Source organism: Stenotrophomonas sp. STEN240, from assembly GCF_056756175.1.
The window spans coordinates 1-192,344 of the sequence record NZ_JBRRBO010000002.1; the positions used below are offsets into that span (position 1 = coordinate 1).

164 protein-coding genes, 1 tRNA gene and 1 pseudogene are annotated in these 192,344 nt (G+C 62.0%); 88 read left to right on the forward strand and 78 right to left on the reverse strand.

Annotated features, from left to right (window positions below; genetic code table 11):
• The first annotated feature begins 274 nt into the window (after window positions 1-274).
• The 33 genes from ACVOKO_RS01130 (at window position 275) to fliP (ending at window position 37,320) form a co-directional block, all read left to right on the forward strand.
• Window positions 275-1,462, forward strand: coding sequence for a flagellin (locus tag ACVOKO_RS01130; RefSeq protein WP_346496467.1), 1,188 nt, complete (start codon window positions 275-277; stop codon window positions 1,460-1,462).
• Window positions 1,463-1,692: 230 nt separating this feature from the next.
• Entirely contained in the window at window positions 1,693-3,048 is a 1,356-nt protein-coding gene (fliD, locus tag ACVOKO_RS01135) for a flagellar filament capping protein FliD (protein ID WP_346496469.1), read from the forward strand.
• A gap of 101 nt (window positions 3,049-3,149) precedes the next feature.
• Entirely contained in the window at window positions 3,150-3,572 is a 423-nt protein-coding gene (fliS, locus tag ACVOKO_RS01140; protein ID WP_346496471.1) for a flagellar export chaperone FliS, read from the forward strand.
• Window positions 3,572-3,883 (forward strand): hypothetical protein, encoded by a 312-nt coding sequence (locus tag ACVOKO_RS01145; protein ID WP_346496473.1) that lies wholly within the window; start codon window positions 3,572-3,574, stop codon window positions 3,881-3,883. The genes fliS and ACVOKO_RS01145 overlap by 1 nt, the downstream gene beginning before the upstream one ends.
• Window positions 3,880-4,452, forward strand: coding sequence for a PilZ domain-containing protein (locus ACVOKO_RS01150; RefSeq protein WP_346496475.1), 573 nt, complete (start codon window positions 3,880-3,882; stop codon window positions 4,450-4,452). The genes ACVOKO_RS01145 and ACVOKO_RS01150 overlap by 4 nt, the downstream gene beginning before the upstream one ends.
• Window positions 4,453-4,530: 78 nt before the next feature.
• Window positions 4,531-5,163: a response regulator gene (locus tag ACVOKO_RS01155; RefSeq protein ID WP_346496752.1), complete on the forward strand. Its 633-nt coding sequence runs from the start codon at window positions 4,531-4,533 to the stop codon at window positions 5,161-5,163.
• A 261-nt stretch (window positions 5,164-5,424) separates the two neighbouring features.
• Window positions 5,425-6,834, forward strand: a complete 1,410-nt coding sequence (gene rpoN, locus ACVOKO_RS01160) for an RNA polymerase factor sigma-54 (protein ID WP_346496477.1) — start codon at window positions 5,425-5,427, stop codon at window positions 6,832-6,834.
• A gap of 14 nt (window positions 6,835-6,848) precedes the next feature.
• On the forward strand, window positions 6,849-7,229 hold the full coding sequence (locus ACVOKO_RS01165) for a response regulator (protein ID WP_346496479.1): 381 nt from the start codon (window positions 6,849-6,851) through the stop codon (window positions 7,227-7,229).
• Entirely contained in the window at window positions 7,222-8,709 is a 1,488-nt protein-coding gene (locus tag ACVOKO_RS01170; RefSeq protein WP_346496481.1) for a sigma-54 dependent transcriptional regulator, read from the forward strand. The genes ACVOKO_RS01165 and ACVOKO_RS01170 overlap by 8 nt, the downstream gene beginning before the upstream one ends.
• A 165-nt stretch (window positions 8,710-8,874) precedes the next feature.
• Window positions 8,875-9,645, forward strand: coding sequence for a glucose-1-phosphate cytidylyltransferase (gene rfbF, locus ACVOKO_RS01175; protein ID WP_346496482.1), 771 nt, complete (start codon window positions 8,875-8,877; stop codon window positions 9,643-9,645).
• The gene (rfbG, locus tag ACVOKO_RS01180) at window positions 9,642-10,700 is read left to right on the forward strand and encodes a CDP-glucose 4,6-dehydratase (RefSeq protein WP_346496483.1); all 1,059 of its coding nucleotides are present in this window, start codon (window positions 9,642-9,644) and stop codon (window positions 10,698-10,700) included. The genes rfbF and rfbG overlap by 4 nt, the downstream gene beginning before the upstream one ends.
• Window positions 10,697-12,049 carry a lipopolysaccharide biosynthesis protein RfbH gene (rfbH, locus tag ACVOKO_RS01185; RefSeq protein WP_346496485.1) on the forward strand — a complete coding sequence of 451 codons (1,353 nt, stop codon included), beginning with the start codon at window positions 10,697-10,699 and terminating at the stop codon, window positions 12,047-12,049. Before rfbG ends, rfbH begins: the two co-directional genes overlap by 4 nt.
• Window positions 12,046-14,313 (forward strand): N-acetylneuraminate synthase family protein, encoded by a 2,268-nt coding sequence (locus ACVOKO_RS01190; RefSeq protein WP_346496487.1) that lies wholly within the window; start codon window positions 12,046-12,048, stop codon window positions 14,311-14,313. The genes rfbH and ACVOKO_RS01190 overlap by 4 nt, the downstream gene beginning before the upstream one ends.
• Window positions 14,314-14,391: 78 nt before the next feature.
• Window positions 14,392-16,176 (forward strand): thiamine pyrophosphate-binding protein, encoded by a 1,785-nt coding sequence (locus ACVOKO_RS01195; RefSeq protein ID WP_346496489.1) that lies wholly within the window; start codon window positions 14,392-14,394, stop codon window positions 16,174-16,176.
• Window positions 16,173-16,865, forward strand: a complete 693-nt coding sequence (locus ACVOKO_RS01200) for a class I SAM-dependent methyltransferase (RefSeq protein ID WP_346496491.1) — start codon at window positions 16,173-16,175, stop codon at window positions 16,863-16,865. Before ACVOKO_RS01195 ends, ACVOKO_RS01200 begins: the two co-directional genes overlap by 4 nt.
• Window positions 16,862-17,785, forward strand: coding sequence for a nucleoside-diphosphate sugar epimerase/dehydratase (locus tag ACVOKO_RS01205; RefSeq protein WP_346496493.1), 924 nt, complete (start codon window positions 16,862-16,864; stop codon window positions 17,783-17,785). The genes ACVOKO_RS01200 and ACVOKO_RS01205 overlap by 4 nt, the downstream gene beginning before the upstream one ends.
• Before the next feature lie 28 nt (window positions 17,786-17,813).
• Entirely contained in the window at window positions 17,814-19,109 is a 1,296-nt protein-coding gene (locus ACVOKO_RS01210) for an FkbM family methyltransferase (protein WP_346496495.1), read from the forward strand.
• A gap of 59 nt (window positions 19,110-19,168) precedes the next feature.
• Entirely contained in the window at window positions 19,169-20,563 is a 1,395-nt protein-coding gene (locus tag ACVOKO_RS01215) for a glycosyltransferase family 2 protein (protein ID WP_346496497.1), read from the forward strand.
• 46 nt (window positions 20,564-20,609) lie between these two features.
• Window positions 20,610-21,665 (forward strand): NAD-dependent epimerase/dehydratase family protein, encoded by a 1,056-nt coding sequence (locus tag ACVOKO_RS01220; protein ID WP_346496499.1) that lies wholly within the window; start codon window positions 20,610-20,612, stop codon window positions 21,663-21,665.
• Between the two features lie 29 nt (window positions 21,666-21,694).
• Complete coding sequence (locus tag ACVOKO_RS01225; protein ID WP_346496501.1) at window positions 21,695-26,554, forward strand: glycosyltransferase; 4,860 nt, start codon at window positions 21,695-21,697, stop codon at window positions 26,552-26,554.
• Between the two features lie 229 nt (window positions 26,555-26,783).
• Window positions 26,784-27,140: a flagellar hook-basal body complex protein FliE gene (gene fliE, locus ACVOKO_RS01230; RefSeq protein WP_346496503.1), complete on the forward strand. Its 357-nt coding sequence runs from the start codon at window positions 26,784-26,786 to the stop codon at window positions 27,138-27,140.
• A gap of 12 nt (window positions 27,141-27,152) precedes the next feature.
• Window positions 27,153-28,796 (forward strand): flagellar basal-body MS-ring/collar protein FliF, encoded by a 1,644-nt coding sequence (fliF, locus tag ACVOKO_RS01235; protein WP_346496506.1) that lies wholly within the window; start codon window positions 27,153-27,155, stop codon window positions 28,794-28,796.
• A gap of 10 nt (window positions 28,797-28,806) precedes the next feature.
• Window positions 28,807-29,793 carry a flagellar motor switch protein FliG gene (gene fliG / locus ACVOKO_RS01240; protein WP_057628133.1) on the forward strand — a complete coding sequence of 329 codons (987 nt, stop codon included), beginning with the start codon at window positions 28,807-28,809 and terminating at the stop codon, window positions 29,791-29,793.
• The gene (locus tag ACVOKO_RS01245; protein ID WP_346496508.1) at window positions 29,790-30,431 is read left to right on the forward strand and encodes a FliH/SctL family protein; all 642 of its coding nucleotides are present in this window, start codon (window positions 29,790-29,792) and stop codon (window positions 30,429-30,431) included. The genes fliG and ACVOKO_RS01245 overlap by 4 nt, the downstream gene beginning before the upstream one ends.
• Window positions 30,428-31,819, forward strand: a complete 1,392-nt coding sequence (locus ACVOKO_RS01250; protein WP_346496510.1) for a FliI/YscN family ATPase — start codon at window positions 30,428-30,430, stop codon at window positions 31,817-31,819. The genes ACVOKO_RS01245 and ACVOKO_RS01250 overlap by 4 nt, the downstream gene beginning before the upstream one ends.
• A complete protein-coding gene (gene fliJ, locus ACVOKO_RS01255; RefSeq protein WP_346496512.1) occupies window positions 31,816-32,268 on the forward strand; it encodes a flagellar export protein FliJ in 453 nt (150 codons plus the stop codon). Before ACVOKO_RS01250 ends, fliJ begins: the two co-directional genes overlap by 4 nt.
• On the forward strand, window positions 32,265-33,341 hold the full coding sequence (locus ACVOKO_RS01260) for a flagellar hook-length control protein FliK (protein ID WP_346496514.1): 1,077 nt from the start codon (window positions 32,265-32,267) through the stop codon (window positions 33,339-33,341). Before fliJ ends, ACVOKO_RS01260 begins: the two co-directional genes overlap by 4 nt.
• 212 nt (window positions 33,342-33,553) lie before the next feature.
• The gene (locus ACVOKO_RS01265; protein ID WP_430980686.1) at window positions 33,554-34,024 is read left to right on the forward strand and encodes an REP-associated tyrosine transposase; all 471 of its coding nucleotides are present in this window, start codon (window positions 33,554-33,556) and stop codon (window positions 34,022-34,024) included.
• A gap of 207 nt (window positions 34,025-34,231) precedes the next feature.
• Window positions 34,232-34,747: a flagellar basal body-associated FliL family protein gene (locus ACVOKO_RS01270; RefSeq protein ID WP_346496518.1), complete on the forward strand. Its 516-nt coding sequence runs from the start codon at window positions 34,232-34,234 to the stop codon at window positions 34,745-34,747.
• A gap of 9 nt (window positions 34,748-34,756) precedes the next feature.
• A complete protein-coding gene (fliM, locus tag ACVOKO_RS01275; protein ID WP_346496520.1) occupies window positions 34,757-35,773 on the forward strand; it encodes a flagellar motor switch protein FliM in 1,017 nt (338 codons plus the stop codon).
• The gene (gene fliN / locus ACVOKO_RS01280; protein ID WP_346496522.1) at window positions 35,766-36,119 is read left to right on the forward strand and encodes a flagellar motor switch protein FliN; all 354 of its coding nucleotides are present in this window, start codon (window positions 35,766-35,768) and stop codon (window positions 36,117-36,119) included. The genes fliM and fliN overlap by 8 nt, the downstream gene beginning before the upstream one ends.
• Window positions 36,116-36,523, forward strand: coding sequence for a flagellar biosynthetic protein FliO (gene fliO / locus ACVOKO_RS01285; RefSeq protein ID WP_057628148.1), 408 nt, complete (start codon window positions 36,116-36,118; stop codon window positions 36,521-36,523). Before fliN ends, fliO begins: the two co-directional genes overlap by 4 nt.
• Before the next feature lie 74 nt (window positions 36,524-36,597).
• Window positions 36,598-37,320 carry a flagellar type III secretion system pore protein FliP gene (gene fliP / locus ACVOKO_RS01290; RefSeq protein WP_428999531.1) on the forward strand — a complete coding sequence of 241 codons (723 nt, stop codon included), beginning with the start codon at window positions 36,598-36,600 and terminating at the stop codon, window positions 37,318-37,320.
• A gap of 39 nt (window positions 37,321-37,359) precedes the next feature.
• On the opposite strand, the gene ACVOKO_RS01295 is transcribed toward fliP, so the two are convergent.
• From ACVOKO_RS01295 to lexA, 4 genes are read right to left on the reverse strand one after another with little or no spacing between them, the layout of a single operon-like run.
• Window positions 37,360-40,449 carry an error-prone DNA polymerase gene (locus ACVOKO_RS01295; protein ID WP_346496525.1) on the reverse strand — a complete coding sequence of 1,030 codons (3,090 nt, stop codon included), beginning with the start codon at window positions 40,447-40,449 and terminating at the stop codon, window positions 37,360-37,362.
• Window positions 40,446-41,867 carry a Y-family DNA polymerase gene (locus ACVOKO_RS01300; protein ID WP_346496527.1) on the reverse strand — a complete coding sequence of 474 codons (1,422 nt, stop codon included), beginning with the start codon at window positions 41,865-41,867 and terminating at the stop codon, window positions 40,446-40,448. The genes ACVOKO_RS01295 and ACVOKO_RS01300 overlap by 4 nt, the downstream gene beginning before the upstream one ends.
• Before the next feature lie 3 nt (window positions 41,868-41,870).
• Entirely contained in the window at window positions 41,871-42,491 is a 621-nt protein-coding gene (gene imuA, locus ACVOKO_RS01305; protein ID WP_346496529.1) for a translesion DNA synthesis-associated protein ImuA, read from the reverse strand.
• A complete protein-coding gene (gene lexA / locus ACVOKO_RS01310) occupies window positions 42,491-43,096 on the reverse strand; it encodes a transcriptional repressor LexA (RefSeq protein ID WP_346496531.1) in 606 nt (201 codons plus the stop codon). Before lexA ends, imuA begins: the two co-directional genes overlap by 1 nt.
• A gap of 159 nt (window positions 43,097-43,255) precedes the next feature.
• Between lexA and ACVOKO_RS01315 the strand changes: the two genes are divergently transcribed.
• Window positions 43,256-44,200, forward strand: coding sequence for a GGDEF domain-containing protein (locus ACVOKO_RS01315; RefSeq protein ID WP_346496533.1), 945 nt, complete (start codon window positions 43,256-43,258; stop codon window positions 44,198-44,200).
• Window positions 44,201-44,220: 20 nt separating this feature from the next.
• Entirely contained in the window at window positions 44,221-44,595 is a 375-nt protein-coding gene (locus ACVOKO_RS01320; protein WP_346496535.1) for a hypothetical protein, read from the forward strand.
• Between the two features lie 67 nt (window positions 44,596-44,662).
• Here ACVOKO_RS01320 and ACVOKO_RS01325 read toward each other — a convergent pair whose 3' ends face one another.
• From ACVOKO_RS01325 to ACVOKO_RS01365, 9 genes are all read right to left on the reverse strand, one after another.
• Window positions 44,663-45,361: a YiaD family glycine zipper/OmpA-like lipoprotein gene (locus tag ACVOKO_RS01325; protein ID WP_346496537.1), complete on the reverse strand. Its 699-nt coding sequence runs from the start codon at window positions 45,359-45,361 to the stop codon at window positions 44,663-44,665.
• 139 nt (window positions 45,362-45,500) lie between these two features.
• Window positions 45,501-46,910: a cryptochrome/photolyase family protein gene (locus tag ACVOKO_RS01330; RefSeq protein WP_346496539.1), complete on the reverse strand. Its 1,410-nt coding sequence runs from the start codon at window positions 46,908-46,910 to the stop codon at window positions 45,501-45,503.
• Window positions 46,911-46,924: 14 nt separating this feature from the next.
• Window positions 46,925-48,355, reverse strand: coding sequence for a replicative DNA helicase (locus ACVOKO_RS01335; protein ID WP_346496540.1), 1,431 nt, complete (start codon window positions 48,353-48,355; stop codon window positions 46,925-46,927).
• A gap of 214 nt (window positions 48,356-48,569) precedes the next feature.
• Complete coding sequence (locus ACVOKO_RS01340) at window positions 48,570-49,127, reverse strand: NADPH-dependent FMN reductase (RefSeq protein WP_346496542.1); 558 nt, start codon at window positions 49,125-49,127, stop codon at window positions 48,570-48,572.
• Between the two features lie 105 nt (window positions 49,128-49,232).
• Entirely contained in the window at window positions 49,233-50,087 is an 855-nt protein-coding gene (locus ACVOKO_RS01345) for an EcsC family protein (protein WP_346496544.1), read from the reverse strand.
• A 5-nt stretch (window positions 50,088-50,092) separates the two neighbouring features.
• Window positions 50,093-50,668, reverse strand: a complete 576-nt coding sequence (gene orn / locus ACVOKO_RS01350) for an oligoribonuclease (protein WP_346496546.1) — start codon at window positions 50,666-50,668, stop codon at window positions 50,093-50,095.
• Between the two features lie 88 nt (window positions 50,669-50,756).
• Complete coding sequence (gene tadA / locus ACVOKO_RS01355; protein ID WP_346496755.1) at window positions 50,757-51,242, reverse strand: tRNA adenosine(34) deaminase TadA; 486 nt, start codon at window positions 51,240-51,242, stop codon at window positions 50,757-50,759.
• 237 nt (window positions 51,243-51,479) lie between these two features.
• A complete protein-coding gene (locus ACVOKO_RS01360) occupies window positions 51,480-52,142 on the reverse strand; it encodes a hypothetical protein (RefSeq protein ID WP_346496548.1) in 663 nt (220 codons plus the stop codon).
• 141 nt (window positions 52,143-52,283) lie between these two features.
• A complete protein-coding gene (locus ACVOKO_RS01365) occupies window positions 52,284-53,822 on the reverse strand; it encodes a sensor domain-containing diguanylate cyclase (protein WP_346496550.1) in 1,539 nt (512 codons plus the stop codon).
• Window positions 53,823-54,045: 223 nt separating this feature from the next.
• On the opposite strand from ACVOKO_RS01365, the gene ACVOKO_RS01370 reads away from it, so the two are divergent.
• Window positions 54,046-54,630, forward strand: coding sequence for a phage integrase central domain-containing protein (locus ACVOKO_RS01370; protein WP_430980687.1), 585 nt, complete (start codon window positions 54,046-54,048; stop codon window positions 54,628-54,630).
• Between the two features lie 72 nt (window positions 54,631-54,702).
• A complete protein-coding gene (locus tag ACVOKO_RS01375) occupies window positions 54,703-55,023 on the forward strand; it encodes a hypothetical protein (RefSeq protein ID WP_346496555.1) in 321 nt (106 codons plus the stop codon).
• A 493-nt stretch (window positions 55,024-55,516) separates the two neighbouring features.
• Here ACVOKO_RS01375 and ACVOKO_RS01380 read toward each other — a convergent pair whose 3' ends face one another.
• The 3 genes from ACVOKO_RS01380 to ACVOKO_RS01390 form a co-directional block, all read right to left on the reverse strand.
• Window positions 55,517-56,158: a hypothetical protein gene (locus tag ACVOKO_RS01380; protein WP_346496557.1), complete on the reverse strand. Its 642-nt coding sequence runs from the start codon at window positions 56,156-56,158 to the stop codon at window positions 55,517-55,519.
• A 142-nt stretch (window positions 56,159-56,300) separates the two neighbouring features.
• Window positions 56,301-56,486, reverse strand: coding sequence for a hypothetical protein (locus tag ACVOKO_RS01385; protein ID WP_346496761.1), 186 nt, complete (start codon window positions 56,484-56,486; stop codon window positions 56,301-56,303).
• 406 nt (window positions 56,487-56,892) lie between these two features.
• The gene (locus tag ACVOKO_RS01390; RefSeq protein WP_346496559.1) at window positions 56,893-57,633 is read right to left on the reverse strand and encodes an antA/AntB antirepressor family protein; all 741 of its coding nucleotides are present in this window, start codon (window positions 57,631-57,633) and stop codon (window positions 56,893-56,895) included.
• Window positions 57,634-58,183: 550 nt separating this feature from the next.
• Here ACVOKO_RS01390 and ACVOKO_RS01395 point away from each other — a divergent pair.
• The 5 genes from ACVOKO_RS01395 to ACVOKO_RS01415 all read left to right on the forward strand — a co-directional run bounded on the left by ACVOKO_RS01395 (window position 58,184) and on the right by ACVOKO_RS01415 (window position 61,946).
• Window positions 58,184-58,567 carry a hypothetical protein gene (locus ACVOKO_RS01395; RefSeq protein WP_346496561.1) on the forward strand — a complete coding sequence of 128 codons (384 nt, stop codon included), beginning with the start codon at window positions 58,184-58,186 and terminating at the stop codon, window positions 58,565-58,567.
• Window positions 58,568-58,699: 132 nt separating this feature from the next.
• Window positions 58,700-58,978 carry a hypothetical protein gene (locus ACVOKO_RS01400; protein WP_346496563.1) on the forward strand — a complete coding sequence of 93 codons (279 nt, stop codon included), beginning with the start codon at window positions 58,700-58,702 and terminating at the stop codon, window positions 58,976-58,978.
• Window positions 58,979-59,882: 904 nt separating this feature from the next.
• Window positions 59,883-60,146, forward strand: coding sequence for an energy transducer TonB (locus ACVOKO_RS01405; protein WP_430980689.1), 264 nt, complete (start codon window positions 59,883-59,885; stop codon window positions 60,144-60,146).
• 482 nt (window positions 60,147-60,628) lie between these two features.
• The gene (locus ACVOKO_RS01410) at window positions 60,629-61,201 is read left to right on the forward strand and encodes a hypothetical protein (protein ID WP_346496565.1); all 573 of its coding nucleotides are present in this window, start codon (window positions 60,629-60,631) and stop codon (window positions 61,199-61,201) included.
• Window positions 61,191-61,946 carry a hypothetical protein gene (locus ACVOKO_RS01415; protein ID WP_346496567.1) on the forward strand — a complete coding sequence of 252 codons (756 nt, stop codon included), beginning with the start codon at window positions 61,191-61,193 and terminating at the stop codon, window positions 61,944-61,946. Before ACVOKO_RS01410 ends, ACVOKO_RS01415 begins: the two co-directional genes overlap by 11 nt.
• A 650-nt stretch (window positions 61,947-62,596) precedes the next feature.
• Here ACVOKO_RS01415 and ACVOKO_RS01420 read toward each other — a convergent pair.
• Complete coding sequence (locus ACVOKO_RS01420; protein ID WP_346496569.1) at window positions 62,597-63,916, reverse strand: AAA family ATPase; 1,320 nt, start codon at window positions 63,914-63,916, stop codon at window positions 62,597-62,599.
• A gap of 774 nt (window positions 63,917-64,690) precedes the next feature.
• Between ACVOKO_RS01420 and ACVOKO_RS01425 the strand changes: the two genes are divergently transcribed.
• Window positions 64,691-65,071, forward strand: a complete 381-nt coding sequence (locus ACVOKO_RS01425; RefSeq protein WP_346496571.1) for a hypothetical protein — start codon at window positions 64,691-64,693, stop codon at window positions 65,069-65,071.
• 470 nt (window positions 65,072-65,541) lie between these two features.
• Here ACVOKO_RS01425 and ACVOKO_RS01430 read toward each other — a convergent pair whose 3' ends face one another.
• Window positions 65,542-66,309: a hypothetical protein gene (locus ACVOKO_RS01430; RefSeq protein ID WP_346496573.1), complete on the reverse strand. Its 768-nt coding sequence runs from the start codon at window positions 66,307-66,309 to the stop codon at window positions 65,542-65,544.
• A 239-nt stretch (window positions 66,310-66,548) separates the two neighbouring features.
• On the opposite strand from ACVOKO_RS01430, the gene ACVOKO_RS01435 reads away from it, so the two are divergent.
• From ACVOKO_RS01435 to ACVOKO_RS01450, 4 genes are read left to right on the forward strand one after another with little or no spacing between them, the layout of a single operon-like run.
• Window positions 66,549-67,514 (forward strand): DNA cytosine methyltransferase, encoded by a 966-nt coding sequence (locus tag ACVOKO_RS01435; RefSeq protein ID WP_346496575.1) that lies wholly within the window; start codon window positions 66,549-66,551, stop codon window positions 67,512-67,514.
• Window positions 67,511-67,711 carry a hypothetical protein gene (locus tag ACVOKO_RS01440; protein ID WP_346496577.1) on the forward strand — a complete coding sequence of 67 codons (201 nt, stop codon included), beginning with the start codon at window positions 67,511-67,513 and terminating at the stop codon, window positions 67,709-67,711. The genes ACVOKO_RS01435 and ACVOKO_RS01440 overlap by 4 nt, the downstream gene beginning before the upstream one ends.
• Window positions 67,708-67,890, forward strand: a complete 183-nt coding sequence (locus ACVOKO_RS01445) for a hypothetical protein (RefSeq protein ID WP_346496579.1) — start codon at window positions 67,708-67,710, stop codon at window positions 67,888-67,890. The genes ACVOKO_RS01440 and ACVOKO_RS01445 overlap by 4 nt, the downstream gene beginning before the upstream one ends.
• On the forward strand, window positions 67,883-68,119 hold the full coding sequence (locus tag ACVOKO_RS01450) for a helix-turn-helix transcriptional regulator (RefSeq protein ID WP_346496581.1): 237 nt from the start codon (window positions 67,883-67,885) through the stop codon (window positions 68,117-68,119). The genes ACVOKO_RS01445 and ACVOKO_RS01450 overlap by 8 nt, the downstream gene beginning before the upstream one ends.
• 36 nt (window positions 68,120-68,155) lie before the next feature.
• Here ACVOKO_RS01450 and ACVOKO_RS01455 read toward each other — a convergent pair.
• The 3 genes from ACVOKO_RS01455 to serS form a co-directional block, all read right to left on the reverse strand.
• Window positions 68,156-68,245, reverse strand: a tRNA-Ser gene (locus tag ACVOKO_RS01455).
• Window positions 68,246-68,312: 67 nt separating this feature from the next.
• A complete protein-coding gene (locus ACVOKO_RS01460) occupies window positions 68,313-69,305 on the reverse strand; it encodes a LysR family transcriptional regulator (protein ID WP_057628580.1) in 993 nt (330 codons plus the stop codon).
• 581 nt (window positions 69,306-69,886) lie between these two features.
• The gene (gene serS, locus ACVOKO_RS01465) at window positions 69,887-71,164 is read right to left on the reverse strand and encodes a serine--tRNA ligase (RefSeq protein WP_346496583.1); all 1,278 of its coding nucleotides are present in this window, start codon (window positions 71,162-71,164) and stop codon (window positions 69,887-69,889) included.
• Window positions 71,165-71,277: 113 nt separating this feature from the next.
• On the opposite strand from serS, the gene ACVOKO_RS01470 reads away from it, so the two are divergent.
• Both ACVOKO_RS01470 and ACVOKO_RS01475 read left to right on the forward strand, forming a co-directional pair.
• Window positions 71,278-71,928, forward strand: a complete 651-nt coding sequence (locus ACVOKO_RS01470) for an energy transducer TonB (RefSeq protein WP_346496585.1) — start codon at window positions 71,278-71,280, stop codon at window positions 71,926-71,928.
• A 102-nt stretch (window positions 71,929-72,030) separates the two neighbouring features.
• The gene (locus tag ACVOKO_RS01475) at window positions 72,031-72,537 is read left to right on the forward strand and encodes an energy transducer TonB (RefSeq protein ID WP_346496587.1); all 507 of its coding nucleotides are present in this window, start codon (window positions 72,031-72,033) and stop codon (window positions 72,535-72,537) included.
• On the opposite strand, the gene aroA is transcribed toward ACVOKO_RS01475, so the two are convergent.
• The 4 genes from aroA to ACVOKO_RS01495 form a co-directional block, all read right to left on the reverse strand.
• Window positions 72,521-73,834, reverse strand: coding sequence for a 3-phosphoshikimate 1-carboxyvinyltransferase (gene aroA / locus ACVOKO_RS01480; protein WP_346496589.1), 1,314 nt, complete (start codon window positions 73,832-73,834; stop codon window positions 72,521-72,523). The two genes, ACVOKO_RS01475 and aroA, sit on opposite strands and share 17 nt — an antisense overlap.
• 175 nt (window positions 73,835-74,009) lie before the next feature.
• Complete coding sequence (gene pheA / locus ACVOKO_RS01485; RefSeq protein ID WP_346496591.1) at window positions 74,010-75,236, reverse strand: prephenate dehydratase; 1,227 nt, start codon at window positions 75,234-75,236, stop codon at window positions 74,010-74,012.
• A 50-nt stretch (window positions 75,237-75,286) separates the two neighbouring features.
• Window positions 75,287-76,372: a 3-phosphoserine/phosphohydroxythreonine transaminase gene (serC, locus tag ACVOKO_RS01490; protein WP_346496593.1), complete on the reverse strand. Its 1,086-nt coding sequence runs from the start codon at window positions 76,370-76,372 to the stop codon at window positions 75,287-75,289.
• Window positions 76,373-76,513: 141 nt separating this feature from the next.
• Entirely contained in the window at window positions 76,514-77,326 is an 813-nt protein-coding gene (locus ACVOKO_RS01495; RefSeq protein WP_346496595.1) for an FHA domain-containing protein, read from the reverse strand.
• A gap of 118 nt (window positions 77,327-77,444) precedes the next feature.
• Here ACVOKO_RS01495 and ACVOKO_RS01500 point away from each other — a divergent pair, with 118 nt between their 5' ends.
• The 4 genes from ACVOKO_RS01500 to ACVOKO_RS01515 all read left to right on the forward strand — a co-directional run bounded on the left by ACVOKO_RS01500 (window position 77,445) and on the right by ACVOKO_RS01515 (window position 80,402).
• Window positions 77,445-77,720, forward strand: coding sequence for a polyhydroxyalkanoic acid system family protein (locus ACVOKO_RS01500; protein ID WP_346496597.1), 276 nt, complete (start codon window positions 77,445-77,447; stop codon window positions 77,718-77,720).
• 79 nt (window positions 77,721-77,799) lie between these two features.
• Window positions 77,800-78,264 carry a phasin family protein gene (locus ACVOKO_RS01505; RefSeq protein ID WP_346496599.1) on the forward strand — a complete coding sequence of 155 codons (465 nt, stop codon included), beginning with the start codon at window positions 77,800-77,802 and terminating at the stop codon, window positions 78,262-78,264.
• 224 nt (window positions 78,265-78,488) lie between these two features.
• Complete coding sequence (locus ACVOKO_RS01510) at window positions 78,489-79,307, forward strand: YggS family pyridoxal phosphate-dependent enzyme (RefSeq protein WP_346496601.1); 819 nt, start codon at window positions 78,489-78,491, stop codon at window positions 79,305-79,307.
• Between the two features lie 96 nt (window positions 79,308-79,403).
• Window positions 79,404-80,402 (forward strand): restriction endonuclease, encoded by a 999-nt coding sequence (locus tag ACVOKO_RS01515; protein ID WP_346496603.1) that lies wholly within the window; start codon window positions 79,404-79,406, stop codon window positions 80,400-80,402.
• Between the two features lie 75 nt (window positions 80,403-80,477).
• Here ACVOKO_RS01515 and hutC read toward each other — a convergent pair whose 3' ends face one another.
• Together hutC and ACVOKO_RS01525 are read right to left on the reverse strand one after the other, a co-directional pair.
• Complete coding sequence (gene hutC, locus ACVOKO_RS01520; RefSeq protein ID WP_346496605.1) at window positions 80,478-81,206, reverse strand: histidine utilization repressor; 729 nt, start codon at window positions 81,204-81,206, stop codon at window positions 80,478-80,480.
• Between the two features lie 40 nt (window positions 81,207-81,246).
• Complete coding sequence (locus ACVOKO_RS01525) at window positions 81,247-82,611, reverse strand: formimidoylglutamate deiminase (protein WP_346496757.1); 1,365 nt, start codon at window positions 82,609-82,611, stop codon at window positions 81,247-81,249.
• Window positions 82,612-82,677: 66 nt separating this feature from the next.
• Here ACVOKO_RS01525 and hutI point away from each other — a divergent pair, with 66 nt between their 5' ends.
• The 4 genes from hutI (at window position 82,678) to hutU (ending at window position 88,488) form a co-directional block, all read left to right on the forward strand.
• Window positions 82,678-83,883, forward strand: coding sequence for an imidazolonepropionase (gene hutI, locus ACVOKO_RS01530; protein ID WP_346496607.1), 1,206 nt, complete (start codon window positions 82,678-82,680; stop codon window positions 83,881-83,883).
• 22 nt (window positions 83,884-83,905) lie between these two features.
• On the forward strand, window positions 83,906-85,453 hold the full coding sequence (hutH, locus tag ACVOKO_RS01535; protein WP_346496609.1) for a histidine ammonia-lyase: 1,548 nt from the start codon (window positions 83,906-83,908) through the stop codon (window positions 85,451-85,453).
• A 519-nt stretch (window positions 85,454-85,972) separates the two neighbouring features.
• Entirely contained in the window at window positions 85,973-86,824 is an 852-nt protein-coding gene (gene hutG, locus ACVOKO_RS01540) for an N-formylglutamate deformylase (protein WP_346496611.1), read from the forward strand.
• A complete protein-coding gene (hutU, locus tag ACVOKO_RS01545) occupies window positions 86,821-88,488 on the forward strand; it encodes a urocanate hydratase (RefSeq protein WP_346496613.1) in 1,668 nt (555 codons plus the stop codon). Before hutG ends, hutU begins: the two co-directional genes overlap by 4 nt.
• 93 nt (window positions 88,489-88,581) lie before the next feature.
• On the opposite strand, the gene ACVOKO_RS01550 is transcribed toward hutU, so the two are convergent.
• Window positions 88,582-89,001, reverse strand: a complete 420-nt coding sequence (locus tag ACVOKO_RS01550) for a DoxX family protein (RefSeq protein ID WP_346496615.1) — start codon at window positions 88,999-89,001, stop codon at window positions 88,582-88,584.
• A gap of 26 nt (window positions 89,002-89,027) precedes the next feature.
• On the opposite strand from ACVOKO_RS01550, the gene ACVOKO_RS01555 reads away from it, so the two are divergent.
• Both ACVOKO_RS01555 and tssA read left to right on the forward strand, forming a co-directional pair.
• The gene (locus tag ACVOKO_RS01555; protein ID WP_346496617.1) at window positions 89,028-89,369 is read left to right on the forward strand and encodes a hypothetical protein; all 342 of its coding nucleotides are present in this window, start codon (window positions 89,028-89,030) and stop codon (window positions 89,367-89,369) included.
• 674 nt (window positions 89,370-90,043) lie between these two features.
• Window positions 90,044-91,108, forward strand: coding sequence for a type VI secretion system protein TssA (gene tssA / locus ACVOKO_RS01560; protein WP_346496618.1), 1,065 nt, complete (start codon window positions 90,044-90,046; stop codon window positions 91,106-91,108).
• A gap of 36 nt (window positions 91,109-91,144) precedes the next feature.
• Here tssA and ACVOKO_RS01565 read toward each other — a convergent pair whose 3' ends face one another.
• From ACVOKO_RS01565 to ACVOKO_RS01590, 6 genes are all read right to left on the reverse strand, one after another.
• Complete coding sequence (locus ACVOKO_RS01565) at window positions 91,145-91,939, reverse strand: OmpA family protein (RefSeq protein ID WP_346496620.1); 795 nt, start codon at window positions 91,937-91,939, stop codon at window positions 91,145-91,147.
• Window positions 91,939-92,922: a type VI secretion system-associated protein TagF gene (gene tagF / locus ACVOKO_RS01570; RefSeq protein WP_346496622.1), complete on the reverse strand. Its 984-nt coding sequence runs from the start codon at window positions 92,920-92,922 to the stop codon at window positions 91,939-91,941. Before tagF ends, ACVOKO_RS01565 begins: the two co-directional genes overlap by 1 nt.
• Window positions 92,919-96,638: a type VI secretion system membrane subunit TssM gene (gene tssM, locus ACVOKO_RS01575; protein WP_346496624.1), complete on the reverse strand. Its 3,720-nt coding sequence runs from the start codon at window positions 96,636-96,638 to the stop codon at window positions 92,919-92,921. Before tssM ends, tagF begins: the two co-directional genes overlap by 4 nt.
• 15 nt (window positions 96,639-96,653) lie before the next feature.
• Window positions 96,654-98,042 carry a hypothetical protein gene (locus tag ACVOKO_RS01580; RefSeq protein ID WP_346496626.1) on the reverse strand — a complete coding sequence of 463 codons (1,389 nt, stop codon included), beginning with the start codon at window positions 98,040-98,042 and terminating at the stop codon, window positions 96,654-96,656.
• A 79-nt stretch (window positions 98,043-98,121) separates the two neighbouring features.
• On the reverse strand, window positions 98,122-98,382 hold the full coding sequence (locus ACVOKO_RS01585) for a PAAR domain-containing protein (protein ID WP_346496628.1): 261 nt from the start codon (window positions 98,380-98,382) through the stop codon (window positions 98,122-98,124).
• 101 nt (window positions 98,383-98,483) lie between these two features.
• Window positions 98,484-99,077 (reverse strand): M15 family metallopeptidase, encoded by a 594-nt coding sequence (locus tag ACVOKO_RS01590; RefSeq protein WP_346496630.1) that lies wholly within the window; start codon window positions 99,075-99,077, stop codon window positions 98,484-98,486.
• Between the two features lie 660 nt (window positions 99,078-99,737).
• Here ACVOKO_RS01590 and ACVOKO_RS01595 point away from each other — a divergent pair.
• Window positions 99,738-100,310 carry a hypothetical protein gene (locus ACVOKO_RS01595; RefSeq protein ID WP_346496632.1) on the forward strand — a complete coding sequence of 191 codons (573 nt, stop codon included), beginning with the start codon at window positions 99,738-99,740 and terminating at the stop codon, window positions 100,308-100,310.
• A gap of 198 nt (window positions 100,311-100,508) precedes the next feature.
• Window positions 100,509-101,315, forward strand: a pseudogene (locus ACVOKO_RS01600) (formylglycine-generating enzyme family protein).
• Here ACVOKO_RS01600 and ACVOKO_RS01605 read toward each other — a convergent pair.
• From ACVOKO_RS01605 to ACVOKO_RS01680, 16 genes are all read right to left on the reverse strand, one after another.
• Window positions 101,290-101,577 (reverse strand): integrase core domain-containing protein, encoded by a 288-nt coding sequence (locus ACVOKO_RS01605; protein ID WP_430980690.1) that lies wholly within the window; start codon window positions 101,575-101,577, stop codon window positions 101,290-101,292. The pseudogene ACVOKO_RS01600 and the gene ACVOKO_RS01605 overlap by 26 nt on opposite strands.
• A 186-nt stretch (window positions 101,578-101,763) precedes the next feature.
• Window positions 101,764-102,603 carry a DUF6708 domain-containing protein gene (locus ACVOKO_RS01610; RefSeq protein ID WP_346496634.1) on the reverse strand — a complete coding sequence of 280 codons (840 nt, stop codon included), beginning with the start codon at window positions 102,601-102,603 and terminating at the stop codon, window positions 101,764-101,766.
• A gap of 298 nt (window positions 102,604-102,901) precedes the next feature.
• Entirely contained in the window at window positions 102,902-103,996 is a 1,095-nt protein-coding gene (locus ACVOKO_RS01615; protein WP_346496636.1) for a hypothetical protein, read from the reverse strand.
• Window positions 103,997-104,140: 144 nt separating this feature from the next.
• Window positions 104,141-105,109: a DUF6708 domain-containing protein gene (locus ACVOKO_RS01620; RefSeq protein WP_346496638.1), complete on the reverse strand. Its 969-nt coding sequence runs from the start codon at window positions 105,107-105,109 to the stop codon at window positions 104,141-104,143.
• Between the two features lie 48 nt (window positions 105,110-105,157).
• Window positions 105,158-108,658, reverse strand: a complete 3,501-nt coding sequence (locus tag ACVOKO_RS01625) for a T6SS effector BTH_I2691 family protein (RefSeq protein ID WP_346496640.1) — start codon at window positions 108,656-108,658, stop codon at window positions 105,158-105,160.
• Window positions 108,651-109,622: a DUF4123 domain-containing protein gene (locus ACVOKO_RS01630; protein WP_346496642.1), complete on the reverse strand. Its 972-nt coding sequence runs from the start codon at window positions 109,620-109,622 to the stop codon at window positions 108,651-108,653. The genes ACVOKO_RS01625 and ACVOKO_RS01630 overlap by 8 nt, the downstream gene beginning before the upstream one ends.
• Window positions 109,619-112,345 carry a type VI secretion system Vgr family protein gene (locus tag ACVOKO_RS01635; protein ID WP_346496644.1) on the reverse strand — a complete coding sequence of 909 codons (2,727 nt, stop codon included), beginning with the start codon at window positions 112,343-112,345 and terminating at the stop codon, window positions 109,619-109,621. Before ACVOKO_RS01635 ends, ACVOKO_RS01630 begins: the two co-directional genes overlap by 4 nt.
• A gap of 125 nt (window positions 112,346-112,470) precedes the next feature.
• Entirely contained in the window at window positions 112,471-112,821 is a 351-nt protein-coding gene (locus ACVOKO_RS01640) for a hypothetical protein (protein ID WP_062167671.1), read from the reverse strand.
• 21 nt (window positions 112,822-112,842) lie between these two features.
• Complete coding sequence (gene tssH / locus ACVOKO_RS01645) at window positions 112,843-115,593, reverse strand: type VI secretion system ATPase TssH (protein ID WP_346496646.1); 2,751 nt, start codon at window positions 115,591-115,593, stop codon at window positions 112,843-112,845.
• Between the two features lie 66 nt (window positions 115,594-115,659).
• Complete coding sequence (gene tssG, locus ACVOKO_RS01650) at window positions 115,660-116,745, reverse strand: type VI secretion system baseplate subunit TssG (RefSeq protein ID WP_346496648.1); 1,086 nt, start codon at window positions 116,743-116,745, stop codon at window positions 115,660-115,662.
• Window positions 116,709-118,544 carry a type VI secretion system baseplate subunit TssF gene (gene tssF / locus ACVOKO_RS01655; protein ID WP_346496650.1) on the reverse strand — a complete coding sequence of 612 codons (1,836 nt, stop codon included), beginning with the start codon at window positions 118,542-118,544 and terminating at the stop codon, window positions 116,709-116,711. Before tssF ends, tssG begins: the two co-directional genes overlap by 37 nt.
• Complete coding sequence (tssE, locus tag ACVOKO_RS01660; RefSeq protein WP_057628615.1) at window positions 118,544-119,035, reverse strand: type VI secretion system baseplate subunit TssE; 492 nt, start codon at window positions 119,033-119,035, stop codon at window positions 118,544-118,546. The genes tssF and tssE overlap by 1 nt, the downstream gene beginning before the upstream one ends.
• A 120-nt stretch (window positions 119,036-119,155) precedes the next feature.
• Complete coding sequence (locus tag ACVOKO_RS01665; protein ID WP_057628616.1) at window positions 119,156-119,653, reverse strand: Hcp family type VI secretion system effector; 498 nt, start codon at window positions 119,651-119,653, stop codon at window positions 119,156-119,158.
• Window positions 119,654-119,799: 146 nt separating this feature from the next.
• Entirely contained in the window at window positions 119,800-121,290 is a 1,491-nt protein-coding gene (gene tssC, locus ACVOKO_RS01670; protein ID WP_346496653.1) for a type VI secretion system contractile sheath large subunit, read from the reverse strand.
• Between the two features lie 3 nt (window positions 121,291-121,293).
• Complete coding sequence (gene tssB, locus ACVOKO_RS01675; protein ID WP_057628618.1) at window positions 121,294-121,794, reverse strand: type VI secretion system contractile sheath small subunit; 501 nt, start codon at window positions 121,792-121,794, stop codon at window positions 121,294-121,296.
• 32 nt (window positions 121,795-121,826) lie between these two features.
• The gene (locus ACVOKO_RS01680; protein ID WP_346496655.1) at window positions 121,827-122,546 is read right to left on the reverse strand and encodes a tetratricopeptide repeat protein; all 720 of its coding nucleotides are present in this window, start codon (window positions 122,544-122,546) and stop codon (window positions 121,827-121,829) included.
• Between the two features lie 146 nt (window positions 122,547-122,692).
• Between ACVOKO_RS01680 and tssJ the strand changes: the two genes are divergently transcribed.
• The 8 genes from tssJ (at window position 122,693) to ACVOKO_RS01720 (ending at window position 132,424) form a co-directional block, all read left to right on the forward strand.
• Window positions 122,693-123,304: a type VI secretion system lipoprotein TssJ gene (tssJ, locus tag ACVOKO_RS01685; RefSeq protein WP_346496759.1), complete on the forward strand. Its 612-nt coding sequence runs from the start codon at window positions 122,693-122,695 to the stop codon at window positions 123,302-123,304.
• 212 nt (window positions 123,305-123,516) lie between these two features.
• The gene (gene tssK / locus ACVOKO_RS01690) at window positions 123,517-124,851 is read left to right on the forward strand and encodes a type VI secretion system baseplate subunit TssK (protein ID WP_346496657.1); all 1,335 of its coding nucleotides are present in this window, start codon (window positions 123,517-123,519) and stop codon (window positions 124,849-124,851) included.
• Window positions 124,851-125,642, forward strand: a complete 792-nt coding sequence (gene icmH / locus ACVOKO_RS01695) for a type IVB secretion system protein IcmH/DotU (RefSeq protein WP_062167678.1) — start codon at window positions 124,851-124,853, stop codon at window positions 125,640-125,642. The genes tssK and icmH overlap by 1 nt, the downstream gene beginning before the upstream one ends.
• A gap of 10 nt (window positions 125,643-125,652) precedes the next feature.
• Entirely contained in the window at window positions 125,653-128,514 is a 2,862-nt protein-coding gene (locus ACVOKO_RS01700; RefSeq protein ID WP_346496659.1) for a type VI secretion system Vgr family protein, read from the forward strand.
• Window positions 128,511-129,023, forward strand: a complete 513-nt coding sequence (locus ACVOKO_RS01705) for a hypothetical protein (RefSeq protein ID WP_346496661.1) — start codon at window positions 128,511-128,513, stop codon at window positions 129,021-129,023. Before ACVOKO_RS01700 ends, ACVOKO_RS01705 begins: the two co-directional genes overlap by 4 nt.
• Window positions 129,024-129,034: 11 nt before the next feature.
• On the forward strand, window positions 129,035-130,915 hold the full coding sequence (locus ACVOKO_RS01710) for a LysM peptidoglycan-binding domain-containing protein (RefSeq protein WP_346496663.1): 1,881 nt from the start codon (window positions 129,035-129,037) through the stop codon (window positions 130,913-130,915).
• Window positions 130,839-131,627 (forward strand): M949_RS01915 family surface polysaccharide biosynthesis protein, encoded by a 789-nt coding sequence (locus ACVOKO_RS01715; RefSeq protein ID WP_346496665.1) that lies wholly within the window; start codon window positions 130,839-130,841, stop codon window positions 131,625-131,627. Before ACVOKO_RS01710 ends, ACVOKO_RS01715 begins: the two co-directional genes overlap by 77 nt.
• Window positions 131,628-131,905: 278 nt before the next feature.
• Window positions 131,906-132,424 carry a DUF7738 domain-containing protein gene (locus ACVOKO_RS01720; RefSeq protein ID WP_346496667.1) on the forward strand — a complete coding sequence of 173 codons (519 nt, stop codon included), beginning with the start codon at window positions 131,906-131,908 and terminating at the stop codon, window positions 132,422-132,424.
• A gap of 187 nt (window positions 132,425-132,611) precedes the next feature.
• Here ACVOKO_RS01720 and ACVOKO_RS01725 read toward each other — a convergent pair whose 3' ends face one another.
• From ACVOKO_RS01725 to ACVOKO_RS01740, 4 genes are all read right to left on the reverse strand, one after another.
• The gene (locus ACVOKO_RS01725) at window positions 132,612-133,220 is read right to left on the reverse strand and encodes an imm11 family protein (protein WP_346496669.1); all 609 of its coding nucleotides are present in this window, start codon (window positions 133,218-133,220) and stop codon (window positions 132,612-132,614) included.
• A 273-nt stretch (window positions 133,221-133,493) separates the two neighbouring features.
• Window positions 133,494-134,039: a DUF4303 domain-containing protein gene (locus tag ACVOKO_RS01730; RefSeq protein WP_346496671.1), complete on the reverse strand. Its 546-nt coding sequence runs from the start codon at window positions 134,037-134,039 to the stop codon at window positions 133,494-133,496.
• 634 nt (window positions 134,040-134,673) lie between these two features.
• On the reverse strand, window positions 134,674-135,072 hold the full coding sequence (locus tag ACVOKO_RS01735) for an Imm12 family immunity protein (RefSeq protein WP_346496673.1): 399 nt from the start codon (window positions 135,070-135,072) through the stop codon (window positions 134,674-134,676).
• The gene (locus ACVOKO_RS01740; protein WP_430980691.1) at window positions 135,035-135,238 is read right to left on the reverse strand and encodes an IS3 family transposase; all 204 of its coding nucleotides are present in this window, start codon (window positions 135,236-135,238) and stop codon (window positions 135,035-135,037) included. The genes ACVOKO_RS01735 and ACVOKO_RS01740 overlap by 38 nt, the downstream gene beginning before the upstream one ends.
• Between ACVOKO_RS01740 and ACVOKO_RS01745 the strand changes: the two genes are divergently transcribed.
• Window positions 135,164-135,430 carry a hypothetical protein gene (locus ACVOKO_RS01745; protein WP_346496675.1) on the forward strand — a complete coding sequence of 89 codons (267 nt, stop codon included), beginning with the start codon at window positions 135,164-135,166 and terminating at the stop codon, window positions 135,428-135,430. The genes ACVOKO_RS01740 and ACVOKO_RS01745 overlap by 75 nt on opposite strands.
• Window positions 135,431-135,934: 504 nt before the next feature.
• Here ACVOKO_RS01745 and ACVOKO_RS01750 read toward each other — a convergent pair.
• From ACVOKO_RS01750 to ACVOKO_RS01820, 15 genes are all read right to left on the reverse strand, one after another.
• Window positions 135,935-136,480: a hypothetical protein gene (locus ACVOKO_RS01750; RefSeq protein ID WP_346496677.1), complete on the reverse strand. Its 546-nt coding sequence runs from the start codon at window positions 136,478-136,480 to the stop codon at window positions 135,935-135,937.
• The gene (locus ACVOKO_RS01755) at window positions 136,468-140,907 is read right to left on the reverse strand and encodes an RHS repeat-associated core domain-containing protein (protein ID WP_346496679.1); all 4,440 of its coding nucleotides are present in this window, start codon (window positions 140,905-140,907) and stop codon (window positions 136,468-136,470) included. The genes ACVOKO_RS01750 and ACVOKO_RS01755 overlap by 13 nt, the downstream gene beginning before the upstream one ends.
• Window positions 140,908-141,053: 146 nt before the next feature.
• The gene (locus ACVOKO_RS01760; protein WP_346496681.1) at window positions 141,054-142,673 is read right to left on the reverse strand and encodes a hypothetical protein; all 1,620 of its coding nucleotides are present in this window, start codon (window positions 142,671-142,673) and stop codon (window positions 141,054-141,056) included.
• An 18-nt stretch (window positions 142,674-142,691) separates the two neighbouring features.
• Window positions 142,692-144,938 carry a type VI secretion system Vgr family protein gene (locus tag ACVOKO_RS01765; RefSeq protein ID WP_346496683.1) on the reverse strand — a complete coding sequence of 749 codons (2,247 nt, stop codon included), beginning with the start codon at window positions 144,936-144,938 and terminating at the stop codon, window positions 142,692-142,694.
• A gap of 575 nt (window positions 144,939-145,513) precedes the next feature.
• On the reverse strand, window positions 145,514-147,241 hold the full coding sequence (recJ, locus tag ACVOKO_RS01770) for a single-stranded-DNA-specific exonuclease RecJ (RefSeq protein WP_346496685.1): 1,728 nt from the start codon (window positions 147,239-147,241) through the stop codon (window positions 145,514-145,516).
• Window positions 147,234-148,157: a phosphoglycerate mutase gene (locus ACVOKO_RS01775; protein WP_346496687.1), complete on the reverse strand. Its 924-nt coding sequence runs from the start codon at window positions 148,155-148,157 to the stop codon at window positions 147,234-147,236. Before ACVOKO_RS01775 ends, recJ begins: the two co-directional genes overlap by 8 nt.
• Before the next feature lie 2 nt (window positions 148,158-148,159).
• The gene (greA, locus tag ACVOKO_RS01780; protein WP_346496689.1) at window positions 148,160-148,636 is read right to left on the reverse strand and encodes a transcription elongation factor GreA; all 477 of its coding nucleotides are present in this window, start codon (window positions 148,634-148,636) and stop codon (window positions 148,160-148,162) included.
• Window positions 148,633-151,875 (reverse strand): carbamoyl-phosphate synthase large subunit, encoded by a 3,243-nt coding sequence (gene carB, locus ACVOKO_RS01785; RefSeq protein ID WP_346496691.1) that lies wholly within the window; start codon window positions 151,873-151,875, stop codon window positions 148,633-148,635. The genes greA and carB overlap by 4 nt, the downstream gene beginning before the upstream one ends.
• A gap of 8 nt (window positions 151,876-151,883) precedes the next feature.
• Window positions 151,884-152,273: a DUF6973 domain-containing protein gene (locus ACVOKO_RS01790; RefSeq protein ID WP_430980688.1), complete on the reverse strand. Its 390-nt coding sequence runs from the start codon at window positions 152,271-152,273 to the stop codon at window positions 151,884-151,886.
• 50 nt (window positions 152,274-152,323) lie between these two features.
• Window positions 152,324-153,454 (reverse strand): glutamine-hydrolyzing carbamoyl-phosphate synthase small subunit, encoded by a 1,131-nt coding sequence (carA, locus tag ACVOKO_RS01795; protein WP_346496695.1) that lies wholly within the window; start codon window positions 153,452-153,454, stop codon window positions 152,324-152,326.
• A 236-nt stretch (window positions 153,455-153,690) separates the two neighbouring features.
• Window positions 153,691-154,422, reverse strand: a complete 732-nt coding sequence (dapB, locus tag ACVOKO_RS01800; protein ID WP_346496697.1) for a 4-hydroxy-tetrahydrodipicolinate reductase — start codon at window positions 154,420-154,422, stop codon at window positions 153,691-153,693.
• 49 nt (window positions 154,423-154,471) lie between these two features.
• Complete coding sequence (locus ACVOKO_RS01805) at window positions 154,472-154,981, reverse strand: hypothetical protein (RefSeq protein ID WP_346496699.1); 510 nt, start codon at window positions 154,979-154,981, stop codon at window positions 154,472-154,474.
• A gap of 184 nt (window positions 154,982-155,165) precedes the next feature.
• Window positions 155,166-155,420, reverse strand: coding sequence for a DUF6587 family protein (locus ACVOKO_RS01810; protein ID WP_346496701.1), 255 nt, complete (start codon window positions 155,418-155,420; stop codon window positions 155,166-155,168).
• Window position 155,421: 1 nt separating this feature from the next.
• Window positions 155,422-157,278: a ferrous iron transporter B gene (feoB, locus tag ACVOKO_RS01815; protein ID WP_346496703.1), complete on the reverse strand. Its 1,857-nt coding sequence runs from the start codon at window positions 157,276-157,278 to the stop codon at window positions 155,422-155,424.
• Window positions 157,275-157,523 (reverse strand): FeoA family protein, encoded by a 249-nt coding sequence (locus ACVOKO_RS01820; protein WP_346496705.1) that lies wholly within the window; start codon window positions 157,521-157,523, stop codon window positions 157,275-157,277. The genes feoB and ACVOKO_RS01820 overlap by 4 nt, the downstream gene beginning before the upstream one ends.
• 125 nt (window positions 157,524-157,648) lie before the next feature.
• On the opposite strand from ACVOKO_RS01820, the gene ACVOKO_RS01825 reads away from it, so the two are divergent.
• The 5 genes from ACVOKO_RS01825 (at window position 157,649) to yeiP (ending at window position 163,554) form a co-directional block, all read left to right on the forward strand.
• The gene (locus ACVOKO_RS01825) at window positions 157,649-158,437 is read left to right on the forward strand and encodes an enoyl-CoA hydratase-related protein (protein WP_346496707.1); all 789 of its coding nucleotides are present in this window, start codon (window positions 157,649-157,651) and stop codon (window positions 158,435-158,437) included.
• 31 nt (window positions 158,438-158,468) lie between these two features.
• Window positions 158,469-159,362 (forward strand): hydroxymethylglutaryl-CoA lyase, encoded by an 894-nt coding sequence (locus tag ACVOKO_RS01830; RefSeq protein WP_346496709.1) that lies wholly within the window; start codon window positions 158,469-158,471, stop codon window positions 159,360-159,362.
• Window positions 159,359-161,911: a sensor domain-containing protein gene (locus ACVOKO_RS01835; protein WP_346496710.1), complete on the forward strand. Its 2,553-nt coding sequence runs from the start codon at window positions 159,359-159,361 to the stop codon at window positions 161,909-161,911. Before ACVOKO_RS01830 ends, ACVOKO_RS01835 begins: the two co-directional genes overlap by 4 nt.
• Window positions 161,912-162,157: 246 nt before the next feature.
• Complete coding sequence (locus ACVOKO_RS01840; RefSeq protein ID WP_346496711.1) at window positions 162,158-162,928, forward strand: SDR family NAD(P)-dependent oxidoreductase; 771 nt, start codon at window positions 162,158-162,160, stop codon at window positions 162,926-162,928.
• A 59-nt stretch (window positions 162,929-162,987) separates the two neighbouring features.
• Window positions 162,988-163,554: an elongation factor P-like protein YeiP gene (gene yeiP, locus ACVOKO_RS01845; protein ID WP_346496712.1), complete on the forward strand. Its 567-nt coding sequence runs from the start codon at window positions 162,988-162,990 to the stop codon at window positions 163,552-163,554.
• A gap of 169 nt (window positions 163,555-163,723) precedes the next feature.
• Here the strand turns inward: yeiP and ACVOKO_RS01850 are convergent, their stop codons facing one another.
• The 5 genes from ACVOKO_RS01850 to ACVOKO_RS01870 form a co-directional block, all read right to left on the reverse strand.
• Window positions 163,724-164,848: a two-component system sensor histidine kinase NtrB gene (locus ACVOKO_RS01850; RefSeq protein ID WP_346496713.1), complete on the reverse strand. Its 1,125-nt coding sequence runs from the start codon at window positions 164,846-164,848 to the stop codon at window positions 163,724-163,726.
• Complete coding sequence (locus ACVOKO_RS01855) at window positions 164,845-166,728, reverse strand: DUF7844 domain-containing protein (RefSeq protein ID WP_346496714.1); 1,884 nt, start codon at window positions 166,726-166,728, stop codon at window positions 164,845-164,847. The genes ACVOKO_RS01850 and ACVOKO_RS01855 overlap by 4 nt, the downstream gene beginning before the upstream one ends.
• A complete protein-coding gene (locus ACVOKO_RS01860; protein WP_346496716.1) occupies window positions 166,725-167,024 on the reverse strand; it encodes a DUF2388 domain-containing protein in 300 nt (99 codons plus the stop codon). The genes ACVOKO_RS01855 and ACVOKO_RS01860 overlap by 4 nt, the downstream gene beginning before the upstream one ends.
• Window positions 167,025-167,115: 91 nt before the next feature.
• Window positions 167,116-170,247, reverse strand: coding sequence for a multidrug efflux RND transporter permease subunit (locus ACVOKO_RS01865; protein WP_346496718.1), 3,132 nt, complete (start codon window positions 170,245-170,247; stop codon window positions 167,116-167,118).
• A gap of 9 nt (window positions 170,248-170,256) precedes the next feature.
• Window positions 170,257-171,297: an efflux RND transporter periplasmic adaptor subunit gene (locus tag ACVOKO_RS01870; RefSeq protein ID WP_481558680.1), complete on the reverse strand. Its 1,041-nt coding sequence runs from the start codon at window positions 171,295-171,297 to the stop codon at window positions 170,257-170,259.
• Window positions 171,298-171,530: 233 nt separating this feature from the next.
• Between ACVOKO_RS01870 and ACVOKO_RS01875 the strand changes: the two genes are divergently transcribed.
• On the forward strand, window positions 171,531-172,277 hold the full coding sequence (locus tag ACVOKO_RS01875; protein ID WP_346496722.1) for a response regulator: 747 nt from the start codon (window positions 171,531-171,533) through the stop codon (window positions 172,275-172,277).
• On the forward strand, window positions 172,277-173,344 hold the full coding sequence (locus ACVOKO_RS01880) for an ATP-binding protein (RefSeq protein ID WP_346496724.1): 1,068 nt from the start codon (window positions 172,277-172,279) through the stop codon (window positions 173,342-173,344). The genes ACVOKO_RS01875 and ACVOKO_RS01880 overlap by 1 nt, the downstream gene beginning before the upstream one ends.
• A gap of 36 nt (window positions 173,345-173,380) precedes the next feature.
• Here ACVOKO_RS01880 and ACVOKO_RS01885 read toward each other — a convergent pair whose 3' ends face one another.
• A complete protein-coding gene (locus tag ACVOKO_RS01885) occupies window positions 173,381-174,769 on the reverse strand; it encodes an FAD-binding oxidoreductase (RefSeq protein ID WP_346496726.1) in 1,389 nt (462 codons plus the stop codon).
• A gap of 203 nt (window positions 174,770-174,972) precedes the next feature.
• On the opposite strand from ACVOKO_RS01885, the gene serA reads away from it, so the two are divergent.
• Window positions 174,973-176,214, forward strand: coding sequence for a phosphoglycerate dehydrogenase (serA, locus tag ACVOKO_RS01890; RefSeq protein ID WP_346496728.1), 1,242 nt, complete (start codon window positions 174,973-174,975; stop codon window positions 176,212-176,214).
• A 425-nt stretch (window positions 176,215-176,639) separates the two neighbouring features.
• Here serA and ACVOKO_RS01895 read toward each other — a convergent pair whose 3' ends face one another.
• Complete coding sequence (locus ACVOKO_RS01895) at window positions 176,640-177,185, reverse strand: NUDIX hydrolase (protein WP_346496730.1); 546 nt, start codon at window positions 177,183-177,185, stop codon at window positions 176,640-176,642.
• A 188-nt stretch (window positions 177,186-177,373) separates the two neighbouring features.
• On the opposite strand from ACVOKO_RS01895, the gene ACVOKO_RS01900 reads away from it, so the two are divergent.
• The 6 genes from ACVOKO_RS01900 (at window position 177,374) to ACVOKO_RS01925 (ending at window position 183,449) form a co-directional block, all read left to right on the forward strand.
• Complete coding sequence (locus tag ACVOKO_RS01900) at window positions 177,374-178,849, forward strand: amino acid permease (RefSeq protein ID WP_346496732.1); 1,476 nt, start codon at window positions 177,374-177,376, stop codon at window positions 178,847-178,849.
• Window positions 178,850-178,927: 78 nt separating this feature from the next.
• On the forward strand, window positions 178,928-180,373 hold the full coding sequence (locus tag ACVOKO_RS01905; protein ID WP_057628653.1) for an amino acid permease: 1,446 nt from the start codon (window positions 178,928-178,930) through the stop codon (window positions 180,371-180,373).
• 276 nt (window positions 180,374-180,649) lie between these two features.
• Entirely contained in the window at window positions 180,650-181,297 is a 648-nt protein-coding gene (locus ACVOKO_RS01910) for a methylthioribulose 1-phosphate dehydratase (RefSeq protein WP_346496734.1), read from the forward strand.
• A gap of 24 nt (window positions 181,298-181,321) precedes the next feature.
• On the forward strand, window positions 181,322-181,876 hold the full coding sequence (locus tag ACVOKO_RS01915) for a 1,2-dihydroxy-3-keto-5-methylthiopentene dioxygenase (protein ID WP_346496736.1): 555 nt from the start codon (window positions 181,322-181,324) through the stop codon (window positions 181,874-181,876).
• Window positions 181,877-182,033: 157 nt separating this feature from the next.
• Complete coding sequence (gene mtnC, locus ACVOKO_RS01920; protein ID WP_346496738.1) at window positions 182,034-182,732, forward strand: acireductone synthase; 699 nt, start codon at window positions 182,034-182,036, stop codon at window positions 182,730-182,732.
• Between the two features lie 207 nt (window positions 182,733-182,939).
• Window positions 182,940-183,449, forward strand: a complete 510-nt coding sequence (locus ACVOKO_RS01925) for an MgtC/SapB family protein (protein ID WP_346496740.1) — start codon at window positions 182,940-182,942, stop codon at window positions 183,447-183,449.
• Between the two features lie 252 nt (window positions 183,450-183,701).
• Here ACVOKO_RS01925 and ACVOKO_RS01930 read toward each other — a convergent pair whose 3' ends face one another.
• Window positions 183,702-184,868, reverse strand: coding sequence for a metallophosphoesterase (locus tag ACVOKO_RS01930; RefSeq protein WP_346496742.1), 1,167 nt, complete (start codon window positions 184,866-184,868; stop codon window positions 183,702-183,704).
• 410 nt (window positions 184,869-185,278) lie between these two features.
• Window positions 185,279-187,096 (reverse strand): DUF885 domain-containing protein, encoded by a 1,818-nt coding sequence (locus tag ACVOKO_RS01935; RefSeq protein ID WP_346496744.1) that lies wholly within the window; start codon window positions 187,094-187,096, stop codon window positions 185,279-185,281.
• Window positions 187,097-187,314: 218 nt separating this feature from the next.
• Between ACVOKO_RS01935 and ACVOKO_RS01940 the strand changes: the two genes are divergently transcribed.
• The 4 genes from ACVOKO_RS01940 (at window position 187,315) to ACVOKO_RS01955 (ending at window position 192,285) form a co-directional block, all read left to right on the forward strand.
• Entirely contained in the window at window positions 187,315-188,586 is a 1,272-nt protein-coding gene (locus tag ACVOKO_RS01940; RefSeq protein ID WP_346496746.1) for an amino acid permease, read from the forward strand.
• Window positions 188,587-188,927: 341 nt separating this feature from the next.
• Window positions 188,928-189,197, forward strand: coding sequence for a flagellar biosynthetic protein FliQ (locus ACVOKO_RS01945; protein WP_346496748.1), 270 nt, complete (start codon window positions 188,928-188,930; stop codon window positions 189,195-189,197).
• A gap of 4 nt (window positions 189,198-189,201) precedes the next feature.
• Window positions 189,202-189,993: a flagellar biosynthetic protein FliR gene (gene fliR / locus ACVOKO_RS01950; protein ID WP_057628667.1), complete on the forward strand. Its 792-nt coding sequence runs from the start codon at window positions 189,202-189,204 to the stop codon at window positions 189,991-189,993.
• A gap of 171 nt (window positions 189,994-190,164) precedes the next feature.
• Window positions 190,165-192,285 (forward strand): putative bifunctional diguanylate cyclase/phosphodiesterase, encoded by a 2,121-nt coding sequence (locus ACVOKO_RS01955; RefSeq protein ID WP_346496750.1) that lies wholly within the window; start codon window positions 190,165-190,167, stop codon window positions 192,283-192,285.
• Window positions 192,286-192,344: the final 59 nt, after the last annotated feature.

The following is a 192,344-nucleotide window of genomic DNA, read 5'->3' on the forward strand; positions in this document are numbered from 1 at the left end:
CGCCGCTATGTTGAGTTGGGTTTTGCTTTTTTTGGGGGGGGGTTAACACCCCCCTGCTTCGGGGCGGCCCCCGCTCCCACATGCTTGTCCAAGGCCCGCTCGCCGTTGGACAGCGATTTTTGTCAATCCGAACCTACAGCAGCCCTAAAGCGCGGGAGGGTGCTGCCGTTATTGATATCAGCAGCGGTACTGCGGCCCCAACGGCACCTCCCACTGCACTCAGTACCGGTCAGGTTGAGCTGCCGGATCAAACGACAAAAAGGAATCCGAAACCATGGCACAAGTAATCAACACCAACATCATGTCGCTCAATGCTCAGCGCAACCTGAACACGAGCGGCAGCAGCCTGGCCACCTCGATCCAGCGCCTGTCGTCGGGCCTGCGCATCAACAGCGCCAAGGACGACGCCGCCGGTCTGGCCATCTCCGAGCGCTTCACCACCCAGATCCGCGGCCTGGACGTTGCTACCCGCAACGCCAACGACGGCATCTCGCTGGCCCAGACCGCGGAAGGCGCGATGGTCGAAATCGGCAACAACCTGCAGCGTATCCGCGAGCTGGCTGTGCAGTCCTCGAACGCCACCAACTCCTCGACCGACCGCGAAGCGCTGAACTCGGAAGTCAACCAGCTGCTGAAGGAAATCGACCGCGTCTCCAACCAGACCAGCTTCAACGGCACCAAGTTGCTGGACGGCAGCTTCTCCGGCGCGCTGTTCCAGGTTGGCGCTGACTCGGGCCAGACCATCGGCATCAACAGCATTGTCGACTCCAACATCGACGCGCTGGGCCGTGCAGGCTTCGCCGCGACCTCGACCTCGACCGCAGCACTGGCCTCGGGCGCTGCCACCGCAGCCGGCTCCATCGGCGGCATGAGCGTCAACGGCATCGCCATCGAAACCGTCAAGGTTGCTGTCGGCGACACGGGTGCAGACGTCAGCAAGAAGGTTGCTGCCGCGATCAATGAGAAGATGGACCAGTCGGGCGTGTATGCATCGCTGGACAGCACCGGCAAGCTGAGCATGACCTCGGTCAAGGCCGGCAAGGACTTCACCTTCACCGATGCAACGCAGACCGCTGCCACCGGCCTGGCCTATTCGGGCACCGGCATCGCCGCAGGCACCGTCGCCGCCAATGCTGGCGCCGGCACCAAGTTCCTGAAGGACCTGGACATCTCCAGCGTCGCCGGTTCGCAGCAGGCCCTGGAAATCGTTGACAAGGCACTGACCTCCGTCAACAGCTCGCGTGCCGACATGGGTGCGATCCAGAACCGCTTCAGCTCCACCATCTCCAACCTGTCGACCACCTCGGAAAACCTGTCCGCCTCGCGTAGCCGCATCCGTGACGCTGACTACGCCAAGGAAACCGCCGAGCTGACCCGCAACCAGATCCTGCAGCAGGCCGGTACCGCCATGCTCTCGCAGGCCAACAGCTCCACCCAGAACGTGATGAGCCTGCTGCGCTAATCACACTGCGGCGCCGGTGGATCGGCGCTACCAGTGACGTTTCCGGAACCCCCGCCAGCTGGCGGGGGTTTCGCGTTTGCAGCGGGCGCGGCCCAGGCGACGCCGATCAAGGCACGCCGCTTGCATGGTGTGCACGGCAACCGTCGCCGTCTGCCTAAAGTTGCTGGGCAGGCGTGCCGATACAAGGGATAGCTGCACAGGCGTCCTTCCGCCTAGAACAAGGAAACACAATGGCCACCTCCTCTCTCGCTGCTGTCGGCTCCGGCCTCGACATCCCGACCATCGTTGCCAAGCTGGTCGCTGCCGAGCGCAAGCCGGCTGACAACCGGATCAATTCGCAGGGCACCGCGGCCACGGCCAAGCTGTCTGCGCTGGGCAACATCAAGAGCTCGTTGAGTGGCCTGCAATCCTCGTTGGAGGCGATGGTCAAGAGCGCGGACATCCGTTCCTACAAGGCCACGGTGCCAGAGGGTTCGGGTTTCAGCACCAGCATCATCACCGATGCCAGCTCCGGCAAAACCCTGGCAACCGCAGGCACTTACAACGTCGAAGTGCTGAGCCTGGCGACCACCCAGAAGCTCAGTTCCGGCGCGTTCGCCGCCGATGCGTCAGTAGGCGACGGAACCTTGACGGTAGCCTGGGGCGACAAGACGCTGGATGTCGATATCGCCGAAGGCTCGACGCTGACCGAAATCGCCGCAGCCATCAACAAGGCGGCCAACGGCAAAGGCGTCAACGCCACCATCATCACCGCCAGCGACGGCCAGCATCTGGTAATGAATGCCGTCAACGCCGGCACCGAAGGTGCACTGAAGGTAACCACCAGCGGCGGCAACGGCGGCCTGTCCGCACTGACCTGGGACGGCGCTGCAGGTGGCATGGCACAGACTACGGCGGCCACCAACGCCAAGGTCCGGGTTGACGGCTTCGAACGCGAGTCCAGCAGCAATTCGATCACCGACATCATTCCCGGTATCACCCTCAACCTTAGCAAGGCCGAGGTAGGTACCACCCGCACGCTGACCGTGGCCCAGGACAACTCGCCGCTGAAGATCAACCTGCAGGCATTCATCAGTGCCTACAACGCGACCAACAGCATGCTGAAAAGTGCCACCAGCTATGACGCCAAGAATGACAGGGCGTCCACGCTGACCGGCGACTCGATGATCCGCGGCCTGCAGCAGCAGATGCGCAGCCAGCTCAGTGCCAACGTCGTCGATCTGAAGGCGCTTGGTGTTGCGATCAACAAGGACGGCTCGCTCAGCTTCAGCGCTACCACCTTCGACAAGACCGTCGCCGAAAATCCCGGCGCAGCCGAAGCCCTGCTGGGCAGCAAAGGAAACCTGTCCAGTGGCATGACCAGCATGCTCAAGAGCAACCTGGACAGCACCGGCACCCTGACCCAGCGCACCGATTCGCTCAACAAGCAGATCAAGAAGCTCGAGAAGGACCTGGATGCGCTGGATGCGCGCATGGAAAAGGTTTCCGAGCGCTACACCAAACAGTTCACGGCGATGGACAAGCTGGTCGCGGGGATGCAGAGCACCAGCAACTACCTCAGCCAGCAGTTGGCCTCCAAATCCTGACAACCGCGCCCTGCGGGCGCAGCGACACTCATCCACCAACCACCACCTGCCGCTGCGACGAGCCACTCGCGTAAGGGCTGAATCAAAGGAGTCCCATCCACATGTACGGTGCCAACCGCCACTATGCCGAGCAGTACCGCAAGGTCGGCGTTTCCAGCCGTGCCATCGATGCGGACCCCCATCGTCTGGTTGCGCTGCTGCTTGAAGGCGCCGGCGAGCGCATCCGGCGTGCCGAAGCCTGTCTGGCTAGCGGCGACCAGGCCTTGAAGGGCAAGGCCATCGGCGAGGCCTGCGCCATCATTGGCCACCTCAACGGTTCGCTGGACCATGAGGCCGGTGGTGATGTGGCCGGTAATCTGTCGGCGCTATACGAATATGTACTGCACCGCCTGACCGAGGGTAACCTCAACAACGACGTCAATGCCCTGCAGGAGTCCTTGTCGCTGATGACCGAGATCGAATCCGCCTGGAACGCCATCCCCGCCGAGCAACGCGGCATGCCAAACGCCGCCGGGGCACGGTGATGTCCACTGCCGCCAGCCAGGCCCTGGATGCCCTGCACGCAGATCTGGATGCCTTGAAGAACGCCATCGACGCCGAAGATCACGATCGCGCCGAACAGATTGTTGCCGCGCATGATCAGCGCCTGCGCGGCTATATCCAGGACAACGGCGCAGCGGGTGCGGCAGACGCTCTGCAGCACCTGCTGGAACAACAGCACAGCCTGACCGGGCGGATGCGCGAACTGCGCGACGAGGCGGCCGCACACCTGCGCGCCGAACGTCAGTCCACCCGCGTGGCCAGTGCCTATCTACAGGCTGGAAGCCTGGCATGAACAGCACCGGCATCGACCACCCCGCAGAAGCCGAGCTGTTCGACGACACGCTCAGTTGCGAGTTGTCGCTGCCGGTGGAATTCCAGGCCGGCGCTACGCTGCAGCGCCCGGGCAGTACCGAGATGCTCCTGCGCAGCATCGCGCTGGTCGAAGACGCACGCAATGCGGATGACGGCAGCGACGAGCGCAACGACAACAGCCTGCAACTGCAGCGACTGGAAGCACGGCTGGATCTCACCCTGGTCCTTCTTGGGCGCCTGCTGCAACGCGACGCACCTGCTGCAACGGCTGCAGCGCTGCGCTGGTCACGGCATGGTCTGCGCCTGCAGCGTGAGCAGCTTGCCGGTTACGCGGCAGGAACCAAGGGTGTGGTCCGTTTGCAGCCGGCCGAGTGGCTGCCTGACCTGATCGAGCTGCCCGTCGTGGTGCTGGCCGAAGCAACCACCGCCGCTGGCCCGCAGTTGTGGCTCCGCCTGGACGCCCAGAACGAGGCCTTGCTGGCTGCCGTTGAGCGCCACCTGTTCCGCCTGCACCGCAAGCAGATCGCCGATAGTCGCCGTAACCGGTGAGCAGATTGCATGGTGCTGCGCTGGCGCCTGCGCCCCCGCTCCGCTAAGGTGCAGCCTTCTGATATGACCCGGTCTCCCGTGCGCGTTCTTATTGTCGACGACCACACCTTGGTTCGTGCTGGGCTTACCCGGCTGCTGCAGACATTTGACGGAATCCAAGTGGTGGCCGAAGCCAGCAATGCCGAACAGGCATTGGAAATGGCGCTTTTTCATGTGCCAGACCTGATTTTGCTTGATCTCTCCCTGCCCGGCCGTTCCGGCCTGGAGGCACTGACGGACATCCGCCAGCGCTTGCCGCATGCGCGTGCGGTGATGATGTCCATGCACGATGACGCCGCCCATGTGCGAGATGCACTTGATCGTGGTGCGGTTGGCTTTCTGGTCAAGGATGCGGCTCCGGCGGAACTGGAACTGGCCCTGCGCGCCGCGCATGCCGGGCAGGTTTTCCTGAGCCCGCAGATCTCGGCAAAGATGCTGGCGCCGTTGATGAACAAGGAGCGCGCTACCGGCATCGGCGCTCTGTCGCCGCGACAGAAGCAGATCCTGCGGCGTCTGGGCACCGGCCAGACCACCAAGGAAATCGCCGCGGACCTGGGCATCAGCATCAAGACCGTGGAAACCCATCGGGCGCGGATGATGGAATCCCTGGGCTGCCGCCGCGCCAATGACCTGCTTCTGATGGCCGTACGCCACGAAAACGAGCTCGGTTGATGTCAGTAGTCCGGACAAAGTGAATCTGCGTCACGGAAACCGAAACCCGTCACCTGACTTGACGGATGCAGTGAAATCAACAAGTTGCATCACAGCACCGGCATTGGCGCGCCAATTTACCGACGCAATGTAGGGGTTACACCTACATGAGGTAGGGGGGATTACGACAGCTATCAGGTCGACACCTATTACCGTCCCGACATGAAGCACGCAAGATGCGTTCCACAACGCGGCCATCAACCGGGCGCAACGGGAACCTGCATGAAAGCTTCACTGTCTACCCAGCTGGGACAACAACTCCACCTCACCCCTGCCCTGCTGCAGTCGATTCGCCTGCTGCAGCTCAATGGCATGCAGTTGGAGCTGGAAGTACGTCAGGCGCTGGAGAACAACCCGTTGCTGGAACTGCAGGAGCTGGCTGAAGAAGCGCCAGCGGCCGTTGCCGCTGATGACGCTCAGGCCGACACCGCTGCATTCGACGAACTTCCCGAAAGCAACCTGTGGGATGTCCCCGGCGCCAGTTGGAATGCCGCCGACGAGGACCGCATGGCCCGCGTGGCCGCCGGCGAGTCCACCGATCCGCAGCTGCGCGTCCTCAACGCACTGGCGCTGGAACTGGACGAGGCCGATCTGGCCGTCGCCGCTTTCTGGTTGGAACACTGCGACGAGGCAGGTTACCTGCAGGCTCCGCTGGCGCAGCTGACCCAGCTGGCCAGTGCCCGCCTTGATCGGACGGGCGCAGATATCGAAGCCATCCGCCAGCGCCTGTTGCAGGGCGAGCCTGCCGGCATGGCTGCCGTGAACCTGCATGAGTGCCTGCTGGCACAGCTCACTGCCCTGCCCGGCCGGGTGCCCGCACGCCACCTGGCCTGCCGCCTGCTCGATGCCGACATGCAACTGCTGGCAAACCATGACTATGCGGCGCTGGCGCTGGCCCTGGACGCGGAAGTCGCCGATATACACGAAGCCTTCCGCCTGATTCTGTCGCTGCAGCCACGGCCGGGCGAAACCCTGCTGCCGCAGCAGGAAGCCAGCGTCATCCCCGACGTGGTGGCCTGGCACGCCGACGGCCAGTGGCGGGTAGCGCTGAACCCGGCAACCACCCCGCGCCTGGCGATCAACAGCAGTTATGAGCGGGTTGTCGCCGACAGCAGTGGTGAGTCGGCCCAGCCGCTGCGCGAAATGCTGCAGGAAGCACGCTGGCTGACCCGTGGCCTGTCGATGCGCTACGACACCCTGCTGCGCACCGCGCGGGTCATCGTCGAGCGCCAGGCCGCGTTTCTGGTCAATGGCGATGAATGCATGGCGCCATTGACCCTGAAGGAAGTCGCCGACCTGATCGGCATGCACGAATCCACGGTCTCGCGGATCACCTCGGGCAAGTACCTGCAGACCCCGCGCGGCACCTTTGAATTGAAGCACTTCTTCGCCGTTCGCCTGGAAGGCGCCAGTGTCTCCGGCCAGGCCGTCAAGGCAATGGTCAAGCGCCTGATCGACGCCGAACCGCCCGCCCGCCCGCTCGCCGACGAGGCCATTGCCGGCCTGCTGTCACGTCAGGGAGTGAACATTGCACGCCGGACCGTCGCAAAATACCGCGAACAGCTTGATATCGCCCCGGCACGCGAACGTCGCCGCCAGAGCAGCAAGCCCCAGCTGGCCCGTGTGGGCTGAGACCAAGGATTCCCATGAACAAGCTCACCGTAGTGCTGGTCGACGACCATGAAGGTTTCATCAACGCCGCCATGCGCCATTTCCGCAAGATCGACTGGCTGGAAGTGGTCGGCAGTGCCGCCAACGGCCTGGAAGCGATCGAGCGTTCCGAAGCCCTGCGTCCGCAGGTGGTGCTGATGGATCTGGCCATGCCGGAAATGGGCGGCCTGCAGGCGACGCGCCTGATCAAGACCCAGGACCAGCCCCCCTACATCGTCATCGCCAGCCATTTTGATGACGCCGAGCATCGCGAACACGCGTTGCGCGCCGGTGCTGACAACTTTGTCAGCAAGCTGTCTTACATCCAGGAAGTCATGCCCATCCTGGAAAGTCTCAAGGTGCAGGAAAATGAGTGAGTCACGCATTCTGGTGATCGACGCCGACGGTGTGCGCGCCGAGCGCACGCTGGCGCTGTTGGAGTTCATGGACTTCAACCCGCGCTGGGTCAGCGACGCACAGGACATCGACGTCAGCCGCCACCGCAGCAACGACTGGATGGCGGTGGTGGTCGGCGCACTTGAAGATGCCGACCGCGCTGCCGGTTTCTTCACCTGGCTGGCAAGTACGTCTTTGCCGCCGCCGATCCTGCTGGCCGAAGGCGACCCGCTGGCGTTCTCACGCCACTATGGCCTGCACGAAGCCAATGTATGGCCGCTGGAACAGCCGATGCGCCATGCGCAGATGGAAGCCCTGCTGCGGCGCGCCAGCCTGAAGCGGCTCGATGCCGAGCACCAGGCAGGCAATACCGATGACAGCGGCCCGACCGGGCACAGCCCGGCAGTACGCGAGCTGCGCCAACTGATCGACCAGGTCTCCAATTTCGACACCACCGTGCTGGTGCTGGGCGAATCCGGCACGGGCAAGGAAGTGGTCTCGCGCGCCATCCATCAGCGTTCGCCGCGCCGCGACGGCCCGTTCATTGCCATCAACTGCGGCGCGATCCCGGCCGACCTGCTGGAAAGCGAACTGTTTGGCCATGAGAAAGGCGCCTTCACCGGTGCGCTGAGCGCCCGCAAGGGCCGTTTCGAAATGGCCGAAGGTGGCACCCTGCTGCTCGATGAAATCGGCGACATGAGCCTGCCGATGCAGGTCAAGCTGCTGCGCGTGCTGCAGGAACGCAGCTTCGAGCGCGTTGGCGGCAACCAGACCATCCGCTGCAATGTGCGGGTCATCGCCGCCACCCATCGCAACCTGGAATCGAGCATCACCGACGGCAAGTTCCGCGAGGACCTGTTCTATCGTCTCAACGTGTTCCCGATCGACGTGCCGGCGTTGCGCGAGCGCGCCAGTGATCTTCCCGAGCTGGTCGAAACCATCGCTGCCCAGCTTTCGCGTACCGGCCGTGGCGAAGTCCGTTTCGCGCCCGAAGCACTGCAGGCACTGGCCGGCTATGCCTGGCCCGGCAATGTGCGCGAACTGACCAATCTGGTCGAGCGCCTGGCCGTACTGCATCCGGGCGGCACCGTGCGCCTGCAGGACCTGCCCAGCCGTTACCGCGGCGACAAGGCCATCCTGGCGGCTGCCCGTGCCGAGGACGAACGTCCGATGCTGTTTGGAAAGCAGCCCGCCGCGATGGAAACCTCCGCAAACCCGGTTGCAGGCCTGATCAACCAGATCGCCGCGCCGGATAGCACCAGTCAGCTGCCCAATGAAGGCATGGATCTGCGCGATCACATGGCCAACATCGAGCTGACCCTGATCAACGAAGCACTGGAGCGCACCCAGGGCGTGGTCGCCCATGCCGCCCAGCTGCTTGGCCTGCGCCGCACCACGCTGGTTGAAAAGCTACGCAAGTACGGCATCGAGCGCGATTCGGTCGAGACCGCCAGCCAGTAACAACCTGTGGCCGGCGATGCTTTCGCCGGCAAATGATCACGCCGGGGCAGTTACCCCACGCTTGCGTGCACGCACTGAAGTTGCCGCCCCGCTGCGGCACGAAACTTGCAGCTTCAGTCACATCGTTCGCTGCCCCGACTGCACATGAAGCCCGCCGTTACTGGAATGAAAGCCGTCATCCTGGCCGGAGGCCTGGGAACCCGCATCAGCGAGGAGTCCCACCTGCGCCCCAAGCCGATGATCGAAATCGGCGGCAAGCCGATCATCTGGCACATCATGAAGCTCTACACGCATTTCGGTATCACCGACTTCGTCGTGTGCCTGGGCTACAAGGGCTATGTGATCAAGGAGTATTTCGCAAACTACTTCCTGCACATGTCCGACGTCACCTTCGACATGGCCGAAAACCGCATGCAGATCCACAACCGCAACGCCGAGCCGTGGCGGGTGACGCTGGTGGATACCGGTGACAGCACTTCCACCGGTGGCCGCCTGAAACGTGCGCGCGATTATCTGGGCAGCGACACGTTCTGCCTGACCTACGGCGACGGCGTGGCCGACATCGACATTTCCAGTCTGGTCGACTTCCACCGCCAGCACGGCCGCCTGGCCACGGTAACGGCGGTGCAGCCGCCGGGCCGGTTTGGCGCGCTGGATATCACCGGCACGCAGGTATGTGGCTTCAAGGAGAAACCATTGGGCGATGGCGCCTGGATCAACGGTGGCTTCTTCGTGCTGGAGCCGGGCGTGTTCGATTACATCGAAGGCGATGCGACTACCTGGGAGCAGGAGCCGATGCGTCAACTGGCCGACGAAGGTCAGCTGATGTCCTTCCTCCATCACGGCTTCTGGCAGCCGATGGACACCCTGCGTGACAAGACCCTGCTCGAGGAACGTTGGTCGCTGGGCAAGGCGGAGTGGAAACTGTGGCAGTGACTTCGGATTTCTGGCGCGGGCGTCGGGTCTTCATCACCGGCCACACCGGCTTCAAGGGCACTTGGCTGGCGCTGTGGCTGCGCCAGCTGGGCGCTGATGTTCATGGCTACGCCCTGCCCGCACCTGCGGGTGATTCGATGTGGCAGGCGACCGGGCTGGCTGCGCTGATCGACACTGAACTGGCCGACATCCGCGACGCCGAGCGTTTGACTGCCGCAATGGCGCGGCAGCAACCCGAGCTGGTGCTGCATCTGGCCGCGCAACCCTTGGTACGGGAGTCGTACCGGACGCCCGCAGACACCTGGTCGACCAATGTCACCGGCACCCTCAACCTGCTGCAGGCGGTGCGCCAATGTGACAGCGTTCGCGCCGTGCTCGTGGTCACCACCGACAAGTGCTATGACAACCGCGAATGGGTCTGGCCTTACCGCGAACAGGACGCGCTGGGCGGTCACGATCCCTATAGCAGCAGCAAGGCAGCCGTTGAGCTGTTGTGCGCCTCCTGGCGTGCCTCGTTCCTGCAGACGCAGGGCTTGGCCCTGGCCACCGCACGCGCCGGCAATGTGATCGGCGGCGGCGACTGGTCACCGGAGCGGCTGCTGCCCGACATCCTGCGCCAATGGCAACAGGATCAGCCCGTCACCCTGCGCTACCCCGGCGCCACCCGCCCCTGGCAACACGTGCTCGAATCCCTGCACGGGTACCTGCTGCTGGCAAAGGCGCTGTTGAACGGCCAACAAGGCGCGGATTCCGCCTGGAATTTCGGCCCGGATGCTGCCGATGTCGCCAGTGTCGGTGCCGTCGTCGCGCAGTTGGCGCAGCTGTGGCCGGGCAAGCCGCAGTGGCAGATCGACGCCACGCCGCAACCGCACGAAGCCGGCTTGCTGTCCCTGGATTCGGCCAAGGCACGGCACTTGCTTGCATGGAAACCACGATGGTCGCTGCCACAGGCACTGGCACAAACCGTGCGCTGGCACCAGGCATGGCTGGCCGGCGAAGACATGCAGCGTCACACCCTCACCCAGATCGAAGATTTCCAGAACAGCACGCGATGAACCACGACGAACTCCAGCTGCGCCATCAGATAGCCGAACTGGTCGGGCAATACGCCGACCGTCATCTCGCCACGCCTGCCTTTGTCCCCGGCAGCAGCACGGTGGCGCCGTCCGGCAAGGTCATCGGCGCCACCGAGTTGAAATCGATGATGGAGGCGGTGCTGGATGGCTGGCTGACCACCGGACGTTTCAACGATGCCTTCGAGAAGAAGCTGTCGCGTTACCTCGGCATCCGCAACGTACTCACCACCAACTCGGGTTCTTCCGCCAACCTGCTGGCGTTCTCGGCGTTGACCTCGCCCCGCCTTGGCGAACGCGCCATCGGCAAGGGCGATGAGGTGATCGGCGTCGCCGCCGGTTTCCCGACCACCGTCAATCCAATTCTGCAATGCGGTGCGGTGCCGGTATTCGTCGATGTCGAGCTGGGCACCTACAACGTAAACGCCGCGCTGATCGAAGCGGCGATCACCCCGCGTACCCGCGCCATCATGCTCGCGCACACGCTGGGCAACCCGTTCAACCTGGCCGTCGTGCGCGAGCTGTGCGACCGTTACGGGCTGTGGCTGATCGAGGATTGCTGCGATGCGTTGGGTTCAACCTATAACGGCAAGCTGGTGGGCAGCTTCGGCGATATCGGCACGCTGAGCTTCTATCCGGCCCATCACATCACCATGGGCGAAGGCGGTGCGGTATTCACCGGTTCGCCGCGCCTGAAGCGCATCATCGAATCCTTCCGCGACTGGGGCCGCGACTGCTATTGCGGGCCCGGCACCGACAATACCTGTGGCCAGCGCTTCGACTGGCAACTGGGCGGTCTGCCTGAAGGCTACGACCACAAGTACACCTATTCGCACCTGGGCTACAACCTGAAGATCACCGACATGCAGGCCGCCTGTGCACTGGCACAGATGGACCGCCTGGAAGGCTTCATTGCTGCCCGCAAGCGCAACTTTGCCTGGCTGCACCAGCGCCTTTCCGGCAGCACCGAACAGTTGATTCTTCCGCATGCAACGCCCGGCAGCGACCCCTCTTGGTTCGGCTTCCCGATCACCCTGCGTGATGGCAGCGGCGTGCTGCGCGAAGACCTGTTGCGCCACCTGGACAGCCACAAGATCGGCACCCGCCTGCTGTTTGCCGGCAACCTGACCCGCCAGCCCTATATGCAGGGCCAGAACTACCGGGTCAGCGGTGAGCTGCCGGTAACCGACAAGGTCATGAAAGACACCTTCTGGATCGGCCTGTGGCCGGGCCTGAGTGAAGACCAACTGGAATACGCAGCCGCTTGCATCGAAGACGGACTGCGGACCGCGCGCACGCGCCCACGAGCTGCCGTCGGAGCCGACGCATGAACCAACTTGCGCAGAAACTGAGCCTCTTACCCGACAGCAGCATCCTCGATGCGATCAAGCTGCACGAGGCTGACGCATTGAAGACCGTGTTCGTCATCGACGGGCAACAACGCGTGCTTGGCGTCGTTACCGATGGCGATATCCGCCGCTACCTGCTCAACGGCGGGCAGACCAGCCAAGCCGTCACCGCCTGCATGAACCAGGCCTTCCATTCCGTCAGTGATGATGCCGACCGCGATGCGCTGGCCGATGCCTTCAACCTCGGCTATGGCGCGATACCGGTGCTGGATCGCCTTGGACGGCTGCTCAGTGTCCATACCCGACGCTCGAGCACCATTGAGCTGAATGGCTTCGCGCTCGGCGGCGAGCGGGTGTTCGTCATCGCCGAGATCGGCAACAACCACAACGGCTCCGTAGAACTGGCCAAGCGCCTGATCGATGCATCCATCGCTGCCGGCGTCGATGCGGTCAAGTTCCAGCTGCGCGACCGGCAAGCACTGTACCGTCGTCAGGCGGATGGATCGCGCGCGGAAGACCTGGGTGTCGAGTATCTGCAGGATCTGCTGGACAAGGTCGAACTGAGCCTGGACGAGCACCGGCAGCTGCGCGCTTACTGCCGCCAGAAGAACATCACCTACCTCTGTACCCCGTGGGACGAGCCCAGCGTGGATGCGCTGGCCAGCTTCGACGTGGCGGCGGTGAAGATCGCATCAGCCGATCTCTGCAACCCGTATCTGATTGCCAAAGCTGCAAGCCTGGGCAAGCCGCTGATTCTCTCCACCGGCATGTCACACGAACACGAGATCATCCGCACCATCAAGCAACTGCGCGAGCTCAGGGCGCCTTTCGCCTTGCTCCATTGCAACAGCGCCTACCCGGCCCCGGAATCCGACATCCAGCTTGGCTACATGGGGCGTCTGAAGCAGTTGCACGGACTGGTCGGTTACTCCGGTCACGAGCGCGGTACCGCGATTACCTTGGGGGCCGTCGCACTCGGGGCAAAACTGGTCGAACGCCACATCACCCTGGATCGCGCCATGGAGGGTCCGGATCACCTGGCCAGCCTGGAGCCGAACGAGTTCGGCCAACTGGTCGAAGGCATCCGCCAATTGGAAGCCGCATTGCCCTGGCAACGACCGGGACGGCGCCTTTCCCAGGGCGAACTACTCAACAGGGAAAATCTCGGCAAAAGCGTGATCACTACTCGGCCCGTGCGTGCCGGTACAGTGTTTGCAGCCGACATGCTGCGTGTCGCCAGTCCCGGCCAGGGCTTGGCCCCGTATCGGTTGCACGAGCTGATCGGCAAGACCGCAATGCGCGACATCGCCGAAGCGGGCTTCCTGTACGAAAGCGACCTGGATGCGCCGCGCAGTGAAGAGCGCCTGGCGTTCTCACTTCCCATCGCCTGGGGTGTGCCGGTGCGTTACCACGATTTCCTCGACTACCGGCGCCGCATCGAACCCGATCTTTTTGAATTCCATCTTTCCTATCGCGACCTGGGCCTGAAACCGCAGCGGTTCCTCGATGAAGTCGCATGCCGCCGCTTGGTGGTCCACGCACCGGAGCTGTTCGAGAACAGCGAACTGCTGGATCTGGTTGCCGACGACCCTGGCTGTCGCCGCCGCTCTATCGACAATCTGCAGCGGGTGGTGGACGCTACGTTGCAGATTGCCGAGTTCTTTCCGCATGCAAAGGAACGCTTGATCATCGGCAATGTCGGCGGTTTCTCGGCCGATGCGCCGCGCCCACGACATACACGCGCCGCCCTGTACGAACGCTTCCATGACTCCTGCGCGCGCATAGACTTTGCTGGTACCGAGCTGATCCCGCAGAACATGCCACCGTTCCCCTGGCACTTCGGCGGCCAGCGTCACCAGAACATCTTCATGATGCCCGACGAGCTGGCTGCACAAGCGCACGAACATGGTCTGCGCCTGTGCCTGGATCTCTCGCACCTGCAGATGACCTGCTTCCACTTCAATCTGGATTTCCAGCAGGCACTGGAGCAACTGTTGCCCTACTCCGCCCACCTGCATGTCGCCGATGCCAAGGGAGCCAATGGTGAAGGCGTCCTGATGGGTACCGGCGACATCGATTGGCCACGCGCCTGGCAAACAATCACTCGTCATCCACATGCCAGCTTCATTCCCGAGGTGTGGCAGGGCCACAAGGACCATGGGGCCGGCTTCTGGGCGGCGCTGAAGTTCCTTTCCCACCTCCCTGCAACGCGACCGGCACGCCAATTGCTTGCATCGTGTGCGTGAGCTGCAGCAAACGCTGCAAGCCTTTCTCGCGTACCGGCATCACTGCCCGCCGCACTTCAACTCGATACGGAACCATCAATGCGCGTCGCTGATTACATCATGAGCCGCTTGGCCGACCTGGGCGTCGGGCAGGTTTACTTCCTCCCGGGCGGCGGGGCGATGCATCTTAATGATGCGCTCGGCCGCCATCCGGCATTGGAACCGGTGCTGTGCCTGCACGAGCAGGCCGCTGGCGTCGCCGCCGAGGCGGCAAGCAAACTTCGTGGCGGCCCGTCCGCCTGCATGACCACCTGTGGGCCGGGGGCGACCAATGCAGTCACCGCCGTGCTCGGTGCATGGCTGGACTCATCGCCGGTGTTCTTCATCTCCGGCCAGGTCAAGAGTGCCGACCTGAAGGGCGACAGCGGCCTGCGCATGCTCGGCGTGCAGGAGGCAGACATCGTCTCCATCGTCGCCCCGATCACCAAGCACGCCGTGACCCTGACCGATCCGTTGGCGGCGGCCGAGGTGTTCGACCAACTCGAGCAAGCGGCGCTGAGCGGTCGCCGAGGGCCGGTATGGCTGGACATACCATTGGACATACAGGCCGCGCAGATTGATCCGGCCCAACTCCGTCGCGCACTGCCATTGCCAATCACGGCATCGGCGGATCTGCAGGAGCCAGTGGCAAAGACCATCGAACTCCTGCGCAATGCCCAGCGTCCTGCCTTCATCGCCGGCAGCGGTATCCGCATGGCGGGCGCTGTGGAGGAGTTCCGCAATCTGTTTGAACAAGCGGGAATCCCCGTGCTGCCAACCTGGTTGGCCATGGATGTCATCGAAGACGATCATCCGCTGTATGGCGGTCGGCCAGGTTCGATTGCACCGCGCTGGGCGAACTTCACGTTGCAGAACTGCGATCTGCTGATCGTGCTGGGCTCGCGTCTGGACATGGCGCTCACCGCCTATAACCACGCAAACTTTGCGCCCAATGCCAGAAAGGTCGTGGTGGATATCGACGCAGCCGAGATCGCCAAGCTGAAAATGCCGATTGACGTTGCCGTCGTCAGCGATGCAAAACCATTCATACATGCCCTGAACGTTGCAGTACAAACCGCCACCCTGCCCGACTACCAGCAATGGCATCGTCGCATCGCCGAATGGCGCAGCCGCTACCCCTTGCTGGGTGCCGAGCACGCAGACGACAGCAACGGCGTCAGCATGTACTACTTCACGGACCGGCTCTCCCAACAACTGGCCGAGGGTGATGTGATCGCACCGGGCAGCTCCGGGTTTGCCGCCGAACTGTTCCTGCTCAACCTGCGTCTGAAGAAGGGCCAGCGCTGCTTCCACAATCGTGGCACCGGCTCGATGGGCTTCGGCATACCCGCAGCAATCGGCGCCTGCATGGCATCCGGACGTACCCGGACCATCTGCGTGGAGGGCGACGGCGGCCTGCAGATGAACGTCCAGGAGCTCGCTACGCTGGCCGCGCTGGCGTTGCCGGTCAAGTGCTTCGTGGTCAACAACCAAGGCTATGCCTCCATCCGCACCTCACAACAGATGCACTTCCAGTTGTTGGTTGGCGCGGACAGCAGCAGTGGCATGCGCTTGCCGGAACTGGAGCAACTGGCCAAGGCATATGGCGTGGCCTATGCCCGCATCAGTTCGCATGACGGACTGGAACAACAGTTGCAAGCCGTACTCGACAGCGCGGGGCCGGTGCTGTGCGAAGTAATGGTCTACCCGGAAGAACCCCGTGTCCCGCGCGTGATGACTCGCATCAACGCGGATGGAAAACCCGAATCGGGAACCCTACAGGACCTCTACCCCTTCCTTCCTGCCGACGAGTTGGCTGCCCAGATGAAGGCGTCCGTGCCATGATTACCTACTGCGACAGCGCCACGGCAACTAGCGACGCAGCGCTCATGAATGATCCCCTGCCCTTCGATGCCAAGGCGGATCATTGGGCCAATTTCTACCGTAGTGGCAACGCAACGGCGCCCGTCTATCCCTCTCAGTTCGCAGCATTCGCAATCAATGAGCTGTCTGATATCGACGGAATCGTCGAGTTTGGCTGCGGCAATGGAAGGGACAGCCATTTCTTCGCCAGCAACGGGGTCCCGGTACTCGCCCTTGACGCTGCCGAAACTGCCATCGCCTTGTGCATTGCACGCAACCAACATAGGCATGCGCGCTACGTGGCCAATCGTGCATCCAAGGCGCGGGCCGAAGTGGAGGGCTTCGTTGCTGGCAAGAACAGGATCGCTGTCTATGCGCGATTTTTCCTGCACGCCATCGACGCCAAGGAACAGCACGCCTTCCTGGCAATGACCAGGCAGGCGATTCCGGCCGGTAGTGTGCTGCTGCTGGAATATCGAACCACGGATGATGCCGCCGGTGACAAGGTGTTTGGTCATGACCACTATCGCCGCTACCTGGACCATCTGGGTGTGCTTTCCGCGGTGACCGCAGCAGGCTTTGATGTCCGCTACCAGATAGAAGGACGTGGCTTGGCCAAGTATGGCAACGAAGATGCAATGGTCGGGCGCTGCGTGGCGGTGAAGGCATGAGCGTCGTCCCGCAAGCATTGGCCGGAAAGCGCCTGGTCCTGTTTGGTGCCGGACGCGTCGGGCAAGGTTTCGCCGAAAACTTCGCCACACTGAATGTAGTGGCCTTTGCCGACAATGACAGCAGCCGGCACGGCAGCCAGATCAGAGGCTTGCCCGTTCTGGCGCCGGAGCAGATCAGCACGTTCGACTACGACCTGGTGGTGATCACCACTGGTTGGTGGAAGAGCATCTCCACGCAGTTGCAGGTACTGGGCATTCCCGCAGACAAGGTCACATTGCCACCGAAAAGCATGCTCGCCGTCAACCATGGCAAGCACCCTTTTTCCGACGCAACCACCAAGCACTTCGCGGTCAGGCTGATCCATGCCATGGACGACGCGATGACAAGGTATGGCTTTCGCATGTGCCTGGACTTCGGCACTTTGCTGGGTGCCGTGCGTGAGAACGACTTCATCGCCTGGGATGACGACATCGACTTCACGCTGGTCGACCAGGACCTGCACATCCTCGTAGACAACCTGTCTGCGATCAAAGCCTCGCTTCCGTTGCTTCCTGGAACCTGCGTGGACGTTGCAGTTTTCACGCAGGATTGCAGTCCCGCAGCGGTTGTACTGACCTTCCAGAACGAAACCGACGCGGAAGTCATCATTCCTTTCGAGATCGGAATACTTCGCCGCGTCTTCGAAGATGGCAGCGCGATAACCACCGGTCTTGGCACCGAGTTCATCGCCCCAGCGCACCACTTCCGCGACTACGATCAAATGCGGTTCCTCGACCGCAGCCTATATGTGCCCCATCAGACCGAAGCCTATCTCGACTTCGTCTATGGCGACTGGCGAACGCCGAAGAAAGACACCACCCTGGCCGAGTACCCCATGCGCGAACCCGGCTATCAACGACCTGGCAAGGTCTCGATCTGACCCACCCCTCCCAGCTGGAAACACCCCCGTGCACGTCCCCGCTCAGTACGCCCACCTGCAGGAAGATCACCCCCACATCCACACGATCGCGGGTGGCTTGGCGCTGCAGGTTGTCTGGTCGCGACGCCAGCACCTGGCCTGCCGTGACCAGGTGGTGATTGACCACCCTTCGCGGTTGTCGATCCTGGACCGGTTGGATGCCTATCCGAACGTACAGGCGATGCTGTCTGCAGACGCGTTGCCGCGCCTGCAGCAACGCGGTCAACAGCTGCGCGCGGAACTGAACCGGGGAATCTATATCTTCGGCGCTTACAAGATCGGGATGCGGCTGGCGAGGATCGCGCGCGAGCACGGCGTTGCAGTGATCGGCTTTCTGGACAATGACCATGGCAAAGAGGGTCAGCAACTGGAAGGCTTGCCGGTGCATCACCCGCGATCCATTCCCCTGCAAGCGGCTACGGTTGTCATCGCCAGCGGCCAGCACAGCAATGCGATCCTCTCCCAGCTGGCGCAGCAGTACCCTGCATCGCAGCTGCTGAACATGCACGAGTTCCTCTATGCATTGGATGCCGATCACGTCACCGGCGCCTTTGCCAACACGGCCGAAGCCCCAGCCCGCGACCCACTGCCGCACCTGTCCGCATTCCTGCGACTGGACGATGAACACTCGCGCCAGGTATTCGACGCTCTGATCGGAATGCGTCTGCAGCTGGCCACCGGCCCCGCAGCCGCCATCAGGTCACCGCAGCAGCAGGAGTACTTCGAACCTGCCTTTGTAAGCCGCGAAAAGGCAGAGCGCTTCGTCGACGGCGGGGCAGCCGCAGGCGACACACTCTGCCGGCTGGAGGCAGTGCATGGGCCGGTTCAGCAAGCATGGCTGTTTGAACCGGAGCTTGCGCCGTACTACGAGGCACTGAAGAACTTTTCATCGCGCGCAGAAGTTGCGGTATTCAATATGGGGCTGGATGCGACTCCCACGCGTGCCGTCTATCAGCGCAGCCTGTCCTATGACATCGCCGACGAGCTCAGCTATACCTTGCCGCGCGACATCGCATCATTCATCCAGGGCACGCCGCTGGACGCGCTGGCATCCGGGCAAATCGGCCTCATCAAGCTCGACATCGAGGGCATGGAAGCCAGGGCCATCCGTGGCGCCAAGAACATCATTGCGCGCGACGCACCCACCTTGGCGATCTGCGCTTACCACCACGCAGACGACTATTGGCAGTTGATGGATGAAGTGTTGTCGATCCGCCCGGACTACAAGGTCGGCATGCGCCTGTACGCCGACGTTCTCGAAGACATCACCCTCTATTTCCATTGATCCGCTCCCTGGTGCGGCCAGCAAGCCGTCCCCGGAACGACGCAATTCTGCGAGCCACCATGACGATTCCGCTTACGGTCGCGCTGACCACCTACAATCGCTGCCACTATCTTCGGCAGGCGCTTCCCGCGATTCTCGGCCAGACGTACGGGGATTTCGAACTGCTCGTTCTGGACAATGGAAGCACCGACGAGACCCCTTACTACGTACTGGAGTGCAAGGACAGCCGCTTGCGCTACATCCGCAACCCACCGGGGCACACCTCATCCTTCAACAGCATCTCGGCTCAGTGGATCGCGCGCAGCGAGCGCCTCCTCATCACCCATGACGACGACATCATGGAACCAAAGATGCTGGAACGGCAGATGGCGCTCATTTCCCAACGTCCGGATCTGACCGCCATCTGGACCAACAAGAGCATCATCGACGCGGACAACAACCAGATTCACCCCTGGATCACCCCACCCGGCCCGACCCGCATCTTCGAACAGGGGGAATACATCGCCAGGGTTACCGAGGAACGCCTGTGGTATCCGGCCAGCAGCATGATCTTCATGCCCCACCTGCTTTCGACGAACACGCTGCTGCGTACCTATCGTGGCGTCAAGGATAGCCGTCAGCGCCCGATAACCATCGGGGCGGGGGAACACGTCCGTACCGCGCTGATGAACCTGAAAGGACCGGTTGCATTCCTGAACGAGCCGCTGCTTCGCTACCGCCAGCACGGCGTTCAGGAGACCCAGGACGTGCATCTCGCACGTGCTGCAATGCATACGTTTCAGTCACTCCGCAAACTGGTTCGGAAGACAAGCTACCGCGAGCAATACGAACCGATGTTCGATGCGCAGATCGCGCGTTTCCAGGCCCAGGACCTCATCCTGCAGCAGCAGAAAGCCACATTCGGGCAGTCCGTCCTGCGCCGGCTGGAAGCACTTCTGCTCAAGGGTCTGGACGGTCTTGGCGAGAATACGCGGGTCGCGCAACCGCTGCTCCCCTTGTTGGTGCTGCTGCTGCAGAGCGGACGGGTCGACATCGCCACGCGCGTACTTGATCGAATGCAGGCTCCTGCAGCCGATGCCACCACTGCAATCCGCTTGTTGTATCGATGGGCGGCTCATGTCCGTGCAGGGAACAATATCTTCAGCCACATGCGTGGACAGCGTGTGGTCATTCTCGGTAGCAGCCTGTTGGCCGCCCTGCTGGTGATCGAGGCACGCAACGCCCAGGTGGAAGTGGTGTGCTGCCTGGACTCCAACCGTACCCGACAAGGCACGTCTTGGCTCGGTCTGTCCGTGGTTCCTCCGTCCTGGCTGGCCAGCCGCGAGGAGACAGTGGACGCACTGGTCTTCAGCTCCGAGCGCGACCACGAAGACAAGTTGCTGATGATGGTACGCAGCCATGACCCGGAGTTGCCGGCGTTGTCCTGGAAAAGCCTCGTCGAGGACGTTAAGTGATCCGCCGCGCCGGCTCCACCGGCTGCGGTCGCAATCAGGTGGTCGAATGACATCCGTTGCCACACTCTCGCCACGCTCGGTCGAAGCAATCCGCGCATTTGCACGTTTGCCGGCAGCAACGGCGCTGGGCCCGCGACTGCAGGGTCATCACTTGCTGCTGACAGGCGGCACGGGCTTTTTTGGTCAATGGCTTCTGGCCTTGTTGGACAGCCTTGTTCTTCAGGGCGTTGACCTGCGGGTGACGGTGGTATCGCGGAATCCAGCGCGCTTTCTTGACGCACTTCCCTATTACCGCAGCTGTAGTTGGCTGCATTGGATTGCCAGCGACGTACGCGCCATTCCCAAGTGGCAAGGCCCCGCGCCTGACCTTATCCTGCACGCAGCAGCCGAGACCTCGGTTTCCGCGCATGCAAGGCCGCTGGAACTATTCGACAGCATCTTGACTGGCGGCCGCCGGCTGCTGGACCTTGCCGTGGAATGTGGGGCGCCCCGGATACTTTTTACCGGCTCCGGCGCCCAATATGGGCCGATTGCCGCAGGCCAGCCCGTGCAGGAGTCTACATCGAGCGCAGGTGACAGTACGCTGGCAGGCAACATCTACGGTGAAGCCAAACGTGCCCAGGAAACAATGGCGGCGGTCTACGCCGAGCAGCTTGGCATCGTTCCCGTTTTCACCCGTTGCTTTGCCTTCGCCGGGCCTGGGCTGCCACTGGATGCCCATTTCGCGATTGGTAATTTCGTTCGCGATGCACTCCATTCGAAAAGCATCGACCTGCATTCCTCCGGCGAAGCAATGCGCAGCTACCTGCATGGCGCCGATCTTGCGTGTTGGTTGCTGCACCTGCTGTGCACAGGTATGGCTGGGCAGGCCTACAACGTTGGTTCCGATGTGGGAATCAGCATCGCCGACCTGGCCGTCCGTGTCCGCGACATTCTCAGCCCCAATAAGCCCGTTCATATCCTGGGGAAGTCCGGTGGCCCGCGTTCCTACTATGTCCCCGACATCAGCAAAGCGCGCTCACTGGGCCTTGATGTATGGACCTCGCTGGAGCAGAGCGTGGAAGACATGGCGAGCTTCGCAAGAACGAGCAACAAGCAATGATCCCCACGGCAGTAGAAAGAGATGAATGCATGATCGATTGGGCGTTGTTGGCGGGCGGTCGTTGCCCCGACAAACCGTGGCGCGTCGCCATTGCCGGTTTCAGCCCCATAGAAAATCAGGCGTTCCTGCTCAGTGACGCAGACTGGCGCGATCTGAACATCCAGATGCCGATCACGCCATTGTGCCGCTACGGCGATGGCAACGGCCTTCAGTTCGAGCGTCTGCAGGATCAGAGTGGCGGTTCCCACGACGGTCTTCTGCTGATTGCGCATGACCGCATCGACCATGTTCGCGTCTGCTTCGCATCGACTCCGAATGTCTACCTTGTCCTTCGCCATACCGCGCAACGCGAACATCTGCATGACGAGACAGCATTCAACAAGCTGTTCCTGCCACTCGTGGTACCGATGCATGACGAGCAGCTGGTTTACCTCGATTCGCGCATCATCACCGACCCCAAGGGAGCGGCCACGGATTGGGAGATGATACAAACCGATACGCCGCATCAGGCGCCGTCCTATCCCCGCTCCGCCGACTACTGGATCAACCGCATCACCACGGCCATCGCCGCCGATGCGGCCAACGTGCGTGGCCAACGGCCCAGATTGAGTGTGATCGTCCCAACGTACAACTACGGGAAGTTTCTGCAGCAATGCGTGCAGTCCGTGCTGGACCAGGGCATTGATGACATCGAAGTACTCGTGCTGGACAACGCTTCGAGCGACTGCACCCAACAGGTCATGGCTGCCTATACGAACGAGCCACGTGTGCGCTACATGCGCAATCGCTACAACTATGGCGCTGGTCACAACTGGAGAAATGGTCTGGCGATCGCTCGCGGCCGCTACTTCACGTTCCTGTCGGCCGATGACTTCCTCAATCCAGGGTACCTGCAGCGGCTGCTTCCGGTGCTGGAAGCCCACCCCCATGTAAAGGTGGGCTATACCCGTATCCGCTGGGTCGACGAACAAAGCCAGCCAGTGGCCCAGATTGCCCATCCGGGCTACCGCTCTGCCGACTACGTGGGTGAGCGCAACGAAGTGGCCGACCTGCTGACCCACGATTGCTACATGACGCCCTCCGCGGTGATCTATGACCGCCAGGCCTTCCGTGCCACGTGGCGGCCAGCGAATACCAACGGTGCGGGTGACTGGCAGATGGTTGTGCAGATGGCAGAACAGCACCCGGACTTTGCCTTTGTTCATGCCGAAGGGACAAGCTATCGATGGCATGGCGCACAGGACTCCAACCGCTTCTATGCCTCCACCGCACCGTTGGAAGATCACCTCACCATTGTCGAAGGTGTGCTGGAGCGCGGCATGGGACCACGCCTGCGCGACCGCGAGCATGATGTCGCGGACCACATCACCAGGCGATTGGCGCTGTATCCCACGGAACGCGATTCCGCGCTTGGTCAACGTGCACGCGCACTGATCGAGCGGCTACAGGCCTTGGCAGAAGACAATGCTGCACCACTGATTTCGGTCATCGTCACCACCTGGAACCGCCCGCAGTTGCTGATCGATGCGTTGGCCAGCCTCCAGGCCCAGACCTGCCGTGATTTCGAAGTGGTGCTGGTGAATGACTGCGGCGAAGGGGTCGAGCACCTGCTGGCCGATCATGACTTCCACATCGACTATCTGCGTCTGGGGCGCAATGGTGGGCCGGCCGCGGCACGCAATGCAGCCCATCGCCTGGCGCGTGGTAGATACGTTGTCTATCTCGATGACGATGATCTGTTTCTACCCAGCCATCTACAGGTGCTGGCTGACGCGATCGCGCAACATCCCGGTACAGTCATCTATACCGATGCGCTTTTCATCATCGAGCGTGTTGAAGGTGGCACCCGTCAGCAGCTGACCGAGGAGCGGCGCTACCTGCATGATTGCTATTCGCACGAGCGTTTGTCGGTGGACAACTACATCCCCGTCAACACATTTGCCTGGCCACGCGCGCTCGCCACTGAAATCGGCGGCTTCGACGAGCATTTGCAGGGACTTGAAGATTGGGACTTCCTGTTGCGGTTGGCCGCGCGCCTGCCCTTCCACCATGTGCGCCAGCAAACCGTCCATGTGCGGATGCGCGCCGATGGCGATGAGCGACGGTCCGTGCAGGCATTCGCGCACTACCCCGCGCTGTATCGCAAACTCTATGCCCGTCACTCCGATCTGGGCGCGGAAATCGTACGCACCGGTCGGGCCGAGCGACTGAAGCAGCTTGGCATCCACCTTGCGAAGACTCCCAGTGCCGTAATCGACAACTGGCGCGCGGTGCGGGTACCTACAGCTGCCCAATACACGTTATGCGAACAACGCATGCGCGTTTTCGGAGCGCCACCTCGCCTGTGCATACTGCTGCGGAGTCCGGAAGGTGATGTCGCCGCCATCCAGCGCAGCATCGCCAGCCTCGGTGGCAGCGACGGTTTGCCTGAAGGCTTGAAGGTAATTGTGTTGACGGGCAACACCACACACGCGATATGTGCTGCCGTGGCCAACACCCAGGTGCAGGTGACCGGTTCGGCAGGTGAGTCACTGGAAAGGCTTGCGGACAAGCTCCTGGCGGAAGCGACGTTCGAATGGCTATTGCTGGCCAACAGCGGGGACGAATTCTGCGCAGGTGGCCTACTGCAGCTGCGGCTCAGACTCACGGAGCAGCCACAGCTGCGGGCATTGTTCGCTGACGGGTGGTGCCGCAATGATGATGGCACGTTGGCACCCATGCTCCGTCCGGACCTCAACCTGGACCTGTTGTTGGGTAATCCATCGATGCTCGCATCGCATTGGGTATTTCAACGCGAGGCAGCACGTGCTGCCGGTGGCTTTGATCCCATTGCGGGAGATGCTGCGGAACTCGATCTGATCCTGCGGCTCATCAATGCCGACGCCTTCGTTGGCATTGAACATCTGCCCGAACCCTTGCTTAGCGCCACGCTGCGCCAGAATGGCGGCCCATCACAGCATCGGGCGATCCTCAACCATTTGCAGGCACGCGGCTATATCGACGCGACGGTAGCAGCCATCGACGACGGCCTGTATCGCATCGACTTTGGCCACAGTCAGCAACCAACGGTATCCGTGTTGCTGGTCGTATCCGAAGACACCACGCTGGCCGCGCTCGAGCGCTGTGTCGTCTCGATACTCGAAAAGACCCGCTATGCCAACTATCAGCTGCTGCTGGTCGACAACGGCGCGGCCGATGAACTACGTCAATGGATGCAGCAGGTTGAGTCCTTGGCCGCAGATCGGGTGCGGGCATTCGCCTTCGATCCGCCGCTGCCGCACGCTGCCGCCCGCAATCTTGCCGCTACCCAGGCAAACGGAGAGTTTTTGCTGTTCCTGCGCCCGGAGGTAGCCGCGTTGCAGCCGCATTGGCTGGATGAGCTGCTCAATCATGGCCTGCGGCCCGAGGTCGGGGTGGTGGGAGCCAAGACCGTCTCCGGCGATGGCAAGCTGACCCACGCCGGGCTGGTGCCGGGACTGTTCTGCAGCGGCGGCCACGCGTTTGCGGGAATGGCCATGGATGCGTCTGGCTACATGAACCGGCTGCAGGTAGCGCAGCAATATTCGGCGGTCACGGACAGCTGTTTGTTGATCGGCGCAGAGCTGTTCGCACAGCTCGAAGGGTTCGACCATGCGACCTTCGCCGATGAAGGCGCTGACGTGGATCTGTGCCTGCGTGCACGTGCGCGCGGCTACCTGACCGTATGGACGCCGCATGCCTTGCTGCTGCATTCGACCGAGCAGACCGGGACCACGGAAGCGACAGCCGATGCCCTGCTTGAACGCTGGCTGCCTGCCCTCGCGCACGATCCGGCGTACAACCCAAGCCTGCGATTGGATGTCGCCGGTGGATTCCGCCTGGGCGAATCGGATTTCTCGTGGAAGCCACTGCCCTGGCGGCCGCTTCCCCGCTTGTTGGCGCAGCCCGCCGATCCCTGGGGCAGCGGGCAGTATCGGGTCATCCAGCCGTTCGAAGCCTTGAAGCTGGAGGGCCATGTTGAAGGTGCGCTCTATTCGACATTGCTGGATCCGGTCGAACAGGCACGTATAGATCCCGATGTGCTGGTTCTGCAACGTCGTGTCAGTGAGGATGACCTGCACAAGATCCAGCGCGGCGCTCGTTTCTCGCGTGCGCTCAAGGTTTATGAGCTCGACGACTACCTGCCCAACCTGCCGCCCAAGAGCGCGCATCGCGAGCACATGCCACGCGACGTATTGCGCAGCCTGCGCAAGGCCATGAGCCTGGTCGACCGTTTTGTGGTGTCCACACCGGCGATGGCCGAGGCCTTTGCAGGCATGCATCCGGATATCCGCATTGCCCGTAATCGTCTGCCGGTGAGCTGGTGGAAACACCTGCCCATCGTGCGTCGCGACGACAACCGGCGCCCACGCGTTGGCTGGGCCGGTGGCCTCGGCCATACCGGCGACCTGGAAATGATTGCCGATGTTGTCAGCGAATTGGCGCAGGACGTGGACTGGGTTTTCTTCGGCATGTGCCCGGATCGGCTCCGTCCGTACATTGCCGAGTTCCATCCCGGCGTGGATATCGCGCTGTATCCGCGTGCATTGGCGCAGCTGCAGCTCGACCTGGCCATCGCGCCGCTGGAGGAAAACCGCTTCAACGAATGCAAGAGCAACCTGCGCCTGCTCGAATACGGTGCCTGCGCAGTACCGGTGGTCTGCAGTGACGTCGGTCCGTACCGGGACCCCAGCCTGCCGGTTACCCGCGTGCGTAATCGACACCGCGAGTGGGTGGGCGCCATTCGACAACATCTCGCCGATGCCGGTGCGCGTCGCCAGGCAGGCGATGCGCTGAAGGCCGTGGTTCACCGCGACTGGATGCTCGAAGGTGCCGGGCTGGATGAGTGGCGCGCCGCCTGGCTGCCCTGATCCACGCCCTGCTCCATTGTCATTACGGCCGCCGGTTCTCCGGCGGCCGTCTTCGTTCCGGCGCCTGCGATCCACCGCCAGCGGCGTGAACCCAAGCTTCCGTGTCGGAAAGCCGACACCCATTCACCGCAGCTGCGACGTATTCACCAACATCAAGGCCTTCACGGTTCCGGCACGCAACTTGCAGTTGCTCCAGCAGCTCCCCACACGTTGCCCGGAAACCCGCACGATGTCCCACTCCATCACCTCCGTTCTCTCCCAGATCCGCACGCTGCAGAACCAGGTCGGGCAGACCGCGCCCATTGCCGACGTTCCGCGCAGCAACGCGATCCAGGGGCTGGCCGAGGGCAATGCCGTTGCCGCTCCCTCCTTCAGCCAGGCCCTGCAGGGCGCCATCAAGGGCGTCAACGAAGCGCAGCAGAAGTCCGGGCAACTGGCCGCAGCCTTCGAGCGTGGCGATGCCAATGCCGATCTGGCCAAGGTCATGGTCGCCTCCCAACAGTCCTCGCTGGCGTTCCGCGCCACCGTGGAAGTCCGTAACCGTCTCGTCCAGGCTTACCAGGACGTGATGAACATGCCGCTGTAAGGATCCGCACGCATGGCACTCGCGCTGTCCAGAGAATCACTGAATCCGGAACGGGCTGGGGCCTGGTTCGACCGTCTGCAAAGCCTGCAGATCACCCGCCGCCTGGGCTTGATGGCAATGATCACGGTTGCCGTGGCGGCCGGCCTGTTCGTGTTCTTCTGGGCACAGAAGCCGCAGATGATGCCGCTGTATACCGGGCTGGACCAGAAGGCGACCGCCGAGGCCACCGACCTGCTGCGCTCGGCGCAGATCCCGTTTGAGCTGGACGCCACCACCGGTGCGATCAGCGTGCCGGAAAAGAACGTGCACGATGCGCGCCTGAAGCTGGCCGGCTCCGGCCTGACCGAGAGCGGTCGCCTGGGCTTTGAAATGATGGAACGCGACCCCGGCTTCGGCGTCAGCCAGTTCGTCGAAACCGCGCGCTATCAACACGCGCTGGAAACCGAACTGGTGCGCACCATCAGCAGCCTGCGCCCTGTGCGCGATGCCCGCGTGCATCTGGCCATTCCCAAGCCCAGCGCCTTCACCCGCCAGCGCGATGTCGCCAGTGCCTCGGTGGTACTGGAACTGCGTGGCGGTCAGCAGCTGGAGCGCAACCAGGTCGATGCCATCGTGCATATGGTGGCCTCCAGCATTCCCGATCTGGCGCCCGAACGCGTGACCGTGGTCGACCAGAGTGGACGCATGCTCACCATCGCCGATCCCAACAGCGACGCAGCGCTCAACGCCGCCCAGTTCGACCAGGTCCGTCGTCTGGAGGGCTCCTACAACCAGCGCATCCGCGAACTGCTGGAACCGATGACTGGCGCAGGCCGGGTCAATCCGGAAGTCAGCGTCGACATGGATTTCTCGGTCACCGAGGAAGCCCGCGAGCTCTACAACGCCGAGCCGCAGAAGATCCGCAGCGAGCAGATCAGCGAGAACACCAACACAACCGCCGGCCCGCAGGGCATTCCCGGGGCCACCAGCAACACCCCGCCGGGCCCGGCCGCCGCCCCGCCGGCCACGGCCAGCACGCCGACTGAAACCTCCAAGAACGCCACCCGCAATTACGAGCTGGACCGCACCCTGCAGCACACCCGCCAGCCGCCTGGCCGGGTCAACCGCGTCTCGGTTGCGGTACTGGTGGACCACGTGCCGCGTGCCGGTGCCAACGGCAAGCAGACCGACCAGCCGCTCAGCGCCGCCGAACTGACCCGCGTCGAAGCACTGGTCAAGCAGGCGGTAGGCTTCAACGCCGAACGTGGCGACACCGTGTCGGTGATGAACGCGCCGTTCGTGCGTGAGTCCGTACCCGTCGAAGCACCGAAGTGGTGGGAGAACCCGCAGGTACGCGATGCACTGCGTCTGGTTCTTGGCGCCATCGTGGTACTGGCCCTGCTGTTCGGCGTGCTGCGCCCCGCCCTGCGCCAGATCACCGGCACACCCAAGGCCTTGTCGGGTCCGGAAGATCCGCTCAGCGCCGACGTGCAGGTACTGGATGACGGCACCGAAATGCCGGCACTTGCCGCCGACCGCCTGCACCTGGACGGAACCCCCACCCTGGCCTTGCCGGTGGACGCATACGAAGAACGCCTGCGCATGGCCCGCGAAGCAGTGAAAACCGACTCCAAGCGGGTTGCCCAGGTAGTGAAGGGATGGGTGTCAAATGACTGATGCAATGCCGATGACCGGCGTGCAACGTGCCGCAGTATTGCTGCTGTCGCTCGGTGAAACCGACGCGGCCGAAGTGCTGCGCCACATGGAACCGAAGGAAGTACAGAAGATCGGCATTGCCATGGCTACGCTCACCGATGTCACCCGCGAGCAGGTGCAGAAGGTGATGGACGACTTTGGCGCCGAGCTGGGCAACAAGACCTCGTTGAGCGTTGGCTCGGACGACTACATCCGCAACATGCTGGTGCAGGCGCTGGGCAATGAGAAAGCCAGCAACCTGATCGATCGCATCCTGCTCGGCCGCAATACCACCGGCCTGGATGCCTTGAAGTGGATGGACCCGCGCGCGGTCGCCGACCTGGTGCGCAACGAACACCCGCAGATCATCGCCATCGTCATGGCTCACCTGGAAACCGACCAAGCTGCCGAAGCATTGAAGCTGCTGCCCGAGCGCACCCGCGTCGACGTGCTGCTGCGCATCGCCACCCTCGACGGCATTCCGCCGAACGCGTTGAACGAGCTCAACGAGATCATGGAGCGCCAGTTCGCCGGCAACCAGAACCTGAAGTCGTCGAACATTGGTGGCGTGCAATGTGCCGCGAACATCCTCAACTTCATGGACGGTGGCCAGGACCAGGCCATCCTCACCGAAATTGCCCGTATCGATTCGCCGCTCGGCAGCCGCATCCAGGACCTGATGTTCGTGTTCGACGACCTGGTGGATCTGGACGACCGCGAAATGCAGCTGGTGCTGCGCGAAGTCAGCGGCGAGCGCCTGGGCCTGGCCCTGCGCGGTGCCGACATCAAGGTGCGCGACAAGATCACCCGCAACATGTCGCAGCGTGCCGCAGAAATCCTGCTTGAAGACATGGAAGCCCGGGGCCCGGTGCGCCTGTCCGATGTGGAAGGCGCGCAGCGCGAGATCCTCGCCATCGTCAAGCGCATGGGCGATGAAGGCACCATCACCCTCGGCGGCGCCGCGGAGGCCATGCTGTGAACAACGCCGTGCGCTGGCTTGCACCGGATCTCAACGCACCGCCCGCCCCGTTGGCGGCGGACGATTTCGACCTGGAATCGCTGGAAACCATCGTTGCCGAGCCGGAGCTGCCACCGTTGCAGCTGCCGACCTTGGATGAGATCCAGGCCATCCGCGATGCAGCGCAGGAAGAAGGCTTTCAGCAAGGTCACGCCGATGGCTACGCCCAGGGCCAAGCCGAAGTACGGCGTTTGACCGCGCAGATCGAAGGCATCCTCGACAACTTCAGCCGGCCGCTGGTGCGGCTGGAGAATGAAGTGGTCGGCGCACTTGGCGAACTGTCGGTACGCATCGCCGGCGCCCTGATCAGCCGCGCCTACGAGGCGGACCCTTCACTGTTGAAGGATCTGATCGATGAAGCACTGGACACCGTCAGCGGCACCAACCGCGATGTCGAAGTCCGGCTGCATCCGGATGACATCGCTGCCATCAGCAATCTACTGACGTTGCCAACCGGCCAACGCCTTGTACCCGACCACAGCCTCAGCCGTGGCGACCTGCGCGTACACGCCGAAGCCGTACGTGTGGATGGCACCCTGGATGCACGCCTGCGCGCCGCCCTGGCCACCGTCCTGCGCCGTGCCGGAGCCGCACAATGAACCCGTCGCATTCACCTTCGCCCGCTCCCGCCGATTGGGCCGCCGCCCGTAATCTGCGCTTGGCCGCGCGCCTGGATGGCATCTCGCTCGATGCTGGCGGTGGCCATGGTCTGGTCCGCGAAGGCATCCTGCGCCGCGCGGTTGGCCTCACCCTGGAAGCCGTTGGCTGCGAAGCGCCGATGGGCGCCAGCTGCAAGGTCGAGATCATCGATGGCGGCTGGGTCGATGCCGAGGTGGTCGGCTTTTCCGGCGACCGCACCTATTTGATGCCCAGCGCCGAACTGCATGGCCTGCTGCCCAACGCCCGCGTGGTGCCGTCCTACCGCCGAGGCGGTGTCGAAGTTGGCGAAGGCCTGCTCGGCCGCGTCATCGATTCCGATGGCATCCCGCTCGACGGCAAGGGCCCGATCCGCGCCGAAGGCGTCGTTGGCATGGCCGGTGTCTCCATCAACCCACTGGCCCGCGAACCCATCACCCAGCCATTGGACGTGGGTGTGCGCGCGATCAACGCACTGCTGCCGATCGGCCGTGGCCAGCGTATCGGCTTGTTCGCCGGTTCCGGTGTCGGCAAATCGACCTTGCTGGGCATGATGACCCGCTTCACCGCCGCCGACGTGATCGTGGTTGGCCTTATTGGTGAACGTGGCCGCGAAGTCCGCGACTTCGTTGAATCCACCCTAGGCGAAGAAGGCCTGCGCCGCGCAGTCGTCGTCGCCAGCCCGGCCGACCGGCCACCGCTGGCGCGCCTGCACGGTGCCTACCGTGCAACCGCCATCGCCGAGTGGTTCCGCGACCAAGGCTTGAACGTATTGCTGCTGATGGATTCGCTGACCCGCTTTGCCCAGGCCCAGCGCGAAATCGGCTTGTCAGTGGGCGAACCGCCAACCACCCGCGGCTATCCGCCCTCGGTATTCGCCAAGCTGCCAGCACTGGTGGAACGCGCCGGCAACGGCGCCAAAGGCCGTGGCTCGATCACTGCGTTCTACACCGTGCTCACCGAAGGCGACGATCCGCAGGACCCGATTGCCGATGCCGCACGCGCCATTCTCGACGGCCACATCCTGCTGTCACGCCGCGTTGCGGACAGCGGCCTGTACCCGGCCATCGACGTCGAATCCTCGGTCAGCCGCGTGGTCCAGGACATCGCCGATGACGTCTGGCGCGCACGCATCCGCAAGCTCAAACAGCTGGTATCGGCCTATACGGCCAACCGCGACCTGATCGCGATCGGCGCCTACCAGCGCGGCAACGACCCGCTCACCGACGAGGCGCTGGATCGCTGGCCGGAGATCATGGAATTCCTTGGCCAGGACGTGCACAACGCTGCCGACCTGGGCCACAGCCTCGATGCTTTGCACCAACTGGTAGATAGTGAGACGCCCGCATGAGCCCTAGCCGCCGCCTGGACCCGCTGCTGCGCCACGCGCAGGACCGCGAAGATGAAGTCGCCAAAGCGCTGGCCGAACGCCAGCAGGCCTTGGACATGCATCAATCGCGCCTCTCCGAGCTGCGCCAGTACGCCGAGGAATACGCCAACGCGCAGCTGGCCACCACCAGCGCCGCGCAACTGCTCAACCGCCGTGCTTTCCTCGACCGCCTCGACAACGCGGTGGAAGCGCAGAGCAAAACCGTGGACAGTAACCAGGAACGTGTGGACGCCGAGCGCGCCCGCCTGCTGCTGGCCAGCCGCGACAAGGCCGTGCTGGAACAGCTCGCTGCCAGCTACCGCGCACAGGAAAAACAGGTTGCCGACCGCCGCGATCAACGCGAGATGGATGATATCGGCGCCCGCCGCGCACGCTTGAAGAAGATCGAGGGCGAAGGAGAAAGCCAGTGAATGTCCTTCCCTCAGCGCTCTCCTCTGCCGGCAACGTCGACAACAACAGTACCGCGCGTAGCAGTAGCGACAAGAACGCCGACAGCGGCTTCGATGCAATGCTCAACAGCAAGCCCGCCACGCAGAAGCCCGCAGCCAGCAAGCCAGGCAGCAATGACCCGGCGCCGGCCAAGGAAGCGCGCGTCGACGACAGCGCCACCGAGGCCAGCACCGAGCAGGCCAGCACAGCCAACAACAGTGCCAGCGACGACGACAAGCCCGAGGCTGCAGGCACGGACACTGACGCACCCTGGCCGCCGTTCGGCTTGTCGGCAATTGTGGCGCCAGCCCCGGAGCCGGCAGCGCAACTGCCCGCAGCGCTGGCCGCCGCCACCCAGCAGGCCGCGCCGACGGTTCCCGCTGCGGCTGCAACCCCGGCCCTGCCTGGCGCTGCCCCTGCGGTTGCTGGCCCCGCGCCAACGGCGGCCCTGAGCAGCGATGACGTCGCGGCTGAGTTGACCTTGCCGATGGCAGCGGCCGCCGTAAACGATGATGCCGGCAAGCTCAATCTCGATGTCGACACCCCCGCACCTGCCGCGTTTGCGTCGCTGCTGCACAACCAGGCCTTGCAGGAAGTACGTGCCACTGCCCCGGCCAGCAGCATCACCGCGCCCACGCCCACCCCGGATCTGAATGCCGGCGACTTCGACGAGGCCATCGGCGCGCGTGTCGGCTGGCTGGCAGAGCAGAAGATCGGTCATGCGCATATCCGCATCAACCCGGAAAACATGGGCCAGATCGACGTGAAGCTGCAACTGGACGGCGACCGCGTCCACGCCAGTTTCAGCAGCGCCCACGCCGATGTCCGCCACGCCCTGGAAAGCAGCCTGCCGCGCCTGCGCGAAATGCTGGGCGAACAAGGCCTGCAGCTGAGCCATGCCGATGTAGGCCAGCAATCCAGCTCGCAACATAACGGCGACAAGGGCGAAGGCAGCAACGGCCTGGCAACCGGCAGCCCGCACGATGGCACTGACCTGCCACCGGCAAGCACCCAGAACCTGCGCCTGCGCGGCCTGCTCGATGCATATGCCTGAAGTCCCGCAAAAAAATGATGTTGTGGGAGCGGTGTAAACCGCGAAGCCGAGAGTCTGAAAAGCCCCCAGCTTCGCGGCTGACGCCGCTCCCACAGCACTGATGCATCTCTTGTGGGAGCGGTGTAAACCGCGAAGCAGGCAATCTATCCGCCCATCTGCAAACGATCATTGCGCTGACAGCACTTGAGAGGCCGCAGTGCAATCCTGCGTCGATGGCGCTTCCAGCAACCAATCCAAAGCCAGGCTCCAGAACCCTCCGCACAGGCCGTGTTTCCCTGCCAGGGCATGCCTACCTGGTGACGTTCACAACCCGCGCTCGTCAACCTTTGTTCCTGGACTTCCCGCTGGCATCACGCATCTGCCACGCCCTGTACCACCCTTTACTCTGGCGCGACGCACGCTTGTTGGCCTGGGTACTGATGCCGGACCACTGGCACGGCTTAGTCCAACTGGGTCTTCACACCCACCTCAGTGCGTTGGTACGAAGTATCAAAGCCAACACCGCGCGAACCCTGCCCTCCTCAATTGTTCGCCCCATTTGGGCGGCAGGCTTTCATGACCGCGCCGTGCGCAAGGATCAGGATCTGAAAGCAACCGCCCGCTACATCATCAGGAATCCGGTCCGCGCCGGGCTGGTGAGCTCCCCGCGCTGTTACCCCTACTGGAATGCGATGTGGATCTAGTCATCAGCTTTTGTGGGAGCGGCATGAGCCGCGAAGCTGGGCATGTGGCAGATCATCAGCTTCGCGGCTGACGCCGCTCCCACAAACCCAATCCCACAAACCTGATCCGCGCCCCCCACACCCGCGTCAATTTCCCGCCATCTGCCCATTCACATCCTCCGGCACGGCCCTTGCATCTGCTTGGGCAGCAATCCTGAGGAGCTCCACGTGGCCGTTGCCGCTGATAAAAACCGCAAAGCTGAACCCACCAAGGAAGCGGCAAGCAAACCGCGGCGCTCGTTGTTGGTGCCTGCCCTGATCGCCGTGTTCGCGGCAGCCGCTGCCGGCGGCGGGGTCTGGTATTTCACCCAGGGCAAGGCCGACGGCCAAGCCACCAAGGCCACCGCAGCCAAAACTCCGGCACCGGCGCAGTACTTCGCCCTGGACCCGGCGTTCGTGGTCAACCTCAGCGGTCCCATCGACGGCCCGCGCTACCTGCAGGTCGAAGTGCAGTTGATGACCCGTGATCCGCTGGCGCTGGCTGCGCTGCAGACCCATGCCCCGGCCATCCGCGCCAAATTATTGATGCTGTTCTCGCAGGTTGAGCCGACCCAGATCGCCGACCGCGCCGGCAAGGAGAAACTGCAGGCCGCCGCGCTGGCCGAAGTTCAGAAGCTGATGAAGACCGAGACCGGCCAGAACAGCGCCGACGAATTGTTGTTCACCAGCTTTGTGACCCAGTAAGGCGCCACGATGAGCATCAACGACCTGCTGTCCCAAGACGAAATCGACGCCCTGCTGCATGGCGTGGATTCCGGCTCGGTCAATACCGCCGAGCCTGCGGCGGCACCGGGCGAAGCGCGTTCCTATGACTTCGCCAGCCAGGACCGCATCATCCGTGGGCGCATGCCGACCCTGGAAATGGTCAATGAGCGTTTTGCGCGCTTGTGGCGCATCGGCCTGTTCAACCTGATCCGCCGCTCGGCCGAGTTGTCGGTACGTGGTATCGAGCTGATCAAGTTCGGCGACTACCTGCACTCGCTGTACGTGCCCACCAACCTCAACCTGATCCGCTTCAAGCCGCTGCGCGGTACCGGCCTGATCGTGTTCGAGCCGACCCTGGTGTTTGCCATCGTCGACAATTTCTTCGGCGGTGATGGCCGCTACCCCACCCGCATCGAAGGCCGCGAGTTCACCGCCACCGAAATGCGCGTCATCCAGCTGATGCTCAAGCAGACCTTCACCGATCTACGTGAGGCTTGGGGCCCGGTGATGAATGTCGATTTCGACTACATCAACTCCGAGATCAACCCGCACTTCGCCAATATCGTCAGCCCGCGCGAGTACGTGGTGGTCAGCCGCTTCCATGTCGAACTGGACAGCGGCGGTGGCGACATCCACATCACCTTGCCGTACTCGATGCTGGAGCCTATCCGCGAGCTGCTGGATGCCGGCATCCAGAGCGATCGCAACGACCGCGACGAAAGCTGGGCCAACATGCTGCGCGAGCAGCTGGACACCGCCGAAGTCGAGCTGTCCAGCGTGCTGGCCAAGCGCCGCATGAGCCTGCGCGAACTGACCAAGCTGAAGATCGGCGATGTGCTGCCGATCGATATGCCCAAGCAGGTGCCGCTGTGCGTGGAAGGCATCCCGGTATTCACCGGCGAGTTTGGCGTCTCCAACGACCGCAACGCCATCAAGATCACTGCTACCCATCCTCCGGGAAAGCGCGTCAGCGTCCCCGTGATCCAGGAAAACACCGATGAATGACATCCAATCTCCCGAAACTGAAACCGAAACCGTCGCAGCGCCGGCGCAGTTCGCCAACCTGCAGGCCGACAACGCCATCAGCACCGATCTGGACCTGGACGTCATCCTCGACGTACCGGTGACCCTGTCGCTGGAAGTCGGCCGCGCGCGCCTGCCGATCCGCAACCTGCTGCAGCTCAACCAGGGCTCGGTGGTGGAACTGGAACGCGGCGCCGGTGAATCGCTGGACGTGTTCGTCAACGGCACCTTGATCGCGCATGGCGAAGTGGTCGTCATCAATGATCGCTTCGGCGTGCGACTGACCGATGTGGTCAGCCCCAGCGAGCGCATCCGGAGACTGCGTTGATCGCATTGCTTGCCTATGCCGCACCGGCCGCGAAGGCGGCCACGCCGGTTGGCCAGCACGCGGCCAGCGCGCCCGGCCTGTTCGGTGCGTTCTTCACCCTGCTGCTGGTGCTGGGCCTGATCATCGGCCTGGGCTGGCTGCTCAAGCGCATGCCGGGCGGCGCGTTCCGGCCGGCCGAGGGCTTGAAGGTGGTGGCCAGCATCAACGTTGGTGCCAAGGAGCGTGTGGTGGTGGTCGACGTCAATGGCCAGCAGCTGCTGCTGGGCATCACTGCCGGCGGCATCAGCACCCTGCACCAACTGCCCGAGCCGTTGCCGCAGACACCTGCGCCGGCCCTGCCCAATCTCAAACAATTACCGAATTTCGCCCAGTTGCTGGCACAGAAACTGCGCAAGGACTCCTGATCATGTCGGGCCAACGCTTCAACTCAAGCGGTTTGAACTCACGCGCCTGCTGGCAGCTGCTGCTACTGCTGGCGATGCTGGCATTGCCGTTGTTTGCCTGGGCCGCGCCCGGCCCGCAGATGCCGGCACTGCCGGACGTGAATGTCGGCAAGATCGGCGGCGCGCCGGTCAGCCTGCCACTGCAGACCCTGCTGTTGATGACGGCGATCACCTTGCTGCCTTCCATGCTGCTGGTGCTCACCGCCTTCACCCGCATCATCATCGTGCTGGGTCTGCTGCGCCAGGCGTTGGGCACCGGGCAGACCCCGTCCAACCAGATCCTGCTGGGCCTGGCGCTGTTCCTGACCGCGATGGTCATGATGCCGGTCTGGGACAAGGCGTGGTCCACCGGCATGGCGCCGTATCTGGATGGCCAGATTGATTTCCAGACTGCCTGGCAGCTGACCACCGCGCCGCTGCGCGCCTTCATGCTGGCGCAGGTACGCGAGACCGACCTGATGACCTTCGCCGGCCTGGCCGGGCAAGGCCCTTACGCCAGCCCGGACGCAATCCCCTTCCCGGTGCTGGTTGCCTCCTTCGTCACCAGCGAGCTGAAGACCGCATTCGAAATCGGCTTCCTGATCTTCATCCCGTTCGTCATCATCGACCTGGTGGTGTCCAGCGTGCTGATGTCGATGGGCATGATGATGCTGTCACCGATGCTGGTCTCGGCCCCGTTCAAGATATTGCTGTTCGTGCTGGTCGACGGCTGGGTGCTGGTGGTGGGCACTTTGGCAGCGAGCTTCAACGCGGTGTGATTGCAAATGCGCTGCGCTGACGCAGCGCTCTGCAACGGCTCAATGGAAGTCGCGGCTGCGCACGTCCAGGCTGCCCAGCAGCGAAGACAGATCATCCATGCGGCGTGCGATCAGATGACGCACGCCGTTTTCGGCTTCCAGCCGACCGCTGACCTGCATCAGCCGTGATTCCAGGAATACCTGCCGCTGGCGCTCGGCCAGCTGCCGCCAGACCACCACATTGATCTGGCCGAACTCGTCCTCCAACGTGATGAAGGTAACCCCGCTTGCAGTCGCCGGCCGCTGCCGCCCGCGCACCAGCCCGGCCACCAGCACATTGCCGGTACTGCGCATGCTTTCCAGATCCTTGGAACTGCGGCAGCGACGCGCGCTCAGCTGGTGGCGCAGGCGTGCAAGTGGATGCAGCTCCAGCGTGGTTCCCAGCAAGGCGTAATCCGCGTTGAGATCCTCGCCGGCGCTGGGCATTGGCAAGGCGACATCGGCTTCGGCCGTCGCCGGTTGGTCATCAAACAGCGGCCGCTGGTCTTCCACACCGGCAATCGCCCAACGTGCGCGATGGCGATTGCCGGCCATGCCGCGCAAGGCACCGGCATCGGCCAACAAGGCACGTGCGCGCGCATCCAGATCCGCGCGCCGGCACAGGTCGGCGATATCGGTAAACGCGGCCTGCGCCCTGGCCTGCTCGATGCGCATTGCGTCTTCGGCATTGAAACCACGCACCAGGCAGAAACCCAGCCGGATCGCCAGACGCTGGTTGTCGCGCTCCCATTCCAGCGAACACTCCCAGCCGCTGTAGCGCACGTCCAGCGGCCGGTTCGCGACGCCATGCCGGCGCACGTCCTGCAGCAGTTGGTCCGGGCTGTAGAAGCCCATCGGCTGGCTGTTGAGCAGCGCACAGGCGAACTCGGCCGGATGGTGGCACTTCAACCAGCTGCTGGCGTAGGCGATCAGCGCGAAACTGGCGGCATGGCTTTCGGGGAAGCCATAGCTGCCGAAGCCCTTGATCTGCTCGAAAATGCGTTCGGCAAAATCCAGCGGATAACCGCGATCCAGCATGCCCTCGGTCAGTTTCACCCGGTGCGGCTCCAGACCGCCGTGGCGCTTCCATGCCGCCATCGAACGGCGCAGGCCGTCGGCTTCGCTGGCGTTGTAACCGGCCGCCACCATCGCGATCTGCATCACCTGTTCCTGGAACAGCGGCACGCCGAGGGTCCGCTTAAGCACTTCCTTCAAGGCTTCGGAGGGATAGTTGATCAACTCCTCACCGGTACGCCGGCGCAGGTAGGGATGCACCATGTCACCCTGGATCGGGCCGGGGCGAACGATGGCCACTTCAACCACCAGATCGTAGAAGGTCTTCGGCCGCAGCCGCGGCAGCATCGCCATCTGCGCACGCGATTCGATCTGGAATACGCCCACCGTATCGGCGCGGCTGATCATGTCGTAGGTGGGCTTGTCTTCCTGTGGAATCGTCGCCAGGGTGTAGTGCAGGCCGCGATAACGCTGGATCAGGTCGAAGCAGCGCCGCACGGCGGTAAGCATGCCCAGCGCCAGCACATCCACCTTCATCAGCCCCAAGGTTTCCAGGTCATCCTTGTCCCACTGGATCACCGTGCGCGCGTCCATTGCCGCATTCTCCACCGGCACCATGCTGTGCAGGGCGCGCTCGGAAATGACGAAGCCACCCGGATGCTGGGACAGGTAATGCGGGAAATCGATCAGTTCATTGGCCAGTATCAGGATGCGCCGCAGCAGCGGGCTGTCCGGATCGAAGCCGTGTTCGCGCAGGCGCTCGGCATCGGGAATGCTGTCCGACCAGTGGCCGATGCAGGACGTCAGCTGGGTGATCACATCCCCCGGCATGCCCAGCACCCGCGCCACGTCGCGCAGCGCACCGCGCCCACCATACTGCGTGGCTACGGCGGCCAAGGCGGCGCGTTCGCGGCCATAGCGCGAAAACACGTATTGAATGACTTCCTCGCGCCGCTCATGCTCGAAATCGACATCGATATCCGGCGGCTCATCCCGATCCTCCGAGATGAAACGTTCAAACAACAAGTGGCTATGCGAAGGATCGAGTTCGGTAATGCCCAGCACGAAGCACACCACCGAGTTGGCTGCCGAACCACGGCCCTGGCAGAGGATGCCGATGCTGCGCGCATGGGCCACCAGATCATGCACGGTGAGAAAGTACGAGGCGTACTTCTTCATTTCGATCAGCGCCAGCTCTTTTTCGATCAAGGCTTCGGCCTGCGGCGTCATCCCATCCGGCCAGCGCTTGCGTGCGCCACGCGCCACCAGTTCGGCCAGCCAGCACTGCGCGGTATAACCGGCAGGCACCACTTCACTGGGATACTGGTAATTCACCGCTTCTTTCAGATCAAACCCGGCACAACGCCGGGCAATGCATAGGCTCTGCTCCAGCAGTTCGGCTGGATAGATCGCCTGCAATGCCGGCAGTGGACGCAGATGCCGTTCGCCATTGGCAAACAGGCGCTGCCCGGCCTCGGCAACGGTGACCCGATGGCGGACGGCAGTCATCACATCCTGCAAGGCCCGGCGTCCACGCGCATGCATATGCACGTCACCGGCAGCGACCAGTGGCAGCTGAAGCTGCTCGCCCAGCGCCTGCAGCTGCTGCAGACGCGCTTCATCGTTGGCACCGTGGTGCAGTTCCACTGCAATCCAGCAGCGTTGCGGGAACCACTGCCGCAACTGCATGCCCTCGGCAGGTTCCGGCTGCGCAGCAGGTAACCACAGCGCCAACAGGCCGCTGCGATCAACCGCAGCAAGGTCTTCGGCAAGCAGCCGATATTCGCCCTTCTCCGCACGCCGCCGCGCCTGCGTTATCAACCAACACAAGGCTTGATAGCCGGCGGCGTTTTCCACCAGCAACACCAGCTTCGGCCCGTTTTCCAATTGGATTTCGCTGCCGACAATCAGCGGCAAGCCGGTTTCCTTCGACGCACGCCAGGCCCGCACGATGCCGGCCAGCGTGCATTCGTCGGTGATGGCCAGCGCTTTGTAACCATGTGCCTTGGCCCGCGCGAACAACTCATCCGCAGTCGATGCACCGCGCTGGAAACTGAAGGCGGACAGGCAATGCAGTTCGGCATAACCGGCGCTCATGCGAACCAGCCCTGCAGCATGAAACCGCCCTCGCCGCCCACCTCGCGCCAGGCCCAGGCGTGCTGGCCGAAGCGGGTGCTGACACGGTAGTAATCACGGCGTACGTCATCGCCATCCCACCAGCCGCTTTCAATCCGCTCCGGCGCCGACAGCAGTTCCGGATTTGCCCCCGGCCAAGGCTGCGGCGTGCGCAGCAACCAACCCGGGCGCACTGGCGATGGCAGGCTGGCGACGGTTGAAGTTGAAGCTGGGGCTGGCTCACCGCGCCAGGCATATTCGGGACGATGATCGGCATGTACGCGCAGCCCATGCACGGATTGGTCGCCCAGGCGTGCGCGCAGGCGTTCACGCAACTGCTCCCACGGCATGCTCTGCTGTGGCCGGGTATCGAACAGCTCACGGTGCTCGGGGACGAAGGCCGGCAATTGATCGGCCCGCAAACCGAACTGTCGCACCGGCGCCGGCAGCTTGGCCTGTTCCAAACGGCTGCGGGCAATCTCGAACAACAGGCCAGCATCACGTTCGGCCGCAAGCAGGCCGATTTCCACCGTGGTGGGTGGGTGGTCCTCGTGTTCCAGCAACAGTGCAAAACGCTGCACGCTGCCATCGCGCCCGGCAAGAAACGCGGCCAGATCGGAGGTCAATCGCCGCAAGGGGAACAGCAGCGCCTGCGAGGTTTCCACCTCGTAACCCAGCTCGATGCGCAGCTCGAACACATCCGGCGGCTGGTACGGCTGCAATACGAAAGGCCTCTCCCCGAGCAAGGCATCCAGCTGCCGCAACACATCCGGTGCAAAGCGGCGATTGATGCTGGCCCGTGGCAAGCCCTGCAACTGTTTGACGGTGCGGATGCCCATGCGCGCGAAAGCGGCCGATGCGCTGGCACCAAACCCGGCCCGGGCCACCGGCAACTGGCCCAGCAAGGCCAGCAACCCGGCCTCATCCACGCAGATGCCATCACCGGCATTGGCCAGGGCGCGTGCTGCGACCGGATTGGGTGCCAAGGCGATCCGATGGCGGAAACCCAGCGCGCCCAGTTCCTGTCGCAGACGTGCCTCGAACTTGGGCCATGGCCCGAACAGCGCCAGGCTGTGTTCGATCTCGATGATCAAGGCCTGCGCGTATTGCAGGCTTACCTGCGAACTGAACTGGTACGCCCAGGCCGCCAGGAATCGATGCCAATCCGACTGCGCATCGGGCTCATGCGCATGTATCTCGAACCCGGTTGCCAATGCCTGCGCGGTCACCAGCGATTGCCCGGCCTTCAAACCCAACGCGGCGGCGGCGGGATTGACCGCATGCACTACCCGGCGCTGGCTCGGCCCGCTGATCAGCACCCGTGCCGCCGCCGGCTCAGCGCAGGCGCGCAACACGCCGTCCATGGCCAGATGCGGCAATAAAATGCAGGCCCAGCGCATGGTTTACTGCCCCCGGGCAAAGGGCAGCGGCCGCGGAGGCACCATGCCACCGCGGCACTTCAACACCCGCAGCTGCGCCGGCTGCGCATCGATGGCGATACGCAGCGCCGCAGGCGAAGGGTTTTTTGCCGCCTGCAACGGGCGGCTGGCAAAGCCCAATGTCTGCCCGGACTCGGCCGCCACCTGCAGCCGCCGCAAGGCCTTGTCCTCAGCCAGCTGCGGCCAGCACAGCACGGCACCGCAGCTACCCGAACGCAGGCATTGTTCGGTGGCCCAGAGCGCATCGCGCTGATCGGCCGCCTGCACCACCTGCAACTGGCGCAGGTCGATGCCCGCCGCCTGCCAGGCTGGTGCATACGGGATATGGGGCGGTGCCACCAGCACCACACGCTCACCGGCCTGGGTCAGGCGCGCCAGGCTTGGCCACAGCAGGCGCAGTTCCCCCACACCTTCGGCGGGCAACAGGATTTCGCTCAGCGCCGATTCTGGCCACCCGCCGGTCGGCAACACCGCATCCAGTTGCGCATAGCCGGTGGGCTGGCGGCTGGCCGGCAAGGGCGCAGGCCGCCCACGCCAGACCCGGCGTTCATGCAGCAGGCTATCAAGGGCAACAACCGCGCCCATCAGCCGCGCCGCACCAGACCACAGAACACGCCTTCGACGGCGAAGTCCTGATCGGGCTGCACTTCAATCGGCGCATAGGCCGGATTGCGCGGCAGCAAGCGCAGCGATGCGCCGCTGCGCGCGAGCCGTTTGATGGTCAACTCGCCATCCAGCCGGGCAACCACCGTCTGCCCGTTGCGGGCATCACTGCTGCGCCTGACTCCGACCAGATCGCCATCGAAAATACCGTCGTCGATCATTGAATCGCCCTGCACGCGCAGCAGGTAGTCCGGGCGCATCGCAAACAAACGTTCATCCAGTGCCAGGGTGTCGACCAGGCCGGCATCGGCGCCGATCGGTGCGCCTGCGGCAACCCGCCCGAGAATAGGCACCTGCAACAGCTCGGCGCGCGCCGACGGGCCCGCAGGGCGGATCCCACGCGCCTGACCGGCAGCCACTTCAATCAGCCCTGCCTCGTTCAATGCCAGCACATGCTTGCGCGCCGCCCCCCGCGAGGCCAAGCCGCAGGCGCTTGCGATTTCGGCCAGGGACGGCGATTGCCCGGCATTCACCTGGTCACGGATGTAGCCAAGGATGGCGGCGCGGCGGGGGCTGAGGTCAGTCATTGAGTACATTTGTACTCCATCTGCACAAAGCCCGCCAGAGGCTAAGCGCCTCTATTCAGGTGAACGTGCAGAACACAGCGCCGCTGCTATCTTTCGCCTCATATGGACCCAAAAGTCTCCATAAAACCGTACCCGTCACTACCGCAGGCATTGCGCAGCGTGCCACTGCGCACCATCGCCCCGGTAACCACGCTGGCCTTGCTGTGTTTTGCGCTATGGCTGTGGTTTGACGGCCAGCGCCTTGCGGCCGCCATCAGCGGCCTGTTGGCAATCCTGGCCCTGCTGTCCAGCATATGCATCCATCAGCGCCAGCCGCGCCTGGAACTCGGTGGTGTACTGCTGTGCGTGGCCACGGTGGGGGGCTGCCTGCTCTCCGCCTGGCAATTGGGCAGCGCTGCCCTGCCGTGGACTTACCTGGTGCTGATGTCGAATTTCTTCATCGTCCGCAATCAGATTGCCACGCCGCTCAACCTGATGCTGGTCGCCGGCCTGCTGCTGATGCCGGGCCTGTTGTTGGGCCAGCCAACACAGTTGCAGGCGCTGATCGTGATCGTGTTGGTTTTCGGCTTTGGCTACCACTTCTCCCATCGCCTGCAAGGCGACCGCACGCGCCTGGAAATGCTGGCCTCACTGGATGCGTTGACCGGTGTTCCCAACCGGCGGGCGCTGGAAAAATCCTTGCAGGCGCATATCGACGGCATGCGCGCAGAGCGCTTCCGGCAAGGGCTGGTGGTGATCGATATCGACAATTTCAAAGAGGTCAACGACCGCTACGGTCACGGCGCCGGCGACACCGCCTTGTCCGACCTGGCCGCGATCCTGCGTTTTGAACTGCGCGAAAACGACCAGGTATTCCGTTTTGGTGGCGAGGAGTTCGTGATCCTGGTTGATACCGGCAGCCGCGAAGCGCTGGCCCGTTTTACCGAGCGTCTGCGCAAGACTGTCTATCAATCGCTGCGCGGTCCCGGTGGCCGCATCACCATCTCGGCGGGCGCGGCGATGTATGCCGGCGAGCAACGCTGGCAGGACTGGTTTGCGCGCGCCGATGCCGCGCTGTATGCGGCCAAGGGCCAGGGGCGCAACAACGTGGTGATAGCGGAGTAACCGGAGTAACGGCTGTTTTGATGTTGGTTCTGGTTGTGGCTTTGGCTTTGGCTTTGGCTGCTTCTGCTTCTGCTTCTGCTGCTTCTGCTTCTTCTGCTACTTCCGCTGCTGCTGCTTCGGCGTTGGCTTCGGCGTTGGCTTCGGCGTTGGCTTGGCTGTTGCTGTTGCTGTTGCTGTGGCTGTTGCTCCCTTCTCCCGCCTGCGGGAGAAGGTGGTGCGCAGCACCGGATGAGGGGAGCTTTGGCTTTGGCTTTGGCTTTGGCTTTGGCTCTGGCTGTGCTTTTGTTCTGGTTGATCAAAAGCAAACCAGGCAACAGCAGGAGCTACCCCTCCCCAACCCTCCCCTGCGCCTACGGCACAAGGGAGGGAGCAAAGCGCTGCTCTCCATTGACTGAAGGAAACCAGCAAACGAAAGGGCCGCTTGCGCGGCCCTCTCTTTACTTCAGCAAACAAGCTTTCCGATCACGAACGCAGCGGGATCACGCGGATCTCTACGCGGCGATTCTGTGCACGACCTGCATCGGTGCTGTTGTCAGCAATCGGATAGGCCTTGCCTGCACCCAGGGTTTCAATGCGCTCGCGCTGCACGCCCTGTGCGGTCAGATAAGCCGCAACCGCGTCCGCACGCTCCTTGGAAATACGGTTGTTCACCGCATCGGTACCAATGCTGTCAGTGTGGCCGACCACTTCGATCATGGTCTGGTTGTACTCGCTCAAGGTGCTCGCCACGCCATTGAGTGCACCATAGAACTGCGGCTTCAAGGTGGTCTTGTTGAAATCGAAAGTGATGCCATCGGGCAGGCTCAAGGTGATGTTGTCACCGTCGCGCTGCACGTCGATACCGGTATTGGCAGTGCGCTCACGCAGTGCGCGCTCCTGACGATCCTGGTAATTGCCAACTGCAGCGCCGCCAAGTGCGCCGATACCGGCACCCACCATTGCGCGCTGACGACGTTCGGTGGCGTTGCCGCCGCTGAGCAGGCCGGCAGCAACACCGATGGCCGAGCCGATCAGCGCGCCCTTGCCGGTCTTGTTCTGCTGCTGGGTCTGGTTGCCGTACTGGTCCTGCTGCACATACGAGCCACCGGTAGCGCAGGCCGAGAGGACGGCTGCCGTCACCAGGCCAATGGAAAGATTACGAACAACAGTTAGGGTGGTCATCTGATGAGTCTCCTGATGGGCCGGACTGGCCGCGTGGATTTGCCGGGCAAGCATAAACATCACGAAGCATTACCTGCATGCATCCCAACCCGCTTCACGGGTATCCATTCATCTAACTGTCTTGCGCGTTAAGCCAGTGTCAGCGACAGCGCTGATAGGCCGCCAAGGCCTCATCCCGGCCCTTGGCCAGGTCTACCAAGGGCTGCGTCGGGTAGCTTGGTGCGTGTTCGGCCAGCAGCTGCGGGAACTGCCATGGCGCGAACCGCGCCTTGAGCGGCAGCGCGGCAAGCTCGGGCACCCAGCGGCTGATATAGCGCGCCTGCGGATCGAACTTCTGCGCCTGCGTCACCGGATTGAACACCCGGAAATACGGAGCCGCATCGGCACCGGTACCGGCGATCCATTGCCAGCCCATGCTGTTGTTGGCCAGGTCGGCATCCACCAAGGTGTCCCAGAACCAGCGTGCGCCTTCCTTCCAGTGCATGCGCATGTGCTTGCACAGAAAACTGCCCACCAGCATCCGCACCCGGTTGTGCATGTAACCGGTCGCCCATAGCTCGCGCATGCCAGCATCAACGATTGGAATACCGGTACGACCCTGCTGCCAGGCTTCCAGCATTGCCGGCTGCGCAGGCTCCCAGGCAAAGCGCTCAAAGCGTGGATTGAGATTGACGTCGCTGGTCTGTGGGAAATGGTGCAGCAGGTGGCAGGAGAACTCGCGCCACCCCAGCTGCCGCAGGTAGCCGTCGATATCGGCATCGCGACCGGCGCTGCGCATGGCTTCCAGCGTATGCGCGATACGCCACGGCGCGATCTCGCCGAAATGCAGGTGCGGCGACAGCAGTGAGGTGCCGGTACGGTCTGGCAGATCGCGCTGCTCGCGGTAACCATTGAGCGCGCCTTCGGCAAATACTTCCAGCGCCTCCTGGGCACCGGCTTCGCCGGGCTGCCAGTGCTCCCAGAAACCGGAGTCCCAGCCCAGCCGTGGCTGCAGTGCGAGTGCCTGCAAGGGCACGCCCGACACCTTCGGCGAGCTCAACTTGCGCGGCGCGTCGGACAGCTCAGGTAGCCGCCAACGGGTCAGCGCATTGCGCCAGAACGGGGTGAATACCTTGTAGGGGCCGCCTTGCAGCGTGGCCAGTTCCCACGGCTCGAACAGCAGGTAGCCGTTGTGGCTTTCAACCTGCACGCCTTGTTCGCGCAGCCCACGTTTGATCGCCGCATCACGCGGCTGAGTGGCTGGCTCGTATTTGCGATTCCAGTAGACCGCCTCAGCGCCGCTTTCGGCGATCAGCGCCTGCAACTGGGCCATGCTGTCGCCACTGCGCAATACCAAGGCAGATCCAACCGCACGCAACTGCGCATCAAGCTGCTGCAGCGAACGATGCAGCCACGCCTCCGAGGCAGCGCCCGGTGCCCATGCGCCCTCTTCCTGCGGCGCATGGATGTAGACCGGAACAACCTCATGGCCAGCCTCAAGCGCGGCCTGCAACGCCGGGTTGTCACGCAGGCGCAGATCGCGGCGGAACCAGACAATAGCTGTGGACATGCGTCGGCTCCGGCTTATTCGAACGAACCGACCGAGTCGTGACTCAGGTTGTCAAAGCGGGTGTACTCGCCGAAGAACTTCAATTTGCACGAACCGGTGGGGCCACCACGGTGCTTGCCGATGATGATCTCGGCCAGGCCCTTGTCCGGCGAATTTTCCTTGTTGTAGTAATCGTCGCGGTAGATGAAGACGATCATGTCCGCATCCTGCTCGATAGCGCCGGATTCGCGAAGATCGGCCATCACCGGGCGCTTGTCGGTTCGGGTTTCCAACGAGCGGTTGAGCTGTGACAGCGCAATCACCGGCACGTTCAGTTCCTTGGCCAGACCCTTCAGGCCACGCGAGATTTCCGAAATTTCGGTCGCGCGATTCTCGCTGTTGCCCGGCACGCTCATCAGCTGCAGGTAATCGATCACGATCAAACCAAGGTCGTGCTCACGCTTGAGCCGGCGGCATTTGGAACGCAGGATTTCCGGCGACACGCCCGGCGTATCGTCGATGAAGATCTTGGTTTCCTTCAGCATGCGGATGGCGCCGGTCACGCGGCTCCAGTCCTCATCCTCAAGCTGACCGGTACGCAGGCGCTGGGCGTTGATGCGGCCGTTGGAGGAAATCAGACGCATCGCCAGCTGCGATGCGGACATTTCCATCGAGAAGATCGCCACGCCTTTCTTGGACTTGATTGCCGCGTACTCGGCGATGTTCAAGGCCAGCGTGGTCTTGCCCATGGCCGGACGCGCAGCCAGGATGATCAGATCGGTCGGCTGCAGGCCGGCGGTCATCGCATCGAAATCGTTGTAACCGGTCGGCAGACCGGTGATGTTGCCGCCATTCTCAAAGCGGTTGCGCAGTTCCTCGAAGGCATCCTTGAGTGCACCGGGCATCGCCACGAAGTCGGTACGCCCGCGCGCACCCTGCTCGGCGATGGCGAACACCGACTTTTCTGCGGTCTGCAGCAGCTCCGAGCTGTCGCGGCCTTCAGGCTGGAAACCGTCATTGACGATATCGGTGCCGACCTGGATCAGCTGCCGCAGCACCGCCTTGTCGCGCACGATTTCCGCATAGGCGCTGATATTGGCCGCCGACGGCGTGGTGCTGGCCAGCTCGATCAGGTAAGCACCATCGGCAACCAGATCCGACTTGCCCTGCGACTCGAACCACTCACCCAGGGTGACGGCATCGAACGGACGGTCACGCTCGGACAGGTCGTGGATCGCGCGGTAGATCAGCTGATGGTCGCGCCGGTAGAAGTCCTTGTCGGTCAGCACCTCGTTGACCCGGTCATAGGCCTCCGGGGCCAGCATCAAACCACCAAGCACGGCCTGCTCGGCTTCCACCGAATGAGGGGGAACGCGCAGGGCGTCGATGCGCTGCTCGCTACGATCAGAGCGATCGTTGCGGTCACCGCGGTCGCGGTCGGAACGGAAACCAGTACGGGCGGACATGAAAAGCGTATTTCCTGCAATAAGGCCGTGCGGCCATGGTAGGTGGGCATTGCCCACCGGGATACGTACAAGTCTGTGGATAACCTGTCTACAACCCAAGCCCCAGCGGGACCGGGAGTGGGCTGGCATACAGAAACAAACACCCGGCGCCGTTGCAGCGCCGGGTGGGATTATCGCATGTGCCGCGCAGGTGCCGGCTGCTGCCAGCCGCGCATCAGGCTTTGAGCTGGTGCTCGGTCCAGGCCAGGAACTTGTCGACATAGCCCTGCAGGAACTGCCGGGTACCGTCATTGCTGATGGTGCCGTCTGCCTCTATCAGGCCATCCTTGAACTGGACGAAAGCCTCCGGCTGCGGCATCACCGCCAGGTCGACGAAAACCAGCACATTGCGCAGGTGCTGCTGCGCCAGGGCGCTACCGATGGCACCGATCGAGGTGCCGACCACCGCCGCCGGCTTGCCGGCAAAGGCGTTGTCGCCATAGGGGCGCGAGGCGGTGTCGATGGCGTTCTTGAGCACGCCGGGAATGGAGCGGTTGTATTCGGGGGTGACAAACAGCACCGCGTCAGCCGCCCGCACCTGGTTCTTCATCCGCGTGCCCTGCGCAGGGAACTGGGTGTCGTGATCCTGGTTGTAGAGCGGGATATCGCCGATTTGAATGTATTCAAATTTGGCGCGATCACCGGCCAGCTTCTCCAGCGCCAGCGCCAAACGGCGGTTGATGGACTCCTTGCGCAGACTGCCGACGAAAACCGCGATCCTGTACTGATTCATGGCCACCTCGCTTCGGAAGGAAAATACAGGCTAGAGGCTATTGGCTTCGCAACAGGTGAAGGCAGCACGGTCGCATGCGCCTACCGATGGCGAAGGGGTACAGCTTCAGGGGTGCAGCCGGCCAGTGACTCCGCCGTAGGCCAGGCGAACCGCCTCGAATCCGTACTTCTGTTCCAGCCGCTTGATGATGAAATGGCCGCGCGCCATGTCCTGGTAATAGCCGGTGAACATGGTGTTCAAGGTTGCGCCCGCTATTGCGCCGATCACCGGCACCGCCTGCGCGACAAACTTCTCCGACACCACCACGCCGAACCGGGCTGCGATTTTCTCCACCACCCTGGCCAACCATTTGCCGGCTTCCTTCGGGCCCAGCCCCAGCAATACGCCATGGCTGCCCGTAACGGCGCTGCCAGCCAATTCGGCCGACAGATGCCGCATCACCTCGGTGGTGAAGCCGCGCGCCAGGTAATAGCCAGTTTCGCTGGCATCGTCCTTGCCCGAGTTGCCACCCAGGGCGAACACTTCCAGGCAGGCCTGGCGGGTGGCCATGTCAACCAGGTCGAAGCCTTCGCTGCGAGCGACATCGGCAACCGCGCGCATGAGGATGGTGGTCGACAGCGGCAGCTCGATTGCCAACGCGGGCAAGCCGCCGGCACCGCCAAGCGCGCCGGACGCGGCGGCGGCAAGTTTGTGCAGGCGCGGCGAGGCTGCCTTGCCAGGTTGCTTGTTGTCCATCGTCCACAAGGCCGTCTGCGCGGCCTTGTACAGGGCCGCCTCGGTGACGCCCTGGATGCGCGAAGACACCGCCGAAGGCAGCTTGCGTACCGCAAACTCCAATGGCGAGCCGATCAGGTTGGCCATCTTGGCGGTGAGCGTGGGCGATTCCAACAAACCCACTGCCCGCTGCAGATCGGCCAGGTCCTGCGCGTTGTCATGCAGACGCAGAGCAAGCTCGGTCATCGTCCTCAGCCTGCTTCCGGCAACCCGGCCAGCACGCCCATGAATTGCCGGTAGTGGCGCAGTTCGGCAATGGAGTCCTGCACATCGCTCAACGCGGTATGGCTGGAGGTCTTGCTGACGCCGGCTGCAACGGTTGGCGACCAGCGCTTGGCCAGTTCCTTGATGGTGGACACGTCCAGGTTGCGGTAATGGAAGTACTTTTCCAGCCGCGGCATCTGCCGGTGCAGGAAGCGCCGGTCCTGGCAGATCGAATTGCCACACATCGGCGACGCACCGGCCTTGATCCACTCCTGCAGGAAGGCAATGGTTTTGGCTTCGGCCTGGCCCACGCTGGTGCTGCTGTCCAGCACCCGCTGCCACAGGCCCGAACGCTGGTGCTGGTTGCGGTTCCATTCGTCCATCGCTTCCAGCACCGCCAAGGAGTGGTGGATGGCGAATTCGGGGCCTTCGGCCAACACGTTGAGCTGACCATCGGTGACCACGGTGGCGATCTCGATGATGGAATCGTTGTCCGTATCCAGTCCGGTCATTTCCAGATCAATCCAGATCAACCGGTCGTTGCCTGCGCTGTTGTCCGCCATGTGCTGCCTCATGCTGGGGGCCGGCGGTCAAAGCCGCGCGGCCGGAATATCGATGCACATGATACCCCTGCCACAGGTGCTGGCCGCGTCAAAGGTCGTCGGGACTCAACAGCGGACGGCCGCGCTTGGCCCGGAAATAATTGGTCAGGCGCAGGCTGGCGTCCTTCGCCAGCACCCCGCCGAGCACCTGTACACGGTGGTTGTGACGCGGATCGCCCAGCAGGTCGAACACACTGCCGCAGGCGCCGGTCTTGAGGTCGGTGGCGGCGAACACCACCCGCGCGATGCGCGCGTGCACCACCGCCATCGCACACATGGCACAGGGCTCCAGGGTCACGTACAAGGTGCTGCCGACCAAGCGATGGTTGCCCAGCGCCTTGCCGGCCTGACGCATGGCCACGATCTCGGCATGCGCACTGGGGTCGTGGCTGGCGATATTAAGGTTCCAACCCTCGCCCAGCAACGCGCCATCGGCACCCACCAGCACCGCGCCCACCGGTATCTCGTCGAACTCGCGCTGGGCGCGGTCGGCCAGCGCCAGGGCGTGGCGCATCCAATGTTCATCGTTCGCCATCTCGGCGCTATCGCTGCCTGGAATGTCCGTCACTGCAGACCATCCGTCGCTGCGCGCACAGGGTGACGGCAGGTGCCCAGCGGCACCTGCATCGCAGCAGACAGACTGCGCGTGCGTGGAAACATGGCTTGCAACTCCGACGACCAGGGCCAGGCCCGACCGCGACATTTTACGCCAAGCAACACGCAACGCGCCCAGCCGCCCGCCCTGCGCTGCAGGACCGGGGCAGAGCTGCCTTTACTGCGCTGGCGCCACCGCCCCTTCCGCCACGTCGTCGCTGGCCTTCGGAGCGAGCGAATAAGCATAGCTTTCGTCATACAGACGCACTTCGAGCTTGTCGCGCCCGCGCCGTTCGACCGTGTAGATGCTGCCTTCCCAGTTCCCACTCATGGCGGTGATGGGATCAATGTCGCCCAGACGGCTGGCGTCAATGCGTAGTACCACCTTGTCTGCCTCATAAGAGGGCAGGACCTTGCTGAAGTACGTCGCATGCTGTCCTGACGTCATGGCGCCGTATGAGCTCGAACTGGGGTGCGCCACCAGGAACGCAAAGTTCTTGCTGAAATCGATGCCCGATAGATCGATCGACGCAATGTTCCGGCCAGGCCTGGAAAGCGCACTCAGCGACGCCACTGCATCGGCGTCGGCAATCGGGAAGAACTCGATATCGCTATAACCGGGCCTCGATTCGCCTTCCATCCCAAAACCACTGCCGCCAAGCAGCGCCGACAACATCTGCCTGCTGTTCAGCACCGGGCGACTGCTCACATGGAACTTGCTGGAAGCCTCCAACTCGGCGGCCTTGCCGGTAACGGAGAGGTTCCCTTCCTGGTCACAGCCGCTTAGCAGCAACAACGAAAAAAGGCCAGCAGCGACAAAACCAAGAAGTGACCGATGCATGCCGTACGTCCTGTACAAAGCTGCGCAGCTCGCAGCGGGCCGGCAATCATGCAATCCGTTTCCTCGCCTGTATGTAGGGAAACGCCTACTTACGCCTCACCGCATGCTCTCCAGCGCCAAGGTTCACAAAACGGCACAGATCTAGGAGCTGACGCCAATCTCACGCTGGTGCACCGAAACGCAATTCCTGCCACCGCGCTTGGACGCATACAGCATTTCATCGGCAGCCTTGAGCACGGCATCGACCTCGAAACTACTCTGCGGCCAATTGGCGACACCGAGCGAAATCGTGATCATGCCGACCTTGGGAATCTTCATTTCCTCAACCGCCTTGCGCAGGCGTTCGGCCACCTGTGCTGCGGTCGCCAGCGTAGTGGAAGGCAGCAGGATCAGGAACTCCTCGCCGCCAACCCGCAGCGGCACATCGTAGGCACGGCAGGCGTCGCGCATGCGCTGGGCGAGCTGCTGCAAGGCCGCGTCGCCGGCGGCATGGCCATGGCTGTCATTCACTTTTTTGAAGTGATCGATATCGATCGAAATAACCGAGAACGGAGTTGCCTGGCTCTCGAAGTCGGCCAATGTCTCATCCAGCCGCCGCCGGTTGCCGAGCTTGGTCAACGGATCGGTGGCCGTGTCCTCACGTAGCTTGGTGAAACTCTTGTGGAAGGCGTCAATACCGATCAGCAAGGCCTTCTTCAACTCGCGCGATTCGAAATACCAGGACTTCACCGAGCCGATGTCCTTGGCCGAGGACGGGTCTTCCATCTTGCGCGCGCCATCAGCCAACAAACGCAGCGGACGCGAAATCAAGCGTGCGCTCCACAGGATCAGGATCAAGGTCAGGATCGTCGCCGGCAGCGCCCTGTACAAGGTGCTTTGCATCAGCTGGGTCAGCGGTGCAAGCGTGGCCGCTTCCGGGCGCTGGGCAACAATCCCCCATCCCGTCGAAGCCACCGGCGCGTAGCCCGCCAGCATTCTGACACCCTGTGAGTTGACCGTACCGCCCTTGCCCGCCTGACCAGCAGCAACGCGGTCGACCACCACATTGTGCTGCACCAGATCGCCGACCCGGTTCGGGTCCGGGTGATAGATGATGCGCTTCTGTTTGTCGACCACGAACAGGTAGGAGCCGTCGACATAGAAATGCTGGCCGAGCAGCCGGTCGAGGATGTTCTCCTTCTGCAGGTAGATCGCCCCACCCACCGCACCGAGATAACGGCCGGACGCGGACACCACCGGGTGGTTGATGAAGACGATGAAGTTGCCGGTAGCCGACTGATAAGGCGCGCTGATCAGCGGCCGCTTCTCGCGCAGCGCGGTCTTCACCGCCTCGCTGCCCAGCACCCGGCCCTGCAGACCCAGGGTTTCCGGCGAGGTCGCCAGCACCTTGCCGGTCGCATCGAAGATGGTGATGGAGTTGAAGCTCTTGCTCATCATGCGCAGGCGCGCGGCTTCCTCCTCCAGCTTGGACACGTCGTCCATTTTCACGGCTAGCAGCTGCGCGGTATAGGCAAGCTGCAGCTGTGACGCCTGCAGGAAGTCTTCAGTGCTTTTGGCCAGCTTGTTGGCGTAGGCGTAGTTGCCGTCCAGCGTGGTGTCCATCAGCTGCTGGCGTTGCACCGTATAGCTGGCATAGAAGGTATTGGCGAACGGCACCAGCGCGCCCAGCAAAGTGAGCACCAAGATAAGTTTTCTGAGATCCATGGATTCCAACGCGGACGCTTGAAGGTATTGCCGCGACGAACCCACGCATACCCGGGCATGCATACCCGGGCGCGCAGCTCCCCCAAGCCGCCGCCATTTTACCAGCGGAACTGTCATCGCAGGCGCTTGCCTGGGATGGGCTGCTACACCTTCGGCGCACGCCCAACGCCCTGCCCGAAAGGTCGGCCGCCGCCGCGAGATGGGACTGGGCCCGCCTCCCTCGTCAGCCTGGCTGAAGCGCGTCAGGCAGCCATGGCACAGCGCCGCATGCTCGTCGCCGGTGAGGATCCGACATCCACCCGCCGCGCCTCCCGGGCTGCAGGCGCCAGCCGCGGACGCCTACATTGATTCTCACAGGACAGGCTGGAAGAACGACGCCCAGGCCGCCCAGTGGACCCAGTCCCTGAAGGACGACGGCCCCGCCCGCTCGGTACCCGTCGCGGAGGTCGACACGGCGATGGTGATGGCGTGCCTGCGTCCGATCTGGGAGAAGAAGACGGTCACGGCCGGCAGGGTCCGCGGCCGGATCGAGCGGGTGCTGAACTCGGCCCGAGTCCATGGCATTCGGGAGGGAGAGAACCCTGCCAGGTGGCGCGGCCACCTCGATCACCTTCCGCTAAAGCCTTCCAAGGTGCGTAAGGAGAAGCACCACGCGGCCATTCCGTACGCGGACGTGCCCGCGTTCATGGCCTCCGTGGCTGAACGCGCCGCGCGCTCCCGCCGCGCCTTGCGTTTTACCATCCTTACGGCTGCTCGCACCGAAGAGTTGTTTGGGGCCGACTAGCCGGAGTTCGACCTGGCCGGCCAGGTCTGGGCCATCCCGGCCGGCCGCATGAAGGGAGGTCGGGAGCACTCGGTGCCGCTGACCGCGGTGGCCGTGGTCGTCTTGACCCCTCTCAGCCGTAAAGAGCAGCCGTTCAAGCTGTCCGAGAAAGCCATGCTGTATCTGGTCCAGAAGCCAGCACCCAAGGGGTTGGGCCTACCCTTCACGGTTCACGGCTTCCGGTCCAGTTTCCGCGACTGGGCTGCCGAGGAAACCGAGACGCCCAATGAAGTGGTGGAGATCGCGCTGGCCCACGCGATCAGGAACAAGGCCGAGGCTGCCTACCGCCGCGGCGCATTGCTGGATCGCCGGTGGGTATTGATGGATGAGTGGCAGGCTTATCTGGGGTTGTAGTGCCGAGCCAAGCTCGGCACGCCACCTAACAGGACGGCCGAGTGCCGCAGACGGGCGCTTCTCCAGCTACCGTCGCCCCCACTTCTCCAGCGCAATCGCTGCCGTCTCGGCTCGCAGCTTTGCTTCGTGCCGACGCGCCCATTCCTCGCATCCTGCCCGGCCCGTCTCGTAGGTTCGGCAGTTGCGAGACGGGCGGGACGCACCTCCGTTCGGCGGTGGCAGGTGATAGTCCAGGTTGACGAACCACGATCCATCCAGTCGTTCGACCGGCCGGAACACCGCCAGGTCGTTTACGTAAATCGCGGTCAGCTGGCTTTCGAAGTCAGCGACCTTGGCCCATTTGAAACCATCTGGGAGCATGGGTGGATATCTGGCGGAGGGCAGATGCTACGCCCCCGCAGTCGCTCCAGGTGAGATCAAGCGACAGGCCCTCAGCGCCGAATGCTCAATTGATCAACTCGTCGAACCGTCACTGCACGGCTTCACTCACCAACTATGTTGCAAGAAACCCACTGATCTCTATTCCGGCCGTGCTCAACACGACGCCGACGAGGAGCAGTACCGTTCCCATCGCCGATATGTGAATTCCACCTGTACTAGACTCCTCCAATGCCTTCAGGGAGGCGTCATCACCAGCGGTGCGAGCGCTTGCCTCCGCCTTGATACGACCATCAAACTCGGATGCGTGAGTATCGATTTGACTTTCGGCGCCGCCGATTCGGTCCTGCAGTAGAAGAATCCCAGACTCCAAGTGAGCCATCTTCTCAGAAACATCCTGTGTCGCCTTAGGAACGTGGTGCGTTGTCAGTCGCATCCCGACAACAGCGCACGAAATCGTCACTCCTTCGGGCTCTAGATAGGCCCTTCGACGAACTAGCGGGCACCGCCTTACCCACTGGCCGAATGACTCCATGGGCGACCGGTGGCCAAAATGACGGCGTGTGGAGTGAAGGCCGTAGATCACCGTTGCTATACCAAGCACCTGCATAGCAAGCCCCGACAGGCGGATCGACGGTTCACTCCAGCCGAAAACGGCCATCGTAAGACCGCCAGCAAAGAGAACCAAAAGCGTGGTCCAAACCACCCAAATCTCCAAAAACCATGCACCTAAACGCTTCAATTTGATCCAATTCATGCCGTTCGTTTCCTCCATGACCATCTACGGAGATGCTAGGCCATCTTGCTGATTGGACAAAGCGCTCGATCACCTATAACTGAATTACCCTGCTAAGCCGCAATCCTGTGCTCATAGAACGGGGCCTCTTCTCGCCGAAGATTTAGTAGAGCGCCTGCAAGTCGGCCGGATCCGGCTTGAGACTAGCCTCAATCAGATCAGGCTTGATGTTGATGATTGTCCGGCCGTGGCCGGCGACAGCCATTCCGCTCAGGCCGGCATGGGCCGGCATGTCCGGGAATGCCCGGACGTCGCGTGCACCCGCTGCGGTCTTTGAGATCTCGACCATCTGTCAGTATGCCCCTGTTGGATTGGGGACATGCTGAGCTGGCGCGGAGGGGGTTCAACGGGGCTGCAACGCGGATAGACTGGCGCCTCATCTAAGTAGGTGCATATTTATGACGCAGGCATACGCGACGGCTTATTTGTTCTTAGATTCCGGTGACTTCAATGTTCCCCTTGGATGCCACTTCGTGGGCGAAGGAAACGCAAGCGCTTCTGTCTTTGTCTTCAAGAATTCGCCAACCGCCGTGGAAATCCGAATCCCCATCGAAGAGTTCCGCGCGTTACGGGATAGTGGAAAGGTGCTCGAAGCCCAGCCCTTGGTGGACACGATGCTCCGCCAATCCCAGCAATAGCGATGCTTAGAGCGAAGAGATGACCAACCCCGCAAAATCGGGGTTGGTCAGTGGCTCTTATGCAGCCTGCGGATAGATCATTCGCAACTGCCCCGGCTTCTCAAACGCACGTTGACACCTAGCGTAAAAATCCTGATATCCAACTGAGCTTTTCGCAAGGTTGGCTACTAAATCAATTTGCCTATCTACCAGCAGTGCTCCCCCATTGGAAAGCCACTGATGAAGCTTCTGCCCAGGCAGCCTGCGAGTCTTTAGTTCCGCCAGAACCTCCGCAGGCATAACCATCTGATAAATCCACTCGTCTGTGATTTTCCCAAACAAGAGTGGCGTTCCAGAGGAGTGTCCCTTGCAGGGAAGTCCGGACATATCTGCTAGCGCTTGATAGAAGCCTGAATGAAAGCGCCTTTCCCAGACCAACGGCTTCGGAAGCAACAGCTGTCGCACCGCACTTTCCACTACAACACTTCCCAAGAGCTTCTTCTCACAGGCGATGAAGTACCTTCGGACTGCCTTTCCAAGTTCCGTGCGTTCCACCATCGCCAACTCTTTGGCCATATCGATCGCAATCAGGTATTCCCTCGACGGTCGACCCACCTTGGAATTTTCTCCAGTTCTGGAGAAGACTTCGAAGTCTTGGTCTTCTGTGAAGTGATATTGCGCAATCCGGCCTCGGATCCAGCCGGAAAAATCTCTACCGATTTGCAGATACGCGTGAAGATCACGGGCATTGATGGCCATCGTTTGTTCGCCACCAATAGAGCGAAAGGCCAGGGTGAAGCAATTAGCAGGATCAATCATTTGTAACACCTCTATTTGGATTAGAGGCGTCGCGCCCAGCTAAACTCTTCAGAGTTGACACTTTCGTATCACACCCGGAAAATCCATGGCCGTCCGGAGGGGAGAAGTTCCGGACGGCGCCCGAACCAGGTTCGACGCAGTGGTTGCTGTACAAAATGGAAAAACATCCGCCCCATCTAGTTGACGCTAGGTGGGGCTTTCCATTGTGGAGGTGGAACCTCCAGAGCCTTAAGACGGGGAAAAGTGCCCGGAGCTCAACAACAAGACTACTGTCGATTTTTTTCCGGTCAACCCAGAAAGTGCGAAGCACATGCTTGACTAGGTTCACTCGTTACATTACGGGCCAACACGGGCGTTAGCGGGATACTACGGAAACCTGAAACCGGGGATGCAATAGAGCGATTTATTGGCCCCTCGACTGTGAGAAGGTAATTCTGCGCAAAACCTCCCGCGCCTTAATCGAGCTCAACCCCACAGGCGCCCCACCCTAACCGGGGTGCTACGATCCGGCCGATTGCAGAGGCCCCGTGCCGCTCTGCCAAGGAAGGCTATGGAAAAGCTACCTGAAGATGCCGAAGTGGTGATTACTGACTTACGCCGGCTGTACACGAAATTGCGGGAAATCATGGCCGCCGGTGAGCGTCTGAAAGGCGCCACTTCCTGGGAGGCCTCCGAGTACCATGAGCGCATCAAGACCGTGAAAGCGCAGCTCAAGGACTACGCCAAAACTGAGGCTTTGAACCTTCGAAGGAAGACACAGACCGATGCGGAGCGCTTCTTCTTCGGTCCTGCCGTCAGATCAGCCGCCTCACACTTTCGCATGCGGACGGACGCCGCACCGACGAAGTGGGTGTCAGAACTCTCGGAGGCATCCAGTGACGTGAGCTACTTCATCCACAAGTTTGAACGGCATTTCGAACTCCCTCACACCTGACCGGCGGGCGATCACCGCTCACAGGCACCCCCGAAAAGCCCTGCCATCCCGCACTCTTACGTCTCTCAAACAGGGAGACAGCCCGAGCCTAAGCTAGGAGCGCCCAAGACGGGCGCAACGAAGGGGAAAGGAATGGCCTACAACCTGTTTATTGCATATGACTTGATTGCCATGGGGCAGAACTACGAGGCAGTCAGAGATGCGATCAAGTCGCTTGGTCAGTGGCACCAATTCCAGTACTCACTCTTTTACGTGAACACCCAGCACAGCCCCGCTGCGGTATACAACATCGTCCTTGCAGCGATGGACGCAAACGACAAGCTGGCAGTCATCGATGCTCAAAGTGGAATCGTGACGGACTGGGACAGGCCGCCCATTGCCGAGATCAACGCCATTTGGTTTAAGCCGTAGCGGAAAGTTGTCGGGGGTAGCCCCTCCGATCTGCGGAAAATGGTCCATTCAAGCCTCCGAACTGGGTGATGCCCTGACAGGCGTCACCCACCCTAGCCCCGCTACCATCCAGTTCAACGGTACGGATAGCAGGGCTTTGAAATGAATGGCCTAAGAGAGCTGGCTGAGGCGCGTAAAGCTTTCGATGAGGCTCAGAGCATTCACCCACATCAAACCCACGACTACGGCTACGCCAGTCCTTCCTTACCAGCTCGCAGGGCTTGATTTTTCTGCAACCGACCAGGTTGCTGCAGCTCATTTGCTCGCTGTGAGCTCCCCTATTAGGATCACCTCAACGATCGATGGAGACGCAGCAATGATTGACACAGATTTGTTTTCGATCCAAGTCGTCCAATACGCCTACAGCGAGCCGAACGGTCTTAGTGGCCGGGGTCGACAGTACCTTGGCCCCAAAGAAATAGACGTGACTTGCAAGTCATGCGGAGAAGAGTGGAACGAGCTTAGTGCCAGATGCCTTCAAGGGGCCCTTGGCCGCATCGAAGTTGAGTGTCCCGAATGCGGGGAGGAAGAAATGGTTCCTGGGCAGCTATTCCGTCCGGACACCTAAAGCTCCTTTCTTCAAAGCGTGTCGCCTTGGCCAAAATAGTCACCGGCCCTGCATCAGGCCTATGGAATAGCTGCGACTGCGCCACTAGGCTTCGCCAGCAGGGAGTTAACGAACGAAATGGATCAGGGGGATGGTCCGCATGAAATTCGACGGGGGCAACATTAGGATGTCCAGGGGTCTACTAATCGCCCTCTTGGCAGCAGCGGGGGTCAAAACATCCCCCCTTCAACTACCCATAGAGATCTGCAGCCAAAACGGGAGCTATTCCGTAGCATTGTCAGCATACCGGCCGCCACCATCGACCGTGAAAGCCAGCCAGAAAACCCACCTCGCTATTCACGCGAGTGGGCTAGAGTTGGCATACAGGACGAAACCATACTAATCATCCACGTGAAGCCAGGTGGAAAGGTTGATTCTGTCTTGGTTGAACAATCCAGCGGATATCAAGTGCTTGATGAGTCTGCAGAGACAGCTGCCCGAAGCTGGCGCTACCAGCCAAGTGTTGTAAACGGGGAAGCCTTGAACAGCGGTGTATGTGTGCCCTTCAAATTTCGCCCTTGACGGAGTTCGCGCAAACCAATCGGTGTGGCGATGTCCCTCATAGTCCGCCTAGCGCCAAGCGGTTCGCTTACTCAAGACATCTGTAGAAAAGCAGTAATGGACGCGCATCAGCACCGCACGAGGACTAGGCCCCAGCGACCTACCTAATCACACAGTGGACCTCCCGAGGCAGGCATCAATTTCGGATGGTCAACTTAATGGGTTGAGCCTCGGTCCAGCGGCCCCAATCAGGGAACTTGACGCCCCCCCACAAGCGCTGATACAACACCACCACCCCACGCCTCTCAACTCTACAGGACGTATGAGTTATGAAACGACGTGTTTGGTTTGTGCCGATCAGCCTGTCACTTGCAGTAATCGGTTTGGCATACGCATCGATAACTACCCCCTCCCCTCCAATCCCAACACTGCCACCCGTGCAGGCTATTGCGCCTGCCCAGCAGGGCGGGAATGTCCTTTGCTATGGAGGTGGATGTGCCTCTATGCTGGGTATGATGCAATCCCAAATCAACGAGGAGTTCTTTACTCAGGGCTTCCCTCTTGAAGACGACCCACCAGTTAGCAAAGCGCAGTTCTGCTCCAACCTGAAAGCACAGCGCCCGCCGAACTGTCCGAATCTGTATCCAGATTCGACGCCTGGTGTGCCCACCCCTGGCAAGAGTGCTTACGCATTCAACCAATGCGGCCCGAATCGTCTGACTATGTGGCTTGGCGACAAATTCCTTTCGCACATTGCAACTAACACCTACTCCGGAGATTTCAACGCGCCGGCCCCAGGCGTGAGCTTCTTGGGTGCTTGCCAGTCACACGATCAATGCTGGGCGGGAGGGGAATCCAAAGCATCCTGCAACCTTGATTTCGTGAACTCAATGACTAGTGCTTGTAATGGTCTCGGCAGCGCCGGTGCGATCGACTCGTGCCGCGGCTATGCGGGCCTTTACCACTTCGCTGTCACGAGTACCGACAAGTCGCAAGAAGTTTATAACTCACAGCTCCAGAAGCGGGAGTGCTCTATCTGGGCTCAAGACATGAGGACCAACAACTGTGCGAACTAAGTCTTTTCCCGCAGCCTTGATTGCCACACTTCTCCTCGCCGCGTGCACATCTGAAAATCATGGCAAGGCTGCTATCAACGATGGCTCGACCGGGAGTTCAGCCGACTCACCACCTACCGCAGACGCTAGTGCAACGCCACAAGCATCCGCCGCTGCAAGGAACCAGAACAGCCACAGGGCACTTTCCCAGAATGAGAAATCTCTTCTGGCAACGATTGATTCCCGCTATTTCGGAACACTCAGCAACTCCTCGCCAGGAGAAGATGTCGACCTCAATGAACTAGGGTTCCCTGATGCGAGCAGCTGGATTTCCGCTGAGAGGAGCACAGATGATGAGTTACTGCGGAACGCGCGCAGTGGCGGCCATCTGGAGAAAGAGCTTTACATCGATCGAGTTACGAGCCTGATTCCAGAGAACAACTGGAAGGGAGTTAGCGACACCGCTGAAGACAACGCATTAGCCAGGAAAATTATGGACGCCCGTTCGTTCGCTTTGCAGAACATTGGAGCTACGAAGAGTCCGTTCGCCGTCTATCAGGCTGCCGCGCTCTTCAACACGACAGAAGTCGGTGGAAACCCGGCCATGATTGCGGCATCGTTTCAGCTAGCCGCAGAGCTGGGTGACACGCGGGCAACTCGGATGCTGCAGAGCTACATGTCTGCAAATCGGAACATAGATGCAAAAGGGGTGCTCGCAGCTTATACGTTCCTCAAGTCCGACTTGCGTAGTCCGATAAGCAACTAAAGCCCCGTCTGACGGGCATTTGAGAACTACTTCAGCTCTTGTGTAGCGAGAAGGGGCACTGAGTTGCCCCCTCTCGTATAGCCGCTCTTCTCGACACTTCCAAGGTGCCGAGCTTAGCTCGGCACCGTCCCGCCGGGGGCAAGCTGGGCGCTCCGAATCTGGGTAAATCGCCTGTATGGCAAAGGTGCCCGTCACCACAGTCCGGCTGCGGTCGATGATTGGTCCGGTGAGGATTGACGTGCGTAGAAGGTCCGATCACCACCACTGCCTGGTGCGCAGGCCAGTCATGGCGAATCAGGCGCGCTTGCGCGCGGCACCAGCCCCAATCGCCTCACGGCGAGCGGAGGAACTTGTGGGGCGGTGGTGATCGGGTTGAAATGAAAAAGCCCGGCTCTTGGCCGGGCTTTCGTCGCGTGATGGCAAGAGACTGTAGAGGGAAAAGTGCGCGGGCGTCACCAGCGCAGCAGGAGCCTCAGAGCATGAAGGAGTCTCTCTCACGATAACCAACAATCAGTTCGCTTCGAGTCCACACAGAAAAGCGGGAGAAGGATGAACAAAGCTGCCTCCACACTCTTCCATGGCATAGGACAGCGGCCATCACGGGCAGTGAACTCTTCAAATCCGCGATCAAAACATGAGATTTTGAGGAATCAGCCAAGCATCTGCACCATTAATTCGATCGAAACTCGAAGCTCGGGCTCGCTATACACATTTCCACCATCTGGATGGTGGATCGCATTCCTAACATAGGTCGGCAAAGTTTCGTACGTTGTGCTTCCGTGGCTAGACGGTTTGCCATGTCGCGCGGCGTCATAAGACGCATGTCCAGCGATAAAACTATCGCAACCTTTGATCGAACTACTCGACGCCTTCAATTGCAACTTGCCATACAGCTCGATGTGAAAGTCGACAGAAGGCAGATCAAAGGCTTTGTAATTTATCTGAGCACTCGTCAGCTCGAGAACTGACGAAGCATCCTCATGATTCTTCGCAAGCAGCACCCCCGCTTCTCGCTCAAGAGTGATGACGATAGTCTCCGTGCCTAGGAACGCCTCTCTCACTACGTGATCGGAATGAGTCGCGAAGAAGAGCTGAGCGCTCTGCTCTCCAGCTATAGTGAAAAGCCCCTCATAGTACCCGAGAATCTTCCTCTGCCACTTTGGATGCATACTAAGCTCTGGCTCGTCGACGAAGATTGCCCCGTCCTTGATAGCCCCCAAATTTCTGAGCAAGTAAGCGCCCCGGAAGACAACCTGTTTTTCGCCTGTGCTCAGCGAATCAATGCCAATTTCTTTCCCATTCTTCTTGAACTGAATTACCTTCTCGCCAGCCGATTCCCGCACTCCCTCGAACTTCAGCGCATCAAAGAAACCGTTAAAGGCCGCGCTAAAGCGATACATCCTAGAAGTTGCATAGAAATCCGGCCAGGCAATAGGACTGCCTTCACGAGTTTGATTCTCTCTCGCGTAATCAGCCGCGTCGCGACTTGATGTATTGACTAACAACTGCTTCAGCACAGTGAAGTCCTCTCCATCCTCGATAGGATTTACCGGAGAATCGAGCTCAATCGACGTAGTTGATGTTATTGCACCAGCCCTGAAATCGACCTTTGCCTTCGAGTAAGCACTACCGAAACGGCGCAGGTCTAGCGGATCAAGGGCAGCTCCAATTAGTGGGCCGGGTGTGTCCGCTGACAGAGTCAGAATAGCTTTTCCGTCCAACTCCACACAGACGGACGAACCTTCGGGACGGTAGGCCGCGTCAGCTTTGGGATCGGGAATGACCTTGTACACCACTCCTTCGACTTCATACTCGATGAACTCGAAATTCAAAAATGATCGCCCTGCCAAGAACGAGCTAATACTCGACAGGATAGTTGACTTTCCGGTTCCATTTTCGCCAGCTAGAACAATCGTCTTACATACAGTCCCGTCTGACAGCAAAAAATCCAGAGCTAGGTCACCCAACAAGGGATGCCCTTTCCACTTCACTTTCCGTAGCTGCATACAATCAGTTCCAAGTAGTGGCTATACCGAAACTTCAAGTTTACACTTCACGGCTATTCCGGCGAGCGTTCCAAATGCTCGACGCAGTCAAAAGGCTGCAGTGACCGACAGACCCGGGACATTTACCATTTACCATTTAACCGTTCGCCGAGGCCCAGGTCAGTCAGAGCCGGCACCTAGCCTAGCCCGAGAACACCCTATCGAGATCATCCAACCGGCAACGCGGGGCCTGTTCGCAGCGCCCAATCGAGCTGCGCGTTGCTCTACGTCGATCAACTCGCCGATCATCCAATCGACCAGATATGCCCAGCCTTCGCGGTATGCAGAATCACTAAGCCCTAGGGAGCATGCACGCCCACGATTGCCAAGACGATCTCCCTTCATGTAGCCGATGACAACAGCAGCAATTTGCGGCATGCGCTCTTCCAACTTCTCCGGAAACAGCTGGTCGCGAGCCACCGCAGCGCGCGCCTTCAACACGCCCAGGTTACGGCGGGTCTGCTCGCCTTGGTCTCGCTCAAACTTCGCTATGCAGTCGATGATCCCCCAAAGAGTCCGAGCGTCGATGAAATTGCGCGCCCTGCGATTGCGTTCGTCCGCTGCCAACCGGGTTATCCCGTGAAACACGCGGACGATGGGCAACTGCGGTTGCCCCCTCTCTGCGGTCAATGCCGACTCCCCCTCGGCGGCCCGGGCGCACCGCGTCATCTATGACCTGGCCTTCGTGCAAGCAGCGCCATGAAGAGCTTTCTGGAAGAACTCGGCGCGTTCCTGATCATCGCGGCAGGAGCCGCCCTAATCCTCGGCGCGCTCGTAGCGCTGCTGGCCTACGACGTTCAATCGGAGAAGCCGATGCAACGCATGATCACCGAACAGGTGCCGATCATCCCCTACAGCAAAGGCCACGCCGCACGCCACATGCTCAATCTGCGCCGGCCTTCTGCCGGCGGTGGCCACAACGTGGAGTGCGCCTGCAGCAGCACCGCCAGGCATCTCACTTTCGAAGAAGCGCATGCGGAGTGGCGCCTCGTACACGGGCAGCGTGCGCCAAAACCCCGAGCACCGGCGAAACGTGCCGTATTCCCGCCGGAGCTCGCCCAGCTGCAGCTAAGTCTGTGAGGTATCCATGACCGACCAGGCCCAATGCGACGAACTGCTCGCAGCGCTCAGCAGGCGCCCGATGACCGCAAAAGAAATTCTCCTAAAGCTGGGCATCGGCAGCCCTGCCGCAACTTACTTCGGCATCCACGAACAACCCGCACTCTGGTGCAGAGCGAGGGCCGTTCCCGCTGACCTGAAAACGGCTCGCCATTCACAGGAGAAACATGCTGGGAGCCGTAGTCGCTACACCCGCAGCGCACCGAAGGCCAGAGCTGGGGCCGATTTCCGACGGTAGACAGTTCGGCAACCACATACCGGATCTTTCGTCGCGATGACACCGGCCGCCCGCACTTCGAAGAACGCTCGTTCTTCACCGATGAGCCGGCGGATCTAATCGCCAGCGTCCCGACGCACGCCAAGCGCCAGCTGCGCGACCGCGTGGACCTAATCGACCTAGATACTATGGAGGGAGCAATGTGGAAAGCAGCTTAAGTATTCCTCCGCAACAGTACTTCCTCTTCAGAATAGTCAGCCACTGGCTTGCCTACAAACTTGGCGAAATCCGTCGCAACCGCTATCCCGTCTTCGAGCAGCAGAATCAAAGGTTCGCGGAGTTCCATAATGTTTTGGAACTCCTCATGCCCCTTACCTATGAGAACCGTCGACTCCCCGTCGATTCGGGCTATTCGCTGATCCATGCGTCGAACAGGCACACCAAGAGCCTTCCATGCTCCAACCAGCGCCGCAATATCATTCCCCCTTTTCCCAAGATTGTGAAGACGATCTTGCGCGTCTTCCGTCGCTGGCAAAAACGAGCCAACAAATTCGACCAGAAGCCAGTCGATATCTTGTCGCGCGAAAATTATTCCCGGCTCAGTAAATTTCGCCCTATCCAAGACTCGGACGATGTTTCCAATCCTTGCAGGAAAGTGCTCAATTTCGTACTGAAGCAGGCTACCGAGAATGCTTGCCTGCCCCACTCTATCGGCAACAAATTCTTCAAGTTGCTTCTTCGCAATCCGCGCAGAATCTTCAGCGATTCGCGCCGAATCCTTAGCAATCTCTGCAGATTTTTCGGCGATATCCACAGACGCCTGGGCGATCGTCGCGGTACGGTCAGATGCTTGCCAGGCACGGAACGCAATCCGGGTCGTTGCGAGACCAACAATCGCGCCTACAACGACGGCCCAAGCCTCCCACCAAACTACACAATCATCGACACCCAGAGTGCTACAACGAAAGAAACTATCCCACAAGTACATTCTATGACCCCCCTTCGAATGGGGGATTTTGCCATGGACAGGATTTGTCCGCAGGAGTTGCGCAATGTGTAAGACCTGCACCAAATGCGTTCGCTCCCTTCTACTGCAGCAGTTCAACCGCGCGGGGAAGCAATACCGGCCCGGCGTGTGTGCTCCGTGCATTAGCGACATGCGCAGGTTGCGAGCCCCGCTACCAGCTCAGGCGACCGACGTTACCCAGGTTAGGATCAACAATGCCGCAGCTCTTTGGTTCGCGCCTGTGCGGCCTATGCCGAGGTATGGCGTATGAAGACCATCGATCTATTCTCGGGCGGCGGTGGACTCACAGAGGCGCAGAGCAGGCTGGCTGCAATGTGGTTTGGGCGGCGAACCATTGGCCGGCGGCCGCGAAAACTGATGTTGCAAACCACCCTGGCACGCTGCACGTCTGCCAGGATCTGCAGCAGGCCGACCGGACCCCGCTGCCAGACTTCGACGTACTACTGGCATCGCCGGCGTGCCAGGGGCACACGCCCGCGCGCGGCAAAGAGCGCCCGCACCACGACGCCACACGTTCCACTGCGTGGGCGGTTGTTTCCGCTCTGGAGGCAAAATCGCCGGATGCCGCGGTGATCGAGAACGTCCCCGCTTTCATGAAGTGGAAGCTGTTCCCGGCGTGGTGTGCAGCGGTGCATGCCCTTGGCTACGCCATCAGTCCGCACCTGTTGGACGCCGCCGACTTTGGCGTGCCGCAGCACCGCGTCCGCATCTTCATCGTGCTGACCAAGAGCAAGCACCCGTTGGAACTGAAGCTACCGAAGAGGCCTCACCTTCCCGCCGCCAGTTTCATCGACTTCGAGGCAGGCACCTGGTCGCCGGTCGAACGGCCTGGCCGGGCGGCCGCAACCCTAGCCCGTGTTCGCGCTGGCCGGGCCGCGTTCGGCGCCCGATTCGTGGCGCCCTACTTCGGTAACGGCTCCGGCCTCACTGGTCGGTCTCTGGATCGTCCTATCGGAACGATCACCACCCGCGACCGCTGGGCAATCATCGACGGCGACCGGATGCGGATGCTGTCTTTGCCGGAATCTGCGATTGCGATGGGCTTTCCTCGGCACTACAAGCTTCCAGCGAACAAGAAAGATGGCATGCAGATGATGGGCAACGCCGTATGTCCGCCGAAGGCTTGCGCAGTCATCACTGCATTGAGGATGGCGGCATGACCCTCTTAACCGAAGCCATCGACCACATCGCAGTCGGCCACGACCTCGCCCGCAAGACCGGCGTGAACCTCGACAAGGCCAGGCCAAAGACCCGCCGCATGTGGGAGGCACGCGGCCTGGCCGTCATCGCCCTCGCCCGCGGCAATCTGGACGAGGCCACCAAGATCATGGCGCCGTTCGCGAGGAAGCGCCGATGACCGCCCCGCAGCTATTCCCCAAGCCGGCCAAGCGCATGAAGCAGCCGCCCAAGGACTTCCTGCGCGAGCAGCTGGCCATTGCCACAGAAGAAATCATCCGGCTCCGCGCCCAGGAGCTGGCCAACGAAGACCGAATCAAGAGCGCCCGCGCGGCGCTGGAAGGAGAGCGACATGGCTGAAGAAATCGCGCTGCTGCCACTGAAGGAAGTGAAGCAGAAGGCCGGCATCAGCACGGCCACGATCTACGGCATGATGGCGCGCGGCCAGCAGTTCCCCAAGCCGCGCAAAATCGGGACCAAGTCGCTCTGGCTCCAACCCGAGATCGACGCCTTCATCATGGCCGTGGCGCATGGAACAAGCTGGTCCCCAATGATGGGACAAAGCATGGGGCAGGATATTTCGGCATGAAAAAAGCCACTGATAACAGTGACTTATAGTCATCCTTGGCGGACAGAGTGGGATTCGAACCCACGGAAGGTTTGACCCTTCGCCGGTTTTCAAGACCGGTGCCTTCAACCGCTCGGCCATCTGTCCGTTACGCGTTGCTACCCCGGATAGCGTTCCGGGGTGCGCATTCTCGCATGCTTGCCGGCGTTTTTGTTCAACCGGCCTCGATTGCCAGTGCGCCGGCCATCGAGGCGCGGATCTTCTCCTTGGCCCGCTCGCAGGCGCCGCCGCAGTGCAGGCGGGAGGCCTCCAGCTCGGTGGGCAGGTGCTCGGCCAGGAAGTCGATGAATACCCGCACCGCCGGCAACAGCCCGCGCCGTGAGGCGAATACCGCGTGACAGATGCCCTGCGGCAGCGACCAGTCCGGCAGTACCACCTCCAGTTCGCCGTTGCGCACAGCCTCGGCACAGACAGTTTCCGGCAGCATGGTGATGCCGAAACCATCCTTGACCATGGATTGCAGCAGCGGGAAATCAAACCCAGCAACGCGCGGCTGCAGCTCAACGCGGCGGACTTCGCCACCCGGGCCGTGCAGTTCCCAGCGCTGGCGCGCTTCGTCTTCACTGATGCTCAGGGTGACGTGGTTGCCCAGGTCTTCCGGTGAGGCCGGCCGCCCTGCCCGGTCCAGATACGCAGGGCTGGCAACCAACAGTTCCTGCACCTGGCCGAAGCTGCGCATCACCAGGCTGCCATCGTCATCCAGCCGCGAGCGCACCCGCAGGGCGACGTCGTAGCCTTCGTTGATGATGTCGACACGACGGTTGCTGATGTTCAGCTGCAACCGCACCTTCGGGTATTGCTCGAGGAATTTGGGCAGCAGTTTGGGCAGCTGCATCTGCGCCAGCGACACCGGCACGCTGGCACGCACCAGCCCGCGGGGCTCGGCGCTGAGCCGGTCCACCACCTCACGCGCGGCCTGCGCTTCGGCCAGCATGGTCTGCGCGTGGCGGTGCACGCTCATGCCCACATCGGTGACCGCGAAACGGCGCGTCGAGCGCTGCAGCAGGCGTACGCCCAGATCGGTTTCCAGCTGGCTGATGCGCCGGCTCAGACGTGATTTGGGGATGCCCAATGCGCGCTCGGCAGCGGCGAAGCCACCATGGTCTACCACCATTGCGAAGTAGTAGAGGTCGTTGAGGTCCTGCATGGATTGATCCCGATATTGGAACGAACCGGTGAATTTAAACACCTTTGTTCTGTATTTACAAATCAGGCCATAAACAGTCCTGTTTGCTATTCAAGTCGCTTTTGGGGCCTACCTATTCATCTTTTGAGTGCAGTTGTTGCAGGGGTGCGGGCTGGGTACGGCGCTCGCGGGGAGGCTGATCGAGGGGGTTTGGGGTGGGGAATTCGGATCGTTTGTTGAGCGCGGTGGTGTTGCATTGGGGCGGTCTGGCGGCTGCCAGTTTGCTGGGCGAGCCATTGCCGAGCATGGCTCGGCCCTACATTTGGGCTGCCAGTTTGCTGGCGGAGCCATTGCCGAGCATGGCTCGGCCCTACATTTGGGCTGCCGGTTTGCTGGTGGAGCCATTGCCGAGCATGGCTCGGCACTACATGGGATCGTGGGCTTTGCCTTTTCAGTTGCCAACAAAAACGCCGCGGCTCCGAAGGGAGCGCGGCGTTTTTGTTTTACAACGCAGCCATGCTGCGCTGGGGGCTCAACGGTGGCCACCAGTCTGCTGCATGGCACCGCTGATGCCGAGCATGGCTCGGCACTACATCTGCTGATCAGGCGATGCGTTCGGCGCCGCCCATGTACGGGCGCAGTGCCTCGGGAATGGTGATCGAGCCATCGGCGTTCTGATAATTCTCCATTACCGCGATCATCGCGCGGCCAACAGCCACGCCCGAGCCGTTGAGCGTATGCACCAGCTCCGGCTTGCCAGCCGGGTTGCGCCAGCGTGCCTGCATGCGACGGGCCTGGAAATCACCACAGTTCGAGCAGGACGAAATCTCGCGATAGGTCTGCTGCGACGGCAACCAGACTTCCAGGTCATAGGTCTTGATGGCCGCAAACCCCATGTCGCCGGTGCACAACAGCACCTTGCGGTACGGCAGACCCAGCTTCTGCAGCACGGCCTCGGCACAGCCGGTCATGCGCTGGTGCTCGGCCTCGCTTTCCTCGGCGGTGCAGATGCTGACCAGCTCCACTTTTTCGAACTGGTGCTGGCGGATCATGCCGCGCACGTCGCGGCCACCGCTGCCAGCCTCGGAACGGAAACACATCGAGTGGGCGGTCATGCGCAGCGGCAGGCGCTCGGCGTCGATGATCTCGTCGCGGACGATGTTGGTCAGCGGCACTTCCGAGGTCGGGATCAGATAGCGCGTGGATTCGCCAAGCGCGGTCTTGAACAGGTCTTCCTCGAACTTGGGCAGCTGGCCGGTGCCACGCAGCGAATCGGCATTGACCAGCACCGGCACGTTGGTTTCTTCGTAGCCATGCTCGTTGCTGTGCAGGTTAAGCATGAACTGGCCCAGCGCACGGTGCAGGCGGGCGATCGAACCACGCAGCACGGTGAAGCGGGCGCCAGACAGCTTGGCCGCGGTTTCCGCGTCCAGGCCATGGTTGCGCGCACCCAGCTCGACATGGTCCAGCACCGGGAAATCGAACGCGCGCGGGGTACCCCAGCGCATCTGTTCGACGTTTTCGCTCTCGTCCTTGCCGGCCGGCACATCGGCTGCGGGCAGGTTCGGGATGCCCATCGACAGGGTTTCAATCTGCTCACGCAGCACATCGAGCTGGGCCTCGGAGGTCTTCAGCTCATCAGCGAACGCGGCCACTTCGGCCATGATCGCCGACACGTCCTCGCCCTTGGCCTTGGCATGGCCGATCGACTTGGAACGGCTGTTGCGCAGGCTCTGCAGCTCCTGGGTGCGCACCTGGATGCGCTTGCGATCAGCCTCCAGCGATTCGAAGGCGGCCACATCCAATACATAACCGCGCGTGCTGCGCAGGCGTTCTGCAAGTTCGGCGGGCTGCTGGCGAAGAAGGGCTGGATCAAGCATGGCTGGGCACTGTGTACGGGTGTGAGCCATAGATTATCGCGCGAACTGCGTCTTTCTGCCGCGCGATTCACCTTTCCTGTGCAAGAATCAGCCGGTTCCATACGGTCAAGGCCATGTCCGCTCCCAGCTCCCGCTCCGACCAGAACTTCACTTTCCACCTGCCCCGCAGCAGCCTGAAGATCGCCGGCATCGCCTTTGGCGTCGGGGTATTGCTGTTTCTGGTGGTGTGGCTCAACGCCCGCCGCAACAACGAATTCTATCGAGCCGATCCGGCACAGCCGCAGGCCGAGACCGCCACATTGACGCCGTTGCCGGCTCCGCTGCCTGCCGGCTCCAGTGCCAGCGAGATGCCCGACGCCCGTCCCGAGGCCGTGGAACAGGCACCGGAGCTGGTGGAAACCGCTCCTGCCCAGCCGCCGCAACCCATCGCCGAAGCCGCGCCCGCCGAACCTGCACCGGCCCCCGCACCTGCCGCCGTCGCGCCCAGCGATCAGCCGGTTCCGTTGCCCGGCCAGAGCCCTGCCCCTGACTACCCGGCCGCTGCCCTGCGCCGTGGCGAAAGTGGCACCGTGGTGGTCCGCGTGGACGTTGATGCCAATGGTGTGCCGCTGGATGTCCGGTTGGTCCAACGCAGCGGTTCGCGCGACCTGGATCGCGCTGCCCAGGAGGCCGTGCGCAATTGGCGCTTCCAGCCGGCCCAGAGCAATGGCCAGCCGATGCAGGGCAGCCTTGAGATCCCCTTCGATTTCAAACCCGCTCAGTAAGCTGAACCCCGGCTCCCCAAGGACGCCGGGTTCTGCCTAAAGTCACTCGCCGTTTGGGAGTGCGGGACCAGACTTGCCGCGTAGACGTTACGCAGAGCAGCCATGTCGATGTCCAGCATCCCGCAACACTCCACCTCCCATCAGCCCGTATCAGCCACCGCCCACCAGGCGCAAGGCGTCACGGCTGCGTGGCTGTGGGTTCTGCTGGCGGTGGGCGTATTGACCTTGTTTGGCTGGCTGGGCTACCGCGCCCTGCAAGGCCCCGCAGCGAGTGGCCCGGTGTCGATCACCACCGCAGATACCACCTCGGTGGTCAGCGTTGCCGGCAACAATGATGCCGAGCCCCTGCCCAACAACCCCATGCCCAGCTATCCGGCCGCCGCGCTTGATGCCGGCGTCGAGGGCGATGTGATCGTGCGCCTGCAGATAGACAGCAATGGCCAAGTGAGCCACGCAGCGGTGATCGGCCACGATGGCGGCGTTGATCCCGCCCTGGATCGGGCCGCGATCCAAGCGCTGCAGCAATGGCGCTTCCAGCCCGCGATGCGGGATGGTCGCGCCATCAACAGCGTGGTGCAGGTGCCGGTGGAATTCAGAAGCGGACGCTGAGCCCGAAGCCGGCGCCACTGGCCAGGCTGTCAAAGCCCGGGAACGACGTAGCCACATTGGCCACATCATTGATGCGCACCTCGCCGGTGCTGAGCTGACCGGCAATGGCAAAGGCCATCGAGATGCGATGGTCGCCATGGCTTTCAATCGTGCCGCTGCCCAGCGGGCCGCCGTGAATGGTGGCGCCATCTTCGGTTTCGTCCACGCGCAGACCCAGGGTCCGCAGGCCGGTGGCCATTGCTCCCAGGCGGTCAGATTCCTTCACCCGCAGTTCGGCGGCCCCGCGCACTACGGTCTGGCCCTGTGCCGCCGCAGCGGCAACGAACAGCGCCGGGAACTCATCGATCATGTCGGGCACCAGGTCTTCCGGAATTTCCACACCCTTGAGCTGGGCATGACGCACGATCAGATCGGCAACCTGTTCGCCACCATGTTCGGCGTGGTTTTCCTCGCGGATGTCCGCGCCCATCAGCCGCAGTGCGGCAAGCAGGCCAGTACGGCGCGGGTTCAAGCCGACCGAACGAAGGCGCACTTCCGAGCCCGGAATGACGCTGGCGGCGACGATGAAGAATGCAGAAGACGAGAAATCCGCCGGCACTGCGATATCGGTCGCACGCAGACGCTGGCCGCCACGCAGGCGCGCCTTGCCAGGTTCGAAATCGATTTCCACGCCAAACGCGCGCAACATGCGCTCGGTGTAATCACGGGTGGGATGCGGCTCGACCACCGAGGTTTCCCCCTGCGCATACAGGCCGGCCAGCAACACCGCCGACTTCACCTGCGCACTGGCCACCGGCAAGGCGTAATCGATACCGTGCAGCGACTGGCCGCCATGGATATACAGCGGCGGCGTACCGTCTTCCTGGGTGTCGATACGGGCGCCCATCTGCGCCAGCGGCTCGGTAACCCGGCGCATCGGCCGCTTGGACAGCGATTCGTCGCCAACCAGGGTGGTGTCGAACGGCTGCGCCGCCAACAGGCCGGCGAGCAAACGCATGCCGGTGCCGGCGTTGCCGCAGTCCAACTCGCCCTGCGGGGCTTTCAGGCCATCCACGCCCACGCCATGCACGATGCGCTGCGACGGCGACGGCGTTTCAAAACGCACGCCCATCTGCTCGAAGATCGCGGCGGTGGCGCGGGTGTCCTCGCCCTCAAGGAAACCCTCGATATGGGATACGCCATCGGCCAGCGCCGCAAACATCACCGAGCGGTGCGATACCGATTTGTCGCCAGGTATGGCGAGCGTGCCGTGCAGGGCGGAACCTTTGTGTGCAATCCAGTAGGGCTGGGAGGTCATGCGGTCTCTCTAATGTTCGGTGCGCCGAGGCGCGTCAACAAACCCTTCTCCCCCCGGGAGAAGGTGCCCGAAGGGCGGATGAGGGTGCGGGAATACGCAGCTACAGCCACTTGAAACCTGCCGGTAGTCAGCCCTCACCCCAAGCCCTCTCCCGCAGGGAGAGGGACTTTCAAGCTCAGGGCACGGCAACCGGATAGGAGCCGAGCACTTTGATCTGCGCCGAGTGCGACTTCAACTCTGCCAACGCGGCCTGCATCGATTCGTCTTCGATATGGCCGGCCAGGTCGATGAAGAAGCCGTATTCCCACTTGGCCTGGTGCGAAGGACGCGACTCGATGCGGTTCATGCTGATGCCATGCCGCGCGAACGGGCTGAGCACGTCGAACAGCGCGCCGGGCTTGTCGTGGATGAAGACCAGCACCGAGGTGCGGTCATGGCCCGACGACGGGAACAACTGGCGGCCGATCACCAGGAAGCGCGTGGTGTTGTCCGCATCATTCTGGATCGGCTTGGTCACCACCTTCTTCAAGCCATAAACGTGCCCTGCACTCTCGCCGCCAATCGCAGCCGCGTCTTCCGCATTGCGGGCACGACGGGCGCCTTCGGAGTTGCTGGAAACCGGTACTTTCTCGGTCTTTGGCAGATTGGCACGCAGCCATGCCGAGGTCTGCATGAAGGCCTGCGGGTGGGCGTAGATGCGCTCGATATCCTCAATGCGGCCGGTGCGCGACAGCAGGTACTGCTGCACGCGCAGCTCGACTTCACCGCAGATCTTGAGATTGGAAGTCAGGAACATGTCCAGGGTGATCTGGATCGTGCCCTGCCCGGAATTCTCCACCGGCACCACGCCGAAATCGGCGTTGCCGTTTTCCACTTCCTGGAAAATCTCTTCGATGTTGGCCAGCGGCAAGCCCAACGCTGAACGGCCAAAGTGCTTGTGCGCGGCCTGCTGGGTGAACGAGCCTTCCGGGCCGAGGTAGCCGATCTTCAACGGCTCCTGCTGGGCCAAGCAGGCCGACATGATTTCGCGGTACACATGCACCAGCACTTCGTCGCTGAGCGGGCCTTCGTTGCGGTCCACCACCATGCGCAGCACCTGCGCTTCGCGCTCGGGGCGGTAGTAGTCAACGGCGGCCGCCAGCTTGCCCTTGGCCTTGCCAACCTGATGGGCAAAGTTGGCCCGCTCGGCAATCAAGGCCTGGATGCTGCGGTCGATCTGGTCGATCTTAGCGCGCACGTCCGACAGCACCGGCTTGGCGACGGTCAACGTTTCGGCAGCGGCCTTCTTGCTGACGGCGGTTTTCTTGGCTGCAACCTTCTTGGCCGGCGCCTTGTTGGCGGCAGGTTTGGCTGCGGTGGCCGGCTTGGCCTTGCTGGCGGTCTTGCTTGGCTTGGTCGCCATGGAATCGTCTACCTGTTACAGGCCGGCGCAGTGCGCACGGCGGGATTGGATCAACCGTTGCGCTGCTGGAAATCACGCATGAATGCTGCCAGCGCCTGCGCACCTTCCAGCGGCATGGCGTTGTACAGCGAGGCACGGATGCCGCCGACGGCCTTGTGGCCCTTCAGCGCCAGCAAGCCGGCTGCCTTGGACTCACTGACAAAACGTGCGTTGAGCTCTTCGCTTGGCAGGAAGAACGGGATGTTCATGCGCGAACGCACGGCCGCAGCCACCTCGTTGCGATAGAAGCCCCCGGAACCGTCAATGGCGTCATAGACCGCCGACGACTTGGCAAGGCTGAGCTTGGCAAAGGCTTCCACGCCGCCCTGGGCCAGCATCCACTTGAACATCAAGCCGGCCAGATACCAGTTCCAGGTCGGCGGCGTGTTCAACATCGAATCGCGCTCGACATGCGAGCGGTAATCAAAGATGTCCGCGCGCGGCTGCCCGGCACGTGCCAGCAGGTCGCGGCGGATGATGACCACGGCGATGCCGACCGGGCCCAGATTCTTCTGCGCACCGGCATAGATCACGCCATAACGCGACACATCAATCGGCTCGGAAGCAATCGACGAACTGAAATCGGCGATCAACGGAACCTCGCCCACATCCGGCACGTCGCGGAATTCGACACCGTGGATGGTCTCGTTGGCGGTGATGTGCACATAAGCCGCGTCGTCCGACAGCTGCCATTGCGTGCGCGGCGGAATATCGCGGAACCCGCTGGCCTCGCCGGTGGCGGCGATGTTCACATCCACGTAGGGCTTGGCCTGCTTGATCGCGGTCTTGCCCCAGTGGCCACTGACCACATAGTCAGCGCGCTGCCCGGGGTTGGCGAAATTCAACGGCAGCAGCGCCTGCTGGGTGGTGGCACCGCCACCGAGGAACAGCACCGCATAGTCATCCGGAATACCGATCAGTGCCCGCAGATCGGCTTCGGCCTGGGCCGCCACGGCCATGAAATCGGCACTGCGATGACTGATCTCGACAATGGACGCGCCTACGCCATTCCATTCCAACATCTCCGCCTGCGCCTGACGCAGGACCGATTCCGGCAATGTCGCAGGGCCGGCACTGAAATTGAATGCGCGAGTCATGTCACACCTGTTGAGCAGAACCCCTAGTATGCCGCAGCGCAACAGCCTTGGGCCACCTGGGAAAAGTTGCATCTGCACCCATTGTGGGCGGCGGTTTCAGCGCCGGCAGGCATGCGCTGCCTGTACCGCCGCAACGCTTGCTCAGCGTGCCCCGAACAGCAGCAGCGCGCTGATCGCCGCACCCAGCAGCAAGGCGCTGAGCAGCAACCAGGGCCAACGTCGCTGGCGTTTGGGCTTGACCGGCACCGCCGTTGACGGCTTGACCCGCTCCGGCACGTCGTCGTCTTCCGGCAGAAACGCCGCCGGTGCGGCCACCGGACCCAACGGCACCTCCAGCACGAACCGGTGGTTGCCTTCAAACACCACCTGATCACCGGCCTGCAACCAGCAGTGGCGGGTACTCACGCCATTGACCTGGCTACCCTCGGCCGAGCCCAGGTCGCGCAGCAATACCTTGTCGCCATGCCGCTCGAAGCGGGCATGACGCGGGGCGAAGGCCGGGTCGTCGATGAGAATATCGCTGGCCGGATCGCTGCCGATGCTGCGCGGCTTGTCCAGAGTGAAGCTGCGGCCGTGGTGGCGCCCACCTACCCCGCGCAGCAGCACCCGCAGGTCGTCGCCGCCCTCGCTGGGAACTTCCGGCGGATGCGGCACCTGCTCGCATTCGCCACGCAGCAGCATTTCCGCACCGTCGGCATAGACCGCATCGCCGGCGCGCAGCAGCGCCATGCGGCGCACCGGACGACCGTTGACATGGATGCCACGGCCGCCATTGGCGACCTGTAGCCAAACCCCGCGCTGGTCGGTGCAGAACTGCGCCAGCAGCAAGGGCCCAACACTGCCATCGCCCAGCCGGACCTGCCCGGACGCATGCCGGACAATGCGCTGCACGCCCGGCATCAATGACTGATCGGGCTGCTGACGGTTGCTGAAATGGACTTGCAGAGTGCGCACCGCAGCAGACTATCAGGTCGTCCCGTCATGCAGAAGCTGTTCGTGAGGCTTGGACTACGCCGCGCAGGTCCGCACAATGGCACGACTTTCCTACTTACAGCAGTCCAGGCCACACCCCATGTCGACCATTGATATCCAGCACGCTCATTCCCTGTCCGACGACAAGGCCCGCACCGCCATCGCCGAGGTCGCCGAAAAACTGCAGGAGCGCTTTGACGTGGTCACGCGCTGGGAAGGCGCGATACTGCATTTCAACCGCTCCGGCGTGGATGGCGCCATCGAGCTGCTGCCCGGTGCAGTACGCGTCAAGGCTGAGCTGGGCTTCCTGTTGTCGGCCATGAAGGGCATGGTGGAGTCGGAAATTCAACGCGTGCTGACTGACAAACTCGGCTGAGCCCGGACCGTCACACAACCCAAGCCCGTGTGCCGTTACGGTGTAGATGGACTCTTCAACCCCGCATAGGAGCATCGTCATGACCACATATGAGCAACGCCCCGACGACGAGGACGACACCGCAGGCATCCCCGGCCAGGCCGAACGCCTGGGCAAGAAGATGACCGAGTCGGCCCAGCAGGTCTGGCTGGCCGGCCTGGGCGCGCTGTCGCGTGCACAGGCCGAAGGCAGCAAGCTGTTCGACACACTGGTCAAGGAAGGCCAGACCATGGAAGCCCGCTCGCGCGAGCAATCCAGCAAGGGCGAAAGCCTGCGCGATACCGTGGAAAGCACCTTGGGCCAGGCCCGCGACCGCGCCGCCGGCACCTGGGACCGGGTCGAAAAATCGTTTGAAGACCGGGTTCACAGCGTGCTGAGGCGCCTGGATGTGCCCTCCCGTTCCGATATCGAAGCCCTCAACGACCGCCTGGACGCCCTCAATCGCCGCCTCACCCGCGCCGAAAGCCGTGCCACACACAGCGAGCAGCAAGCTGAAGATCAGTAATGTTGCAAAGCAGCATTAGTTGCGTGAGAATCTCCCTACCCGCCAGCAGTACCGCGCCGTAAGTCTCCCTCCCCTCACGGCACCGGATGGCGGGTTTTTCATGCCTGCGATTTGCCCGGGCAACTGAATCCACGGGTTTCACACCTGCCGGCAAGCGATAATCCGATATTCAGTATCGCCGCCCCGGCAAGCTCGGGCGGCAGCCGCTAGCGCTGGAGGCAAGCATGCAAACCCCTCTCCCGGACGCCGATCCGGGCACCCAGACCCGTCACGCCCTGCACGGCCAATACCCGCGCGCCGAGACCGTCGACGACTTCCGCCACAACCTGGCCGTGGTCCGCGAGCGCATCACTGCCGCCTGCCGGCGCGTCGGCCGCGACCCCGCCGGCGTGCGCCTGCTGCCGGTGAGCAAAACCATCGACGAGGCACATATCCGTCTGGCCTATCAGGCCGGTTGCCGGTTGCTGGGCGAGAACAAGGTGCAGGAAGCCCACCATAAGTGGCAGGCCATGCAGGACCTGGGCGACCTGCAGTGGTCGGTCATAGGCCACCTTCAGACCAACAAGGCCAAACTGGTGGCGCGCTTCGCCAGCGAATTCCAGGCACTGGACAGCCTGCGCCTGGCGCAGACGCTGGAGCGCCGCCTGCAGTCCGAAGGCCGCTCGCTGGATGTGTTCGTGCAGGTCAACACCTCCAATGAAGCCAGCAAGTACGGCCTGGCCCCCGATGAGGTTGCCGGCTTCCTGCAGGCGCTGCCGCGCTCTGGCGCGCTGCGGGTGCGCGGCCTGATGACCCTGGCGCTGTTTTCGGCCCAGCCCGAGCAGGTACGGGCCTGCTTTGTCCGCCTGCGCGAACTGCGCGATCAGCTGCGCCAGCAGGCACCGGCCGACATCAGCCTGGACGAACTGTCGATGGGCATGTCGGGGGATTTCGAAATCGCCATCGAGGAAGGCGCAAGCGTGGTCCGCGTGGGCCAGGCCATCTTCGGCGCGCGCACGGTGCCGGACAGTCATTACTGGCCGAGCAATGAACGAGCGGATTAATTCGCCCGAAGCGCTCAAAAAAGGCGACCCCATCCGGTCTTACAGTCATCAGTGAAGATAGACTGAGGCCCTTCCATAAGCTTCCCAGGTATGTCGATGTTCTCGTGGATTCTGGCCCTGGTACTTGCATTGCTCTTGTGGGGCCTGGCTTCGGTGTACCTGTGGTTGGTCGCCCGTCGCAGCACCGAACGCCAGCACGGCCTGGCCGCGCTGGCCGGCATGCGCTGGCGGGAGTTTTCGCGGATCGTGCATCAGGCCATGGCCGAGCAGCGCGGCCTGCACCCGCTGACCGATGAAGAAGACAACGACCGCGGCACCAGCAGCGATTTCCTGTTGCAGCGTGATGGCCAGCGTTGGCTGGTGTCCTGCAAGCACGGGCGTGCGTATCGCTTCGATGCTGGCGCCATCCACGAACTGGCATCGGCAATCAGCCTTACCGGCGCGGTCGGCGGGCTGCTGATCACCGAGGGTCACGTCGAGCGCGATGGCCTGGCCGAGGCCGAGAAACATTCCATCGAAGTCATCGATGCACGCCAGCTTTGGCAGTTGCTCAAGCCATATATGCCGGCCGATGTACGCGACACGGTCACCGGCATCGCGCGTCGTGAGGCGGTCCGCCACACCGGTATTGCCGGGCTGGCGGCGGTCACCTTCGGCCTGCTGGTTGGCATGGGCTACATGACCCTGCGCAGCGACGCGCCGGCAGTCGAACCCATCGTAGCGGCACCAGTCGAGCGCCCCGCCGACGCCCCGGCAAGCGCGCAACCGCAAGCAGCCGCCGAAGCCGGCAAAGACGCCGCGCCAGTGGCAGCGGCCAATCATTCCGATCTGATCCAGGACCCGGACCCGGCCACCTTGTTGCGTTACCAGCAATCCGTGTCCAAAGCACTGGCCAGCACCGCTGGCGTGGTCAGCGGCATCTGGCTGACCCGCTCCACCCTGTCGGTGGAACGCAGTGGCGAGGATGCGCAGGTATGGCCCTTGATCTGCAAGCAACTCGAACGTTACCCGGCCCTGCGCACCACCCGCGTGCAGCTCAATCCCCGCCCCGGTGTTGACGAGCCGGTGCGCTGGCGCCAGTGCAGCACAATTTGAAGCCGGCTTCGGCTTGGCTGCGCCGTAGGCGTGGCCAAGCACCCGGCTCAGCAGATCCGTTTCAACAACTAACTGTCAGCGAGAGCCTGGCGCGAAGCGCGCGATCAGGTCGTAGGCGTCACCCAGGAACATCTGCCGCACCCAGGTGATGGGCAGTTCACCGCGCCAGGTCTGGCGGTCGATCACCAGGCAGGCGGTACCCACCGGCACTTTCAGCAATAAGGCTTCATCGGCGTCGGCGGCGACGGCGCTGATGCGGTGCTGGCCGCGTGTCCATGACACGTTCTGCAGCAACCAGCTGCCGGGCGCATGGATGGAGAAATCCACCTTCAAGGTTTCCGGCACCGCCTCGGGATTGATCAGCCGGCGCTCCAGCGCCAAGGGCCTGCCGTCGGCAAGATGCAGGCAGCGTATCGCCAGCAGTTTGCCCTCGCCTACCAGCTGCGTTTCTTCGACGACAGTTTCCCGGGCCTTGCGGTGCGCGCGCTCCAGCAACTGAAACCCGTACTCGTGGCCGCGATCGGTAACCGCAACTTCGATATCCGGGATTTCCAGTGCCACCTGTTCCAGATGCGGCGGCTGCCGCGCCACGAACGAACCAGCACGGCGGCGGCGCTCGATCATGCCGCTCTCAGCCAGCGCGGTAAGCACCTTGTTGACCGTCATACGGGAGCAGCCGTACTGCTCCATCAGCTCGTGTTCGAACGGGATACGGAAGCCAGGCTCCCATTCGCCACTGAGGATGCGGCTTTCTATCTCACTGCGGATGCGGTGATTGAGGGTGGGAGCTTTTTTGCCCTTCACTCGGGTTTCCTGAAAGAGACGGCGCGCGCCGATGCGAACCTTACGCCAGTATCCGCGCCAATGCGGCACGGTAACGCGTGGTGATCGCATCGCGGTTCACGTGACGGCCGTCGCGGACCAGCGCCCGTCCGTTACGCCAGACGCTGCGCAGGGCGCCATTACGTGCGGCGAACAGCCAGCTGTCAAGCAGGGCATCGCCGGTGCGGCCCAGCAAGGCCGGGTGCTCACGGTCCAGCTCCAGCAGATCGGCGCAGGCGCCGACGGCCAATCCCGCCGGCGTGCCCAGCGCCTGCGCGCCACCTTCGGCGGCCTGCTGGAACAACCAGCGGCCGCTGGACAACTCGCCCGGCGACAACACATTGCGCCCGCGCAGTTGCAGGCGCTGGCCGTACTCGAGCAAGCGCAGTTCCTCGGCCGCATCGATCAATACATTGGAATCGGAACCGACCCCGAAACGGCCGCCCGCGCGCACGAAATCGCGCATCGGGAACAGCCCATCGCCCAGGTTGGCCTCGGTGATCGGGCACAAACCCACAACCGCGCCGCTATCGGCTATCTGCTCCACTTCGCCGTGCGTGAGATGGGTGGCATGCACCAGGCACCAGCGCTGATCGACGCTGGCATTGGCATACAGCCATTCCACCGGACGCTGCCCGCTCCATACCAGGCAAGCGTCCACTTCGCGGGTCTGCTCGGCGATATGGATATGGATCGGCCCCGGGGCCATCGCCACCAACGCCTGCAATTGCTGCGGGGTACAGGCACGCAGACTGTGCGGGGCCAAGCCCAGCACGGCATCGGCCGTGCCTGCCAGCGCCCGCGTGCAACCCTCCAGCAGCGCGGCAAAGCCGTCGATATCGTGCAGAAAGCGGCGCTGTGCAGGCGTGGCTGCGGCGCCGCCGAAATCGCTGTGCGCGTAAAACACCGGTAGCAAGGTCAGGCCCAACCCGGTTTCGTCAGCGGCTGCCGCAACCCGCACGGCCATCTCGGCATGATCGACGTAACGGCGGCCATCTTCGGCGTGATGCAGGTAATGGAACTCGCCGACACGGGTGAAACCGCTTTCCAGCATTTCCATATAGGCCAGCGCGGCGATGGCCTGGAACGTGTCCGGATCCAGACGGTCCAGGAACCGGTACATCAGCTCACGCCAACTCCAGAAGCTGTCGCCCGAACGCCCGCCTACTTCGGTAAGCCCGGCCATCGCGCGCTGGAAGGCGTGACTGTGCAGGTTACCCAGCCCCGGCACGACCACGTCCAAACGCTGCGCCTGGCCGTCCCAGGCTTCCCCAACCGCCACCGCGGTGATGCGGCCGGCGACGCTGTCAATGCGCACATCTTGCGCCCAGCCCTGCGGCAGCAAGGCCTGGGCGGCGTGGAAACGGACAGATGCGGTCGGCTTGATCGTTGTCACTGGACACTCTCCGATGGTCGCCGCTATTGTATATACAAATAAGCACGGAGAGGGGCAATGCGCTGCGATACGCTCTGGCACAACGCCAACCTGATGACCCTGGATGACGCCTCGGGCGGACTGGGAACGATTGTGGATGGCGTCATCGCCGCCCGCGACGGCTGCATCCTGCATGCCGGGCCGGCAGCAGCTGCACCCGCATTTGAAGCCGATACCCGCATCGACTGCAATGGCCGCTGGATCAGCCCCGGCCTGATCGACTGCCATACGCACCTGGTGTACGCCGGCAATCGCGCGGGCGAATTCGAGCAGCGCCTGCAAGGCGTGAGCTACGCGCAGATCGCCAAGGCCGGCGGCGGCATCGTCGCCACCGTCAGTGCCACCCGCCAGGCCGACGATGCCGCGCTTATCCGCGCAAGCTTGCCGCGGCTTGATGCAATGCTGGCCGAGGGCGTCACAACCATCGAAATCAAATCCGGCTACGGCCTGACCTTGGCCGATGAACGCAAACAGCTGCGCGTGGCACGCGAGCTGGGCGTGCTGCGCAAGGTCGAGGTTGTGCCCACTTTCCTCGGTGCGCATGCAGTACCGCCGGGCCACGAAGCGCAGGCCTACATCAATGAAGTCTGCGCGGTGATGATGCCGGCGATCGCGGCAGAAGGGCTGGCCGAAGCAGTCGACATCTTCTGCGAGAACATCGCCTTTTCCCCGGCGCAGGCGCAGCAGGTTTTCGAGGCCGCCAAACAGCACGGGCTGGCCATCAAGATCCACGCCGAGCAGCTGTCCAACCAGCACGGTGCGGAACTGGCAGCAAAGCATGGCGCGCTGTCCGCCGATCATATCGAGCACCTGGACCAAGCCGGCATCGACGCCATGCGCGCGTCGGGCACCGTCGCCGTGCTGCTACCCGGCGCCTATTACTTCACCCGCGAGACCGTATTGCCGCCTATCCAGGCCTTGCGCGACGCCGGCGTGCCGATGGCCCTGGCGACAGACAGCAACCCCGGCACCTCGCCACTGACCAGCCCGCTGCTGGCAATGAACATGGGCGCCACCTTGTTCCGCATGACGGTAAGCGAGTGCATCGCCGGCTTCACCCGCGAAGCGGCGCGCGCGCTGGGCCGCGCCGAGCGCCTGGGCAAGCTGGCCGCCGGCATGGACTGCGACCTTGCCATCTGGGACATCGACGCCCCGGCCGATCTGGTTTACCGCATCGGCTTCAACCCCCTGCATGCCCGCGTATGGCGCGGGCAGACCCTCTGAACAACGCACTGCTGGAGCACGCATGAGCACTACCCTGACCCTCCTCCCCGGCCACGTACCGTTGGCGCAATGGCGGCAGATCTATCGCGGCGCCGATGTGCACCTGGATGAATCCGCACAGGCCGCCGTTCTGCGCAGCGCCCAGGTGGTGGACGCCATTGTCGCCAAGGGCGAGCCGGTTTACGGCATCAATACCGGCTTCGGCAAACTGGCCAGCGTTCGCATCGAGCGCGAGGACCTGCAGACCCTGCAGCGCAATATCGTGCTGTCGCACGCCGCCGGCGTTGGTGAGCCGATGCCGGCCAACGTGGTGCGGCTGATGATGGCGCTGAAACTGACCAGCCTGGCGCAGGGCGCATCGGGCATTCGCCCGCAGACCCTGGCCCTGCTGGAGGCCATGCTGCAGAAGGACGTTGTGCCGGTGGTGCCGTGCCAGGGTTCGGTTGGCGCTTCCGGCGACCTGGCACCGCTGTCGCATCTGGCCAGCGTGATGATCGGCGTAGGTGAAGCCTTTGTCGGCGGCGCGCGTATGTCGGCCGAAGCGGCGTTCAAGCAGGCCGCGTTGCAGCCGCTGGTATTGGGCGCGAAGGAAGGCCTGGCCCTGCTCAACGGCACCCAGTATTCCACCGCCTATGCCTTGGCCGGCCTGTTCGAGATTGAAGTGGTGTTCCAGGCCGCGCTGGTAACCGGTGCGCTGTCGGTGGAGGCTGCCAAGGGCTCGGATACGCCGTTCGACCCGCGCATCCACAGCATTCGCGGTCAACGCGGGCAGATCGCCACCGCCGCCGTCCTGCGCGAGCTGATGCAGGGCTCGGCAATCCGCGAATCGCATCGCGACAACGACGTACGCGTGCAGGACCCCTATTGCCTGCGCTGCCAGCCACAGGTGATGGGTGCGGCGCTGGACATCATGCGCCAGGCCGCGAGCACGCTGGAAATCGAAGCCAATGGTGTCTCCGACAACCCGCTGGTGTTCACCGATACCGGCGAAGCATTGAGCGGCGGTAACTTCCATGCCGAGCCGGTGGCATTTGCAGCGGACATGCTGGCGATGGCGATCTGCGAGATCGGCTCGATCAGCGAACGCCGCACGGCGATGCTGGTGGACCCGGCATTGTCTGGCCTGCCTGCCTTCCTGACCCCCAAGCCGGGCTTGAACTCGGGCTTCATGATTCCGCAGGTCACCGCTGCGGCGCTGGTCTCCGAGAACAAGCAGCGCGCCTATCCGGCGAGCGTGGATTCGATCCCGACCTCGGCCAATCAGGAAGACCATGTATCAATGGCCGCGCATGGCGCACGTCGTTTGATCGCAATGGCCGAGAACGCAGCCAATGTGATTGGTATCGAACTGCTTGCTGCGGGCCAGGGCTGTGATTTCCATGCACCGCTGCGTTCGAGTTCGGCGCTGGAACAGGTGCGCTCCACGCTACGTGCGCAAGTACCGACGCTACAGGACGACCGTTACTTCCATCCGGACATGGTTGCTGCGACTGCATTGGTGCGTGCTGGTGCATTGACGGCTGGTTTGGGCGTGCAGCTGCCGGGCGTAGAAGCAAGCGCCAAGGCCTGACGGAAGCATATGCAGCGCTGCAATGTGTCAGACCACGCACACCCGACAGCAAGTCGCGGACCTGTCCCTTCTCCCGCCTGCGGGAGAGGAGACAGCTCGCAGCGCTGCAATCTGTCAGACCACGCGCACCCGACAGCAAGTCGCGGACCTCTCCCTTCTCCCGCCTGCGGGAGAAGGTGGCGCGAAGCGACGGATGAGGGGAGCTTTTCAGCTTCATCGCGAAGAGCGCCCTCACCTACCCTTCGGGCATCCTCTCCCGCCTGCGGGAGAGGAGACAGCTCGCAGTACCGCAATGTGTCAGACCCCGCACACCCGACAGCAAGTCGCGGACCTCTCCCTTCTCCCGCCTGCGGGAGAAGGTGGCGCGCAGCGACGGACGAGGGGAGCTTTTCAGCTTCATCGCGAAGAGCGCCCTCACCCGCCCTTCGGGCATCCTCTCCCGCATGCGGGAGAGGAGACAGCTCGCAGCGCTGCAATCTGTGAGAACAGGAAAAACCCCGCCCTGCCCCAGGAGTCCCCATGACGAACACCCATGACTGGCTGCAGATCCACCGCGGCCAAGCCCCTTTGATCGTCAGTTTCCCCCATACCGGGACCGAACTGCCGGCCTCGCACGTCGACCATTTCGTCTCGCCGTGGTTGGCGCGCCGCGACGCCGATTGGTGGGTGCACGAGCTCTACGCCTTCGCCAAGGCGCTGGGCGCCACCACCGTGCGCACGGCGATCTCGCGCTCGCTGATCGACGTCAACCGCGACCCTTCCGGCGCCACGCTCTACCCCGGCCAGAACACCACCGGCCTGTGCCCGGTGACGACCTTCGACAACCAGCCGCTCTATCGTGCCGGCCATGAACCCGATGACGCTGAGATCCAGTACCGGCGCCAGACCTGGTTCGATCCCTATCACGCTGCGCTGAGCAACGAAATCCAACGCCTGCGCGCACAGCACGAAACCGTGGTGGTCTACGACGCGCATTCGATCCGTTCCTTGATCCCGCACCTGTTCGACGGTGAATTGCCGCAGTTCAATATCGGCAGCGCCGGCCCCAGTGGTGCGCCTGATACATCCTGCGACAACGCACTCACCGACGTGGTCGAGAACCTGTGCGCGATGAGCGGCATGAGCCATGTCCGCAACGGCCGCTTCAAGGGCGGCTGGATCACCCGCCACTACAGCAACACCGCCAATGGCGTGCACACGCTGCAGATGGAACTGGGCTGCCGGGGCTATATGCACGAACCCGCGCCGGCGGACGTGGACGAGCACAGCTGGCCCACGCCATACGACCCCGAACACGCTGCACCCGTCCGCAACACCTTGCAACAAGTGCTTGGCGCCTGTCTGGAATTTGCTACCCGGAGAAATGCATGACCCGTCACGACCCCACCCGCAATCCGCGTGCACCGCGCGGCAATACGCTCAACTGCAAATCCTGGCAGACCGAAGCGCCGTTCCGCATGCTGCAGAACAACCTTGATGCCGAGGTCGCCGAAGACCCGACTTCGTTGGTCGTCTACGGCGGCATCGGCCGTGCCGCGCGCGACTGGGAAAGCTACGACAAGATTCTGGAAACGCTCAAGCGCTTGGACGACAACCAGACGTTGCTGGTGCAATCGGGCAAGCCGGTCGGCGTGTTCCCCACCCATCCGGATGCACCGCGCGTGCTGATCGCCAACTCCAACCTGGTGCCGCACTGGGCCAATTGGGAGCACTTCAACGATCTCGATAAGAAGGGCTTGATGATGTACGGGCAGATGACCGCCGGCAGCTGGATCTATATCGGCAGCCAGGGCATCGTCCAGGGCACCTACGAAACCTTCGTCGAGATGGGCCGCCAGCACTACGGTGGCAGCCTGACCGGCAAATGGATCCTCACTGCTGGTCTGGGCGGCATGGGCGGCGCACAGCCGCTGGCCGCGTCACTGGCCGGCGCCAGCAGCCTGACCATCGAATGCCGCCAGAGCAGCATCGACTTCCGCCTGCGCACACGCTATGTCGACGAGCAGGCCAGCGACATCGACGACGCGCTTGCACGTATCGCCAAATACACCGCCAGCGGTGAAGCCAAGTCGATTGCCCTGCTCGGCAACGCCGCCGAGATTTTGCCTGAGCTGGTGCGCCGCGGCGTGCGGCCGGACTGCGTCACCGATCAGACCAGCGCCCACGATCCAGTGCATGGCTATCTGCCGATCGGCTGGAGCGTGGAGCAGTGGCTGGCCGAGCAACAGGCCAGCCCGGAAAAGGTCCGCGATGCCGCCAAGGCGGCCATGCGCGTGCACGTGGAGGCCATGCTTGCCTTCCACGCTGCCGGCATTCCGACCGTGGACTACGGCAACAACATCCGCCAGATGGCCTTCGACGAGGGCCTGAAAAACGCCTTTGATTTCCCCGGCTTCGTGCCCGCCTATGTCCGCCCGCTGTTCTGCCGTGGCATCGGCCCGTTCCGCTGGGTAGCGCTGAGCGGCGACCCGGAAGACATCTACAAGACCGACGCCAAGGTCAAGGAAATCATCGCCGATGATCCCAACCTGCACCGCTGGTTGGACATGGCGCGCGAACGCATCGCCTTCCAGGGCCTGCCGGCGCGCATCTGCTGGGTCGGCCTGGGCCTGCGCCACAAGCTGGGCCTGGCCTTCAACGAAATGGTTCGCAATGGCGAGCTGAGTGCACCGGTGGTGATCGGCCGCGACCATCTGGACAGCGGCAGTGTGGCCTCGCCAAACCGCGAGACCGAGTCCATGAAGGACGGCTCTGATGCGGTCTCCGATTGGCCGCTGCTCAACGCCATGCTCAATGTCGCCGGCGGCGCCACCTGGGTGAGCCTGCACCATGGCGGCGGCGTGGGCATGGGCTATTCGCAGCACTCCGGCGTGGTCATCGTCTGCGACGGCAGCGAAGCGGCAGACCAGCGGATCGCACGCGTACTGTGGAACGATCCGGGCACCGGGGTGATGCGCCACGCCGATGCCGGTTACGATATCGCCATCGATTGCGCCAAGGAGAAAAAACTGGATCTCCCCGGCATTATTGGCTGATTGGAACAGCGGCAATTGCAGACACAACGGGCAGGCCTCGCGCCTGCCCGTTCTGCGTTCTGCACTAGCGCAAAGGCTTGCGGGCAAGCACGTTCATGACCGGCTGCTGGTGAGCGCATAGCGGCCACCGCCGGTGACAACCAGCAACAGCAGGCCGCTGATGATGGACAGGTTTTTCAGGAACTGCAGCAGGTTCATTGCTCTGTCGGCACCTTGCATTGTCCAGAACGGATGGCCCATGCAACTGGCACACAACACGAACACCGCAAGCAACAAGGCCAAAGGCCGCACCCACAGGCCCAGAATCAGGGCGATGCCCACGCCAAGCTCCATGGCCACTGATATCGCCGCCGCCAGCTGCGGTACGGGGGCATGCAGGGAGCCCAGATACCCCACGGTTGCCTGAAAATCGGTCAGCTTGCCAAACCCCGAGTACAGGAACATCACCATCATCACCACGCGTACGAACAGAATCATTCCGTCGCGGTTTCGTTCCACCAGCTCATCCAACATGCCATTGCTCCCGATCGCTGCACTGCATGGCGGCCGAACCGGTCGCCGTCCTTGAATACGCCCCTGCGCGCACTCTCTACTCTGCCCGTCAGCTCCACCAGAACACGCTGCTGCCGAAGGCAAACTTCAACCATTGGCCTTACGCGCCTTGTTTGCGACTCTTTTATTGCAGCAACATGCTGCAAGCACATCTGCACGGGACCGTTGCACCTGCGCTTCTGCACAGAAACATGATTACGCCATCGCAGCTGGCCATGCCTGAATTGGCTGCCCGCACACGTACAAGTCGGCAAAACTGCAAACCTCAGCGCCGTCTCGAAGAACAACCGTTCTGCGGTTTGTTGCAGGCCATCACGCACAAGCGATAGACAGTGTTCGAAGGCTGCACGAACGCCGCAACAATTCACCACAGCTGGCGCAGCTGTGCCTGCAAAACCAGGTGTACGACCCGGCCAGACAAATGTCTGCAGGATCGATGCATCGGTCTTGCCGATGCGCAGAATTGTCATTCATCGGGAACTTGCACAGGAAGGACACAGCGCTGGCATTGAAGACGGAGTTCTCTCCAATGCGGCCTGCAACGCTTGCGCAAAGGCAGCAACAGACAGATTGTTTGCGCCCGTAAAACCCATGCATTGGAGAGCAGGATCCCAGGTTCACTGCCACGCGCGCACGGCAGTTGTGCAGCGCATGGCGTCTACCTTTACCTGCACGTCTAAACGATCCCAGCAATGAACGCCTGTAGTTGCCGGGATGCCGCCGGAACTGGTTGCTGTGCTGGCAGCCACCGCCCGCAACGGACGCGGGCTCCGCTCCAAACGATGCCGCCCATATCGCAGAGACACAAGAAACGTCCTAATCCTGCGAATGGAACGTTGCCGTCGCGGCCAGCAATCGCATGGCTCCATGCACCCCACGCCCCAGCTGAACCGGGCTGGGCCTCGCGTACTGGCATATCGAATTTCCAGCCTGTAACCGGCCTCCACATTCTTCCAGCCATACCCGCGTTAGAATCGGCCCGTAACCCACAATGAGATTTGCCATGCTGGATCAGGATGCCCTGCTGGCCCCGATTGCCGGACACGCGCCGACAGGTGAAGACCTGTCGTTCTCGTCCGAGTTTGATCGGATCATCGAAAACCGTCGTGCCGACGACCCGACCCTGGATCAGGGCGCGTGGCAAACCGACATCAAATATGCCGATTGGGGCAGCGTGCTGCGCGACTGCAACCAGCTGCTGCAGACCCGCACCAAGGACCTGCGCCTGGCCGGCTGGTTGTGCGAGGCGGCGACGCAGCAGGAAGGCTTTCCCGGGCTGGCTGCCGGCTTCCGGGTGACCGCAGGCCTATGCGAGCGCTATTGGGACGATGTGCATCCTTTGGCGCCCGATGGCGACTACGAGGAACGGATCGGCAATCTGAGCTGGCTGCTGACCAATACCTCGCAGTGGCTGCGTGCAATACCGCTCACTTCCGCCCCGCAAGGTCGTTTCAGTCTGGCCGACTTCGAGCACGCGCACGCGGGCAGCAGTGACCATGCCGACGGCCGCCCCAGCCTGGAGCTGCTGGAGGCCGCACGCCGCAGCACCTCGCATGATGCTTACCGCCAGCTGGTGACCGCCCTGCCCGACTGCAGCCTGGCGCTGGACGAACTGCAGGCTGCGGTAGACAGCCGCCTCGGCATGGATGGCCCCAGTTTCAGCTCGGTGCGCGAGCAGCTCGATCACCTGCAGCGCACCGTCCGTCGCTTCGCGCGCGAGGCGGGCATGCTGCTGGATGGCGAAGTAGGCGATGTCGCGGATGAGCAGAGCGATACGTTCCCAGCGCCCGCCGCCGGTGCAGCCGAACCAGCACTCAGCAACGCCGTACCGCGCGGCCCCGCCGGCGCTCCGGGCAGCCGCAAGGAAGCACTGGCACAACTGCGCCAGGTTGCAGAATTCTTCCGGCGCACCGAGCCGCACAGCCCGGTTGCCTATCTGGCCGAGAAGGCCGCCAGCTGGGGCGAAATGCCGCTGCATGTCTGGCTCAAGCGCGTGATCAAGGACCACACCACGCTGGAGCAGATGGAAGAAATGCTGGATGTGAAACAGGACAACGACGGGCTTTGAGCCCGTCGTTTTTCACGCGTCGACAGCCCGACGCGGTTACTGGATCTTGAACTCGATACGGCGGTTGCGCGCGCGACCGTCGTTGCTGGTGTTGTCTGCCACCGGTTCATCCGGCCCCTTACCCAGCACATCCATATGCGTGTTGGGGATGCCCTTGGCCATCATGTAGCTCTTCACCGCTGCGGCACGCGCATGGCTCAGCGAAAGATTGGACTCGCGCTGCCCCACATTGTCGGTATGGCCGATGATCAGGAAGCGGCTGTCCGGCATCTGCGCCATCTTGGCAACCATCTCATCGAGGATGCTCATGCCGAATGGCGTCAGTTTGGCACTGCCGCTCTGGAACTCGATGATGCGGTTGGCCAGCGTCTGGTCGAGCACGCCCTGCTGTGAGCCAACTTTCAACGCATTGCTGACGGTGTAGCTGGTATTGCTGGCCAGGCTCAGGTCGCTGGCCACCTGCTGGCGCAAGGCCTCATTGGCGACTTCGCCGGTCACCCGTACCGACTGCCCGTTGACCTCCAGCTTGCCGGGCGACACGCGCTTCAAGCCCGTGTTGATCATCCCGGCCACGTAGTCGCCCCAATTCGGCGGCGTGGCAATGCTTTCCACCTGGATGCGGTCAACGACACGCTCGGCACCGTAGACCGCGCGCAGGTTGCCCAGCAGTTTGGCCTTGGTGGCCTGATCCGGAACCACACCTTCGATCACCACCGGCCGCTCAGCCGCGGGCACGTTTGCCGCCGGCGCAGGGGCGGCGGTCTGCGCGAAGGCCGGCGCAACCACCAACAGCAGCGCGGCGAGATAAGTAACTTTGGACAAGTGCATCATCAGGTTCCCAGAAAAGTCTCACCAAACAGCCGGCGCGCGGTGACCAATGCAAGGTCGTCACGCTCAAGGAAGCTGCCGAAGCGGTTCAAGTTGTAATCGCCATGCAGGTAGTCATCCACCCACTCCGAATGCTGCAGGTGGATCAGGTAGTCGCCCGCCTCCGAAGGATCCAACGCCGCGCGCAGCACCATGCGGTCGGCGCCGTTGAAACCGATCACCATATTGGGCTTGGCATCATTGCGGATCAGCACCGCCAGCTCGAAGTCGCCGCGGCTGACGAAACTGGAAACCAGATCCAGCCAGAACGCAGCCACCAACGGCCGGTACGCCGGATCGCGCACCAAGGGCAATACCAGCGCCTTGTCGATGTTCACTTCGCCGCCGCTCAATACCGGCTGCAGCAGCAGGCCCAATGCGGGCAATACCTGCCGCAATGCCACATCGCCATGGCCGGCCTCGCGCAGGCGCTGCTCGAAACTGGCGATGGTGGTGCTTTCCAGGAAGTCGTGGAAACTGGCGTTGTAGTCAGCCGGGTCGGTGCTGATGCTGAAGCGCGCTTCGGCAAGTTGACTCAATGCCTGGGTGGCATCGGCGTCCTCGTTGGCCTGCCTCGCCAGCCTTGCCAGCCCGGACCAGGCGTTGGACAGCGCCAACGGGCTGCGGCCAATGAAAGGCAGCGGCTCGGGGGCTTCCAGACGCAATGCGGACAACAGCGGGAAACGCCGTTCCGATGCATCGCGGCTGGCCAGGAAATGGCCGCAGACCAGCATCTTGCTGCGCGAGCCGAGAAACGCATAGTTGATCTCCGGCGCCTCGTCGTAACGCTGCTTCCAGTCCGGGCTCTGGCTGAGCAGTTCCAGCGACTCACCGGCCCAACGGTCCAGCCAGCCCAGCAATTGATGGTTATCGGCTGCGCGCACGAAGTCGCCGCGCGAGGGTACTTTCCCGAAATAGGAAACCCCGGCACTGACGACGCGGCTCATCGGCCACCTCCCGCTGCCTGCTGCGCCGCTGCAGGCGTGGCTGCAGGTGCTGCGGCCGGCGCGGCGGTTGCCGCAGCAACAGGCGCGCCGCCTGCCACCTTCTCCGGCAACTGCAGACCGCGCTGCCAATCACTGCCATCCGAGCCGGCACCGGCGCGGCGTACAACCCGCATTTCCACCGTCACCGCGACGCCGTCGCCTTCCCAGGTGATGCGGCTGGAATCGTCAAGACGCTCGTACTGGCCTTCGGACATCAGGCGCTTGAAGCCATTGGAACCCGGCGCATTGAACACCTCCACCGTACGCCCGTCGCCGGTCACCGCCGAGATTTTCACCCCGGGGATCTGCCCGGCATTCGGGTACTGCATGGTGGTCCACTGTGGCGGGGTGTTGCGGTAGCGCAGCTGCTGACCATCGATTTCGATGGTGTATTCCACCGCGCCGGTAGCCGGCGATGGCAGCAGTTCGAAGATCGTCGTGTCCTGGGCCGCACCGGCCGCGGCACCGCTTACCCAGTTGCCATAGTTGGCAACCAGCTCCGCCGACAGATTGATGCCGATCCCGGCCCAACGACGCGCTTCCAACAAGGGCCCGCGCTGGATGACCAGGGCCCCCATCGCATCCTTGTTGAAGTTGGCGATGCTGCCGCTGGCGCCAAAAATAGCGCCGATGTCGCTGGCGGCGGCATCCACGTCCGAGTTCAGGTTGAACGGGTATTGCAGGCCAATGCGCGCCTTGAACGGATCATAGACCTGCGCCTTCCAGCTCTTGTTGACCTCGTCCTCGGTAGGCGGCACCAGGACGGTGAACGTCTGCGTCAGCGGCCGCAGCAACAAGGGCCGCAGTGCTTCGCGCTGTTTTTCATCCAGGCCATTGAGCACCTGCTCGTCCACCAGCGCCAAGGCGACGCTCAGCTCGGAGCCTTCGTTGCTGAAGGTGTCCTGCATCAGCTTGCGCGCGCCGACGCCGACGTCGCCCTGCGACTTGATGGCGTTCAAGCGCGCCCGCAGCTTGCCCAGCGTCTCGAAGTAAGCCGCAATCACCGCCGGTTGGTCGCCGCGCGGCATGGTCAAGCGTGCAATGCCCTCAAACGCCTTGCCAATCGGCCCGACCGGCGCTGCCGCAGCCGCAGCGGCCGGATCCTTGCGCAGGATGGTGCGCTGGAACCAGGCCACGAAGCCCTTGCCGGATTTGCTGGAACGCGCCTGCGCGGGCGGGTTGTCCCAGATGGTCTCTTCGTTGATCTTCTCCAGCAAGGTGCGCAGCGGCGAGTTGCTGGCGTCGCCAAGGCGATTGATGCGCGCGGTGGCTTCATCAAACGTATTGAACTCGGCAATGCTCAGGCCCTGGACGAACTTGCCCCACTCACGCGCGTATTCCTGCTTGTACAAAGTGACAAGCTCGCGCGAGACATGCTCGGGGCTTCCAGCCAGGGAGAGATCGCTCTGCTCGGTGGTACCCAGCACCCAGTCGGTGGTGCTTAGCTGGGTGTTGGCTGCTTCCTTGATGGCGTCCTGCACATAGTCTTCCCACGCCTTGCGGCTGAACGCACCGGAGATGGCGTAGCTGCCGTTGATCAGGCGCGCATTGCGCTCCTCGCCCACCAGCCCATCGACGGTTACCGTGCCGAAGCGTGCGCCTGCCCGTGCCTTGATCTGCGCGAACACCCGTTCCATCGCCGGCTGGCCCTTCATCACCTGCGACAGCGCCTGGCGCGAATCGGTGACCAGGGTGACCTTGTTCTGCACCTGCGGCCAGCCGGGCTTGCCCGCCTGTGCCACGTAGAAGGTCATCAATTTTTCGGCAGCCCGCACCATTTCCTCGCGGCTCATCTGGCCACGGTTGGCCTCCAGCCAGCTGCGCCAGAACAGCGTCAGCTGCTGCGACAGATGTGCGCCTTCCACATACTTAGGATTGCCCAGCATCAGATAGGTCTTGAGTGCGTTGTACGCATCGTTGGTGCTGGTGGGTGACGCGTTCTGATACAGCGTTTCGCTTTCCGCCGCGGTGGCATTGGCCTGACCGAGCTTGTCGCGTTCGGTAACCACCTGACCCAGATAATTTTCAAGATTGGAGACAGTCGGCGCCAACATCACCTGCTGCATGCCATGGTTGTACTCGCGCAGCAGCTTCTCGCGGATGGCATCGCCCTGGTACAGACCCAGGCTGGTGGTGATACCACCGTCCTTCTTGTAGCGGTCCAGCTGCTCCATCCGGTCCTGCAACAACAGCAGTGCATCAACGCGCGATTTCAGGTCCATGCGGTCCTTCTGGATGCGTACGGCCTGGTCGAGATCCTTGGTAGCGTTGGCCACCAGCTGCGCATTGGTCGTATAAGACCAGGTCCACAGGCCCAGGCCCAGCGCCAGCACACCCACCGCACCCAGGAACACGCCATAGCGCAGGCGATTCTGGTGCGGGCTTGCGTACTGCCGCACCAGCCCGCGGTCGGCAAAGATCACCTTGCGGAACAAATCCTTGAGGAAGAACGCGGTCTGCCCGCTCGGCGCCTCGTCCACGTTGGAACCGCGTTGCAGGCCGAACTGGCGGCCGACGCGTTCAGATGCGTGATGCACCGAGCGCCCTTCCTGCAGCGCGCTGCTGAAATAGAAGCCACGGAACACCGGCTTGAACTGGTAAGGGTTGTCTTCAAACAGCGTTGCGATGAAGGTACGCAAGGCCGGCTTGATGCCCACAAACTCCAATGGCAGCGACAGCAACCCGGGCGAAACCTCACGCCCGCGCTGCATTGCCATATGCGTCAGGCTCATTTCCTTGATGCCTTCGGCCAGCTCATCAAAGTGCGTATCGAAGGCGTTCAGCGCATCGCTCTGCTGCTGCACGTCCGCTGGCAAGGTGGCACCCCAGACGTTCTCGCGCTCACCCGGGTCAAGGTTGCCGAAGAATTCACTGAACCCGGCGATGAGATCGGCCTTGGTGAACAGCACATACACCGGCGCGAATACCTCCAGCTGCTCGGTGATTTCCTGCACCCGCTGGCGCAGGTTCTTGGCCAACTCCATCGCAAATTCGGGCTTGCTGCCAGACAGCTCGGCAATACTGACCGCAATGATCACCCCGTTGATGGGCGCGCGCGGACGGTTTTTCTTCAGCAAGCCAAGGAAAGTGAGCCATTCCATGCGGTCTTCGGTGCTTACCGAATAGCGACCTGCCGTATCCAGCACGATGCCATTGGTAGTGAAATACCAATCGCAGTTGCGGGTACCGCCAATGCCCTGGATGACATTGCTGCGATTGTCCTCGAACGGAAACTGCAATCCCGAGTTGAGAATCGCCGTACTTTTGCCCGCCGCAGGATTGCCGATGATCACGTACCACGGCAGCTCGTAGAGCGCGGCATTGCCCTTGAGCATGCCCATCCGCGAGGACTTGATCTGCTTGACCGCATCCAGCATGCGCTTGCGCAGGGCCTCGGTGTCAGCGCGCTGCGAGGGCTGCGCATTGGCCACGGCCTTGTCCGCTTCACCCTGCACCATCGCCTCGACGCGCCGTGCTGCCCGCCGCGCCATGATCCGTTTGATGATCCACACGATCAATGCAACAACCAGCAACGCCGCCAATACGATCGCTGCCCAGATGCCAATCTGCCTGGCCTCCGCTTCGCCATACTTGGCCAGCCCAGCGGCGCCGATAAGACCGATCACCATCCAAAGGCGATAGTCGCGCAGGTAGTAGCTGAAATTACTAAAACTCATGCAGGAATCCAGGGTTTAGTTGACTGCTGGCATTTCAGCCACCAAGGTCGGGGAAGGAAGCGGCTCTACGAGACCAAACAGACGTTGTTGCGCGTCGGCAACGCCCAGCAGCAGCACCGGCTCGGGCTGCCGCTGCAGCTGTGCATACGCCAATGCCAGCTGGGCGACAGGCAACACCGGGCCAAGCTCACCAGAACACAGCGCCAGGGCAAGACTTTGTGAACTGAAGTCCAGATCAGGGTTGATGGCAGCGGTTACCGCTGCGGTATCAACGATGGACGCAGGCCGTTGGTCGGTGTCATGCAGCACAAACTGCAGCCGCGAAACATCTGCAAGCAACGGCTGCAACCACTGCTGGGCTGCCGCTGCGAGCTGCCGACGGACTTCGGCCGGGCGGCTGCCATAGGCAGCGTCCAGCCGTTCAAGCTGCGGCCGCCACAAACGCCCGGAGCCCTCGCCTGCCAGCGCGAGGCTGGACAACAGCACGCCTGCTGCACCTTCGCCGGGCACGTAACCCTCGGCCTGTTGTGCGCTCGCCAACAGCCCGCGCGCCATCCAGGCGTTGATGACCGCAGCGTCAATGGCCGAATAACAGGAAACCAGCAGATGCCAGCGCGCCGGACCCGTGTTCAGAGCATCAACAACACGCTGCAGATGCGTCCATACATCACCGGGACGTTCGAACACGCTTACGCGTACATCAAACCGGCGCGCATCCAGACCGGCGTGCACGGCCTGTTCCTGCAGCCACGCCTGCGCCCAGTGACGCAAACCATCCGACCACTGCGGCGAAACTATCAGCTCAACACTGAGAATATTCTCAACCCGCTCTTCCTCGCGGCGACGAAGGCCGGCCACCACCACTTCTTCACCAGCAACCACTGTCGGCATCACCGCATAGGCCGCGTCCAGCAGTTGCTCCAGAACCGGTTGCAACAATGCCATCGCGCGCCGCTCATGTGCTGCGGTGTCGATATCGCCTTCGCGCTCGGACAGCACCATCCATTCGTCAAGATCGGCAGCTGCACTGACACGTATCGGAAGATTGTTGGCATCGCGGAAGCGATTATCCAGCTGCGGCCGCGGCGGTGCTGACGCAACAGCCAACAGTGCACCAGCGTCTGCCGCTGCACCCAGACGGATGCTTGCTGCGCTCAGCGCAACTGACGGTACCGCGCCAGCAGTGGACGCCACCGTCGCAGCCGGCTTTGCCTGGTCATTGTCTGCACTTGCTTCAACAAGCTTGCCCGCACCACGCACGAGCGCGCCGCGCAGCATGTAGCCCGCGCCACTCAGGCCCACCGGCAATACGCCAAGATAGGCCAGCATCTGCATGCCGCTAGGGGTAGTGCCACTACTACGCCAATACATGATGGCTGCCGCCCAAGTGGCGACAAAAACCATCAGTACGCTCCCCGCGTTCTTCAACCATCCTGCCATCAGTCGCCGTGCTCCATGCCTGCTCCTGTACTGCGTGTCGCAATCAGCCCAACCCAGTGCTGCTCTGTGTTGCCATCAATGTGGCACCACACGCAGTGCGATCTCCGTCACGTGCAACAGGCTGCCCATCGATCACGACGGTAGCGTCACCACTGATGATTGAAGTTGGCCCGTGCACCGCACAGATTGCGCGGTCCCCAATGCGGGAAACTGGTTTGCCATTGACGTCGGTCTGACCAGTGCCAGACACCACGCTACCGCCATGACTCAATTTGTCGCCGACAACGATAAACGGTCGTGCCATGCATCATGCTCCTTGATTCGCCGTGACCCGGCCTTTCCATCGCCCCTGTCCAACGGCGACCCGAGTCATCACCGGCTTACGATACCAGCACTTGCTGGCGCTTATAAGCCTTGGCGGCGCAGTTCATCACGCTTTGCGTTGCGTGCTGCCCTGCAGCGATCCGTTACTTCAACATGCACATAGTCCTTCAGGCTGCGCCAATTGCCGCCCCAATCCAGCCCCGCCTGTTCAGCAAGTTCGCCATAGAGAAAATAGCCGCGCCGGGTCCACGGATCTTCCATGTCCCATTGCAGACGCCCGTCACGAATTGGCGCGCTATCCACGCCCAACCCGTATTGATGGCAGCTCTGCCAGGCACCTGCACGGGTTGCCTTGCCGCCCGCCATCAACTCCGCCTGGCGCTCTGGGCTTCGATAGCCTTCGATCAACACCATCTCGTAACCATACTGGCGACGCATCACTTCGTAGATAGCCAGAACGCGTTGCTGCAGATCCGGATCAATCTGATTCCATTTGCGATCAGCTGTAACTATTTCTGGACGCAGGCGGCGTATCTCGGTGGTGGTGAACACTTCCGGCGGCGGCGCAGGTGGCGGCGTCAGCCGTTCACCGCGCAACAATTGCGCAACCATCGAGCCCGACTCGGCAAGATCATCACCGCGGAAATCAGACAGCACCACGGTCTGCCGTGACATCAAAATCACCAACGGAGGAATGCACAGCAAGCCTATCGCGACCGCCAACACAGGCCAGTGACGACGCAGCGCAGCACGCACACTCACAACCTCTTCACGAACCCCACTGCGCACACGCGCAGCGCCCTGCCCCGCGCGATCGCCCGCACGCCCAGCGCGCTGCCGCGCCGCAGTCCAACGCGCCTGCAGGCGCGCAAACACCGGACCCAGGGACTCAGGAAACAACAACCCCCAACAGAGCAACGCGACAAGCAACAACAGCACAATGGCTACAACGAGAATTACAGTCACCGGTCCTCCATGACGACCAAGCTGGTTGACGCATCGAAAGGCTTACTCTACAAATGCGCGTATTCGTTTCGGCACTAGCCGACTCAAACCAAGGGCTGGAAGCACTTGAATAATGGCGGAATCAATCGGCCGAGTCTGCTCTCAGGGGGAGCGCAGAACAACGGCCCGGCACCGAACACGGGCCGCATTCTCGCAGACATGGAAGGTCGACAGGTTGCCGCATCATCGCGCGCCACCAAAGACCGGCCAGTTCACAGCCGGCGCGTCTGGCTATGGGCTGGCGCATGCTGCGCACTTCTACTGGCATTCACTACAGCAACGCTGTGGTGGTTCTCAAGCAGTGCATCGCAGGATAGCGCGGAGTACTCGTTGAACCCGGATGCAAATCCAGATTCGTCTGGAAGTGCAACAGGCCACCCAGATGCACCATCAGCAGCCCCGAACGACGGCGCTGCGATGATTGTGGATGCACCGGAAACCGCCGACGCCAAGAGCCGCAATGCTGCAGCAGCGCCGCAGGCTACCAACGCGGCCAATGCCGCTCCTGCGCCTGCCGCTACGGCAAGAGATGCTCGTGCGCAACGCGCAACCGCATCGGCGCGCCCCGCAGCAACAGGCCGAGGCCAGGACGAGAACCTGCTTGGCACATTGCTGGGCATCATCAAGGAAGAGGAAAGCAAGAAGAAGAAAGCTGCAGCGGCCTCGCAGCCTCAGACCATGGATGATCTGATCGCAAAGATTGAAGCAGACGACAAGAAGCGTGCCGATGACGAACGCGTCGCGTTCGAACAGGTGGGAACGCGGAGAACTGCTTCAACCGAATCCACCATCCAAACGCAGCTGCGCGCGTGCCCTGGTGCGAACACCACCAAGGGCCTGGAGTGCCGCGCGAAGATCTGTGCTGGTGTACGCGGGAAGGATCCTGCCTGCCCGGCGATGTGATGAGCATCGATTTCGGCACCGCGCTTATCGAGAACGTTCGACGCTTCCATGAAAATAAGAACTACGCTTCTGCTGTGCAATGCGCTGATCTGCGTGAGTTTCGCTACCGACTGCCATGCGCAACCCGTAGAGACAACGGCGAAATCAAGCCCAGCCGAAATTCAAAGGAAAGTTGAAGCTCTTAAAGCTAAAACCTTGATGGACTTGGTCAGCATCAAAGGCGGGACGTTCATGATGGGAGACTTTGGACCCATTGACCCCCGCGCAAGCATGCCCTACTCAGGCGATCAAAACGACGACGTGCTTCACGAAGTTACGCTGAGTGACTACTCACTAGGAGCTTATAAAGTTACCTATGAAGACTTCGATGTTTTTACCGAAGCAACCGGAAGGGAAAAAATTGCCCAGCAAGAAATGGATCCCCCTTACCGCACCCTACCAAATATTGCAGCAGGCGTAGATTGGCAAGGAGCAAAGAATTATTGCCAGTGGATCGGGCAACAAGTAAGAATACCCATGGACTTACCCACCGAAGCGCAATGGGAATATGCTGCAAGAAATCGCGGAAAGATGATTGTATGGCCGACCGACACAGGGGTCGTTGAAAACGGGCGAAATGTTGCGAATTTCGCTCACTATGCCGAATTTAGCAGCCAGCATAAATAAACAGGCGATTCCTCCTCGATAGGTTTGTTCCCCGCAACTCCTTTGGGCTTGTATGACCTGATAGACCATGGGTTCGAGTGGGTAGGAGATTGGTACTCCCCGAACTATGAGCCTTCGAAAGCCATCAATCCTACCGGACCCACATCGGGGTCCGAAAGAGTCCAGCGTAGTCATTCAAGCCATGGCGGGGACACACTAGCCATAGTTTCAATGACAATTACACGCTTCCATTCCAACCCTTCTCCGCCACCTCAACAATCGGCGCTCTTCGAAAATTCAACAATCCCCGTGAATCAGAACAGTTCGAATACGTTTAGATGTGTATCGCTGGATAACTAGACGTTAGGTATTGCCAACTCCCCGCGGCTCGATGCCAGGCTGATTTAGAGGTTTCCGATCCGCGGTACTGACGGAACTCAGCGTGCGTCGGCCCGCGAAGACCTTCATGAGGCCTCTCGGTGTTGTAGTCGACCAACCACTGTTTTGCCGATTCGCCTACTTCTCGGAAATTGCGGAAGCCGTACATATCCAAAACGCGCCGACAGACCCTGCCATTGAAGCGTTCGATGAAACGGCTATGCATCGGCCGTCCTGGCTCAATGAAATCAGTGCGATGTTCTTGCGCTCAGCCCATTCCGCCAACGCCAAAACGATGAACTCTGGACCGGTGTCTAGTCGAAGTCTTTGCCGGATAGCCATGCTACGCAGTAGTTCGCTCCAGGGTGCATCACCCTGGTAGCAGATAGGTTTGCCGAGCCCGAGCAAGACAAGAAAGGCCCTATACCTCTTATTTACGGTCTGGAGTTCCATGCCGCCGCTGCCGCTCACGATGAAGCTCTCTCATTCGTGCCACCACATCCGGTCGTTCGCCAAACTGGTCGATATAGTCAGGCTCTTCCCAGCGCCCCTTATCATCTGGATCGAACCCACTGTCCGCAACAGTGGCGGGGGAAAAACGGGGCACCGCGCATGTCGCCATAACCAACCAACGAGTCAGTGCCAACATCCCATACCAAGGAAACAGAATATACCTCAAAGGAAATAGCGACCGACCGAGCAAGAAACACGTCCAGCGATAGGAGTTTTTGAAGCTGTTTTTCATCGACAGAGTAATCACCCTATCCGATTCGTGAGAAACAGCACGATCGGGCCCGCCTTCCATATACCTATTGATGAATTCCCACCGCCCGCGCACTCGCATAGGGTCATCAGTAAAAGTACCTACAGTAAACGTATCCGTGATGATCCCATTCCTATTTAAAATATGGCAACGAAGGTCGCACAGACTTTTGTTCTGGGTTCCCCATCCCACAAAGAAGAACAGGCGATTGCTTCCCCACGGAACAACGACCTCACCGGTGCCGCCGTTATTCCTAAAAATATGAATTTTTCTTGTCAATCTATTGAATCTAACAGGATAGTATCGATATGCAAAGAAATCGTACTTCAACACCAAGTTCCAAAAAAATAGTATCAAGCCGCCCATTAATAGTAGAAATAAAACTACAGCCAAAAAATCAGCCCATGTCGGACTCGCTGGAAAGACTGAAACGACAGCGCAAATAGCGATAACTACGCAAAGAAAGCTAAAAGCGCCTGTTACTAACGTAGGTATAAAACCTTTCATTGAAAAAGTTCGATCTACGAACTCCGCATAAGTTGAGTTAAGGGATACCAGTGAAGCGGAATCATCTGGATGCAGATCACCCCTCGCGCCCAGAGCGAGATGCTCTGTCTTTTCGCGATTGACGAGCCCTCTCTCAACCTCAAACTTTGGATGCCAACCTGTCAGCATATCAACCTACCCAATTGAGCAAACACGCTTCCGGTATATAGATTTAGTACTCATAACCGCTAATACAAAACTATTTCGCGTCAATCTTGATAATCATCCGTCGGACGCCAATCACCAATGAAGCATTGCCTCACCCGCGATTCAATGCAGAAAACCAGGGTGGCACTCCGAGCACCGCAAACATCATGAACACAATTACCGTGCAAATCGCGCCAAGCACGAGCCAACGACGGTTCAAATATCCAAGCTTACCGGTATAGGCGAGGCGCTCCGAATCTGTGCGTTCTCTCACACGGAACGAACTACTAAAATTGGCTGCAGACATTTCGGCCTGGATATCCTGCGGCCAGTCGGGCTTTGGAGCAACTCGGAAAATCCAGAACCCCGCTCGTTCGAACCAATACATTAGCGCGCCAACCACATGGACATAGACCATCGGGAACACACCTGGCTTGACCCGATGTCGATCATCAATCAAATCACCAAATAGCCTTCTGTCCAACAATGCGAAATCCGCGCGGGCATCGTCGGTCGGCGGCATTGGGTCTGCCGCAGGCAGATCCTCCAGATCGCCATCCATATAGGCGCGAATGAACTCCCAGACCATCTCCGGTGCTCGATAGTCGCGATACGGCTGCGCCAGAGGTACGTACGATCGGATAGACCGGTTGGAGGCATCCATATCGACTACGGCAAGCACATATCCGGTAGCGGCACCGGCCACGCTATAGCTTCGGGAGACCATCGAGACAGGATGCGCCTTATCGTATTCAAGAGCGACCCATCCTGCTTTAGGTCCTATCCAACAATAGAACTTTCTTAGCCTTCTGCTCAGCACCACCGGGGGCGAAAGAGTGCGCCTGACGGACGTAACGGACCATGCGATGAACATCCCAGAGATCAGGAGAAGGACCGCGTATGCACCAGCAAGGTGAGGCCAGAAATCTTCGCGAGAAAGTACCCCGCCTAACGCGACGTCGGCAAGCACCATGCTAATGCCTGCGCATCCGATCACCAAACCCAAAACGAACGCGAATCCGCGGGTGGAGGCTGAGTTGGTCAACGAGAAGACCACAAACGAATCGTTGATGGATTGAATGGCCTTCACGGAGGCTGGCTTGAGGCGCTGCGCCTCGTCGGAGGCATTCAACAGCATCCCCCAACCACCACTCTTCGCGGGAAGTTCAGCCATCCCAGACAATAAATCACTGGCAAACAGTTTCATTCACTTCGCTCCCTCGATTTTTTTTAAATCAAGACCACCGAAGGACTGCGGACCCTTGGATAGCAGTTGCTGGCAGGCGCCTTAATCACGGGGAGTCTCCAGTTGGAAATTGGTTATCGCGACACAAGACGAACAGTGCCAAATTCACTTAAGGGATTTTCTGCCACCCTCGTTAGACATATGGATCGCCGTAGCGGTCGCATCGTCGAATGGACCAGCGCCAACTGAGAGCTTGACAATTTCTGGCCACGTCGGCCTCCGTTTCATTCTAAAACTAATGTAGCGACACATCCCTGCATATGCAGTGATAGGGAACGCAACCAGCGCCATCAACCCCAGAATCCAGACCAGCGGGCCCTTACGCCAGTTCGCCCCACACCCAGGACCTATGAGCGGCTGCCCAATGGTGACTGACTCCCAGAACCCAGTACCAAAATCCCTAAAACGGTATTCATCCGGCGTCCAAACAGGCCCGCGTCTCTCCATTAACCTGCGAATATACTCCCAACGCTCAATTGCGCCACTAGTATCGCCGTAACCGAACGTAGGCCCGACGCCAACGCGCTGGATCTCGACAGCTCCTCCGGGCTCATTCTTGATCGAAAGCACCAACGAACACTCACGCCTTGGAATCTGACCCGTGAAGATGGTGAAGGAAACAACTTCAGCCTCAACACAATCCCAATCAAAGGACTGCACTTCGCTTTTTGGCCGACCAAATATATTCCATCCCCATTCCCACCAAGGCAGACCTATTGACTTGAAGATATGAATCTTCGCGGATGAGCGATCAAAAAGCACTGGCTCATACCGATAACCCACCCAGTCAATCTGGATAAACAGCAGGGCAATAAAAAAAAGAAATAGCTGAGGTAAGATCAACCAAGATGATCCTAGTCTTACTGATGCATAAATACCAAGAGCCACCCCTACCAATCCGAGAAATCCTCCACTGCTCAGGTACCCGCGCATCAAGCCAACTTGATCGACGAAAGACAAGCCATTCTCATAGACCTCGATCACGGCACCGTGAGTGGTCGCAGTAGCGGATGCTCGATTAGTGCGCGACGGAAGGTGCACTATCGACGTGCGACTAGATTCATCAGTATTCATTTTACTTTCAATAAAAAAATAATCATCGGATACCTCAGGAACTACAAATCAGTCCGTTTCCCAGACCTCACCTCGCGCTATCGGCTCTTCGCCCCCATTTTCATGCAAAGAATAAATCAACCTCACTACGTTAAACTTATCTGGAACAGCCTGCCTGATCGACGCAAGTTGAACTGCCCCGTTCTCTGCATCCTTCTGAAAAACCAATGGCGCTGTAACACTACTACCAAAATTGACACCCGACATCACGCGTTCAACTGCAAGATTTGGCATGGCTTCATATCCCTCAAGGCGATAGTGCACCTCCTGCTCTGCCGGCTTGAAATTGCCAACGGTTATCGTCGCGAGGATCACATCTTTGCTGAGGACGTTGTCCTCCCAGTTGTCAATAACTGCTGATATACCAAGCGCAAGGGCTCCAAGAGCAAGCATCTCGTCATTAACTCCCTGTCCTGACCAAACATCCTCGTCAACCATTGGGGGCCCACCGAACCGCCCCTCGGTCCTTTCATGTTTACCAAAAAAAGACCGATCCAAGAATTTTTCATTCTCATCGTGCTCAAGGCTCGCTGCATACAATGCCCATGCGATACCAATGATCAGTAATACCACGCCGATTCCGGTAAGACTCGCGCCCAATAATGCGCCTAACGAACTCCTCAGCGCCACGCCACCCAAAATTCGCAGAGCAACTTGCTGCCCGACCCTAGCTGCCACAGCTGCCTTCCAAGTAAGGAATGAACCTCCCATAACTGCGAAACCAGAAGCAAAAAGAAGCGTACCCGCAACAACATAGTTGTGCGCTGCCGCAACCTCTCCTTTCGACTGGGTTCTGATCGCGCTGATATAGGCGGAAATTCCGCTCATACATGCACCGACACCCGCCGACATCCCTGCCAGAAACCGAAGCATGAGAGCTCTATTAACATTTACAGCAAGTACAGAAGCCCCCACCGGCGCAGCCTGGCGCCCTGCCGTTTGGAATGCAAAAGCACCGATTTCGAGCATACCACTAACAGTTCCCGAGATACCCCCGACAACATTCACCGCAGCGTCAGCAAAATTGAATCCAGATGTTATACCGATCTTCTGGATCGCATCCCAAAACTGACGCACTGAAAGAATCGCGCCTAACATAGAGAATCCAACCTCTCTGTTAACAAACGCTCCCCACGCACGCGGGCGGTAGATCGAGTTGCCCTTAACTAGTCGTGATGCAACGTCCGTGGGCAGTTCCACAAAGCCTTGCGCCTGACCAATGTTATACAACTGAATCGTCCCCTGCTTTCCCTTCACCTTGGTCAATAGCTCTTTTTCGACAATAAGCGGAACTGTAATCTCCGCCTGAAATCCGGGGTGCCTACTTAGCTTCTCTAGCACTTTCTTCGAACTGGCATTGGCCTGCCGCGACGCCGTTCTATCACCAACTTTGCGCCCACTCATTTCAAAGGTGCCAGCCGAAGCTGGATTGCCCGAAGCAATCGCATCAAGGTACTCACCAACTTTCATTTTTACGTTGACGGAATAATGCTGCTTTTCTGCGTCAATAAAGTCCCATAGCGCTGCTGCTCTAACCCAGACGATTTCGCGCTGCGATATCTGCTCTATAGCGGCAGCCGCAGCCGCCCCGCCCTTTCCTGCCGAGGCTTTCAACGCGCGAGTTTTACCTTCATTAGCAACTTGCTGCATCCCGGTCACCAAGCTTTCTGCGGCCGTCACCGCAGATTGTTGGTAGGTTCGGAATTGCTGCCACCACGATGTCGGCAGCATTCCGCCACCAACGATAGCAGAGTAGACGGTACCTGCATTTCCCGGCGAAACCGCGCTCCCGAGCAGATCAAAGCCAGTGAGCAACGCACCCGCAAACCAGTTTTTTGGGTCGGATGGATCGAGCTCGAAAAGTTCATTCAATAGCTTGTATGAACTCTCTGAAACGGCACCACCGCCATACAATGACTCCGCGGCCCGAAGTCGCGCTACCGCATCGATAACCGATTGTGCAACTTGGATCCCGTCCTTTGGCTTGCCCGGAGAAAAGCCCACGCCGAAGTCATTTGCAAAAATAATCTCCGGCCAGGCTCCTCTTGCGAACTTTACCAAGTCATCATCAATTTTTTTTATTGTACTTTGCCACGCATTTTCTTGCGCCGTGTAAAGTGAATTAAAGGCACCGAGTGCACTAACATCAAGTCGCTCGCGGTACCGACTTAATTTCCGCCCTGCTCTTATTCCGCCATGATAGCTAGCATTGGCAGCATAGTATTCATCCGAAAGCTGCAAAGACCCTAGCCGCTCAGATTTCCAATTTGGATCGTAATCGCGAGGCTCCAGTGTCTCCGAGAATTTAGAAACAGTCATTCGCGGCTTTCCCGATGCAGCATCCGAAAAAGGGACCCAACGCGCCCGATGGTAGACGTTCAATCCCCTTTCATTCTTGAGCGGTTGATTGATATAACGACCGTAGCGACGTTGAAAATCTGATTCCGTTAGCAGCCCCACCCCCTGAGTGTGCATCTTGTCACCCGCAACCCTTAGGGTGTCTGCGGTCTGCTTACCTTCCCACTCGGCCCGCTGATGAACCCAAGCCTCGATATACGTAACATGAGTAGCGGACTGACGTTTCCAGCCCCGAAGCCTGTCGATACCCTTACCTTCAACGGTAGCGCCACCTGCTTTCCATTCGTCATACCTTTGCTGCGCCATGAACCGCAAGGCATTGTGATCATCAGCCAGCCCAACCGGATCAGGTATAACCAGCACGACACCTTGCTTAGACGGCACACCGCTCGACGCCACTGCCATTTCCGTAGCCAATGTCGCTCGTAGCGCTGACAAATCCAACACGGCCCTGGGACTGAATTCATGCAGACGCTTTTGAAAGCCAGGAGAAGTAAAATCAGCTACGCCACGAAGCGAATCTTCAGTGACCCTCATACCAAATGAGACGGTTTTTCCGGAGCCGACATCGCCTCTAGCAGCCGCCGCCACGTCTAGCTCAGTCATTCTCAGCATCCGGCAGCCTTCCGCATTACTCTCATAGCGCTGTCGAACTTCTTTTGACCAGCGATGTTGGCTAAAAGCAATCCATACCTTATCTAATGTCGCATCCAGGGTAATGAAACGCGGCTTCAAGTTGCTATGCCCTTCTCGGCGGCATTTGGTCAGAAGTTCACCGTCTGGGGAATCTGGAAGCACGTCTACCGGGGTCCTGTTGAGCATTCCATCCACACCGACTACATACGCATCCCACGTATTGTCAGGCTTATAGATGTACAGGTAACCTGTCTGCAAGGTACGCATGTAGTACCAAGTGGCGGTTTCGTCGACTGCATTAAGTGCCGCGCCAAGTCTGGTAACCTCTGCGGACGCAAGCGGATCAGAAGCGAGCCAAGTGGTCATGTAATTTGGCGCAGGAGCGAAGCAGACTGGCAGAATTGCCAGGCCGATTTTGTCTGTGCAGTTGCGACACTTTCCTGGCATCTCACCCTTGGCATTCGCTGCAGCGCGTATAGCGCCGGAAAGATTTTGCGATCCCTGCTTCTCAGTCATGACGAAATTCCTGCCCTAGGCTGTTCTTCTCCGCAAAGTCGCGGATTTCTTGCAATTGAATATTTTCCAGACGAGCCATACGTGATGCAAAACATCCGATCTGCTTCGCGCCATCTAAAATGGCCTGAGAAACATATGGATATTTGAGGAAGTCCGACCCCAACAAAAAAAAGCATGACGCGTAGACAAGACAATCCTCTTGCGACACCAAACCTTTGGATTGTGCCTCCATCAATGCAGCATCCAGCTGTTGGTCATCTAGCAACCGGTCGCCCCTCCACGTTTTTGCCTGATGACGCAACTGCTGCAACCACGCCACCCGCTCCAACGCCTTCAGCTGACCTACGGATAGTTTGAAATCCTCGACAGCCACGTGATCTCGCGGCATTCCCTTCATCACCTGAAAACGACCATGTGTATCGAGAAACAACCATTTTGATAGTGGTGCAATCAACGCTGCGCGTTGCTTCAGGTCAAGAATGCTTTCAAGCCGAGCCATAACTCGAGGGTCAAAGTAACGAAAGTACAGCGATTGCTCACCAGATCGAACGATGGTGGCATTCCGGCTCAGCGCTCTAGCCAAAGCAGCCCCATCATTTTTAGCGTTGATAGGAATAGGTAGCCATGCGCAAACCGATCTTGCCCCCCTACTTTCCTTCATGCCTGCTACGCACTCCCGAGCAGCGATTGTCAGAGATGCACTTACTACTCGCTCTCTATTCCGCTCATCATCAACCCAAAGGAGGTACGGTAGTTTGTTAGCATCAATATCTGGGTGCCCAATTTTAAGAAAAATTGGCGAGGCATCACTTGGAAGGTGCGGAGCCAATTCGCACCAAGGGTCTCTTATTGCTGGATCAATCAGCACCGCAAGGGTATGGGTCTTGGACAGATCGAGTTCAAGCCTAAGCGCCAACGTTGCCTGCTCAGCAATCTCTTCGGGGGAACATAGAGCGAAACTCATACCAAAGCTGCGCCCGAAATGGCTGCTTCACGAATTCGCTCAGCACACCCTTTACCTTGACCGCTTGGCACCTCTGCCATCGCGCTCACGCCCGCAGGCCCCACCCAATCCCTCTGGCTCGCCTTGAACTCAATCTTCCCGGGCGCACCCAGCTCGATGTTGTCGCCTTCAATCCGAATGTAAGCACCGGCCGCAGTAGCCAGCAGATGCTTGCTCGGCGCCGCCATCTCGATATCGGCTTCGGTGCTGGCAATGCGGACATTGGTTTTCGCGGCGATCGTGGCTTGGTTCTTGTGCGCGCGAGCGCTCACCTTGCCTTGTGCTGCGTGCAGGGCGATTCCGCGCTCCTGATTCGGGCTGTCTTTGCTGGCTTCGCTGCCCACCGTGTACAGCACCAAGCCTTGGGCGACAGCCAGGCTGAGTGAACCTTGGGTCATCCAGTTCAGGGCAACGCCGCTGCTGAGCAAGGTGTGGGTGCCGCTTACCCAGGCCTGATCAGCCGGGGTCAGGCTCATTACGCCTGCTACGCCGCTGCCAAGTAATACCGGCGCGCTCCAGCCGGGTGCTTCGCCATCGCCGCCACTGATGCTGCCAGCGCTGCCGCTGTGCGTTGCTTTCAGTTGTTCCTGCAGTTCGGTCAGGGTTTGATCGATAGGCAGTTCGGCGGGATCTTTGGGTAGCTGCGCGGTTTGATCTGCTGCCGAATCGGCAAGGCTTTTGAGCAGGTCGTGGCCTTGCTGCAGCTGTGCGATGGCCTGCGGCGCCGCCATCTGCGGCGTACCTTCTTCGGTGGTCAGCAGCAAGCCGCGACCGGCGCGCAGGCTGCCGTGTGCCTGTGTGGAAAGCTCTACGCCGAAGCCGCGTTCGCCGTCACGCACATTGTCGCTGCCACCTTTCAGGTGACCGAGGGTCAAGGTGGTTTCGTGTTGCGTGGTAGACAGTTGGGCACGGCCTTGTCCAGGCGTGTCGTCGAAGCGCAGCTGCTGGTAGCCACCGGTGCCGCTTTGGCTCTCTGCCAGCGCCTGGCTCTTGAAGCCGGTATACACCGCTGCGTGATCGTTGCCCTCGAACCATGCGGCGGCATTGCCGGTGGCGTTTGCGCCGGCGCTGTTGAGCTGATTGTGTTGTGCATCCTGTTGGCCGCGGCCGTTGTAGAGCGCGCCGACTATCACCGGCCGGTCGATGTCGCCTTCAAGGAAGGCAACCAGCACTTCCTGACCACGCCGTGGCAACACCACGCCGCCCCAATTGTCTCCCGCCCACGGTGCCATCACGCGCACCCAGGTCCACGCCTTGCCATCGGCGGGCGCGTTATCGTCGCCGGCCGGGTGCGCCAGGCCATTGCTGGCGTTGCCGCCGCGCTGCCACGGGAATTGCACTTTGATGCGGTGGTCGCGATCAGAGAGCAAGGGATCGCCATCGCTGACCACAATCGCGCTCAGGGTGCCGGTAATGCTGGGCCGTGGGTGCAGGTGCACGCCGTGGCCGTCTTCGGTCTGCGGGCGGTAGATGACCTCGGCCGGAATCACCGCAAACTGGTTGTCGTAGAAGCCGGTGTCGATGTCGTTGCGCGCTGTCCCATTGCTGATGCCAGCCAGGGCGGTCGGCAGGGTCAGCGAGCGCTGATTGATTGGGCCCAGCGTCTGCTCCAGCGCATCGAATACCTCGGCGTCGAGGTTGTTGCGCGCCTGGTGACGTACCGAAATGCAAAGGAAACCGGCGTCGCCGGCCACTTGCGGATGCTGCGACAACGCGAGCTTCGCACCGGGCGCGAGCGCACGCCATTGGCCAGCGCCTTCGATCAGGTGCGAGCGCACTCGCAACGCGTCCAAATGCTGCTGCGCACGACGTTGGCCGCGGGCGTTGTCCTGCCAGCCATATGGCCCGCTGGTGTCCTGGTCGACGATACCAAGCCCGCTGCCCTGCTCTACCTCAGCGCTGGCTTGCCGCCGTTCCAGGCTGCGGTAGTCCCAGGTGGCGCGCTCCACCTTTGGCGTGCACCAGCTGCGCCGCTCCTGCCATTGCTGGATGCTGTCACTGCGCTCGGTTTCATCGCTGCGGTGAAAACGCACGCTACCCAGATCGGCGACGTCGTGGCTGTGGTCGGCAAGCACCAGGGTGTGCTTGCCGAAGGCGGATGCATCGGCATCGCCTTCGTGTTCGAACCAATAGAAGATGCCTTCTTCGGCCAGCAGACGCTGTACGAAAGCCAGGTCACTTTCCTGGTACTGCGTGGTCAAGCTGCGCTTGGCGTATTGGCTGGCATCGTTCAGCAGCCAGCGCCACTCCGGTGCCACGCCTTCGTAGTCCGCGAAGATGTCTTCGACAATCTCGACCGCGGTTTTGTCGTGGAACACATAGCTGTCCACGCGCTGTGACAGAAACGCCAGCCATGGTTGCAGGCGCAGGCGATAACGCGCGAGCCCACCGTTGCTGCCGATCCGCTCGGCAGCGGTGATGCGTCCGTGCAAGGGTCGATGGCTGCCGTCTGCCTGGTGCAATTGCAGCAGTGCAGCCTGGCCGATCAGCGGCTGCAGCTGCAGGCCCGCATCAACCGACAGCGCAGTGATCGTCCATTGAAAGCCGATGCCGTCGATCTGCTCGACGCCATCCAGGGTTTCGGCAATCAGCACCTCGCTGCCCAGCGCGGTATGCAGCCGCAGGAAGCGTTGTGTCTGTGCCGGCCCGGACAGGGCTGCCAATACGTTGTCTACCAAATCCATGGTGTTGATCTGCCTTCATGGAGCGCAGTGCGCACTACGCTTCGGACTGAAAACGGTTGATGCAAACGTTTGTTACCGCCATTCCCGGTGCCCGCCGGCACCGGGGTGACGTTGTCACCTGAAGATCAAGCGCTCTGCACGATTTCCTCAAGGCGCAGGCGAACGCCTTCGCTGATATGCAGGCGGTAGTCACGGCCGCCGGCGGCAATCAGCACTTCACGCACGTTGCTCACCAGCTGCGGCTTGCCAACCGGCGCACTGTCCATGTGGATACGCCAAGAGCCGCGGCTGATCTGTGCGGCCACATTGCGTGCGTCCTGCCGTGCAGCCGGCACGGCGCTGTCCAGCAGTTCGATGATGTGCTCAGGACGCAGGCGGTTCCAGGCGCGTACGCGGTCCAGGTCGCGCCCCAGCCCCAGCTCCAGGCTGTCGCAGTGGCTCAGTGCTGCTTTGCGGTCAAATCCGTAGAAATCCATGTTGTTCTCCTTCGTCCGTAATCAAGAAACTTTGTATTTGAAGTCGCCCTTCTTGCCGGCGCTGACTTTGATGCTGTTGATACGCGTGCCTTCGGCCATGGCCGTCAACACGTTCTCTGCGATCTCCGGCAACAAGGTGCCGTTGAGGATGTGGTCCACGTTGCGCGCACCCGAATCCACTTCGGTGCAACGCGCCAGCACGGCTTCAACCAAGCCGTCATCCCAGCTGAAAGCGGCCTTGTGGTTGGCGCTGACGCGGTCACGTATGCGGCCAAGCTTGAGGGTAATGATGCGCACCAGCACGTCGTCGCTGATCGGGTAGTAAGGCACCACTTTCAAGCGGCCGAGGAAGGCAGGCTTGAAGGTGCGCATCAGGATCGGGCGCAGCGCTTCGGCAAGCGCGTCCGCAGCGGGGATCTCCTCGGCCGGCTTGTTGAGGCAGGACTGCATGATCTGCGAGGAGCCGATGTTGGAAGTGAGGATGATCAAGGTATTGCGGAAGTCGATCTCGCGCCCTTCGGCATCGTCCATCACGCCCTTGTCGAACACCTGGAAGAACATTTCCAGAACATCCGGGTGCGCCTTCTCAACTTCGTCCAGCAGTACCACGCTGTAGGGGTTTCGGCGCACAGCCTCGGTCAGCACGCCACCTTCACCGTAGCCCACATAGCCCGGAGGTGAGCCCTTCAGACCAGACACGCTATGCGCTTCCTGGTACTCGCTCATATTGATGGTGATCAACTTGCGCTCACCGCCATAGAGGATGTCGGCCAGCGCCAAGGCGGTCTCGGTCTTGCCCACGCCCGATGGCCCAACGAACATGAACACACCGCGCGGCTTGTTCGGGTCTTCCAGCTTGGCGGTTGCAGTACGCACACGCTGGGCGATGGCATCGAGCGCGTGGTCCTGGCCGATGACACGTTCTTCCAGCAGCGTGCCAAGCGAGCGGATGGTGCGGATTTCATCCTTGACCATGCGGCCCAATGGCACCCCGGTCCACGCCGACACAATCTCGGCGACCACGGTGCCGTCCACCTGCAGCGGCACCATCGGCGTCTCGCCTTGCAGCTCGCGCAATTCTGCCTGCAACTTCGCAAGCTCCGCATGCTGTGGCGACAGCTCGCGGCCGGCCTTGCCGCGCTTGCCGGCAACCTTGGCGACAGCGACATCGGCCTGCCCTTCCGCGGCCGCTTCTGCGTCGCCCTCGGCCGCCAGACCCTGCTCCAGCTGCTGGCGAAGTGCGGCGACACGTCCGGCCAACTCACGCTCAACGCTCAAGCGTTGCTCGTTGCTGGCCAACACTGCCTGCGCTTCAAGCTGCTGCGCCTTCAGTTCCGCCAGACGCTCCTCGTGCTGGGTGCTGCCACCGGCAGTCTCGCGCTGCAGCGCGGCCAGCTCTGCCTCAAGCCGGTCCAGATGCTTGCGGGTGTCTTCGATGATGGCCGGGGTTGCGCTCTGCCCAAGGGCGACCTTGGCACAGGCGGTATCCAGCACGCTGACAGCCTTGTCCGGCAGCTGCCGGCCGCTGATGTAGCGGTGCGACAGGCGAACGGCTTCGGTCACCGCTTCGTCCAGCACGCGGATGCCGAAGTGCGCTTCCATCAGGCTGACCATGCCACGCAGCATCGCTGCAGCCAGCACTTCGCTGGGTTCTTCCACCTTCACCACCTGGAAGCGGCGCGCCAGGGCGGCGTCCTTTTCAAAGTACTTCTTGTACTCGCTCCAGGTAGTTGCGGCGATGGTGCGCAGCTCGCCGCGCGCCAGTGCCGGCTTGAGCAGGTTGGCGGCATCGTTCTGGCCGGCAGTACCGCCGGCGCCAATCATGGTGTGCGCTTCGTCGATGAAAAGGATGATCGGGTGCGGGCTTTTCTTCACCTCGTCGATCACGTTCTTCAGCCGGTTCTCGAACTCGCCCTTGACGCTGGCACCGGCCTGCAGCAGGCCCATGTCCAAGGTGTGCAACTCCACGCCTTGCAGCACCTCGGGTACATCTTTCTCGGCAATGCGACGCGCCAGGCCTTCAACAACGGCGGTTTTGCCGACGCCGGCCTCGCCGGTGAGGATGGGGTTGTTCTGGCGGCGGCGCATCAGGATGTCGATCACCTGACGGATCTCGCCATCACGACCGATCACCGGATCGATCTTGCCGTCGCGCGCACGCTGGGTGAGATTGGTGGTGAACTGGTCCAGGGCCGGGGTCTTCGACAGACCGCCTTTTGCCTCGCCCGGCATCGCATCTGAATCTTCGCCGGCACTTTCGCCCGTTGCCGAAGCATCGGCGAAGCGCACGGTCTGCGCTTCCTGCGAGCCTTCGGTCAGTTTGGCGAAATCATGCTTGAGCTCTTCGCGCTTGAAGCGCACGAACAATTTGGATCCGCGATAGGCCAGCTGCGACAGATCCGGCTCGGTCAGCAGTGCGAGCAGCAGGTGGCCACTGCGGATACGGGTGGTCTCCGAATCCAGCGAGGCAATCAACCAGGCATGCTCGAACAAGGCCGGCAGGTGCTGGGAAAACACCGGGGTGCGGGTGTTGCCGGTCTTGAACTGGCTGATCTCGTCGCTGAGGTCGCGCTCCAGCGACTCCGGCGAAATGCCGCAGCGCTGGGCAATCAGCACGAAGTCGCTCTTGGGCTGCTCGAGCAGGGCCAGGAACAGATGCTCCAGGTCCACCTCGTAGTTGCCGCGCGCCATGCACAGATTGGCTGCGCGCTGGGTAGCCTGGCGGCAGGTGTCGTCCAACTTGCTGATAAGTGTTTTGAGGTTGATGCTCATGCGGAACCACGCACTCCCTGCTGAAACCGTTCAATTACCATCGGCGTTGCCGCCAACGGCGCGTTGTCATTGCAATGTATGGATGCCATAGGTGGTGTCATCCCGCGCGCCGGCTTGGCCGCGTGTGCACATATAGCTGTCCCATCCCAGGCGCGCACCATTTCCCAGTGCGCTGCCTTGGACATCCTCTGCGCGCAGTACCAGCCGCACTTCGTACTCCAGCGTCCCGCCGGTCAGCAGCGACAGCCACTTGGCCAACGCCAAGGCCGCGTTGCCGCCGGGCAGGAAATCATCAAACGCCTTCTTTGAAAGCGGGCCGATGCGCAGGCGCAGGCGCAGGTCGCGCTGCCATACACGGTCACCGGCCAGCGCGCTCGCACCCAGAACGGCATTGGCCTGGCCAAGCCGCGTCGCCTGCCCCACCGGCACTCGATACCAGGCGCCTACAAACTGCTCGACATCGAGCGGCACTTGGAAGTAATCGGACAGCACGCGCTGCATCAGCGCCGCCGAAACCGGCCGCTGGCGGATGGCGCCAGCGTAATAGGCCACGGCCTGATCGAAAATATCGCCTTCGCCATCGTGCAGGCGGTCGCGCAGCTCGAGCATGCCCATGCCAAGCAGCGACAACACCAAAGGCAGGAAGCGTTCGCGGCGGTCAAGCTCATACTGCAGCGCCAACCGGTGCTTCTTCCAGGCTGCATAGTGCAAAGCAACCGCACGCGTGGAGAAAATATCCAGGAAGGCACGCGCGGTGCGATCGCGCTCGTACAACTCGCGGATCTGCAAGGTCTCGGTGTAATGCAGCGGCAGCGCACCCGCCGTCCCCAGCAAGCCCATGAATTGCGGCGTCAGGTGAACCTCGCCCAGGGTTTCGCTGGCAAGCGCCTGCTCGATGGCATCGCGCTCCTGCAGGCGGTCACCGGCCAGCGAATACACCTCTCCATCGGCCGACAACTCGGTCGCCGGGAAGCCCAGCGACAGGTTGTTGCGGAAACGCACCCGCATCGGAATGGCCTGGCCAGACTTCACGCCCTGCCGCTCGAAAATCTGCTCAAGCAACCGCACCGCCTGGAAGAACTCGAAGCGGTGTGGCTCGGCCAGCAGCTGCTGGGCTACGCCAGGATCGATTCGCCGCTGCGCGCTTGGCATCGGACGATCTCCTCCCCGCTGTCGCCGGAAATCAGCACCAGTCGGGTGAAACTGTTGGCATGCACATACAGTGCGAAGAAGTGATCCATCACCTGCGCGAATGCAGCCACGCCGGTGCCGACAAAATGAGCCTCATTGATGGTCAAACGAATTTCCAGGCCGCGCACCACCGATGCGAACTGGCGCCCGGACATCCAGGTGGTTGCAGGCACCTGCTCCAGCGCCAGAATCCCGTCCACCTGGCGCGCGGAAACATTGCTGCCGGACATGTCGTACAGCCGCAGCATCTCCTTCAACGCAGCCAAACCGCTACCGCTCAGCGACAGCTGGTTCAGCGACAGATGCGAAATCAGACGCCATTGCGCGCTGCGCCCATGACGGAAGCGCAGCGGCCGCGACGGTTTGCGCAGCAGGGTAATTGCGCGTGCAGGGCTGCCGCCTTCGATGCTCAGATCGCCACCGGCCACGCCGTGGGCAAGCTGATGCGGTAGATCGCGGTTGCTGCAGGTCAGCTCAAGGCTGACCGTATCGGTCTGCGGCAGCACCGGGTTGAACGAGAGGTCGACGAAGCTGATTTCCATCTCGAAACCCGGGCTCTGCCGTGCAATGTCTTCATCGTGACGGGCAACCCAGTACTGCCCGGTCCGATCCGGGTCTTCACCGTGATGCAGCGAATAGAACGGCCGGAACTCGTGGATCGCCTCGCCCTGCGGCGTCTGCCGGATGCGGTGCACCGAATCGATGGAATGCACTTCATAGGCAAACGCGCGGCGGGCATCCGCCAGCACCGGATAGTTCACGGTGCGATGGGTCACCCGGATCGGCTCACCGTTGATCCTGAAAAGATTGACGATGGGCGTGCACCCGAGCCGCACGTTATGCGTTCCGATATCCTCCAGCACCATCGCGTTGCTGCGCTCCTGCTGACCGGCAGGCAGGATCAGGTGCAAGGTGAAACGGCGGCTGGCACCGGCACTGGTTGCGGCCAGGTCAAGATCAACGAAGCCGAACTTCTCCGGGTAGGCAAACAGTTCGGTCAACAGACGATAGGCAGGATGCGAGCGTGCCGGGAAGTCGATCAGCGCCTCATTGTCGGCAAAGCCTACCGGCGTGATCGGTACTGAATCCAGTCGCCGCCAGCGGCCGTCACCATCGGATTCAACATAGGCCGCCTTCACCCCCAGCAGCAGCGCGTCGCGCAGCGCTGCACGAACCGAAGGCTCGCCGTCCAGGAAAAGCCGCAGCTTGTCGGTGCCCAGCTGGCCAAAACCAAGCTGATCGGACAACAGCTGGAAACCCAGGGAAATCTGCGCGCCACTGCCGGCCGGCAGTGCTGTCGCCATCGGCGCATCAGCGACGGCACGATAAGCCACCGATGCAATGCTGATCGGCGCCAACACCACGTCATAGCTGGTACGGAAATCACAGGGAACGCCGCGTACCGCCCGGCTCTGCAGCGAGGTACCGCGCGGCACCCGCACCGGGGCACTCAGCTTGGAGGCCACGCCATCCATGTCGAAATAGGCAATGGCGCACGAAGGAAATGGGCGCAGGTAGTGCGGGTAAAGCACATCCAGCAGTGCATCGGTAAATTCGGGGTAATCATCATCGATGCGTTTTGACACGCGTGCAGTCAGCAGCGCGAATGCCTCGATCAAACGCTCGACATGCGGGTCCTGGCTGCCATCAGCAGACAGCTGCAGGCGGCCGGCAATCTTGGGGTAACGCTCGGCGAACTCGCGGCCGTAACGGCGCAGGTAGGCAAGTTCACGCTCGTAGAAGGGCAGCAGATCCTGCATCAGAGCGCCTGTTGGGTGCGCCGGGCGCGGGTGACCTGGTACTGCAGCGTCGATGGCTGCAACATTGCATCGAAACTCACCGGCTCACGTGCAGGCTCCAGATCCAGCAGCGCGTGGATGGTGAAATGCAGCCCGCCGGCGAACTGATTGCCCGCGTCAAGCTGCACACTGACGTTCTTCAAACGGCGCTCGTGGCGGCCAACAGCCTGCTCCAGCGAGCGGCAAATGGCGGAACGGTCATAGGCATTGGCCAGGCTCATCGCCGAGAAATCGGCAAGCCCATAGGTCAACAGGGACTGGCGGCAGTTCGGGAACTCCGCCATATCGCTTTCCTGGAATGCGGCGCGCGAGTTCAGCAGCCCCTCCAGGTCGCGGGCGATGGATTCCTTGTATTGCTCAAGCGATACGGACTTGAATATCGGCCCGGCACCCGCACTGCGCGGGTTATCGTCAAACAGTTTTTCCAGCAGGCTGGGTTCGAGTCCCTTCATCGTTGTTTCCGGTAGCTAGGCATCCGTGCGTAAAGGCAGCGATGCAACTGCAGGGCCTTTCCTGGCCATGCCGGGATTGAGACTGCGATGGCGCTTAACGCGCCATCGCAGAACACATCATCAAACGGTGTAGTTCGGGATGTTCTTGGTTGCGCTCCACTGCGCCACGGTCTTGCCACCAACGCCGCCTTCCGGCTTCTGCTGCTGGTAAGTCCACTTGATGGCACCGAAGCTCAACTGAACCACTTCCTGCGGCATACCTTCCTTGTCAACCGTGGTGGTGACGCGGTGTACCAGCACGTTCAGCAGCTCGACCAGGTAGTAATTGATCGCGTTGCCGTCCTTGTCAGCGCGCATGAATTCAACGCGTGCCTTCGGGAAGGTGGTGCCGTTTGCGGCGGCCTGGTTAAGGGCCGTGGAAGCGAGGTCGATCGACTTGATGATTTCGATCGGCGACAGATTCACGCGGGCTGCCGTGGTACCACCGGAGGTGGAGGCAGTGGCCGAGCGAGGCTGCAGCAGATCCTGCGAGAAGGACTGGATCTCGATCCAATCCTTGTGCTTGTCGTCGTGCGACTCACCCTTGATGGTGTCAATGGAAAGAAAAGCATGTTGCATATCTGGTCTCCTAAATTCCGTTCTTCCGTGAGATTGTTTGCCGAGCGGGGGCTCGGCGGTTGAGGGGGGCTTCGCCCTCTAGAAATATGCGCCACTGCGGGGTGGGGACCGAGGTCCCCTCCCGACGCTACAGCAACATCAAAACGTTACGACTTCTTCGCGGATGCCGGCAATTCGGCAACCAGACGCAACGAAACAGACAGCTCATCGAGCTGGAAATGCGGCCTGATAAAGGCCACCGCGCGGTAGACACCGGGCTTGCCCGGCACTTCCGAAACCTGCACAGACGCTTCACGCAACGGGAACTGCGCCTTGGCTTCCTGGCTGGCGTTGTCGTCCAACAATACGTATTGGGCGATCCACCGGTTCAGGAATTCCTCGACGTTGCCCGCAGATGCGAAGCTGCCGATCTTTTCGCGCATCATCGCCTTCAAGTAGTGAGCGATGCGCGAAACCGCGAAAATGTACTGCAGCTGCGCAGACAGGATCGCGTTGGCATTGGCCGAATCGGTGTTGTACTTCTTCGGCTTCTGTGCCGACTGCGCACCAAAGAAGGCGGCGTAGTCGGTGTTCTTGCAGTGCACCAGCGGCATGAAGCCGAGGTCACTGAGTTCTTTTTCACGACGGTCGGTGATGGCCACTTCGGTCGGGCACTTCAGTGCCACTTCGCCGTCATCGGTACGGAAGGTATGGGTGGGCAGGTCTTCGACCAGGCCGCCACCTTCAACACCGCGAATGGCCGCACACCAGCCGTAGCTTTCAAATGCCTGGGTCAAACGCGCGCCAGCTGCATAGGCGGTGTTGCACCACAGGAACTTGCTGTGATCGGCCGCTTCGATTTCCTCAACGAAATTGAAGCCTTCAACCGTGGTGCCATCCTTGGGGTTGTACGGCAACCGGCCGAGGAAGCGCGGCAGCGTCAGGCCAACGTAACGGCTGTCCTCGCTCTCGCGGAAGGACTTCCATTTGGCGTATTCGACGGTGTCGAACACCTTGGCCAGATCGCGCGGCTTGCCCATGTCGGTGAAGGTTTCCAGGCCGAACATGCCTTCACTGGCAGCGGACAGGAACGGTGCGTGCGCTGCGGCAGCCACATGCGACATCTGCTCGATGAAGTACATGTCTTCCGGCTGGCGGCCCAGGTAGTAGTCACCGATCAGCGCGCCGAACGGTGCACCACCGAAGGTACCGAATTCTTCTTCGTAGACCTTCTTGAACAATGCGCTCTGATCGAAATCGATAGCGGACTTGAAGTCCTTGACTAGGTCCTTCTTCGGCGAATTGAAGACCTTGATCTTCATGTTCGGGCCGGTAGAGGTCTGCGAGCACAGGTAGTGCAGGCCGCGCCAGCTGCCTTCCAGCTGCTGGAATTCCGGCGCATGCATCACCGCACTGAGCTGCTCGGAAATAATCCGGTCAATCTCGGCGATACGCGCGTCCAGGGTCAGATTGAGGTTGTCGGACACCACCACGGTGCCGTCCATGACCTCCTGCGCCAACGCGGAGATGATGTCCTTGGCACGCTCGTGCTCGGTGCGCGACTTGGCAACCTTGCTCTTCTCGACGATCTGATCAAGCAGATCGACTTCTTCGGTAGCCGCGGCAGGCGCGGACAGTTGTGTGGCTTCAGCTGCCATCGCTTACTCCTCCTTTGCCGCGCCGAGCTTCTTCAGCTGCTCGGTGTTGTTGAGCACATCGGTCAACAGGTCTTCGAGCTTTTCATTGCCCGCCAGCTTGTTGCGAAGATCGGCCAGTTTCGTGCGCGACTCGAGCAGGCGACGCAATGGATCGATCTGCTGGACCACCGACTCCGGGCGGAAGTCTTCGATCGAGTTGAACTTCAACTCGACGCCGAACTCGCCACCACTTTCGCTGACCTTGTTGGGCACGCGGTAGACCGCGCGTGGGCCGGCCGCTTCCATCACTTCGTCGAAATTATCCAGATCGACGTTGACGAACTTGCGGTCCTTGACCTTGGGCAGCGGATTCTCCGGCGTACCGCTGAAGTCACCCATCACACCAACCACAAACGGCAGCTCTTTCTGCTCGATCGCGTCGCCCTTCTCTACGTCATAAGTAAGCTGCACGCGCGGCGGCCGGATCTTCTGTAGCCGCTTTTGAACGCTGTCCTTCTTGGCCATGGGTGTCTCCTGACTGGTCCTGTTGATCCGGCTTAGTTGCCAATGTTCTGGAAGGGATCGGCGCCCGTGGCGCGCGGCTGACGCGCAGCCGGCGGCGTAACCGTTGCCGGTGCTGCGACACGCCGGCCACCTGATGTGGAACGCGACGGCTGACGCACAACACGCGTCGCCTTCGGCTTACCGGTTTCTAGAATTGCGTCACCCATGGTGGAACGCAGCGTGGTCACCAGCGTCTGCGCTTCGCGCTGTGCGGTTTCAGATGCCAGCGCACCGCGCCCATCCAGGCGCTGCAGCGATTCATTGGCAATACGAAAACCGGCGACAGTGAGTACACCATCGGCAACAAGGTCATCAGGATCGCGCTGCAGCACTTCTTCCGCTGCAACGATGGCGCGTGCATAGCGGTTCTGATCGAATTGCAACTGTGCAATGCGCACCCACGGCTCTTTGCGCGTGGGGTCAGCCTTGGCCGCAACCTCGAATGCACTGATCGCTGCATCGGCGCCTGCCGTAGAGACCTGTGCCTCGGCATTTGCCAAGCTTACGTCGAAAGGAATTGCTTCTTTCTTGGCCGTTGTTTCGCATGCGGCCAACCCCGACAACATCGCCAACGCCAACACCGAACGACACGCTGCCGCCCCAAACATCTTCACATCCATAGTGATTCCTTCGTCGAAATAAGTTCCTAAAGGGAGCCGCATTTCCGCCGATACAACTCGCGGGAATCCAGTCCCAGCGGCGGCAGTGTACATTCGGGAATGCGCGCCGGTATAGTCATTTTCGAAATCGCGATTTGTTTGCTCTGAACATTTCCTTCACATCGACGTGCTGCACTTGCATCCCGATGTAGTCATTCGACCGCTGTTTTTATGGCGCCCATCACTAAATGAATGCGTACATGAGCAAACTTCTGCGTGTTGTTTCAATCACAACTTTTTCCCTTATTACTACCTTCGCGTTAGGCGGTTGTGCGTCGGGCAGCAAACTGGGCAAGGCCGTGGACAGTACACTGCAGGCCGTTGGTCTGCGTGAAGCCAAGCCTGAGAAACCTCCTGTAATTCCGTTACAGATCTACGCCGGGACAAATCTCAATGCCGGCAATGACAAGCGTGCGAGCGCTGCGGTATTGAAGATCTACCACCTGCGCAGCGGGCAGCGTTTTGAACAGGCTCCGTTCAATGCCTTCCTTGATCAGGCCGGGGAACAAGCGGCACTGGGCGCGGACCTGCTGTCGGTCAATGAAGTGGTCCTGACACCGGGTGTACGCCAGCAATTGTCCGAACAACTTAGTGACGGCACCGCAGTAATCGGCGTGGTTGCACTGTTCCGTTCACCGGCTGAAGGGCGCTGGCGCGTGGCCTTTGATGCACGCACCAAGAATCTTCCCAATGACGGCATAACCCTCGGCGTGCACGCCTGCGCATTGACTACCGACAGTACCGCGCTGAGCAGCCGCATCTCTGGCGACTCGGGCAGCCTGGCGTCGGTCCGCTGCGCCGGAGCACGTTGAACGTGCGATGGTTTTCGCACGCTCTTCAACATTGCCAGCCAAGCATGCGCTAGTATCTTTCGCGTTGAAACCGCATGAGGCGGTGGCAAACGGGATGTGAATGGAGTTTTCACATCGGCTGCCAGCGCAGCGATTATGTGACTTGAGCGCCATGCTCGATGCAACGCGCCAACGGAATTTCCAAGGATTGAAATGTGGCTTACGTAAGCAGGATGTCGAAGGTTTTATGGGGTGAAGGCTTGTTCCTTCGCCCGCAGCACTTCCAGCGTCAAGACGCCTATCACGAGGCGCGCCTGCAGGATCTGTCGCAGACTTTGCACCCCTATGCGTGGGGCGCACGGCGTGTGCGCTTCGACCCGCATGCACTGGCCGGCGGCACCTTGCGGCCACTCGATCTGTCCGCTGTTTTTCCGGATGGTGAAAGCTACGACGCGCCGGTGCACGACAGCCTTCCCGATGCCGTATCGCTGCAGGACCTTCCTCCGGGGGTACAGGCAACAATCGTGTATCTCGCATTACCGCTATTGCGTGATGACGGTCGCAATTGTGCAGATGCCGAAGGCAGCGTGCTTGCGCGTTATCGCCAGGCCAATCGGGTTTCGGATGATTTGTTCACCGATGCCGCCGAAGCTGAATTGGCATATCTCAGCAAGGCAGTGAAGCTGCTGACCGATGACCAGCCCAAGGATGCCTACGCAATCGTGCCGGTTGCACGCGTGCGCAGAACGTCCAGTGGTGGTTTCGAACTGGACGATGAATTCATTCCGCCCTGCGCGCAGTTGCAGGCATCGCCGTTCCTGCATCGCGAGTTGCGCGCCGTCCTGGATGCGCTGCAGGCCAAGGTAGATGCGCTGTACGGGCTGCACCGGCAAACCTCGCAGAACATCATCGAGTTCCGCTCGGGCGATATCGCATCGTTCTGGCTGCTGCACACCATCAATTCCTCCTTCAGCGCCCTCGCCCACCTGCTGCATCATCCGCAGCTGCATCCCGAGCGCCTGCACCAGGAATTGCTGCGCATGGCCGGCGCCCTGCTCACGTTTTCCAATACCTATCAACTCAACGACCTGCCGGTGTATCGCCACGATCAACCGGAGGCTTCGTTCCGCAAGTTGCTGGAAATCGTGCGTGCATTGCTGGAAACCGTGATCTCCACACGCTACTTCAAGATCGCCTTGAACGAGATCAAACCGTCCTACCATCTGGGTCGGCTGGATTCGCAGCGCATCGATGGCGAAGCGTCGTTCTACCTTTCCGTTTCGGCCTCCATGCCAGCGCAGGACCTGATCCAGACAGTGCCTATCCGCTTCAAGATCGGCGCGCCGGATGACGTTGAGAAGTGCGTACTTTCCGCGCTGCCAGGGGTAAAGCTCACCCACGCGGCACAGGTGCCGGCTGCAATTCCGGTACGCCCCGGCAGCCATTACTTCGAGATAGATGCACGCGGCGCGCTGTATGAACGCATGCTCAAATCGCAGTCGCTGATGATCTATGTACCCTCCGGCATTGCCGACCTCAAGCTCGAACTCGTTGCGGTGACCACCTGATGAACTCCCATCTGCCTCCGACCCCGGGCCCGATGCCGTCACTGACCGGCAATGCCGCCATGGCCAACAATGCACAGATCTCCGCAGCGCCGCAAAGCCTGCAGGATCTGATGTCAGACGGTTTCTACCTGTTGCTGCTGCTCAAGCGCGGGCAACTGCCCAACGATGCCGAAGGTTTCGTGCAGACGGTGCAGAAGTTCCTCGACAGCGTCGAACGCAATGCGATGCGCCTTGGCATTGCCGCTGAAGATGTCTACGCCTCCAAGTACGCCTTCTGCGCAGCCGTTGATGAGGCCATCCTCTCGCAGCCGTCCGCATTGCACGAAGTGTGGGAACGCAATCCGCTGCAGCTGCGCATGTTCGGCGAGCACCTTGCTGGCGAGCACTTCTTCGACAAACTCGAAGAACTTCGCCGTCAGGGCGCACCGCGCTTGCCGTCGCTGGAGGTTTACCACTACTGCCTGCTGATGGGGTTCGAGGGCAAGTACCGCCTCGAAGGCACCGAAAAACTGGGCTATCTCACCGCGCGCCTGGGCGACGAAATCGTCTACCTGAAGGGCAAGCGGCATGGCTTCGCGCCCCACGCGCTGCCGCCGGACAACATCCGCAACCAGCTGCGCCGGGTAATTCCGTTGTGGCTGCCGGCCGCCGTAGTTGGCTGCTTCGGTGTACTGGCCTTCATCGGCCTGCGCACCTATATGGGCCACGATACGCGCCAGCAGCTGGCTGCCTACAACAACGTCGTGCAGATGCCCGAACGCACTGCGCACATCACGATCACCTTGCCATGAGCCTGTCGATATGGACGTCCCGAGCTCCTCGTTGTCTGTCGCACTCGCCGCGCTTTCACATCACGACCGCCTGATCAAACTGCAGGCCCCACATGAGGGCCTGGTGGTTGAGCGCTTCGAGGGCCAGGAAGCCCTGTGCGGCGAGATGCGGCTGCAGATCGACTGCCTCTGCACGGATGCCTACCTGCAGACTGACAGCTGGCTGGAGCAGCCGCTGACGCTGCAACTGCAGCTTGCCGACGGCTCCCATCGTCAATGGCATGGCCTGTGTACCGACGTCGCACAGTTGGGCAGCGATGGCGGCTTGGCGCGCTACCAGCTGGCACTGGAACCCTGGACCGCACTGCTGCGCCTGCGCCGCAATGCGGTGATCTTCCAGGATCTGGATATACGTGCCATCTGCACGCAGGTCTTTGATGACTACCCGCAGGCGGACTACCGCTTCGATGTTGAAGCTGTGCTGCCGCAACGCGAGATCACCACCCAGTACCGCGAGACAGACTGGGAATTCGTCAGTCGGCTGCTGGCCGAAAGCGGCCTTGCCTGGCGCATCGAGCAGGCCCAGGACGGCGACGGCGCGCATACCTTGGTGGTGTTTGAACCGCAGGCCGAGCTTCCCGACATCGGCAACATCCGCTTCCATCGTGTTGCCGCCAGCGAATCCAGCGATGGCATCACCCGCTTCGCTGAGCAGCGCCAGCTGGTCCCCAACAACAGCACGGTCGCCAGCTGGCACAGTGACAAACTCAACGCCATCGCAGCACAGGCCAGTGCGGACGGCGGCGACGTTCCGCCATTGGAAGTTTATGTACAACCCCGCGCGGGCCGCTTCAACGACTCCAGCTGGGCGCAGAGTGAAGCACAGGCGCGACTGGATGCGTTGCAGGTCGCGCAGCTTCTGCACAACGGCAGCAGCAGCGAACGACGCATGTCCGCAGGCACCCGCTTCACGCTGAGCCAACATCCACAACACGAAGGCCCCCAGTTCCAGATCCTGGTGGTCGCCCACGCGGCGGTCAACAACCTCGACAGTGGCATTGCCGAGCTGCTCGGCAACAGCGAGCTGGAACGCGGCAGCTACCGCAACCAGTTTCTGGCTACAGACGCCAGCGTTCCCGTCCGCGCACTACCGCACGACCGCCCTGCCCTGCACGGCCCGCAAACCGCACGGGTAGTCGGCGTGGCCGACGCCGCACTCAGCCCAAACCGCGAGCATCAGGTTCGCGTCCAGTTCGGCTGGCAGCGTGGCAGCACGCCCAATCCCGGCGGCTTGAGCGAAACCGGCTGCGCGCAGGCCGGGCACGCGCCGGGTGATCACACCAGCGGCAGCTGGGTATCGGTTGCCGAATGGGTGGCAGGCCCCAACTGGGGAACCGCCTTCCTGCCGCGCATCGGCAGCGAGGTGCTGGTCGAGTTCCTGCACGGTGATATCGATCAACCGCGCATCACCGGCCAGCTCTACAACGGCAATGTCGCGCCGCCGTTTGGTGGCGGCATCGATGAAGATGCCAAGCACCCCGGTGTGCTCAGCGGCCTGCATACACAGGCCCACGACGGCAGTGGCACCCAGCAATGGGTAATCGACGACACGCCGGGCCAGCTGCGCACGCGCCTGCACAGTTCATTGGCTGACAGCCGCCTCGAGCTCGGCTACCTGATCCAGCACCAGGACACCGCACGCGGCGCGCTACGCGGCGAAGGCTTCGAACTGGCCACCCAGGGCTGGAGCAATGTGCACGCCGCCGAAGGTCTGCTGCTGTCGGCCAGTACACAGGAGCGTGCCGCCTCTACGGTGATGGACAATGCCGAGGTGGTTGCACAGCTCAAGGGCGCCGAGCGCAGCCTGGAGCAGATGCAACAGACCCTGCAGCAACAGCAGGTGCCCGGCCTCAAGGCGTGGCAACAGACCGGTCAATTGCGTCAGCAGATCGACCCGGCCGCCGACGGCCGCTTCCAGGCGGTGGTCAACGGCCAATCCCAGTTCAAGCCCAACGATGGCCGCACACCCGGCGATCAGCCGGTTGAGCGCTTCGCCAAGCCGGTGCTGCTGGCCGAGGCGCCAAACCATATTGCCTGGACCACGCCCGCAAGCGCGATTGCCTTCGCCGGGCAGAACCTGCAACTGACCGTACAACAGGACCTGCACGCCAGCAGCGGCGAAACCATTGCTGCCGTTTCCGGCGGCCAGGTTTCACTGTTCGCGCAGGGCGGCCCGGTGCGGTTGATTGCTGCCAACGGCCCCGTCAGCCTGCAGGCCAACGACGGCGAACTGGAACTGCTGGCCGACCAGGCCATTACCGTCACCGCCACCGATGCACGCATTGATGTGCTGGCCAAGAGCAAGATCGTGCTGCAGGCAGGCAGCAGCGCGATCACACTGGAGGGTGGCGATATCACCTTCAGCTGCCCGGGCGAGTTCAAGGTCAGGGCCGGCGAACATCCGTTCATGGCTGGCAGCAGCGATGCACCGGCCTTGCCGGCACTTCCCGCCGGCCTTTTCTCGTTCAAGGAAAGCCTACGTTTCGCTCTGGAGGGCAGTGATGCGTTGGCCGCGGACCTGGGCTGGAAAGGCAAACCGTTCCGCATCAACGATGCCGATGGCAAAGAAATTACCAGCGGCACCCTTGGCGAGGATGGCCGCCTGCCACGCGTCATGGCCGACGGTCTGGGTCGCCCTTTGACATTGCAGGTTGGCGAGGATACTTGGGACAAAATTGTCCCCAGTGCAGGATTGCCGCCAGAGAATGACGGGGACAACCCTGACTTCGAAGGCGTAGATCCATTCCTTGGCCAGCCAAGCGACCCACCCATCGGCTCGCTCACTTCTGAGCAGATCCTCGAACTCCTCAACGAATCTCCGGCATCCACATGAAGATATCTTCGCTCCTCATGCTTCTGTGCCTGAGCTGGGTACCGGCCGCCCAAGCGCAACAGTACGCCTCCGGCAACACCGACATCAGAACCTCCCAAGGCACCCTGCGCGTCAACTCAGGCTACGTCAGCCATTTCAATTCCCACAGCTTTCACGTCTACACTTTCCAGTATCACCCTGCGTCCGATGGTGCGACGTGGAATCAGCTGCCACTACTACCAAGCTCCGAAGCGCCCCCTACCGAATTCCTTGTCAAAGCCACGGCTACCGCAGACCTTCCGTTGCGCGACGCCCGCGTAGTCGTTGAGTCAAATGACGTTGCCTTGTACGTCGCACAATTGAAGTTCAAGACAACTCCGTACGACGAAGACAGCACTGTTGAAATGTACCGTTATCTCCTGAAGCAGCAAACAGATGAAGAACGCTGGGTGTGGGTGCTCGACACCACCCGGCTGCTTCCAAAGGGCGTGAATGTCACGCAGGCGTTGACAAGAATTTCCAATCGATAGGCGGATACCGGATGACCACCTATATCAGCGCAGCTTTCGACAAGGACACCAGGACCGTGGAGTTCACCGCCGACACGGGCGACAAGCTCATCCGCAGTGGCGGCACGCTTGCTTGGCTACTGAACAATCCAGGCAATCTGCGGCCCGGCGGCAAGTACCAGAAAATGATCGGCGAGGCCGACACCAAAAGTGGGAAATTCGCCATCTTTCCGACTGCTGAAGACGGATGCGAAGAGAAGCGAGCCCTGCTGCGACGCAAGTACAATGAAATGACATTGCACGATGCCATGCATGTCTACGCACCAGAGGAAGAGAACGATACTGCTGCCTACCTCGCGTTTGTCCGGAACCGCTCTGGTGCTACTGACGACACCGTCATCAAAGACATGACACCGGCGCAGTTCAACGGCATGGTCGGCGCCATGGAGCAGTATGAGGGCTTCAATGCCAATGCAGATTCGCGCAAAGAACGCATCGTTCACGCTACTCAAGTCACGTTGTCAGACGGTGCCAGGCCATTGCCTGCCACCCCCGTTATCGTCCGCAGCAGCGCCACGGGTGAGAGGAAGGCTTCTACCAACCAGAATGGTGTACTCCCGACTTTCGTTACCCGCCAACCAGGCGAATTGATCGAACTGTTCCTGGACGAATCCGGCAAGCTCGGCACAAAAATTGGCGAATTTGCTTTGCAAAAAGCCTCTTCCTCGCTGATTTTTGCTCGCCAGCTGATGACCATTGGTGGCAACTCACAACCCCATAACCCTGTCCGTACTGCCGATGGCAAACGTGCTCCCCTGCGCTACGTGGTGCAGCCGGGCGACACGCTCGCTTCAATCGCGGCGCGATTCAAGACATCCGTCGGCGAGCTGACAGCAAACAACCAGATCCGCAATCCCAACCGCATCTATCCAGGCCACGTTGTTTGGATCTACGGCAAGCCGCAGACCACAGCTGCCAATGACCCCGGACCGGCGGCCCCACCCAAGCCACAGCCCATCGTGTACAGCGTCCGGTCTGGCGACACGATGGGCAAGATCGCCGATCAACATGGCACCAGCGTGCAGGCTTTGATGGCAGCCAACCCCTCCATCACCAACGCCAACCGGATCAGTCCCGGACAGAAGCTGACGCTACCGGCAGGCGCGAAGCCCACTTCCAGCGGAACACGTGCTGCGGATAATGCGACTGGCGCCCGAGCCACACCCCGTCCTTCGTTGATCAGAACCAACCCCCGCACACCGCCGTCAGCGATCAGCCGCAGCGCGTCGGCACCTGCCTTGCAAGCGCGCGATACCCGTAGCCGGGAAGGCCAAGGCCATCCCATTGCGATCATTCCTTTTTCGCAAACGCGTGCGCCGTGGATCGAACACGCCTACACCCAGGCGAGCAAGTGGGCGGGAAAGAAAGAAGCCGTGATCAGCCAGACTGTGAACTTCCATTCCGAACTTGGCTACGGTCGGCAATTCACTAGTCTGGCAGGTAGCTCCAACGCTTGGTGCGCCTCGTTCGTGAACTGGTGCCTACGCAGCGCGGGTTATCCCATTTCTTCGCCGCACCCATACCGTGCGCGGTCCTTCGCCGCGGATACTATCAATTTTAGCCAGATCGCCGAACCCGTGTATGGCGCCATAGGTCTGGTAGGAACTTCGCACGTCGGTTTCGTCTATTCGATAGAGCGCGAGCGGCCTGTTCTACTGGGCGGGAACCAGAGCGATCAGATCAACTTCGTCCGATTCAACCCTGCGACCCTGCGCTATTACGTACCGACAAGCTATCTGCCCTTCGCTCAGAAGGAACTAAAGGAATCCAAGCTCGATGAACTGGCTGCTGCTGATCTCAACACCGCCCTCGGCATCGTCGTCGCCAAAAAAACCGGGGGCAATACGCGCTGACACAGTTCTGTTAGCGCCGGCAGTGGCGCTTCTATCGGTATTCGCCACATTAGGCTGTAGTTCACCCACGTCATTTGACACAGCCGAAGTCTCACAAGCAAAGGCAATAGCTGCGGTGGAGCCGGAGCGCATGGTTAGCGTGCAGGTACGCCCCGATCTTCCTCTAGACCAACTGAAAAGCATGTTCAAAGGCACGCTTGTAAAGCAGCTCGCATTCGACGACAAAGATGGTCACGGACTACTTCTGCTTTCACACAGTGAGGAAACACTGCAAGAGGACGCCACTGAAGAGTACGTCGACCGTATTACCTTGATTGCGGAACAGTTCATTCGCATTACCCCTGACGCACCATGGACCTCGCGCTGGCAGGTTGAGCAGCCCACCTCATGCGAAGGCCTTGATCTGGAAGCCGACTATTTCCTGGAGCAGACGCAGGCAACAGACCTGGATGAAGATGGCCGCGCAGAGCTGACTTTCGCCAGCCACAGTTTCTGCGGCGGAGGCATCGACTCCCAGCACCTGCGTATCGATGTACGCCAAGGTGATCAGCAACACTTTGTGGTGAACGGCGACTCACTCGTGGAGATTGAAGGCGACCCACCATTCGGTGGCGAACGCCGTGATGATCCGAACGTAGCCAAAGCATCGACGCCACTTCGGGCACACCTGGACAACGTCTGGACGGCGATCAAACGCGGATCCACTTATTGAACAGAGCTCACCCAGACCAGGCAGTCGTTCACCACCAAAGTTCTTGCCAGGCGCATGCGCATAGTTGCGCCAGCGACCGGCAGCCGGGACAACATCGCACACGTCTACAAAGACATTTTCAGCAAGGACAACAAGGCCAAGTGACACAGCAAGACGTCAGCAGACGCCTACTCACAGCCGCCATGCTTGGTATCGCACTCGTCGGCTGCGATGCGAGATCTTCCCGTTCTCAGCCTCCCGCGGCAGCAACTACCGCCGCAGCTGCCAGCGCAGGACCTGTGATCGAAACCACGCCCACTGGTTTGATCTATCAAGGCAACGCATTGAATCTCGGCGCACCGATGAGCGAATGGATACAAGCGCTGGGCCAAGACTATCGAAGCACCCAGCCTAGCCCCGGCCTTACCGTTCTGGTTTGGGACAAGCTTGGCATCCGTGTCTATCCCGACAACGGCAAAAGCCCCAATGCCAGCATCGTCACCATTGTCCTGAACCATATGGACCGCGAAGCTGCTGGCTTTGAAGTCGCTGCGCCCGGCACCGAGCTGGAACCACTAAGCGTCTTCATTCAGCCGCTGTCCTTGCAAGGGTTGGTAATCACGAACCGAACGACACTGCGCGATCTGCGAACTGCAGGTGGTCAAGCTTGGGATTTCAGTTGCACCAAAGGTGTAGCCACGTGCTTCACTCACCGCACCGATCTTGCGCCGGACCAGCTATCCATCGCCTTCGCCGTCGATGGGCGCATCGAAGACAGCGTGATTTATGCGGTGGAGTTACAGAGGGTTGCGGAGTAGTCCGGCCCATCAGCACGAATCATATGCCACCAGCGGCGTTCTGGGTGGAAACAGCCTGGCCTGCCGCTGCGGCAAATTGGGATTGTCTTCGGCTCCGAAGAATCAACCGCGTAGACGCAGGTAGCCCCTGATGAGCCAGCATCCAATTCATGATCTGACCAAACGGCTAATCTAGATTGGTAAACAATCAACCCCAGAAGTCACTCTTCTTATAGCTCGTGATGTCTTCGAACTGGATGCCCGCAAGCCCCGCCTGTTCGCAAGCCTCGCGGAACGCGTCATTGCAGACTAGTACGTGACCAAGGTCCAAACACTTGAACGCGGCACTGTCAGGAATTTTGCCTTCATCTACAACGAAATTTTCAACGGTTTCGATTACGGGCACATCCGGAAAGTACTTGTAGTGCACAACCTCTCCGGTCTCCAAGTCCTTCTCAAGTTCGTAGTCGGAGCGCTCCCAATCAATCACCGACGCCCACGCGGACCAACGCAGATAGAAGTATTTCTTTTTCGACTTTTTCCTATCTGACAGCAGCACATCCACCGCAACAAATTCAACTCCGATGCCGAAATTACGACATATTTCCATAAATCGTTCGGACGCCATCCCGCACGTACCCCAGTAATCGAAATCCAAGAAATCATGCTTGGCTTGGTAAACGTAGCCGGTTCCTGGATCAACCGCGGAAGTATGCGGATTGAACGCATTCCATGACCAGCCCTTGTTCAACCTCCCCTTCAGAACAATGGGGCATCCCGGCGCACCCGATACATAATTCAAAATATATAGAGACATTGCTCATCCCATCCAAAAAATCACGTTGTCTGCGTTGCGCTTGAATACTTGCGCCGACTTGTAATGACCCGCTGAGAACCAGCTCAGGCGTTAGTTTCCCCCAAATGACGGCCTCCAAAATCTTGAACCGGTCTAAGGTAGAAAAATCGGCGCGCGGCACCACCTGGTGGACGCGGCCCGCTCATATGAATTTCTTCCGGATAGTGCTTCGTGAAAACGCCTAGTCTTCGTCGCATATCTATGCACAAATCCAACGAAAAATTCGTCCAGGCGTCAGTCCTCAGAATCTTCCGCAGCTTCATCAAACCAGCTCAAATACCCTGAAGAATGAACATCATTAAGCATTTCAACAAAGCTTATATTGTCTGAAATCGGCGGCATGATCTCCACAGCTAGCAATAACTGTTCCCTAGACTGGTTTTTTGAAAAAAATCCTTCTTGATCCAATCGCTGCAAAGCAGTCTCGAACACACCTAGGCGAAAGCTCAGCTCAGCTTGCCATTTCGCGAGCCCAAGCTGCTGAATTGATGGCCGTAAATTAAAAATATCACGAAGCGGAGAGAATAATTCACCGTGATAATCACAATAAGGTGAATCAGCATAAGACCACTTGACTGCACGCGCAAAACCGATATCTCGCGACCGAAGTTCTGCCTCTCTTTGCAAAGCCTCCCGCGACCACGCCGACAACGTTGGGCCGAAGCCTTCTTCGGTAAAAAAAATAGTTACATAATAAAAGGATTCATTACTGGAGAACAGGTCATTACACACACCTCGAACTGCCCAATGAGCAAGATCATACAGATCGCTGTCATTCATGAGATCACTAAATATTTAGCCTCTACACCCGGCGATAATTCGACTCCCGTAGCTCGAAGCTCACGCCTTTCAGCGGTTGCATCAAGCTCGACAAGGCAGATAAGGCAACCACTCTGAGTCCATACCGTCGAGACAACAAACTGGAAGGCCCTAAACGCCTCTATCGTAGACACCCCCAACGGCTGGCGTCGGTGTTGAAGGCCATCTTTTGGCCGAGCGGATCAACCGTGGTGGTCAAGCGCTCGGCCGCGTCATAGCTACAACGCCTTGCCTGGTCCAATAGTCGACTTCCTCGACGACGCAATCAAGAGGGTCGCGGAGTAGCTAATAGGTCTCACCACACTGGTTGATAACACCGATCAGCTGCTCTTCGCTGTCATAGCGGTGCTCCACCGCGTAGCCAGATTGGCCTGCTGGCGGCGACCAATCTGGCCTATGCTCACGTATTCCAGCCTGGCCCGCGCGCCAGCTTCGTCGGTGTAGCGTACAAGCTAATCTTCCGCACTGTATGTGAAGCGCACACCGGCGCCGTCGAGCGTCGAGGTAGCCAGCAAGCATCCATCGCGCCCTTGCCCTCGTAGCTATGAACGGCTGCGACCGCAGAACCTTGGTAACATCCAGGAAACCAAAAAAATCATTTCGTCGCAGCGTTTAGCGCGCCGACAACAAGCTTCAAATCAAGATTTGCGACACTTTTAGGAAAGGCCGATAACTCGAGACCCCTAATCAGCCACCCAAAAATCGTCTCTTCTGCCGAAGCCTCACCAACCGATTCCATATCCTTTTGTGGGACGCATATCTTAACCCAAAGCACTTCGCCCTTCTTCGTATACCTTATCGTCGCCTCAAACGCCTCTGGACAGTAGTCTGTAACCGCACCGCCAATATACAATTCAAAATCCAACTCAGCCACAGCGTCTAGCATAATTTCCGACAATGTGGCTTTTACAATGGGGCGAAGCTTCACAACTACAGCATGGAACTTGGCGGCCGCATCAGGCCCGCCCATCCGAGCCCCCAATGTCACATTCATAACGTCTCCAAAAAACTAGCTCCTTGACAGCGGCCCTGCGTCGGCGCGATTGCTTTGAGCGCAGATTCGGCCCCGCCAGTTTGTACAGCCTATGCACGCGCTTGCGATTGATCAGCCAGCCTTCACGACGCAGCAGGATGTGGATGCATTGGTAGCCGTAACGCACCCGCGTCCGGGCAATTTCCGCGATGCGCCGCGCCAATGGCGCACCCAGAATTTTACGCACCTGCTTGTACGCCAGCCCAAAGCGGGCCTGGCGCATCACGCCACAGCCCCGCCACTGGCTGACCGCGTAAGCACGCTGCAGAAAGTCGATGAGCGTATGTCGCTGCACCGGCCTCAGGGCTTTTTTGAATGACGTCCTGCAGCATCACTTTGCCCAAGCCAAAATCCGCAACCAGCTGCTTGAGCTTGCGATTCTTTCCCTCCAGTTTGCCGCAGCCGGCACAGCTCGGACAAGCTCAAACCGCCGCACTTCTTCTTCCAGTTGTAGAACGTGGCCCCGGAAATGCCCAATCACCTTTCTGCGCGGGGTAAGTTTCGCCGAATTCCTCTACTTTTGAATGGCTCAAAAAGCTGGGAGGTGGTCAGCGTCAACATCAAGTTGAACAACAGACGCTGGCAGCTTCCCGGTTACCGTGCGAATCGTAAATATTATCGAAATATCTTCAGTTTTTTTAGGCTATAGCCGCTTTTTTCGCTACCCGCACAACCTTTTTCTTGGAGATAGTCAGCAAGCCGGCCAATCACCATCTTCTTGTATGACTACTTATCCACCAGCTCTCCTACGGCAGCTCCTGGCCGAAACAAGCAATCAAATCAAACCGGAACATAATTCGCACTCACCCTAAAAACACCACGATCACGACATAATGTGCAAAATAAACTCCTTGATATTCTTATACTTATTTTCACGCTGCCCCTGATACGTCCAAACCTCAGGCTCATCACCCTTATTCCAAACCAGCCAGGCAACATCACCGTCATCCAAATTAGTATATGCAAATAACGAGATACTGGATTCATCGAAAGCATCCGGGGCAGAACCATCCCAATTCTTTCGCTGAGCTGCTGCGATCGCCTTGAGCTTCTTTGAAGCCAATAATTTAGCCAGTTCTTTCATCGATGGGAATCGCCAAGCGACGTCCACGATAGAAGAAGCAAAGCTATATCGCGCCCGCAACATTGGAGTGGCAGGACGAAAGCTAGCATCCAACATGGGATACTCGCGCGGCAGTGCATTGTCAGGCCGACCAACTTTCATTTTCAGAGAAGCGTCGATTTCTTTCTCCGTCATTCCCGCGTTCCGCAGAATTACTTTCACCTCCTCTGCCCTGTCTGGGTAAGACTTCCGCAACGCTTCAAAAGTCAAAACCACCTCATTGTCAACCGACTCTATTTTCTGCATTTCAATGTCACCTTGTGATAAACCGTTCCGGCAGGAACTCCCTTTGCTATTCCGCCAAGATAAGAGTTTACAGATCTGAGAAGCGCCATAGCTCTCCCGCCTGCTATCCGCCCACCCATGATCGCATCTGGAGTATGCCCGACAACCTTGTTAAGAAAACGGCGCGGATACTTCCTCCTTAAGTTTCGTTTCCACGTGGCAGACGCCGCCTCCTCAACTGCAGATATCGAACTCCGCTTGGTCAATGATCCTCCAGCCTTCTGAATCTCACTATTCCAAGCTCGGACGAACCGCTGAAGCTGCCGGTGCTCGGGCGTTCCAGCAGCGTACTTGCTACTGTCTATTTCGAGAATAGTCTGTCCATTCGGGTCCTGAATGATCTTTATCCGCTTAAGACCCAGAGGGTCGATATCCATCAGCGGAGAATCCCCATATAGGTAAAGATTATCCCCACCATCCAAGCCCAACGGGTCCTGGCTGATGAACGAACCTATATCGGAATCAAAAAAACGATTGCGATTGTATGCAAATCCAGTTTCACCATCAAAGTACTGCCCCTGATAACGCAGAGCGCAATCAAGAACATTATTGAATCCCGAAATGCCGTTTTGGCCGCGCCATAGCGGCGAGTCCAGACACCAGATAACGGAGCCTTCGGCATCCGTCACCCGCAAAGGGCAGCCATTAGGATCCACCTCATAAAAATAAGAAACTTGCTTACCAGCATCCACGCACTCGACCAAGGCTCTTTCGCCGAAGTTTGACTCAGGCAACCCCTCCACCTTGTGCTTCCGGGTGTACAGGCTGTTGCCGGCACTTTCCCCGCCGAGAACCGCACTTCCAAGCACCCCTAATCCAGTCACACTTAAGTGCGATGGCGCGTAGTTTCGCTCCAATACGCGAGAGCTGAGTGCTGTATTTCCATTTGACCCAATCTTTCCACCAGATGGATCTCGACTTCTCTCTCGTTCCAAAAAGAGTAAAGGCACAAAGGTTTCCGGGTAATACACATGCTCCCGCAGCCGCCCATACAGCGCCGCCAACTTTTTTTGCCGCGCCTTGACCTCAACCAAGTTCGCAACATTCCCCACCCAAACCGGCGCCGCTTCATCAGCGTCATTCGCCTGCTGCACTTCACCCAGCAACGCATCGCCGTCCCAGAAGAACCACGTCGTCTGCGTCGGGTTGCGCTTGAACACTCTTCGGCCTAGCGGGTCGTAGCCGTAGTGCGTGGTTTGCCCATTTCGCCGGCTTTCCGCCAAGCGATGATTAGCATCCCAGATCAGGGTCAGATCATCAGGAGCGTCGCCGTGCGGTGCGCCTTTGCGTATCAGGTCGCCTGCCCGGTCAAAGACGTAGTGCACGCCTTGATAGGTACCTTCGCGCGTCCAGGTGACCAGCTCATCGTTGTCGCCGCCCACCACCTTGCGTGCCTGCACCTGCTTGATCTCGGTGCGTAGGCGGTCGCCCGCAGGGTCATTGAAGAATCGCTCTATCTTGCCCTTCGGGTCGGTGTGCTGCAGCAGGCGGCCAATGGCGTCGTAGCGGTACTCGTCCACGCCCTGGCCGCTGTCACTGCGCCGGGTCAGGTTGCCGCTACGGTCGTAGTCATAGCGTGTTTCAAACAGCGGTGCCGCGTCCTTCAGGATGGACTGCGAGGTCAGCAAGTTGCGGCTGTCATAGCTGAAATTACGCTGCAGATGCGGGCTCAGGGTTTCCTGCGTGGTCCGCCCCAGCGCATCGCGCTGCATCAGGATGGGCGACTCATCGTTGATCGCTATCGACACTGCCTGATCACGCAGGTCGTAACCGATGGCCAGATGATTGCCGGCAGAAGTTTCGCGGGACACCCGGTTGCCCACCTCGTCGTAGCCGTAGCCGACGCGGAAGCCGTCCTGCAGCTCTTCCAACAGCTGTCCAACCGGGTCGTAGCGGCGCTTTACCGTACGCGAGGGATTGCGCAGCTCGACCAACTGGCCGAGCTTGTCGTAGACAAAATGCTCCTGCAGCTGCTGCCCGGCATGGCGCACGTCCGGCAAGGTCTTGCGGGTGATCCGCCCCATCTTGTCGGTGTTGAAAGCCACCTTCTGGCCGAGCGGATCGACTGTGGCGGTCAAGCGCCCGGCTGCGTCATAGCTATAGCGTCTTGCCTGGCCCCAATAGTCGACTTCCTTGATGATCCGACCAAGTGGGTCACGCAGCAGCTGATAGGTCTCACCGCGCTGATTGATGACGGCGATCAGCTGCTCTTCGCTGTCATAGCGGTATTCCACCGCATGGCCATCGGCCTGAAGCCGGCGGCCGATCTGGCCAATGCCGACATACTCCAGCCGGGTCTGCGCGCCGGCCTCGTCGGTGTAGCGGACAAGCTGATCTTCCGCGTCGTACTCGCAGCGCACGCCTGCACCATCGGGCGTCACCGTTGCCAGCAAGCGGCCCTTGGCGTCGTATTCATAGCGACTGACCTGCCCCAGCGGATCTACCTGCCGCAGCAGATTGCCCAGCGCATCCTGCTCGTAGCGACTCTCATGCCCCAGCGCATCAATCACTGCTGCGACAAGACCGTGACGGTCGTAGCGCAGCTGCGTGACTGCCTGCCGCGCATTGGTCTGCGCAAGCAACTGCCCGCTGGCGTCATAGTCATAACGCGTTCTTGCTGCCAATGGGTCGGTCTGCACGACCATCAATCCGCGCCCGTCGTAGGCCTGCTGCCACGTGGCGCCATCCGGCGAGCGCAGTGCGACCATGTTGTCGTGGTCGTCGTATTCCATCTGCAAGCTGCTGCCATCTGCCCGCGTCAGGCAGCACAGGTTGCCGTGTGCGTCATACGCAAAGCCCGTGCGCAGGCCCTCCGGATCCGTTACCGCAACCGTGCGACCGAAGTCGTCGTACTCAAAGAAGGTAACGCCGTCGAGCGGATCGATCTCGCACAGCGGCAGCTGGTTCTCGTCGAACTTGATCACGCTCAGATGACCGAGCGAATCGATCACACGGGTCTCGCGCAGCAGCGCGTCGTACTCGAAGTGGTAGTTGTACAGGCCACCGTCGCCCCAGGAGTGCACTACCCTCCCCTGCGCATCGAACGTGTAGTAGAACGACAAACCCACCCGGTCCGTATGCTGTACCAATCGGTGCTGCGCGTAGGCAAATGTGCGCGCAGCACCGAGCGGATCCACCGCGGCAGCCAGATCTCCTTCGGCGGTGTAACGATAGCTCACCAGCGGATGCACCAGGCCAGTTGCCGGGTCATGCAGGGCCATGCGCTCCACGCGGCCGTGGCGCGCATCCACGTCGATGAAACGACCTTGCAGGCCGTCGACACCGCTTTCTACGATACGTACCAGATGCCCTTCGTTGCGCTCGAAGCGCCAGTAGTTGCCACTGGCATCTTCGATGCGCTGCAGGGCCAGACTGCCATGTGCCGGCAACGGTGCGACACCTGCCGGTAGATCGTTGCCGAACACGTACTGCAGGCCGCCCTTGAAGCGCACGCGCAATTGTCCGTGCTGGCGCAGCAAGCGTGCGCCATCGACGAAATCCAGTATCGCGGCTGCTTCACCATCTACCGGCGGCAGCTCGGGAAAGAACGCAACCTGCCCCGGCCCGGACATCCACACAGAGCCGTCGTCCAGCACTTCCAGTGTGATGTCAGCAGGTGTCTGCCAGCCGACACCGCAAGCACCACCGCGCCCGATCTGTGCGGAGCTATAGCTGCGCTGCCATATAAACGGCAGGCGGCCGGGAATATCAAAGTCCTGATGGCTGACCACCACGCTGCCGTCACGGGTATCCACCGGCTCGGCACGCAGGATCCTGCACTTGAGCGTACCCGACGGAAGATGCCCCCATTTGCCTTGACGCCACGTCTTGAAGGCATCCATCTTGCCCTGAAAAAACTTGCTCTTGCGCAGCTTGCCCAACCCGGCAAAGGCAGCACGGAACGCCATCGCCGTCCAAGAGATCGTCGGTGGTCCGCCCACCGTCACGCTACTCGGAATGGCGACATTCAGACCGGTCGGCAGCGACAGTGCCCGCAACGGCTTCTTGGGCTTCTTCATCCGGAACGGATTGATCATGCCGGCCAGATTGCAATCCAGCACCGGCATCGCCAGCCGCGAGAACGGTTCGCCATCAGCCGATACCGTGCGGCTGCCCATGAAGATCTCTTCGCCGTCGAACTGCGGGCCCATCGGCGCGGCCAACGGTGGCGCCCAAACGCCCAAAGGAATATGCACATCCAGGCCGCCGGTACCGGCGGTGGCGCGATGCACGCCATTGACCTTGATCGTCGAACCGATGAACGGGATGTAGTCGAACGGATCCAGCACCAGCCCGATATGCGGCGTCGGCAGCGGGCTTGGCGGCACCGCATACATATGGATATCGATACCCAACTGCGGATCAAGATGCTTGGCAGCGATGCTCATGGCAACACTCCTTGTTGCTCAGATGGCGCGCAACAGCGCACGCAGGAAGGCTTTGACCTCGTCGCGGTAGTCCGCGCTGATCCAGGCCACCACGATGATTCCAATCGCGATGGCCACGGCCATCACCGCTGTTTTCCTGCTCGGCGTCATGCCAGTGCCGCTCCTGCTGTAGTTGGGGATGTAGTTCGCGCAGAGCTCGCTGCCTGCAGCAGTTCGGATGGATCCGGCAAGGGCTGCATTGCCGGCGGCTCGCTCCATACCGGGATCTCGTGATCCAGAGGATGTTCAATGGCCGGAATGCCGTTCCAGGCCGGATCGAGAAAATCGCGGCCCACGGCGACGATCTTGCGAAAGAACTCATCGCCGGCCTGAATCAGCCGCTCGCGCTCCTGCTGCGCGCGATGGAAACCCTGTTCAAGCGCGACATCCAACTGCCGCTCGATGGCATCAAGTGCCGATCGCGCAGGCCGCGGCCCCAACGCCATGGCGCTACTCTCGGCATCGCCGAATACGCGCGTACTGGCCTGCACATACTCCGCCGCGACGTCCTGCAGCTTCTGGCAGCGGCGCGCGTCCTGCAAGAGCAGCAGATCCCATAGCACCTGCGGGAGTGTTGTGGTTTTGCGGTCCGCCGGCGACAACGGCTTGGCAATACGAATGGCTTCCAGCAACTGCGTGCGCGCCACTTCCCGGTTACCCGCCTGCAGCTGGCACCAACCGGCCATGCGCTGTCCTTCCAACTGGAACATGGGATGCGGGATGCTCGCGGCCGAGGCCGATGCCTGCAGATAGGTCTGCGCGGCGCGCTCAGGCTGTTTGGCCGTAAACCAGCAGCCCGCCTCGCCAAACCAACTCTGCATCACCAAGTCAGCGCCAGCGGCGTTACCACCGAGTCTTGCACTGTCCGCCGCGGTGCGTGCATTGCGGTAGGCGTTGATGGCCTGCGCGTGGTCACCGTGTTTGAGCCACGCGCCTGCAACCATCATCTGCACTACCGATTGCTGGTCGTGCCAACCATTGCGTGTGGCAAGGGCCTGAGCACGTTCGGCGCGTGTCACCACCTGGGCGGGGCTGCCACGTTCGATCAACAGCATCAGGTCGGCCAGCAGCTGCCGGTACAACACCTCCGGCCCGCGCCCCGTGGATTGCGCCGCCGTATCGCGTGCGATCCCGAACATGTCGACGTCTCCACCGATCAACGCGGCTACATCTGCATGTTTTTCCAGCAAGGGCTGCCAGCGTGGATCCTCTTGTGTGTCCACCAGGACCAAACGCAGATGCGCGCCTGGAACCGCATTCAACGCGGCCGAAATCCAACGCTCAAAGCCATCACCAGGTACATGGCGCTCGGGCTCCAGAACTGCCGCCATCAAGCGCAGATGCGCAGCATGGTGTTCGGCGAAACCAGCCAGCACCTCGACAACACCCGCCGCAGAATCCGGATGGGTTTCGTTGGGGCCACGCCAGCCCAGCGTCACGCCCTGCTCGCGCAGTTCATCCTGACTGCCGAGGTAGCGTTCCAGCAGATCCTGCTTTATCTGTCGGCTATAGCGGAAGCCAAGTTCGTAGCGGGTGTCGATACGCAGGAAATAATCCGGCGTATCACGCCCTTCGTCGTGCCGTTGCATCTCGAAAAAAGCCGCCAATAGACGGCTGGCGTTGGCCGGCAGACGCCAAATCAGCAAACGCCGGGAAGGATCGGAACTTGCGTGCAGCCAAGCCTCGCGCAAGGTAGCGAGGCCGCGCAACATGGGGGTGTCCTGCATGCTGAATCTCCGTTCTGCTTAGCAGTTGAGTTTGATCTCGCTGCCGTTGACCGAGACTCCGCTGGCATTGATCACCACTTCCGAGCCCCCGGCGCTGATCTTGATTTCGCCTGCGGTGATTTCGATGGCGGAGGACTCGCCCACAACTGCAATCAGCTTCGCCGCAGAGGCCAACGTCATCTCGCCGGTAGAGAACTGCGAGTGGGTTTCCGTAACACCCTGCTCGAACGCGCCCTCCACGCCGATGGTGCGTGAACCCTTGTTGGCATCCTCGACCGCACCGGTCACGCCGCGCTTGTCCAGGCCGGTGATGGTGGTCTCGCGCCCCGCAAGATACTGCTCGGTCACCTTGCCCTGCACCTGCTCCCACGACGTCGAAGTGATGGTCTGCTTCCACGTACCTGTGCGCTGGCTGATGTAGTTGCCGGTCAACGTCGTGGTGAAGGGGCCAGTGATGGTTTCGGTATAGCCGGCAGCAAGAATGGTCTTGGTCTGACCGGTGTGATACGTCTCGGCGACCGCGCCGGTGACATCGGTGGTGCGCGTCCCGGTCACAGTAGAGGTATCGGTACCGGTGACGGTGATGCCGCGATTGCCGGTAACGCCGATGGTCTGGTTACCACCCACGGTCATGCCGTGGTCAACCGTCACACTGGTGGTCTTGTTGTTGAGGATGCTCGCGGTCTGGTCGTTGAGCACGGTGGTGACCATGTCGCGCTGAGCGCGCATGTTCAGCAGTTCGCCGCCGGCACCATCGTGCATGGTGACTTCATTCCAGCCGCCCCCTTTCACGGTTTTGGATTTCAGGCCGCTGACTTCCATGCCAAACGGCGGCATATTCTGTTCATTGAAAACGCGGCCGGTAATGATCGGCCGGTCCGGATCACCATCGAGGAAATCGACGATGACCTCCTGGCCAACGCGTGGCGGCGACACGCCGCCCATGTCGGCACCGGCCCATGGGCTGGCGCTGCGGATCCAGCACGAGGCGTTCTCACGCCGATCCAGCTTGCGGTCCCAATGGAACTGCACCTTCACCCGGCCGTAGGCATCGGCGTGCAGTTCTTCGCCGGGAGGCCCGACGACAGTCGCTGTCTGCGGCCCTGGCATGCGCGGCCACGGCGTCTGCCGCAATGGGCGGAACGGGATGCGCCGGCGCAATACCTGCGCCTGCATCTCCACGCTGGGCAGCTCGGCACTGGCGAAATCACTGGCGAAATTGTTGTGGCCTTCGCGTTGCATCGATACCACGAAGAACTCGCGGTCCGCTTCGTCACGGCCGATGAAATCCGGATGCCTATCAAGGCTGAAGCACGCGCCGGCCTGCAATTCACCAGCATTGCCGGCGCATTCGAACAACTTGGTCGGCCAGCTGACTTCTTCATTGCGCACTGCTGCCAATGCCTCACCAACTCTGCTATTGGCAAAGCGCGCAGCGCCGTCGTAACGGTACTGCTCCAGCGGCGGCAACAAACCCATCGGCACCTGATTGCCCTGGTTGCCATCCAGCTGCTGCTTGGGCTGCTTGAAGTCGAAGCTGCGCAATGTCTGCGCGCTCGGCCCTACCCTGCGCCGCGCGCCCCAGCGGTGCAGGCCGGTACGTGCCAAGGTGCCTTGATCGGAGACATAGGCAATCGCGCCCGGCTCGCCGTGTACAACACTGAGTGTGGAGTCATCGCTGATGACCAGCGTATGCCCATCCTCGTCATGCACGAAACTGTAATACAGGCCTGCATCTTCCAGCAGGCGGCTGACGAAGGCGAAATCCGATTCGTTGTACTGCACGCAATATGACAGCGGCTGCAGCTTGCCGGCATTGAGATCGTAGCGGTAGCGCGCCAGCTGTTCGTAACCGGCAAATACTTCCTCGACGATCTCCAGAACGTTCTTGTCCTGGAAAATGCGGCAATTGCTGGTGAAGTCGAGGAAAGCAAACCAGGGTGCAATCTCGGCGCGGTAGCTGTTGAACTGCGCTTGTTGCCCCGTGCTGGCGAACTCGCGCACATAGCCATGCACGCTGCGGCCACCAAACTCGTCGCCGAGCAGCAGACGCAGCGGCTGACCAACCAGTTGCTTCAACTCCAGCCGTGGCTGGGTCGACAACAACTCGATGTGATAGAGGAAAGGCGCGGATACCGATTCGTTGCCGTCGAAACGTTTGACCAGGAATGTCTCCGGGGCAAGCGCGGTTTCAACACGAACCAGCCGGCGATCTTGATGCAGGCGTTGCAAGCCGCCTGCTGCTGAAAGTGATTCTGCAAACATCGGGCGTTCCGTCGTCCCATGCGGTATCGAGAACCCGACTGTGCCATTGCTTGATGCAGCGCGCCAGTTTTCTGACGCCGGTATCAGACAATCAAAGGCTGAATTCGTAGGAAAGTATTAGTCGAGGACGAGCTTCATCACGTGGTCCTAACGCAATCACGGCGTGCACATGCAGTGAACTGCGCAAACCCTGTGTGTCGCTGCCTTCCAATCCGTGTTTGTTGTCTGGACATTCGGAACCCGTCTTTAGCGATGTAGATCACACAAAGCTGCGGGTGAAGCCAGCTGGCGAGATCGGTCTCGCGCTGTTGGAAAGTGCGCCGGCTGGACGTGGCGACGCTGTAGCCCGGGTAAGCGCAGCGCACCCGGGAGCAGGAGTCCAGAACGTGGTGATGGATCTGCGGTGAGGCCCCTGCCGAGCGTGGCTCGGCACTACGCCAATGGCCCCGGGTGCGCTTCGCTTACCCGGGCTACGGGCTGCTACGGGTGATGGATCTGCGGTAAGCCCCTGCCGAGCATGGCTCGGCACTACAGGGGATGCGCTCAGCCTCTTCCTGCTCCGGGCCCTCTGCAGGTCAAACGGAGGCGCAGTGCTCGACGATCAGCTGGATGGCCTTGCCGCCGCGGTAGTCATCACTCACCAGGCGGTAAGCGACCTGCACATGTTGCGCCGGTGCCGTGCCGGTCCAGCCACTGAAATGGATTGCATTGATGCGCGCTGCAGCGCCAGATTGACGCAGCACCAGCTTCAGGTGGCGCTCCTTCAGCACTCGCCACTCAAGCACCTCGAACGTACCGTCAAACAGCGGCTCGGCGAAGCCCTGGCCCCAGGGGCCGGCCAAGCGCAGCGCTTCGGCGTGCTGGAAATCCAGCTCGGCGGGCGACAGTTCGCCATCGCTGAGCAACTGTTGTTGCAGCAATGCCGGGTCGAGGCTGCGTTGCACCTGCTGCACGAACGCCGCCTTGAATGCTTCCAGATTTGCCAGAGGCAAACTCAAACCGGCAGCCATCGCGTGGCCGCCGAATTTTTCCATCAAACCGGGATGATTGGCATTGATCGCAGCCAGTGCATCGCGGATGTGGAAACCACTGATGGAGCGCGCCGAACCCCGCAATGCATCGTCGCCCGGCTCAGCCGGCGCAAACGCAATCACCGGCCGATGCAGGCGGTCCTTCATCTTTGAAGCCACCAGGCCAACCACGCCCGGATGCCACTCGGCATCGAACAGGCAGGCCGCCACCGGCCGCTGCATATCGTCATCCAGCAAGGCACGCGCAACCGCCTTCTCGGCATCGTCGGTCATGATCTGCTGCACGGCCCGGCGTTCGGCGTTGATTTCTTCCAGCAAGGTGGCGATATGCCTTGCTTGTGCCGGGTCTTCGGTCAGCAACAGTTCGATGCCCAGCGCCATGTCTTCTAAGCGGCCGGCAGCGTTGAGCCGCGGTGCGACCGCATAACCGATGTCACTGGCACTGAGCCTGCGCGGGTCACGGCCGCTCACCTCGATCAAGGCCTGCAGACCCACACTGGCTTTGCCCGCGCGCAGGCGGCGCAAACCGGCCGAAACCAAGGCGCGGTTGTTGTCATCCAGAGCCACCAGATCGGCCACGGTGCCTACCGCGACCAGGTCCAGCAAACTCAGCAGATCGGGCTCGGCTTGGGTGCCGAATGCCGCCTGTTCACGCAGTTGCCGGCGCAGCGCCATCAACACGTAAAAGATCACACCCACGCCGGCCAATGCCTTGCTCGGGAATGCGTCGCCGTCCACGTTCGGATCAACAATCGCGTCGGCCGGTGGCAGCTGTTCGCCCGGCAAGTGGTGGTCGGTAACCAGTACCTGCCAGCCCAGCGCCTTCGCGGCGCGCACACCCGCATGGCAGGCAATACCGTGATCCACCGTGACCAGCAGATCCGGCTTCAATACGGCCAGCTCTTCCACCAGCGACGGCGACAGACCATAGCCATGCACCATTCTGTTCGGCACCGCATGCACCACATCGCGCGCGCCCAGCATGCGCAGGCCGCGCACGCCGACCGCACATGCGGTGGCCCCGTCACAGTCGAAATCGCCGACGATCAGGATGCGCTTGTCATTGGCGATCGCATCGGCCAACAACGCAACCGCTGCCTGCATGCCACCCAACAACTCCGGCGCATGCAACTGCGCCAGACGCGGCTGGGCCTGCCCGGGCGTGGTTGCGCCGCGTGCGGCATAGATGCGACGCAGCAGCGGCAGGGTTTCATCGCCCCAGCCGTCGCTTGCAACAGCGTCACGGCGAACGACCTTCAGATTCTCACTCATCAGCCAGCGTCGCTATCGGTTTTTTCCAGAAGCACCAACGCTGCCCGCGGGTGAGGCGATACGCCGTGCCATCCTCGAAATCGAGCTGCAGTTCGCTGAGCTCGCCCCGCGACAGGGCAGCAAGCAATGGCGTGATGGCATCGTTGGCCAGTTGCTGCAGCGAGCGCAGCTGGCGCAGATCAACCAGCGCGTCCACGCTCTGCTCACCGCCCAGGCGTACGCCAGCCAGTGCGGCCAGACCTTGCACCAATGCATCGCGGCTGCGCACCTGCGCATGTGCGGTATGCACCGTTTGCGGCAGGCTGCCGGCGCCCCAGAACCACAGGGAATTCACCGCACGTTGACCCTGCGCCACACGTTGCTCGTTCCACGGATGCTGGTGCAATACAACCTGCGCTTCGGTCAACAAACCACGCCAACGGCGCCCGTTCTCACCATCGGGAAGATGCGCGAACAGATCATCGCCAAGCACCGCATCGGGCTCGGCGAACGTGGGCAGCGGTGTGTCTTCCGGCAGGCGCAGATACCAGCGTGCAGGTGTCGGCGCATCCAGTTGATAGCCGAATCCTGCGAACAGCGGCTGCAATGCAGGCAGCAGTGCCTCCACGTCGGCCTGCTCCAGACGCAGGGTTTCCGCTGCAGCCATCAGCCGCGCGCCCTGCATGTCGGGCACGATATTGGCCGGATCGGCGCGCAGCCAGAAGCCGCCGGCGGCATCGCCGGCATCGGTCTGGCGGGTCAGGGCGGCGGCCGACCAATCGGCCGGCTGCACGCTGAAGTGACGGCGCAGCTGCGCCGATTCACCCGCCGTACCGAGCGAACGCTCGGCACGGCCCAGTGCTGCAGCCACCTGCGCCGGCAGTTCGCCTGCCGGGAAACGGCTGCGTGCGGGCAGCAGCAGTGTGGCTTTGGCCATCGTCAGTCGAGGTATTCGACGCTGATGATTTCGTACTCGCGCTGCCCGGCCGGTGCGTCGATGGCGATGGCGTCGCCCTCGTGCTTGCCGATCATCGCGCGCGCCACTGGCGAGGAAATGGCGATCAAGCCCTGCTTGATGTCCGCTTCCAGGTCGCCAACGATCTGGTAACGCTTCTCTTCGTCGTTTTCCACGTCAGCCAGCGTCACCGTCGCGCCAAACACCACCTTGCTACCGGCGTTGAGCTTGCTGATGTCGATGACTTCCGAGTGCGACAGCTCACCTTCCAGCAGCTTGATGCGACCTTCGATGAAGCTCTGCTCTTCGCGTGCAGCGTGGTACTCGGCATTTTCCTTCAGGTCACCGTGCTCGCGCGCTTCGGCGATGGCAGCGATGACCTTGGGGCGCTTTTCCGATTTCAGGTGATCCAGCTCGTCACGCAGGCGCTTGGCGCCCTTCATCGTGATGGGGGCTCTCATGCATTCAACTCCTTGTGCAGTTCCTGCAGCGACAACACCGGACCGGTGCCACGGAACTCCAGCGACTGCACCAGCGCCTTGGCGCCTGCAACCGTGGTGGAGTACGTGATGCGGTTCTGCAGTGCTTCGCGGCGGATCGAGAACGAGTCGTTGATCGCCGCACGGCCTTCGGTCGTGTTGACGATGTAGACGATCTCGCCATTCTTGATGCTGTCCACGATGTGCGGACGGCCTTCAACTACCTTGTTGACCACGTCACAGGTGTAACCATGCTGCTGCAACCACGCGGCGGTGCCGCGGGTAGCCACCAGCGAATAACCACGCTCGACCAGGCCCTGCACCGCCGGCATCACGCGCTGCTTGTCAGCGTCGCGCACCGAGATGAAGACCTTGCCGACCGGCGGGGTCTTGATGCTGCCGGCTTCCTGCGCACGTGCGAACGCGGCGCTGAAGCTGCGGCCCACACCCATCACCTCACCGGTGGAGCGCATTTCTGGCCCAAGGATCGGGTCCACGCCCTGGAACTTGGCGAACGGGAAGATGGCTTCCTTCACCGAGTAATAGCCCGGCACGATTTCCTTGGTTGCGCCCTGCTCGGCCAACGTCTTGCCGGCCATGCAGCGTGCAGCAATCTTGGCCAGCGCCATGCCGGTGGCCTTGGACACGAACGGCACGGTACGCGAGGCGCGCGGGTTCACTTCCAGCAGGAAGATCACATCCTTGCCATCGGCGTCGGTCTGCACGGCGAACTGGGTGTTCATCAGGCCGACAACCTTCAACGCCTTGGCCAGCTCGGTGACCTGGCGACGCAGTTCGGCCTGGGTTTCAGCCGACAGCGAGTACGGCGGCAGCGAGCAGGACGAGTCACCGGAGTGCACACCGGCTTCTTCGATGTGCTCCATCACGCCGCCGATCAGGACGTTGCCATCCTTGTCGCAGATGATGTCCACGTCGGCTTCGACCGCCGCATCCAGGAAGTGGTCCAGCAGCACCGGCGAATCGTTGGACACCTTTACCGCGTCGCGCACATAGCGGGCCAGGTCGGATTCGCTGTACACGATTTCCATCGCACGGCCGCCAAGCACGTAGCTCGGGCGCACCACCAGCGGGTAGCCGATTTCGCGGGCCAGCAGCAGGGCTTCCTGGTCGTTGCGGGCGATGCGGTTCGGCGGCTGCTTCAGGCCGAGCTTGTCGACCAGCTGCTGGAAACGCTCACGGTCTTCGGCCAGGTCGATGGAGTCCGGCGAGGTGCCGATCACCGGCACGCCATTGGCTTCCAGTGCGCGCGCCAGCTTCAGCGGGGTCTGGCCGCCGTACTGCACGATCACGCCCTTGGGCTTTTCGAGCTCGACGATTTCCAGCACGTCTTCCAGCGTCAGCGGCTCGAAGTACAGGCGATCGGAGGTGTCGTAATCGGTGGAGACGGTTTCCGGGTTGCAGTTGACCATGATGGTTTCATAGCCGTCCTCGCGCAGGGCGAGCGCGGCATGCACGCAGCAGTAGTCGAACTCGATGCCCTGACCGATGCGGTTCGGGCCACCACCCAGAATCATGATCTTGTCGCGGTTGCTCGGTGCGGCCTCGCACTCCTCCTCGTAGGTGGAGTACAGATAGGCGGTACCGGTAGCGAATTCGCCCGCGCAGGAATCCACGCGCTTGTACACCGGGCGCACCTTGTGTGCACGACGCAGCGCACGGATGGCGGCTTCGTTGGTGCCGGTCAGCTGGGCCAGGCGCGCATCGGAGAAGCCGGCACGCTTGAGCACACGCAGGCGTGCAGCGTTGAGCGAGTCGATGCCTTCGGCATGGACCTGCTTTTCGTCGGCGATGATTTCCTCGATCTGGTCGAGGAACCACGGGTCGATATGCGACATCGCAAAGATGTCTTCAACGCTCAGGCCGCTGCGGAATGCATCACCCACGTAGAACAGACGCTCCGGGCCCGGGGCCTTGAGCTCGCGCTTCATGGTGGCGATGTCGTCTTCGTTGCTCAGGTCCAGCTCGGTCGGGTCGAGGCCAACCTTGCCGGTTTCAAGGCCACGCAGGGCCTTCTGCAGCGATTCCTTGAAGGTGCGGCCCATCGCCATCACCTCGCCCACCGACTTCATCTGGGTGGTCAGGCGTGCATCGGCAGCCGGGAACTTCTCGAAGGCAAAGCGCGGAATCTTGGTGACGACGTAATCGATCGACGGCTCGAACGAAGCCGGGGTAAGCCCGCCGGTGATTTCGTTCTTCAATTCGTCCAGGGTGTAACCCACGGCCAGCTTGGCGGCGACCTTGGCGATCGGGAAGCCGGTGGCCTTGGAGGCCAGTGCCGAGGAACGCGACACGCGCGGGTTCATCTCGATCACTACCACGCGGCCGGTGGTCGGGCTGATGCCGAACTGCACGTTGGAGCCGCCGGTGTCTACGCCGATCTTGCGCAGCACGGCGATGGAGGCATCGCGCAGGCGCTGGTATTCCTTGTCGGTCAGGGTCTGTGCCGGCGCCACGGTGATCGAGTCACCGGTGTGCACGCCCATCGGGTCGAGGTTCTCGATCGAGCAGACGATGATGCAGTTGTCCGCGGTGTCGCGGACCACTTCCATCTCGAATTCCTTCCAGCCCAGCACCGACTCTTCCACCAGCACTTCGCTGGTCGGCGACAGTTCCAGGCCGCGGCTGACGATCTCGATCAGCTCTTCGCGGTTGTAGGCGATACCGCCGCCGCTGCCGCCCAGGGTGAAGGACGGGCGGATGATGGTCGGGTAGCCAACGCGGGTCTGGATTTCCAGCGCTTCTTCCAGCGTGTGGGCAACGGCTGCGGTCGGGCATTCCAGACCGATTTCGCCCATCGCCACGCGGAACAGCTCGCGGTCTTCGGCCATCATGATCGCTTCGCGCTTGGCGCCGATCAGTTCGACGTTGTACTTCTCCAGCACGCCGTGGTCAGCCAGGTCCAGCGCGCAGTTCAGCGCGGTCTGGCCACCCATGGTCGGCAGCAGCGCGTCGGGGCGCTCCTTCTCGATGATCTTCTCGACCATCTGCCAGGTGATCGGCTCGATGTAGACGGCGTCAGCCATCTCCGGGTCGGTCATGATGGTGGCCGGGTTGGAGTTCACCAACACCACGCGGTAACCCTCGTCACGCAGCGCCTTGCACGCCTGCGCGCCGGAGTAGTCGAACTCACAGGCTTGGCCGATGACGATCGGGCCGGCGCCGATGATCAGGATGGTTTTTAGGTCGGTGCGCTTTGGCATGACAATCCTCAGTAAAGTCGTTCCTGCCACGCCGTCGGGGCGAGCCAGGTTATCTGATCGGTCGAAGCGGCATTGACCGCTCCGTGTTCGACCGCGGCGCGGACATCACGCTGCATCGCGGCCCAGCTGGGAGCAGCCGCGCCCAAGCGCGCGCCGATCCGGTTGTTGTGGGCATCCATCGCCCCGCTTGCATCGTTCAACCCGTCGCTCTCCATCACCCTGGTCACCCAATCGACGCAGCGCGGCGACAAGGTGTAGGCGACGATGGCGCTGGCCAGACTGTGCCGGTATGCATCGGCAGGACCATTACGTCCGCCGGGCAGATCGGCCTGGAAAAACTTCCAGTAGACATTGGCAAGCACGAAGGTCGGATAGGCAGCCAGCACCATTGCAGCCATCACTGGCCATAGCCAGCGACGGAACCCTGAAGCGGCTGCCGTCCGGGGCATCAGGCCTTGGCCTTTTCCATCAAGGTGATGAAGCGGTCAAACAGCGGCGCCACGTCACGCGGGCCGGGCGATGCTTCCGGGTGACCCTGGAAGGAGAACGCCGGCGCATCGGTCAACGCGATGCCCTGGATGGTCTGGTCGAACAGCGAGCGGTGGGTAACCCGGACATTGGCCGGCAGCACGCTTTCGTCGATGGCGAAGCCGTGGTTCTGCGAGGTGATCATCACCCGGCCGTCGTCGATGTCCTGCACCGGATGGTTGGCACCGTGGTGGCCATGGCCCATCTTCATGGTCTTTGCGCCCGAGGCCAGGCCGAGCAGCTGGTGGCCCAGGCAGATACCGAAGGTCGGCACCTTCTTTTCGACAAAGGTCTTGATCGCGCTGATGGCGTAGTCACACGGTTCCGGGTCGCCCGGGCCGTTGGACAGGAACACGCCGTCCGGATTCATCGCCAGCACTTCGGCCGCCGGGGTCTGCGCCGGCACCACGGTCAGCTCGCAACCGCGTTCGGCGAGCATGCGCAGGATGTTGGTCTTCACGCCGAAGTCGTAGGCCACAACCTTGAACTTCGGTTCGGCGCGGACGAATTCATTGCTGTCCAGGTCCAGCTGGCCGTCAGCCCAGCTGTAAGGCTTGTTGGTGCTGACCACCTTGGCCAGATCCATGCCCTTCAGGCCGGGGAACTTGCGTGCTGCTTCCAGTGCCTTCTCGACATCGATGTCGGGGCCGGCCATCAGTGCGCCGTTCTGCGCACCGCGCTCACGCAGGATGCGGGTCAGCTTGCGGGTATCGATGCCGGAGATGGCCACCACGCCGCGCTGGATCAACCAATCCTGCAGCGACACCTGGTTGCGCCAGCTGCTCGGGCGGCGCGGCACATCGCGCACGATCAGGCCCGATGCCCATACCTTGGCGGCTTCATCGTCCTGGTCGTTCATACCGGTGTTGCCGATATGCGGGTAGGTCAGGGTGATCATCTGCCGGGCGTAGGACGGATCGGTCAGCATTTCCTGATAACCGGTCATGGCAGTGTTGAACACCACCTCACCCACGGATAGGCCGGGCGCGCCTACGGATTCGCCCTCGAATACGGTGCCGTCTTCGAGCACGAGAATTGCGGCTTGGGTCACGGGAATCTCACTTTGGCTACCGGGGGACTCCGAAGCCACGCCTGCGTTCGCGGTCAAAAACCGGTTGCAAAAAAGCGCGGACGGCGGTCTGGGAACCGGTCCGGCTAACGTGTTTCGGCGAGCCGGAATTGTAAAGGCAAGGGGGCACCAACGCCAGCGCCCCGTGCGCTTTCCTTCAGCTGTTCAGGCGCAAGCGGATCCTTTTCCGGATGGATCACGCCGCGAATTCAGCTTTCTCAGGCCTCGGTCACGTTTCCGAGCAGATCCCGCACCCGGTACTGGCCGGGGCTGCGCTGGCGCAACTGTTTGGCTGCATGCAGGGCGCCACGCGCAAAAATGTCGCGGTTCGTCGCCCGATGCACCAGTTCAACCCGCTCACCCAGACCGGTGAACTGCACGAAATGCTCGCCGATGATGTCGCCGGCACGCAGGCTGGCATAGCGCGGCTCGGCGCCGCCGTGCACCGCCGATTCGCCCAGCGTCAGCGCGGTGCCCGAGGGCGCGTCCTTCTTGTGGACATGGTGCGACTCGACGATGTCGCAATCCCAGCCCGGCAACGCCGCCGCCGCCCGCTCCACCAGCTCGGCCAGCACCGCCACGCCCAGACTGAAATTGGTTGCCCAGACCAGCGGAATCCTGGCTGCCGCCGTGGCCAGCGCCGCCTGTTGCTGGGCACTGATGCCGGTAGTGCCCGATACCAGGCCCACACCCCGCTCGGCACACAGCGCCAGAACCGGGTCGAAGCCCTCCGGCAGGCTGAAATCAATCGCCACATCGAAAGCCGGCGCGCCGGCCAGCTCACTGGCGGCAAAATGCGGAATGCCATCGATCACGCGCTGGATCGGCGGTTTGCGCACCACCGCAGCAACCACCTGCAACGAGGAATCTTCTGCCGCGAGCCGCAGCAGGGCCTGACCCATGCGCCCGGAGGCACCGTGGATCAACAAACGGGTGGGAGTCGTATTCATGGGCCGAACGCTAACGCCTCAAGCGCCCCGCGCACAAGCGCGCTGCGCGTCATTCCATCCGGCCGACGTGGGTAACCGCTCGGCTGCTGGTCAGATAGGTGCGCCAACGCCTGCGTTCGACGGTATCGCGACCACGGCTGACCATGCGCACACCCGCCATTTCAACAATGGCCGACACCTCGACCTCAGCCGAACGGCCGTCACTGGCAATGCTGATATCGCCGACTGTCTGTTCGTAACGCAGCGGCATGCGCCCGCCGAACATTTCGCGCAACTGACGCAGCTGCTGCATGCTCTGCGCCAGCGCTGCGCAGGATTGCTCGCGGTCATGACTCTGTTCGGCCTGTGCGGTTTCGGTCTTGGTCACCGTGGTCTGCACATAGTCTTTTGACAACATTTCGCACAAGGGCTTGTCATCGCTTGCTGCAATGGCGAGGTCAGTACGCTGGTACAGCGCGCGCACCTGGTCCTGATTGATCTTGTTGCCGCCACGCAGGTACACCGACGCACAAACCGCCAGCACCACGACCAGCACCACAATTCCGATAAACGACCTCATGCCGATACCCCCCGGTTGCTTCCTGCAATCGCCACAGTGTACAGCCGGCGCTTATCGACAGGCACAGCCCAAATCCCGGCACCCGCCCCTGCCCTGCACTGCCCATCCGGGTCGGCCAACGTCGGATCAGCAGGCATTGCCGCAGATACGACAACGCCGGGATAACCCGGCGTCGTCGTATCACTCAATGCTGTTTCGGCTCGCCGGGCCCGCAACTGCTGCACCCACCACATGCACCGCCACTGCTGGCCGCCGGCGGCGCCAGCCGGCGCCCCCAGGCCTGCAGGCGCGGCGAACGCTGCGGGCGCACCAGCCACAACGCCAGCATGCCGCGCAGCTTGCGCAATACCCCCGGGAACTGCTTCTTCAGCACCACCCAGGCACTGACCAGCACCGCCACGGCGATGATCAGGTATTGCAGCAACAGGCTCTTGTCCATCTCAGCCGGCTCCCAACGCCACCGCCACCTGGTAGGTGACGAACGCCGCCAGATACGCCGCACCAAACAGGTACACCGTGGCAAAGGCCATCTGCTTCCACGAGTTGGTCTCGCGCTTGATGGTGGCCAGGGTGGAAATGCACATCGGCGCGTAAATGAACCACACCATCAGCGACAGACCGGTCGCCAGCGTCCACCCATCACTGATCACCGGGGTCAGCGCCTGGATGGCGGCATCGTCATCGGCAGCGGACAGCGCATAGATCGTGGCCAGCGAGGACACCGCCACCTCTCGCGCACCCATGCCGGGAATCAAGGCAATGCAGATCTGCCAGTTGAAGCCCAGCGGGGCGAAGATCACCGCCATCGCATGACCGATCTGGCCGGCAAAGCTGTAATCGATAGCCGGCATGGTCGCGTTCTCCGGCGCACCCGGATACGACAGCAGGAACCACAGCAGGATGGTCAACGACAGGATGATGCCGCCGACGCGCTTGAGGAAGATCATCGCGCGTTCGTACAGGCCTACCAGCAGGTCGCGCGGATTGGGTAGCCGATAGGACGGCAGCTCCAGCATCAAGGGATGCTCGCTCTTGTCGCGACGGAACTTCTTCATCGTCCACGACATCACCAGCGCGCTGAGGATGCCGGCCAGATACAGCGCAAACAGCACCAGACCCTGCTGGTTGAACATGCCCCACACGGTCTTGGCCGGGATGAAGGCGCCGATCAGCAAGGCATAGACCGGCAAGCGCGCCGAGCAGGTCATCAGCGGCGCGACCAGGATGGTGGCCAGACGATCACGCGGATCCTGGATCGATCGGGTCGACATGATGCCCGGCACCGCACAGGCGAAGCTGGACAGCAGCGGGATGAACGAACGCCCCGACAAACCCGCCGCCGCCATCATCCGATCCAGCAGGAACGCAGCGCGCGGCAGATAGCCCGACTCTTCCAAGGCCAGAATGAAGGCGAACAGGATCAGAATCTGCGGCAGAAACACCAGCACGCCGCCAACACCGGCAATGATGCCGTCAACCAGCAGGCTGCTCAGCGGCCCTTCCGGCAACTTGGCTGCTGCCAGCTGGCCGAGCCAGGCGAAACCGGCCTCGATGCCATCCATCAGTGGCGTGGCCCAGGCATACACCGCCTGGAAGATCAGGAACATGACCACCGCCAGGGTCAGCAGGCCGTAAACCGGGTGCAGCAACCAACGGTCCAGCGCGTCGTCCACCTTGGCAGTCGGCGCGGGCATGCGTACGGCCGAGGCCAGAATGTCGCGCACCTGCACGTGGTAGTCAGCACCAGGCTCAACCGGATGCACCGGCATCGCATCCAGATGCGGCATCAGCGCGTCGATGCGTTCCACCAGCGCGCGCGCGCCGTGGTGACGCACCGCCACGGTTTCCACCACCGGCACGCCCAGCGCCTTCTCCAGCGCCGGCACGTCGATTTCGATGCCGCGTTTGCGCGCCGCATCGACCATGTTCAAGGCCACCACCATCGGCTTGCCGAGCTCGCGCACTTCCAGCGCGAAACGCAGGTGCAGGCGCAGGTTGGTCGCATCGATGACGCAGATCAGTGCATCTGGCGCGGCTTCGCCCGGATAGAAACCCCGGCACAGGTCACGGGTGATTGCCTCGTCCAAGCTGGCTGGCTGCAGGCTGTAGGCGCCCGGCAGGTCCAATACCGCGAATTCCTGCCCGGAAGGCCCGCGCATGCGGCCTTCCTTGCGTTCCACGGTGACACCACTGTAATTGGCCACCTTCTGGCGGCTGCCGGTCAACTGGTTGAACAGCGCGGTCTTGCCGCTGTTCGGGTTGCCTACCAGGGCCAACCGTGCAACTGCCGTACTCATGACTGCGCTCCTTCTGCGCTTATCTGGACCCGCGCGGCCTCGCTGCGGCGCAGGGCGAAGCGGGTAAAGCCCACCTGGTACAGCAGCGGCTCGCCGCCCACCGGGCCACGCGCGACCAGACGCACCTCTTCTCCGTTGACGAAACCCAGCTCGCGCAGACGGCGCGCAATGGCGTCATTGGCATGCAGGTCCTGAACGCTTTCCACCCGCGCTGAAGCATGCAGCGGCAAATCTGACAACGTCACTGAATGGGTGCCTATGTAGAGTGGATAAGAATGATTATCGATTGTAGCATCGCCGCGCTGCGTCATGGTGTCCCACCCGTGCACCGCTATGATTCGTCGGATTTCCGTTAAAACAGGCATTACCTATGAGCGATGCACTGCTCGTGCAGCACCAGGGCGCGGTAGCGACCCTTTCGATGAACCGGCCGGACCTGCACAACGCCTTCGACGCCGCCTTGATCGGCGCCCTGACTGAAACCCTGGCCAGCTTGGGCGCCGACCCGGCGGTGCGGGCCGTGGTCCTGGCCGGAACCGGCCCCTCGTTCTCGGCCGGCGCCGACCTGCAGTGGATGCGCGTCATGGCCAGCGCCAGCCAGGAAGAGAACCGCATCGACTCGCTGGCCTTGGCGCGGCTGATGCGCACCCTGGACGAACTGCCCAAGCCGACCATCGCCCGCGTCCACGGCGCCAGCTTTGGTGGCGGCGTCGGCCTGGTGGCCTGCTGCGATATCGCCATCGCTGCCGAGGAGGCACGCTTCGGCCTGACCGAAAGCCGGCTGGGGCTGCTGCCTGCGGTCATTTCCCCCTATGTGATTGCCGCGATCGGCCCCCGTCAGGCGCGCCGCTGGTTCGCTACCGGCGAGCATTTCGACGCCGCCACCGCGCAGCAGATCGGGTTGGTCCACCAGGTAGTGGCTGCCGACGCATTGGATGCCGCCGTGCAGGCCCAGCTCAAACTACTGGGCAAAGCCGGCCCGGTCGCCAGTGCATCGGCCAAGGTGCTGGTACGCGAAGTCCACGCCGCCGTCGGCGACCGCGACGGCCTGGACCGCGCCAATGCCGGCTTGATTGCCGCCCTGCGCGCCTCCGATGAAGGCCGCGAAGGCCTGTCCGCCTTCCTTGAGAAGCGCGCCCCCCGTTGGGCCGCGCACTGATCCGCGCCCTCCTCCAGCCAAAGACCGCTCAATGAATGATTTCGTCCGTATCGTCGAAGTAGGCCCGCGTGATGGCCTGCAGAATGAAAAGCAGCTCATCGCCACCGCCGACAAGATCGCGTTGATCGACCGGCTGTCGGCCACCGGCCTGCGCAGCATCGAGGCCACCAGCTTCGTCAGCCCCAAGTGGGTGCCACAGCTGGCCGACGCCGCCGAGGTGTTTGCCGGCATCCATAAGCAGCCGGGGGTGAGCTACCCGGTGCTGGTACCCAACGAGCAAGGCTATGAACGCGCCTTGGCCGTGGGCGCCACCGAGGTGGCGGTGTTCACTGCCGCCTCCGAGCAGTTCAACCGCACCAACACCAATGCCGGCATCGACGAGTCGCTGCAGCGCTTCGAGCCTATCCTGGCGCGGGCAAAGCAGGACGGCGTGCGGGTACGTGGCTACGTCTCCACCGTGCTCGGTTGCCCGTATCAGGGCGAGGTGCCGCTGGCGGACGTGGTGCGCGTGGCCACCCGCCTGCACGCCATGGGCTGTTACGAGATATCACTGGGCGACACCATCGGCGTCGGCACCCCGCGCAAGGCGCGGGCGATGCTGCAGGCGGTGGCCGCCGAACTACCGGTAGCGGCGCTGGCCGTGCACTTCCACGATACCTATGGGCAGGCGTTGGCCAATATCGCCGCCTGTCTGGAAGAAGGCGTGGCCGTGGTCGACGCCGCCGTCGCCGGTACCGGCGGCTGCCCCTATGCACGTGGTGCAAGTGGTAATGTCGCCAGCGAAGACGTCGTTTACATGTTGCACGGCATGGGGATGAGCACCGGCGTGGACTTGCCGGCGCTGGCCGCTACAGGGAACTGGCTCGCAGAAAGACTGGGCCGGCAGACAGGCAGCAAGACAGGAAAGGCGTTGACAGTGTCATGACCGTATCCGGCCAGCATGTAATTCCTGACGACGGCGCTCACCGCGCCGCGCATGTCGACGCGCTGGCTGGATTGGAACACGCCCTGCAGCAACCGCTGCCACTGAATCTGCAACAGGCCCTGCTGGCCGCCCGCGACGCCCTGTCCGAAGCCATGGCCGAGCGGCGGGCGGCACAACGCCGCTATGCCGCGCTGTTCGATGCGGTACCCGACCCGGTCAGCATTCTCAGCGCAACCGGGGTGGTACTGGACGTCAACAGCGCCGGGGTTCGCGCCTATGGCCGTACCCGTGAGGAGATCGTTGGCCAACCCATCGAGCTGCTCAATCCCGACCTGCCTGCCGACCACCTGGAGCCGGTCTGGGAAACCCTCAACCGCGGCGAAACCTATGTGGTGGAAGTCACCAACATGCGGGGCAACGGCAGTCGCTTCCCGGTGGAAGTGCATTCGGCCGTGGTCGAGCATGACGGCGAGCACTGCATCGTCGCCGTTGCCCGCGACCTGAGCCGGCGCTGGCAGGCCGAAACCCGCTACCGCCTGTTGCTGGAGTCCATCGACAAGGGCGTGATGCTGTTCGACCGCCATCTCGGCATCATTTCCGCCAATCCGGCTGCGCACCGCATCTTCAACCTGGGCAGCGTTGCCCCGGCCAAGGTGCCGCTGCACGGCGACGAGTGGATCAGCGTTGACGAACACGGCCGCCGGCTGCGGCCCGAGCAGTGGCCGGTGACCCGCGCTTTCGCCGAGGGGCGGACCATCCCCAGCACCATCATCGGCCTCTACCACCGCCCGAACGGCCGCATGATCTGGATCTCGATCACCACCGTGCCGGTGTTCTCGGCCGGCTGTGACCTGCCCGACCACGTGTTTTCATTGTTCAGTGACATCACCGAGCTCAAGCGCGACCACGCGCTGTTCGACCGCGCCCAATCGCTGGCGCATATCGGCGGTTGGGAATGGGACCGTGGCCAGCAGCACCTGTACCTGACCGGCGAGGCACAGCGCATTCTCGGCCAACAGTCGGCACCCACCGACCTGGAACAACTTGCGGCCTGCCTCAACAGCCTCTCCCGCCAGCAGCTGCGCGAGGCAATGGACCTGGTGGTCGAACAGCACACCGGCTTCGAGCTGGAACTGCAGGGCCAGCGTGCCAGCGGCCACAGCTTCTGGATACGGATGATCGGCGAGGTGGAGCCCGGCGATGTGGCCTCCACCCGCATTGCCGGCACCTTGCAGGACATCACCGAGCCCAAACATGCCGAGCAGACCCTCAAGAACCAGGCGCGTACCGACCCGCTGACCGGCATCATGAACCGCGATGCCGCGCTCACCGACCTGGAAACCCGGCTCAGCAACCCCTCCCACGCCGGAGTGGCGGTGCTGTACATCGACCTGGACCGGTTCAAGACCGTCAATGACGTACTGGGCCACAACGCCGGCGATCTGCTGCTGATCGAAGCCACCCGCCGCATTGCCGATGCCATTGGTACCGAGGGCCTGCTGGCACGTTTTGGTGGCGATGAGTTCGTGGTCACCTGTGACGCGCGCGACCTGCCCGGGCGCCCGGAGCAATTGGCCGAAGCGATCACCCGCGCCTTCATCCCGCCGTTCCAGTTCGGCAAGGACGAGTTCCCGGTCACCACCAGCATCGGTATTGCCCGCGCGCCGCAGGATGGCCTGCGGCCGCAGCAGCTGATCCAGAATGCCGACCTGGCCATGTACGAATGCAAGCGCCGCGACCGCAATGGCTGGCAGCTGTTCTCACCGGAGCTGGCCCGGCGCCAGCGCGACCGCCTGCAGATTGAACGGCGCCTGCGCAAAGCATTGGACCGCGACGAGTTCCGCCTGGTCTACCAACCGCAGGTGGACCTGCGCAGCGGCCAGACCATCGCCTGCGAAGCGTTGATCCGCTGGCGCAACCGCCAGCTCGGCGAGCTGCGCCCGGACATCTTCATCAGCCATGCCGAGAACACCGGCGACATCGTGCGTATCGGCGAATGGGTATTGCATCAGGCGTGCCGGCAGATCCGTGAATGGCACAACGAAGGCCTGGGCATGATGCGGGTGGCGATCAACGTCTCCTACCGGCAGTTCAGCGGCGACCGCCTGGCCCGGCAGGTACGCGAGGTGCTGGACCATTACGGGCTGCCGGGCAGCTCGCTGGAGCTGGAATTCACCGAGCGGGTATTGATCGAGGATGCACCGGCTACCCTGCGCACCTTTGCCGAGCTGCGCGCCATGGGCGTGGTACTGACCATCGACGACTTCGGCGAGGGCTACAGCGCCCTGAACTACCTGCGCACCCTGCCCATCCACGGCCTCAAGCTCAGCCAGCTGTTCATCAGCGGGGTTCCCGACAATCCCTCCGATGTGGCGGTGTGCGAAGCGGTCTGCGGCATCGCCCGCAGCCTGGGGCTGGGCTTGGTAGCAGAGGGCATCGAGTCGGAGGCACAACGGCAGTTCCTGCTCGGACTGGGTGTTCCGGTTGGACAGGGCTTCCTGTTCGCGCCCGGCCTGTCGCCCACCGATTTCAGCCGGCAGATGACCTGAGCGGAAGCAGCGGGCCAAGTGCATCGCACAGCCATGTAGCCCAGGTAAGCGAAGCGCATCCGGGGCTTTCGGCATAAACGCAAAGTCCTCGAATACCCTCATTCCCCGGGTGCGCTTCGCTTACCCGGGCTACCTTGGCGCTCCGGACACTATGTCCCGGCCTGCCGCGTCACAGGTCTGATCACGCCAACTTGGCAGCGATCGGCATCAGCTAGAATCGGCGGATCACCCAGCAGGATTGTTCCAATGCAGCTGTCTTCCGTTCGTGCCGTCATCACCGGCGGCGTCTCCGGCCTTGGCCTTGGCGTCGCTCAGTTCCTGGTCGCCAATGGTGGCAAAGTCGCCCTGTTCGACCTCAACGATGAAAAGGGCGCCGCAGCGGTCGCCGAGCTGGGCACCGACAATGCCCGTTACTTCACCACCAATGTCACCGATGAAGCCGGCGTTGCCGCCAACCTGGCCGCCGCCAGGGAATTTCTGGGCGGCTTGAACGTGGTGATGAACTGCGCCGGCATCCTCGGCGCCGGCCGCGTACTCGGCCGGGAAGCCGCCATGCCGCTGGCCAACTTCCAGAGCACGGTGATGGTCAACCTGGTCGGCAGCTTCAACGTCGCCAAGGCCGGCGCCGAGCTGATGCAGCACAACGAAGCCAACGCCGACGGCGAGCGCGGCGTGATCATCAACACCGCCTCGGTGGCCGCCTATGAGGGCCAGATCGGTCAGGCCGCCTACTCCGCCTCCAAGGGCGGCGTGGTCGGCATGACCCTGCCGATGGCGCGCGAGCTGTCGCGTTTCGGCATCCGCGTGCTGACCATCGCCCCGGGCGTGTTCTGGACGCCGATGGTCGATGGCATGCCGCAGAACGTGCAGGAATCGCTGGCCGCGTCCATCCCGTTCCCGTCGCGCCTGGGCCAGCCGGCCGATTTCGCCAGCCTGGTCGGCCACATCATTGGCAATACCTACCTCAACGGTGAGACTATTCGCCTTGACGGTGCCGTGCGTCTGGCACCGAAGTGACCCATCCGCGGGCGCCCACACGGCGCCCGCCTCCGTTTACCCCAATAGACTTTCCAAGCATGAAAGCCAACGACATCAAGAAAGGCAACGTCGTCGAGTACAACAACGGCGTCTATCAGATCCGCGACATCGAGCGCAGCTCACCGCAGGGCCGCGGCGGCAACGTCCGCTTCCGTTTCATCATGTACAGCGTGCCGGGCGGCAACAAGCTCGATGCCAGCTTCGATGCCGATGACAACCTGCCCGAAGTCGAGCTGCTGCGCCGGCAGTCCACCTTCTCCTACATGGATGGCGATGCCTTCGTGTTCATGGACGACGAGGACTTCACCCCGTACACGCTGGACGCGGACGTGATCGGCGATGACGCCGGCTACATCACCGAAGGCCTGAACGGCATCTTCGTGCAGGTGATCGACGACCAGCCGGTCGCCATCCAGCTGCCACAGCACGTCACCCTGGAAGTGGTGGAAACCCCGCCGGAGCTGAAGGGCGGCACCGCCACCAAGCGGCCGAAGCCGGCCAAGCTCAGCACCGGCCTGGAAATCATGGTGCCGGAATACATCGTCAACGGCGAACGCATCCTGGTGAACACCACCACCGGTGAGTTTGGCGGCCGCGCCGATTGATTGACCGCAGCCTCCCGCCCAATGGCGGGGGGCTGTAGTGGCTGGTTTGTAGGAGCGGCGTAAGCCGCGAAGCTGTCCAACTGAAACGGCTGAAGGCTTTCAGGACCTGAAACATTGCCAGCTTCGCGGCTTACGCCGCTCCCACAAGCTACAAGCTGCAGACCTGCTTTCAGGCCACTACCGGGAAATACAGCGATACCGCGGCCCCACCCAACGGTGAGGTGCCGATCATCGCGGTGCCACCGGACTGTGCCGCGAACCCATAGACCTGGCTCAAGCCCAGGCCACTGCCATCACCAACGCTTTTGGTGGTGAAGAACGGCTCGAACACGCTTTCCTGGATCTCCGCCTGGATGCCCGGCCCGCTATCGCCCACACAGATGCTGACGAAGGGGCCACGCTCGCCGCCGCCCGAGGGCACGATGATGGTTTCCAGCCGCGCGCACAGCACCACCTTGCCGACACCGTGCATGGCATCGCGGCTATTGCTCAGCAGGTTCAACAGCGCTGCCTCCAGCTGACCCACGTCCACCGAAATCGGTGGCAGGTCCGCCGCCAACTCAATCTCCAGCTCGATGGTCTCGCCGCAGACCCGCCGGTACATCTCCAGCGAGGCCGTGAGCAGGTCGTCGACCCGGCTCAGCTGCGGCACCAGCGTCTGCCCGCGCCCGAAGGCCAGCATCTGCCGTGTCAATTGGGTGCCACGCTCCACCGCGCGATGGGCGATATCCAGGATCCGGCGCACGCTTTCGTCGCCCGAACGCCGCAGCGACAACATGTCCAGGCTGTTGCCGATCACCGACAGCAGATTGTTGAAATCATGCGACAAACCCAGGGTGAGCTTGCCAACCGCATCAAGACGCTGCGCACGCAGGGCGATTTCCTGCGCCTCGCGAACACGCTTCTGGGTCTGGAAGATCTCGGTGATGTCACGGATCAGCACCAGCACGCGTGAGCCCGCCGGGTCGGACACCCGCTCCATCATCACCGAGGCGCGGAAGCGGACGCCATCGTTGCGCACCATCGCCAGGCTGAGTTGCTCGATGCCCTGCTCCAGGGTCCGCGCCACCGCCTGCTCGGCAACCCCGCGCTGCGAATCGGCGGCGCTGAACAACAGCGAGAACGGTTGCGTGCGGAGCTCTTCAGCGGCATAGCCGAGCACCGCCGCAACACCGGCATTGCCGCCGAGCACGCGGCCATCGGAGTCAAGCTGGAGAATGGCGCAGCAGTGCAGCTTCAATACGTCATCGGCCAATACCGCGGCGGCCGTCTGTTCCTGTTCTGTACTGCTCAACCCTGCTCTCCCGAAAACTGAACCAACCGCCGGTGTTCCAGCGTTACCGCCTCTCCTGGCTGCGTACCGTAGCCTAAACGCAGACGTTCCCGCAGGTACAGCAGGTTGGCTTCAATGGCGGCCAGATTGTCGCGCTGGGCCGGAGGCAGCGCCGCCAACGCCGCCGCGCGCAAGGTCTGCCATTGCCGCTGCGCCGTAGCGGCACCGGCGGCGGTGTCGGTCTGCAACCGGGCCTGCTCGTCCGCGCTGGGGATGCCATAGCCCGGGCTGTCGGCCAACAGACTGCCGGGGGCCAACAAGCCCGCAGCGCGCTCCATCAGCGCGTGGAAATCGTCCTGCTCAGGCAGGGTCTTGCCCGCTACCAGCAGCTTGCGTTTGAGCACATCGCCGGCCGCCACCTCGGCCTGCCGCCGGGCCGCCTGTTCGAGCAGCAACATCGCCGCCAGCACCTGCTCGTCGGCCTGCTGCATCCAGGCCCTGCGCTTTGCCGGCGGCAGCGCCAGCCATTGGCTCACGCTGTCGACCGGCAACGGCAATGCCTTGCGCGCGACCTCGAATACCAGCCGGTAATGCTCCGCTGCCGACTCGAAGTAATAACCGCCGCGCAGGGCGGCTGCACGCTCGCGCGGCGGATCGGCCAGCGCCTTGGCGCGCAGCGTCTGCAGCAAGCCGGTCGGGGTGATCGACAGCAGCTGCGCCGCACCCAGCCGCGGCGCGCCATCGCCGAGCAGCTTGCCGGTTTCCACCGCACAGTTGTTGCTGATGAAGTAATAGCGCCCGTCGTAGTCCCAGTGCAGACGCGCGGCCTGCTGCAGCAGGCTGGTGATCTCCTCAGGCTGCAGACGCAGCGGCGTGGAGGAGACCCCGCGCAACTCGACCTTGGTGTATTCCTCGATCACCTGGCTCAGCGGCAATACGAACAAGCGCGAGGGATAGGCGCCGGTAAGCCCGCGCCAACTGGATATCTGCACATCACCGACAAAGGCCCGGAACGACAGCACCAAGTGATGGCGCAAGTCCATCCGGCAGGCCGGCCCGGGCGTACGGCCCGGGGCGCATATCACCAGCCGCAGCATGCTGTGGCCCCAGCGGCTCATCAGCTTCTCGTTGCCTTCGGCCAGCAGGTAATCAACCTGGTAAACCCGCGCCGGGTCCAGCGCCAGCAGTTCGGCCAGACCTTCCTGCTCACCGGCTTGCATGAATGGCAACGCCGGCGGGCATTGCGCGGCTCCCAGCTGGCCGGGCGCGCCCAGATTCTGTGCGAACCACGCATGCAGCAGCGGCCGCCGGCAGGCGTAGTCCGGATCCAGCAGATAGTGTTCGAGGTTTACCGCGAAAAACTCTGCCGGGCTGTCCAGCTCGTAACGGTCGGGGCTGCGCAGACTGAAATTATTGCGTCCGCGCCCGGGCCATAGCGGACGCTGCTGCCAGCCAGCCAGATCCAGAAAACGCGGCTGCGCTGACCAGCCACCATCGGGCGAGCGGTCCAAGGCGTGCGCCAGTTCGTGGATCAAGGCTGCACGGGCCTGCTGCAACGCTTGGGCGGCGGCTACCGAGTCCGCAGGACCCGCCTGCAGCAAGGGCTGCAACAAGCTACGGTCAAGCCCGAGTTCGCGACCATGCGCCCTGCCCTGCACGTGCGCCGGCAGATCGTCGCGCCAGCGCAGCTGCAAAACCAGCGAGCTCTCGGCTGCGATGGCGGGGGGGACACGCGCCAGTACGTCGTCAATCAACTGCTCGCTGGCCCGCACCTGTGCGGCGTCCAGTGCAGGCAGCTGCGCGTGCAGCTCGATGCGTAAAGCCGCCTGCAAGGGGGCGGCAACGCAGAGCAACAGCACCGCCAGCCACCGCGCGGGCGGCAGCCGGCAGCGGTACGTCACAGGGCCAGGATCTTCCGGGCCAGAGCCATGTCGCTGGCATCACGCGCGGCGGCATCACGCTCGCGCAGCTGGATCAGGGCCGCTTCCAACCAGGCACCACGGATGGCGCCATTGCTGGCGACAAAGCCTGCCGCGTCTTCGCGTGCATCCAGCAGCACCTTGTCATCGTCCGAGGAGCTACCCGATGAATTGGACGACGCACCCGACGCGGAGCCGGCCGACGTACCTGCAAAGCTGGAGGCAAAGACCGACATCGGCAGGGCAATCAGAGCGCAGAACAGGATCGGACGGATCATTGGCAGGTCAACATCGGACAAATAAGGATGCCAAGAGTACCCAGCGACGCGGCCGGTTGGAACCTGCGTCTGGCCTGCAGGCCCGATCCATTCATGATCCCCCGCCGGCAGCACCTCCCCGCGCAGCGGGCCGACGCCTACACAACCAGCGCCAACCGGCATCCACCACGACATAGAACACCGGCACGAAGAACACCGCCAGCACCGTTGCCGCCACCATCCCGCCGAACACACCGGTACCGATTGCCTGCTGGGTTTCCCGCGACGCCCCCTGCGCCAGCATCAGCGGCACTACGCCAAGCGCGAACGCCATCGACGTCATCAGGATGGGACGCAAGCGCAGCCGCGCGGCCCGCAATGCGGCCTGCGCTGCGGTCAAGCCCTGCTGCTGCAACTGCCGCGCAAACTCCACGATCAGGATTGCATTCTTCGCCGATAGACCGATCACCGTGATCATGCCCACCTTGAAGAAAACGTCATTGGGCATGCCACGCAACAGCACTGCCGCCACCGCCCCCAACAAGCCCAGCGGCACCACCAACATCACCGCCATCGGTATCGACCAGCTCTCGTACAACGCAGCCAGCACCAGAAATACCACCAACATCGATATCAGCAGCAGCCAAGGGGCTTGTGACCCTGACGTTTTCTCCTGCAGCGACTGGCTGGTCCATTGCAGGGCAAAACCGGGCGACAGCTGCGCCGCAAGCCGCTCCATCTCGGCCATCGCCTGGCCGGTGGAAACACCTTCGGCTGGCGCACCAGACACATTCAGCGCGGGGAAGCCAAGGTAGCGCTGCAGCTGCAACGGCGACTCCTCCCACTGCGGACTGACCAGTTCGGCAAGTGCCACCATGCCACCCTGTGCATTGCGCACGTACAAGCGCAGCACGTCCTCAATCTCCATCCGGAACGGCGCATCTGCCTGCAGGATCACCTGCTGCAGGCGCCCCGCATTGGGGAAGTCGTTGACGTATTGCGAGCCCATCGCCACCGACAAGGTGTTGCTGATGTCGGCAAACCCAACGCCCATCGCCTCGGCCTTGGCACGGTCTATCTGCAGCCGCACGCTGTTGCCCGATGGCAGGCCATCGGCGTGCACCTCACCGAGCAAAGGGCTCGCCTGGGCCAGCGCCAACAGCTGTTTCTGCGCGGCGCGCAGCTGCTGCTGTGTCTGGCCACTGCGCGCCTGCAGCGCCAGGCTGAAGCCGGAGGAATTGCCCAGGCTGTCGATGGCCGGTGGCATCACGCTGATCACCTCCCCCTCGCTGCTGGCGGCCATTGCTTTCAAGGTGGCTGCCACCTCATCTGCAGCGGTTGCCCCGCCGCGTTCGCCCCAATCCTTGAGCACGGTGTAGGCCATGGCTGCACTCGGGCCCGAGCCGGCAAAGCTGTAGCCAGTGATGACCTGGTTGGCGGCGATACCCGGACGTGACGCGATATGCGCCTCGTAGTCCTGGACCACGGCCAGGGTGCGTTCGGCGGTGGCCTCGGCCGGGAGCTGGATCGAGGTCATGAAGTAGCCCTGATCCTCTTCGGGCAGGAAAGCACCTGGCAGCCACTGCAGACCCAGCAACAACAGCAGCACCAAGCCAGCAAACACTCCCATGACCCGTCCGCAGCGCCGCAGCACCGCAGCGACACTGCGGTGGTAGCGCCCGCTCATGCGCGCAAATCCACGATTGAACGCTGCGAACACGCGTCCGCGTGGCCGGTCGTGTGCAACCGGCCGTAGCAGGGTTGCGCACAGCGCAGGCGTCAGGCTCAACGCCAGCAGCGCCGAGATCAGGATCGCCACCGCCATCGATACGGTGAACTGCCGATAGATCGCGCCCACCGAGCCACTGGCAAACGCCATCGGAATGAACACCGCCGTCAGCACCAGAGTGATGCCAACCACGGCGCTGGTCAGCTCACGCATGGCCTTGATCGTGGCTTCGCGCGGCGCCAGGCCCTCTTCGGCCATGATCCGCTCGACCCCTTCCACCACCACGATGGCGTCGTCGACGATGATGCCGATGGCCAGCACCATGCCGAACATGGTCAGCACATTGATCGAAAAACCCAGCGCCAGCATCACCGCAAAGGTGCCCAGCAGGGCAATCGGCGCTACCAGCGCCGGCACCAGGGTGTAGCGCCAGTCCTGCAGGAACAGGAACATCACTGCGAACACCAGCAGCATCGCCTCCAGCAAGGTCTGCAATACCTTCTGGATGGAGATCTTCACGAACGGTGCGGTGTCGAAGGGGATGCTGGCCTGCACGCCCTTGGGCAGCAACGCCTCCAGCTCGACCATGCGCGCACGCACGGCCGATGACGTGCTGACCGCATTTGCGCCCGGACGCAGCTGGATGCCGGCGGCAGTCGCCACCTGCCCGTCCTCGCGGGTACCCCAGGCATAACTCTGCGCTCCTACTTCAACCCGCGCCACGTCGCCGAGCAGCACCCGCGAGCCATCAGCGCCAGCACGCAGCACGATAGCCGCGAACTGCGCCGGCGTCGTCAGCTGCCCGTCAGCCACCAAGGGCACGGTGATGCGCTGCCCCGGCACACTTGGCGAGTCACCGATACGGCCCGGCGCGATGTTCTGGTTCTGCTGCTCGATGGCGGTGACCACATCGCCCACAGTCAGCTCATAGCCTGCCAGTTCGGAGGGATCCAACCAGATCCGCATGGCCTGTTCGGCACCGAACAGCTGCACCCGGCCGACGCCATCGATGCGGCGCAGTTCCTCGATGATGTTGCGCGCCATGAAGTCGCCAAGCTGCGCCTCGGCGACGCTGCCATCGGGTGACCTCAGGCCAACCAGCATCAGGAATCCCGAATCGGCCGCCTCCACGAACAAACCGCTCTGGCGGACGCTGGCCGGCAGCCGCGGTTCGATCGCCTTGATCCTGTTCTGCACATCAACCTGTGCCATTTCCGCATTGGTGCCGGGAGCAAAGGTCGCGGTTATCGAGGCCTCACCGGAGGTATCCACCGAGGATTGGAAGTACAACAGGTGCTTGACGCTGGACAGCTCACGCTCGATCAGCCCGACCACCGAGTCGTCGAGCGTCTGCGGGCTGGCACCGGGATAGCTGGCATAGATGCTGACGCTGGTCGGTGCTACCGCCGGATAGCGCTCCACCGCAAGCTGCGGGATCGCCAACACACCGGCCAGCACGATGAAGATCGCCAGCACCCAGGCGAATACCGGGCGATCAATGAAGAAACGGGCCATGTCCTACCTTCAGTTGTTGCTGGATGCGACGGTGGCCTTGCCCTGCACAGGCACTGGCTGCCAAGGCGAGGTTTCGACCAGAGCCCCTTCCTGCAGGCGCTCCTGGCCTTCCACCACCACCCGCTCACCGACCTTCAGTCCGCTGCGCACGATCCATTGCCTATCGACGCTGCCGTCGACTTCGATGGTGCGGATCACCGCCTTGCCATCGCCGCCAATCACCCAGGCATAAGCCTGTCCACCGGCACTGCGCAGTACCGCCTGCTGCGGCAGCAACGGCAGCTGGCTGGCGCCGCCTCGCGGCACCCGCGCACGCACGAACATGCCCGGCAACAGATCGCGCCCGGGATTGTCGACCAGCACCCGCAGCACCACATCACCGGTGCGCGCGTCGACGTTGATACCGGAGAACAGCAGCTGCCCGGCCTGCTCATGCAGCTGACCATTGGCGCCGATGATCGCCACCGGCACCGCGCCGCCATCAGCCACATCCCGCCGCATCGTCGGCAACTGCGAGGCCGGCTGACGTACGTCCACATAGACCTGATCGATCTGCTGCACCAAGGCCATCGGCTCGCTGTCGGTGGCATTCACCAACGCCCCTTCGGTCACCATCGCCTGATCGATGCGGCCGGCAATGGGCGCGCTGACCGTGGCGTAGCGCAGGTCAAGCTGGCGCCTGGCCAGGATTGCCCTGGCCTCGGCCACCGCGGCCCGTGCCTGCTCGTATTCGAAGGTCGCGTCGTCGCGATGCTGGTGACTGACCGCCTGCGCATCAGCCAGCGCCTGCAGACGCTGCGCCTGCACCCGGCTGCGTGACAACGCCGCCTCGCTGCGCTGCAGGGCGGCCAGCGCGGAATCGACATCGGCACGGAATGCCGCCGGATCAATCTGGAACAGCGCCTGCCCGGCGGTGACCTCCGCCCCCTGCTCGAACAGACGCTTGCGCACGATGCCGCCAACCTGCGCACGGATCTGCGCGGTACGCAACGCCGAAACCCGCCCCTGCAGCTCGTCATCGCGCTGCACACGCTGCTTCGCAACGGTCACGACGCTGACCTTGGGCACCACATCCGGAGGTGTTTCGGGAGAAGAGCAGGCCGTCATGGCCACCATCAGGACCGCGCACAAAGCGGTCGTAATCCGTTGAATGTTCATCACTACACGTGCCGCTGCAAAGCCTGCTGGAACGCAGGCGCGCAGTTTGCCCGGCGATGATGGGGTTTCGATGGAGGGAATGTGGAGATAGCATGGAGGCAAGAACCTTTCGGCCGCACCCGGTAATGACCGCACATCTACCCGCCGCCATGATGGCGCAATGGGACCGCTCCCCTGATGCACTTGTCCTGATCGTCGAGGACGAAGCCGAGATCGCCGACATCATTGCTGCCTATCTGGAGCGGGAGAAACTACGCGTGTTGCGCGCCGCCGACGGCCGGACAGCGCTGGAACTGCACCACAGCGCCCGCCCCGACCTGGTGCTGCTGGATGTACAGCTCCCCGATATCGATGGCTGGGGCGTGCTTTCGCAGCTGCGCCAGCGCAGCGACACGCCGATCATCATGCTCACCGCACTGGATCAGGATCTGGACAAGCTGACCGCATTGCGGATGGGTGCCGATGACTACGTGGTCAAACCGTTCAACCCGGCCGAAGTCGCCGCACGGGTACGTGCGGTACTGCGGCGCACCCTGCGGTCGGCGCCGCGACAGGCCGCCACATCATTGCGAGCGGGGCCGTTGTTGATCGATCCGCAAACCCATTCGGTGCATGTCGAGGGTGAAGGCTACAGCCACGAGTTGCTGCTCACCCTCACCGAGTTCAAGTTGCTGCACTGCATGGCGCTGGCACCCACCCGCATTTTCAGCCGCAGCGAACTGATGTACCAATGCCTGCCCGAAAGTGAAGCACTGGAGCGTACCGTCGACAGCCACGTCAGCAAGCTGCGGCGCAAACTGGATGATGTGGGCGTTGCCAACATGCCGGCCAGTGTGCGCGGTGTCGGCTATCGCCTGGCGGCGGATCGCTGATGCGCCGCCCCGGCCTCAGCCGGCACATCATCATGTCGATGTCGCTGATGGTGATCAGCGTCATCGTAATGATGATCCTGTCCTCCTACCTGCTGTACGCCATCTTGGTCGAGTTCTATCCGGCCAGCACGCTGGAGCCGGAAGGCTGGCTGCCAACGGGCCCAGAGCTGGCGTGGATGGTGGGCGTCACCGTGATCGGGCTGGCGTTGGCACTGACCGCGTCGATTCGGCTGACCCATCGCATCGTCTCGCCGCTCAATACCCTGATGGATTCCATCCGTGCCCTCGCCGACGGCAATCTCGGCGCACGCGCCAAGGCCAGCGATGACGCCCTGGACGAGGTCGCTCTGCTGGTCGAGGACTTCAACACCATGGCCGCCCGCCTGCAGCACATGGACGGCGAGCGCACCCTCTGGCATGCGGCAATCGCGCATGAACTACGCACCCCGCTGACCATTCTGCGCGGGCGCCTGCAGGGCTTGGCCGATGGCGTGTTCCAACCAGATGAAGCGCAGTTCCGCAGCCTGTTGACGCAGGTGGAAGGCCTGTCGCGACTGATCGAGGACCTGCGCGTATTGGGACTGGCCGGCAACGGCAGGCTCGACGTACGCCGCGCGCCAACCGACGTGGTGCAGGAAGTGCATTCGGTGATGACGATGGTCGATCCTGCCTTCCGCAACGCCGGTTCGGTGCTGGAACTGGAAACCCACCGCAACGAGCACGTGGCCTACTGCGATCCCACCCGCCTGCGCCAGGCCCTGCTCGCCCTGCTGGAGAACGCGCGACGTTATGCCAGCCCGGGACGGGTGCGGATTTCCATCCACGAAGGCAAGGACCACGTGCAGCTGGCGATCGAGGACAACGGCCCGGGCATCGAGGCCGCCATGCAGGCGCACGTGTTCGATCCCTTCAGGCGCGGCGATGGCTCGCGTTCGCGACAAGGTGGCGGCAGCGGCCTGGGATTGGCGGTGGTCAAGGCAATTGCCGATGCCCACGGCGGCCAGGTGTCATGCAGCAGCGGCGCCACTGGCGGCAGCCGCTTCGTACTGGAACTGCCGCGCGAGTAGCCTGCCCGCGATGGCGCCGACGGATCGGCTGTTCGATCAGGGATCGAACAGCTTGCCCGGGTTCAACAACCAGTTCGGATCGAAGGCGCGCTTGACGCCGCGCATCAGTGCCACTTCAGCGTCGCTGCGGGTGCTGGCCAGGTAAGCCTTCTTGACCAGGCCAATACCGTGCTCGGCCGAGATGCTGCCGTCAAAGCGGTGCAACACCTGCGCCAGCAGCTTGGTCACGTGCTCGCATTGACTGAGGAATTCAGCATCGCTGCTGTCATCGGGCTTGAGCACGTTGATGTGCAGGTTGCCATCGCCGATGTGCCCGAACCAGACCACTTCGAAGTGGGGATAGGCACCATTGATCAGCGCCTGGGTTTCAGCCAGGAAGGCCGGCATCGCCGAAATACGCACCGAGACATCGTTCTTGTACGGTTTGTAACGCGCCACCGATTCGGTGATGCCTTCGCGCAACCGCCACAGCTGCTGGGCCTGTGCCTCGCTGGTGCTGATCACCCCATCCAGCACCCAGCCCTGCTCCATGCAGTATTCAAACGCCGCCAGCGCAGCGGCTTCGCCGGCCTCATCGGCGGAGGCGTATTCGGTTACCACGTAATACGGGTGAATCTCGTCAAACGGATACTGCGCGCCGTGCGCGGTGACGTGCTTGACCGCCAGATCGGTGAAGAACTCAAAGGCTTCCAGCTGCAGGCGCTCGCGGAACGCCGAGAACACCTGCATCAGCACCTCGAAGGACGGCAGTGCCAGCACCATCACATTGGTACTCGGCGGTGGATCGGTGAGCTTCAACGTGGCCTCGACCACGATGCCCAACGTGCCCTCCGAGCCGATCATCAGCTGGCGGAAGTCGTAGCCGCTGGAATTCTTTATCAAGCCCTTGTTGAGCTCCAGCAACTCGCCGTTGCCGGCAACCACCTTGAGCCCGGCAATCCATTCGCGGGTATTGCCGTAACGGATCACGCGGATGCCGCCGGCATTGGTGGCGATATTGCCGCCGATCGAACAGGAACCGCGCGCTGCGAAATCCACCGGATAGATCAAGCCGTGTTCCTTGGCGCTGTTGTGCACCGCTTCCAGCGGCATGCCGGCCTGCACCGTCAGGGTGCGGTCCACCGCATCAAACCCCAGCGGCTTGTTCATGCGCTCCAGGCTGAGCACCAGTTCGCCGTTGGCAGCGACGGCGCCACCGGACAGGCCGGTACGGCCACCGGACGGCACCACTGCCACCTTGTGCGCATTGGCCCAGCGCACCACGGCCTGCACCTCTTCGACGCTACCCGGCAAGGCAATGGCCAGCGGCGCCGGCGTCCAGCGCCGGGTCCAATCGCGCCCGTAGTGTTCCAGATCACCGGCGTCGGTCTTCAAACGCAGGTCGGGGCAGGACTGCAGCAGGGATTCCAGGCGCGGATCGGTCATGACGGTGCTTCGGCGGCGTGAAAGCCGCCAAGCGTGACAGCCCCATCGCGTGCCGTCCAGTCACCTTGCCCGCACTTCGCCGCCGACCTGGATTTCATCTGAAACCTTTTGCCATCAAGGCTTTGCCGCGTTGCGCAGCGCACAAAAGCCGGCCTGCTTCTGGCATAGTTGGCGGCCTACCCCTCTACGCCGCCGTTCACGACATGTCGCCCAAGAAGACCTCGTTTCCGAAGCAGGACATCCGCGTTTTGTTGCTTGAGGGGGTCAGCCAGACCGCCGTGGACGTCTTCAAGGCGGCCGGTTACTCGCAGATCGAGCTGTACAGCAAGTCGCTGCCCGAGGACGAACTGAAGGCGCGCATCGCCGAAGCCCATATCGTCGGCATCCGCTCGCGTACCCATCTCAGCGCCGAAGTGCTGGCCCACGCAAAGCGGCTGATCGCGGTCGGCTGCTTCTGCATCGGCACCAACCAGGTGGATCTGGAAGCGGCCGAACTGGCCGGCATTCCGGTATTCAACGCGCCCTACTCCAATACCCGCTCGGTCGCCGAGCTGGTGATTGCCGAGGCGATCATGCTGACCCGTGGCATTCCGCAGAAGAACGCAGAATGCCACCGCGGTGGCTGGTCCAAGTCGGCCGCCGGCAGCCACGAAGTGCGCGGCAAGACCTTGGGCATCATCGGCTACGGCCATATCGGCACCCAGGTTGGCGTGCTGGCCGAGGCCCTGGGCATGCACGTGATCTTCCACGACATCGAAACCAAGCTGTCGCTGGGTAATGCCCACCCGGCAATCAGCCTGGACGACCTGCTGTCGCGTTCGGACGTGGTCACCCTGCATGTGCCGGAGAATGGTTCTACGCAGTGGATGATCGGTGCCGAGCAGCTGGGCAGGATGAAGAAGGGTGCGCACCTGATCAATGCAGCGCGCGGCACGGTGGTCGATATCGCCGCACTGGATGCAGCACTGGGCTCTGGCCATCTCGGCGGCGCTGCGGTGGACGTGTTCCCGGTCGAGCCCAAGGGCAATGGCGACCTGTTCGAATCCCCGCTTACCGCGCATGACAATGTGATCCTGACCCCGCACGTCGGCGGCTCCACGCTGGAAGCGCAGGAAAACATCGGCGTGGAAGTGGCGGCCAAGCTGGTGCGCTACAGCGACAACGGCTCGACCCTGTCGGCCGTCAATTTCCCGGAAGTAACGTTGCCGGAGCACGAGCAGAGCCTGCGCCTGCTGCACATCCACCGCAACGTACCGGGTGTGCTGTCCAAGATCAACGAGATCTTCTCGCGCCACAACCTCAACATCGATGGCCAGTTCCTGCGCACCGACCCCAAGGTTGGCTACGTGGTGATCGACATCAGTGCCACCGAGGAACAGGCCGCCGCCATCCGCGAAGAACTGGCCGTAATCCAGGGCACCCTGCGCACCCGCATCCTGTACTGACGCAGCCGCGTAGTGCCGAGCCATGCTCGGCAGAAGCTTTCCCAGCAAAGCAAAAACCACAGCATCGCTACGCTCTGAAAGCTGCCCTCACTCCAACCCCTCTCCCGCATGCGGGAGAGGGGCTAGATCAATGCGGGCTGCGACGCCTGTAGTGCCGAGCCATGCTCCGCCAAAGCTCTCCCAGTAAAGCAAAAACCACAGCATCGCTACGCTCCAAAAAGCCGCCCTCACCCCAACCCCTCTCCCGCATGCGGGAGAGGGGCTAGATCAATGCGGCTGCGACGCCTGTAGTGCCGAGCCATGCTCGGCAGAAGCTTTCCCGGCAACGCTCCAGCCGAGCATGGCTCGGCTCCACCAATCTGCTTTCCCGGCAATCAATGTGTCTTGCCGGCAATGTCCCAGTGCAACATCGCTGCACGTCGCATCTATCTCTGCAACCAGCGGTTTGCCATGCGTCGCATGGACTCATCTTGGTCGCCGGCGATCTCAGCCACCGGCCGCCAGGCCAGTTCCAGCGATTCCTCGCTGACCACAAACGCCTCGTTGCCGCCAGCAACAACCACATAGCGCACGTCATAGTGCCAATGGCCTGGCACCTCCTTGCGCTCGGGGATCCAGTGGCGGTCCAGGTCGAAGATGTCTGCAGACGCCAGCGTCAGCCCCGGCAGTCCCGATTCTTCCTCGGCCTCGCGCAGCGCCACCGCAGCAAGGTCGTGGTCGCCGTCGGCGTGCCCGCCCAGCTGCAGCCAACGCTGCAGTTTGCGATGGTGGGTGAGCAGCGCGCGCTGACCGTCGGCGCTGACCAGCCAGGCGCTGCCGGTGAAATGACCGGCCAGGCGCTGGCGGGTGAACGGATCCACCCCACCCTCGTCAAGCAGCGCCAGGAACGCCTGCGCCAGCTCTGCATGCTCCCGATGCCGCTGGGAATAGTCCTCAAATGCCCGACGCAACTGTAGATCTTCTCCAAGCATGACTGTAAGCACATCCCATTCTTTCAAGCAGGCGGCCATTATCGCTGTCGATGTTGCAGTTGCGCTTGTCGAGTTTCGCTACCTTTGGCAAGGTAGAGTGGTTGCCGACCGTTCAGCTTGCGTCGCCAGACAACCGGCCCCGTCGCGCCAGCGCGTTCGGGCCAACACACAGCTCGGGAAATTGCGGAATGCTTAAAGCACTGTTGAGGGTCAAGCCGGTCGAACCGGCCGCACATGTCGATGCAGGTGAGCCTGTCGAAGGCAGCCTGCAAGGCGAAGCCACACTCAAACGCACCCTCACCGCCAAGCACCTGATCCTGCTCGGCATCGGCGCAGTCATCGGTGCCGGCATCTTCGTCCTTACCGGGCAGGCAGCAGCCAACCACGCCGGCCCGGCAGTGATGCTGTCCTTCGTCTTTGCCGGCATCGCCTGCGCGCTGGCCGGCCTGTGTTACGCCGAGTTCGCGGCGATGATGCCGGTCTCCGGCAGTGCCTACTCCTATTCCTACGCCACCCTGGGCGAAGGCATGGCCTGGTTCATCGGCTGGTGCCTGGTACTGGAATACCTGTTCGCCTCGGCCTCGGTCGCGGTCGGCTGGTCGGCCTACCTGATCAGCTTCATCACCACCACGCTGCACATGCCCTTCCCGGACGCCTTGTCGGCGGCACCGCTGGCCTGGACCGGCAGCGAGTTCGTCAATTCAGGCAAGCTGTTCAACCTGCCTGCGGTGCTGATCGTGGCCGCCATCACCGGCCTGCTGTATGTCGGCGTGACCCAGTCCACCTTGGTCAATGCCGTCATCGTGGCGATCAAGGTCATCGTGATCTGCCTGTTTGTCGGCTTTGGCGTCCAGTACATCGACCCGGCAAACTGGCACCCGTTCATCCCCGAAAACACCGGCACCTTCGGCGAGTTCGGCTGGAGTGGCGTATTCCGCGCCGCCACCATCGTGTTCTTCGCCTATATCGGCTTCGATGCGGTATCCACCGCTGCCGGCGAAACCAAGGACCCGCAGAAGAACATGCCGATCGGCCTGCTCGGCTCACTGGCCATCTGCACCATCGTCTACATCGTCGTCTGCGCGGTGCTGACCGGCATGCTGCCGTACAACCTGCTGGGCACCGACAAGCCAGTGGCTACCGCGCTGGAAGCCTATCCGACCCTGTCCTGGCTCAAGACCGCAGTCGAGATCGGTGCCATTGCCGGCCTGTCCTCGGTGGTGTTGGTGATGATGATGGGCCAGTCGCGCATCGCCTACACCATCTCCCGTGACGGCCTGCTGCCGAAGATGTTCGGCAAGGTCCACCCGCGTTTCCGCACCCCTTACGTCAGCACGGTGGTAGTCGGCGTGCTGGCCGCCCTGCTGGCCGGGCTGGTGCCGCTGAACGTGCTCGGTGAGCTGGTGTCGATGGGCACCCTGCTGGCCTTTGCCACCGTCTGCATCGGCGTGCTGGTGCTGCGCCGGACCAAGCCCGACATCGTGCGCCCGTTCAAGGTGCCGGCCGCGTGGCTGATCTGTCCGCTGGGCGCGCTGGCCTGCCTGGCGCTGTTCATGCAGGCCTTCGTCGTGCATTGGCACCTGTTCGTCGGCTGGACCGTGCTGGGCCTGTTCATCTATTTCGGCTACGGCATCCGCAACAGCAAGCTCAACAAGAGCGCCTGACCAACACCTCGACCGGCGCCCCGCGCGCCGGTTTTCTTTTGCGCGCCCGGCGCGCACCGACGAGCGAAGACCCGAAACATGTTCAAGCAACTCTGGGCCACCAAACACCCGCACGCCGCGCACCAGGAGGCCAATGGTTTGAGCCTGCGGCGCACCCTCGGCCCGTGGGGGCTGACCGCACTGGGCATTGGTGCGGTCATCGGCGGCGGCATCTTCGTCATCACCGGCCAGGCGGCGGCCAACCACGCCGGCCCGGCAATCATGCTGTCCTTCGTGCTGGCAGCCATCTGCTGCGCCTTCTGTGCCCTGGCCTATGCCGAATTCGCCTCGATGGTGCCGGTGTCCGGCAGCGCCTACACCTATACCTACGCCACCTTCGGTGAGCTCTCGGCCTGGTTCATCGGCTGGATGCTAGTGCTGGAATACGGCGTTTCGGCCTCGGCCGTGGCAGTCAGCTGGACCGGTTACTTCCTGAGTTTCCTCAACCACTTCGACATCCATCTGCCCGCCGCGCTGGTCAACGCGCCGCTGGATGCGCAGCTCAAGCCGACCGGCGCGATCGCCAACCTGCCGGCCGCGATCCTGGTGCTGCTGCTGACCTGGCTGTGCTACGTGGGCATCAGCAAGTCCTCGGCGATGAACATGGCCATGGTCGTACTCAAGACCGGCCTGATCATCCTGGTGATCATTGCCGGCTGGAAATACGTGGACACCAGCAACTGGACTCCGTTCATCCCGGCCAACGAAGGCCCGGGCAAGTACGGCTTCGAAGGCGTATTGCGTGGCGCGGCGATGGTGTTCTTCGCCTATATCGGCTTTGAAGCGGTGTCGGTTGCCGCACAGGAATCGCACCGCCCTCAGCGCGACCTGCCGATCGGCATGTTGTTGTCGCTGGTGATCTGCACCGTGCTCTACATCGCCATGGCTGCGGTCATGACCGGCCTGGTGCCGTACCAGCTGCTGGGCACGGCCGAGCCGGTGGTCACTGCAGTTGCCGCGCATCCGCAACTGGATTGGCTACGCATCATTGTCGAGATCGGCGCGCTGATCGGCCTGGCCTCGGTGGTGCTGGTAATGGTGATCGGCCAGCCGCGCATCTTCATGATCATGGGCCGCGATGGCCTGCTGCCGCCGGTATTCACCAAGATCCACCCCAAGTACCGCACCCCGCACATCAATACCGTCATCACCGGTATCGGCATCGCGCTGCTGGCGGCCTTGTTCCCGCTGGATATCCTCGGCGAGCTGACTTCGATGGGCACGCTGATCGCTTTTGCCGCGGTCTGCGCCGGCGTACTGGTGCTGCGCCGCACCCAGCCCGACCTGCCGCGCCCGTTCCGTATTCCGATGGCCTGGTTGATCTGCAGCCTGGGCGTGCTCAGCTGCATCGCGCTGCTGACCGCAATGACCCTGCACAACTGGATGCTGATGGGCGTGTGGACGGCCACTGGCTTCATCATCTATTTCCTGTACGGCGTGCGCCACAGCAAGCTGAACGCGGAAAACAAGGCCAAGAACGGCTGAGCCGCCGGACAGAAGCCAAGCTGAAGCCCGGGCCTTGTCCCGGGCTTTCTTTTTGCAGATCGTTGGCCGAACCGCCTCGCCCTGTAGCCCGGGTAAGCGAACGCGCACCCGGGGCCTTTCGCATGCATCCTGACTTAAGGCTCCCGGGTGCGCTGCGCTTACCCGGGCTACAACGGCGCCGCGCCGGGGTACCGACGACACCCATATTCCGCACTGGCATCAGTTCCATCCGGATGCGTGCATGAACCTGCAACTGTTCTTAGTAGAATGGGCGCCATGAACGCGCCTACTGTCCCCTACGACGCCCAGCGGCTGAGCGAACTGGCCCAGCTGCTGATCGACAACATCCGCGAGCTGGCCCACGCCGGCTGGACACCTGCCACCAGCAGCAATTTCTCGCACCGCCTGGATGATCGGCACGCGGCCATCACCGTGTCCGGCAAGGACAAGGGGCGGCTGATCGAAAGCGACATCATGGTGGTGGATTTCGACGGCAAGGCCGTGGGCCGGCCGCTGCGCCCGTCAGCCGAAACCCTGCTGCACACCCAGCTGTACGCCCGTTTCCCGGAAGTCGGCTGCGTGCTGCATACCCACTCGCCAGTGCAGACCATTGCCTCGCGCCTGTACGGCAGCGACGGCCATATCCGCCTGGAAGGCTACGAGCTGCTCAAGGCCCTGCACGGCAACGCCACCCACGAAACCGCCGTGGACCTGAAGGTATTCCCCAACACACAGGACATGGATGTGTTGGCCGCCCAGGTCGAGGCCGAACTCGACAAGGGGCCGATGTGGGGTTATCTGATTGATGGCCACGGCCTGTACGCCTGGGGCCGCGACATGGCCGAAGCCCGTCGCCACCTGGAAGCCTTCGAGTTCCTGCTGCATTGTGAGCTGGAGCTACGCCGCCTGCGCGGCAACGCCTGACCCCCTTTCCACGTCGAGTCCCCCATGAGCCGACTGCGCATTTTCAATGAAACCGCCCCTGACGCGCCGCTGTTCGACAGCCGCGACGGCGAGGTCATCGCTGCTGAACTGAACAAGATCGGCGTCACCTTCGAACGCTGGCAAGCCAAGCACCCGGTCACGCCCGGCGCCAGCCAGGACGAAGTGTTCGCCGCCTACCGCGAAGACATCGACCGCCTGGTCGCCGCGCACGGCTTCAAGAGCGTGGACGTGGCCTCGATTGCCCCGGACAACCCGGCCCGCGCTGAGATCCGCAAGAAGTTCCTCGACGAGCATTACCACAAGGAAGACGAAGTACGTTTCTTCGTCGCCGGCTCGGGCCTGTTCACCCTGCACGTGGATGACAAGGTCTACGAAGTGGAGTGCGTGAAGGACGACCTGATCGCCGTACCGGACAGCGTCAAGCATTGGTTCGACATGGGTGAGGAACCGAGCTTCGCCGCCATCCGCTTCTTCACCGAGCCGGACGGCTGGGTCGGCCACTTCACCGGCACCGACATCGCCCAGCGCTTCCCGCGCTACCAGCCCAGCGCGGCATAAGCCGAGCTGAGCCCGCTTTTGCCCGGAGCCTCCGCTCTGCTTAAGCCCCTCTCCCGCTTGCGGGAGAGGGGTTGGGGTGAGGGCAGCTCCTGACTCTTGCCCCATACCCTCGCCAACCAAGCATTCGTGCCGAAAAGCACCGTGCAGGAAGACCAGCATGACCATCAACGCCATCCTCACCGACATCGAGGGCACCACCTCCAGCATCTCCTTCGTCAAGGAAGTGCTGTTCCCCTACGCCCGCAAGGCCTTACCCGGCTTCGTCCAGGCCCACGGCCAGGAACCGCAGGTGCGCCAATGGCTGGATGCAGTGGCCACCGAAATCGCCGCCAGCGCCTGCCAGGACGAGGTCATCGTTGAAACCCTGCAAGGCTGGATAGACCAGGACCGCAAGCACACCGCGCTCAAGGCGCTGCAGGGCATGATCTGGGATACCGGCTACCGCAATGGCGACTACGCCGCACACATGTACCCGGAAGTAGCCGATGTGCTGCGCGGCTGGCACGCGCGTGGCCTGCCGCTGTACGTGTACTCCTCCGGCTCGGTGCCGGCGCAGAAGCTGTTCTTTGGTTTCAGCAACGCGGGCGACCTCAATAGCCTGTTCTCGGGCAACTTCGACACTGAAGTCGGCGGCAAGCGCGAAGCGGCAAGCTATGCGCACATCGCCAAGGCCATCAACACCGCGCCGGGCGAGATCCTTTTCCTGTCCGACATTGTTGAAGAACTGGATGCCGCCCGCGATGCCGGGCTGCAGACCGTTCTGGTGGACCGCCTCGACGACTACCCGCAGCCGCGCACCGGCGAAGCCACGCACGGTCATCCCCGGGTCGAGCGCTTCGATCAGATCACCCTCTGATCGCCCCAGCCGCATACCGCAAGACGGCCCCTGATGGGGCCGTTTTCGTTTCAGCTGCCGGCGGCGGGTTGCCAGCAAAGCAGCTGCTGGTTTCACGCCAAACCCACTCCGCCATCACCGGCGGTAAAGCTTCCGCAACGCAGGATCATCGAGCCGCCCACAAGGACACCTGGCGCGCGATCAACCCAGCAACGGAGACCTCATCGCATGAGCATCACCGCAGAGATCGGCCAGGCGCTGGCCGCCGAGTTCAGCCTTCCCGACGTCCGCACATTGACCGTCATCGTCTCACGGCTGACCACGGCCATCGTGCTGGGCGGCCTGCTGGGGCTTGAGCGTGAGCGCAAGGGGCGCGCGGCCGGACTGAAAACCCACATCCTGGTCTCGGTAGGTTCGGCGCTGTTCGTGCTTGCGCCCTTGCAGATGGGTATCTCCGGCGCCGACGTTACCCGCGTGATGCAAGGCATCGTCTCCGGCATCGGTTTTCTGGGTGCTGGCGCCATCCTCAAGCTCGATGCCGAGGAGCGCATCCAGGGCCTGACCACCGCCGCCGGCATCTGGATGACCGCCGCCATCGGCATGGCTGCCGGCATGGGCATGGAAATGGTGGCCTTCATCACCACGATTGCCGCACTGGCCGTGGTCAGCACGCTGCCGAAGCTGATGCCGGACAAGCGCAGGAACATGGATGGCAGCCAGACCGATCTCGACACCTGATCGGCCTGGGTTACCGCAATACTGGCAACTTGAACATGTGCAGCACCCAGCAGGATCCAACCTCAGAGCAGCAAAATCGATTTCTCTTGTGGGAGCGGCATAAGTCGCGAAGCACACACATTTTCAGATGACATAGCTGCCAAGGCTCTGAACAATGCCAGCTTCGCGGTTTACACCGCTCCCACAAACAGATGCCGAGCTGGCGCATCCCCTGCTTCGCAACCGGGCGTTCTACGGCAACACCGACCTTCGCTATTCCGTTTGCTTGGCCGGGCTGCGCAGCACCAGCACATCGATGCTGGAACGCACACCCAGGCGCGCGGTGAAACCGTCCCATTGGCCCACGCCACTGCTGACGAACAACACCATCTCGCGCACCCGGTACTCGCCACGTACATAGCCGTGATTGAAAGGTGCTACCACCCAACGATCAAACCCGAGCATGTGCCCGCCATGGGTATGGCCGGAAATCTGCAGATCGATCGCACCAGTCGCAGCGGCCGCGCGTGCCTGCTTGGGCTGGTGGGCCAGCAGCACATGCACTTCGCCGCCCCTGCCGCCATCCACCACTGCCTGCATGTCCGGCGCCAGGCCACCGTGCATGTACGAGCTAGGCTTCAGCGCCGCCAGGTCACCAATGCCCGAAACCGCCAGCCTGCGGCCGTTGATGGTCAACAGCGCGGTCTGGTTCTCCAGCACACCCAGCCCCATCTGGCGGAAATGCGCCATCCACGCGCTGTAGTCGTAGTAATACTCGTGGTTGCCCGGCGCCAACCAGACACCGTAAGGGGCCTTGAGCTGCGCCAGCGGCGCGGCGAAACGGCCGCTGTCCTCCAGGCCACCGTCAGCCATGTCACCGGGCAGCACGATCATGTCGGGCTTGGCCGCCAGGGTGGCATCGACGATGCGCTGGGTACGCCAGGTGCGCTTTACCGGGCTGATATGCAGGTCGGCCAACACCGCTACGCGCAGTCCGTCCATCTCCTTGGGCAGGTTGGGAAGGACCAGGTCGCGCTCGTGCACCTGCGGCGGCTTGAGACCGTTATAGATGCCAAGTGTGGCAAGCAGCACGATCACCGTCGCCGCGCCATGGTTGAAGCCGGTGCCGTGCCAAAGCGCGGCCAAGCGCGAGCTGCGCGGCAGCAGGCGTGACAACAGCCAGCCGGCCTCGCGCAGCAGCACGAACACCAGCACCAGCATGAACATCACCAGCACCCAACCGAATACCAGTTGGATCCAGGCTTCGACCGTGTAGCTGAAGACATCCATCCGCCACAGCGTGGCGAAGCACAGCCCGAGCAGGGCCAAGCCGACGGTGATGCCGGTACGCCAGCGACGTTGGCGCTTGGACAGAGGGTTGACCGGCCACCAGAACAGAATGACGAGCAGCGGCAGGATCAGCGATACGAATAGAGTCATCGGCTATAGCAGCAGCGGCGCGCAGAACAGCCGCGATCACGCCGCAAACAGGTTTGAAGGGGATCGCGCACTGTGCCACGGCTACATGGCAAATCGCGCGGTTATGGCTGGAACACTACGTACGACCGAGCGTTGAATGTAGAGCCGAGCCATGCTCGGCTGGAGCTTGCCAAGCAATGCTGGGGCGGCTTGGGCTTCCCCGGCAATGCTGGGAAAGCCCTTGCCGAGCATGGCTCGGCAATACGCTCCTGCTCCCTCCCTTTGGCCAACGGCCAAGGGGAGGGTTGGGGAGGGGTTAGCCTTTTGCGGTAATGCCCCTTGCCGAGCATGGCTCGGCACTACAGTTGGGGCTTTGCTGGTGAAGCCCTTGCCGAGCATGGCTCGGCACTACCGGTAACCGGCGTTGCCGGTTACTTGGACTTTTCGGCGATCCAGGCGTTGAGCTTCTCGTCCAGCACGTCCAGCGGCACCGAGCCGTCCTTCAGCACTTCGGCATGGAACTCACGGATGTCGAACTTGGCGCCCAGCTTGTCCTGCGCGCGCTTGCGCAGTTCCTGGATCTTCAGCTCGCCGGTCTTGTAGGCCAGCGCCTGGCCCGGCCAGGCGATGTAACGCTCGGCTTCTGCAATGGCATCGGGCTCGCTCACCGAGGAGTTGGCGAACATGTAATCCAGCACCTGCTGGCGGGTCCAGTTCTTGGAATGCAGGCCGGTATCCACCACCAGGCGCACCGCGCGCCACAGCTCACCCTGCAGGCGGCCGAAGTAGCTGTACGGGTCGGTGTAGACGCCCAGGTCCTTGCCCAGGCTTTCGGCATACAGGCCCCAACCTTCGATGAAGGCGGTTTCGCCGCCGAAGCGACGGAACGCCGGAACGCCGCTCAATTCCTGCTGCAGGGCCAGCTGGAAGTGGTGGCCCGGAATGGCTTCGTGCAGGAACAGGTCTTCCGCGTCCCAGGTCTTGCGCGTCGGCAAGTCATAGGTGTTCACGTAGAAGATGCCCGGGCGGCTGCCGTCTTCGCTGGGCTGCATGTATTCGCCGCCGGCGGCCGACTTGGCGCGGAAGGCCTCGATCGGGCGGATCTCGAAGCCCGCCTTCGGGGTCAGCGAGAACAGTTTGGGCACATTGGCGTTGATCTTGGCCTCAAGACCACGGTAATGCTCCAGCAGTTCCGGCTCGGACTTGAACTCAAACTGCTTGTCGTTCTGCATGAACTTGAAGAAGTCCTGCAGCGAGCCCTTGAAGCCCACCTCGGCCATCACCTTCTGGATTTCGCCGTGGATACGCTCCACTTCCTTCAGGCCGATCTCGTGGATCTGCTCCGGCGTCTGCGCGGTGGTGGTGCTCTGCTTGGCGTTGAAGGCGTACCACGCCTTGCCGTCCGGCAGTGAATCCAGGCCCACCGTGTCGCGCGTGGCCGGCAGATAATCGTTGGCAATGAAATCACGCTGCTGCTTGATCGCCGGCATCAGCTTGTCGTTGATCACGCTGCGGAACGCCTCGGTCAGGCGGTCCTTGTCGGCCTGCGCGAAATCGGCCGGCAGCAGCTTGATCGGGCCCCAGAACTGGCTGTCCTCGGCCTTGGCGGTGAGGATCTCGTCGAACTGCGGCACCACTTTTTCCATCAGCACGCGCGGCTGCACCACACCGGCCTTCATGCCTTCACGCATGTTGGCGTTTTCGGTTTCCAGCAGCACCGGGATGCGCGCGGCACGTGCCAGCCAGTTGTCGTAGTCCTTGACCGTCTTGAACGGCTGCGCCACCTGGCCCGAACCCAGCATCACCGCATAGCTGACGGTGGAGCCCATCTGGTTGACCGGCATCATCCAGGTCGGGAATTTCTCACCTTCCAGCGACTGCTTCTGCTCTTCAACGAAGATGCGGTAGCTGAGCAGGTCCTGCCCGGCCAGGCCGGCATCGCCGAGCTTCTCGGCCTTGCCCAGCCATTCCTGGGTGAAGTCATGGCTCTGCTTGCGGAACTCGGCCGAGCCGAAATCCGGCAGCTGGTCGTTGTAGCGGTTGTCGCCCTGGAAGGTGGCCTGCAGCGGGTTCAGCTTGAGCACGCCCTCCCAATAGTCGGCATACAGCTGGTTCAGCTGCGCGGCCTTGTCGGCCTGCGGCGCCTGGGCGCTGCTGTCAGCGGCCGCAGGCTGCGAGGTCGGAGAACAGGCGGCCAACAGGGTGGCCAGGGAGAACGAGACGGCAAGCGCCAACGGTCGGACGGTCATCAGGGGTTTCCAACAAGGGGAACAAGGCCGCCAGCGTCAGCGCAACTGTCATTTGCCGGAAGGGCCAAAGGTCATTGCCGGGCAACCGACATCGCAGCCGGGGCCGCAAACCGTCATAATCGCCTCCCTGATGCGGCCGTCACCGGCGGCCGTCACCCGTATTCACGCTCGCCCGGGCCCGCTTATGCCCGGAGTGAGCCTTTGCCGTTGCTGTATTTATGACTACTTCGCGTCGCCCGCTGGGCTTCTGGTCCGCCACCGCCCTGGTTGTGGGCAGCATGATCGGCTCGGGCACCTTCCTGTTGCCCGCCACCCTCGCCCCCTATGGAGCGGCAACCCTGATCGGCTGGGGCATCACCCTGTGTGGCGCGCTGCTGCTGGCCATCACCTTTGCCCAGCTGGCAAAACGCTGGCCGCAGACTGGCGGCCCCTACGTGTTTGCGCGCAATGCCTTCGGCGAACTGCCGGGGTTCCTGGTGGCCTGGAGCTACTGGATCTCGATGTGGTGTGCCATCGCCGCCATTGCGGTGGCCTTCGCCGGCAGCATCGGCGCCATTTTCCCGGAACTCACCGCCACCCCGGTGCGCGCGGCCACCTGCGGCCTGGTCGCGCTGTGGGCCTGCGCCGGCGTCAATCTGATCGGCATGCGCGAGGCCGGCCGCCTGCAGCTGCTGACCACGGTATTGAAAGTGGTGCCGCTGCTGATGTTCGGCCTGGTCGCGCTGTGGCTGGTGGATACCAGCCACTACGTGCCCTTCAATCCCTCCGGCCAGTCACTGGGCAGCGTGGCCGCTGCCACCGTGGCACTGACCCTGTGGGCCATGATCGGCCTGGAGGCGGCTACCGTGCCGGCCGACTCGGTTGACGATGCGCCGCGCACCATTGCCCGCGCCACCGTCACCGGTACGCTGATCGCCGGCATCGCCACCGTGCTGGCCTGCACCACCGTGCTCGGCCTGCTGCCGGCCGATGTGCTGGCCAAGTCCGGCGCGCCGATGGCCGATGCCGCCGCCGCGCTGTGGGGCCCGACCGCCGGCATGCTGCTGGCGGTGGTGATGGCCATCTCCTGCGTTGGCGCACTCAATGGCTGGACCCTGCTGTCGGCGCAGCTGCCGATGGCGGCCGCCCGCGATGGCGTGCTGCCGCGTGCTTTCGCATATGAAAACAAGCGCGGCACGCCGGTATTCGGGGTGATCGTCAGCTGCCTGCTGGCCACCGTGCTGGTGATCTGCAACTACAACCGTTCGCTGGTGGATCTGTTCAAGTTCTCGGTGCTGCTGTCCACCGCCGCCACCCTGCTACCCTACCTGGCCGGCGCCGCTGCCTGGTTGTGGCGCGGCACCGGCATTCCCTCACGCATCGCCGCCGCAGGTGCGTTGGCCTTCAGTCTGTATGCCATCGCCGGCATCGGCAGCGAGGCCTTGCTGTGGGGCGTGGCGCTGATCGTGGCCGGTTTGCCGATCTACTTCTGGCTGCGCCATCGGCGTTGACCGGGCTGGTGCCGGGCCATGCTCGGCAGGGGCTTTACCGGTAAGGCCCCCAGCCAAGCATGGCTCGGCTCTACGCAGTCAAAAGCTACCCCTCCCCAGCCCTCCCCTTCGCTGCGCGAAAGGGAGGGGGCAAAACGGTAGTGCCGAGCCATGCTCGGCAGGGGCTTTGCCGGTAAGGCTTCAGCCGAGCATGGCTCGGCTCTACGCAGTCAAAAGCTACCCCTCCCCAACCCTCCCCTTCGCTGCGCGAAAGGGAGGGGGCAAAATCGATCACCCTCCGCCAATTGCACCCGCCGGAAATCCGGCGCGCAGTCTGGCACCGCTCTTGCATCTATCCGGGCATGAGTCCCGAACTTGCCCTCACCGAACTGCGCGGCGGCCTTGTCGCCACGCTGTGGATCGCCGGCCCGCTGCTACTGATCGTGCTGGTCGTCGGCGTGGTGATAGGCATCATCCAGGCCGCCACCCAGCTGAATGAGCCGACCATCGCCTTCGTCGCAAAAGCCGCAGCCCTTACCGCGGCGCTGTTCGCGCTGGGCAGCCTTCTGCTCGGCCATCTGGTCGAGTTCACCATCTTGTTGTTCCAGCGCATTCCCCACCTGATCGGCTAGCGGCATGGACTCGGTCACGCAGACGGTCATCGACGGCCAACAGGCATTTGCCATCATCGGCAATACCCTGTGGATCATGCTGCGCATCGGCGCGATGCTGATGGCCATGCCGATGCTGGGCACACGCGCGGTGCCAGCGCGGGTGCGCGCAATGCTGGCCATCGCCCTGTCCGTGGCGCTGGCGCCGGTATTGCCGCCGGTACCAATCTTCAACGGCTTCGACTCGGCTACCGTGCTCAGCATCCTGCGCGAGGTAGCGGTCGGGGTCAGCATCGGTTTCCTGCTGCGGTTGATCTTCGAAGCCGGCGCGATGGCCGGTGAAATGATCGCGCAAAGTACCGGCCTGGCGTTTGCGCAGATGGCCGACCCGATGCGCGGTGGCAGCTCCGGTGTGATCGGGCAATGGTTCTACCTGATGTTCGGCCTGTTGTTTTTCACCAGCAACGGCCATCTGGCACTGATCTCGCTGCTGGTGGACAGCTACAAGGCGCTGCCGATCGGAACTGCCCTGCCCGATCCGCACGCGGTGGCGGCATTGGCGCCCACGTTGGCTCTGCAGATCTTCCGTGGCGCGCTGTCGCTGGCACTGCCGCTGGTGGTGGCGATGCTGGCGATCAACCTGGCTTTCGGCGTGCTGGCCCGCGCCGCGCCGGCGCTCAATCCGATGCAGCTGGGTCTGCCGGTGGCACTGCTGTTGGGGCTGTCCCTGCTTACCCTGTTGTCAGGGGAAATGGGCGCGCCCGTGCAGCGTTTGTTCGACACCGCCTTTGATACGGCGCGACAGGTGACAATGTGACGTTGCGCTCAGCTCAAGGTTTTTGATTTGGTATTGCCTGACCCCCCTATTGCCGGTTCCTCTATACCGGTGGATAGTCCGGGTACAGGCGGGCGCCGCAGGGGAATGCGGAACCGAGTACGGCATCTCGCTGCCGCAACCGCGGCACGACAATCTTAGGGAGAGGGTTTGATGCTCGTTGGCAGCTACAACCCGTTGTTTGTCGTGTTGTCCATCCTGGTTGCCATTCTTGCCTCGTTCACGGCATTGGACATGGCTTCACGGGTATCGGCCTCGCAACCACGGCGCATTGCCGCCCGTTGGCTGCTGGCCGGCGGCGTGGCAATGGGTGCGGGCATCTGGTCAATGCACTTTGTCGGCATGCTTGCCTTCCGTTTGCCGATCCCCTTGGGCTACGACCTGTGGCTGACCCTGGAATCGCTGCTGGTCGCAGTGGCCGCCTCGATCTTTGCCCTGTGGCTGGTGTCCCGGCCCACCCTGCCGCATCTGCGGCTGGCACTGGGCGCCTTGTTGATGGGTCTGGGCATAGCCTGGATGCATTACGTCGGCATGTCGGCGCTGAAGATGTCGCCGGAAATCGACTACGACCCGATCTGGTTTGCGCTGTCCATCATCATTGCGGTGGGCGCCTCCTGGAGTGCGCTGTATATCGCCTTCCGTCTGCGCACCGTCGAACACGCCCTGCCACCTCGGCTGATTGCCGCGCTGGTGATGGGCCTGGCCATCGTCGGCATGCATTACACCGGCATGGCCGCAGCTCGGTTCCCGGCCAATGCAGTCTGCACGGCCGCCATTGGCGGTGGTGTTCCCACTGAATGGCTGGCTGCCTGCGTGGTGCTGCTGACCGTTGGCGTGATGGCGGTGGTTTTGACCATCTCCCTGTTCGAACAACGCATGCAGGCGCGGCTGCTGCACCTGCGCAACTCGATGCTGTCGGCCTCGCTGGACGATGCCCGCAAGGAGCTGTTCCACGCCAGCCAGCACGATTCACTGACCCGCCTCCCCAATCGCCAGCTCTCGCATGAACGCATAGAGCAGATGCTGCAGGACGGGCAGGCCATCACGGTGATGTCGATCGACCTGGACGGCTTTCGCCATATCAATGGCACCTTCGGTTCGCAAACCGGCGATGCGGCCCTGGTCGAAATAAGCGAGCGCCTGCGCCAGTTGCTGCCGACCGAGGACCTGGTAGGCCGCCTCGGCGGGGACCAGTTCGTCATCGCCAGCACCTTGGTGCAGCCCGAGGAAGTCGATGCCCAGGCCGAGCGCATCATCCTGGCGGTCAACTCGGTGCGGGCCGGCGGTCGCGACCTGCGCATCACTGCCAGCCTGGGCGTTGCCCAGTTCCCGCAACATGGCAGCAACGCCGCACAACTGATCGCCATGGCCGAAACCGCCATGGCCTACTCCAAGCAATCCGGCCGCAACAGCCATGCGCTGTTTGCCGACTGGATGAACGACAACGTCGAACAGGACCGGCGCCTGCTCGAGGACCTGCGCAAAGCCCTGGGCAGCGCGCAGTTGTCGCTGCACTACCAGCCGCGGGTGCACGCCAACAGCGGCCGCATCAGCGGCGCCGAGGCACTGATCCGCTGGCGTCACCCCGAGCACGGCTATATCCCGGCCGAGCGCATCATCCGCCTCACCGAGCAAAGCGAGCTGATGGATGCCATCAGCAACTGGGTGCTGGATGAAGCCTGCCGGCAGGTACGCAGCTGGCAGGATGCCGGCAACAGCGACTGGCGCGTCTCGGTGAACCTGTCCGGCCGCCAGTTGGGCTCGCCCAAACTGCTGCAGGACATACGTGCCGCGCTGGAGCGCAATGAACTGGACCCCTCACGACTGATACTGGAAATCAGCGAAACCGCAGTGATGCGCGACGCTGAAAGCACCATTGCAGTGCTGCGCAGCGTCGCGGGGCTGGGGGTGGGCATTTCGATCGACGATTTTGGCACCGGCGTCTCCAGCCTGCTGCACCTCAAGCGCCTGCCCGCCACCGAGATCAAGATCGGCCGTGCCTTCGTACTGGCGCTGGAGGACAGCGACGAGGACGTGGTGATTGTCTCGGCCATCGTCGCACTGGGCCATGCCTTGAATCTGCAGGTGGTTGCCAAGGGCATCGAGACCCAGGGGCAACGCTCCTACGTGGAACGCCTGGGCTGTGACCACCTGCAGGGCTACCTGCTGGGCCGCGCGGTCAGCGCCGAGAACTTCATGCGCCTGCATGGCGGCGACGCCCAGCTTGCCGCGATGGAGGCCCGGCTGGCCTCGTTCCAGGCCAGCCCCGAATAGGCCCTGTAGTGCCGAGCCATGCTCGGCAAGGGGCTTTACCGGTAAGGCCTCTGCCGAGC

Coding starts and splice junctions, on each gene's coding strand:
- ACVOKO_RS01440 (WP_346496577.1), top strand. CDS start 67,511: ATGACCCTCTTAACCGAAGCCATCGACCACATCGCAGTCGGCCACGAC.
- ACVOKO_RS01380 (WP_346496557.1), bottom strand. CDS start 56,158: ATGAATTGGATCAAATTGAAGCGTTTAGGTGCATGGTTTTTGGAGATT.
- ACVOKO_RS01590 (WP_346496630.1), bottom strand. CDS start 99,077: ATGTCACGGCAGACCGTGGTGCTGTCTGATTTCCGCGGTGATGATCTT.
- ACVOKO_RS01610 (WP_346496634.1), bottom strand. CDS start 102,603: ATGAAAGGTTTTATACCTACGTTAGTAACAGGCGCTTTTAGCTTTCTT.
- tssA (WP_346496618.1), top strand. CDS start 90,044: ATGCTGGATCAGGATGCCCTGCTGGCCCCGATTGCCGGACACGCGCCG.
- imuA (WP_346496529.1), bottom strand. CDS start 42,491: ATGGGCGCGGTTGTTGCCCTTGATAGCCTGCTGCATGAACGCCGGGTC.
- ACVOKO_RS01335 (WP_346496540.1), bottom strand. CDS start 48,355: ATGTCCGCCCGTACTGGTTTCCGTTCCGACCGCGACCGCGGTGACCGC.
- orn (WP_346496546.1), bottom strand. CDS start 50,668: ATGGCGGACAACAGCGCAGGCAACGACCGGTTGATCTGGATTGATCTG.
- tssB (WP_057628618.1), bottom strand. CDS start 121,794: ATGGCCAAGAAGGACAGCGTTCAAAAGCGGCTACAGAAGATCCGGCCG.
- serC (WP_346496593.1), bottom strand. CDS start 76,372: ATGACTCGCGCATTCAATTTCAGTGCCGGCCCTGCGACATTGCCGGAA.
- ACVOKO_RS01935 (WP_346496744.1), bottom strand. CDS start 187,096: ATGACCGTCCGACCGTTGGCGCTTGCCGTCTCGTTCTCCCTGGCCACC.
- ACVOKO_RS01640 (WP_062167671.1), bottom strand. CDS start 112,821: ATGGATTTCTACGGATTTGACCGCAAAGCAGCACTGAGCCACTGCGAC.
- ACVOKO_RS01190 (WP_346496487.1), top strand. CDS start 12,046: ATGAACCAACTTGCGCAGAAACTGAGCCTCTTACCCGACAGCAGCATC.
- ACVOKO_RS01860 (WP_346496716.1), bottom strand. CDS start 167,024: ATGATCCGTCCGATCCTGTTCTGCGCTCTGATTGCCCTGCCGATGTCG.
- ACVOKO_RS01505 (WP_346496599.1), top strand. CDS start 77,800: ATGACCACATATGAGCAACGCCCCGACGACGAGGACGACACCGCAGGC.
- ACVOKO_RS01320 (WP_346496535.1), top strand. CDS start 44,221: ATGTTGGTTCTGGTTGTGGCTTTGGCTTTGGCTTTGGCTGCTTCTGCT.
- ACVOKO_RS01470 (WP_346496585.1), top strand. CDS start 71,278: ATGTCCGCTCCCAGCTCCCGCTCCGACCAGAACTTCACTTTCCACCTG.
- ACVOKO_RS01390 (WP_346496559.1), bottom strand. CDS start 57,633: ATGATTGATCCTGCTAATTGCTTCACCCTGGCCTTTCGCTCTATTGGT.
- ACVOKO_RS01580 (WP_346496626.1), bottom strand. CDS start 98,042: ATGGTTTTTGTCGCCACTTGGGCGGCAGCCATCATGTATTGGCGTAGT.
- fliF (WP_346496506.1), top strand. CDS start 27,153: ATGGCACTCGCGCTGTCCAGAGAATCACTGAATCCGGAACGGGCTGGG.
- tadA (WP_346496755.1), bottom strand. CDS start 51,242: ATGGCGAACGATGAACATTGGATGCGCCACGCCCTGGCGCTGGCCGAC.
- ACVOKO_RS01550 (WP_346496615.1), bottom strand. CDS start 89,001: ATGTTGGATGAGCTGGTGGAACGAAACCGCGACGGAATGATTCTGTTC.
- ACVOKO_RS01145 (WP_346496473.1), top strand. CDS start 3,572: ATGTCCACTGCCGCCAGCCAGGCCCTGGATGCCCTGCACGCAGATCTG.
- tagF (WP_346496622.1), bottom strand. CDS start 92,922: ATGAGCCGCGTCGTCAGTGCCGGGGTTTCCTATTTCGGGAAAGTACCC.
- ACVOKO_RS01195 (WP_346496489.1), top strand. CDS start 14,392: ATGCGCGTCGCTGATTACATCATGAGCCGCTTGGCCGACCTGGGCGTC.
- ACVOKO_RS01395 (WP_346496561.1), top strand. CDS start 58,184: ATGGAAAAGCTACCTGAAGATGCCGAAGTGGTGATTACTGACTTACGC.
- hutG (WP_346496611.1), top strand. CDS start 85,973: ATGACGAACACCCATGACTGGCTGCAGATCCACCGCGGCCAAGCCCCT.
- ACVOKO_RS01565 (WP_346496620.1), bottom strand. CDS start 91,939: ATGATGCACTTGTCCAAAGTTACTTATCTCGCCGCGCTGCTGTTGGTG.
- ACVOKO_RS01635 (WP_346496644.1), bottom strand. CDS start 112,345: ATGGATTTGGTAGACAACGTATTGGCAGCCCTGTCCGGGCCGGCACAG.
- ACVOKO_RS01410 (WP_346496565.1), top strand. CDS start 60,629: ATGCTGGGTATGATGCAATCCCAAATCAACGAGGAGTTCTTTACTCAG.
- ACVOKO_RS01955 (WP_346496750.1), top strand. CDS start 190,165: ATGCTCGTTGGCAGCTACAACCCGTTGTTTGTCGTGTTGTCCATCCTG.
- ACVOKO_RS01775 (WP_346496687.1), bottom strand. CDS start 148,157: ATGGCCAAAGCCACACTGCTGCTGCCCGCACGCAGCCGTTTCCCGGCA.
- ACVOKO_RS01945 (WP_346496748.1), top strand. CDS start 188,928: ATGAGTCCCGAACTTGCCCTCACCGAACTGCGCGGCGGCCTTGTCGCC.
- tssE (WP_057628615.1), bottom strand. CDS start 119,035: ATGAAGGGACTCGAACCCAGCCTGCTGGAAAAACTGTTTGACGATAAC.
- ACVOKO_RS01425 (WP_346496571.1), top strand. CDS start 64,691: ATGAAGAGCTTTCTGGAAGAACTCGGCGCGTTCCTGATCATCGCGGCA.
- ACVOKO_RS01715 (WP_346496665.1), top strand. CDS start 130,839: ATGAACTGGCTGCTGCTGATCTCAACACCGCCCTCGGCATCGTCGTCG.
- ACVOKO_RS01625 (WP_346496640.1), bottom strand. CDS start 108,658: ATGACTGAGAAGCAGGGATCGCAAAATCTTTCCGGCGCTATACGCGCT.
- ACVOKO_RS01710 (WP_346496663.1), top strand. CDS start 129,035: ATGACCACCTATATCAGCGCAGCTTTCGACAAGGACACCAGGACCGTG.
- ACVOKO_RS01910 (WP_346496734.1), top strand. CDS start 180,650: ATGAACGCGCCTACTGTCCCCTACGACGCCCAGCGGCTGAGCGAACTG.
- ACVOKO_RS01500 (WP_346496597.1), top strand. CDS start 77,445: ATGTCGACCATTGATATCCAGCACGCTCATTCCCTGTCCGACGACAAG.
- ACVOKO_RS01445 (WP_346496579.1), top strand. CDS start 67,708: ATGACCGCCCCGCAGCTATTCCCCAAGCCGGCCAAGCGCATGAAGCAG.
- ACVOKO_RS01805 (WP_346496699.1), bottom strand. CDS start 154,981: ATGAGGTCGTTTATCGGAATTGTGGTGCTGGTCGTGGTGCTGGCGGTT.
- ACVOKO_RS01755 (WP_346496679.1), bottom strand. CDS start 140,907: ATGAGCATCGCTGCCAAGCATCTTGATCCGCAGTTGGGTATCGATATC.
- ACVOKO_RS01700 (WP_346496659.1), top strand. CDS start 125,653: ATGGACGTCCCGAGCTCCTCGTTGTCTGTCGCACTCGCCGCGCTTTCA.
- tssC (WP_346496653.1), bottom strand. CDS start 121,290: ATGGCAGCTGAAGCCACACAACTGTCCGCGCCTGCCGCGGCTACCGAA.
- ACVOKO_RS01325 (WP_346496537.1), bottom strand. CDS start 45,361: ATGACCACCCTAACTGTTGTTCGTAATCTTTCCATTGGCCTGGTGACG.
- carB (WP_346496691.1), bottom strand. CDS start 151,875: ATGCCAAAGCGCACCGACCTAAAAACCATCCTGATCATCGGCGCCGGC.
- ACVOKO_RS01810 (WP_346496701.1), bottom strand. CDS start 155,420: ATGGACAAGAGCCTGTTGCTGCAATACCTGATCATCGCCGTGGCGGTG.
- ACVOKO_RS01555 (WP_346496617.1), top strand. CDS start 89,028: ATGGCGGCCGAACCGGTCGCCGTCCTTGAATACGCCCCTGCGCGCACT.
- ACVOKO_RS01205 (WP_346496493.1), top strand. CDS start 16,862: ATGAGCGTCGTCCCGCAAGCATTGGCCGGAAAGCGCCTGGTCCTGTTT.
- yeiP (WP_346496712.1), top strand. CDS start 162,988: ATGAAAGCCAACGACATCAAGAAAGGCAACGTCGTCGAGTACAACAAC.
- ACVOKO_RS01930 (WP_346496742.1), bottom strand. CDS start 184,868: ATGACTCTATTCGTATCGCTGATCCTGCCGCTGCTCGTCATTCTGTTC.
- ACVOKO_RS01875 (WP_346496722.1), top strand. CDS start 171,531: ATGACCGCACATCTACCCGCCGCCATGATGGCGCAATGGGACCGCTCC.
- fliJ (WP_346496512.1), top strand. CDS start 31,816: ATGAGCCCTAGCCGCCGCCTGGACCCGCTGCTGCGCCACGCGCAGGAC.
- ACVOKO_RS01940 (WP_346496746.1), top strand. CDS start 187,315: ATGACTACTTCGCGTCGCCCGCTGGGCTTCTGGTCCGCCACCGCCCTG.
- ACVOKO_RS01460 (WP_057628580.1), bottom strand. CDS start 69,305: ATGCAGGACCTCAACGACCTCTACTACTTCGCAATGGTGGTAGACCAT.
- ACVOKO_RS01760 (WP_346496681.1), bottom strand. CDS start 142,673: ATGCAGGACACCCCCATGTTGCGCGGCCTCGCTACCTTGCGCGAGGCT.
- ACVOKO_RS01170 (WP_346496481.1), top strand. CDS start 7,222: ATGAGTGAGTCACGCATTCTGGTGATCGACGCCGACGGTGTGCGCGCC.
- ACVOKO_RS01200 (WP_346496491.1), top strand. CDS start 16,173: ATGATTACCTACTGCGACAGCGCCACGGCAACTAGCGACGCAGCGCTC.
- ACVOKO_RS01905 (WP_057628653.1), top strand. CDS start 178,928: ATGTTCAAGCAACTCTGGGCCACCAAACACCCGCACGCCGCGCACCAG.
- ACVOKO_RS01475 (WP_346496587.1), top strand. CDS start 72,031: ATGTCGATGTCCAGCATCCCGCAACACTCCACCTCCCATCAGCCCGTA.
- ACVOKO_RS01840 (WP_346496711.1), top strand. CDS start 162,158: ATGCAGCTGTCTTCCGTTCGTGCCGTCATCACCGGCGGCGTCTCCGGC.
- tssF (WP_346496650.1), bottom strand. CDS start 118,544: ATGCAGGATCTGCTGCCCTTCTACGAGCGTGAACTTGCCTACCTGCGC.
- ACVOKO_RS01735 (WP_346496673.1), bottom strand. CDS start 135,072: ATGAATGTGACATTGGGGGCTCGGATGGGCGGGCCTGATGCGGCCGCC.
- ACVOKO_RS01515 (WP_346496603.1), top strand. CDS start 79,404: ATGTTCTCGTGGATTCTGGCCCTGGTACTTGCATTGCTCTTGTGGGGC.
- ACVOKO_RS01510 (WP_346496601.1), top strand. CDS start 78,489: ATGCAAACCCCTCTCCCGGACGCCGATCCGGGCACCCAGACCCGTCAC.
- feoB (WP_346496703.1), bottom strand. CDS start 157,278: ATGAGTACGGCAGTTGCACGGTTGGCCCTGGTAGGCAACCCGAACAGC.
- tssG (WP_346496648.1), bottom strand. CDS start 116,745: ATGCCAAGCGCGCAGCGGCGAATCGATCCTGGCGTAGCCCAGCAGCTG.
- fliR (WP_057628667.1), top strand. CDS start 189,202: ATGGACTCGGTCACGCAGACGGTCATCGACGGCCAACAGGCATTTGCC.
- ACVOKO_RS01225 (WP_346496501.1), top strand. CDS start 21,695: ATGATCGATTGGGCGTTGTTGGCGGGCGGTCGTTGCCCCGACAAACCG.
- ACVOKO_RS01885 (WP_346496726.1), bottom strand. CDS start 174,769: ATGACCGATCCGCGCCTGGAATCCCTGCTGCAGTCCTGCCCCGACCTG.
- ACVOKO_RS01360 (WP_346496548.1), bottom strand. CDS start 52,142: ATGCATCGGTCACTTCTTGGTTTTGTCGCTGCTGGCCTTTTTTCGTTG.
- hutU (WP_346496613.1), top strand. CDS start 86,821: ATGACCCGTCACGACCCCACCCGCAATCCGCGTGCACCGCGCGGCAAT.
- ACVOKO_RS01615 (WP_346496636.1), bottom strand. CDS start 103,996: ATGAAACTGTTTGCCAGTGATTTATTGTCTGGGATGGCTGAACTTCCC.
- ACVOKO_RS01130 (WP_346496467.1), top strand. CDS start 275: ATGGCACAAGTAATCAACACCAACATCATGTCGCTCAATGCTCAGCGC.
- greA (WP_346496689.1), bottom strand. CDS start 148,636: ATGAGAGCCCCCATCACGATGAAGGGCGCCAAGCGCCTGCGTGACGAG.
- ACVOKO_RS01345 (WP_346496544.1), bottom strand. CDS start 50,087: ATGACCGAGCTTGCTCTGCGTCTGCATGACAACGCGCAGGACCTGGCC.
- fliN (WP_346496522.1), top strand. CDS start 35,766: ATGAATGACATCCAATCTCCCGAAACTGAAACCGAAACCGTCGCAGCG.
- ACVOKO_RS01835 (WP_346496710.1), top strand. CDS start 159,359: ATGACCGTATCCGGCCAGCATGTAATTCCTGACGACGGCGCTCACCGC.
- ACVOKO_RS01340 (WP_346496542.1), bottom strand. CDS start 49,127: ATGAATCAGTACAGGATCGCGGTTTTCGTCGGCAGTCTGCGCAAGGAG.
- tssH (WP_346496646.1), bottom strand. CDS start 115,593: ATGAGCATCAACCTCAAAACACTTATCAGCAAGTTGGACGACACCTGC.
- ACVOKO_RS01585 (WP_346496628.1), bottom strand. CDS start 98,382: ATGGCACGACCGTTTATCGTTGTCGGCGACAAATTGAGTCATGGCGGT.
- ACVOKO_RS01215 (WP_346496497.1), top strand. CDS start 19,169: ATGACGATTCCGCTTACGGTCGCGCTGACCACCTACAATCGCTGCCAC.
- ACVOKO_RS01880 (WP_346496724.1), top strand. CDS start 172,277: ATGCGCCGCCCCGGCCTCAGCCGGCACATCATCATGTCGATGTCGCTG.
- hutI (WP_346496607.1), top strand. CDS start 82,678: ATGCGCTGCGATACGCTCTGGCACAACGCCAACCTGATGACCCTGGAT.
- ACVOKO_RS01450 (WP_346496581.1), top strand. CDS start 67,883: ATGGCTGAAGAAATCGCGCTGCTGCCACTGAAGGAAGTGAAGCAGAAG.
- tssK (WP_346496657.1), top strand. CDS start 123,517: ATGTCGAAGGTTTTATGGGGTGAAGGCTTGTTCCTTCGCCCGCAGCAC.
- ACVOKO_RS01435 (WP_346496575.1), top strand. CDS start 66,549: ATGCCGCAGCTCTTTGGTTCGCGCCTGTGCGGCCTATGCCGAGGTATG.
- fliS (WP_346496471.1), top strand. CDS start 3,150: ATGTACGGTGCCAACCGCCACTATGCCGAGCAGTACCGCAAGGTCGGC.
- hutH (WP_346496609.1), top strand. CDS start 83,906: ATGAGCACTACCCTGACCCTCCTCCCCGGCCACGTACCGTTGGCGCAA.
- ACVOKO_RS01900 (WP_346496732.1), top strand. CDS start 177,374: ATGCTTAAAGCACTGTTGAGGGTCAAGCCGGTCGAACCGGCCGCACAT.
- ACVOKO_RS01295 (WP_346496525.1), bottom strand. CDS start 40,449: ATGAGCGCCGGTTATGCCGAACTGCATTGCCTGTCCGCCTTCAGTTTC.
- ACVOKO_RS01265 (WP_430980686.1), top strand. CDS start 33,554: ATGGCGCTTCCAGCAACCAATCCAAAGCCAGGCTCCAGAACCCTCCGC.
- ACVOKO_RS01620 (WP_346496638.1), bottom strand. CDS start 105,109: ATGAATACTGATGAATCTAGTCGCACGTCGATAGTGCACCTTCCGTCG.
- ACVOKO_RS01895 (WP_346496730.1), bottom strand. CDS start 177,185: ATGCTTGGAGAAGATCTACAGTTGCGTCGGGCATTTGAGGACTATTCC.
- ACVOKO_RS01825 (WP_346496707.1), top strand. CDS start 157,649: ATGAGCGATGCACTGCTCGTGCAGCACCAGGGCGCGGTAGCGACCCTT.
- ACVOKO_RS01765 (WP_346496683.1), bottom strand. CDS start 144,938: ATGTTTGCAGAATCACTTTCAGCAGCAGGCGGCTTGCAACGCCTGCAT.
- ACVOKO_RS01705 (WP_346496661.1), top strand. CDS start 128,511: ATGAAGATATCTTCGCTCCTCATGCTTCTGTGCCTGAGCTGGGTACCG.
- aroA (WP_346496589.1), bottom strand. CDS start 73,834: ATGACCTCCCAGCCCTACTGGATTGCACACAAAGGTTCCGCCCTGCAC.
- pheA (WP_346496591.1), bottom strand. CDS start 75,236: ATGGCGACCAAGCCAAGCAAGACCGCCAGCAAGGCCAAGCCGGCCACC.
- recJ (WP_346496685.1), bottom strand. CDS start 147,241: ATGAGTGAGAATCTGAAGGTCGTTCGCCGTGACGCTGTTGCAAGCGAC.
- ACVOKO_RS01730 (WP_346496671.1), bottom strand. CDS start 134,039: ATGAATGACAGCGATCTGTATGATCTTGCTCATTGGGCAGTTCGAGGT.
- ACVOKO_RS01250 (WP_346496510.1), top strand. CDS start 30,428: ATGAACCCGTCGCATTCACCTTCGCCCGCTCCCGCCGATTGGGCCGCC.
- ACVOKO_RS01165 (WP_346496479.1), top strand. CDS start 6,849: ATGAACAAGCTCACCGTAGTGCTGGTCGACGACCATGAAGGTTTCATC.
- ACVOKO_RS01830 (WP_346496709.1), top strand. CDS start 158,469: ATGAATGATTTCGTCCGTATCGTCGAAGTAGGCCCGCGTGATGGCCTG.
- fliE (WP_346496503.1), top strand. CDS start 26,784: ATGTCCCACTCCATCACCTCCGTTCTCTCCCAGATCCGCACGCTGCAG.
- ACVOKO_RS01725 (WP_346496669.1), bottom strand. CDS start 133,220: ATGTCTCTATATATTTTGAATTATGTATCGGGTGCGCCGGGATGCCCC.
- icmH (WP_062167678.1), top strand. CDS start 124,851: ATGAACTCCCATCTGCCTCCGACCCCGGGCCCGATGCCGTCACTGACC.
- rfbF (WP_346496482.1), top strand. CDS start 8,875: ATGAAAGCCGTCATCCTGGCCGGAGGCCTGGGAACCCGCATCAGCGAG.
- fliP (WP_428999531.1), top strand. CDS start 36,598: ATGCTGGCATTGCCGTTGTTTGCCTGGGCCGCGCCCGGCCCGCAGATG.
- ACVOKO_RS01150 (WP_346496475.1), top strand. CDS start 3,880: ATGAACAGCACCGGCATCGACCACCCCGCAGAAGCCGAGCTGTTCGAC.
- ACVOKO_RS01330 (WP_346496539.1), bottom strand. CDS start 46,910: ATGTCCACAGCTATTGTCTGGTTCCGCCGCGATCTGCGCCTGCGTGAC.
- tssJ (WP_346496759.1), top strand. CDS start 122,693: ATGAGCAAACTTCTGCGTGTTGTTTCAATCACAACTTTTTCCCTTATT.
- ACVOKO_RS01220 (WP_346496499.1), top strand. CDS start 20,610: ATGACATCCGTTGCCACACTCTCGCCACGCTCGGTCGAAGCAATCCGC.
- ACVOKO_RS01300 (WP_346496527.1), bottom strand. CDS start 41,867: ATGCGCTGGGCCTGCATTTTATTGCCGCATCTGGCCATGGACGGCGTG.
- ACVOKO_RS01385 (WP_346496761.1), bottom strand. CDS start 56,486: ATGGTCGAGATCTCAAAGACCGCAGCGGGTGCACGCGACGTCCGGGCA.
- ACVOKO_RS01630 (WP_346496642.1), bottom strand. CDS start 109,622: ATGAGTTTCGCTCTATGTTCCCCCGAAGAGATTGCTGAGCAGGCAACG.
- mtnC (WP_346496738.1), top strand. CDS start 182,034: ATGACCATCAACGCCATCCTCACCGACATCGAGGGCACCACCTCCAGC.
- rfbH (WP_346496485.1), top strand. CDS start 10,697: ATGAACCACGACGAACTCCAGCTGCGCCATCAGATAGCCGAACTGGTC.
- ACVOKO_RS01665 (WP_057628616.1), bottom strand. CDS start 119,653: ATGCAACATGCTTTTCTTTCCATTGACACCATCAAGGGTGAGTCGCAC.
- ACVOKO_RS01865 (WP_346496718.1), bottom strand. CDS start 170,247: ATGGCCCGTTTCTTCATTGATCGCCCGGTATTCGCCTGGGTGCTGGCG.
- ACVOKO_RS01915 (WP_346496736.1), top strand. CDS start 181,322: ATGAGCCGACTGCGCATTTTCAATGAAACCGCCCCTGACGCGCCGCTG.
- ACVOKO_RS01790 (WP_430980688.1), bottom strand. CDS start 152,273: ATGGCTGCAATGGTGCTGGCTGCCTATCCGACCTTCGTGCTTGCCAAT.
- dapB (WP_346496697.1), bottom strand. CDS start 154,422: ATGAATACGACTCCCACCCGTTTGTTGATCCACGGTGCCTCCGGGCGC.
- serS (WP_346496583.1), bottom strand. CDS start 71,164: ATGCTTGATCCAGCCCTTCTTCGCCAGCAGCCCGCCGAACTTGCAGAA.
- fliG (WP_057628133.1), top strand. CDS start 28,807: ATGACCGGCGTGCAACGTGCCGCAGTATTGCTGCTGTCGCTCGGTGAA.
- fliM (WP_346496520.1), top strand. CDS start 34,757: ATGAGCATCAACGACCTGCTGTCCCAAGACGAAATCGACGCCCTGCTG.
- ACVOKO_RS01400 (WP_346496563.1), top strand. CDS start 58,700: ATGGCCTACAACCTGTTTATTGCATATGACTTGATTGCCATGGGGCAG.
- fliD (WP_346496469.1), top strand. CDS start 1,693: ATGGCCACCTCCTCTCTCGCTGCTGTCGGCTCCGGCCTCGACATCCCG.
- serA (WP_346496728.1), top strand. CDS start 174,973: ATGTCGCCCAAGAAGACCTCGTTTCCGAAGCAGGACATCCGCGTTTTG.
- ACVOKO_RS01750 (WP_346496677.1), bottom strand. CDS start 136,480: ATGCAGAAAATAGAGTCGGTTGACAATGAGGTGGTTTTGACTTTTGAA.
- ACVOKO_RS01370 (WP_430980687.1), top strand. CDS start 54,046: ATGGGACTGGGCCCGCCTCCCTCGTCAGCCTGGCTGAAGCGCGTCAGG.
- tssM (WP_346496624.1), bottom strand. CDS start 96,638: ATGAGTTTTAGTAATTTCAGCTACTACCTGCGCGACTATCGCCTTTGG.
- lexA (WP_346496531.1), bottom strand. CDS start 43,096: ATGACTGACCTCAGCCCCCGCCGCGCCGCCATCCTTGGCTACATCCGT.
- rpoN (WP_346496477.1), top strand. CDS start 5,425: ATGAAAGCTTCACTGTCTACCCAGCTGGGACAACAACTCCACCTCACC.
- ACVOKO_RS01745 (WP_346496675.1), top strand. CDS start 135,164: ATGCACGCGCTTGCGATTGATCAGCCAGCCTTCACGACGCAGCAGGAT.
- ACVOKO_RS01925 (WP_346496740.1), top strand. CDS start 182,940: ATGAGCATCACCGCAGAGATCGGCCAGGCGCTGGCCGCCGAGTTCAGC.
- ACVOKO_RS01680 (WP_346496655.1), bottom strand. CDS start 122,546: ATGTACACTGCCGCCGCTGGGACTGGATTCCCGCGAGTTGTATCGGCG.